The 230,686-nt window shown below is 39.7% G+C and carries 207 protein-coding genes, 12 pseudogenes and 3 riboswitches (2 of these 222 only partly in view); of the genes and pseudogenes, 184 read left to right on the top strand and 35 right to left on the bottom strand.

Features of this window, described 5'->3' with window-relative positions; translation table 11 throughout:
• Both SK629_RS07790 and yaaA read left to right on the top strand, forming a co-directional pair.
• On the top strand, positions 1–5,908 hold the 3' portion of the coding sequence (locus SK629_RS07790) for an SIALI-17 repeat-containing surface protein (RefSeq protein ID WP_042901335.1). It extends 1,217 nt beyond the left edge of the window; 5,908 of the gene's 7,125 nt are visible here — the last part of the coding sequence; its start codon lies off the left edge, out of view; the stop codon is at positions 5,906–5,908.
• 255 nt (positions 5,909–6,163) lie between these two features.
• Entirely contained in the window at positions 6,164–6,892 is a 729-nt protein-coding gene (gene yaaA / locus SK629_RS07785; protein ID WP_042901334.1) for a peroxide stress protein YaaA, read from the top strand.
• Positions 6,893–6,949: 57 nt separating this feature from the next.
• Here the strand turns inward: yaaA and SK629_RS07780 are convergent, their stop codons facing one another.
• A complete protein-coding gene (locus tag SK629_RS07780; protein ID WP_042901333.1) occupies positions 6,950–8,434 on the bottom strand; it encodes a M protein trans-acting positive regulator PRD domain-containing protein in 1,485 nt (494 codons plus the stop codon).
• A 371-nt stretch (positions 8,435–8,805) separates the two neighbouring features.
• Here SK629_RS07780 and SK629_RS13010 point away from each other — a divergent pair.
• A pseudogene (locus SK629_RS13010) lies at positions 8,806–10,371 on the top strand (YSIRK-type signal peptide-containing protein); the annotation flags it as partial.
• Positions 10,372–11,037: 666 nt separating this feature from the next.
• Positions 11,038–18,246 (top strand): annotated as a pseudogene (locus SK629_RS11005) (LPXTG cell wall anchor domain-containing protein); the annotation flags it as partial.
• Positions 18,247–18,481: 235 nt separating this feature from the next.
• Here SK629_RS11005 and SK629_RS07765 read toward each other — a convergent pair.
• Entirely contained in the window at positions 18,482–19,030 is a 549-nt protein-coding gene (locus tag SK629_RS07765; RefSeq protein ID WP_042901332.1) for an NADPH-dependent FMN reductase, read from the bottom strand.
• Between the two features lie 391 nt (positions 19,031–19,421).
• Here SK629_RS07765 and SK629_RS07760 point away from each other — a divergent pair, with 391 nt between their 5' ends.
• From SK629_RS07760 to SK629_RS07680, 16 genes are all read left to right on the top strand, one after another.
• A complete protein-coding gene (locus SK629_RS07760; RefSeq protein ID WP_042901331.1) occupies positions 19,422–20,618 on the top strand; it encodes an MFS transporter in 1,197 nt (398 codons plus the stop codon).
• Between the two features lie 291 nt (positions 20,619–20,909).
• Positions 20,910–21,398: a DUF5590 domain-containing protein gene (locus tag SK629_RS07755; RefSeq protein ID WP_042901330.1), complete on the top strand. Its 489-nt coding sequence runs from the start codon at positions 20,910–20,912 to the stop codon at positions 21,396–21,398.
• Positions 21,395–22,582, top strand: a complete 1,188-nt coding sequence (locus SK629_RS07750; RefSeq protein WP_042901329.1) for a pyridoxal phosphate-dependent aminotransferase — start codon at positions 21,395–21,397, stop codon at positions 22,580–22,582. Before SK629_RS07755 ends, SK629_RS07750 begins: the two co-directional genes overlap by 4 nt.
• Positions 22,575–22,940, top strand: a complete 366-nt coding sequence (locus SK629_RS12185) for a VOC family protein (protein ID WP_042901328.1) — start codon at positions 22,575–22,577, stop codon at positions 22,938–22,940. Before SK629_RS07750 ends, SK629_RS12185 begins: the two co-directional genes overlap by 8 nt.
• A gap of 18 nt (positions 22,941–22,958) precedes the next feature.
• Positions 22,959–24,302, top strand: coding sequence for an asparagine--tRNA ligase (gene asnS / locus SK629_RS07740; protein WP_000167160.1), 1,344 nt, complete (start codon positions 22,959–22,961; stop codon positions 24,300–24,302).
• A 152-nt stretch (positions 24,303–24,454) separates the two neighbouring features.
• Positions 24,455–24,745: a 30S ribosomal protein S6 gene (rpsF, locus tag SK629_RS07735; RefSeq protein WP_042901327.1), complete on the top strand. Its 291-nt coding sequence runs from the start codon at positions 24,455–24,457 to the stop codon at positions 24,743–24,745.
• A gap of 11 nt (positions 24,746–24,756) precedes the next feature.
• A complete protein-coding gene (gene ssbA / locus SK629_RS07730; protein ID WP_042901326.1) occupies positions 24,757–25,227 on the top strand; it encodes a single-stranded DNA-binding protein SsbA in 471 nt (156 codons plus the stop codon).
• A 31-nt stretch (positions 25,228–25,258) separates the two neighbouring features.
• On the top strand, positions 25,259–25,498 hold the full coding sequence (rpsR, locus tag SK629_RS07725; RefSeq protein ID WP_000068664.1) for a 30S ribosomal protein S18: 240 nt from the start codon (positions 25,259–25,261) through the stop codon (positions 25,496–25,498).
• Between the two features lie 352 nt (positions 25,499–25,850).
• Positions 25,851–27,251, top strand: a complete 1,401-nt coding sequence (locus SK629_RS07715; protein ID WP_042901324.1) for a bifunctional Cof-type HAD-IIB family hydrolase/peptidylprolyl isomerase — start codon at positions 25,851–25,853, stop codon at positions 27,249–27,251.
• Position 27,252: 1 nt separating this feature from the next.
• Complete coding sequence (locus SK629_RS07710) at positions 27,253–27,615, top strand: S1 RNA-binding domain-containing protein (protein WP_042901323.1); 363 nt, start codon at positions 27,253–27,255, stop codon at positions 27,613–27,615.
• A 52-nt stretch (positions 27,616–27,667) separates the two neighbouring features.
• The gene (locus SK629_RS07705; RefSeq protein ID WP_042901322.1) at positions 27,668–28,417 is read left to right on the top strand and encodes a tRNA1(Val) (adenine(37)-N6)-methyltransferase; all 750 of its coding nucleotides are present in this window, start codon (positions 27,668–27,670) and stop codon (positions 28,415–28,417) included.
• Complete coding sequence (locus SK629_RS07700) at positions 28,407–28,691, top strand: GIY-YIG nuclease family protein (RefSeq protein WP_042901321.1); 285 nt, start codon at positions 28,407–28,409, stop codon at positions 28,689–28,691. Before SK629_RS07705 ends, SK629_RS07700 begins: the two co-directional genes overlap by 11 nt.
• Before the next feature lie 236 nt (positions 28,692–28,927).
• Entirely contained in the window at positions 28,928–29,863 is a 936-nt protein-coding gene (locus tag SK629_RS07695) for a manganese-dependent inorganic pyrophosphatase (protein WP_042901320.1), read from the top strand.
• Positions 29,864–29,949: 86 nt separating this feature from the next.
• A complete protein-coding gene (locus tag SK629_RS07690) occupies positions 29,950–30,462 on the top strand; it encodes a YiiX/YebB-like N1pC/P60 family cysteine hydrolase (RefSeq protein WP_042901319.1) in 513 nt (170 codons plus the stop codon).
• Positions 30,446–31,096, top strand: coding sequence for a DUF1803 domain-containing protein (locus SK629_RS07685; RefSeq protein ID WP_080710255.1), 651 nt, complete (start codon positions 30,446–30,448; stop codon positions 31,094–31,096). Before SK629_RS07690 ends, SK629_RS07685 begins: the two co-directional genes overlap by 17 nt.
• Before the next feature lie 98 nt (positions 31,097–31,194).
• The gene (locus tag SK629_RS07680) at positions 31,195–31,386 is read left to right on the top strand and encodes a CsbD family protein (protein ID WP_000051184.1); all 192 of its coding nucleotides are present in this window, start codon (positions 31,195–31,197) and stop codon (positions 31,384–31,386) included.
• Between the two features lie 47 nt (positions 31,387–31,433).
• On the opposite strand, the gene SK629_RS07675 is transcribed toward SK629_RS07680, so the two are convergent.
• Positions 31,434–32,879, bottom strand: coding sequence for a UDP-N-acetylmuramoyl-L-alanyl-D-glutamate--L-lysine ligase (locus SK629_RS07675; RefSeq protein ID WP_042901318.1), 1,446 nt, complete (start codon positions 32,877–32,879; stop codon positions 31,434–31,436).
• A 105-nt stretch (positions 32,880–32,984) separates the two neighbouring features.
• Here SK629_RS07675 and SK629_RS07670 point away from each other — a divergent pair, with 105 nt between their 5' ends.
• The 13 genes from SK629_RS07670 (at position 32,985) to SK629_RS07610 (ending at position 50,020) form a co-directional block, all read left to right on the top strand.
• On the top strand, positions 32,985–34,610 hold the full coding sequence (locus SK629_RS07670; protein ID WP_042901317.1) for a putative polysaccharide biosynthesis protein: 1,626 nt from the start codon (positions 32,985–32,987) through the stop codon (positions 34,608–34,610).
• A gap of 190 nt (positions 34,611–34,800) precedes the next feature.
• Entirely contained in the window at positions 34,801–36,759 is a 1,959-nt protein-coding gene (locus tag SK629_RS07665) for a peptide ABC transporter substrate-binding protein (RefSeq protein ID WP_042901315.1), read from the top strand.
• Positions 36,760–37,077: 318 nt separating this feature from the next.
• Positions 37,078–37,533, top strand: coding sequence for a hypothetical protein (locus tag SK629_RS07660; RefSeq protein WP_042901314.1), 456 nt, complete (start codon positions 37,078–37,080; stop codon positions 37,531–37,533).
• A gap of 164 nt (positions 37,534–37,697) precedes the next feature.
• The gene (locus tag SK629_RS07655) at positions 37,698–38,792 is read left to right on the top strand and encodes a cystathionine gamma-synthase (protein WP_042901313.1); all 1,095 of its coding nucleotides are present in this window, start codon (positions 37,698–37,700) and stop codon (positions 38,790–38,792) included.
• Between the two features lie 7 nt (positions 38,793–38,799).
• Positions 38,800–39,966: a MalY/PatB family protein gene (locus tag SK629_RS07650; RefSeq protein ID WP_042901312.1), complete on the top strand. Its 1,167-nt coding sequence runs from the start codon at positions 38,800–38,802 to the stop codon at positions 39,964–39,966.
• A 92-nt stretch (positions 39,967–40,058) separates the two neighbouring features.
• Positions 40,059–43,157, top strand: coding sequence for a DEAD/DEAH box helicase (locus SK629_RS07645; protein ID WP_042901311.1), 3,099 nt, complete (start codon positions 40,059–40,061; stop codon positions 43,155–43,157).
• 47 nt (positions 43,158–43,204) lie between these two features.
• Positions 43,205–43,822: a hypothetical protein gene (locus SK629_RS07640; protein WP_042901310.1), complete on the top strand. Its 618-nt coding sequence runs from the start codon at positions 43,205–43,207 to the stop codon at positions 43,820–43,822.
• 10 nt (positions 43,823–43,832) lie between these two features.
• Positions 43,833–45,167, top strand: a complete 1,335-nt coding sequence (gene murC / locus SK629_RS07635) for a UDP-N-acetylmuramate--L-alanine ligase (protein WP_042901309.1) — start codon at positions 43,833–43,835, stop codon at positions 45,165–45,167.
• Between the two features lie 9 nt (positions 45,168–45,176).
• Complete coding sequence (locus SK629_RS07630; protein WP_042901308.1) at positions 45,177–45,638, top strand: GNAT family N-acetyltransferase; 462 nt, start codon at positions 45,177–45,179, stop codon at positions 45,636–45,638.
• Positions 45,635–46,186 (top strand): GNAT family N-acetyltransferase, encoded by a 552-nt coding sequence (locus SK629_RS07625; protein ID WP_042901307.1) that lies wholly within the window; start codon positions 45,635–45,637, stop codon positions 46,184–46,186. The genes SK629_RS07630 and SK629_RS07625 overlap by 4 nt, the downstream gene beginning before the upstream one ends.
• Before the next feature lie 182 nt (positions 46,187–46,368).
• Entirely contained in the window at positions 46,369–48,039 is a 1,671-nt protein-coding gene (gene mltG, locus SK629_RS07620; RefSeq protein ID WP_042901306.1) for an endolytic transglycosylase MltG, read from the top strand.
• A 61-nt stretch (positions 48,040–48,100) separates the two neighbouring features.
• A complete protein-coding gene (greA, locus tag SK629_RS07615; RefSeq protein ID WP_000818769.1) occupies positions 48,101–48,583 on the top strand; it encodes a transcription elongation factor GreA in 483 nt (160 codons plus the stop codon).
• Between the two features lie 72 nt (positions 48,584–48,655).
• Positions 48,656–50,020, top strand: a complete 1,365-nt coding sequence (locus SK629_RS07610) for an amino acid permease (protein ID WP_042901305.1) — start codon at positions 48,656–48,658, stop codon at positions 50,018–50,020.
• 125 nt (positions 50,021–50,145) lie between these two features.
• On the opposite strand, the gene SK629_RS07605 is transcribed toward SK629_RS07610, so the two are convergent.
• Positions 50,146–51,072 (bottom strand): helix-turn-helix domain-containing protein, encoded by a 927-nt coding sequence (locus SK629_RS07605; RefSeq protein ID WP_042901304.1) that lies wholly within the window; start codon positions 51,070–51,072, stop codon positions 50,146–50,148.
• Positions 51,073–51,264: 192 nt separating this feature from the next.
• Here SK629_RS07605 and SK629_RS07600 point away from each other — a divergent pair, with 192 nt between their 5' ends.
• The 27 genes and pseudogenes from SK629_RS07600 to SK629_RS07470 all read left to right on the top strand — a co-directional run bounded on the left by SK629_RS07600 (position 51,265) and on the right by SK629_RS07470 (position 82,155).
• Positions 51,265–54,084 (top strand): SEC10/PgrA surface exclusion domain-containing protein, encoded by a 2,820-nt coding sequence (locus tag SK629_RS07600; protein WP_050492359.1) that lies wholly within the window; start codon positions 51,265–51,267, stop codon positions 54,082–54,084.
• Positions 54,044–54,400, top strand: a complete 357-nt coding sequence (locus SK629_RS07595; protein ID WP_042901303.1) for a hypothetical protein — start codon at positions 54,044–54,046, stop codon at positions 54,398–54,400. Before SK629_RS07600 ends, SK629_RS07595 begins: the two co-directional genes overlap by 41 nt.
• 10 nt (positions 54,401–54,410) lie before the next feature.
• Positions 54,411–55,502 carry a DUF6287 domain-containing protein gene (locus tag SK629_RS07590; protein ID WP_042901302.1) on the top strand — a complete coding sequence of 364 codons (1,092 nt, stop codon included), beginning with the start codon at positions 54,411–54,413 and terminating at the stop codon, positions 55,500–55,502.
• 16 nt (positions 55,503–55,518) lie between these two features.
• Positions 55,519–56,529, top strand: coding sequence for a hypothetical protein (locus SK629_RS07585; protein WP_042901301.1), 1,011 nt, complete (start codon positions 55,519–55,521; stop codon positions 56,527–56,529).
• The gene (locus tag SK629_RS07580) at positions 56,504–56,887 is read left to right on the top strand and encodes a hypothetical protein (protein WP_042901300.1); all 384 of its coding nucleotides are present in this window, start codon (positions 56,504–56,506) and stop codon (positions 56,885–56,887) included. The genes SK629_RS07585 and SK629_RS07580 overlap by 26 nt, the downstream gene beginning before the upstream one ends.
• Positions 56,888–56,996: 109 nt before the next feature.
• Positions 56,997–57,407 (top strand): GNAT family N-acetyltransferase, encoded by a 411-nt coding sequence (locus SK629_RS07575; protein ID WP_080710254.1) that lies wholly within the window; start codon positions 56,997–56,999, stop codon positions 57,405–57,407.
• A 386-nt stretch (positions 57,408–57,793) separates the two neighbouring features.
• Positions 57,794–58,639, top strand: a complete 846-nt coding sequence (locus SK629_RS07570; RefSeq protein ID WP_080710253.1) for an ABC transporter ATP-binding protein — start codon at positions 57,794–57,796, stop codon at positions 58,637–58,639.
• A gap of 15 nt (positions 58,640–58,654) precedes the next feature.
• A complete protein-coding gene (locus SK629_RS07565) occupies positions 58,655–59,383 on the top strand; it encodes an ABC transporter permease (RefSeq protein ID WP_042901298.1) in 729 nt (242 codons plus the stop codon).
• A gap of 385 nt (positions 59,384–59,768) precedes the next feature.
• Positions 59,769–59,978 (top strand): helix-turn-helix transcriptional regulator, encoded by a 210-nt coding sequence (locus SK629_RS07560; protein WP_042901297.1) that lies wholly within the window; start codon positions 59,769–59,771, stop codon positions 59,976–59,978.
• Positions 59,968–60,456 carry a DUF6773 family protein gene (locus SK629_RS07555; RefSeq protein WP_042901296.1) on the top strand — a complete coding sequence of 163 codons (489 nt, stop codon included), beginning with the start codon at positions 59,968–59,970 and terminating at the stop codon, positions 60,454–60,456. The genes SK629_RS07560 and SK629_RS07555 overlap by 11 nt, the downstream gene beginning before the upstream one ends.
• A 115-nt stretch (positions 60,457–60,571) precedes the next feature.
• Positions 60,572–62,032 (top strand): nicotinate phosphoribosyltransferase, encoded by a 1,461-nt coding sequence (locus SK629_RS07550; protein WP_042901295.1) that lies wholly within the window; start codon positions 60,572–60,574, stop codon positions 62,030–62,032.
• A complete protein-coding gene (gene nadE, locus SK629_RS07545) occupies positions 62,029–62,853 on the top strand; it encodes an ammonia-dependent NAD(+) synthetase (protein WP_042901294.1) in 825 nt (274 codons plus the stop codon). Before SK629_RS07550 ends, nadE begins: the two co-directional genes overlap by 4 nt.
• 207 nt (positions 62,854–63,060) lie before the next feature.
• Positions 63,061–63,612: a GNAT family N-acetyltransferase gene (locus SK629_RS07540; RefSeq protein ID WP_042901293.1), complete on the top strand. Its 552-nt coding sequence runs from the start codon at positions 63,061–63,063 to the stop codon at positions 63,610–63,612.
• A 141-nt stretch (positions 63,613–63,753) separates the two neighbouring features.
• Positions 63,754–64,656, top strand: coding sequence for an Rpn family recombination-promoting nuclease/putative transposase (locus tag SK629_RS07535; protein WP_042901292.1), 903 nt, complete (start codon positions 63,754–63,756; stop codon positions 64,654–64,656).
• Positions 64,657–65,013, top strand: a pseudogene (locus SK629_RS12675) (hypothetical protein); the annotation flags it as partial. It abuts the gene before it with no gap.
• Between the two features lie 296 nt (positions 65,014–65,309).
• The gene (ccdA2, locus tag SK629_RS07525) at positions 65,310–66,020 is read left to right on the top strand and encodes a thiol-disulfide oxidoreductase-associated membrane protein CcdA2 (RefSeq protein WP_042901290.1); all 711 of its coding nucleotides are present in this window, start codon (positions 65,310–65,312) and stop codon (positions 66,018–66,020) included.
• A 13-nt stretch (positions 66,021–66,033) separates the two neighbouring features.
• The gene (locus SK629_RS07520) at positions 66,034–66,597 is read left to right on the top strand and encodes a redoxin family protein (protein ID WP_042901288.1); all 564 of its coding nucleotides are present in this window, start codon (positions 66,034–66,036) and stop codon (positions 66,595–66,597) included.
• A 9-nt stretch (positions 66,598–66,606) separates the two neighbouring features.
• A complete protein-coding gene (gene msrB / locus SK629_RS07515; RefSeq protein ID WP_042901287.1) occupies positions 66,607–67,719 on the top strand; it encodes a peptide-methionine (R)-S-oxide reductase MsrB in 1,113 nt (370 codons plus the stop codon).
• 176 nt (positions 67,720–67,895) lie between these two features.
• A complete protein-coding gene (locus SK629_RS07510) occupies positions 67,896–68,633 on the top strand; it encodes a response regulator transcription factor (RefSeq protein ID WP_042901286.1) in 738 nt (245 codons plus the stop codon).
• Positions 68,630–70,321, top strand: a complete 1,692-nt coding sequence (locus SK629_RS07505; protein WP_042901285.1) for a cache domain-containing sensor histidine kinase — start codon at positions 68,630–68,632, stop codon at positions 70,319–70,321. The genes SK629_RS07510 and SK629_RS07505 overlap by 4 nt, the downstream gene beginning before the upstream one ends.
• A gap of 114 nt (positions 70,322–70,435) precedes the next feature.
• Positions 70,436–70,999: a TIGR01440 family protein gene (locus SK629_RS07500; protein ID WP_042901284.1), complete on the top strand. Its 564-nt coding sequence runs from the start codon at positions 70,436–70,438 to the stop codon at positions 70,997–70,999.
• Between the two features lie 2 nt (positions 71,000–71,001).
• Entirely contained in the window at positions 71,002–76,986 is a 5,985-nt protein-coding gene (locus tag SK629_RS07495; RefSeq protein WP_042901283.1) for a ZmpA/ZmpB/ZmpC family metallo-endopeptidase, read from the top strand.
• 82 nt (positions 76,987–77,068) lie between these two features.
• Complete coding sequence (gene pabB / locus SK629_RS07490; protein WP_042901282.1) at positions 77,069–78,790, top strand: aminodeoxychorismate synthase component I; 1,722 nt, start codon at positions 77,069–77,071, stop codon at positions 78,788–78,790.
• On the top strand, positions 78,791–79,408 hold the full coding sequence (locus SK629_RS07485; RefSeq protein ID WP_042901281.1) for an alpha/beta fold hydrolase: 618 nt from the start codon (positions 78,791–78,793) through the stop codon (positions 79,406–79,408).
• 49 nt (positions 79,409–79,457) lie between these two features.
• Positions 79,458–80,144, top strand: a pseudogene (locus SK629_RS07480) (excalibur calcium-binding domain-containing protein); the annotation flags it as partial.
• Between the two features lie 117 nt (positions 80,145–80,261).
• Positions 80,262–81,221 carry an ROK family glucokinase gene (locus SK629_RS07475; protein WP_042901280.1) on the top strand — a complete coding sequence of 320 codons (960 nt, stop codon included), beginning with the start codon at positions 80,262–80,264 and terminating at the stop codon, positions 81,219–81,221.
• A 94-nt stretch (positions 81,222–81,315) separates the two neighbouring features.
• Positions 81,316–82,155 carry a thymidylate synthase gene (locus SK629_RS07470; RefSeq protein ID WP_042901279.1) on the top strand — a complete coding sequence of 280 codons (840 nt, stop codon included), beginning with the start codon at positions 81,316–81,318 and terminating at the stop codon, positions 82,153–82,155.
• 50 nt (positions 82,156–82,205) lie between these two features.
• Here the strand turns inward: SK629_RS07470 and SK629_RS07465 are convergent, their stop codons facing one another.
• Positions 82,206–82,376 (bottom strand): DUF3042 family protein, encoded by a 171-nt coding sequence (locus SK629_RS07465; protein ID WP_001051780.1) that lies wholly within the window; start codon positions 82,374–82,376, stop codon positions 82,206–82,208.
• Between the two features lie 120 nt (positions 82,377–82,496).
• Between SK629_RS07465 and miaA the strand changes: the two genes are divergently transcribed.
• From miaA to SK629_RS07440, 5 genes are read left to right on the top strand one after another with little or no spacing between them, the layout of a single operon-like run.
• On the top strand, positions 82,497–83,381 hold the full coding sequence (gene miaA / locus SK629_RS07460) for a tRNA (adenosine(37)-N6)-dimethylallyltransferase MiaA (protein WP_042901278.1): 885 nt from the start codon (positions 82,497–82,499) through the stop codon (positions 83,379–83,381).
• Positions 83,374–84,612 carry a GTPase HflX gene (gene hflX, locus SK629_RS07455; RefSeq protein ID WP_042901277.1) on the top strand — a complete coding sequence of 413 codons (1,239 nt, stop codon included), beginning with the start codon at positions 83,374–83,376 and terminating at the stop codon, positions 84,610–84,612. The genes miaA and hflX overlap by 8 nt, the downstream gene beginning before the upstream one ends.
• Entirely contained in the window at positions 84,605–85,228 is a 624-nt protein-coding gene (locus tag SK629_RS07450; protein WP_042901276.1) for a cystathionine beta-lyase, read from the top strand. The genes hflX and SK629_RS07450 overlap by 8 nt, the downstream gene beginning before the upstream one ends.
• A 14-nt stretch (positions 85,229–85,242) precedes the next feature.
• Entirely contained in the window at positions 85,243–86,172 is a 930-nt protein-coding gene (rnz, locus tag SK629_RS07445; protein WP_042901275.1) for a ribonuclease Z, read from the top strand.
• A gap of 20 nt (positions 86,173–86,192) precedes the next feature.
• On the top strand, positions 86,193–86,948 hold the full coding sequence (locus tag SK629_RS07440; protein WP_042901274.1) for an SDR family NAD(P)-dependent oxidoreductase: 756 nt from the start codon (positions 86,193–86,195) through the stop codon (positions 86,946–86,948).
• A gap of 162 nt (positions 86,949–87,110) precedes the next feature.
• Here the strand turns inward: SK629_RS07440 and SK629_RS07435 are convergent, their stop codons facing one another.
• The 3 genes from SK629_RS07435 to SK629_RS07425 all read right to left on the bottom strand — a co-directional run bounded on the left by SK629_RS07435 (position 87,111) and on the right by SK629_RS07425 (position 88,980).
• Positions 87,111–87,896 (bottom strand): helix-turn-helix domain-containing protein, encoded by a 786-nt coding sequence (locus SK629_RS07435; protein ID WP_235219617.1) that lies wholly within the window; start codon positions 87,894–87,896, stop codon positions 87,111–87,113.
• Between the two features lie 311 nt (positions 87,897–88,207).
• The gene (locus SK629_RS07430) at positions 88,208–88,420 is read right to left on the bottom strand and encodes a hypothetical protein (RefSeq protein WP_042901273.1); all 213 of its coding nucleotides are present in this window, start codon (positions 88,418–88,420) and stop codon (positions 88,208–88,210) included.
• The gene (locus tag SK629_RS07425) at positions 88,417–88,980 is read right to left on the bottom strand and encodes a DUF3990 domain-containing protein (protein ID WP_042901272.1); all 564 of its coding nucleotides are present in this window, start codon (positions 88,978–88,980) and stop codon (positions 88,417–88,419) included. The genes SK629_RS07430 and SK629_RS07425 overlap by 4 nt, the downstream gene beginning before the upstream one ends.
• A 336-nt stretch (positions 88,981–89,316) precedes the next feature.
• On the opposite strand from SK629_RS07425, the pseudogene SK629_RS12950 reads away from it, so the two are divergent.
• From SK629_RS12950 to SK629_RS07400, 5 genes and pseudogenes are all read left to right on the top strand, one after another.
• Positions 89,317–91,212 (top strand): annotated as a pseudogene (locus SK629_RS12950) (SEC10/PgrA surface exclusion domain-containing protein); the annotation flags it as partial.
• Positions 91,213–91,773: 561 nt separating this feature from the next.
• Positions 91,774–92,148: pseudogene (locus SK629_RS12665) on the top strand (hypothetical protein); the annotation flags it as partial.
• Positions 92,149–92,326: 178 nt separating this feature from the next.
• Positions 92,327–92,794 carry a hypothetical protein gene (locus SK629_RS07410; protein ID WP_042901271.1) on the top strand — a complete coding sequence of 156 codons (468 nt, stop codon included), beginning with the start codon at positions 92,327–92,329 and terminating at the stop codon, positions 92,792–92,794.
• Between the two features lie 158 nt (positions 92,795–92,952).
• Positions 92,953–94,686, top strand: a complete 1,734-nt coding sequence (locus tag SK629_RS07405) for an IS1634 family transposase (RefSeq protein WP_042901270.1) — start codon at positions 92,953–92,955, stop codon at positions 94,684–94,686.
• A 119-nt stretch (positions 94,687–94,805) separates the two neighbouring features.
• Positions 94,806–95,462 carry a hypothetical protein gene (locus tag SK629_RS07400; RefSeq protein ID WP_152639375.1) on the top strand — a complete coding sequence of 219 codons (657 nt, stop codon included), beginning with the start codon at positions 94,806–94,808 and terminating at the stop codon, positions 95,460–95,462.
• 273 nt (positions 95,463–95,735) lie between these two features.
• On the opposite strand, the gene SK629_RS07395 is transcribed toward SK629_RS07400, so the two are convergent.
• Entirely contained in the window at positions 95,736–96,644 is a 909-nt protein-coding gene (locus SK629_RS07395) for a LysR family transcriptional regulator (RefSeq protein WP_025169857.1), read from the bottom strand.
• A gap of 63 nt (positions 96,645–96,707) precedes the next feature.
• On the opposite strand from SK629_RS07395, the gene SK629_RS07390 reads away from it, so the two are divergent.
• Both SK629_RS07390 and SK629_RS07385 read left to right on the top strand, forming a co-directional pair.
• Positions 96,708–96,977 (top strand): YqgQ family protein, encoded by a 270-nt coding sequence (locus SK629_RS07390; RefSeq protein ID WP_042901268.1) that lies wholly within the window; start codon positions 96,708–96,710, stop codon positions 96,975–96,977.
• On the top strand, positions 96,977–97,360 hold the full coding sequence (locus SK629_RS07385) for a rhodanese-like domain-containing protein (RefSeq protein WP_042901267.1): 384 nt from the start codon (positions 96,977–96,979) through the stop codon (positions 97,358–97,360). The genes SK629_RS07390 and SK629_RS07385 overlap by 1 nt, the downstream gene beginning before the upstream one ends.
• 32 nt (positions 97,361–97,392) lie before the next feature.
• Here the strand turns inward: SK629_RS07385 and SK629_RS07380 are convergent, their stop codons facing one another.
• Entirely contained in the window at positions 97,393–98,118 is a 726-nt protein-coding gene (locus SK629_RS07380) for a 16S rRNA pseudouridine(516) synthase (RefSeq protein ID WP_042901266.1), read from the bottom strand.
• Positions 98,119–98,279: 161 nt separating this feature from the next.
• Here SK629_RS07380 and typA point away from each other — a divergent pair, with 161 nt between their 5' ends.
• From typA to SK629_RS07305, 15 genes and pseudogenes are all read left to right on the top strand, one after another.
• Positions 98,280–100,121, top strand: a complete 1,842-nt coding sequence (gene typA, locus SK629_RS07375) for a translational GTPase TypA (protein WP_000164108.1) — start codon at positions 98,280–98,282, stop codon at positions 100,119–100,121.
• 19 nt (positions 100,122–100,140) lie between these two features.
• The gene (locus SK629_RS07370; protein ID WP_042901265.1) at positions 100,141–100,395 is read left to right on the top strand and encodes a DUF3165 family protein; all 255 of its coding nucleotides are present in this window, start codon (positions 100,141–100,143) and stop codon (positions 100,393–100,395) included.
• Between the two features lie 313 nt (positions 100,396–100,708).
• Positions 100,709–101,008, top strand: a complete 300-nt coding sequence (locus SK629_RS07365) for a lactococcin 972 family bacteriocin (RefSeq protein ID WP_042901264.1) — start codon at positions 100,709–100,711, stop codon at positions 101,006–101,008.
• A 71-nt stretch (positions 101,009–101,079) separates the two neighbouring features.
• Positions 101,080–103,101 carry a bacteriocin-associated integral membrane family protein gene (locus SK629_RS07360; protein ID WP_042901263.1) on the top strand — a complete coding sequence of 674 codons (2,022 nt, stop codon included), beginning with the start codon at positions 101,080–101,082 and terminating at the stop codon, positions 103,099–103,101.
• A gap of 1 nt (position 103,102) precedes the next feature.
• A complete protein-coding gene (locus SK629_RS07355; RefSeq protein ID WP_000571283.1) occupies positions 103,103–103,744 on the top strand; it encodes an ABC transporter ATP-binding protein in 642 nt (213 codons plus the stop codon).
• Positions 103,745–103,847: 103 nt separating this feature from the next.
• Positions 103,848–105,200 (top strand): UDP-N-acetylmuramoyl-L-alanine--D-glutamate ligase, encoded by a 1,353-nt coding sequence (murD, locus tag SK629_RS07350; RefSeq protein WP_042901262.1) that lies wholly within the window; start codon positions 103,848–103,850, stop codon positions 105,198–105,200.
• A gap of 1 nt (position 105,201) precedes the next feature.
• Positions 105,202–106,260: a UDP-N-acetylglucosamine--N-acetylmuramyl-(pentapeptide) pyrophosphoryl-undecaprenol N-acetylglucosamine transferase gene (locus tag SK629_RS07345; RefSeq protein WP_042901261.1), complete on the top strand. Its 1,059-nt coding sequence runs from the start codon at positions 105,202–105,204 to the stop codon at positions 106,258–106,260.
• Between the two features lie 9 nt (positions 106,261–106,269).
• Positions 106,270–107,523: a cell division protein FtsQ/DivIB gene (locus SK629_RS07340; RefSeq protein WP_042901259.1), complete on the top strand. Its 1,254-nt coding sequence runs from the start codon at positions 106,270–106,272 to the stop codon at positions 107,521–107,523.
• A gap of 233 nt (positions 107,524–107,756) precedes the next feature.
• Positions 107,757–108,452 carry an orotidine-5'-phosphate decarboxylase gene (gene pyrF / locus SK629_RS07335; protein ID WP_042901258.1) on the top strand — a complete coding sequence of 232 codons (696 nt, stop codon included), beginning with the start codon at positions 107,757–107,759 and terminating at the stop codon, positions 108,450–108,452.
• A 39-nt stretch (positions 108,453–108,491) separates the two neighbouring features.
• Positions 108,492–109,124 carry an orotate phosphoribosyltransferase gene (pyrE, locus tag SK629_RS07330; protein ID WP_042901257.1) on the top strand — a complete coding sequence of 211 codons (633 nt, stop codon included), beginning with the start codon at positions 108,492–108,494 and terminating at the stop codon, positions 109,122–109,124.
• 322 nt (positions 109,125–109,446) lie between these two features.
• Positions 109,447–109,851: a hypothetical protein gene (locus SK629_RS07325; protein WP_042901255.1), complete on the top strand. Its 405-nt coding sequence runs from the start codon at positions 109,447–109,449 to the stop codon at positions 109,849–109,851.
• 95 nt (positions 109,852–109,946) lie between these two features.
• Positions 109,947–110,711, top strand: coding sequence for a hypothetical protein (locus tag SK629_RS07320; RefSeq protein ID WP_042901254.1), 765 nt, complete (start codon positions 109,947–109,949; stop codon positions 110,709–110,711).
• Positions 110,711–111,462, top strand: a pseudogene (locus SK629_RS07315) (hypothetical protein). The gene SK629_RS07320 and the pseudogene SK629_RS07315 overlap by 1 nt, the downstream one beginning before the upstream one ends.
• A gap of 9 nt (positions 111,463–111,471) precedes the next feature.
• Positions 111,472–112,170, top strand: coding sequence for a hypothetical protein (locus SK629_RS07310; RefSeq protein WP_200872344.1), 699 nt, complete (start codon positions 111,472–111,474; stop codon positions 112,168–112,170).
• Positions 112,167–112,814, top strand: a complete 648-nt coding sequence (locus SK629_RS07305; RefSeq protein WP_023943164.1) for an ABC transporter ATP-binding protein — start codon at positions 112,167–112,169, stop codon at positions 112,812–112,814. The genes SK629_RS07310 and SK629_RS07305 overlap by 4 nt, the downstream gene beginning before the upstream one ends.
• An 86-nt stretch (positions 112,815–112,900) precedes the next feature.
• On the opposite strand, the gene SK629_RS07300 is transcribed toward SK629_RS07305, so the two are convergent.
• From SK629_RS07300 to SK629_RS07285, 4 genes are read right to left on the bottom strand one after another with little or no spacing between them, the layout of a single operon-like run.
• Positions 112,901–113,767 (bottom strand): cysteine ABC transporter substrate-binding protein, encoded by an 867-nt coding sequence (locus SK629_RS07300; protein WP_042901252.1) that lies wholly within the window; start codon positions 113,765–113,767, stop codon positions 112,901–112,903.
• An 11-nt stretch (positions 113,768–113,778) separates the two neighbouring features.
• Entirely contained in the window at positions 113,779–114,537 is a 759-nt protein-coding gene (locus SK629_RS07295; protein WP_042901251.1) for an amino acid ABC transporter ATP-binding protein, read from the bottom strand.
• Complete coding sequence (locus SK629_RS07290; protein ID WP_042901250.1) at positions 114,538–115,215, bottom strand: amino acid ABC transporter permease; 678 nt, start codon at positions 115,213–115,215, stop codon at positions 114,538–114,540.
• Positions 115,175–115,855 (bottom strand): amino acid ABC transporter permease, encoded by a 681-nt coding sequence (locus SK629_RS07285; RefSeq protein ID WP_042901249.1) that lies wholly within the window; start codon positions 115,853–115,855, stop codon positions 115,175–115,177. The genes SK629_RS07290 and SK629_RS07285 overlap by 41 nt, the downstream gene beginning before the upstream one ends.
• A gap of 215 nt (positions 115,856–116,070) precedes the next feature.
• On the opposite strand from SK629_RS07285, the gene lctO reads away from it, so the two are divergent.
• From lctO to thiE (SK629_RS07230), 11 genes and pseudogenes are all read left to right on the top strand, one after another.
• Positions 116,071–117,207, top strand: coding sequence for an L-lactate oxidase (gene lctO, locus SK629_RS07280; protein ID WP_042901248.1), 1,137 nt, complete (start codon positions 116,071–116,073; stop codon positions 117,205–117,207).
• A 156-nt stretch (positions 117,208–117,363) separates the two neighbouring features.
• Positions 117,364–117,452: riboswitch (TPP riboswitch) on the top strand.
• A gap of 460 nt (positions 117,453–117,912) precedes the next feature.
• The gene (locus tag SK629_RS07275) at positions 117,913–118,581 is read left to right on the top strand and encodes a TenA family protein (RefSeq protein WP_042901247.1); all 669 of its coding nucleotides are present in this window, start codon (positions 117,913–117,915) and stop codon (positions 118,579–118,581) included.
• A 128-nt stretch (positions 118,582–118,709) separates the two neighbouring features.
• Positions 118,710–119,492 carry a hydroxyethylthiazole kinase gene (gene thiM / locus SK629_RS07270; protein WP_042901245.1) on the top strand — a complete coding sequence of 261 codons (783 nt, stop codon included), beginning with the start codon at positions 118,710–118,712 and terminating at the stop codon, positions 119,490–119,492.
• A gap of 1 nt (position 119,493) precedes the next feature.
• A complete protein-coding gene (gene thiE, locus SK629_RS07265) occupies positions 119,494–120,123 on the top strand; it encodes a thiamine phosphate synthase (protein ID WP_042901244.1) in 630 nt (209 codons plus the stop codon).
• A gap of 115 nt (positions 120,124–120,238) precedes the next feature.
• Positions 120,239–120,327: riboswitch (TPP riboswitch) on the top strand.
• 145 nt (positions 120,328–120,472) lie between these two features.
• Positions 120,473–121,033 (top strand): ECF transporter S component, encoded by a 561-nt coding sequence (locus SK629_RS07260; protein WP_042901243.1) that lies wholly within the window; start codon positions 120,473–120,475, stop codon positions 121,031–121,033.
• Positions 121,034–122,419, top strand: a complete 1,386-nt coding sequence (locus SK629_RS07255; RefSeq protein WP_042901242.1) for an ATP-binding cassette domain-containing protein — start codon at positions 121,034–121,036, stop codon at positions 122,417–122,419.
• Between the two features lies 1 nt (position 122,420).
• Entirely contained in the window at positions 122,421–123,071 is a 651-nt protein-coding gene (locus tag SK629_RS07250) for an energy-coupling factor transporter transmembrane component T (RefSeq protein ID WP_042901241.1), read from the top strand.
• A gap of 10 nt (positions 123,072–123,081) precedes the next feature.
• Positions 123,082–123,773, top strand: a pseudogene (tenA, locus tag SK629_RS07245) (thiaminase II).
• Between the two features lie 4 nt (positions 123,774–123,777).
• Positions 123,778–124,302 (top strand): energy coupling factor transporter S component ThiW, encoded by a 525-nt coding sequence (thiW, locus tag SK629_RS07240; protein WP_042901240.1) that lies wholly within the window; start codon positions 123,778–123,780, stop codon positions 124,300–124,302.
• The gene (locus tag SK629_RS07235) at positions 124,302–125,105 is read left to right on the top strand and encodes a hydroxyethylthiazole kinase (RefSeq protein WP_042901239.1); all 804 of its coding nucleotides are present in this window, start codon (positions 124,302–124,304) and stop codon (positions 125,103–125,105) included. Before thiW ends, SK629_RS07235 begins: the two co-directional genes overlap by 1 nt.
• On the top strand, positions 125,098–125,730 hold the full coding sequence (gene thiE / locus SK629_RS07230) for a thiamine phosphate synthase (RefSeq protein ID WP_042901238.1): 633 nt from the start codon (positions 125,098–125,100) through the stop codon (positions 125,728–125,730). The genes SK629_RS07235 and thiE (SK629_RS07230) overlap by 8 nt, the downstream gene beginning before the upstream one ends.
• 159 nt (positions 125,731–125,889) lie before the next feature.
• Here the strand turns inward: thiE (SK629_RS07230) and thiD are convergent, their stop codons facing one another.
• Positions 125,890–126,681, bottom strand: coding sequence for a bifunctional hydroxymethylpyrimidine kinase/phosphomethylpyrimidine kinase (gene thiD / locus SK629_RS07225; RefSeq protein ID WP_042901237.1), 792 nt, complete (start codon positions 126,679–126,681; stop codon positions 125,890–125,892).
• Between the two features lie 83 nt (positions 126,682–126,764).
• Positions 126,765–126,862, bottom strand: a riboswitch (TPP riboswitch).
• A gap of 183 nt (positions 126,863–127,045) precedes the next feature.
• On the opposite strand from thiD, the gene SK629_RS07220 reads away from it, so the two are divergent.
• From SK629_RS07220 to manA, 10 genes and pseudogenes are all read left to right on the top strand, one after another.
• A complete protein-coding gene (locus tag SK629_RS07220; RefSeq protein WP_001167197.1) occupies positions 127,046–127,441 on the top strand; it encodes a CopY/TcrY family copper transport repressor in 396 nt (131 codons plus the stop codon).
• 10 nt (positions 127,442–127,451) lie between these two features.
• Positions 127,452–127,823 (top strand): cupredoxin domain-containing protein, encoded by a 372-nt coding sequence (locus SK629_RS07215; protein WP_000935077.1) that lies wholly within the window; start codon positions 127,452–127,454, stop codon positions 127,821–127,823.
• 9 nt (positions 127,824–127,832) lie between these two features.
• On the top strand, positions 127,833–130,076 hold the full coding sequence (locus SK629_RS07210; RefSeq protein WP_042901236.1) for a heavy metal translocating P-type ATPase: 2,244 nt from the start codon (positions 127,833–127,835) through the stop codon (positions 130,074–130,076).
• Positions 130,077–130,283: 207 nt separating this feature from the next.
• Positions 130,284–132,059 carry a pyruvate oxidase gene (spxB, locus tag SK629_RS07205; protein WP_042901235.1) on the top strand — a complete coding sequence of 592 codons (1,776 nt, stop codon included), beginning with the start codon at positions 130,284–130,286 and terminating at the stop codon, positions 132,057–132,059.
• A gap of 58 nt (positions 132,060–132,117) precedes the next feature.
• A complete protein-coding gene (locus SK629_RS07200) occupies positions 132,118–132,474 on the top strand; it encodes a VOC family protein (RefSeq protein ID WP_042901234.1) in 357 nt (118 codons plus the stop codon).
• Between the two features lie 508 nt (positions 132,475–132,982).
• A complete protein-coding gene (locus SK629_RS12660) occupies positions 132,983–133,390 on the top strand; it encodes a hypothetical protein (protein WP_080710245.1) in 408 nt (135 codons plus the stop codon).
• Positions 133,391–133,830: 440 nt separating this feature from the next.
• The gene (locus SK629_RS12655; protein ID WP_235219616.1) at positions 133,831–134,373 is read left to right on the top strand and encodes an SPASM domain-containing protein; all 543 of its coding nucleotides are present in this window, start codon (positions 133,831–133,833) and stop codon (positions 134,371–134,373) included.
• Between the two features lie 145 nt (positions 134,374–134,518).
• A complete protein-coding gene (locus SK629_RS07190) occupies positions 134,519–136,093 on the top strand; it encodes an ATP-binding cassette domain-containing protein (protein ID WP_042901233.1) in 1,575 nt (524 codons plus the stop codon).
• Positions 136,094–136,344: 251 nt separating this feature from the next.
• Positions 136,345–136,601: pseudogene (locus tag SK629_RS07185) on the top strand (SemiSWEET family transporter).
• A 258-nt stretch (positions 136,602–136,859) separates the two neighbouring features.
• Positions 136,860–137,804 carry a mannose-6-phosphate isomerase, class I gene (gene manA / locus SK629_RS07180; protein WP_042901231.1) on the top strand — a complete coding sequence of 315 codons (945 nt, stop codon included), beginning with the start codon at positions 136,860–136,862 and terminating at the stop codon, positions 137,802–137,804.
• Positions 137,805–137,844: 40 nt separating this feature from the next.
• On the opposite strand, the gene SK629_RS07175 is transcribed toward manA, so the two are convergent.
• Positions 137,845–139,185: a sodium-dependent transporter gene (locus tag SK629_RS07175; RefSeq protein WP_042901230.1), complete on the bottom strand. Its 1,341-nt coding sequence runs from the start codon at positions 139,183–139,185 to the stop codon at positions 137,845–137,847.
• A gap of 235 nt (positions 139,186–139,420) precedes the next feature.
• Here SK629_RS07175 and SK629_RS07170 point away from each other — a divergent pair, with 235 nt between their 5' ends.
• Entirely contained in the window at positions 139,421–140,161 is a 741-nt protein-coding gene (locus tag SK629_RS07170; protein WP_042901228.1) for a MerR family transcriptional regulator, read from the top strand.
• A gap of 41 nt (positions 140,162–140,202) precedes the next feature.
• On the opposite strand, the gene SK629_RS07165 is transcribed toward SK629_RS07170, so the two are convergent.
• Genes SK629_RS07165 through SK629_RS07155 form a run of 3 tightly spaced genes read right to left on the bottom strand, consistent with a single transcriptional unit; the run spans position 140,203 to position 142,848 of the window.
• Entirely contained in the window at positions 140,203–140,724 is a 522-nt protein-coding gene (locus SK629_RS07165) for a DUF1697 domain-containing protein (RefSeq protein ID WP_042901226.1), read from the bottom strand.
• Positions 140,725–140,772: 48 nt separating this feature from the next.
• On the bottom strand, positions 140,773–141,945 hold the full coding sequence (locus tag SK629_RS07160) for an NAD(P)/FAD-dependent oxidoreductase (RefSeq protein ID WP_042901225.1): 1,173 nt from the start codon (positions 141,943–141,945) through the stop codon (positions 140,773–140,775).
• Between the two features lie 57 nt (positions 141,946–142,002).
• Complete coding sequence (locus tag SK629_RS07155; RefSeq protein WP_042901223.1) at positions 142,003–142,848, bottom strand: DegV family protein; 846 nt, start codon at positions 142,846–142,848, stop codon at positions 142,003–142,005.
• A gap of 124 nt (positions 142,849–142,972) precedes the next feature.
• Here SK629_RS07155 and SK629_RS07150 point away from each other — a divergent pair, with 124 nt between their 5' ends.
• The 11 genes from SK629_RS07150 to SK629_RS07100 all read left to right on the top strand — a co-directional run bounded on the left by SK629_RS07150 (position 142,973) and on the right by SK629_RS07100 (position 151,477).
• On the top strand, positions 142,973–143,530 hold the full coding sequence (locus tag SK629_RS07150; protein ID WP_000004136.1) for a TetR/AcrR family transcriptional regulator: 558 nt from the start codon (positions 142,973–142,975) through the stop codon (positions 143,528–143,530).
• Positions 143,531–143,548: 18 nt separating this feature from the next.
• Positions 143,549–144,016 carry a deoxycytidylate deaminase gene (locus tag SK629_RS07145; RefSeq protein WP_000136973.1) on the top strand — a complete coding sequence of 156 codons (468 nt, stop codon included), beginning with the start codon at positions 143,549–143,551 and terminating at the stop codon, positions 144,014–144,016.
• Positions 144,017–144,104: 88 nt separating this feature from the next.
• The gene (gene upp / locus SK629_RS07140) at positions 144,105–144,734 is read left to right on the top strand and encodes a uracil phosphoribosyltransferase (protein WP_000515974.1); all 630 of its coding nucleotides are present in this window, start codon (positions 144,105–144,107) and stop codon (positions 144,732–144,734) included.
• Between the two features lie 173 nt (positions 144,735–144,907).
• Entirely contained in the window at positions 144,908–145,498 is a 591-nt protein-coding gene (clpP, locus tag SK629_RS07135) for an ATP-dependent Clp protease proteolytic subunit ClpP (RefSeq protein WP_000613475.1), read from the top strand.
• 78 nt (positions 145,499–145,576) lie between these two features.
• Positions 145,577–145,864 carry a YlbG family protein gene (locus tag SK629_RS07130; protein WP_042901221.1) on the top strand — a complete coding sequence of 96 codons (288 nt, stop codon included), beginning with the start codon at positions 145,577–145,579 and terminating at the stop codon, positions 145,862–145,864.
• A 66-nt stretch (positions 145,865–145,930) separates the two neighbouring features.
• Positions 145,931–147,091 carry an ABC transporter substrate-binding protein gene (locus SK629_RS07125; protein ID WP_042901220.1) on the top strand — a complete coding sequence of 387 codons (1,161 nt, stop codon included), beginning with the start codon at positions 145,931–145,933 and terminating at the stop codon, positions 147,089–147,091.
• A 116-nt stretch (positions 147,092–147,207) separates the two neighbouring features.
• Positions 147,208–148,077, top strand: coding sequence for a branched-chain amino acid ABC transporter permease (locus SK629_RS07120; protein WP_042901218.1), 870 nt, complete (start codon positions 147,208–147,210; stop codon positions 148,075–148,077).
• Positions 148,078–148,080: 3 nt separating this feature from the next.
• On the top strand, positions 148,081–149,037 hold the full coding sequence (locus SK629_RS07115; protein ID WP_042901217.1) for a branched-chain amino acid ABC transporter permease: 957 nt from the start codon (positions 148,081–148,083) through the stop codon (positions 149,035–149,037).
• The gene (locus SK629_RS07110) at positions 149,037–149,801 is read left to right on the top strand and encodes an ABC transporter ATP-binding protein (RefSeq protein WP_042901215.1); all 765 of its coding nucleotides are present in this window, start codon (positions 149,037–149,039) and stop codon (positions 149,799–149,801) included. Before SK629_RS07115 ends, SK629_RS07110 begins: the two co-directional genes overlap by 1 nt.
• Entirely contained in the window at positions 149,801–150,511 is a 711-nt protein-coding gene (locus SK629_RS07105) for an ABC transporter ATP-binding protein (protein WP_000062200.1), read from the top strand. The genes SK629_RS07110 and SK629_RS07105 overlap by 1 nt, the downstream gene beginning before the upstream one ends.
• A 309-nt stretch (positions 150,512–150,820) precedes the next feature.
• On the top strand, positions 150,821–151,477 hold the full coding sequence (locus SK629_RS07100) for a CBS domain-containing protein (protein WP_042901214.1): 657 nt from the start codon (positions 150,821–150,823) through the stop codon (positions 151,475–151,477).
• Here SK629_RS07100 and SK629_RS12650 read toward each other — a convergent pair.
• A pseudogene (locus SK629_RS12650) lies at positions 151,449–151,818 on the bottom strand (hypothetical protein); the annotation flags it as partial. The gene SK629_RS07100 and the pseudogene SK629_RS12650 sit on opposite strands and share 29 nt — an antisense overlap.
• A 26-nt stretch (positions 151,819–151,844) precedes the next feature.
• Here SK629_RS12650 and SK629_RS11615 point away from each other — a divergent pair.
• A protein-coding gene (locus SK629_RS11615; protein WP_152639374.1) for an IS630 family transposase occupies positions 151,845–152,691 on the top strand; the annotation gives its coding sequence in 2 pieces (ribosomal slippage) (positions 151,845–152,164 and positions 152,163–152,691; 849 coding nt in all).
• Positions 152,692–152,881: 190 nt separating this feature from the next.
• Here the strand turns inward: SK629_RS11615 and gdhA are convergent.
• Positions 152,882–154,228 carry an NADP-specific glutamate dehydrogenase gene (gdhA, locus tag SK629_RS07085; RefSeq protein ID WP_042901212.1) on the bottom strand — a complete coding sequence of 449 codons (1,347 nt, stop codon included), beginning with the start codon at positions 154,226–154,228 and terminating at the stop codon, positions 152,882–152,884.
• A gap of 225 nt (positions 154,229–154,453) precedes the next feature.
• Between gdhA and SK629_RS07080 the strand changes: the two genes are divergently transcribed.
• From SK629_RS07080 to SK629_RS07050, 7 genes are all read left to right on the top strand, one after another.
• On the top strand, positions 154,454–155,389 hold the full coding sequence (locus tag SK629_RS07080; RefSeq protein ID WP_042901211.1) for a dihydroorotate oxidase: 936 nt from the start codon (positions 154,454–154,456) through the stop codon (positions 155,387–155,389).
• 32 nt (positions 155,390–155,421) lie between these two features.
• On the top strand, positions 155,422–156,459 hold the full coding sequence (holA, locus tag SK629_RS07075) for a DNA polymerase III subunit delta (RefSeq protein WP_042901210.1): 1,038 nt from the start codon (positions 155,422–155,424) through the stop codon (positions 156,457–156,459).
• Between the two features lie 280 nt (positions 156,460–156,739).
• Positions 156,740–157,345, top strand: a complete 606-nt coding sequence (sodA, locus tag SK629_RS07070; RefSeq protein ID WP_000974733.1) for a superoxide dismutase SodA — start codon at positions 156,740–156,742, stop codon at positions 157,343–157,345.
• A gap of 156 nt (positions 157,346–157,501) precedes the next feature.
• The gene (locus SK629_RS07065) at positions 157,502–158,032 is read left to right on the top strand and encodes a YutD family protein (RefSeq protein WP_042901209.1); all 531 of its coding nucleotides are present in this window, start codon (positions 157,502–157,504) and stop codon (positions 158,030–158,032) included.
• Positions 158,033–158,051: 19 nt separating this feature from the next.
• Positions 158,052–159,137, top strand: a complete 1,086-nt coding sequence (gene rlmN, locus SK629_RS07060) for a 23S rRNA (adenine(2503)-C(2))-methyltransferase RlmN (RefSeq protein ID WP_000804762.1) — start codon at positions 158,052–158,054, stop codon at positions 159,135–159,137.
• A complete protein-coding gene (locus SK629_RS07055; RefSeq protein ID WP_042901208.1) occupies positions 159,137–159,619 on the top strand; it encodes a VanZ family protein in 483 nt (160 codons plus the stop codon). The genes rlmN and SK629_RS07055 overlap by 1 nt, the downstream gene beginning before the upstream one ends.
• A 1-nt stretch (position 159,620) precedes the next feature.
• Complete coding sequence (locus tag SK629_RS07050; RefSeq protein ID WP_042901207.1) at positions 159,621–161,162, top strand: ABC-F family ATP-binding cassette domain-containing protein; 1,542 nt, start codon at positions 159,621–159,623, stop codon at positions 161,160–161,162.
• Positions 161,163–161,347: 185 nt separating this feature from the next.
• Here the strand turns inward: SK629_RS07050 and SK629_RS07045 are convergent, their stop codons facing one another.
• Positions 161,348–162,172, bottom strand: a complete 825-nt coding sequence (locus SK629_RS07045; protein ID WP_042901206.1) for a peptidylprolyl isomerase — start codon at positions 162,170–162,172, stop codon at positions 161,348–161,350.
• On the bottom strand, positions 162,169–162,489 hold the full coding sequence (locus SK629_RS12485) for a hypothetical protein (RefSeq protein ID WP_200872348.1): 321 nt from the start codon (positions 162,487–162,489) through the stop codon (positions 162,169–162,171). Before SK629_RS12485 ends, SK629_RS07045 begins: the two co-directional genes overlap by 4 nt.
• A gap of 606 nt (positions 162,490–163,095) precedes the next feature.
• Between SK629_RS12485 and rpsP the strand changes: the two genes are divergently transcribed.
• The 7 genes from rpsP to SK629_RS07005 all read left to right on the top strand — a co-directional run bounded on the left by rpsP (position 163,096) and on the right by SK629_RS07005 (position 166,498).
• Positions 163,096–163,368 carry a 30S ribosomal protein S16 gene (gene rpsP, locus SK629_RS07035; protein WP_000268760.1) on the top strand — a complete coding sequence of 91 codons (273 nt, stop codon included), beginning with the start codon at positions 163,096–163,098 and terminating at the stop codon, positions 163,366–163,368.
• Between the two features lie 19 nt (positions 163,369–163,387).
• Positions 163,388–163,627 carry an RNA-binding protein KphA gene (gene kphA / locus SK629_RS07030; RefSeq protein WP_000379617.1) on the top strand — a complete coding sequence of 80 codons (240 nt, stop codon included), beginning with the start codon at positions 163,388–163,390 and terminating at the stop codon, positions 163,625–163,627.
• A gap of 44 nt (positions 163,628–163,671) precedes the next feature.
• Complete coding sequence (locus tag SK629_RS07025; RefSeq protein ID WP_042901205.1) at positions 163,672–164,004, top strand: MazG nucleotide pyrophosphohydrolase domain-containing protein; 333 nt, start codon at positions 163,672–163,674, stop codon at positions 164,002–164,004.
• 97 nt (positions 164,005–164,101) lie between these two features.
• Positions 164,102–164,890: an alpha/beta fold hydrolase gene (locus SK629_RS07020; RefSeq protein ID WP_042901203.1), complete on the top strand. Its 789-nt coding sequence runs from the start codon at positions 164,102–164,104 to the stop codon at positions 164,888–164,890.
• A 30-nt stretch (positions 164,891–164,920) separates the two neighbouring features.
• Positions 164,921–165,439 (top strand): ribosome maturation factor RimM, encoded by a 519-nt coding sequence (gene rimM / locus SK629_RS07015; RefSeq protein WP_042901201.1) that lies wholly within the window; start codon positions 164,921–164,923, stop codon positions 165,437–165,439.
• Positions 165,429–166,148, top strand: coding sequence for a tRNA (guanosine(37)-N1)-methyltransferase TrmD (gene trmD / locus SK629_RS07010; RefSeq protein ID WP_042901200.1), 720 nt, complete (start codon positions 165,429–165,431; stop codon positions 166,146–166,148). The genes rimM and trmD overlap by 11 nt, the downstream gene beginning before the upstream one ends.
• 11 nt (positions 166,149–166,159) lie before the next feature.
• Positions 166,160–166,498 (top strand): ATP cone domain-containing protein, encoded by a 339-nt coding sequence (locus SK629_RS07005; protein WP_001196040.1) that lies wholly within the window; start codon positions 166,160–166,162, stop codon positions 166,496–166,498.
• 29 nt (positions 166,499–166,527) lie between these two features.
• On the opposite strand, the gene SK629_RS07000 is transcribed toward SK629_RS07005, so the two are convergent.
• Positions 166,528–166,848, bottom strand: a complete 321-nt coding sequence (locus tag SK629_RS07000) for a hypothetical protein (RefSeq protein WP_042901198.1) — start codon at positions 166,846–166,848, stop codon at positions 166,528–166,530.
• 98 nt (positions 166,849–166,946) lie between these two features.
• On the opposite strand from SK629_RS07000, the gene SK629_RS06995 reads away from it, so the two are divergent.
• Positions 166,947–167,162, top strand: coding sequence for a YdbC family protein (locus tag SK629_RS06995; RefSeq protein ID WP_000807422.1), 216 nt, complete (start codon positions 166,947–166,949; stop codon positions 167,160–167,162).
• 159 nt (positions 167,163–167,321) lie between these two features.
• On the opposite strand, the gene SK629_RS06990 is transcribed toward SK629_RS06995, so the two are convergent.
• Positions 167,322–167,858 (bottom strand): biotin transporter BioY, encoded by a 537-nt coding sequence (locus SK629_RS06990; RefSeq protein ID WP_042901197.1) that lies wholly within the window; start codon positions 167,856–167,858, stop codon positions 167,322–167,324.
• Positions 167,859–168,046: 188 nt separating this feature from the next.
• The gene (gene gor / locus SK629_RS06985; protein ID WP_042901196.1) at positions 168,047–169,393 is read right to left on the bottom strand and encodes a glutathione-disulfide reductase; all 1,347 of its coding nucleotides are present in this window, start codon (positions 169,391–169,393) and stop codon (positions 168,047–168,049) included.
• Between the two features lie 288 nt (positions 169,394–169,681).
• On the opposite strand from gor, the gene SK629_RS06980 reads away from it, so the two are divergent.
• The 16 genes and pseudogenes from SK629_RS06980 (at position 169,682) to ltrA (ending at position 186,683) form a co-directional block, all read left to right on the top strand.
• Complete coding sequence (locus SK629_RS06980) at positions 169,682–170,890, top strand: efflux RND transporter periplasmic adaptor subunit (protein ID WP_042901195.1); 1,209 nt, start codon at positions 169,682–169,684, stop codon at positions 170,888–170,890.
• Positions 170,874–171,575 (top strand): ABC transporter ATP-binding protein, encoded by a 702-nt coding sequence (locus tag SK629_RS06975; protein WP_042901192.1) that lies wholly within the window; start codon positions 170,874–170,876, stop codon positions 171,573–171,575. Before SK629_RS06980 ends, SK629_RS06975 begins: the two co-directional genes overlap by 17 nt.
• Before the next feature lies 1 nt (position 171,576).
• Entirely contained in the window at positions 171,577–172,836 is a 1,260-nt protein-coding gene (locus SK629_RS06970) for an ABC transporter permease (RefSeq protein ID WP_042901189.1), read from the top strand.
• Positions 172,837–172,959: 123 nt separating this feature from the next.
• Positions 172,960–174,957, top strand: a complete 1,998-nt coding sequence (gene metG, locus SK629_RS06965; RefSeq protein ID WP_042901188.1) for a methionine--tRNA ligase — start codon at positions 172,960–172,962, stop codon at positions 174,955–174,957.
• Positions 174,958–175,090: 133 nt separating this feature from the next.
• A complete protein-coding gene (locus SK629_RS06960; RefSeq protein ID WP_042901186.1) occupies positions 175,091–175,411 on the top strand; it encodes a PadR family transcriptional regulator in 321 nt (106 codons plus the stop codon).
• Between the two features lie 3 nt (positions 175,412–175,414).
• Positions 175,415–176,230 (top strand): hypothetical protein, encoded by an 816-nt coding sequence (locus SK629_RS06955; protein WP_042901184.1) that lies wholly within the window; start codon positions 175,415–175,417, stop codon positions 176,228–176,230.
• A 75-nt stretch (positions 176,231–176,305) separates the two neighbouring features.
• Complete coding sequence (locus SK629_RS06950; protein ID WP_042901183.1) at positions 176,306–177,232, top strand: aldo/keto reductase; 927 nt, start codon at positions 176,306–176,308, stop codon at positions 177,230–177,232.
• A 98-nt stretch (positions 177,233–177,330) separates the two neighbouring features.
• A complete protein-coding gene (locus SK629_RS06945; protein WP_042901182.1) occupies positions 177,331–177,567 on the top strand; it encodes a DUF2829 domain-containing protein in 237 nt (78 codons plus the stop codon).
• A complete protein-coding gene (locus SK629_RS06940; RefSeq protein ID WP_042901180.1) occupies positions 177,560–178,258 on the top strand; it encodes a 3-oxoacyl-ACP reductase in 699 nt (232 codons plus the stop codon). Before SK629_RS06945 ends, SK629_RS06940 begins: the two co-directional genes overlap by 8 nt.
• 10 nt (positions 178,259–178,268) lie before the next feature.
• Entirely contained in the window at positions 178,269–178,769 is a 501-nt protein-coding gene (locus SK629_RS06935; RefSeq protein WP_042901179.1) for an NUDIX hydrolase, read from the top strand.
• Entirely contained in the window at positions 178,747–179,595 is an 849-nt protein-coding gene (locus SK629_RS06930) for a putative PEP-binding protein (protein WP_042901178.1), read from the top strand. The genes SK629_RS06935 and SK629_RS06930 overlap by 23 nt, the downstream gene beginning before the upstream one ends.
• Positions 179,592–180,032 carry an ASCH domain-containing protein gene (locus SK629_RS06925; RefSeq protein ID WP_042901177.1) on the top strand — a complete coding sequence of 147 codons (441 nt, stop codon included), beginning with the start codon at positions 179,592–179,594 and terminating at the stop codon, positions 180,030–180,032. The genes SK629_RS06930 and SK629_RS06925 overlap by 4 nt, the downstream gene beginning before the upstream one ends.
• A gap of 121 nt (positions 180,033–180,153) precedes the next feature.
• A complete protein-coding gene (locus SK629_RS06920) occupies positions 180,154–182,700 on the top strand; it encodes a M1 family metallopeptidase (RefSeq protein ID WP_042901176.1) in 2,547 nt (848 codons plus the stop codon).
• 107 nt (positions 182,701–182,807) lie between these two features.
• On the top strand, positions 182,808–183,482 hold the full coding sequence (ciaR, locus tag SK629_RS06915; protein WP_000590639.1) for a two-component system response regulator CiaR: 675 nt from the start codon (positions 182,808–182,810) through the stop codon (positions 183,480–183,482).
• Positions 183,472–184,863, top strand: a complete 1,392-nt coding sequence (ciaH, locus tag SK629_RS06910; RefSeq protein WP_042901175.1) for a two-component system sensor histidine kinase CiaH — start codon at positions 183,472–183,474, stop codon at positions 184,861–184,863. The genes ciaR and ciaH overlap by 11 nt, the downstream gene beginning before the upstream one ends.
• Positions 184,864–185,405: 542 nt before the next feature.
• Positions 185,406–186,683 (top strand): annotated as a pseudogene (ltrA, locus tag SK629_RS06905) (group II intron reverse transcriptase/maturase).
• A gap of 66 nt (positions 186,684–186,749) precedes the next feature.
• On the opposite strand, the gene SK629_RS06900 reads toward ltrA, so the two are convergent.
• Positions 186,750–187,037, bottom strand: a complete 288-nt coding sequence (locus SK629_RS06900) for a DUF3270 domain-containing protein (RefSeq protein WP_042901174.1) — start codon at positions 187,035–187,037, stop codon at positions 186,750–186,752.
• Between the two features lie 138 nt (positions 187,038–187,175).
• Between SK629_RS06900 and SK629_RS06895 the strand changes: the two genes are divergently transcribed.
• From SK629_RS06895 to ezrA, 7 genes are all read left to right on the top strand, one after another.
• Positions 187,176–188,105, top strand: a complete 930-nt coding sequence (locus tag SK629_RS06895; RefSeq protein WP_000411189.1) for a peptidase U32 family protein — start codon at positions 187,176–187,178, stop codon at positions 188,103–188,105.
• A 200-nt stretch (positions 188,106–188,305) separates the two neighbouring features.
• Positions 188,306–190,756 carry a bifunctional DnaQ family exonuclease/ATP-dependent helicase gene (locus SK629_RS06890; RefSeq protein ID WP_042901173.1) on the top strand — a complete coding sequence of 817 codons (2,451 nt, stop codon included), beginning with the start codon at positions 188,306–188,308 and terminating at the stop codon, positions 190,754–190,756.
• Positions 190,757–190,792: 36 nt separating this feature from the next.
• Positions 190,793–192,016, top strand: coding sequence for an FtsW/RodA/SpoVE family cell cycle protein (locus SK629_RS06885; RefSeq protein ID WP_042901172.1), 1,224 nt, complete (start codon positions 190,793–190,795; stop codon positions 192,014–192,016).
• 10 nt (positions 192,017–192,026) lie between these two features.
• Complete coding sequence (locus SK629_RS06880; protein ID WP_042901171.1) at positions 192,027–192,581, top strand: DJ-1 family glyoxalase III; 555 nt, start codon at positions 192,027–192,029, stop codon at positions 192,579–192,581.
• An 86-nt stretch (positions 192,582–192,667) separates the two neighbouring features.
• Positions 192,668–193,231: an HAD family hydrolase gene (locus SK629_RS06875; protein ID WP_042901576.1), complete on the top strand. Its 564-nt coding sequence runs from the start codon at positions 192,668–192,670 to the stop codon at positions 193,229–193,231.
• A gap of 14 nt (positions 193,232–193,245) precedes the next feature.
• On the top strand, positions 193,246–195,192 hold the full coding sequence (gene gyrB, locus SK629_RS06870; RefSeq protein WP_042901170.1) for a DNA topoisomerase (ATP-hydrolyzing) subunit B: 1,947 nt from the start codon (positions 193,246–193,248) through the stop codon (positions 195,190–195,192).
• Between the two features lie 81 nt (positions 195,193–195,273).
• A complete protein-coding gene (ezrA, locus tag SK629_RS06865) occupies positions 195,274–197,001 on the top strand; it encodes a septation ring formation regulator EzrA (protein WP_042901169.1) in 1,728 nt (575 codons plus the stop codon).
• 169 nt (positions 197,002–197,170) lie between these two features.
• On the opposite strand, the gene SK629_RS06860 is transcribed toward ezrA, so the two are convergent.
• The 4 genes from SK629_RS06860 to SK629_RS06840 all read right to left on the bottom strand — a co-directional run bounded on the left by SK629_RS06860 (position 197,171) and on the right by SK629_RS06840 (position 200,980).
• On the bottom strand, positions 197,171–197,470 hold the full coding sequence (locus SK629_RS06860; protein ID WP_042901168.1) for a DUF1827 family protein: 300 nt from the start codon (positions 197,468–197,470) through the stop codon (positions 197,171–197,173).
• Between the two features lie 209 nt (positions 197,471–197,679).
• Positions 197,680–198,132, bottom strand: a complete 453-nt coding sequence (locus SK629_RS06850) for an NUDIX hydrolase (RefSeq protein WP_042901167.1) — start codon at positions 198,130–198,132, stop codon at positions 197,680–197,682.
• A gap of 129 nt (positions 198,133–198,261) precedes the next feature.
• A complete protein-coding gene (locus SK629_RS06845; RefSeq protein WP_042901165.1) occupies positions 198,262–200,520 on the bottom strand; it encodes an ATP-dependent Clp protease ATP-binding subunit in 2,259 nt (752 codons plus the stop codon).
• A 229-nt stretch (positions 200,521–200,749) separates the two neighbouring features.
• Complete coding sequence (locus SK629_RS06840; RefSeq protein WP_000443570.1) at positions 200,750–200,980, bottom strand: DUF1797 family protein; 231 nt, start codon at positions 200,978–200,980, stop codon at positions 200,750–200,752.
• Positions 200,981–201,170: 190 nt separating this feature from the next.
• On the opposite strand from SK629_RS06840, the gene SK629_RS06835 reads away from it, so the two are divergent.
• The 12 genes from SK629_RS06835 to SK629_RS06770 all read left to right on the top strand — a co-directional run bounded on the left by SK629_RS06835 (position 201,171) and on the right by SK629_RS06770 (position 214,407).
• A complete protein-coding gene (locus SK629_RS06835; RefSeq protein ID WP_042901164.1) occupies positions 201,171–201,854 on the top strand; it encodes an amino acid ABC transporter permease in 684 nt (227 codons plus the stop codon).
• The gene (locus SK629_RS06830; RefSeq protein WP_042901163.1) at positions 201,854–202,588 is read left to right on the top strand and encodes an amino acid ABC transporter ATP-binding protein; all 735 of its coding nucleotides are present in this window, start codon (positions 201,854–201,856) and stop codon (positions 202,586–202,588) included. The genes SK629_RS06835 and SK629_RS06830 overlap by 1 nt, the downstream gene beginning before the upstream one ends.
• 177 nt (positions 202,589–202,765) lie before the next feature.
• Positions 202,766–203,623: a bifunctional methylenetetrahydrofolate dehydrogenase/methenyltetrahydrofolate cyclohydrolase gene (locus SK629_RS06825; protein WP_042901162.1), complete on the top strand. Its 858-nt coding sequence runs from the start codon at positions 202,766–202,768 to the stop codon at positions 203,621–203,623.
• Between the two features lie 138 nt (positions 203,624–203,761).
• Entirely contained in the window at positions 203,762–204,583 is an 822-nt protein-coding gene (locus SK629_RS06820; protein ID WP_042901161.1) for a hypothetical protein, read from the top strand.
• Positions 204,584–204,597: 14 nt separating this feature from the next.
• Positions 204,598–205,464 carry an NAD(P)H-hydrate dehydratase gene (locus SK629_RS06815; RefSeq protein ID WP_042901160.1) on the top strand — a complete coding sequence of 289 codons (867 nt, stop codon included), beginning with the start codon at positions 204,598–204,600 and terminating at the stop codon, positions 205,462–205,464.
• Between the two features lie 509 nt (positions 205,465–205,973).
• Positions 205,974–206,657: a ribose-5-phosphate isomerase RpiA gene (rpiA, locus tag SK629_RS06810; RefSeq protein ID WP_042901158.1), complete on the top strand. Its 684-nt coding sequence runs from the start codon at positions 205,974–205,976 to the stop codon at positions 206,655–206,657.
• A 13-nt stretch (positions 206,658–206,670) separates the two neighbouring features.
• Positions 206,671–207,882, top strand: a complete 1,212-nt coding sequence (locus SK629_RS06805) for a phosphopentomutase (RefSeq protein ID WP_042901157.1) — start codon at positions 206,671–206,673, stop codon at positions 207,880–207,882.
• A gap of 1 nt (position 207,883) precedes the next feature.
• Positions 207,884–208,444 carry a DUF1697 domain-containing protein gene (locus tag SK629_RS06800; RefSeq protein WP_042901155.1) on the top strand — a complete coding sequence of 187 codons (561 nt, stop codon included), beginning with the start codon at positions 207,884–207,886 and terminating at the stop codon, positions 208,442–208,444.
• Positions 208,441–209,250 carry a purine-nucleoside phosphorylase gene (locus SK629_RS06795; protein ID WP_042901154.1) on the top strand — a complete coding sequence of 270 codons (810 nt, stop codon included), beginning with the start codon at positions 208,441–208,443 and terminating at the stop codon, positions 209,248–209,250. Before SK629_RS06800 ends, SK629_RS06795 begins: the two co-directional genes overlap by 4 nt.
• 234 nt (positions 209,251–209,484) lie before the next feature.
• Positions 209,485–212,214: a thiol-activated cytolysin C-terminal domain-containing protein gene (locus tag SK629_RS12640; RefSeq protein ID WP_080710239.1), complete on the top strand. Its 2,730-nt coding sequence runs from the start codon at positions 209,485–209,487 to the stop codon at positions 212,212–212,214.
• Positions 212,215–212,735: 521 nt separating this feature from the next.
• Positions 212,736–213,446, top strand: coding sequence for a purine-nucleoside phosphorylase (deoD, locus tag SK629_RS06775; RefSeq protein WP_042901153.1), 711 nt, complete (start codon positions 212,736–212,738; stop codon positions 213,444–213,446).
• Positions 213,447–213,675: 229 nt separating this feature from the next.
• Positions 213,676–214,407 carry an NAD-dependent protein deacylase gene (locus SK629_RS06770; RefSeq protein ID WP_042901152.1) on the top strand — a complete coding sequence of 244 codons (732 nt, stop codon included), beginning with the start codon at positions 213,676–213,678 and terminating at the stop codon, positions 214,405–214,407.
• Between the two features lie 229 nt (positions 214,408–214,636).
• Here the strand turns inward: SK629_RS06770 and SK629_RS06765 are convergent, their stop codons facing one another.
• From SK629_RS06765 to coaA, 3 genes are all read right to left on the bottom strand, one after another.
• On the bottom strand, positions 214,637–215,149 hold the full coding sequence (locus SK629_RS06765; protein ID WP_042901151.1) for a DNA topology modulation protein: 513 nt from the start codon (positions 215,147–215,149) through the stop codon (positions 214,637–214,639).
• Between the two features lie 52 nt (positions 215,150–215,201).
• Positions 215,202–215,438 carry a 30S ribosomal protein S20 gene (gene rpsT / locus SK629_RS06760; protein ID WP_001274000.1) on the bottom strand — a complete coding sequence of 79 codons (237 nt, stop codon included), beginning with the start codon at positions 215,436–215,438 and terminating at the stop codon, positions 215,202–215,204.
• Between the two features lie 67 nt (positions 215,439–215,505).
• On the bottom strand, positions 215,506–216,426 hold the full coding sequence (gene coaA, locus SK629_RS06755) for a type I pantothenate kinase (protein WP_042901150.1): 921 nt from the start codon (positions 216,424–216,426) through the stop codon (positions 215,506–215,508).
• A 200-nt stretch (positions 216,427–216,626) separates the two neighbouring features.
• Between coaA and SK629_RS06750 the strand changes: the two genes are divergently transcribed.
• The 9 genes from SK629_RS06750 to SK629_RS06710 all read left to right on the top strand — a co-directional run bounded on the left by SK629_RS06750 (position 216,627) and on the right by SK629_RS06710 (position 224,990).
• Positions 216,627–217,031 (top strand): hypothetical protein, encoded by a 405-nt coding sequence (locus SK629_RS06750; protein ID WP_042901149.1) that lies wholly within the window; start codon positions 216,627–216,629, stop codon positions 217,029–217,031.
• A gap of 205 nt (positions 217,032–217,236) precedes the next feature.
• The gene (locus SK629_RS06745; RefSeq protein ID WP_080710237.1) at positions 217,237–217,827 is read left to right on the top strand and encodes a class I SAM-dependent methyltransferase; all 591 of its coding nucleotides are present in this window, start codon (positions 217,237–217,239) and stop codon (positions 217,825–217,827) included.
• On the top strand, positions 217,824–219,101 hold the full coding sequence (locus tag SK629_RS06740) for a pyrimidine-nucleoside phosphorylase (RefSeq protein WP_042901147.1): 1,278 nt from the start codon (positions 217,824–217,826) through the stop codon (positions 219,099–219,101). The genes SK629_RS06745 and SK629_RS06740 overlap by 4 nt, the downstream gene beginning before the upstream one ends.
• 19 nt (positions 219,102–219,120) lie before the next feature.
• Positions 219,121–219,783 carry a deoxyribose-phosphate aldolase gene (gene deoC, locus SK629_RS06735; protein WP_042901145.1) on the top strand — a complete coding sequence of 221 codons (663 nt, stop codon included), beginning with the start codon at positions 219,121–219,123 and terminating at the stop codon, positions 219,781–219,783.
• Positions 219,770–220,159: a cytidine deaminase gene (locus tag SK629_RS06730; protein ID WP_042901143.1), complete on the top strand. Its 390-nt coding sequence runs from the start codon at positions 219,770–219,772 to the stop codon at positions 220,157–220,159. Before deoC ends, SK629_RS06730 begins: the two co-directional genes overlap by 14 nt.
• 89 nt (positions 220,160–220,248) lie before the next feature.
• Positions 220,249–221,301: a BMP family lipoprotein gene (locus SK629_RS06725; protein WP_042901142.1), complete on the top strand. Its 1,053-nt coding sequence runs from the start codon at positions 220,249–220,251 to the stop codon at positions 221,299–221,301.
• Positions 221,302–221,444: 143 nt separating this feature from the next.
• Entirely contained in the window at positions 221,445–222,980 is a 1,536-nt protein-coding gene (locus tag SK629_RS06720; protein WP_033681960.1) for an ABC transporter ATP-binding protein, read from the top strand.
• Positions 222,973–224,031, top strand: a complete 1,059-nt coding sequence (locus SK629_RS06715) for an ABC transporter permease (protein ID WP_042901141.1) — start codon at positions 222,973–222,975, stop codon at positions 224,029–224,031. The genes SK629_RS06720 and SK629_RS06715 overlap by 8 nt, the downstream gene beginning before the upstream one ends.
• Before the next feature lie 2 nt (positions 224,032–224,033).
• Positions 224,034–224,990, top strand: a complete 957-nt coding sequence (locus tag SK629_RS06710) for an ABC transporter permease (protein ID WP_042901140.1) — start codon at positions 224,034–224,036, stop codon at positions 224,988–224,990.
• A 38-nt stretch (positions 224,991–225,028) separates the two neighbouring features.
• Here SK629_RS06710 and plsY read toward each other — a convergent pair whose 3' ends face one another.
• The gene (plsY, locus tag SK629_RS06705; protein ID WP_042901139.1) at positions 225,029–225,670 is read right to left on the bottom strand and encodes a glycerol-3-phosphate 1-O-acyltransferase PlsY; all 642 of its coding nucleotides are present in this window, start codon (positions 225,668–225,670) and stop codon (positions 225,029–225,031) included.
• 145 nt (positions 225,671–225,815) lie between these two features.
• Between plsY and parE the strand changes: the two genes are divergently transcribed.
• The 4 genes and pseudogenes from parE to SK629_RS12480 all read left to right on the top strand — a co-directional run.
• Positions 225,816–227,765 (top strand): DNA topoisomerase IV subunit B, encoded by a 1,950-nt coding sequence (gene parE / locus SK629_RS06700; RefSeq protein ID WP_042901138.1) that lies wholly within the window; start codon positions 225,816–225,818, stop codon positions 227,763–227,765.
• Between the two features lie 96 nt (positions 227,766–227,861).
• On the top strand, positions 227,862–229,013 hold the full coding sequence (locus tag SK629_RS06695) for a hypothetical protein (RefSeq protein ID WP_042901137.1): 1,152 nt from the start codon (positions 227,862–227,864) through the stop codon (positions 229,011–229,013).
• Positions 229,010–230,308 carry a DNA cytosine methyltransferase gene (locus tag SK629_RS06690; RefSeq protein WP_042901136.1) on the top strand — a complete coding sequence of 433 codons (1,299 nt, stop codon included), beginning with the start codon at positions 229,010–229,012 and terminating at the stop codon, positions 230,306–230,308. The genes SK629_RS06695 and SK629_RS06690 overlap by 4 nt, the downstream gene beginning before the upstream one ends.
• Before the next feature lie 278 nt (positions 230,309–230,586).
• Positions 230,587–230,686: pseudogene (locus tag SK629_RS12480) on the top strand (DUF6261 family protein) (it continues 650 nt past the right edge of the window).

Raw genomic sequence — 230,686 nt, 5'->3', positions numbered from 1 at the left:
CACTAAGGAGGGTAAAGCTGTTTCAGAACTAGTTCGCTCTGAAACAAAGAATTTAGCAGAAAATGAAGTTGCAGATTTCAGACAAACAATCCTAGTTAATAAACCAACTCTTTGGACAACGAAAAGTTACCATCCTCAACTGTATGTGCTGAAAACAAAGGTTTATAAAGAAGATCAACTAGTTGATGTAACAGAAGATACATTTGGTTACCGTTATTTCAATTGGACTGCTAAGGAAGGTTTCTCTCTGAATGGTGAACGCATGAAATTCCACGGGGTAAGTATTCACCATGATAATGGAGCCTTGGGTGCAGAAGAAAACTATAAGGCTACCTACAGAAAATTAAAACTTCTGAAAGATATGGGAGTCAACTCCATTCGTACAACTCACAACCCGGCGAGCCCTCAGTTGCTAGATGCTGCGGCGAGTCTAGGACTTTTGGTTCAAGAGGAGGCTTTTGACACTTGGTATGGTGGCAAGAAGACTTACGACTATGGACGGTTCTTTGATCAAGATGCAACTCATCCTGAAGCTAAGAAGGGTGAGAAGTGGTCTGATTTTGATCTTAGAACAATGGTAGAACGTGATAAGAACAATCCGTCTATTGTGATGTGGTCTCTTGGAAATGAGGTAGAGGAGGCAAATGGTAGTCCTCGTTCTATTGAAACTGCTAAACGTTTGAAGGCTGTTATCAAAGCGATTGATACTGAGCGTTATGTCACCATGGGTGAAAATAAATTTAGTCGTGCATCTACAGGTGATTTCTTGAAAGTTGCAGAAATTATGGATGCTGTGGGTATGAACTATGGAGAACGCAATTATGATGCTGTTCGTAGAGCTCATCCAGATTGGCTCATTTATGGTTCTGAAACGTCTTCAGCGACAAGAACGCGTGATTCTTATTACAATCCTGCTCGAATTCTTGGACATGATAACAGTCCAAATCGTCATTATGAACAATCTGATTATGGTAATGACCGTGTTGGATGGGGAAGAACAGCTACTGAATCATGGACTTTTGATCGTGATCATGCTGGATATGCTGGACAATTTATCTGGACAGGAATTGACTATATCGGTGAACCAACGCCATGGCATAACCAGGATAGTACACCTGTAAAAAGTTCCTACTTTGGTATTATTGATACAGCTGGTTTGCCCAAGAATGATTTCTACCTTTACCGTAGTGAGTGGTATAGTGATAAAGAAAAACCAACTGTCCGAATTTTACCGCATTGGAACTGGACTGAAGAGACCCTTAAGGATCGCAAGATGCTGGTCGATGGAAAGGTTCCAGTTCGTACCTTCTCAAATGCAGCAAATGTTGAATTATTCTTAAACGGTCAGTCGCTTGGTAAAAAGGAATTTACTAAGAAAAGAACAGAAGATGGACGCCCTTATCATGAAGGAGCTAAACCAAGTGAATTGTATCTTGAGTGGCTTGTTAAGTACCAACCAGGTACACTGACTGCGATTGCTCGAGATGAAAATGGTAATGAAATTGCGCGTGATAGTGTGACAACTGCAGGGGAACCAGCAAGAGTTCGTCTAACTAAAGAAGAGCATGTTATCACTGCAGATGGTAAAGATTTATCTTACATCCATTACGAAATTGTTGATAGTGACGGGAATGTTGTACCAACAGCGAATAATCTTGTTCATTTCAATCTGCATGGTCAGGGACAAATCGTTGGTGTAGATAATGGGGAACAAGCTAGTCGTGAGCGCTACAAAGCTCAAGCAGATGGAACATGGCAAAGACGTGCTTTCAATGGTAAAGGGGTTGTCATTGTAAAATCAACAGAAAAAGAAGGTAAATTTACTCTTTATGCAGATTCTGCTGGCTTGACATCTGATAGCGCAACAGTCGCGACTGTGTCTGGTAAGAAAGAAAACCGTCACTTTGTAGCCTTTGCTCCTGTAAAAGCAACAACTGACGTGACTACAAATCCTGAATTGCCTCAAACAGTAACAGCTATTTATAGCGATGGCAGTGTTGAGGAAAAAACTGTCACTTGGGAAGTGCCATCTGACTTACTTACAAGTGCAGGTGAAAAGAAAGTATTTGGACGAGTGGAAGGTTTGGAAACCCAAGCTGAGGCACTTGTAAAAGTGGTTGCCTTAGATAAATGGTTGCCAAAAGTTGCTACAGTACCGGTTGGTACAAATGCGGCTGATTTGGATAAAACGGTCACAGCTGTTCTGACAGATGGTAGCTTAATTGATACAGAGGTTGTTTCTTGGACCTTGAAAGATCCTGCTGCTTTGACCAAGGAAGGGGGACGTACGGAGGCTACTGGTAAATTGGTAGATGACGACCGTGAAGTGACTGCAACCTTTATCGCAAGCAGCAAGGAAACAACAAGTAGCATTACAGGACTTACTGTTGGGGATAAAGCTCTTGAGAACTTCGAGTCTGGCAAGACTTATTATCGTGTATCTCTTCCTTACACTGGAACAATTCCAAGTGTTGGAGCACAGACTACAGGCTATCAGGTAACAGTTCAGCAAGCTTCTGCTGATACTGGTTATCAGGCTTCTGTCTTCTTGAGTGACCAAAAGGGCGATTTAGTTCAAACTTACTTGATTCAATTCGTGAAGGAAGCACCTGCCTTGACCCGCTTGGAAGTAAACGTTGAAGGAAAAGAGAAGGCAACAGAAGACCAAGTTCTCCCTTATCATGTAATTGGGCATTATGAGGACGGTTCACAGACGGAATTTTCAGCGTCAGATGTCCACTTAGAAGCCAAGTCAGCTGATGGTGGTCATCTTGAGGTAAATGGACAGAACTTGTTGCTCTATACTAAGGGTCGTGTTACTCTAACTCCTCGTATTGACAATCAAACAGAAAAAACGCAATCTGTCTCAACTGAATTGGTGATTAAAGAAAATAAAGTAGAGAAGAAAATTGTCAAACTTCATCCAGTTTCTATCTCTACCGATATCAATCAGCAACCTAATTTACCTAGTCAAGTTGGAGCAGAATTTGATAAGGGTTTGCCTCGTAAGGTAGCTGTAACTTGGGACAAAGTAGCTGAAAAAGAATTGGGGCACTATCATAGCTTTACCATTAAAGGACATGTAGAAGGTACAGATATTGAGGCTCAAGCAACGGTGACGGTTGAAGGCTTGCAAGTTGCAGAGGAAATCAGCCTTACAGTACCTAAGGGTGAGTCGGTTCAATTGCCAGCTAATGTTCGTGCTTACCATTCTAATGGAACAACTATCTACAAAGATGTGGTTTGGAATCAGGTTCCAACCAACTTTAGTCAAACTGAAGGAGTCCATGAAATCAATGGTCGTTTAGTTGATAGTAATCTTACCACTAAAGCTCATGTTCGAGTGTCTAGTCAAGTTGTTGCTGGAAATAATATCTCTAAACAATGGACAGGCTCCCAATTGCCAGCTGCCATTGTATCAAATACAGGAGGAGATGATTCAGCTAATGCCTTGAACGACCTGACTGTGTCAAGAACGACAACAGGCGCTAAAAATAGATGGACTACTTGGAGAACAAATACTGATAATGACTGGGCTTCTATCTTGTTTGGTAATTCAGGAGACTTGACGAAACGTTTTGTCAACAATTTGTCGGTTGATTTTTATAGCGATAGAACAATTGGTCTTCCAAAAGAATACGTTATCGAATACTATGTAGGTCAGGAAGTTCCAGATCTTCCAAATGATGTCAATAATGCTCAACGAGATAGCAATCATCCATTTAATAATCCTGACAATTGGAAAGTAGTTGAAAACTTACATGCTCCAAGTCAGCTATCTGCAACTCAAACAAATCACTTTACATTTGATAAGGTAGAAACCTATGCTGTTCGTATACGCATGAAGAAAGCAGATGGAACAGCTGGTGTTGGTTTGACAGAGCTAACTGTCCTTGGAAACAAGGTCTTAAGCTCTACAAGTTCAGAGATTTCTATCCAAGTAGATGGTAAGGATCTTGAACACTTTAATCCATCTAAGACTGATTACTATATTCCTCAATCTAGCAAAGAAATCACTGCAACAGCTAGCAATAATGGTTTGGTAACAGTTGTGCCTGCAACAAGTCCAAAAGGCGCAACGCGTTTCATCTTGAAAGCAGAAGATGGTACGGTATTGAAAGAATATCGAATCTTCCGTAATGATGAGAGAGAAACTAGTCAACCTCTTGCTGCAGAAAATGGTGCTAAAATCTTGAATGTTGGTGATCAATTTCAATTGCCTGCTGAAGTGACAGTCTATTATCCTTCACAAGCTGGCTGGGTTAAGGCTAACCTTGCAGTTCAATGGGATGCCATTCCTGAACATGCGACAGAACAGGAGGGAAGTTTTGAAGTAACTGGTCATGTAATAGGTACAGATTTAAGCACCAAAATGCAAGTAACAGTTGTAGCTAAAGGTAACCAAGTTCTGTCAGAAAATCCAAGCAACAATGAAACGGATTCTAAAGCCTTTGCTTCGACAACGAATGATGTACAAGTAAATTCACATGATAGAATTTTCTACATCAATGATGGAAAATACATTGAGGACGGACGTTGGACAAACTGGTCTCGGACTCCGAAAAATCAAGAAACTTCTGTCGGACTACTCTTTAAGAAGGGCGGCAAAATTGCCTCCCAATCTATTGGAAAAGTAGCCATTCAATTCTTTAAAGATAGTGGAACAGATGCCCCAGAGAAAATGGTTCTAGAAAGATATATTGGTCCTGCCTTTACAGAACCAAGTACGATTTCTCGTTATGAAGAAAATGCCGACCATCCATTCAACAAGGCAGAAAATTGGGCACCAATTCCTTACAAAGCTTCTGGAGAAATCGTGGCTGGTAAGTCGATTGAATTTACATTTGATCCGATTCAGACAACAGCTATTCGAGCACGTTTGACTCGTAAATCTACAACTAATGGTCTAGCAGTAGTAGAGTTTAGTGCTTACTCTTCTGCTAAAGTAAGAGATGAAGAAACTCCTTCAGTGACTATTTCAGTTGCTGGAAAAGCATTGGAAAACTTTGATCCAAATGTGACAGATTATACTCTAACAACAATGGGTTCAAAACCAAAAGTCACTGCAACAACTAGTGGACATGGAGTAGTTACAGTTGTTGATCCTGGAAATGCTAATCTTCCAACACTTGTTCGTCTTGTTTCCAAAGATGGAAATTTGGTGAAAGAATATCGTTTACACTTTAAGTCTACCTTCCAAACAACACCAACAGAAGGCGTGAAGAACCTAGTATCAGAAACCCCAAGCTTGGAAATTGAAAAGACTCCGCTTCCATTTAAAGAAGTTATTCGTGAAAATCCTGAACTTGCTCAAGGCCAACGTCGTGTTGTTTCTGAAGGACAAGATGGAGAAAAAGTTGACTATATTCAAGTTGTGGGAACTACTAGAACTCTTGTTCATACTGAACAAAGAAAGGCTCAAGACCGCATTATCGAGGTAGGAGTGAAAGCATCTATTTCAAATAGCAAGGGCGAGGAGCCTGCGCTAGTCAATGAAGTCCCTGAATTCAAGGGAGGTACTAACTTTGTTGAAGGAGCAGTTAACGACATTTCAGAATACAAAGGGAAACAATCAACTGTAGGTAATCAGGTAGCACCAATCGCTGAGAAGCCTGACTTTAAAGACGGGGTAAATACAGGAGTGCCTCAAGATAGTAAACTTCCAGAGGATAAAGGTGTTCCAGTAACAGTAGGAAATCAGGAAGTACCAGTTCGTGAGAAAACAGAGAATCCAGTACAGAACATAGCTAATAACCAGACTGCAGAAAGAAAGGCTTCAGCAGTCAAAGAAGATCAAAATAGCTTGCCAGAAACTGGTGAGAGAGAATCTGGTATAGCAATCTTCTTAGCAGGTGTTAGCTTGGCCTTGTCAGCAGCACTATTGGCTACAAAACGTAAAGAAGATTAGACTTTATCTCTAAAGCATTCTGATTTTTATAAATTGATCGAGGATTAAAAATTGAATCGGTGGATGAGCAGAGCTACTATGATATAGAACCTCAATTTGAGGAGAAATATAGTAGATCCTTGCATGATAAAGCGCATCGTATTAGAGTTTTGAACACCTAATAGGATGCGTTTTTTCTGAGGTTTAAGACTTTTCCCCAGTCTCTTTTCAGATGAATTCCTTGGTAGCGGCAAAAAAATATGCTACACTATTAATATGAAAATTTTAATCCCAACAGCAAAAGAAATGAACACAGACTTGCCGAGTATCGAGACAACTCCTTTAAGACCAGAAAGTCAGGCCGTTCTGGATGCCTTAGCTCTCTATTCTGCTAGTCAATTGGAGAGTTTTTATAAGGTATCAGTCGATAAGGCGGCGGAAGAATTTCAACATATCCAAGCTTTGAAAACACAAACTGCTCAACACTACCCAGCCTTGAAACTTTTTGATGGGCTCATGTACCGCCATATCAAGCGAGATAAATTGACAGAGGCAGAACAAGCCTATCTTGAAAATCATGTCTTCATCACCTCGGCTTTGTACGGTGTCATTCCAGCCTTGTCACCTATGGCCCCTCACCGTTTGGACTTTTTGATGAAGTTAAAAGTCGCTGGTAAGACTTTGAAGAGCCATTGGAAGGCAGCCTATGATGAGGCTATGAATGGTGAAGACCTAATTTTCTCCCTCTTGTCATCAGAATTTGAGACTGTATTTTCTAAGGAAATCAGAGAAAAGATGGTAACCTTCAAATTCATGGAGGACAAGGGTGGTCAGCTGAAGATTCATTCAACCATTTCCAAGAAAGCGCGTGGAGCCTTCCTAACGGCCCTGATAGAAAATCAAGTACAGACGGTGGAGGAAGCTCGCCTCTTAAGCTTTGCAGGATTTGTCTACAGAGAAGACCTGTCCCAGCCACAGGAATTGGTTTTTGTAAAGAAGGTATAAAATAAGGATAAAAGAAGAAAACTCAGCAAGGAAAAGTATTGCTGAGTTTTTTCTAGCTTATAAAGAGTTGGACAAATGAATCTCATTTGATAAAGTATTAAGATGATTGACCAAATCCATGATTGACAGATGGTTTCGGCAAATAAACTTTTTAGTGATGCCAGGAATATAGAAATTAGACACGATGATGTCATAATCTGTCTGATTTAAAATTTCAGGACTTGTTTCCAATTGATCCCAAATATCGAAGGTAAAGCGATTATTACAGTAATAGGAAAGCATATCCATTAAGGTGAGGGATAGGGCATGGTCAAAGTTACTGATAATCAAAACCTTGATAGGTGGTCGATTGGCTAATAATTGAGTAGTGATATTTTCTGCATGGGTGAAGAGGGTGTAAATCAAGTGCTCTAATTGTTCAGGATAATCATGTTGCCCGATTGCTTGCCGATATTGAGCCAGTTCTTGACGAGCACTTTCCATAAAGTCTGGGAAATAGACCTTGAACTTTTCTAGTGTAATTCCCTTTTGCTCAAATAAGAGTGGTGTTGAAAAGGTTTCCTGTCTTTCAAAATAAGCTGTATTGTGTAGGTGCCAAATGAGCTCATCATGATTAGCAAATTTAATATTAAATGCTTTAGATAATCGTTCCAAAATTTGGCTTAATAACTGATAAGAATAGCGAGATTCCTCATTTTTATTTAGAGAATCAAAGAATTGCTGTGGATCTAGAAAAATATCATTTTGAAGAAAGGAAATGAAAATTTGGGCCACAATATCTGGAGTCATTTCCAGTCCAAATTGTTGAGAGAAGTATGCAAGCTTGTCCTCAAAATCTGGTAAATTCATTAAAACAGGATAGTAGTCTTGGTAAAAATGATTCGGTAAATCAATGAAATGTCCATTTTTTACTCGATGAATACTAATTGCGAGCATCAGCTTATACATTCTATAGATTGCAAATCGCATTGGGTAATTTGTGGATTTATAGAAGTAGTCAGCGAACTCTGTTATGACTTTTTCAGAAATATCTGGGAAAGGCCAGTCTAGAAAATAATACCGCTCTGAAAAGTATTGGGCATAAAAATAGCGAATATCGATTTCATTTCCATTCAGGGATGTTGGAGTAAAAGACAGTTCAATTTGGAATTGTTTCGAGAGAATGGTGGTGATTCGATTTCCTAAACGATAAAGATTGGCATTACTAGAATGCAGTTTTTCTACAGTTCGGTAAATAGGCAATCCTTCGTTAAAAAACATATATTCTAATAACTGAAAAGATTGGGAATGACTGAGGAAATAAATATAAATATCTTCTATACTTGCCGCTGTATCTAGATTTAGCATAATGCCATTGATAGAAGATTGGATTTTGAAGGTTGGGAATGCTGTTCGTAGTTCGTTTAAGTCATTTTTCAGGATACGCTCAGTGCATTCTAAAGTCTGTGCTAATTCGTTTAGACGTATCCAATCTCGTTTCTGAATGAGTATTTCAAGTAGTCGCAATTGTCGTTGTTCTTTTGTAGATAATAGAGATCTCATAGGGTTCTATCCTCCTAAGCTCATTATATCATAGTCTATAATAAAAATGCTAATATTGATATTGTTAAGATGGAGAATAATCCGATTTGATCTTAAAACAATATTTATGAATCGAATATAGGAAGGCAATTAAATATTAATGGAATATTTGTATTGATTTTGCGATTACATTTTTACCTCTATATTATTTTTCTGTACCATTTGTACCAAAATATGAGAATCATTTTTTTGTCAGTAAATTCACTTTGATTAGAACAATTTAAATGAATCTTGAGGGAAAAAATACTATATGTTAATTTGTAAAACTATATTGAATTATATAAAAAATAGATGTAAATTGTATAGTATAAAATTATATTGAGGTAAAGAATATGAAACAGGTACAGAGAAAATCATTTGATTGGTATAAAATGCAACAACGTTTCTCTATTCGCAAGTATCACTTTGGGGCAGCTAGTGTCTTGCTCGGGACAGCCTTAGTCCTAGGAGCAGGAGCCAAGGCCCAAACAGTACAAGCAGATGAACATTATGCAGAAGTTACTAACAGTGTTTCTGTTGATAAGATAGCAGAAGCTACTAAACCAGTAGAAGTTTCTACATCTAAGAAAGAAACTACCTACCCAGCTCCAACTGTTGTTAATCCAGTAGAGGTGACTCCAGCTAAATCTGAAGTTGTTAAGGCAGCTGTAGAAAATGTTGAAGAGCCTAAAGTGGAAAAAGAGGAAATTTCTCATCAAAGTGCAGTTGATAAATCAAAATTGTTAACGGCTCTTTCGCGTGCAAAAAAATTAGAAGCAAAATTATATACAGAAGCTAGTGCTGCAAACTTGAAAGCAAGTATCCAAGCTGGTCAAAGTTTGCTTGGGAAAGCAGATGCAACTGAAGCTGAATTATTAGCAGCAGAGTCATCTATTCAATCAGCTGTCATTGGACTGGAACTCCGTTCTAACTCCGATAAAGGAACTGTATCAGAAACTTCTGTAGCGAAGAAAGCTAATGCAGATGAAGCAGAAGAAGAAACTAAGCAAGCTCCTACAACTAATCGTTCCGCTCTTGATAGTGTTGTTTTGCCAACTAGCAGAGCTGCTATAGTTGAAGCGTCTTCAGCTCCAAAAACAACTAATGAAATCTTGAAACCAGGTTTAAGCCTTTCTGATGCTCGCCAAAATCCAGCTATTCGTAAGGAAGACTTGGAGAAGGGGCATAGTGGTTTTAGAGCAGCGAGCAATCCAGTCAACCCAATTGTCTCAGGTTCTGGAAATACAGTTGCATTTGCAGATATTAGTCAAGCTGGTCGTAGTTATAGTTTCCGCGGCTATGGGAACGCACGTGGTGGTAATTCAATTCATTACGATGTAACAACAGTACGTCAAGGTAATAGATTGAATTTCACAATTCAATATTCTGGTCCAGGTGAATTTGTTAATAATAACTTTATCTTGGATAAAGGGGATGGATTTGGAAATCCTTCAAATGCAACTATCACAACTCCAAGATTAAGAGAGCAATCAAAACCTATTAGACAGGGTGCCAACTTTGTATCTCACTCAGGATATACTATGACCTCTGCTACTGAAACAAGTATGCAACAGACAATCAGATTCAGTTTGCCAATCAACAATCCAAATGGTGATTTGTCTGTCCGTTTGAAACCTGTTACTTTTAACGTGGATCAAGGTGGTGGCGGTGCTGCTACTAGCAATGATCCATACAGTAACTCTAACTATTATTATAGAGCAAACCCACTATACTTGGATGCCAATCCAAATGGTGGTTCTAGTAACAAGGCTGTTACAGAAGACATTGATTTCCAAACTGTCTATCTTCCAACAAGTAAGTTGCCAGAAGGCCAAACTAGATTAGTCAGAGAAGGTGAAAAAGGACAACGTCAAATTACCTATAAAGTCCATCGATTTGGTAACGAAACAATTCTAGGATTGCCAATTAGTAATAGTGTCACTAAAGAAGCTAAGCCACGTATTCTGCAAATTGGTGTTGCTAAAGAGCTAATCGATACAGTAAAACCACGTGTTGATCAAAATAAAATCGGTGATACAAATAATCTTACTTTCTATCTTGATAACGATGGCAACGGGGTTTATACAGAAGGTGTAGATGAACTTGTTCAAAGAATCGCTATTAAAGATGGAGCCCAAGGTGAAAAAGGGAACCAAGGCGAACGTGGTTTAACAGGAGCCAAAGGTGAAAAAGGAGACCAAGGCGAACGTGGTCTCACTGGAGCTAAAGGTGAAAAAGGAGACCGAGGTGAACGCGGTTTAACTGGAGCTAAAGGTGAAAAAGGAGACCAAGGCGAACGCGGTCTCACTGGAGCTAAAGGTGAAAAAGGAGACCAAGGCGAACGCGGTCTCACTGGAGCTAAAGGTGAAAAAGGAGACCGAGGCGAACGTGGTCTCACTGGAGCTAAAGGTGAAAAAGGAGACCGAGGCGAACGTGGTCTCACTGGAGCTAAAGGTGCTAAAGGTGAAAAAGGAGATCGAGGCGAACGCGGTCTAACAGGAGCCCAAGGTGCTAAAGGTGAAAAAGGGGACCGAGGCGAACGCGGTCTAACAGGAGCCCAAGGTCAGGCAGGTCGTGACGGTGTAACTCCAACCGTAACCGTTAAAGATAATAAAGAAGACGGTACTCACACTATTACTATTAACGACGGTAGAGGTAATGTTACAAGTACTGTTGTAAGAGATGGTTTCGATGGCGCAAGTCCATTAGTTGCGACTCAACGAAATGAAGCAGATAAAACAACGACCGTTATCTTCTATTATGACCAAAATGATAACAACGAATTTGATGCAGACGATACAAAACTAAAAGAAGTTGTCATTGCAGATGGTGCTAAAGGTGAAAAAGGGGACCAAGGCGAACGTGGTCTAACTGGAGCGCAAGGTGAAAAAGGAGAACGTGGAGACCGTGGTGAAACAGGAGCAACGGGACGTGACGGAAAAACTCCAAAAATCACAACTGCTCGTGGAGCAGACGGCCGTAGTACTGATATTACATTTACTATTCCTGGTGAAGAACCTGTAACTGTTAATGTAAAAGACGGAAAAGATGGACGTACACCAACTATTGACTTAAATGCCTTAGCAGAAGCAGCAGTAAGACTGAATAATCAAAGAAGCGGAAGAGTAAGAAGAGCATTAGCAGACGCCCCATCTACAGCACCAGCACCACAACCAGTAGAGGGTACTCGTATTACAGCATACTATGATAACAATGGTAATGGTAAATACGATCCAGGTGTGGATGAATTAATTGGTACAAGTGATATCTTGAATGGTACAAATGGACGTAATGGTGCAGATGGAGCTTCTGGTACAGATGGTCGTAATGGTGCTGAATTATTAAGTGGACCTAATGCCCCAACAGCAAATGATGGTAAAGATGGTGATACTTATATCGATGCAACTACAGGTGATGTTTATAAGAAAGAAGGCGGAAACTGGAACCAAATTGGCAACATCAAAGGACCAAAAGGGGATAAAGGTGAAAACGGAAAAGACGGCTTCACACCAGAAGTAACAGTGACAGACAACCATGATGGCACACACACCATCACTATCACTCAACCAGAAGGTCGTCCAGCTCTTACAACAATCGTTAAAAATGGAGTAGACGGCCAAACACCAAAAGTTAAAGCAGAACGTGATGAAGTCAAGAAACAAACTACTCTAACCTTCTACATTGACAAAGATGGCGATGGAAACTATACAGAAGGAACTGATACCCTCGTTCAAACATCAATTGTAAAAGACGGCCAAGATGGAGCAGCTGGACGTGATGGTAAAGAAGTATTAAACGGAAAAGTAGATCCAACACCAAGAGACGGAAAAGATGGCGATAGCTTCGTAAATACTGCCACAGGAGATGTCTTCGTTAAGAAGAACAATACTTGGGAACAAGCAGGCAACATCAAAGGTCCTAAAGGTGACAAGGGAGAAAATGGTCATGATGGCTTCACACCAGAAGTAACCCTAACAGACAACCATGATGGCACACACACCATCACTATCACTCAACCAGAAGGTCGCCCAGCCCTTACAACAATCGTTAAAAACGGAGTAGACGGCCAAACACCAAAAGTCAAAGCTGTTCGTGATGAAGCTAAAAAACAAACAACATTAACCTTCTACATTGACAAAGATGGCGATGGTAATTACACAGAAGGAACTGATACGCTCGTTCAAACATCCATCGTTAAAGACGGTCAAGACGGAGCAGCAGGTCAAGCAGGACGTGATGGTAAAGAAGTTCTAAATGGCAAAGTAGATCCAACACCAAGAGACGGTAAAGATGGCGATAGCTTCGTTAATACTGCCACAGGAGATGTCTTCGTTAAGAAGAACAATACTTGGGAACAAGCAGGCAACATCAAAGGTCCAAAAGGTGACAAGGGAGAAAATGGTCGTGATGGCTTCACACCAGAAGTAACAGTGACAGACAACCATGATGGCACACACACCATCACTATCACTCAACCAGAAGGTCGCCCAGCTGTCACAACAATCGTTAAAAACGGAGTAGACGGCCAAACACCAAAAGTCAAAGCTGTTCGTGATGAAGCTAAAAAACAAACTACTCTAACCTTCTACATTGACAAAGATGGCGATGGTAATTACACAGAAGGAACTGATACGCTCATTCAAACATCAATTGTCAAAGACGGAGCAGCAGGTCAAGCAGGACGTGATGGTAAAGAAGTATTAAACGGAACAGTAGATCCAACACCAAGAGACGGAAAAGATGGAGACAGCTTCGTTAATACTGCCACAGGAGATGTCTTCGTCAAGAAGAACAATACTTGGGAACAAGCAGGCAACATCAAAGGTCCAAAAGGTGACAAGGGAGAAAATGGTCGTGATGGTTTCACACCAGAAGTAACAGTGACAGATAATCATGATGGTAGCCATACGATTATCATTACGCAGCCAGAAGGTCGCCCAGCTGTCACAACAATCGTTAAAAACGGAGTAGACGGCCAAACACCAAAAGTCAAAGCTGTTCGTGATGAAGCCAAAAAACAAACTACTCTAACCTTCTACATTGACAAAGATGGCGATGGTAATTACACAGAAGGCACAGATACGCTCGTTCAAACATCCATCGTTAAAGACGGCCAAGACGGAGCAGCTGGACAAGCAGGACGTGATGGTAAAGAAGTATTAAACGGAAAAGTAGATCCACAACCAAGAGACGGAAAAGATGGAGACAGCTTTGTTAATACTGCCACAGGAGATGTCTTCGTTAAGAAGAACAATACTTGGGAACAAGCAGGCAACATCAAAGGTCCTAAAGGTGACAAGGGAGAAAATGGTCGTGATGGCTTCACACCAGAAGTAACAGTGACAGACAACCATGATGGCACACACACCATTACTATCACCCAACCAGAAGGACGTCCAGCTCTTACAACAATCGTTAAAAATGGAGAAAATGGCCAAACACCAAAAGTCAAAGCTGTTCGTGATGAAGCCAAAAAACAAACTACTCTAACCTTCTACATTGACAAAGATGGCGATGGAAACTATACAGAAGGCACAGATACGCTCGTTCAAACATCCATCGTTAAAGACGGCCAAGACGGAGCAGCTGGACAAGCAGGACGTGATGGTAAAGAAGTATTAAACGGAAAAGTAGATCCACAACCAAGAGACGGAAAAGATGGAGACAGCTTTGTTAATACTGCCACAGGAGATGTCTTCGTTAAGAAAAACAACACTTGGGAACAAGTAGGAAACATTAAAGGACCAAAAGGGGATAAAGGTGAAAATGGAAAAGACGGCTTCACACCAGAGGTAAGTGTTACAGACAACCATGATGGTAGTCATACGATTACAGTTACACAACCAGAAGGCAGACCAGCTGTCACAACAACAATTAAAAACGGAGTAGACGGACAAACACCAAAAGTCAAAGCAGAACGTGATGAAACCAAAAAACAAACTACTCTAACCTTCTACATTGACAAAGATGGCGATGGAAACTATACAGAAGGTACAGATACGCTCGTTCAAACATCCATCGTTAAAGACGGTCAAGACGGAGCAGCAGGTCAAGCAGGACGTGATGGTAAAGAAGTTCTAAATGGCAAAGTAGATCCAACACCAAGAGACGGTAAAGATGGCGATAGCTTCGTTAATACTGCCACAGGAGATGTCTTCGTTAAGAAGAACAATACTTGGGAACAAGCAGGCAACATCAAAGGTCCAAAAGGTGACAAGGGAGAAAATGGTCGTGATGGCTTCACACCAGAAGTAACCCTAACAGACAACCATGATGGCACACACACCATCACTATCACTCAACCAGAAGGACGTCCAGCCCTTACAACAATCGTTAAAAACGGAGTAGACGGCCAAACACCAAAAGTCAAAGCAGAACGTGATGAAGCTAAAAAACAAATTACTCTAACCTTCTACATTGACAAAGATGGCGATGGTAATTACACAGAAGGAACTGATACCCTCGTTCAAACATCCATCGTTAAAGACGGAGAGAAAGGTGAAGATGGAAAAACTCCTGAAGTAACTGTAACACCAGGAAAAGATGGACATAGTTCTGACATTACATTCACTGTTCCAGGAAAAGATCCAGTTACTGTAAATGTGAAGAATGGTGAAAATGGGTTAAACGGCAAAACTCCAAAAGTTGATTTACTTCGTGTTGAAGGCAAAAATGGAAATCCATCTCATACAATTGTTACCTTCTATACTGATGAAAACAATGATGGTAAATACACACCAGGAACTGATGAACTTCTAGGATCAGAAATGATTAAAGATGGAGCTAAAGGTGCTGACGGACGTGATGGTAAGTCATTGCTCACTGTTAAAGAAGGCAAAGAAACAAAAGTTTATCAAGAAGATCCAGCAAATCCAGGTCAACCATTAACCCCTGACAGACCTCTTGCAGTAATTAGAGATGGGGTAGACGGAAAATCACCAACTGTAACTGCTGCTCGTAAGGAAGAAGTTGATCATAAGGGAGTAGAGATTACTGTCGATAATCACGATGGGTCACAACCGACTACAGTATTTGTTCATGATGGAGCTAAAGGTGAAACTGGAGCGAATGGTCAAAATGGACAAACACCTACAGTTACAACTCAACGTGGAGCAGATGGACATAGTACAGTTGTAACCATTACAACACCAGGAAAAGAACCAGTAACATTTACAGTTAGAGATGGTCTAGATGGACATAATGGTAACAATGGACGAACTCCTAAAATTGATTTACAACCATATATTAATGGAGAAGATTCCTTTAGAAGAGCAAGAAGAAGTGTAGGAAATAACCCGGATGAAGTATCAGGACATCCTAATTCTAGAGCAACATCTTCTGATAACGCAGATGGTACTCATGTTACAGTTTATTTTGATAATAATGGAAATAATCATTACGATCCTGGAGTAGATGAGTTAATCAGTGAACGTGATGTATTGAACGGAGTTAATGGAGAAAATGGTGCTAGTGGTAGAGACGGACGTAATGGATCTGAACTTTTAAGTGGAAATATTGCACCAAATCCAAAAGATGGAAAAAATGGAGATACTTATATTGATAGTTCAACAGGAGATGTCTATAGAAAACAAAACGGAGCATGGAACAAGACTGGCAATATAAGAGGACCTCAAGGAGCAAAAGGAGATACACCAGAAGTTACAGCTAAACCAGGAACAGATGGACATAGTACAGATATTACAATTACAACACCAGGAAAAGATCCTGTTACTGTAAATGTAAAAAATGGTAAAGATGGAAAATCTCTAATTGCTAAAAAAGAAGGTAATGAAACTAAAATTTTTGTGGAAGATCCAGAACGTCCAGGTCAACCATTGGATTCTACAAAACCACTTGCCACAGTTTTAGATGGGCTAAAAGGTGATAAAGGTGAAAATGGTGCAGATGGCAAATCACCAGTTGTTACTGTAACAGATAACGGAGATGGAACACACTCTATTACCGTTCGAAATGGAGATGGCTCTGAATCAACTACTAAAGTTAAAGATGGTAAGGATGGTAAAACAGCTACTATCACCACAACTGAAAATCCAGATGGAAGCCATACAATTACTGTAACAAATCCAGATGGAACTTCTAAAGAAACAGTTGTTAAAAACGGTAAAGACGGCAAGACTCCAAAAGTTGAAGTAACAGATAATAACGATGGAACTCACACTGTTAAAGTGACAGATGGAGAAGGTAATATTACAAATGCTATTATCAAAGATGGTAAAGATGGTAAAGCTGCTTCAGCTACAACAAGAGAAAATCCAGACGGAAGTCACACAGTAACAATCACTAACCCAGATGGAACTAAGAATGAGTTTGTTGTGAAAAATGGACGTGATGGTGTTGACGGACGTACTCCAACCGCATCTGTTCGTGATAATGGGGATGGAAGTCATACAATCGTTATTACAAATCCAGAAGGTGTGACAACTGAAACCATAGTTCGTGATGGTAAATCACCAAAAGTTACTATAACTGATGAACAAAATGGAACACATAAGATTTCAGTTCTAAATGGTGATGGAACTACTACTGAAACCATCGTTAAAGATGGTAAATCACCAGTAGCCACTGTTACTGATAACCATGATGGTACTTACACAATTCGTGTAGAAAACGGTAATGGTACTGTTTCTGAAACCACAGTTCGTGACGGTAAATCACCAACTGCTAAGGTTGTGGATAACGGAGATGGCACTCACACGATCACAGTTGTGAACTCAGACGGTACAACTACTACAACCACAGTTCGTGATGGTAAAGAACCAAAACTTGAAATTATTGATAACAACAACGGTTCGCACACTATTAAGGTGACAGGTGCTGATGGTAAAGAAACGACAACTACAATCTTTGATGGTAAATCACCAAAAGCGAACATCGTTGATAACGGAGATGGCACTCACACCTTAACAATCGTTGATTCTGATGGTCGTGAATACAAATCTATTATCAAAGATGGTAAAGACGGTAAAGATGGCGTTTCACCAACTGTAACTGTTAAAAATAATAACGATGGAACTCACGTTGTTACAATCATTAATCCAGATGGAAGTAAGACAGAAATGGTGATTAAAGACGGTAAAGATGGTAAATCACCAAAAGTTTCTGTTGAAGATAATGGAAATGGTAGTCATACAATCACAATCATCAATTCTGACGGAACTGTGACAAAAACAGTTGTTAAAGACGGTAAAGATGGTCGCGATGGTCGCGATGGACGTGATGGCAAAGACGGTAAAGACGGCAAAGATGGTAAATGTGGATGCCAAGACAAACCAGTAACACCATCAAATGACAAACCAGTTCCTCCAACACCTAATGTGCTAGAAGGACCAACGTTTGCAATGCCAGAACCACCAGTTTACGAATTGCCAGAATTAAACGGAGGTGTGCCAGGAATGCCAGAAGTTGCTGAAGTACCAGAATTAGATATTCCAACAGTACCAGCACAACCAACACCAGAAGTACCGGTTAAACCTGTGCCAGCGCAACCAACACCAAATGTACCGATACCAGAAGTGCCAGTACAACCAACTCCAGTTGTTCCAACACCAGAAGTATCGGTTAAACCAGTACCAGCAGTTCCAGAACAACCAGTAGTACCAACACCGGCTCAACCAGCAACTCCAGTAAATGCTAACCCAGTAGTATCAACTACAGTTAAAGAAAACCATGGGGACAAATTACCTGAAACTGGAAGCCAATCTGATTATATCTCTGTTCTTCTAGGTAGCGGTATTCTATTGAGCCTATATGTAGGTCGAAGAAAAGAAGATTAATCAGCCAAAAGCAGTCACTAATTTCTCGAAAGAAGATGATAAGTGATAGATCTCGAATGAAAGAATATTCTTAGGACGATTTTCCATAATGGAAAAGACTGCTAAAAACCTTGAGTGGTAACGCTCAAGGTTTTTTTGGATGGCTGATGTTTGTCTAAAAATCTTGATTGAGTCTAAAAATGCCACCCTATTAGGTGGCGATAATTGATTTAGACTTCTTAAAATTCTCTATTTTTTACTGAACTGCTGCGACCAAGTCTTGAGCTTGTTTTTCAAGTGAGTTTAGGACTGTTTCTTCAAGAACTAAATTGCCGTCTGTCCAAGCAGAGTCATTGACACGTGCAGCAGTGAAATCACCAACGACTTGTGTACGGATAAATGGCAAGAGGTCTTTATAGATAGCGAAGAGTTGATCGTGACCTGCATTGGCTACAGATGATACTGTGACAAACTTGTCTTGAAGAGCAGAAGCGCCACGTGTATCAGACAAGTCAAGGGCACGGGATAGCCAGTCAAGCAAGTTTTTTACTGTTCCAGGGATAGAGAAGTTGTAGACTGGGGAGAAGATCCAGATAGCATCTGCAGCGAGAACCGCTTCACGAGCAGCCGCTACAGCTGGATGTGTTGGAACTTCCAAATCTTGGCTAAAGAGAGGAAGGGCTGAATAATCAAGGTAGCTAACTTCCGCTTTACCAGCAAGTGCTTTCTCAGCTTCGAGGGCCATTTGGTGGTTGAAAGAACCTTGACGTAGTGATCCGATGATAAATAATACTTTTTTAGACATGATGTGTCTCCTTTTTCTTAAATTTCCGAGAATTCTCTCGTTGTTATAAAATATATTACAACAAAGCAAAAGAACTTGCAAGAAGTTTGCTCATAGTTTATTTGAAAATTATAAAATTGCTGAAACTCTAGTCATTTGTGACTGAAATGCATTTGATTTTCGAAGAGTATTCCTATATTCTCTTGTAATATGATGACATAAGTGCTAAAATAAACAAGAAAACTCGCAATAGAAACCGCAGAACAGCTATTTTCTGGTATCATTTCATAAACAATTAAAGGAACAATAATGGCATTGAAGAATGCTTCTAAAAGGGGTGGAGATCATGTAAGGAACAGATTAACAAGTGACGGACAAAAGAAATAATAATACACTTGTTAAAGGAGAAAAAATGTTAATAAGAAATTATCGGAAAAATATTGGCCTGATGGCCGGAGTTGAGTTTTTTGCATTTTTAGGGATTACCAGTTTTTGGATTCTCTTTCTCAGTCAAAATGGAATGTCTCTTTGGCAGATTGGCCTTCTGGAGAGTATTTTTCATACTACCAGTCTTCTCTGTGAAATTCCATCTGGTATGTTAGCTGACCGCTATTCCTATAAGACCAATCTTTATTTAAGTAGAATAGCAGGAATTGTGTCTTCTATTCTCATGTTGGCTGGGCAGGGAAATTTTTGGATTTATGCACTAGCTATGGCGGTAAGTGCCTTGTCTTATAATTTTGATTCAGGAACAAGCGCAGCAATGGTCTATGACTCGGCTGTAGAGGCTGGACTAAAGGAGCGTTATCTATCCATTTCAAGTTTCATATCAGGAGTGTCAGAAGGAACCCAGTCTTTGGGGACAGTGCTAGCAGGATTTTTTGTTCATGGTCAATTGCACCTGACCTACTATATCATGATTGCCACTTCTATCATAGTTCTTTTCCTGATCTGGATGCTGAAAGAACCTAGTGTCAAGGTAGAGAAAGCTGATAGTGTGACAATGAAACAGATTATTTGGACTGTTAAGGCTGAGTTGAAGAGAAATCCCATGCTCTTCAACTGGATGATTTTGTCTCAGATTGTCGGAGTACTCATGTGCATGTTTTATTTTTACTATCAAAATCAGCTACCAGATTTAAGTAGTTGGCAAATTTCAGCAGTTATGCTACTTGGTAGTCTCTTAAATATCGTTGCAGTCTATCTAGCGAGTAAGATTGGAAAGAAATATGCCGCCTTGAAGATTTTCCCTATTCTCGTCCTGCTGACTGGAGTTACCTACCTGCTGTCCTACTTTGGAACACCTCTAATCTATATTCTGATTTATTTGATTAGTAATGCTCTGCATGCTCTTTTTAAGCCGATTTTTGACAATGATTTGCAAGGGCGCCTTCCAAGTGAAGTAAGGGCAACCATGCTGAGTGTCTATTCTATGATGTTTAGCCTAAGTATGATTGTGTTCTTTCCGCTGACAGGCTGGTTGATTGACAATTTAGGCTTTGTAGTAGCATTTCTTTATCTAGGCTTCTTTTTAGTCATGATTAGCCTTCTACTGCCTATATTTTTAGGAAAAATGGCTAAAAGAATGGATGATAAAATGATTCCATAGATTAAAAGAATTTTTGAAAACTTGAGTGTCAAGCTCAGGTTTTTTAATAGGTTGATTTTGGAGCTGTCTTTACTTTTCTTGCTCGGTTTTAACTAAGAAAAATCGATTTACTTTGAAGGAAGAAATAGAATTGGTTGCTTATACTCAATGAAAATCAAAGAGCAAACTAGGAAGCTAGTCGCAGACAGTACTTGGGTACGGCAAGGCGAAGCTGACGTGGTTTGAAGAGATTTTCGAAGAGTATTCTTGCATTCACTTGTAATAAAGCCTAATAGATGGTAAAATAGACGAGTGAAAAAAAGACAAAACAAAGCAAAAAATAATCTACTGTGGCAGTATGGTCTAGGGATGACGATTTTGTTTGTGGTTATCAGTGCTTCCTTTCTGTATCTAGTGTTTCTGAGTATGAAACCTTATCAAACAGCTAAAAGTGAAGGAGAAAAATTAGCTCAGCAGTATGCAGGATTAGAGCAGGCTGATCAGGTTGACTTATACAATGGCTTGGAATCCTATTACAGCGTTCTTGGCCGTAATAAAAAACAAGAAGCACTTGCTGTCCTGATTGGTAAAGATGATCATAAGATTTACGTCTATCAGCTAAATCAGGGTATTTCACAAGAAAAAGCAGAAGCTGTTTCTAAGGAAAAAGGAGCTGGTGAGATTGACAAGATTACCTTTGGCCGTTATCAAGACAAGCCAATCTGGGAAGTTAAGTCAGGCTCTGATTTTTATCTAGTAGATTTTGAAACAGGAGCATTGGTCAATAAGGAGGGCCTATGAAACTATCCAACCGTGTTTTAGAAATGGAAGAAAGTGTTACTTTAGCTAGTGATGCGAGAGCAAAAAAATTAAAAGCTCAAGGTAAGGATGTCCTTTTCTTGACCTTGGGACAACCAGATTTTCACACTCCTGAAAATATTCAGGATGCAGCAGTTAAAGCTATTCGAGAAGGACAGGCTTCCTTCTATACAGTAGCTTCAGGCCTACCAGAATTAAAAGCTGCGGTGAATACCTACTTCGAGCGCTACTATGGCTATTCTGTCGCAAGTAACGAGGTTACCTTTGCTACCGGTGCTAAGTTCTCACTCTATACTTTCTTTATGGCTGTGGTCAATCCAGGTGATGAAGTTATCATCCCAACCCCATATTGGGTCAGCTATGGAGATCAGGTCAAGATGGCAGAAGGTGTGCCAGTCTTTGTTCCTGCTAAGGAAGACAATCACTTTAAGGTGACCGTAGAGCAGTTGGAAGCAGCTCGCACAGACAAAACCAAGGTTTTGGTGCTAAATTCGCCATCTAATCCGACTGGTATGATTTACACTCGCGAGGAACTCTTGGCTATAGGAAATTGGGCAGTTGAACATGACATTCTCATCCTAGCAGATGATATTTATGGTCGTTTGGTCTATAACGGGAATGAGTTCGTACCAATATCTAGTCTATCAGAAGCCATTCGCAAGCAAACCATTGTCATTAACGGTGTATCAAAAGCTTATGCCATGACAGGTTGGCGGGTAGGTTATGCAGTGGGTGATTCAGAAATCATTGCTGCTATGAGCAAATTGACAGGTCAAACAACTTCTAACCTAACTGCTGTTTCACAATATGCAACTATCGAAGCCCTAACTGGACCGCAAGATTCTGTGGAAGTTATGCGTCAAGCATTTGAAGAACGTCTCAATACCATCTATCCACTCTTGTGTGAAGTCCCTGGTTTTGAAGTTGTCAAACCACAAGGAGCTTTCTATCTCTTTCCAAATGTCAAAAAAGCTATGGAGATGAAAGGTTATAGCGATGTAACAGCATTTACGACGGCTATTCTTGAAGAAGTTGGTCTAGCCTTGATTACAGGAGCAGGATTCGGAGCACCAGAAAATGTGCGCCTCAGTTATGCGACAGACCTAGACACGCTTAAAGAAGCAGTTAAACGCTTGAAAGCATTTATGGGTAGTGAGAATGATTGATCATTTTGAAATTAAGGTAAAGGATTTACAAATTTCAGAAGGATTTTATAGGAGTTTTCTCGCTCCTTTGGGCTATAAATTGGCTTTTAAGACCACTTCTCTAATCAGTTTTCTTGCCCCAAACAGCCCTCATCCTGGTGGTGATTTTTGGCTGGCTCAGGGGAAGCAAAATCCTATTCACTTTGCTTTTTTAGCAGAAAATAAGGAAGAGGTTCAAGCTTGTTATGAGGCTGGTTTAGAGGCAGGTGGGCGAGACAATGGAGCTCCTGGTTATCGCAGTGAGCAACCGATTTACTACGCTACTTTTGTGATTGATCCAGATGGGAACAATATAGAAGTGGTTTGCCATAAAGAATAAAAAAGAAAAGGAAAAATAATGACAAAACGTGTAACGATTATTGATGTAAAAGACTATGTTGGTCAGGAAGTGACGATCGGCGCTTGGGTTGCCAACAAATCAGGAAAAGGGAAAATCGCCTTCTTGCAATTGCGTGATGGAACAGCCTTCTTCCAAGGTGTAGCCTTTAAACCAAACTTTGTCGAAAAATTTGGTGAAGAAGTGGGACTTGAGAAGTTTGATGTCATCAAACGCTTGAGCCAAGAAACGTCTGTTTATGTGACAGGTATTGTTAAAGAAGACGAACGTTCTAAATTTGGTTATGAGTTGGACATTACAGACATCGAAGTGATTGGTGAATCTCAAGACTACCCAATTACACCAAAAGAACACGGAACAGACTTCTTGATGGACAACCGTCACTTGTGGCTCCGTTCTCGTAAGCAAGTAGCGGTGATGCAAATCCGTAACGCTATCATCTACGCAACTTATGAGTTCTTTGACAAGAACGGCTTCATGAAGTTTGATAGCCCAATTCTTTCAGGAAATGCGGCAGAAGATTCAACAGAACTCTTTGAAACGGACTACTTCGGAACGCCAGCCTACTTGAGCCAATCAGGTCAGCTTTACCTAGAAGCAGGAGCTATGGCTCTTGGTCGTGTATTTGACTTTGGTCCAGTATTCCGTGCCGAAAAATCAAAAACGCGCCGTCACTTGACTGAGTTCTGGATGATGGACGCAGAGTACTCATACTTGACACACGATGAGTCACTCGACTTGCAAGAAGCTTATGTGAAAGCTCTTCTTCAAGGTGTTCTTGACCGTGCGCCTCAAGCCTTGGAAACCTTGGAACGTGATACAGAGCTCTTGAAACGCTACATTGCAGAGCCATTCAAACGCATCACTTACGATCAAGCTATTGACCTCTTGCAAGAGCATGAAAATGATGAAGACGCTGATTACGAGCATTTGGAACATGGAGATGACTTTGGTTCACCACATGAAACTTGGATCTCAAACCACTTTGGTGTGCCAACATTTGTCATGAACTATCCAGCAGCTATCAAGGCCTTCTACATGAAGCCAGTTCCTGGAAATCCAGAGCGCGTGCTTTGTGCAGATTTACTTGCTCCAGAAGGCTATGGAGAAATCATCGGTGGGTCAATGCGTGAGGAAGACTACGATGCCCTTGTAGCTAAGATGGACGAACTTGGCATGGATCGTACAGAGTATGAATTCTACCTTGACCTTCGTAAATACGGTACTGTACCACATGGTGGATTTGGTATCGGTATCGAACGTATGGTAACTTTTGCAGCAGGAACAAAACACATCCGTGAAGCTATCCCATTCCCACGTATGTTGCATCGTATCAAACCATAAGAACAGGAAAACGTCCATGTGGCGTTTTTTCGAATTCCAGAGTTTTTACTTGCGTAAAAAATTGTTTTCTAGTATAATAGTTTATTGTGAGCGAACCTCACTTACCCCTTGCAAAGTCTTGGGGTCATTAGACCAAAAGGAGGAACATATCAATGGCTAAATACGAAATTCTTTATATCATTCGTCCAAACATTGAAGAAGAAGCTAAAAACGCTTTGGTAGCACGTTTTGACTCTATTTTGACTGACAACGGTGCAACTATTGTTGAATCAAAAACTTGGGAAAAACGTCGTCTTGCATACGAAATCCAAGATTTCCGTGAAGGACTTTACCACATCGTTAACGTTGAAGCAAACGACGACGCAGCTCTTAAAGAGTTTGACCGTCTTTCAAAAATCAACGCTGACATTCTTCGTCACATGATCGTCAAAACTGACGCGTAAGAAGGTAAACTATGATTAACAATGTTGTACTTGTAGGGCGTATGACACGTGACGCTGAGTTGCGTTATACCCCATCAAATGTAGCAGTTGCGACTTTTACTCTTGCAGTAAACCGTACATTTAAGAGTCAAAATGGCGAACGTGAGGCTGATTTTATCAATGTCGTTATGTGGCGCCAACAGGCTGAAAACCTTGCTAACTGGGCTAAAAAAGGCTCACTTATCGGGGTGACTGGTCGTATCCAGACTCGTAGTTACGATAACCAGCAAGGACAACGTGTCTACGTGACAGAGGTCGTGGCTGAGAATTTCCAAATGTTGGAAAGCCGTAGTGTGCGTGAGAGTCACACAGGTGGAGCTTACTCTGCACCAACTGCAAACTATTCAGCACCTACAAATTCAGTACCAGACTTTTCACGTGATGAAAATCCATTTGGAGCAACAAATCCATTGGATATTTCAGATGATGATTTACCATTCTAATGGACAACTAAAATTATAAAGGAGAAAAAACATGGCTCAACAACGTCGTGGCGGATTCAAACGCCGTAAAAAAGTTGATTACATCGCAGCAAACAAAATTGAATATGTTGATTACAAAGATACTGAGCTTCTTAGCCGTTTCGTTTCAGAACGTGGGAAAATCCTTCCTCGTCGTGTAACTGGAACTTCAGCTAAAAACCAACGTAAAGTAACAACAGCTATCAAACGCGCTCGCGTAATGGCTTTGATGCCTTTCGTAAACGAAGATTAAAGAAAAGACCCTGACGGGTCTTTTTTTTCACGAGCCTTGAAATGGGAGAGCGAGTTGGGTCTGGTGGCTCTCTTTTTCGTGAGTTTGAAAACAAGAGAACACATTAAGAGCATGATGGAGCTTTTTCATAAACATGTTTCTTTTCTCATAAAAGGACTTATACTCAATGAAAATCAAAGAGCAAACTAGGAAACTAGCCGCAGGCTGTACTTGAGTACGGTAAGGCGACGTTGACGTGGTTTGAATTTGATTTTCGAAGAGTATTACAATAAAAACTGGAAACTTTTTGAACATAGGGGATTTGCCTACTTTATGGTATAATGGAAAGAGTTAGATTGAAAGAGGTAGTGAGATGGATGCGAAATTAAGATACAAGGCAAAGAAAATCAAGATTGTCTTTTTTGATATTGATGATACCTTGAGGAATTCAAAGACAGGTTTTATTCCAGCTTCAATCCCAACTGTTTTTAAGCAATTACGTGAGAAAGGAATTTTGACAGGTATTGCTTCTGGACGAGGGATTTTTGGTGTCGTTCCGGAGATTCGTGAGCTCAAACCTGACTTTTTTGTAACCTTAAATGGGGCTTATATCGAAGATAAAAAAGGTCAGGTTATTTATCAACATCAGATTGAGAAGTCAGATGTTGAGGAGTATATCTCCTGGGCCAAGCAAGAGGGAATTGAGTATGGTTTGGTTGGGAGTCATGATGCCAAGTTGTCAACTCGCACCGATATGATTAGTGAGGCTATCAATCCAATTTACCCCGATTTGGATGTGGATCCAGATTTCCATGAAAAAGAAGACATCTATCAGATGTGGACTTTTGAAGATAAGGGGGATGATTTACGTTTGCCTGATAGTCTCTCAGACAAACTTCGCATGGTTCGTTGGCATGAGCATTCGTCTGACATTGTGCCGATTTCAGGCTCCAAAGCGACAGGTGTGGAACAGGTTGTGGAACACCTAGGCTTGAAACCAGAGAACGTCATGGTCTTTGGAGATGGGCTCAACGACTTGGAACTCTTTGATTATGCTGGAATCAGCGTCGCAATGGGAATTTCTCATGAAAAAATCAAAGAAAAAGCAGATTATATAACAAAAACACTAGAAGAAGATGGCATTTTTGATGCCTTAGAAGGATTTGGTATGGTAGAAAAAGAATTGCATTTCCCACAAGTAGACATTGAAACAGTAGAAGGTCCTCTTGCGACTATTAAGACCAATCACGGAGACTTGCGTATTAAGCTCTTCCCTGAACATGCTCCTAAAACTGTGGCTAACTTTGTTGCACTTTCAAAAGATGGCTACTATGATGGTGTCATTTTCCACCGTATTATCAAGGATTTTATGATTCAAGGTGGAGACCCAACTGGAACTGGTATGGGTGGCGAGTCAATCTACGGCGAATCTTTTGAGGACGAGTTCTCAGAAGAACTTTACAATATCCGTGGTGCCCTTTCCATGGCCAATGCTGGTCCAAATACCAACGGCAGCCAGTTCTTTATCGTGCAAAATCAACATTTGCCATATTCTAAGAAAGAAATTGCTCGTGGTGGTTGGCCAGAACCGATTGCGGAAATCTATGCTAACCAAGGTGGGACACCTCACCTAGACCGCCGTCACACTGTTTTTGGTCAGCTAGCTGATGAAGCTTCTTACGCTGTCTTGGATGAAATTGCTGCTGTTGAAACAGGAGCTATGGACAAGCCAGTTGAAGATGTTGTGATTGAAACTATTGAAATTGAGGACTAAGATGAAAATCGGTGATAAGCTAAAGGGGCGTATTACAGGGATTCAGCCCTACGGTGCCTTTGTTGAGCTAGAGACGGGTGATACGGGGCTGATTCACATTTCAGAGATTCGGACAGGATTTATTGAAAATATTCATGAAGCCTTGAAAGTCGATGAAGAGGTTCTGGTTCAGGTAGTGGATTTAGATGAATTTACAGGGAAAGCCAGTCTTTCTATCCGTACTTTGGAGGAAGAAAAGCACCAGTTTCCTAGACGGAGACGTTTTTCAAGCGACCGCTTTAACTATGGCTTTGCGCCTCTCAAACGAATGATGCCAATTTGGACCAAGGAAGCCCTTCAACATTTGAAGAATCAGAAGCACTAGTTAGAAAACTATATCTTTTGTAATATTAATATAAATTTGCTATAATAGGATCATGGAAGAAGAACAATTATTAAAATCAGGAGAGCGCATTAACCAGCTCTTTTCGACAGATATTAAAATCATTCAAAATAGAGAGGTTTTTAGCTATTCGGTGGATAGTGTTCTCTTGTCACGCTTTCCACGTTTTCCTAAGAAGGGATTGATTGTGGATTTCTGTGCTGGGAATGGAGCAGTGGGGCTATTTGCTAGCACTCGTACTCAGGCACAGATTTTGGCTGTTGAGATTCAGGAGCGTTTGGCGGATATGGCTGAACGCTCTGTCCGTTTAAATGGATTAGAGGAGCAAATGCAGGTCATCTGTGATGATTTGAAAAATATGCCTGCTTACATTCAGGGAAGTAAGGTGGATATGATTTTGTGTAATCCGCCCTATTTCAAGGTGGATCCTCATTCCAACCTGAACGAGAGTGAACATTACCTCTTGGCGCGCCACGAAATCACGACCAATTTGCAGGAAATCTGTCGTAGTGCTCAGAGTATTCTCAAGTCCAATGGGCGTTTGGCCATGGTTCATAGACCTGATCGACTCTTGGATATCTTGGACATGTTGCAACGGCATAATCTAGCTCCTAAGCGCCTGCAGTTTGTTTATCCAAAGCGGGAAAAGGAAGCCAATATGCTCTTGATTGAAGCTATCAAGGATGGCTCGACAAGTGGCTTTAAGGTCTTGCCACCTCTCATTGTGCACAATGATGATGGTTCTTATACGCCCGAACTCGAAGAGATTTATTATGGATCATAAGGCTTATATGTACGTGCTGGAGTGTCGTGATGGATCTTACTATACAGGCTATACGACTGATGTGAGAAGACGCCTCGCTGTCCATAATAGTGGGAAGGGAGCCAAATACACACGAGCACGCTTGCCAGTCAAACTTATCTATGCTCAAGGTTTTGCTAGTAAGGAAGAAGCCATGTCGGCAGAAGCCCTGCTCAAGCGTAAGAAGAGACCGCAGAAGGAAAGATTTTTATCTGAAAATCAAGATAGAAATTTACTCATACTCGATGAAAATTAAAGAGCAAACTAGGAAGCTAGCCGTAGGTTGCTCAAAGCACTGCTTTGAGGTTGTAGATAAGACTGACGAAGTCAGTCATATACATAATCCAAGGCGAAGCTGACGTGGTTTGAAGAGATTTTCGAAGAGTATCAGTTATTTTGAAGAGTAGTGGGGAGCCCTTTGACTCCTCTTACTTTTGTCAAAAAGCGAAAAAAATGCTACAATAAAGAGAATAAACAAAATGAGGTATTATCATGTCTAAGATTCTAGTATTTGGTCACCAAAATCCAGACTCAGATGCCATCGGGTCATCTGTAGCCTTTGCCTACCTTGCAAAAGAAGCTTATGGTTTGGATACGGAAGCTGTTGCCCTTGGAACTCCAAATGAAGAAACAGCCTTTGTCTTGAACTATTTTGGTGTGGAAGCACCGCGTGTTATCACTTCTGCTAAAGCAGAAGGTGCAGAGCAAGTTATCTTGACTGACCACAATGAATTCCAACAATCTGTATCAGATATCGCTGAAGTAGAAGTTTATGGTGTTGTAGACCACCACCGTGTAGCTAACTTTGAAACTGCAAGCCCACTTTACATGCGTTTGGAACCAGTTGGGTCAGCTTCTTCAATCGTTTACCGTATGTTCAAAGAACATGATGTAGCTGTTCCTAAAGAGATTGCTGGTTTGATGCTTTCAGGTTTGATTTCAGATACTCTTCTTTTGAAATCACCAACAACACATCCAACAGATAAAGTCATTGCTCCAGAATTGGCTGAATTGGCTGGTGTCAACTTGGAAGAATATGGCTTGGCTATGCTGAAAGCTGGTACAAACTTGGCTAGCAAATCTGCTGAAGAATTGATTGACATCGATGCTAAGACATTTGAATTGAACGGAAATAATGTCCGTGTTGCCCAAGTAAACACAGTTGACATCGCTGAAGTTTTGGAACGCCAAGCAGAAATTGAAGCTGCAATGCAGGCTGCTAACACAGCAAATGGTTACTCTGACTTTGTCTTGATGATTACAGATATCGTCAACTCAAACTCAGAAATCCTAGCACTTGGTGCTAACATGGACAAGGTCGAAGCAGCCTTCAACTTCAAACTTGAAAACAACCATGCTTTCCTTGCTGGTGCTGTTTCACGTAAGAAACAAGTGGTACCTCAATTGACTGAAAGTTTTAATGCCTAAGATTTTGGGTGTCAGTTCAAAATAGGAAAGTTTAGTTTGAATTATATCGAAAGGAGTTTCGGCTCCTTTTTTTCTAGGAGTGAAGCATGTTAGAAAATGGCGATTTGATTTTTGTGACAGATGAATCAGATATGGGACAGGCCATCCAGACTTCCACAGGCAACTATAACCATGTTGCGATTTGTTTGGATGGGATGATTTACCATGCTAGTGGAAAATTTGGTGTGGTCTGTCAAGAACCAGCAGACTTCTTTGAGTTCAATCACTTGTACGACCTCTATGTTTACCCAGAAATGGATATCCAATCTGTAAAGGAAAGAGCTTGTAGACATCTGGGAGCTCCTTATAATGCTTCTTTCTATCCAGATGGCGCTGGTTTTTACTGTTCCCAGTATATGGCAGAAATTCTCCCGATTTTTGAAACCATTCCCATGAAATTTGGAGATGGGGAGCAGGAGATTAGTGATTTTTGGAGAGAGTATTATAGAGAACTAGGTTTGCCTGTGCCTCTGAACAAGCCGGGGACCAATCCCAGTCAATTGGCAGCCTCTCCTCTGTTAGAATGTAAAGAAAGGAATCTTCATGATTCAGATTTTTAATCCATCTCGTTTGACGAGACAGCCATTTTTTGAAGAATTGATCCGCTATCTGGACCAGCATGAGGATGTGATTCTACGGGAAATTAAGGCTCAATTTCCAGATATAGCAGTTGATAAACTCATGGAAGAGTTTATAAAGGCAGGCTTGATTCGTCGGGAAAATAAGCGTTATTACCTTAATCTTCCTATGCTTGAATCACTTGATAGTCTCGAACTGGATCAAGAGATTTTTGTCAGCGAAACTAGTTCGGTCTATCAAGCCTTGTTGGAGCAGCGTTTTGAGACGGAATTGCGCAATCAAACCAATGCAGCTATTTTAGTTGAAAAGACAGATTTTGCGAGATCAAAAATGACCCTGTCCAATTATTTCTACAAGGTCAAACAGCAGTATCCTTTGACAGAAAAACAGCAGGAGCTCTATGCCATTTTGGGAGATGTTAATCCTGAGTATGCCCTCAAGTATATGACGACTTTTTTGCTAAAATTTCTCAAAAAAGACCAACTGATGCAGAAACGTCGTGATATCTTTGTGGACAGTTTGGTCGTCCTAGGCTATATTATTCAAAATGAAGATGGAAAGTACCAGTTAATAGCTGAATTTGACAAGGAAAGTCTGAGTTTTTATTTAGCATAGTATTCTGTTCTGAGCAGTTTATTTGACTAGATGACATAATAAGTATATACTTAAAACAACGATAACACTTATCGGAATAAACTAAAGGAGACAATCATATGTCACTTGAAAACAAATTGGAACAAGCAACAGGCGCTATCAAAGAAGGATTTGGTAAAGTTACTGGGGATAGCAAGACTGAAGCAGAAGGAGCTGTAGAAAAGACAGTTGCTAAGGCAAAAGAAGTAGTTGAAGATGCTAAAGGTGCTGTAGAAGGTGCCGTTGAAGGTTTGAAAAACGCTTTTAAATAAAGGATAGAAAAAATCAAGGGTTGCATTTCCCTTGATTTTTTTCTATCTTATAAATAATTTTCTGCGACGGCTGCATCTCCTGGGTAGGGTTCTTTCTTGCCTTGGACGATTTGGTAGCAATCGGCTCCCTTACCAGCAATAATGACAGCATCTAATTTTTGATTTGTGATAGCCATAGCTGCCTTGATGGCTTCTTGGCGATCCGCAATTTTTTCAACAGGATGATTGATGTAGCTGCTAATTTCATCCGCAATGGCCATTGGATTTTCATAGTTGGGGTCATCAGCAGTCAGAAAGACTTGAATCTCAGGGTGTTGATTGAGGAGGAGGCCAAAGTCCTTACGACGGCTTTCTCCCTTGTTTCCTGTCGAACCAAGAACCAGTGCAATTTTTCCAGTTTGATGAGTTTCAACCACATTGATGAGTTTTTTTAGACTGTCCCCATTGTGGGCATAGTCAATGAAGACCTTGGCTCCGTTTTTCTGAGTGAGGACTTCCATACGACCAGGAACTCGGGTTGCAGCGATTCCTTTTTTGATGTCCTCAAGACTTGCTCCCAGACGGAGACAGGCAAGTCCAGCAGCGACTGCATTTTCTTGGTTGAAGTGGCCAATCAGTTGAATATCATAATCACCAGCGAGTTTACCTGTAGCTGAAAATCTAAAGGCTTTAGAATTCTCGATTTGGTTACTTGACTGGCTACCATAGAAATCATGGTCTTGATCTTCCACCTGTTCTTTCAAGACTGAAAAGTGGTCCATGTCACTGTTAATGATGACTGCTCGGCTATTTTCCATCAAGAGACGTTTGTGGTAGAAATAGTCTTCAAAGCTAGGGTGTTCAATAGGGCCGATATGATCTGGAGTGATGTTAAGAAAGACTCCTACATCAAAGGTCAGACCATAGACTCGATGGACTAGATAGGCTTGACTAGAGACTTCCATTACGAGATGGGTTCTTCCATTCTTAACAGCTTGAGCCATCATGTCAAAGAGGTCGATATTTTCAGGTGTTGAGAATGAAGATTTAAAGAAAGTCTTGCCATCCAAAGTCGTATTCATGGTCGATAAGAGGGCGGTTGGGTAGCGTTGAGATAGGATATTGTAAGCAAAGTAAGCTGCTGTTGTCTTACCCTTGGTTCCTGTGAAGGCGAGAATTTTGAGTTTCTCTTGTGGATTACCATAGAATTCCATAGCAATCAAACTCATGGCTTTCTTTATATCGTTCACAATGATGACAGGGATACCGACTTCGTAGTCCTTTTCAGCTACATACCAAGCTAAGCCTTGTGTTATAGCAGAAAGAAGGTATTCTTTTTTAAAGGCAGCGCCTTTTGCAAAAAAAAGAGTGTCTTCTTTTACTTTTCGGCTATCGTAGCTGATGCTATCAAAAACAACTTCTCTGTAGTTGTAGTGGTAATGTCCTTGGTCGATAATCTCGCGGAAGAGACTATCTTTCTTTAATATATCTAATACGGTTTCAATCTTAATCATACTTTCTATTGTAAACCGAAAGTCGTAAATTTACAAGTAACAAGGAAAAGTTTATAATGGAAGATGAGGAATTTTTCCTAGTGATTAAAATAAAATGAGGAATCTATGTCGCACGAAAACAATCACCAGCAGGCCCAGATGTTACGGGGGACTGCTTGGCTAACGGCTAGTAACTTTATCAGTCGCCTACTCGGGGCCATTTATATTATCCCTTGGTATATCTGGATGGGGTCTTATGCGGCTACAGCCAATGGTCTCTTTACAATGGGCTACAATATCTATGCTTGGTTCTTGCTGGTTTCAACAGCAGGGATTCCAGTTGCGGTGGCCAAGCAAGTTGCCAAGTACAATACCATGCGAGAAGAAGAGCATAGCTTTGCCCTGATTCGGAGCTTTTTAGGCTTTATGACGGGACTAGGTCTGATTTTTGCACTAATCTTGTATGTCTTTGCTCCTTGGCTAGCAGACTTATCTGGCGTGGGCAAAGACTTGATCCCAATCATGCATAGTTTGGCTTGGGCGGTCTTGATTTTCCCATCTATGAGTGTCATTCGAGGCTTCTTCCAAGGAATGAATAACCTGAAACCTTATGCCATGAGCCAAATCGCTGAGCAGGTCATTCGTGTTATCTGGATGCTCCTAGCTACCTTTATCATTATGAAGCTCGGTTCAGGAGATTATCTAGCAGCGGTTACCCAATCCACCTTTGCTGCCTTTGTCGGTATGGTAGCCAGTTTTGCAGTCTTGATCTATTTCCTTGCCAAAGAAGGATTACTTAAAAGAGTCCTTGAAACAGGAGATAAGATAAACAGCAAGCGTCTCTTGGTCGACACCATTAAGGAAGCCATTCCTTTTATCCTGACAGGGTCTGCCATCCAGCTTTTCCAGATTCTGGACCAGATGACTTTTATCAATAGTATGAGTTGGTTTACCAATTATAGTAATGAAGACTTGGTTGTCATGTTTTCTTATTTCTCTGCCAATCCTAATAAAATCACGATGATTTTGATTTCTGTTGGGGTCTCGATTGGGAGTGTAGGCTTGCCACTTTTGACTGAAAACTATGTTAAGGGGGACTTGAAGGCGGCTTCTCGTCTAGTTCAGGATAGCATTACCATGCTTTTCCTATTCCTGCTTCCAGCAACGGTTGGAGTGGTCATGGTAGGAGAACCTCTCTATACTGTCTTCTATGGCAAGCCAGATAGTTTGGCTATGGGCTTGTTTGTATTTGCAGTTTTGCAGTCTACTATTTTAGGCTTGTACATGGTCTTGTCTCCAATGCTTCAAGCCATGTTCCGCAACCGCAAGGCAGTTCTCTATTTTATCTATGGTTCCATTGCCAAGCTGATTTTGCAACTTCCAACCATTGCTCTTTTCCACAGTTACGGGCCTTTGATTTCAACAACCATCGGTCTCATTATTCCTAATGTCTTGATGTATCGGGATATTTGTAAGGTAACAGGTGTTAAGCGCAAGGTGATTTTAAAGCGAACCATTTTAATCAGTTTGTTAACACTTGTTATGTTCATCGGTGTAGGTGCCATCCAGTGGATTTTAGGATTTGTCTTCCAACCAAGTGGACGTTTGTGGAGTTTCCTTTATGTAGCTCTTGTCGGTGCCATGGGAGGAGGAGTTTATGGATCCTTGAGTCTTCGCACTCGCTTATTGGACAAGGTGATTGGACAAGCTCAAGCAGATCGCCTGCGAGCAAAATTAAGAATTTCTCAATAATTTTTTATAAATAAAAGGGATAATTTGAACATTTCTATCATGAAATGTTTGAATTATTCTCTTTTTTATTATTTTGTAGAATAATTTCTATAGTTTGTAGATGGAATGATTAATTTTTTAAAAAAGTTATTGACTAAATAAAATCCGAGTTGTATAATAAGACAAATATTTAAATCAGGAGGTTCTGGAGATGAAAAAGTCTAAAGCCAAGTATGCAACACTTGCAGGTGTCGTTTTAAGTGCAGGTATTTTGTTAAGTGCCTGTGGAAATTCTAACACAGCGTCAAAAACATATAACTATGTTTATACTAGTGATCCATCTAGTTTGAACTATCTAGCAGAAAACCGTGCAACAACTAATGATATTGTGACCAATCTGGTAGATGGTCTCATGGAAAATGACCAATATGGGAACTATGTCCCATCTTTGGCAGAGGATTGGAGTGTTTCTCAAGACGGTTTGACCTATACCTACAAACTGCGTAAAGATGCTAAATGGTATACTGCAGATGGAGATGAATATGCTCCTGTAACTGCCCAAGATTTTGTCACTGGTTTGAAATATGCGGCTGATAAAAAATCAGAAGCCTTGTACTTAGTGCAAGAATCCGTTGCTGGTTTAGATGATTATATCACTGGTAAAACAAGCGACTTTTCAACTGTCGGAGTCAAGGCACTTGATGACCAAACAGTTCAATATACCTTGACACGACCAGAACCTTACTGGAACTCAAAAACAACCTCAACCATTCTCTTCCCAGTCAATGCAGATTTCTTGAAATCAAAAGGAGATGATTTTGGCAAGGTAGATCCATCTAGCATTTTGTACAATGGACCTTTCTTGATGAAATCCTTTGTTTCAAAATCAGTTATCGAATTCAAGAAAAATCCTAGCTACTGGGATGCTAAAAATGTCTTTGTAGATGATGTGAAATTGGCTTATTATGATGGTAGTGATCAAGATGCACTGGCTCGTAACTTTGTCGAGGGGGCATACAGTTATGCTCGTCTCTATCCAAACAGTTCAAGTTTTGAAGGGATTAAAGAGAAGAATAAGGATAATATCATTTATAGCTTGCAAGATGCTACTTCTTACTTCTTAAACTTCAACTTGGATAGAAAATCTTATAAATTTACTTCTAAGACAAGTGATGCTGAGAAGAAATCGACTCAAGAAGCAGTTCTCAATAAAAACTTCCGTCAAGCCATTAACTTTGCCTATGATCGTACAGCCTACGGGGCTCAATCTCAGGGAGAAGAGGGTGCAACTAAGATTTTGCGTAACTTGGTTGTTCCTCCAAACTTCGTAAGTATCAACGGAAAAGACTTTGGTGAAATAGTAGCCTCTAAGATGGTCAATTATGGTAAAGAATGGCAAGGAATCAACTTTGCGGATGCTCAGGATCCATATTACAATGCTGATAAAGCTAAAGCCAAATTTGCAGAAGCTAAGAAAGAACTCCAAGCTAAAGGAGTTCAATTCCCTATCCACCTGGACATGACAGTTGACCAAGCTGCTAAAAAGAATGTCCAAGAGGCAAATTCTATGAAGCAATCTATTGAAGCAGCCTTAGGTGCAGAAAATGTTGTAATTGATATTCAACAACTTTCTACTGAAGATTATGAGAATACAAGCTATTTGGCTCAAACAGCAGCTCAGAAGGACTATGATCTTTACAATGGTGGTTGGAGTGCAGACTATCAAGATCCTTCAACCTATCTTGATATCTTTAATGTCAAGAGCGGTGGAACGCTACGAGACTTAGGCCTAGAGCCTGGGGAAGCTAATGACAAGGCCAAGGCTGTTGGACTAGATATTTATACTCAAATGTTGGAAGAAGCTAATAAGGAACAAGATCTTGCGAAACGCTATGAAAAGTATGCTGAGATCCAAGCTTGGTTGGTAGATAGCTCTCTAGCGATTCCAAATATTTCTAAGGGTGGAACACCAACATTGAGAAAAACAGTTCCTTTCTCTTCACCATATTCACTAGCTGGTAATAAAGGTATCGAATCATATAAATACCTCAAAGTACAAGATAAAACAGTCACAAAAGACGAATTTGAAAAAGCTAAAGAAAAATGGCTGAAAGAAAAAGAAGAATCCAATAAAAAAGCCCAAGAAGAATTGGCAAAACATGTCAAATAAGGATTTTTCAATAAAAACGATGGTTTCAAGGAAACTGTCGTTTTTCGTTTTTTAATAGAATGATGGCAAATTTGGAAGGAAAAATATTACATTTTTTATTTGTTTATTAGATTTATGATATAATGAATATAACAAAAATTGTGAGAAGCTATTTTCGAAGGTCTTTCATAGCTAATTGATGATGTATATATTAAATTAATTTTATAGGAGGGATACTGTCTACTGAAAAAGTAAGATAAAACGCAACAAATGATAAGTTCTTCTTTTATGTGAAGTGTACTTATCTGTCTATTTACTAATCGTTATGGAGGTAAGATTATGGGCGCTATTATGGAGTTTGCAACAGAAAAACAGATTGAATCATTTCTTTCAACTTGCCACATTGAAGGGCAAAGGAATTTTCTGATGGCTTTTAAGAAAAAGATATGGTTGAAATCTTTTATTGATTTTTTCATTATAGGAGGTAGTTACTATGTTCAGTCGAGTGTGAAGCCTAAGCTTATAGCATTCACACCTAAGGGGATTTACTTGATGGATATCAGTGATGTAACTGAAAATCGCTCTAATCAAGTCCTTGAGATGCCTTGGAATCAAGTTCAAGATTTTACTTATAAGACAGTCTTGAATACAGTTAGGTTGAACTGGAACTATCAAAATGAAGCCTATATTTTTTCCGTGGATGTCGGTCAGATTAGTCAGCATGTAGGTCAGTATCAATTTAACAAAGACCATTATGACTATTTAGCCCAACAGGATTTTTTTCGTTCACAGTAAACCCTAGCAATCATTTTCACAAAAGAATCTGGAGTGTTTTCTGGATTCTTTTTAGCTTTACTCGATAAGTGTATAGTTTGAAACTATAACTAGCTCTTGAAAAGAAGAAAATGAGTTGATGAAAATAAGTGGTACAATAGTTACTATAGATTTGGAGGAATTGTATGAGCAAGGAATTACACATTAACACAATTTTGGCCCAGGCGGGTATTAAGTCAGATGAAGCGACAGGAGCCTTGGTGACACCGCTTCATTTTTCAACGACCTATCAGCATCCAGAGTTTGGTCGATCTACTGGATTTGACTATACACGTACCAAAAACCCAACTCGTAGTAAGGCGGAAGAAGTCTTGGCGGCTATTGAGTCAGCAGACTATGCCCTAGCGACTAGCTCAGGGATGTCAGCAATTGTACTGGCCTTTAGCGTCTTTCCAGTAGGAAGTAAGGTTTTGGCAGTGCGTGACCTTTACGGCGGTTCTTTCCGCTGGTTCAACCAAGTGGAGCAGGAAGGTCGTTTCCATTTTACCTATGCCAATACAGAAGGAGAGTTGATTGCCGAGTTAGACAAGGACGTGGATGTCCTCTATATCGAAACACCAACCAATCCCTTGATGTTGGAATTTGACATCGAAAAACTAGCAAAATTGGCTCATGCTAAGGGTGCCAAAGTGGTAGTGGACAATACCTTCTACAGCCCGATTTACCAACGTCCGATTGAAGATGGAGCCGATATCGTCCTTCATTCAGCAACCAAGTATCTAGCAGGTCACAATGATGTCTTGGCTGGAGTGGTTGTGACCAATAGTTTAGAACTATACGAGAAACTTTTCTACAATCTCAATACGACAGGGGCAGTCTTGTCGCCGTTTGATAGCTACCAGTTGATTCGTGGTCTCAAGACCTTGTCTCTTCGTATGGAGCGCTCAACTGCCAATGCCCAAGAAGTGGTTGCCTTTTTGAAGGATTCTCCAGCAGTCAAGGAAGTTCTCTACACTGGTCGTGGAGGTATGATTTCCTTCAAAGTAGCAGATGAAACACGCATTCCTCATATTTTGAACAGTCTTAAGGTCTTCTCTTTTGCGGAAAGTTTAGGTGGGGTGGAAAGTCTTATCACCTATCCAACAACGCAAACCCACGCTGATATTCCAGCAGAAGTGCGCCATTCTTATGGTTTGACAGACGATCTCTTGCGCTTGTCAATTGGGATTGAGGATGCTAGAGATTTGATTGCAGATTTGCGCCAAGCCTTGGAAGGATAAGACAAAGATGGGAAAATATGATTTTACAAGTCTGCCCAATCGTTTAGGGCACCATACCTACAAATGGAAAGAGGCGGAAACGGATAGTGAAGTCCTACCAGCTTGGATAGCAGACATGGATTTTGTTGTTTTGCCTGAAATCCGTCAAGCCGTGCAAACTTACGCTGATCAACTGGTCTATGGCTATACTTATGCTAGTGAAGAGTTAATTAAGGAAGTTCAAAAGTGGGAAGCTACACAACATGGTTACCACTTTGACAAAGAGGCTCTTGTCTTTATCGAGGGTGTGGTGCCGGCCATCTCAACAGCTATTCAAGCCTTTACAAAAGAAGGCGAGGCTGTTTTGATTAACACGCCTGTCTATCCACCTTTTGCTCGCAGTGTCAAGTTGAATAATCGTAGATTGATTACCAATTCTTTGGTGGAAAAGGATGGTCTGTTTGAAATTGACTTTGACCAACTTGAGAAGGATTTGGTGGAAGAGGATGTCAAACTTTATATTCTTTGTAACCCTCATAATCCTGGTGGGCGTGTTTGGGAAAAAGAAGTCTTGGAGAAGATTGGTTTACTCTGCCAAAAACACGGTATTTTCTTGGTTTCGGACGAGATTCACCAAGATTTGGCCCTCTTTGGTCACAAACACCAGTCTTTCAATACCATTAATCCTGCCTTTAAAGAATTTGCGATTGTCTTGAGCAGTGCCACTAAAACTTTTAACATCGCTGGGACAAAAAATTCCTATGCAGTTATTGAAAATCCTAAGTTGCGAGTGGCATACCAGAAACGCCAGTTGGCTAATAATCAGCATGAAATTTCAGGTTTGGGTTATTTGGCGACAGAAGCTGCCTATCGATATGGGAAGGATTGGCTAGAGGAACTCAAACAAGTCTTTGAAGACCACATTAATTATGTGGTGGATTTATTTGGAAAAGAAACCAACATCAAGGTCATGAAACCGCAAGGGACCTACTTGATTTGGCTTGATTTTTCAGCTTATGATCTGACTGATGAAAGATTGCAAGAGCTGTTGAGAAATGAAGCTAAGGTTGTCCTCAACCGTGGTTTGGATTTTGGAGAGGAAGGAAGTCTCCATGCCCGCCTCAATGTAGCCATGCCTAACTCTCTGTTGCAAGAAGTTTGTCAGCGTATCGTTACCACTTTTTCCAAACTTTAAAAATCCAGCTTTCTAGGAGAAAAGTTTTCCTAGAAGGCTATTTTCATAGGTGGAAATATGGTATAATAAAAGGATAAGGTACAGGTAAGAATATGGCTAAATTGATTCCGGGGAAAGTCCGTATCGAAGGCGTTGCCCTTTATAAAACTGGTAAGGTTGACATCATCAAGGAAAAGAACAATCGGCTCTATGCTCGTGTTGCAGAAGAAGAACTGCGCTATAGTTTAGAGGATGATTTGGTTTTTTGTGCCTGCGATTTTTTCCAAAAGAGGGGCTACTGTGTGCATTTGGCTGCGCTAGAGCATTTTCTGAAAAATGATGAGCGTGGTCAGGACATTTTGCAGGGTCTGGAAGAAGGTCATGAAGAAAAAGAGGCTGTTGAAACCAAGGTGACCTTGGGTGGCAAATTTTTGGACCGAATCTTATCTCCAAAATCAGACCGCTCCTATGAGTTGTCGGCTGTGGGTCAGGTGGAAGCAGGAACCAATCATATCTTGTGGACCCTGAGAATCGGGCAAATTAATAGTCAAAAATACTATGTCATTCGGGATATTCCACTCTTTTTAAAAGTTATCGAGCAGAGAAAGCCTTATATGATTGGGAAAACCTATGAGGAATCCTTATCTTGGGAAACCTTTGATGAGGCTAGTCAAGAACTTTTGGCTTTCTTGCGGGGACTAGTGGAGGAAGGACTGGTTCCAGACCTCTTTTTCCAAAACCAAGGTCGGCACCTCTTTTTTCCTCTGACTTTTTTTGAGCAGGGTGTGAATTTACTGATGACCTTGCCCCATTTTCAATTTGACCATCAAGTGGATAGCTATCAGACCCTACTTTTTCAGGATTTGCATGCTGATGCTAATCTATTTGCCTTTACAGTAACAGAATACTCGGATTATTTTGAAATGGAAATCAGTGAGAGTTCTAGGGTCAATGTCTTTTATCAGGGAGCTGTGCTTTTCCATAAAGGACAGGTTTATTTTCTAACAGATCAGCAGATGCGTCTTCTCAAGGAAATTAAAGCGCTACCTGTGGATCAAGATGGAAAGAAATACCTGCAATTTGATAGCAGTGACCGAGATAAGTTGGCTTCCTGTCTGACTCTTTTTAGCCAGATGGGGACTGTCTCAGCTCCGGAACGCTTACAAATCAAAACGTTTTCGCCATCGTTTTACTTTGACAGGGAAGAGGATAATCGGATTCGTTTAGAAATCCAGTTTGATTATGGGGATAGACAGGTATCTAGCCGACAAGATCTAGAAAAATTACCATTTTCGAGTGACGCGGACTTAGAAGAAAGAGTTTTCCAAGTCTGTTTGGCAGCTGGTTTTGAAGCAGATTTTCAATCTTGGCGTCAGGCCCTAAAAGTAGAGTCTGTCTATCATTTCTTTCATGAAATCATTCCAGTCTTTGAAAAACTTGGGAATGTTGACTTATCAGACAAGCTTGAAGAACTTTATAACCTAGCTAGCCCTCAAGTGCAGATTGCTTCCAAGGGAGGCCTCTTGGAAATCCAGTTTGATTTTCAAGATATTGCCCAAGAGGAAATTGACCAAGCCATGCAGGCCTTGGTTGCCAACAAGGATTTTTATATTGATTCGTCCAATCAAGTCTACTTTTTCGATGAAGAAACCAGGAAAATTCGCCAAAATTTACAGGAACTGGGGCAGTTTGAATTAAAAGATGGGGCCTTGCAGGCTCGGAAATCCTTGGCTTATAGTTTAGCTCATCTCTTTGAAGGACGAGATCGTGTTTCTTTTTCACAAGAATTCCAGAATCTGGCTCATGATTTGACGCATCCAGAGGACTTCCCTAGACAAGCAACTCAGGTTCTGGCTGATTTGCGAGATTATCAGGAAAAGGGAATCGGCTGGCTGCAAATGCTCCATCATTATGGTTTTGGTGGGATTTTAGCTGATGATATGGGACTTGGGAAAACCCTGCAGACCATTGCTTTTTTGACCAGTCAAGTGACAAAAGAAAGTCGGGTCTTGATTTTAGCTCCGTCGGGTTTGATTTACAACTGGGCAGATGAATTTCAGAAGTTTACCCTACAGTTGGATGTGGCTGTTGTTCATGGTTTAAAGGCTAGTCGTGAAGAGATTCTTGCTGAAAACCATCAAATCTATGTGACTAGCTATGCCACCTTCCGTCAGGACAGTGAGCTTTATCAGGGGATGGCCTTTGATTTCCTTTTCTTAGATGAGGCTCAGGTCATGAAAAATGCCCAGACCAAGATAGCCCAGACCTTGAGACAATTTGTGGTGCCGTCAGTTTTTGCCTTGTCAGGGACTCCTATTGAAAACCATCTGGGTGAGCTGTGGTCTATTTTCCAAATCGTTATGCCAGGACTCTTGCCAGGCAAGAAAGAATTTATGAAATTGCCAGCTGAGCGCGTGGCTCAGTTTATCAAGCCTTTCGTGATGAGACGCAAGAAAGAAGAAGTTCTGACTGAATTGCCAGACTTGATTGAAGTAGTTTATAAAAATGAACTGGAAGACCAGCAAAAGGCCATCTATCTAGCCCAGCTGCAACAGATGCGAGACCGTCTGGCTCAAGTGTCAGATCAGGAATTTCAGCGAAGTCGGGTGGAAATCCTGTCGGGTCTGATGCGCTTGCGTCAAATCTGTGATACGCCTGCCCTCTTTATGGAAGATTACTCGGGTGCCAGTGGTAAACTGGATAGTCTCCGAGACCTGCTGCTACAGGTGGCAGACGGTGGACACCGTGTTCTGATTTTCTCACAGTTCAAGGGAATGTTGGAGAAAATTGAGCAAGAACTGCCAGACTTGGGCATGACTTCCTTTAAAATTACGGGTTCAACCCCAGCCAAGGAGAGACAAGATATGACCAAGGCCTTTAACCAAGGTGAACGAGATGCCTTTCTGATTTCTCTTAAGGCTGGTGGTGTCGGTCTGAACCTGACAGGTGCTGATACCGTTATCTTGGTTGACCTTTGGTGGAATCCTGCGGTGGAAGCGCAAGCCATTAGCCGTGCCCATCGAATGGGGCAGGAAGAAACGGTTGAGGTCTATCGCTTGGTGACCAAGGGAACTATTGAAGAAAAAATTCAGGAACTCCAAGAACAAAAGAAACATCTGGTGTCACAAGTATTGGACGGCACAGAGTCACGTGGCAGTCTGACCCTAGCAGAAATTAGAGAAATTTTAGGAATTTCTGAAGCCAGCACTTGAAAAATCAAGACAATACGCTATAATGAAGTGTTGAAAGGAAATAGAAAATGAGAGAAGAACGATTTCCATTGGTGTCAGATGATGAGGTCATACTGACTGAAATGCCAGTCATGAACTTGTACGATGAGTCTGATCTTATCAGTAATATCAAGGGAGAATACCGTGATAAAAATTATCTGGAGTGGGCTCCTATTACTGAAGAAAAACCAGTCAAACCGATTGAAAAGCCAGTAGGGAAACCTAAAAAGGCTCCTTTAGGGGTAAAAAAAGAAGGAAAGAGCTATGCAGAGGTAGCGCGTGAAGAAGCGCGTGCGGACTTGAAAAAGAAACGCTCAGCAAGCTATCTGACTAAGGACATTACTCCTACAAGACGCTATTCTCAGCCAAGTCTAGTTAGACAGGGAAATCAACCTACCGCGCCTTTCCAAAAGGAAAATCCTGGTGAATTTGTCAAATATAGCAAAAAATTGACCCAGTCTCATTATATCTTGGCGGAAGAAGTCAAATCTATCTCTACCAAGAATGAAGAAGTGTCAGCACCTGCTCCAAAGAAAAACAACTATGATTTTCTGAAGAAGAGCCAAATTTACAATAAAAAGAATCAACAAAAAGAACAAGAACGTCGGGTTGCCCAAGAGTTGAATCTGACCAGAATTACAGAATAGGGGAGAAAACATGCCAAAGACATATCATTTTATCGGAATTAAGGGATCAGGGATGAGTGCCTTGGCCTTGATGTTGCACCAAATGGGACACAAGGTACAGGGATCTGATGTTGAAAAATACTACTTTACTCAACGTGGTTTAGAGCAGGCAGGAATTACCATTCTTCCTTTTGATGAAAAGAATCTAGACGGTGATATGGAAATTATCGCTGGAAATGCCTTTCGCCCAGATAACAACGTTGAAATTGCCTATGCGGACCAAAATGGTATCAGCTACAAACGTTACCATGAATTCCTAGGTAGCTTTATGCGTGACTTTGTCAGCATGGGAGTTGCTGGAGCGCACGGAAAAACTTCAACGACAGGTATGTTGTCGCACGTCTTGTCTCACATCACAGATACTAGCTTCTTGATTGGAGATGGGACAGGTCGTGGTTCAGCCAATGCCAAATATTTTGTCTTTGAATCTGACGAATATGAGCGTCACTTCATGCCTTACCACCCAGAATATTCTATCATCACCAACATTGACTTTGATCATCCAGATTATTTCACAAGTCTAGAGGATGTTTTCAATGCCTTTAACGACTATGCCAAACAAATTACTAAGGGTCTTTTTGTCTATGGTGAAGATGCAGAGTTGCGTAAAATTATGTCTGATGCACCAGTTTATTACTATGGTTTTGAAGCAGAAGGTAATGACTTTGTAGCTAGCGAACTTCTTCGTTCTACGACTGGTTCAACCTTTACCGTTCACTTCCGTGGTCAAGAATTGGGTCAATTCCATATCCCAACCTTTGGTTGTCACAATATCATGAATGCGACAGCCGTTATCGGATTGCTTTATACAGCAGGCTTTGATTTGAACTTGGTGCGTGAACACCTGAAAACTTTTGCTGGTGTTAAGCGTCGTTTCACTGAGAAAATTGTCAATGATACTGTGATTATCGATGATTTTGCCCACCATCCAACAGAAATCATTGCGACCTTGGATGCGGCTCGTCAAAAATACCCAAGCAAGGAAATCGTCGCAATCTTCCAACCTCATACTTTTACAAGAACCATTGCTTTGTTGGACGACTTTGCCCATGCTTTGAACCAAGCGGATGCTGTTTACCTAGCACAAATTTATGGATCTGCTCGTGAAGTAGACCATGGTGATGTTAAGGTAGAAGACCTAGCTAATAAAATCAACAAAAAACACCAAGTGATCACTGTTGAAAATGTTTCGCCACTACTTGACCATGACAATGCTGTTTATGTCTTTATGGGAGCAGGAGATATCCAAACCTATGAATACTCATTTGAGCGTCTCTTGTCTAATTTGACAAGCAATGTTCAATAGGACGTTCCCATGGAAATTCCAATTAAGATTATTCAGGCAAATAAGTCTGATTTGGCTGAGATAGAGGCACTTCAAGCATCATCTTTTCCAGCTGAAAAGCAGCAACCTTCCCATATCTTAGAAGAAAGTATCCGTAAGTCTGCGGATACCTTTCTTCTAGCTAGGGATGAAAATCAGCTTCTAGGCTATGTTCTAGGTGGTCCTTACCCACACAATCCGCAATGTTTAGAAATACATTCTTTAGTCATTGAGTCTGACCATCAGAGACAGGGCTTTGGCACGCTTCTTCTTGCGGCTTTGAAAGAGGTGGCAGTTGAGCTGGATTACAAAGCTATTCGTTTGGAGAGTCCTGATGAGCTGCTTTCCTATTTTGAAATGAACGGTTTTATTGATGAAGAAACTTCGCTTTATGCAATTAGTCAGGGTTATAGTATGATTTGGTTTAATCTCTTTTATCTGGAGGCAAAATGAAAATCAGGAAAGCAAGATTAGAAGATTTGGATCGGATTGTCGAGATTGAACTAGAGAATTTCTCGGTCGAAGAAGCCATTCCTCGATCTGTCTTTGAAGCGCATTTGCGAGAAATTCAGACCTCGTTTCTGGTTGCGGAAAAAGAAGGCAGAATCATGGGCTATATAGAAGGGCCAGTTAGCCCCCACCGCCACCTGCAAGATCAGTCTTTTACAGAAGAGATAGAAGACCATAGTCATGATTCTGGTGGCTATATCTCTGTGACCTGTCTTTCTATTGCCAAGGAGGCACAGGGTCTAGGACTGGGTCAGAAATTGCTAACAGCCTTGAAAGAACTGGCTCTTAAACACGAAAGAGAAGGTATTAATCTAACCTGTCATGACTATCTCATTGCCTACTATGAAAAACATGGATTTGTCAATGAAGGCCTGTCCCAGTCAACCTTTGCAGGGGAAACTTGGTATGATATGGTCTGGGAAGCTAATACTCTTCGAAAATTAAATTCAAACCACGTCAGCTCTATCTGCAACCTCAAAACAGTGTTTTGAGCTGACTTCGTCAGTCTTATCTACAACCTCAAAACAGTGTTTTGAGCAACCTGCGGCTAGCTTCCTAGTTTGCTCTTTGATTTTCATTGAGTATAAAAAATAAGTCAGAAAAGCATGCTAGGTTGCTTTTCTTTCGTTTTTAAGATATAATATTATGGATTGTCAACGAGGAGGAAAAACTTTTGAGTGAAAAATCAAGAGAAGATGAAAAATTAAGCTTTAAAGAGCAGATTTTACGAGATCTAGAAAAATCAAAAAGTTATGATCAGACTCTAGCAGGAGATGAAAACAGAGCTTCTATTCCTACAGGTGGGCCCTCTGCTGAGGACTTGATGGCTGATTCCTTGTCAGCGGTAGAAAGTATTATAAATAATGCTCCAGTAGTTCCTAGTCATCCAAGTCGGGTTGCTCCAGCAGTTCCTAGTCATCCGAGTCAGGATGCTTCAGTGGCTCCTAGCCATCCAAGTCAAGATGTCCCTGCTTCACCAGCAGATGAGAGTGGACCAAGACCAGGACCAGGTTCTGTTAGACCTAATAAAGTCGAAAGAGAATATAATGAAACCCCAACAAGGGTAGCTGTGTCCTATAAGACAGTAGAGAAAAAAGAAGAACAGGCACGTCCAGAAGCACCGACGCCTGTTACAGAAACAGTGGACATCATCAGTGATACACCACGCCGTAGTCGTAGAGAAGTAGCAAAACCAGTTAAGCCTAAGAAAGAGAAAAAATCTGGATTCAAGGCCTTCTTCATTTCTTTACTGATTTTTCTTGCCTTACTTTCGGCAGGTGGTTACTTTGGTTATCAGTATGTGCTGGCTTCATTAGAACCAGTTGATCCTACTTCAAAAGAATATGTAACAGTTCAAATCCCTGAAGGAGCCAGTGTTCAAGAAATTGGTTCAACTCTTGAAAAGGCAGGTTTGGTGAAACACGGCATTGTCTTTGGTATGTATACTAAGTACAAGAATTATTCAGATTTGAAGGCTGGATATTACAATCTGCAGAAGAGCATGAGTACGGATGACTTGATCAAGGAATTGCAAAAGGGTGGTACAGCTGAAGCACAAGAACCTGTACTAGCCAGCTTGACGATTCCAGAAGGCTACACGATTGATCAAATTGCCCAAGTGGTAGGTCAATTGCAAGGTAACTTTAAAGAGCCTTTGACTGCGGATGCTTTCTTGGCTAAAGTTCAAGATGATAACTTTATCAGTCAAGAAGTTTCTAAATATTCAAACTTACTAGAAAGCTTGCCTACAAAAGAAAGTGGTGCTCGCTACCGTTTGGAAGGTTTCCTCTTCCCAGCTACCTACTCTATCAAGGAAAGCACAACTATTGAAAGCTTGATTGACGAGATGTTGGCTGCCATGGATAAGACCTTGACTCCACACTATAGTACAATTAAGTCTAAACACTTGACAGTCAATGAGTTGTTAACCATTGCTTCATTGGTAGAAAAAGAAGGAGCGAAAACTGAAGATCGTAAGATGATTGCAGGTGTCTTCTACAATCGTTTAAATCTTGGTATGCCTTTACAAAGTAATATTGCTATTCTCTATGCTGAAGGAAAACTTGGTCAGAAGATTAGTCTTGCTGATGATACTGAAATTGATACAACCGTCAATTCTCCGTATAATGTTTATACAAACCAAGGTCTGATGCCTGGACCAGTAGATAGTCCAAGCGCGGATGCTATTGAATCAAGTATCAATCAAACTAAGAGTGATAACTTATTCTTTGTAGCAGATGTTACAGATGGCAAGGTATACTTCGCTACGAACAAGGCAGATCATGACCAAAATGTTGCACAACATATCAATAATAAATTAACGCAATCAAGTAGTTCAAACTAAAATTATGTGGTTTTCCACATAATTTTGTTTTAAAAAATAAAGTAAAAGAAAGTTGAGAAAAATGGCAGAAAAAACATATCCTATGACACTTGAGGAAAAGGAAAAACTAGAAAAAGAATTAGAAGAATTGAAATTGGTCCGTCGACCAGAAGTGGTAGAACGTATCAAGATTGCTCGTTCATACGGTGACCTTTCAGAAAATAGTGAGTATGAAGCAGCTAAGGATGAACAAGCCTTTGTTGAAGGTCAAATCTCTAGCCTGGAAACAAAAATCCGTTATGCTGAAATCGTCAATAGCGACTCTGTTGCCCAAGACGAAGTCGCAATTGGTAAAACAGTGACTATCCAAGAAATTGGTGAGGACGAAGAAGAGGTTTATATCATTGTAGGTTCAGCTGGTGCCGATGCCTTTGCAGGTAAGGTTTCAAATGAAAGCCCAATCGGACAAGCCTTGATTGGTAAGAAAACAGGTGATACAGCAACTGTCGAAACACCTGTGGGTAGCTATGATGTGAAAATCTTAAAGGTTGAAAAAACAGCCTAATGATTAAAGGGAGCAGAAGGAGGGAAACACCCTGATTACTCCCTTTTAGGTTTAAAAAGAATTGGAGACTATATGAGTTCAAAAAAGAAGCAAAATAAGATGGAGCGTGGTCTGACCAATCGTCACGTACAGGTTATGGCCATTGCTGGAACTATTGGAACAGGCCTCTTTCTGGGGGCTGGTCGTTCTATCAGTTTGACAGGACCTTCGATTGTACTAATTTACCTGATTACAGGAGCTTTTATGTTCCTTATGATGAGAGCGGTCGGAGAAATGCTCTATCAAGATCCTGAGCAACATACCTTTATTAACTTTATTACTCGCCATTTAGGTAAGGGTTGGGGACATTTTGCAGTCTGGTCTTACTGGTTATCTGTTGTCTTTATTGGTATGGCAGAAATTACGGCTATTTCGCACTATGTTCAGTTTTGGTTTCCTTCATGGCCTAGTTGGTTAATTCAAGTTGGATTTTTAACTGTTTTAGGTTTGGTCAATCTAATAGCTGTTAAACTCTTTGGAGAAGTTGAATTTTGGTTTGCTATGATTAAGATTGTAGCTATCCTTGCTATGATTGTGACTGGTATCTTTATGGTTCTAACAGGTTTTGAGACACCTCATGGAGTAGCTAGTTTAGCCAATATTACGGATAATTTCTCACTCTTTCCTAATGGTGGTGTCAACTTTGTTATGGCTTTCCAGATGGTCTTCTTTGCCTACCTCATGATTGAGTTTATTGGAGTAACGACTTCGGAAACAAAAAATCCACGTCAGGTCTTGCCAAAAGCAGTTAAGGAAATTCCTTTACGTATTGCCTTTTTCTATGGAGGTTCTCTAATTGCCATTATGGCGATTATTCCGTGGCGAGATCTAGCTTCAGCAGATTCTCCCTTTGTTACTGTATTTGAATTGGCCGGTATCAAGTGGGCGGCAGCCTTGATTAACTTTGTTGTTTTGACCTCAGCAGCCTCTGCCCTTAACTCAACCCTTTATTCAACAGGTCGTCACTTGTATCAGATTGCTCATGATTTGCCAAATCCTCTCTTAAAAGCAATTAAAGCAGATACCTTATCTCGCTATAATGTTCCTCAAAATGCAATTTTGGCTTCAACTATTTTAATTGCTACAGCTGCTTTTATTAATGTCCTACCAGGAATTTCTGATGCCTTTGCCTTGATAACAGCTTCTTCATCAGGTGTTTATGTAGCTATCTATATCTTGATTATGGTGGCTCACCTTAAATACCGCAAGTCATCGGACTTTATGGAGGATGGCTATCTCATGCCCTACTATCGTTTCCTAAATCCTTTAACCATGCTCTTCTTTGCCTTTGTCTTTGTAACCCTCTTTTTACAAGAGTCTACATTTGTAGGAGCAATCGGATCAGCTATCTGGATTATCGGTTTTGGTATTTATAGCCAGTGGAAATTTAGAAAATAGATTTGAAACTCATCAGCTTAGGTTGGTGGGTTTTTGGTTTAAAATAAAGGTAAAAAACACCAGAGTCAAAGTGACTTTGGTGTTTTTGAAGTTATAAACATGTTGCTCTGTATAGATGTGGATAGTTATTCCTCATCTTCTGTAGGGAATGGAATGCCTGTTTTATTTAGTAGTTGAACTTCTTGGATAAATACATTTTTCCAAGCATACATATATGATAGTGGGAAAAGGTCGTTCTGGGCATCAATGTAATGAATAACAGCATTAGCTCGTTCAATAGCCTTAGGGTTGTTTTGTCGAAGTAGATTGTATACTTCATACATGTTCAACAAAAATAGGGGACTTGTTGTAATGAAATCGTAGGATTCATGAGATAGTATTAGTTTCCACTTATAGATGAGTTTTTCAGCTTTATCATAGTAGCCATAGCGAGAGTAGGCCCTCACCAAATTAATACCAGAGTTAGCATATGTACGAGCAAGCTCTGCAGTTCTATACTTAACTTCTTCTAATCCTTTGACAATTAGACTTTCGAGGTATTCAAGGAATTGTACTTCAAAAAATTGATCTTGACAATCAAGGAGAACACTAACAATAACAAAATCACGAATATATAGAGTATCTATACTTAAGATATAGTCAATCAAGTAATGAACAGCTTCTAGTTCATCAGGAGTTAATTCATCCAATTTCCTCGCTTGGCTGATAGCGTATAATTTTAGGGTGTAATACTCTATGATATTTCCCCAGTCACTTTTCTTTCCTAGTATTTGTCTAGCTTTCATTTGATCATTTTTACTTAATGCATTCACAAATTGTTTTATTCTTTGACCAAACTCATCTTGAATATTTAACAATTCTGCATAGTCTTCTACATCTAAATTAAATTTGCTCAAAATTTCAAAGAAAGTATCGACTTTGACAGTTGCTAACCCTTTTTCAAAACGACTGAGGTTGTTGGGAGTAATGGCATCTCCAGCAGCCTCTTTAAGGCTCATATTGCGATCTTGACGGATTTTATGAATGATTTCTCCATAGTGATTGAATTCCATAATGTTCTCCTTGAGTTTTATTGGTTTTATTATAACTTAAATTTCTCCATTTTTGGAAAAAACTACTGTTTTTAGTAGATTTTTTTGGAAAAGTCGGGGGGGGGTATAAATTTCTACTGTTTTCAGTAGAAATATCCAAAAAGGGGATTATTTACTGTATAATCAAGTCAATTAAAAGTAAAGGAGATAAGGATGAAAAAATCCCTAATTATGACAACTGCTACTCTTGCGGCAACCCTTGGTGCTGCGGCAACTTCTACAACGGTATTCGCTACTGAGGCTCCAACTGAAAACACAGTAACTGCTGCTGTCAATGATAAGGTCACAGACAAAGACATGTCTGATACTGAAAAACGTGCTGTAGATACAGCTAAAGATGCTGATCAAAAAGCAAAAGACGCTGGGAAAGCTAAAGACGAGCTTGACAAGGCACAAAAAGACAAAGACGCTAAAAAAGCTGAAAAAGATGCCCTTGAAAAAGACCTTGAAAAGGCAAAAGATGCTACACCTGAGAAAATCCAAAAGGAAACAGACGATGTAGACGCTAAAGAAAAGGCTAAAACAGACAAAGAAGCTGATTACAAAGATAAGGCTGACCAAGTTACTAAAAAGTCTGATGAGGCCAAACGCGCTAAAGAAGAGCTTGACAAAGCCCGTACAGGGGGCGAAAAGGCCGAAAAAGAGCTGAAAGACGCAACGGACGACTTTGACCCAGCAGCTAAAGACAAGGCACAAAAAGAAAAAGATAACGCGGATAAAGATGTGATTATCAAAGACCAAGCCAAACGCGATGCGGAAACAGAGCTTGAAAAAGCAAAAGAAGCCGACAAAACGCGTGAAGCTAAGAAAAGTCAAGAACGTCAAAACAAAGCTGACAAAGAAGCGGATAAGACAGCAAAAGAAGGTGATGTAAGAGACGCAGAACAAACCATAAAAGATGCTGAAGAAAAATTGAAAACAGCACAATACCCAACAGACGTCGTCCTAACTCCAGAATGGCGTGATAAAGCGAAAGAGTTGATTCACAAATACAAAGAATCTTATCCAGAACCATACCCAGATTTTACAGGCATGAACCTTGACCAAATCAACAAAGCTGGCGAAGCATGGAGAGCTCGCTATAACGTTTGGTTGGAACAATATCGTAAAGATATTCGCCGACTAGAAGATGAACTCATTAAATTAGACCGACAAGCCAATGAAAATTGGACGAATCGAATCCGCAACATCAGAAAAAATGGACTTCAAGACGACAACACAGACGTCAAATATGACCCAAATAACCTCCCTCAAGATGTTGTTGATGAATTGAATGACCGATTTATTACCCTTCTCAACAGTCTTCGTAAACAATTGAACTTGCCAGAGGCAAAACTCAATACAAATAAAAAAGATTTTGCCAAAGAAGTCGCAAAAGTTTACAAAGACAATGACTACCAAGGTAAAGGGCACTTCGGAAGAGGCATTAACGAGGTCGCTCGTAAACGAGGATTAGCAACTTCTGCCAATCCAGGTGTTGAAACGACTAGGCAATATTATGAAAACCTCCTGACTCTCTTTACTAGAACTGATAAAATGACCAAACAAGAACTCATTGCAAATTTGACAGAGAATTTTTTGTCGTTATTTGCGGAAGGATATACGAATAGGCACTACGGTCACTTCTATAGCCTACTACAAGCTGACAGCTTAGGATTGAACACCTCTCTTATCAAAGGGGGACAAATTTTAGATGCCCTTGGTTCTCAATATTGGACACACCTCTTCCGTATTCACGTTTTGAATGTGAAAAACGCAGATTCTATCGACAACGCTGATACAGACATCCAAAAAGCTAAGTTTGATGAACTCTATGGTCCAAATTCTAAAGCTAACCTTCCAACCCCAACGGTGAAAGACAAGGGACAAGTCGAAGCAGAATTAGAAAAAGCCAAAGCAGACAAGAAAACCGCTGAAGACAACTTGAAACAAGTGAAAACAGAGCTTCAAGAAATTGAGAAACGTATTGCCGACTTGGAAAAAGAAGTGTCTGAAACGCCAGCTAAAGAAGCAAAACGTACCGAAGCGGTCAAAGAGCTAGAAAAAGCTAAAGAAAAAGCAGAAGACGCTCAACGTAAGCTAGAACATGCAACGCTTGACGACAATGCCAAAACCCGACGTTTAGAAAACGCTCGCAAGGCAAAAGCCGAAGCGGACAAAGAATTGGCTAAGAAACTGGCTGAAAGTCAACAAAAAGACAAAGAATTGGAAACTGCGAAGATTGAGCGTTTGAAAGCCGACAAAGAGTTGAAAGACGCAGAAGACGCACTCCAAAAGGCAAAAGACAAGTTAGCAGAGACACTTCGTTTAAGCCAAGAAAAAGCCAAACTGGAAGAAGAATTGAAAGCTAAGTCAAAAGAGTTGGATGAACTCGGCAAACACGTAGACGACTTAAAACGTGACGTGAAACAAAAAGAAGACGAAGCGGAAAAAGCTCGTGAGGTCAAAGATGAAGCAGAACGCGAGTATCAAAAATTGCTCCTACGTAAGACAATCGACGACGCACTTATTCCAGAACAACCAGAATTCAAAGGTGGGGTAAATGGTGAAGGTCTAATCCAACCGGAACTACCAGAATTCCCAATGGAGAAGTTGCCTGTTTATGAACCAAAAGTTGAACAACCTAAAGTAGAACTACCGAAAGTTGATGAGCCTAAGAATGAAAAAACTAAGGTAGAAGAGCCAGGCAAGGATCCAAGCAAAGAACCAGGAAAAGAACCAGGAAAAGAGCCAGGTCAATCTGGTGACCAAGATGTGAAACCTGTGGGACCAGCACCAAGCTACCAAGCACCAGCAGTTCTGTCTCAAGCGAAACAAGAAGCTGAACAAAAAGCATTGCCAAATACTGGAAGTCAAGTGAGCCTACTAGCTTTATTAGGATATGGCTTCTTAGCAGGATTAGGAATTGCTTTAAAGAAAAAGAGGGATAAAATTGAAAAAGAAAGTTACATTTGTATTATCGTTAGTAACTAGCCTATTGCTTTTAGTAGCCTGTTCATCAGCAGATGGAACCTATGTCTACCAAGGTAGCATGCCATTTATGGAAGAAGTAACCGTGACTATCCAAATCAAGGGTGATAAGGGACAAGTTCATACAAAAGGAAAAACGATTGGTTTCCTAACAGAGGGCCAGCAAACGGAGCATACATATGAGATGAATGTCAACCAGAAAGAAAAGACTTTTGAATTATCTTCAATGAAACTAGGTTATGAGATTAAAGGTGGAGAGTTGACCATTACTTCAGATTCGACTGGTATACTGGCTGGCAAATCTTTTAAAAAGAAATAAAGGAGGTATTATGTCCAAGAAAAGCATCTTTAGTGGCTTGTTAGTAGCTAGCTCAGTGCTTTTATTAGCAGCCTGTGGGCAACAAGCTAGCCAGACGAGTGAGGGAGAGTCGACTGACGCTACAGTCCAAACCAGTGCTTCAAAAGATAAAAAAGCTGAACAAGCAAAGATTGATTACCAGATTGTATATCAGAATATATTAGACTCCTATAGAGAGCGAGTTAAGGCAGCGCAAAATCAACAAATGCCACAGTACTCGACAGGTGATAAGGAAGAGTCTTATATTGATTCCATTTTGTTTGATTACAAAGGGATAGACATCAGCTATACTTTCTACGACATCAATAAGGATGGGAAGAAAGAATTGCTAATTAAGCAAGATAAAATTTTACTTGGGATTTATTATCTGACAGATCAGGGAGCCCAGCTGGTCAAGTCAGGTGGAGTTGCTGGGACAGGTGGAGAACGTCGTATACTCATTCCTTATGAGAATGGAGCGATTTCTTATCTAAATTTTAATGCTCCTAGACCTGAGGCTGTTGCTAAAACTTATCTCTTTGCAGATGGTCGTTATCAGGAAGCCAGCTCAGTTGACTATGATTTGAGAGAAACCAAGGATCCTTCAAGTTTACAAGGGCTAGATGGGATTAAAGAGGTGGATTTAGAAGGCTTGAACTGGTTGACTGTGGATGATTTTATGGTAGAACGTCCATTTATTGACCTAGAGGAGCAGGCAAAGGGGACTGGTGCTCATCTAGCTGAGATTTACCAGAAAGACTTTAGTAGTATCAAAGGGACTTGGAAGAATAACAAGGGTGGAGAAGTTACTTTTGATGAGTATGGCTTTACAAATGGTGCAGTCTTGACTGACACGGTACCTAAGATTGTAAATAATATGGTTCGATTTGGCATGACCTCAAGCAGTGGTATAGGTGGCGCTTCGGTTATACTCATTCCAAAAGGTGTTGTGCATCCAGATATAAACGTAGGTGATACCACTTTCAAAGATACGTCTGACAGTAGCAAGGATCGTTTGTTAATGACCCAAAGCGTGGATACATTGTCCAATCCAAACGAATTTTATTATAAGGTTAGTGAATAAAAAGGAGAAATAGAAGATGAAACTAAAACACGTATTGACAGGATCAGTGATGGGGTTAAGCCTCGTAACAGCAGGAGTTATCACAACAAGTGTACTCCCTACAAGCAGTGTAGAAGCTGCAGAATACCGTAAGATTTATGCTGATGTAACTGCCCAGATGGGACTAGATGGAAACTTGTACTTGGAAATTGTTGGAGAACGTCCTGATGTAACTGTTGCAACTGGTCAGTTTAAGTCTGTTGAAATTTTAGAAGCTAATACAGGACGGGTGGTAAATCCAAATACTTTCATTATTATTAAGCCAGTTACAAATGGGGAAGCTAAGAAAAATGTTGGTAGAGCAAAGTTTAATTTATCTTTTCTAAATGGGAACCCTTACCCAGATGGAACCTATCTAGTTTCATTTAAGGATTTGACACTTTCTCATGAGTCAGGTTACTTTACTTTAGTTGGAGCTATTAAATTGACAATTAAAGATGGAGAATTTGTTAAATACGAAAAGGTTAACTTAAAGCCAACATCAACACCTGAACCAAAAATTCCAGAGCAACCAAGTGGAAAGAATGGTTGGGTAGGTCGTTCTTACTACCAACATGGTCAAAAAGTTATCAGCAAATGGATCTATGATTCACAGTATAAGTCTTATTTCTATTTAAATGCTGCTGGTGAGTACGTGGAAAATGCTTGGGTAGGGAATTACTATCTCAAGTCTGGTGGCTACATGTCTAAGAGTGAATGGATTTATGATGGCAACTACGGTTCTTACTATTACTTGACATCAGAAGGAAGCTATGCGCGTAATGCTTGGTCAGGAAGTTATTACCTCAAATCAAATGGTAAGATGGCTAATAGTGAGTGGATTTATGACAATAACTACAAATCATATTATTATTTGACATCAGAAGGTAGCTACGCTCGTAACAAATGGGTAGGAGATTATTACCTTAAATCAGATGGTAAGATGGCTGTTAGCGAACGTACACCAGATGGTTACCGTGTAGATGGATCTGGTAAATGGATCAAATAATAAGGGATTAAAGGATATTCTTAAGAAAATTGATGACTACAGTAAGTCTGAAAACAAGAATAGCTCTTCATCTTCTTATACCCTAGAACCTCAAGGAACTTACTTAGGAATATTTTCATCAAGTGACAGTGCTTATGAAAATATTATTGGTCTAAGCATCATCTATAAAGTTACTGAAACCAAGTCGGATGGGTCTAAAGAAACTCATTTTAAAGATTATGGTTATGCATCAGGAGTCAAAAAAGATGGAAGTGTAGATATGAATAAGCTAGAGAAATTGCAGTTTAATACTACGACAGATTTAGAAGGGTTGAAGTCTTATTTATCGAATTATAAATTAAAAGAATATAAGCAGTGATAGTATTAAATTTGAAGCTCATCAACTCAGGTTGGTGGGCTTTTGCTAATTTGACAGTCTATTGAAATAAGACTATAATCAAGCTGTAACAGTGTTTGAGGAGGTTTAGATGTACTTTAGATTGGAAAATAAGGAATCCCATAAATCACAAGAAATAGGGAATCTGATTCGTGTTTATAACCGTTCCAAAAGAGAAGAGGCTGAAAGTGAGCCGCTTAATCTTTATGTCGAAGATGAAAAGGGGAATCTCCTGGCAGGCTTAGTAGCAGAGACTTTTGGAAATTGGTTGGAAATTGAGTATTTATTTGTAAAAGAGGAACTGAGAGGGCAAGGAATCGGTTCAAAACTATTGCAGCAAGCAGAAACTGAATCTAAGAATCGAAACTGTCGTTTTGCCTTTGTCAATACTTACCAGTTTCAAGCGCCAGACTTTTATCAAAAACATGGCTACAAGGAAGTCTTTGCTTTGCAAGACTATCCCTACACAGGGCAAAGATTTTATTACCAAAAGGATTTGTAAGTAGAATATGAAAGCATAAGGCAAAGAGGGGTTCTTGACATAAGTATGAAGGTGGACTGCTGGATATGAGTAACTATCGATAAGTATCAGTTATAATCTAGAAAGATATTAAGGACAATACAATCGTAGCCCCAAAATTGGGAATCAAGGTCTATCAGGTTAAGAAAAGAAGCGATGTTGTCGAAATTTTAAAATTCTATATTTAAACTTAACACTCTCTATCTTTTTGTGGTAGAGAGTGTTTTGTTAATAAAATGTTACAAAAAGACATTTATATATTGCATTAAGTTAGATATATGATATAATAATATCGAAAAGAGGCGCAACTTTTTAAAATTAATGAGAATCAAAGAGAAAACCAAGAATATTAATGGAGGAATTGAAAAATGGAAGTTATAAATGTAAGTAAGCATTATGGTCATTCAATCATTCTCAAAGATATAAATTTTGCACTTAATAAGGGTGAAATTGTTGGTCTAGTAGGGAGAAACGGAGTTGGCAAGAGTACATTGATGAAAATTCTTGTTCAGAATAATCAGCCGACTTCAGGGAATATTATAAGTAGTGATAATGTTGGGTATTTAATTGAAGAACCAAAATTATTTTTATCTAAAACGGGTTTAGAGAATTTAAAATATTTGTCAAATTTATATGGTGTTGATTACAATCAAGAAAGATTTGGAAGTTTGATCCAAGAGTTAGATTTGACTCAGTCTATTAATAAAAAAGTAAAGACCTATTCTTTGGGTACAAAACAAAAATTAGCTTTGCTTCTAACTCTTGTTACGGAACCTGATATATTGATTTTAGATGAACCGACTAATGGTTTAGATATTGAATCATCACAAATAGTTTTAGCGGTTCTAAAAAATTTAGCTTTACATGAAAATGTGGGAATTTTAATATCGAGTCATAAATTAGAAGATATTGAAGAAATTTGTGAAAGGGTTCTTTTCTTGGAGAACGGGCTTTTGACATTCCAAAAAGTAGGAAAAGATAGTCATAATTGCTTGTTTGAGATAGCTTTTTCATCAGCTACAGATAAAGACATTTTCATTACCAAACAAGAATTTGGGGATATTGTTCAGGAAGAGGGACTGAAAATTACTATGTCTGGGAATATTCAAAGTAGTGAGCTTTTTAAATTTTTTAACGAAAATTCTATTAAAGTAGTTGATTTTGAAACTAAAAAAGAGACGCTTAAAGATATTTATCTAAATCGTTCAAAATAAAGGAAGGTTATAATCATGAAATTAAATAAATTGAATTTTCTTAAGGAAGATATAAGAGATTTATATTCATCAGGCGTAATATATCTTGGTTTGATTATCTCGTTTATACCGCCGATATTGGTTACATTCTTTATTCTAAAGACTCAAGGGACATCGCTTGGTATTAAGCATATTTCAAACTTTTATGCTATGCTCGGTATGTTAATGGCTGTTATACATGCTAACCGAATTATTAGTAGGGATTTTTCCCACAATACGATCAGTTTATTTTATAATCAACAGAAAAATCGGATGATTTACGTCTTGTCTAATTTTCTATATGCCATCTCAGTTTCCATTATTTATGCTTTGAATGGCATTTTGTTACTAGTCATCGTAAGTAAATTGGGTGTTCCAGGTGCTTTAGGATTAGATTTTATAGCAGTCATTGTAGTCAATACAATTTTGTTAGTCCTATTTTATTTTCTATTATCTTACATTTTCTATTTATACAAATTGAAAAGTGGCTTGGTATTTGGTATTTTAGTAGCTTTACTACTCTTTGTCCCTAATATATTAAATACGATTATGATGAATACTAGTAATGATTTGTTTATCAAAGCAATTGAACTTCTTCCTTTTTATTCCTTACCTGTATTTGTTGCTTCAAATACGATGTCTATTAGTCAGTATCTTGTGGTAATCATTACAATCATTTTATTGTATTTTTTCACTCTTAAGAAAAGCAAGGAGTATTCATTTTAGTTTCGTTTAGTATTATTTTGCAGACTTAAAATCAAGCAAAAAAATCAGTCATCTTGCTATGCTCCTGCTCTTGCTGTGTATACGTTTTTGTCTTATGCTAGACTCATTTCCAAAAGCATTATATAATAGTGATATGAAACCAACTAAACTAAACAAGAAATACAAGCAATCAAAACTCGTTTAAAAGACCCTACTAAAGCTAATACTAAACAAAAAATCAAATAGCCAGCTAGGGAGTTTATTTCAAACAATCTAACATACTGATTTTAGGCTGAAGATAATATTGGAGTGCTAATTAATGAGGTTATAATAAATAGCTGACAGCTTGTGTTAGTTTTGGATTTTTTAAGAGTAGATGAGTATTAAAATTATAAGGAGGACGCAGGTGGCTAAAAATTTAAAATTAAAATTAGCTCGAGTCGAGCTTGATTTAACACAAGGTCAACTGGCAGAGGCTGTTGGGGTGACGCGCCAGACTATTGGTTTGATAGAGGCGGGAAAATACAATCCCAGTCTCTCACTCTGCCAGTCCATTTGCAGATGTTTAGGGAAAACCCTAGACCAACTATTTTGGGAGGAAGAAGATGGTCAATAAATTCATTCATTATCAATTACTTGACGAAAGAGAAGAACAACTAATCAATAAAGCTGGGGCAGAATCCTTTACCCTCTTCATTGGGCTTGTGCTTCTAAGCTATTTGGTGGCTGTATTGGCTCCCTCTCTTTTTAATCCGAATTTTCTAGTCTATACTCTGATAGTAGGGATTTTGTTCTTTTTCAATCGTGCCCGTTATCTGGGAGTGACCTATTATAGTCGCTTTCATTTTACGATTTTGGGTTGTTTTTTCCTAACCTTAGCGATTACGACTCTCTTGATGTTGCAGAATTATCAATTCAACATAGAAATTTATCAGCATAATCCTTTGAATGTTAAATACCTGTCTGCTTGGGTCATTACTTATGTCATTTACCTTCCGTGGGTCTTTATCGGCAATCTCGGTCTGAAGAGCTATGGCGAATGGGCTCAGAAAAAATTTGAGCAAGACATGGATGAACTGGAGAGTGGAGAATAGCTTGTTACTCTTTTCTCAATCCAGCTAAAATGTGATATAATAGTACTAATTTATTGGAATACATGAAAGTTCTTGAAAATTTTCATGGGTTTCTAGCTAAGGAAGTAGGAAAAGTATGTATCCAGATGATAGTTTGACATTGCACACGGACTTGTACCAGATTAATATGATGCAGGTTTACTTTGACCAAGGGATTCACAATAAGAAGGCGGTCTTTGAGGTGTATTTCCGCCAACAGCCTTTTAACAACGGCTATGCGGTTTTTGCTGGTTTGGAAAGAATTGTGAACTATCTTGAAGACTTGCGTTTTTCAGATAGTGATATCGCCTACTTGGAGTCGCTTGGCTATCATGGGGCATTCTTGGACTATCTCCGCAATTTCAAATTGGAGTTGACGGTTCGTTCTGCCCAAGAAGGGGATTTGGTTTTTGCTAATGAGCCTATTGTGCAGGTGGAAGGCCCTCTAGCCCAATGTCAGTTGGTTGAAACGGCCCTTTTGAACATCGTCAACTACCAGACTTTGGTGGCTACTAAGGCAGCTCGTATTCGTTCAGTCATTGAAGATGAGCCTTTGATGGAGTTTGGGACACGTCGGGCGCAAGAGATGGATGCGGCCATCTGGGGAACACGCGCAGCGGTGATTGGTGGTGCCAATGGAACTAGCAACGTGCGTGCTGGTAAACTCTTTGATATTCCTGTCTTGGGGACCCATGCCCATTCCTTGGTGCAGGTTTATGGTAACGACTATGAGGCCTTCAAGGCTTACGCTGCAACCCACAAAAATTGCGTTTTTCTTGTGGATACCTATGACACCCTTCGTATCGGTGTACCAGCGGCCATTCAGGTGGCGCGTGAGCTAGGAGACCAGATTAACTTTATGGGTGTTCGGATTGATTCTGGGGATATTGCCTACATTTCCAAGAAAGTTCGTCAGCAACTGGACGAGGCTGGATTTACAGAGGCTAAGATTTATGCTTCTAATGATTTGGATGAAAATACCATCCTCAACCTCAAGATGCAAAAGGCCAAGATTGATGTCTGGGGTGTGGGTACCAAGCTGATTACGGCCTATGACCAGCCAGCTCTTGGTGCAGTTTACAAGATTGTTGCAATCGAAGATGAAAATGGTAACATGCGCAATACCATCAAGCTGTCTAATAATGCGGAAAAAGTGTCTACGCCAGGTAAGAAGCAGGTGTGGCGGATTACCAGTCGTGAAAAAGGCAAGTCAGAAGGCGACTACATTACTTATGATGGTGTGGATGTGAGTGACATGACAGAAATCAAGATGTTCCATCCGACCTATACCTACATCAAGAAGACGGTTCGTAATTTTGATGCCGTGCCTCTCTTGGTGGATATCTTCAAAGACGGAAAATTGATTTACAAGTTGCCTAGCTTAACTGAGATTCAGGATTATGCCCGTAAGGAATTTGACAAGTTGTGGGATGAGTACAAGCGCGTGCTGAATCCGCAACATTATCCAGTGGATTTGGCGCGTGATGTATGGCAAGACAAGATGGACTTGATTGACAAAATGCGCAAGGAAGCCCTTGGTGAAGGAGAAGAAGAATGAGTTTGCAAGAAACAATTATACAAGAACTGGGCGTGAAACCAGTGATTGATGCCCAGGAAGAAATTCGTCGTTCCATTGATTTCTTAAAGAGATACCTGAAAAAACATCCCTTCCTAAAAACCTTTGTACTAGGGATTTCTGGAGGTCAGGACTCAACCTTGGCAGGTCGCTTGGCTCAACTGGCTATGGAAGAACTGCGAGCAGAAACTGGAGATGACAGCTACAAATTTATCGCTGTCCGCCTGCCATACGGAGTGCAAGCTGATGAAGCAGATGCTCAAAAAGCTCTAGCCTTTATCCGACCAGATGTCAGCTTGGTAGTTAATATAAAGGAATCAGCTGACGCAATGACAGTAGCAGTTGAAGCGACAGGTAGTCCTGTTTCAGATTTCAACAAGGGAAATATCAAGGCTCGTTGCCGTATGATTGCCCAATATGCCCTTGCGGGTACTCATAGCGGAGCGGTCATTGGAACAGACCATGCTGCGGAAAATATCACAGGTTTCTTTACCAAGTTTGGTGACGGTGGTGCAGATATTTTACCCCTGTTCCGCCTCAATAAACGTCAAGGAAAACAACTATTGAAGGAACTAGGTGCAGCCCCAGCCCTTTATGAAAAAATCCCAACAGCAGACCTAGAAGAAGACAAACCTGGTCTAGCTGATGAAGTCGCACTTGGAGTCACATATGAGGAGATTGACGACTACCTAGAAGGCAAAACAATCAGCCCAGAAGCACAAGCAAGAATCGAAAACTGGTGGCAAAAAGGCCAACACAAACGCCACCTACCCATCACCGTATTTGATGACTTTTGGGAGTAAAAAGGTCCGGGGGACCTTTTTAGCTTCTTGCCCTGAAATTAAAAAGCAAGAAAAACCTCCAGTGGAGGTTTTTACTCCGAGCATGGAAATAAGAAAGCGAAGAAGGTCCGGTGGACCTTTTTAGCTTACAACCTTGAGATTCGAAAGCAAAACAAATTTCAATGGCGATTGAACAGAGAATCATCTATTAGAAAGTGAGGTAGCACCATGAAATCTATTGGTACGCAAATGTTACAGACAGAACGTTTAATCTTGAGAAGATTTGTGGAGAGTGATGCGGAAGCCATGTTTCAAAATTGGGCTTCGTCTACTGAGAATCTAACCTATGTTACTTGGAATCCCCATCCTGATGTCGAGGTGACTCGGAACTCCATTCTAAATTGGGTTGCTTCCTATGCTAATCCCAACTATTACAAATGGGCCATTTGCCTCAAAGAAAACCCTGAGCAAGTGATAGGAGATATTAGCATCGTTGCAATAGATGAGAACGATTCTTCTTGTGAAATTGGCTATGTGCTAGGCAAGAAATACTGGGGTCATGATATGATGACGGAGGCCTTGAAAGCTGTCTTGGACTTCTGTTTTACTCAAGCAGGCTTTCAAAAGGTCAGAGCTCGATATGCCAGTCTCAACCCAGCTTCAGGTCGTGTCATGGAGAAGGCTGGAATGTCCTATCTCAAGACTATTACCAATGGTGTAGAGAGAAAAGGCTATCTTGCGGACCTCATTTATTACCAGATAAGTAAGAAGGATAGATAATCTTAACATTTATTGCTTATCCGCTGTTCTTATTTTTTATTTACTATTTCATTTATCCTTTCTTTTCCGAATAAATAGATAGTAGCAGTGAATCTAGTAAACCTAGTTTTAAAAATGTGCTATAATGAAAGGAGAGAAAGTATGACTGTACGTCATCCGGGCATCAGCCCTACCAATGATTTGGTTGCTAAGAAAATCTTTAGCAATCCAGAAATCACTTGTCAATTTATTCGCGATATGTTGGATTTACCAGCCAGAAATGTAACTATTTTGGAGGGAAGTAATATTCACGTCTTGCCTTCCCTGCCGTACTCGGCGCAGGATTTCTATACCAGTATAGACGTCTTGGCGGAGTTGGATAATGGAACGCAAGTAATTATTGAAATCCAAGTTCATCATCAGAATTTTTTTATCAATCGTTTGTGGGTTTACTTATGCAGTCAGGTCAATCAAAATCTAGAAAAAATTCGTCAACGTGAAGGTGATACTCATCAGAGTTACAAACACATCGCACCAGTATATGCAATCGCTATTGTGGATAGTAATTATTTCTCAGATGACCTGGCTTTTCATAGCTTTAGTATGCGAGAGGATTCGACAGGTGAGGTTTTAACCATCACAAACAATGGACAAGAAAACCATCTAGTCAAGATGGCATTCTTGGAATTAAAAAAATATAGAGAAACCAGCAAAGATAGCATTCGCAAGCCGTGGTTGGAGTTTTTTGGGAACAAGCCCTTTACTAAACAACCCGAGCGAGCTATTAGCCAGGCAGACCAACTGCTGGACTACAAGAGCTGGTCCGAGGAGGACAGGAAAATGTTTAGTCAACTACGTATGCGCGAAGAACAAGCCTTGTTAGCACAGGACTATGCCTTGGAACAAGCTGAAGAAAAAGGCTTGGAGCGTGGGAAAGTTGAAGGAAGTTTCACTATGTTAGTAGATCTAGTCCGCCAAGGTCTTTTAACTGCTGAGGTTGCAAGTCAGCAATTAGGCATGACTGTCTCTGAGTTTGAAGAACTATTGAAAGAGCATCATAAATAAGAACTAAAAAAATACAGAGAAACCAGCAAAGATAGCATTCGCAAGCCGTGGTTGGAGTTTTTTGGGAACAAGCCCTTTACTAAACAACCCGAGCGAGCTATTAGCCAGGCAGACCAACTGCTGGACTACAAGAGCTGGTCCGAGGAGGACAGGAAAATGTTTAGTGAACAGCGCAGACGCGAAGAACAAGCATTATTAGCACACGACTATGCCTTGGAAACTGCTAGGGAGGAAGGGAAATTTTTTGCCTTCCTAGATATGGTCCACCAAGGTCTTCTGACTTCTGAGGTTGCCAGCCAGCAGTTAGGTATGACTGTCTCTGAGTTTGAAGAACTATTGAAAGAGCATCGCAAATAAGAACTAAAAAATATAGAGAAACCAGCAAAGATAAGGTTCGTAAACCGTAATTGGAATTTTTTGTAAATCAGTAAGTCAATGACAGATTTTTTCCGTGATAAAGGGAAGAATCTGTTTTTTTAGTTTACTGGATGTTGGCTCAAAAACATAAAATAGCTTATCTTTTTACTCATGCTTTTTTGATTTATTTGAAGTATAACCTGATTAAATTCCTATTTTTACCTATCATTGTCCCTGTTTTTTCTGGAGTTTTGGGGCTATAATAGTCCTATAAAATCAAAGAATGGAGGAAGGCAATGGATAATATAATCTTTTTTATCAGTGTTTTTCTTGCTGGAATTCTTTCCTTTTTTTCTCCTTGTATCTTACCCTTGTTATCGGTTTATGCAGGGGTCTTGTTGGATGATAAAGATGGTGCTCAGGCTTCTAGTGGCAAATTTTCAATCTCAGTTGTTAGTTTATTGCGAACTTTGGCCTTTATAGTAGGGATATCCTTTGTTTTTATCTTACTAGGCTATGGAGCTGGTTTTTTAGGCAATTTGCTGTATGCTTCTTGGTTTCAGTATGTGACGGGTGCGGTTATCATTCTCTTGGGCTTGCACCAGATGGAAGTCTTACATTTGCAGGGGCTCTACAAGGAAAGAAGGCTACAATTACAGAGACAGGGGCAAAAGGGTAAGGGCTATAGTCAGGCATTTTTACTGGGCTTGACCTTTAGTTTTGCTTGGACGCCATGTGTGGGACCGGTTCTGGGCTCTGTTTTAGCCTTGGCGGCTTCAGGTGGTTCAGGTGCTTGGCAGGGGGCTGCTCTTATGTTGGTTTACACGCTGGGCTTGGCGCTACCATTTTTGGCTCTAGCTCTTGCCTCCAGCTATGTTTTGAAACATTTCCGAAAACTCCATCCTTATCTAGGAACCCTCAAGAAACTGGGTGGTTTCCTCATTATCGTGATGGGAATCTTGGTGCTTTTGGGAAATGCTTCCATTTTGACTACATTATTTGAATAGAGAGGAAAAAGAAATGAAAAAATGGCAAACATGTCTCCTTGGAGTCGGCTCGATCTGTTGTTTGGCAGCCTGTTCGGCTAAAAATGTGTCAGACGAAGCTACTATGAAGGAGCAAACAAAAACAGAACAAGTTAGTTCGCAAACTGCCACCAAGGGTCAGGCAGTTGCTGATTTCGAACTGACAGGAGTAGATGGCAAGACCTATCATTTGTCTGATTACAAGGGCAAGAAAGTCTATCTCAAATTCTGGGCTTCTTGGTGTTCCATCTGTCTAGCCAGTCTTCCAGATACGGATGAAATTGCTAAAGATGCCGGTGATGATTATGTGGTCTTGACAGTGGTGTCTCCTGGCCACAAGGGGGAACAAGCTGAAGCGGAATTTAAGAATTGGTACAAGGGCTTGGATTATAAAAATATTCCAGTTCTAATGGACCCGTCAGGCAAACTTTTGGAAAGTTATGGTGTTCGTTCTTACCCAACTCAAGCCTTTATAGACAAGGAAGGAAAACTGGTCAAGACGCAACCAGGTTTTATGGATAAGGATATGATTTTAAAGACATTGAAAGAAATGGGGTAGAGAAAGGTCATGAATGATAAAGTAAAATTGTTTGTCTTGGCAGGAATCTTTTTCCTAGCCATAAGCGGTTTCTATTTTCTATTGATGCGAAATGCAGGGCAGGCGGATAGCTCGCAAATTGAGAAAGCGTCAGTTAGCCAAGGAGGAAAAACAGTGAAAAAAACAGAAGTGAGCAAAGACGCAGACTTGCACGAAATTTATCTAGCTGGGGGATGTTTCTGGGGAGTGGAGGAATATTTCTCACGTGTACCCGGTGTGACAGATGCCGTATCAGGCTATGCAAATGGTAGAGGGGAAACAACAAAGTACGAATTGATTAACCAAACAGGTCATGCGGAGACTGTTCATGTTACCTATGATGCCAAGCAAATTTCCCTCAAGGAAATCCTGCTTCATTACTTCCGCATTATCAATCCAACCAGCAAAAATAAACAAGGAAATGATGTGGGCACCCAGTACCGTACCGGTGTTTATTACACAGATGACAAGGATTTAGAGGTGATTAACCAAGTCTTTGATGAGGTAGCTAAGAAATACGACCAACCTCTAGCAGTTGAAAAGGAGGCTTTGAAGAATTTTGTGGTGGCTGAGGATTACCACCAAGACTATCTCAAGAAAAATCCAAATGGCTACTGCCATATCAATGTCAATCAGGCGGCCTACCCCGTCATCGATGCTAGCAAATATCCCAAACCAAGTGATGAAGAATTGAAAAAGACCTTGTCACCTGAGGAGTATGCAGTTACCCAGAAAAATCAAACAGAACGAGCTTTCTCAAACCGCTACTGGGATAAATTTGAATCTGGTATCTATGTGGATGTGGCAACTGGCGAACCCCTATTTTCATCAAAGGACAAGTTTGAGTCTGGTTGCGGCTGGCCTAGTTTCACTCAACCCATCAGCCCAGATGTTGCCACCTACAAGGAAGATAAGTCCTACAATATGACACGCATGGAAGTGCGGAGTCGAGTTGGAGATTCTCACCTTGGCCATGTCTTTACGGATGGACCACAGGACAAGGGTGGCTTGCGCTACTGTATTAATAGTCTTTCTATCCGCTTTATTCCCAAAGATCAAATGGAAGAAAAAGGCTATGCATATTTACTAGATTATGTCGATTAATACTCTTCGAAAATCAAATTCAAACCACGTCAGCGTCGCCTTGCCGTACTCAAGTACAGTCTGTGGCTAGCTTCCTAGTTTGCTCTTTGATTTTCATTGAGTATAAGAAGTCTTTCCTAAGCAGTTAGAGGAGAATTTTGCTATACTGATACTAGTAAGTGACAAAGGAGAGAAGCATGACCTATACAATCTTAATCGTAGAAGATGAATATCTGGTAAGACAAGGTTTGACCAAGCTGGTCAATGTAGCAGCCTACGATATGGAAATCATCGGTCAGGCTGAAAATGGAAGGCAGGCTTGGGACTTGATTCAAAAGCAGGTGCCAGATATCATTTTAACCGATATCAATATGCCTCAGCTGAATGGCATTCAGTTGGCCAGTCTGGTCCGAGAAACCTATCCTCAGGTGCATTTGGTATTCTTGACGGGCTACGATGATTTTGATTATGCCTTGTCTGCTGTCAAACTAGGTGTGGATGACTACCTGCTCAAGCCCTTTTCTCGTCAGGATATTGAGGAAATGTTAGGGAAAATCAAGCAAAAGTTGGATAAGGAAGAGAAAGAAGAGCAGTTACAAGATTTATTGACCGATAAGTTTGAAGGAAACATGGCCCAGAAAATCCAGTCCCATCTGGCTGATAGCCAGTTTAGTTTAAAGTCTTTGGCCAGTGACTTGGGCTTTAGTCCGACCTATCTGAGTTCTTTGATTAAGAAAGAGTTGGGCCTGCCTTTTCAGGATTACCTAGTGAGAGAACGTGTCAAACAAGCCAAGCTTTTGCTTTTAACTACCGATCTGAAGATTTATGAGATAGCAGAAAAGGTTGGCTTTGAAGATATGAATTACTTTACCCAACGTTTTAAACAGATTGCGGGTGTGACACCTCGTCAGTTTAAGAAGGGGGAAGGTCAATGAAACGTTCTTCTCTCCTAGTCAGAATGGTTATTTCCATCTTTCTAGTCTTTCTCAGTCTCCTAGCTCTGGTTGGAACTTTCTACTATCAATCTAGTTCATCAGCCATTGAGGCTACTATTGAAGGCAATAGCCAAACGACTATCAGCCAGACTAGCCACTTTATTCAGTCCTATATCAAAAAATTAGAAACCACCTCGACTAGTTTGACCCAGCAGGCAGATATCCTGACCTATGCTGAGAATCCTAGTCAAGACAAGGTCAAGGGAATTAGAGATCTATTTTTGACTATCTTGAAGGCAGATCAGGACTTGAAAACTGTTGTGCTGGTGACTAAATCCGGTCAGGTTATTTCTACAGATGATAGTGTGCAAATGAAAACCTCCTCAGATATGATGACTGAAGATTGGTACCAAAAGGCTATTCATCAGGGAGCCATGCCCGTTTTGACTCCAGCTCGTAAATCAGATAGTCAGTGGGTCATTTCTGTCACTCAAGAACTTGTTGATGCAAAGGGGGGCAATCTTGGCGTGCTTCGTTTGGATATTTCTTATGAAACTCTGGAAGCCTATCTAAATCAACTTCAGTTGGGGCAGCAGGGCTTTGCCTTTATCATCAATGAAAACCATGAATTTGTTTATCATCCTCAACACACAGTTTATAGTTCGTCTAGCGAAATGGAGGCTATGAAACCCTACATTGAGACAGGGCAGGGCTATACTCCAGATCACAAATCCTACGTCAGTCAGGAAAAGATTGTAGGAACAGATTGGACGGTTATAGGTGTGTCTTCGTTGGAGAAGTTAGACAATGTTCGGAGTCAGCTCTTGTGGACCTTGCTTGGAGCCAGTTTCACATCTCTTCTTGCCTGTCTCTGCTTGGTGTGGCTTAGTCTTAAACGCTGGATTGCTCCTTTGAAGAATTTGAGAGAAACCATGTTGGAGATTGCTTCTGGTGGTCAGAATCTTCGTGCCAAGGAAACTGGTGCCCATGAACTGCGAGAAGTGACTCGCCAGTTCAATGCTATGTTGGATCAGATTGATCAGTTGATGATAGATATTCGTAGGCAGGAAGAAACAACCCGTCAGTATGAACTTCAAGCCTTGTCGAGCCAGATTAATCCCCATTTCCTCTATAACACCTTGGACACCATCATCTGGATGGCTGAATTTCAGGATAGTCAGCGAGTGGTTCAGGTGACCAAGTCCTTGGCAACCTATTTCCGCTTGGCGCTCAATCAGGGTAAGGATTTGATTTCTCTTTCTGATGAAATCAATCATGTCCGCCAGTACCTCTTTATCCAGAAACAACGCTATGGAGATAAGTTGGAATACGAGATTGATGAAAATCCTGTCTTTGATAAGCTAGTCATACCCAAGTTGGTCCTACAACCCCTTGTAGAAAATGCTCTTTATCATGGCATCAAGGAGAAAGAAGGTCAGGGTCATATTAGAGTCTCTGTCCAGAAACAGGATTCAGGATTGGTTATCCGCATTGAGGATGATGGCGTTGGCTTCCAAGTTGCTGGCGATAGTAGTCAAAGTCAGCTCAAACGTGGGGGAGTTGGTCTGCAAAATGTTGACCAACGGCTCAAACTTCATTTTGGAGCCAATTACCAGATGAAGATCGATTCTGCCCCTTTAAAGGGTACGACAGTTGAAATATACATAAATAGAATAGAAACTAACTAACTCCCAGTCAATTCTGGGAGTTTTATGCAGGTTGGAGTAAGATTTTCAGGTTGTCTATCTTGCTAAAAACAAGAAAAAACGATATGATAGATAGTGATAAAAGAGGTATCAAGTATGAAGGAAAAAGACATTCAAAGAGAGACAAGCCAGATTGTAGAAGATGTATTGGAAAAGGCCAATTTGAAGCAAGGATCCATCTTTGTTTTGGGCCTTTCTTCTAGTGAAGTGATAGGTGGTCAGATTGGCAAGGAATCCAGCCAAGAAATTGGCGAAATCATTGTGAAGACCATCCTAGATATCCTAGAAGAAAAAGGAATTCATCTAGCTGTTCAAGGCTGTGAACATGTCAATCGGGCTCTCGTTGTTGAACGTCCGGTAGCAGAGCAGTTTGGTCTGGAAATTGTCAGTGTCCTTCCTACACTTCATGCAGGAGGTTCGGGTCAATTGGCAGCCTTTAAGTTTATGCAAGATCCAGTTGAGGTTGAATTTATCAAGGCTCATGCTGGATTGGATATCGGAGACACTGCAATTGGCATGCATGTCAAGCATGTTCAGGTTCCGATTCGCCCTCTTTTGAGAGAGATTGGCCATGCCCACGTAACGGCGCTGGCTAGTCGTCCAAAATTAATTGGAGGTGCGCGTGCGCATTATCCACAAGATTCTATTAGAAAGTCGTGAGAATGAGAAAAACAAAACAACAACTAGAAAAAATCACAAAATATTCAATTCGTAAGCTAACTGTTGGGGTAGGTCCTGTAGCCATCGGAGCCTTCCTTTTTGGTGCCAGTGCCCTTTCAGTAGATAAGGTTCAAGCCAATGAAGTTAGCGGTGCTCATAGTGTTCATTACCGTTATTTGGCGGAGCAGGAATTGACCGAGTCTGAAAAAGCCCTGATTCACCATGAGGTTCCAACAGAATTTCAAGATAATGATATTCTTTATGTAGTTTATCGCAAGAAGGCAACTAACAGTCAACAACTTCCTTACACAGGAAGTAAGGAGCTTGCTTTGGCAGGTATTGGCTTGGCAACGGCTTCTCTAGCAGTCTTTTTGGTGTCCAAAAAAGGTCGTAAAGAGGTTTTAGGTGTTCTCTTGATTAGTTCTTTAGGAGCCAGCACTTTTGTACCTTATGGAACATTTGCGTTTGAAAATAAAGAATTGCTTTCTTATAACCAAACTATTTCAGCCTCTACACATGAAGGCTTGGCTGAAGGGATTATCCATATTGATGGTTATGAGTACATCGGCTACTTCAAGGAAGCAGAACTCCATCCATCTAGACCAGCTTCAGCTGAGAAGCCTCAGTTGCCAGTAGAGAAGCAAATTCCAACAGGAATTGAAAAATCTGAAGTTGCTACAAAGGCTGAATCTCTAGTTCAACCAGAAGTACCAGTTTATACAAATGAGCTTATATCCAAAGGCACTCAAGAGGAAGGCAAAGCAGGTCAGGCTCTAACGCAACCAACATTACCAGAGGCTAGAGTAGAGTCTAAAGGAACCCAAGAGGAAGGCAAAGCAGGTCAATCCTTAATACACCCCGAATTGCCAGAGGCTACAGTAGAGTTTAAAGGCACTCAAGAGGAAGGCAAAGCAGGTCAGGCTCTAACGCAACCAACATTACCAGAGGCTAGGGTAGAGTCTAAAGGAATCCAAGAGGAAGACAAAGCAGGTCAATCCTTAACACACCCCGAATTGCCAGAGGCTACAGTAGAGTTTAAAGGCACTCAAGAGGAAGGCAAAGCAGGCCAAGCCTTAACGCACCCTGAATTACCAGAAGCTCAAGTAGGAGTGAAAGGTACCCAAGAGGAAGGCAAAGCAGGTCAATCCTTAACACACCCCGAATTGCCAGAGGCTACAGTAGAGTTTAAAGGAACCCAAGAGGAAGGCAAAGCAGGCCAAGCCTTAACGCACCCTGAATTACCAGAAGCTCTAGTTGAAATGAAGGGTACCCAAGAAGAAGGTAAGGAAGGCCAAGCTCTAACACAAGCTGAATTACCAGAGTATAAAGAACCAGTTTCAACTAAGGGAACACAAGAAACAGGAAAAGAAGGCCAAGCTACAGAGCAATCAGCAAATCCAGAATATAAAGTAACAACTGGTACAGTTGAGAAGTCTACTGAAAGTGAACTAGATTTCACAACAGAAGTAGTTCTGGATGACACAAAATATGTGGGTGACGAAGTAGTTGAAAATCCTGGTTCTAAAGGTGTTCAAGTCACGAAAACAACTTATGAAACAGTAGAAGGTGTGAAAACAGACAAAGTCCTTTCTACGACTACAGAAGTGAAAACTCCTGCTGTTCCTAAAGTCGTTAAAAAAGGAACAAAACCAGTTGAAGGAACAACAGTTGAAACAAGAGAAGAAGTCATTCCTTTTGCTACAAAAACAGAAGATGATGACACTTTAAAACGTGGAACAACTAAAGTTGCTCAAGAAGGTGTAGACGGTAAGAAACAAATTACTGAAACCTATAAAACGATTCGTGGAGAAAAAACAAGTGAAGCTCCAACAGTAGTGGAAAAAGTTATCCAAGAACCTCAAGAAAAAATTATTAAAAATGGTACAAAAGGTTTAGAAAAACCAACCTTACAATGGGCTAATACTGAAAAAGATGTCTTGAAGAAGAGTGCCACAGCTAGTTATACATTGACTAAACCAGCTGGAGTAGAAATCAAATCAATCAAATTAGCGTTAAAAGATAAAGATGGACAACTTGTCAAAGAAGTAACGGTATCTGAAAATAATTTAAACGCTACTTTAGATAAATTGAAATATTATCAAGGTTACACCCTATCTACTACAATGGTTTATGATCGTGGAGAAGGTGAAGAAACTGAGAAATTAGAAGATAAACAAATTCAATTAGACCTTAAAAAAGTTGAAATCAAAAATATCAAAGAAACCAGCTTAATGAGTGTAGATGCTGAAGGAAACGAAACAGATAAGAGCTTATTAACTGAAAAGCCAACAGATGTTGCTCCGCTTTACTTACGAGTAACAACTCATGACAATAAAGTGACAAGACTTGCTGTTGATAAGATAGAAGAAGTGGTTAAAGATGGGGAAACTTTATATAAAGTTACTGCAACTGCGCCTGATTTAGTTCAGCATACAGATTCTTCGAAATTAGCTAACGAGTATGTTTATTATATAGCTAAACCAAAACCAAAAGTGGATAATGTTTACTATGATTTCGCTGAATTGGTTGAAGCTATTCAAAATAACCCAGAAGGTGAATATAAAATTGGACAAAGCTTAAATGCTACTAATATTAAACCAAATGGAAAATCTTATATTACTAAGAAATTTAAAGGTACGTTAACTAGTACTGATGGGAATAGGTTTGCTATTCATAACTTAAGCAATCCATTATTTGATGTTATTGAAAATTCTACAATTAAAGATTTAATTTTCTCTAACGTGAATATAAATAAACCAGGTACGGATCAAATAGCGACACTTGCAAAAGATGCTACAAATACGACAATTGAAAATGTTAAAATTACGGGTAGTATTGTTGGTGGTAATGATGTAGCTGGAGTTGTTAATAATTTAAATAATGGAAGCAAAATGAAAAATGTTTCTGTTATCGGAAAACTTCGCACAGAAGGTAAAAAAGGTTGGAGTATTTCTGGTTTAGTTAACAACCAAAGAAAAGCAAATATTGAAAAAGTTTATACAGATGTAGAAATCACTGGTGAAAGAGCTCGTGGTTCAGCTTTAGTTTCAACACTTGATAGGGGTATGGACCCAATGGATGTAAGAGCTAACGGACATATTAAAAAAGCTGTAGCAAAAGGGTCAATTAACTTGAAAAACAATGTAGAGACAGGTGGAGTTATTACTAAAAACTGGCCATACGGATTTTTAGAAGATGTTATTAGTTATGTAAAAGTAACTAACGCTGAAAAACTTTATGGTTCAGGTGATATTGGAGATGATGACTTTGGGTTCCCTTATTTAAGTAGAGTTGTCAGCGTAGCTGGGGAAGCTACTGGTAATGTGACAAGAAAAAATGCGGACAAACTTAAAGAAATCTCTAAAGAAGAAGCTGATAAAAGATTAGAAAGTTTCGATATTACATCTAAAGATTTTGAAGCTCCAACATTATTAGTAGATAAGTTAAATAATAATCTCCCAAAATCTGATACGTATAAAGAGATTCAAGATTATAATGCAGAACGTGAACTTGCTTACCGAAATGTGGAAAAACTTCAACCGTTCTACAACAAAGAATGGATTATCAATCAAGGAAATAAAATTCCTGCTGGTTCTAAATTATTAACGACTGAAGTATTATCTGTAACTGGTATGAAAGATGGTCAATTCGTGACTGACTTATCAAGTGTTGATAAAATAATGATTCATTACGCTGATGGTACTAAAGAAGAAATGACGGTTGCTTCTAAGGATTCAAACGTAGCACAAGTTCGTGAATATAGTATTACAGGTCTAGATGGCATTGTTTACACACCAAATATGGTGGATAAGAATCGTGACAAACTAATTGCTGATGTGAAAGAAAAATTAGCAAGTGTCGAATTGATTTCACCTGAAGTGCGTGCATTAATGGACAAACGTAACAAACCAGCTGAGAATAGTGACAATCATAAGAACAATTACATTCGTAACTTATTCCTTGAAGAAAGCTTCGAAGAAACGAAAGCTAATTTAGATAAATTAGTGAAAGCTTTAGTCGAAAACGAAGACCATCAATTAAATGGTGACGAAGCTGCGATGAAAGCTCTTGTTAAGAAAGTAGACGAAAACAAAGCGAAAATTATGATGGGTCTTACTTATCTAAATCGTTACTATGGATTTAAATACGACGAAAAATCAATGAAAGATCTTATGATGTTCAAACCTGACTTCTATGGTAAGAATGTTAATGTTTTAGACTTCTTGATTAAGATTGGTTCTAGAGAAAATAACATTAAAGGGAACAGAACATTAGAAGCTTATCGAGAACTAATTGGTGGAACGATTGGTATTGGTGAGTTGAACGGTTTATTAAACTATAATATGCGTTTATTCACAAACGAAACTGATATTAACACCTGGTATAAGAAAGCTGTTTCACATACAAACTATGTCGTTGAGAAACAATCATCAAATCCATTGTTTGCGGACAAGAAATATCGTTTATATGAAAACTTAAACAATGGCGAACATAGCAAATATATCTTGCCACTTCTGACTACAAAGAAAGCTCATATGTTCTTGATTTCAACATACAATACACTAGCATTTAGTGCGTTTGAGAAATATGGTAAGAATACAGAAGCTGAACGTGAAGCATTCAAGAAAGAAATTGACTTACGTGCTCAAGAGCAAATCAATTACCTAGACTTCTGGTCTCGTTTAGCCGCTGATAATGTACGTAATCAGTTATTGAAATCTGAAAACATGGTTCCATCAGCAATTTGGGATAACCATGGTGCTCCAGGTGGATGGGTTGATAGAATGGGTCATACGAAGAATGGTGATTATGCTCCAATTCGTGAGTTCTATGGTCCAACTGGTAAATGGCATGGTGATAATGGTATGGGTGCGTATGCGTATATCTTTGATAGACCTCAAAACTCAGAAGCCGTGTACTATATCTGGTCAAGTATGATTAGTGATTTTGGTACATCAGCCTTTACTCATGAAACAACGCATATCAATGACCGTATGGCTTATTTAGGTGGTTGGGGACATCGTGAAGGTACAGACGTTGAAGCCTTTGCTCAAGGTATGTTACAATCGCCTGCGGTAACAAGTTCTAATGGTGATTATGGCGCATTGGGTCTAAATATGGCGTATGAGCGTAAAAATGATGGAAACCAATGGTATAACTACAATCCGAACTTGCTTGATAGTCGAGCTAAAATTGACCATTACATGAAGAACTATAACGAAGCGCTTATGATGCTCGACCATTTAGAAGCGGATGCCGTTATCGCGAAGAATGACGGAGATAACAATAAGTGGTTCAAGAAGATGGACAAGAAATGGCGTGAAAAAGCTGATCGAAATGGTTTAGTTGGACAACCACACCAATGGGATTTACTTCGTGACCTAAATGACGCGGAGAACAAGAAGAAATTGACAAGCATTGATGACCTTGTAGATGGTAATTACGTGACTAAGCATAATATGCCTGGAAATAAACATTATCGTGCTGAAGGTTTTGATACGGCATATCAAACTGTAAGTATGATGGCTGGAATTTACGGTGGTAATACAAGTCAAAGTGCTGTAGGTTCTATCTCGTTCAAACATAATACATTCCGTATGTGGGGTTACTTCGGATACTTGGATGGATTTGTCGGATATGCTTCTAACAAGTATAAACAAGAATCTAAAGCAGCTGGTAGACCGGGTCTTGGTGATGACTTTATCATTGAGAAAGTGTCTGGTGGTAAATTCCACACACTAGAAGAGTGGAAGAAAGAATGGTTCAAGGAAGTCAAAGCTAAAGGAGAAAAAGGATTTGTCGAAATTGAAATCGACGGACAGAAAATTTCAACTTATGCAGGACTCCAAGAATTGTTCAACAAAGCTGTTGAAAATGACCTTAAAGCGGGTAATTCAAACCAAACAGTTGCACTCAAAGAAAAAGTTTACAAACAACTCTTGCAGAAATCAGATGGATTTGCTGGTGATTTATTTACTAAAGTATAATTAAGTGTAATCAATAGTAAGAAAATGATAAAAAGGTAGATCAGCTTTGTCTGGATCTGCCTTTTTATGCTATACTTAAGGTATGCACAGAAAAACAGTGATTGATTTTAGGGCTTTGGGGGAGAGATACACCTTTACCCAGCCGATTAAAGAGTTAAAAACGAGAGATGTATCAGAAGTGTCAGATTTGCTGGCACAAGTGGAAAGCTACCAAGAGCAGGGCTACTATGTGGTGGGCTATGTCAGCTATGAGGCTGCACCTGCTTTTGAGGAGAAATTAGCAGTTCATAAAGCTCCTTTACTGGCAGAGTATCTGCTATATTTTACAGTTCATGATAGGGTAGAAACTTCCCCTATTCCTCTGATTTATGACGAGGTTGATTTGCCTTCAAATTGGCAGGAAGTAACGTCTGCAGCAGACTATGAAAAGGCTATTGCCCAGATTCACCATCATTTGCGTCAGGGAGACACCTATCAGGTTAACTACACCGTCCAACTCAAGCAGGACTTAAGTGCCAATCCTTTTGCCATCTACAATCGTATGGTGGTAGAGCAGGAGGCGGGTTACAATGCTTATGTTGAACATGACGAGATGGCAGTGATATCCATGAGTCCAGAGCTCTTTTTTGAGCAAAATGACCGTGAGTTGATAACGCGACCAATGAAGGGGACAACCAAACGTGGACTGACTGATCAAGAGGATTTGGATCAGGCAGCTTGGTTGGAAGAGGATCCCAAAAATCGTTCTGAAAATATGATGATTGTAGACCTCTTGCGCAATGATATGAACCGTCTATCTGAGGTGGGAAGTGAGTATGTGGAACGCTTGTGTCAGGTAGAACAATATTCGACTGTGTGGCAGATGACTTCAACTATTAAAAGTCAAGTTCGATCAGATGTGGATTTAGTTGAAATTTTCCGCTCGCTCTTTCCTTGCGGTTCTATAACTGGCGCACCAAAGATAGCGACTATGGAAATCATCAAGAACTTAGAGCCTCAAGCACGTGGTGTTTACTGTGGGACCATTGGTATCTTGCTTCCAAATGGACGGAGGATTTTTAATGTGGCCATTCGTACCATTCAACTTCACAAGGGTCAAGCCATTTATGGAGTTGGTGGGGGAATCACTTGGGACAGCACCTGGGAGTCTGAATATCGTGAGGTTCATCAAAAGGCTGCTGTGCTTTATCGGAAACAAATCCCTTTTCAGCTAATTACGACAGGGAAAATTAGTCAGAACCATTTGCTATTTAAAGAAGAGCATATAGAAAGACTCAGAAAGGCTAGTCGCTATTTTGCCTATCCTTTTAATCCAGAATACTTGAGACAAAGGATTGATGCAGAGTGTCAGACTTGCCATGAGGAAAAGGACTATCGTTTAAAGATTAGTATCAGTAAGTCTGGCGATATAGATCTTTGTTGTCAGGAATTAATCCCACTTAGCCCAGCTTTCTGCCAAGCTCAACTTTGCTTGCAAGAAACCAGTTTGCAAACACCATTTACCTACTTCAAAACGACTTATAGACCACATTTGACTATTGGCAAACAGGAAAAAATCTACCATAATGAAAAAGGGGAATTGCTGGAAACCTCAATTGGCAATCTAGTCTTGCAAATCGCTGGAAAACTCTATACCCCACCAATCAATCTTGGTATATTACCAGGAATCTATCGTCAGCATTTACTAGAAACAGGACAGGTAGAAGAGAAAGTCTTGACCTTAGAAGATTTAGCCCAAGCAGAAGCTATTTATGGTTGTAATGCAGTTAGGAACTTATATAAATTGTCATTAAAGGATAACTAAATGAAACTGCTATTTTTACACGGGTTAGGGCAGTCAGCAGAGTCTTGGAAAGAAGTTCAGGGTTTGCTTGCAGATTATCCATCTGAAATTCTTGAATTGTTTCCTTCAGGAGTTTGTTCTTATCAGGAAGCTAAAAAACGGGTAGCTAAGCATTTATCAGAGGAGAAGCAGCCTTTTGTTTTAATCGGTTTATCTCTAGGTGCGACTCTTGCACTGGAGCTTTCAAGTTACGATTTACCAAATCTTCAAGGTTTAGTTTTGTCAGGTTGCCCTCTGAAATTAGCTGGAAATATCTTATTTAAAATCCAGTTGATGATTTTTAAACTACTTCCAAAAAGTTTTTTTGAAAAACGGGGAGCAAACAAAGCTCTTATGGTCGGAGTTTCTGAGGAATTGAAGACACTTGATTTAACGGATATAGCAGGAATTTGCCTCTATCCAACCTTACTAATTTGTGGCAGCAAAGATAAACCAAATCTTAGTTCTATGAGAAGTATTCATAAACTAATATCAGAATCCCAATTTCAGATTATCCCAGACGGTCCTCGTGTTTTGAATAAGGAAAAACCAAAAGAGTTTGCTGGGACAGTCAAAGATTTTCTTGAATCGTTAAAATAAGTTTGATAAAATACTATTGAAATCGATAACATCGTTATGGGAGAAAGAAATGAACAAACGTCTATTTTTAAAAATGAGTCTAGCTAGCTTGCCAGTTTTAGCCTTGTTTTCACAACCTGTGTTAGCAGAAGAAAATATTCATTTTTCTAGTTGTAAGGAAGCTTGGGCGAATGGATACGCGGATATCCATGAGGGAGAATCAGGATATTCTGCCAAGTTAGACCGAGATCATGATGGTGTGGCGTGTGAATTGAAAAATGCCCCAAAAGGTGCTTTCAAAGCAAAGCAATCAACTGCGGCTCAAAATAATACAAGTTCAGCAACAGCAAGTGGCTGGGTTAAGCAGGATGGTGCTTGGTACTACTTTGATGAAAATGGAAATCCAGTAAAAAATGCTTGGAAGGGAAGTTATTACCTGAAAGCAGACGGAAAAATGGCCCAGAGCGAATGGATTTACGATGATTCTTATCAAGCTTGGTATTATTTGAAATCAGATGGATCTTATGCAAAGAATGCATGGCAAGGAGTGTACTACCTTAAATCAAACGGTCAAATGGCACAAGGTGAATGGGTTTATGATGCTTCTTACCAAGCCTGGTATTACTTGAAATCAGATGGTTCTTATGCTCGCAATGCATGGCAAGGAAATTATTATTTGAAATCAGATGGCAAAATGGCAAAGAACGAGCGAGTTGATGGCGGACGTTACTATGTAGATGCTTCAGGTCTCTGGAAACCATAAGTCAGAATAAAATCCAGAAAGTTAATGCAAACCTTTGCATAAGTAACTAAATTTTGTTATACTAGTACTGTAAGCATTTTCAATTACTACACAATGAAAAAGGAGAATATGATGAGTCAAAAGATTATTGGGATTGACCTTGGTGGAACTTCTATCAAATTTGCAATCTTAACAACAGCAGGAGAAATCCAAGAAAAATGGTCTATCAAGACCAACATTTTGGATGAGGGAAGTCATATCGTAGATGATATGATTGAGTCTATTCAACACCGTTTGGACTTGCTTGGATTGGTAGCAGCGGACTTCCAAGGTATTGGAATGGGGTCACCAGGTGTGGTTGACCGTGAAAAAGGAACTGTTATTGGTGCCTACAACTTGAACTGGAAAACCCTTCAACCAATTAAAGAGAAGATTGAAAAGGCCTTGGGTATTCCGTTCTTCATCGATAATGATGCCAACGTAGCTGCTCTTGGTGAACGTTGGATGGGTGCTGGTGATAACCAACCAGATGTTGTCTTTATGACACTTGGTACTGGTGTTGGTGGCGGTATCGTTGCAGAAGGCAAATTGCTTCACGGTGTTGCTGGTGCAGCAGGTGAGCTTGGCCACATCACTGTTGACTTTGACCAACCAATCGCATGTACTTGCGGTAAGAAAGGTTGCCTTGAGACAGTTGCTTCAGCAACAGGGATTGTCAACTTGACTCGTCGCTATGCCGATGAATACGAAGGCGATGCAGCCTTGAAACGCTTGATTGATAACGGAGAAGAAGTAACTGCTAAGACTGTCTTTGATCTTGCAAAAGAAGGAGACGACCTTGCTTTAATCGTTTACCGTAACTTCTCACGTTACTTAGGAATCGCTTGTGCCAACATCGGTTCAATCCTAAACCCATCAACCATCGTCATCGGTGGTGGGGTGTCAGCTGCAGGAGAATTCCTTCTACAAGGTATTCAAAAAGTCTACGACGAAAATAGCTTCCCACAAGTACGCACATCAACAAAATTGGCTCTTGCAACTCTAGGAAATGATGCTGGAGTTATCGGAGCAGCATCACTTGTATTGCAATAAAATAATAAAAGAGGGAAAATGCTAACCTAGAGTTAGTAATGTTCCTCTTTTATTTTTTATGCTATACTAGTTAGGAAATAAATGAGGTGAGAGAATGACAAAAGCAGATACGATTTTTAAAGAGAATATTGAACGAATCCTCAAAGACGGTGTCTTTTCTGAGCAGGCTCGTCCTAAGTACAAGGATGGGACAGTTGCCAATTCTAAGTACGTAACGGGTGCCTTTGCAGAGTATGACTTGGCTAAGGGTGAATTTCCCATTACAACCTTGCGTCCTATCGCTATCAAATCCGCCATCAAGGAAGTGCTCTGGATCTACCAAGACCAGTCTAATAGCTTAGAGGTGCTAAATAGCAAGTACAATGTTCACTACTGGAATGACTGGGAAGTGGGAGATACAGGAACAATCGGTGAGCGCTATGGTGCTGTTGTTAAGAAACACGATATCGTCAATAAGCTTCTCAAACAGTTGGAAGCCAATCCTTGGAACCGTCGCAATATCATTTCGCTCTGGGATTACCAAGCTTTCGAAGAAACAGATGGGTTGCTCCCGTGCGCCTTTCAGACCATGTTTGATGTCCGCCGTGTAGATGGAGAAATCTATCTGGATGCGACCTTGACCCAGCGTTCTAACGACATGCTGGTGGCCCACCATATCAACGCTATGCAGTACGTGGCTCTTCAAATGATGATTGCCAAGCATTTTGGCTGGAAGGTTGGAAAGTTCTTCTACTTCATCAACAACCTACATATCTATGACAATCAATTTGAACAAGCAGAGGAATTGCTTCGTCGGGAGCCGTCAAACTGCCAACCACGCTTGGTTTTAAATGTTCCTGATGGGACTAGTTTCTTTGATATCAAAGAAGAAGATTTTGAGTTGGTGGATTATGACCCTGTCAAGCCACAGTTGAAGTTTGACCTAGCTATTTAAAAGAATAGAAAAAAGAAGTTGAGACAATAAATCCCAACTTCTTTTGTTTCTTAACGTGATACGCGGCGACGAGCTGCTTTTTTACGGTTTTCTTCGATGAAAGCTGCTTTTTGCTCTTCTGGTTCGATTACTTTCTTTTTAAATGCGTATACTGCACCTGCAACTGCAGCGACAGTTCCTGCGACACCTGTTACAAGACCTTTAGCGAATCCTTTAGCCATGAGTCTTCCTCCTTTATCTTCTTAATCAGCCAGCCTCTTCAAGAGGTCACATTTTTCTGACTGACCTTTTTGTGTTATAATAATAGTAACGAAAAAATGGGAATTTTTCAAGGAAAAAAGATGAAAACAAAAATAATTGTGATTGTTGGGCCGACTGCAGTTGGAAAGACAGCCCTTGCTATTGAAGTGGCCAAGCGTTTTAATGGCGAAGTGGTTAGTGGAGATAGCCAGCAAGTCTATCGAGGACTTGATATTGGGACGGCTAAGGCTAGTCCAGAAGAGCAGGCAGCTGTTCCTCATCATTTAATCGATGTTAGAGAGGTAACCGAGTCTTACTCGGCTTTTGATTTTGTTTCAGAATCTAAGATGGCTATTGAGGATATTCACAGTCGTGGTAAGCTAGCCATTATTGCTGGTGGGACTGGACTGTATATCCAGAGCTTGCTTGAAGGTTACCACCTAGGTGGGGAGACTCCCCATGAGGAGATTTTAGCTTATCGAGCTAGTTTGGAGCCTTATACAGATGAGGAATTAGCTCATCTGGTGGAGCAAGCGAGCCTTGAGATTCCCCAGTTTAATCGTCGTCGTGCTATGCGTGCCTTGGAAATTGCCCATTTTGGTCAGGATTTGGAAAATCAAGAGACCTTATATGAACCATTGATTATCTGCTTGGATGATGAACGCAGTCAATTATATGAACGTATCAATCATCGAGTGGATTTGATGTTTGAGGCTGGGCTTTTGGATGAGGTCAAGTGGCTTTTTGACCATTACCCTGATGTGCAGGCTGCTAAAGGGATTGGTTACAAGGAACTCTTTCCGTATTTCTGTGGAGAGCAGACCTTGGAGGAAGCTAGTGAGAGTCTTAAACAGGCGACTCGTCGTTTTGCCAAGCGTCAGTTGACCTGGTTCCGTAATCGCATGCAGGTCAACTTTTATCAGATTGGAGAAGCTGGTGTAAAAGACCGCATTTTAAGCCAGATAGAGGAGTTTTTAGATGATTGAAACGGAGAAAAAAGAGGAGCGAGTCCTGCTCATAGGTGTGGAATTGCAGGGTATGGACAATTTTGACCTCTCCATGGAAGAATTGGCCAGTCTAGCTAAGACAGCTGGGGCAGTCGTTGTAGATAGCTACAGACAAAAACGTGAAAAGTATGATTCCAAAACCTTCGTCGGCTCTGGTAAGTTAGAAGAAATTGCGCTCATGGTGGATGCAGAAGAAATTACCACTGTCATCGTCAACAACCGTCTGACGCCAAGGCAAAATGTCAATTTAGAAGAAGTTCTGGGTGTTAAGGTCATTGACCGTATGCAGTTGATTTTGGATATCTTTGCCATGCGAGCTCGAAGCCATGAAGGGAAGCTCCAAGTCCACCTAGCCCAGCTCAAATATCTCTTGCCTCGCTTGGTTGGTCAGGGAATTATGCTCAGCCGTCAGGCAGGGGGAATTGGTTCCCGTGGACCTGGTGAAAGCCAGCTGGAGTTGAACCGTCGTAGTGTTCGCAATCAAATCACAGATATCGAGCGTCAGCTCAAGGTGGTTGAGAAAAATCGGGCGACTGTCAGAGAAAAACGTTTGGAGTCAAGCACCTTTAAGATTGGTTTGATTGGTTATACCAATGCTGGGAAGTCAACTATCATGAACACTTTAACCAGTAAGACTCAGTATGAAGCGGACGAGCTCTTTGCAACTCTGGACGCGACGACTAAGAGTATCCATCTAGGGGGTAATCTTCAAGTAACTTTGACAGATACCGTGGGCTTTATCCAAGATTTGCCGACAGAGTTGGTGTCCAGTTTCAAGTCAACCTTGGAAGAAAGCAAGCATGTAGACCTTCTGGTTCATGTTATCGATGCCAGCAATCCTTACCACGAAGAGCATGAAAAAACAGTTCTTTCCATCATGAAAGACCTGGACATGGAAGATATTCCTCGCTTGACTCTTTATAATAAAGCGGATTTGGTGGAGGATTTCACGCCGACCCAAACGCCATACGCCCTCATTTCTGCCAAGTCTGAGAATAGTCGTGAGAATTTGCAGACTTTATTTTTAGAGAAAATCAAGGATATTTTTGAATCCTTTACCCTACGCGTGCCTTTTTCAAAATCCTACAAGATTCATGATTTAGAAAGTGTTGCGATTCTTGAAGAACGTGATTATCAGGAAGACGGCGAAGTGATTACAGGCTACATTTCCGAGAAAAATAAATGGAGGTTAGAGGAATTTTATGATTGATATTAAAACGTTGGCTCTAAAGTATGGAGGTTATACAAGTCTGGATAAGGTCTATCTGGATCAACTTCTAGCTGGTAAAACAGAGCAGGAGCAACTGGCTCTTATTACTCCTCCGCCAAGTGTGGTCAATGCTTACTTTGCAGAACTCTACCAGAAAAAAAGTCCTGAGTCTGCGACGGATTATTTTGCGGAACTCAGTCAGGAACTGAATCTTTACAATACTGAGCCAAGTTTCACTCTAGAAAATAAGCCTTTTATTCGGCTTAATCTGTCTGGTAAATCCTTTGGTTTTTGTTATGAGAGTGAGGGTCTGGGTCGGATTTTCTCTGAAAATGAAGAGGTAATCTCAGATGACTTGCTCTTTGAAATTGCGCAAATTTTTCCCCATCAGCTAGTCTTTGAGGAGTCTGGAAAGATTTACATGAAGGCTGTCGGAGATGAGGAAGTTGTTAGCGTAGAGAGTCTCACAACTTTGACTGATTTGGAAAGTTTGGCTGATGGTCGCAAGCGTCTTAAAGGTTACAGCCAAGAGGAGTTATTACAAGAAGCTACTGCTTTTTCTGGCAAGCGTTATTTCCGATCGGAAAACCGCACAGCCATGTTATATATTGATTAATTAGAAAGTATCGAATGGATATTCAATTTTTAGGAACAGGGGCTGGTCAGCCCTCTAAAGCCCGCAACGTTTCAAGTCTCGCCCTGAAACTTTTGGATGAGATTAACGAAGTTTGGCTCTTTGACTGTGGAGAAGGAACGCAAAATCGCATTCTGGAAACCACAATTCGACCACGTAAGGTCAGCAAAATCTTTATCACCCACCTACATGGAGACCACATTTTTGGTCTGCCAGGTTTTCTTTCTAGCCGTGCTTTTCAGGCCAATGAAGAGCAGACAGATTTGGAAATCTACGGACCTCAAGGGATCAAGTCATTTGTCTTAACCAGTCTTCGTGTATCAGGCTCTCGTTTGCCTTATCGCATTCATTTTCATGAGTTTGACCAAGATTCTCTAGGGAAAATCCTTGAGACCGATAAGTTTACGGTGTATGCAGAGGAGCTGGATCACACTATTTTCTGTGTTGGTTACCGTGTCATGCAAAAGGACCTTGAAGGAACGCTGGATGCTGAAAAACTTAAGGCTGCTGGTGTGCCATTTGGACCGCTTTTTGGGAAAATCAAGAATGGTCAGGACGTTGTTCTCGAAGATGGTACTGAAATAAAGGCAGTAGACTATATCTCAGCGCCACGTCCGGGTAAAATTATCACTATTCTTGGTGATACCCGTAAAACTAGTGCCAGTGTACGTCTAGCTATCAATGCTGATGTCTTGGTTCATGAATCGACTTATGGCAAGGGCGATGAAATAATTGCTCGTAATCATGGCCACTCAACCAACATGCAGGCAGCGGAGGTCGCAGTAGAAGCAGGTGCTAAACGCCTCTTACTCAACCACATCAGTGCTCGTTTTCTCTCAAAAGATATCAGCAAGCTCAAAAAAGACGCTGCTAGTGTTTTTGAAAATGTCCATGTGGTCAAAGACTTGGAAGAGGTGGAAATCTAAAAGATTGAGAAAGGAACAGTATGCCTACTATTCTCATTACTGGAGCTAGCGGTGGTCTAGCCCAAGAAATGGTCAAACTCTTGCAAAATGACCAACTCATCTTGCTTGGTAGAAACAAGGAAAAATTAGTCCAACTCTACGGAAATCATCCCCATGCAGAATTAATTGAAATCGATATTACCGATGATTCAGCCTTAGAAACTCTGGTAGCAGACCTCTATCTCCGCTATGGCAAGATTGATGTCTTGATTAACAACGCTGGTTACGGGATTTTTGAGGAATTTGACCAGATTTCCGATAAAGATATTCATCAGATGTTCGAGGTCAATACCTTTGCCCTGATGAATCTATCTCGGCGCCTTGCGGCTCGTATGAAGGAAAGCCGAAAAGGCCATATCATCAATATCGTCAGCATGGCAGGTTTGATCGCTACTGGCAAGTCCAGCCTTTACTCAGCGACCAAGTTTGCGGCCATTGGGTTTTCAAATGCTCTGCGCCTCGAACTTATGCCCTATGGAGTCCATGTGACAACAGTCAATCCAGGACCAATCCGCACAGGATTTTTTGACCAAGCTGACCCAGATGGAACCTATCTCAAGCCGGTTGATCGCTTTCTCTTAGAACCAGATGCAGTAGCTAAAAAGATTGTCAAGATTATAGGAAAAAACAAACGAGAACTTAATCTACCAATATTGTTGAACCTAGCCCATAAGTTTTATAGTATTTTTCCCAAGCTAGCTGATAAGCTGGCAGGGGAGACTTTTAATTATAAATAAAAAAGTTGTTCCGAAAATGGAGCAACTTTTTTGATGATTAGAATAAATCAATTCCAGTCTTATTTAATGCATGACAATGATAAGTGAAGGCGTTGATAAAATTAGAGTAGTATTGCTGATCAATAAATTTTGCGCTTTGAAGATAATTAAATAGATTTTTGGCTAAAGGAATAGCCTCGGGTTTATTCCATCTAAACTAAATTGATTGTAAACATGTTCAACTTCTAGAAACATGAGGGGAATAGCTAGATAGCCTCGTTCGAAGGTCTGAAGTGATTTAATTTTTTTAATAATATCGTCAGCCTTTTGATAGTAACCCAGTTCAGAGAAGTATTTTGCGGAGAAAGTGAGAGCATTTAAAATGCGGATGTAGGTGTCAGTATTGGCACTTTCTTTGTACATAAGTAGTAATTGTTTGGTCATATGATCAATAAGTTCCATCGGACAATGATTGACAATGACGCGATAAATTTCAAGTTCGATACTATTAAAGACATCAGATTTCATTAAATGATTGATAATGTTTTGAATTCTGGCAACAGTTTCAGGACTTTTTGATATGGTTGGATAATGTCTTAATTTAATAGATTTGAAAATCATCTCTGCTTGAAGTGGGTTGTCTTTTAGATAGACATCAAATAATTTTTCGTATTCTTCAATATAAGTGAGGATATCTTCTTCATGGACCACATGCTTACCAAATTCTATAGCTGGTAATTCTAAGCAGTCTCCACCTTTATTTGCATAGGCGAGAACAAAATCATTCCATTCAACTCCGATAACAATTAACAGTTTGGCAAAGTTTTCAAGTGAAATTCCTTTATCTCCTTTTTCAAATTGACTTAGGAACTGTGGTGATACGATATCTGAGGCGGCTTCCTTTAGGCTGAGGCCTCGTGCTTCGCGCAGGTACTTAAATGTAGCTCCAAATGGATATAGGTTTTCCATAAATAGTCTCCTTACATACTTCTAAGACTATTATACAAAAATTTAGAGAAAAAAATGGAGAAAGAAAACTATAGTTACAAAATATTAGAATTCTGTGCTATTTTTTGTTTTTATGAACAAGATTGAAACTATAGTTTAAATGATGAAAAAATAGATAGGTAATGTACAATCAGTTCTGTAAACACAAAAAGGAATAAATTCCTTATAGTAGAGTTAACACCTCTTACTATAAGAGATTTATTCCTAATGTGGTCATGAATAGTTTTTGAGAATAGAGAAAAAGATTTGATGAACCAAACTCAAATGACTTATTAATACAATGAGTAACGGTGGGCAATATCTACGATATTATCAGCTATAAGGTCTGCGGTTAGATGAGAACCTCCATTATCTAGCTCTTCAAACCAATTTTTCAATACAACATTTGTAACAGGAGAAACAGTATCAGGAGCAATATGATAATTCTTCCTTAAAAACTGTTCTACTTCATCTCTGAGAGCTTGTTCTTCACTTGACAAAATCATATCGTTTCCTCCTTAACTAGGGTTAGTCTATCTGCAATTCTTTGATCACATATACACAATTGCGTATCATTCTGATATTTTCCCAAAAGAATTTCAGCGGTTTGTTCTAAGGTATTAAACCCTTGGAAATAATTATCTAAAGTTTCTTTCAATCGTGTAACTTGACCATCAAGAACTGGACCAAATACTGCTGAAAAATGATGAATATTAATTCCAGATTTAGCATCTAACTCCAATCTATTTTTATAAACAAACTGAAAGTATTCTTTGTCAATTTCAAAAATTTTAGTTTCAGAATTATCAAGTTCTTGAAATTGATAACTTAGAACAACCGATTTTACATTCGGATTAAAAGGAATTTCATCTTTTGTTTTCCGCTGAGCCCATTTAATTGCTTGGCTGAGCTTAGATGTCACATAAAATCCTATACCAAAATCACAGTTACGTTTACTATGATAGACATCTATTCCATCTTTTAAAGAAGCAACTTGAGTAGATGTTGTTCCGTGATACCAAATTTTTGTACTGCTAAACTCCTTATTAAAGTTTAACTCTTTCATAAAATAATTATAGCATTTTTCTAGGATTTACGCACCTACTACCTGTTTCAATTCTAGTTTAGATAAGTCAACTACTTTAAAATCCTTCTAAAACTATTATACAAAATTTTAAAGAAAATACTGGAAAAAGTAAACTATAGTTACAAAATATTAGAATTCTATGCTAATTTTTTATTTTAAAAATTATATTGAAACTATAGTTTAAATGTCGAAAAAATTAAATATCTATTATGGTATGATAAGGGAAAGAATAGCTAACAAAGCCGGCTTGTTATACTAGTATAACAAGGATTGACTTACCACTCAATCCTATTCTATCAGCCATCAAAGGAGAAAATGATGAAGAAACTGAAAACCCTCACAACTTCAACAGCTATTGCGCTTGCGTCTGTTGGTGTGCCTGCATTTGCTCAGGAAGCAACTACTACAACAGCAGTTGATACAACTGCTGTCAATGAACCAGCTCTTGTTTCTAAACCTGTAGCTGATACAAAACCAGAAGTGAAGAAATCTTCTGATGTCAAGCCTGCTCTTGATGCTCAAGCGTCTACTGTTAAGCAAGTTGAAGCTGAGAGTGAAACAGCAAAAGCTGAAGCTACTTCTGCTAACCAAGCTGTTACAACTACCGAAACTGCTTTGACAAGCGCTAAAGAGGACTTGAAATCAGCGGAAGCGGTTAAAGCCAATGCTACGGAAGAAAATATCACTGCTACAAAAGCTAAACAAGACGCAAATGTAAAAGCTCAAGAAGCCAATCAAACAGCAACTGAAGCGTCTACTGAAGCGATTAAAGCCCAAACTGAAACTGTAGCAAGTGAAACAGCTAACGTTGCAAGCGCAACAAGTAAGAAAGTTGAAGCTGATAAAGCAGTAACCGCTAAAGAAGCGAATGTGAAATCAGCTGAAGACGCGTTAAATGGTTCAGGACTTGGCGAAGCAAAAGCCTCTCTTGCTCAAGCTGAAAAAGATATTGAACAAGCAAATGTGAATATCTCAAGCGCAACAACAGCTGTCGAAACTGCTAAAACAGCAGATAGCAACCGCGCAGAAGCCATTAAACAAGCTACAAACAATGTGAACGTCAAAAACGATGCCTTGAAACTAGCTAAAGAAATGATGGACGCCGACAAAACAAAAGTTGAATCTATCCAAGAAAAAGCAGATGCTACAGCGTCTAAAGAAAAAGAAGCGCAAACTGCTTTGGATGCGGAAAAAGCTAAATTATCAAAAGAGAAAATTACTACAAGTAATGTTGTTTACAATTTGACAGCTGAAGAAAAAGTCAAATATGGATTTAATAAAGACCAAGTGACTTTTAAAGACGCTTATGAATACTGGAAAAAGAATTGGACTGATGATGCTAGTGAATTATTACAAAAGTTAGCTATCGAAGTCACTAAAAAGTTTAATGTTAAAATTGATGAGAGCGATTCTAAACGTACAGTTGATATTAATAATTTAACAAATGATCAAATTATTGAAATTAGTAATTTTTACGCTAATCTGACAACTGAACTTGCAAAATTAGTAGGACAAGAGAATCATCCTCATCTTGACCAAGATGCTATTGATTACAGTAAACAAATTGCTAAAGAATATGAAAAACGTGGTACTAACCCACTTACTGACGGACATTTACCTTATTCTCTCAAAAAACCAATTGAAAAACGTAATGATTTATATGAACATGGAGAAAATCTAGCTCCAGTAATTGGTTCTAAAGATGCAACCAACATGTTTGATTTGAAACACTCTATTATAACAGCATTTAGAATGTATTCATTTTTTGACGCAAAATCTAAGTGGGGACACTTAGCTAATAATCTAAATGCTAAAAATAGTGTTGCAATGACTATTGCTAACATCAACGGTGATTATTGGTTCGTAAATACTTTTGCTAGTGAAACAAAACAACCAATCAACCTCAACCAAGACCTTGCCCAACTTGACGCAAAACTAGCTGAAGCACAAAAACAAAACAGTCAAGCTCAAACTGCTCTTACAAATGCTAAAGCAGAATTGGCAGCAGCTTCACGCAAATATGCTTCTGCATTTGAAGCCAAAACAAACGCTGAGAAAGAATTGGCAAGCAAAACAGCTAGTCCACTTCAAACAGAAGTTGCTGAAAAGAACTTGCAATTGGCAAACCTTGCTTTGACAAATGCACAAGAACGTAAAGCAAACGCTGAAAAAGCTGTTGAAAACTTCTCAAGAAGCCAAGCAGAAAAACAAACTGCTCTTGAAACAGCTAAAGATGAACTAGCTACAGCTAAAACTGCCCAAAAAGATGCTAAAACTGCTCTTACAACTGCGCAAGCAAAATTACAAGCAGAAGAAAACAAGTTGACTGCACTTCAAGATGAACAAGCGAAGCTCCATGCAGAAAAAGACAAATTGGTGTCAGATGCGAAAGCAATTGCAACAGAATTGAGTGCTTATCTAAACGCAGATAAAAATCTTGCAGATGCACAAGCAAAAGTAGCTGATTTAGAAACAAAATTGACTCAAGCAAAATCTGCTGCAAAATTGGCACAAGACAAATTGGATGCCATTACAGCTAAATTGAAAGCTGAACAAGCTAAATTAGCTGAAATCCAAGAAGAGTTTGATAAGTTAGTTAAGGCTGAAAGCAAGGACGACTACAATTTATCAGGTTGGTATCTGAAGTATCTTGCAGGGAAACAAGCGGATAAGAAAACAGATACAGAAATCAAGAAAGTAGAAGACTCAAAAGTTTCACAAGCTGGCAACTGGATTGAGTCAGCTGATCGCTGGTGGTACAAACATGCTGATGGTTCGTACACAACCAACGGTTGGGAACAAATCAAGGGTACATGGTACTACTTTGACCACGCAGGTTGGATGCAAACTGGCTGGGTCAAAACTGGTGGCACATGGTATTACTTGAACAACTCAGGCTCACTGGCTACAGGTTGGATCAAAGATAATGGCACATGGTATTACTTGAACAAGTCAGGTTCACTGGCTACAGGTTGGGTTAAAGATAATGGCTCATGGTACTATCTTGACAAGTCAGGTGCTATGAAAACAGGCTGGTTTACAGTTTCTGGCAAATGGTACTACGCCTACAGTTCAGGAGCTTTGGCAGTAAACACCACTACACCAGATGGTTATACAGTCAATACCAATGGTGAGTGGGTAGGATAAGGATGAGGTGCTGTGGTGGTCATTTAATTTTAAATACATCACAGAAAACTCATCAATATATGAAAAATAGAGATTCTATTCTCAGTTTTTGATTTCTTATTTTATTTAAACGGTAAAAGTATAGGGTGTAAATAAATTATAAGTTTAAATGATTGACTTAAGATGAGGAAAAAATAGCATGGTAAAAAAGAAGAAAGCTGAATTTAAGGTTGTTGTAAAGGGGAATTTTGTTTCAGATGATTTTAAGAAAGAAATTGAATATCATCAAAAAGCTTCAGGGGAGATGTGTAAGGATGTCTTGGAGTATAGAAACCAAACTTTAATTCTTTCAGGGAATAGAACGAATCGGATAGACCTTGAAGATGACTTTTTTACAGTTAAGAGTAATTACTATCGTGGTATTGTAAAAGGACTTTTATATATTTATTTTACTGGAGAAATTTTGAGTATTGACTCTATCACATTTATAACTGACGAGGAGAAAGACATCCCTTTTGAACAAAGAAACTTATTTGCTAAGGAAGATAGAGAACATTCTATTAGCACTGAATTATTAGATAAAATGTTTCTTTATAATGAGCAGGGAGATGTGTTGACACGTATCCTAATGAATATTGTTCTTGCTAAAGCGAATAAAGAAAGTTAGAAAATATTTGGCGTGCATTTAATGCTCGGGACTTTGACAGTTATGAAGTAAAAAAATCCTCATAAAGGTTGATATAAGAGCATTTTCTTGTCAAATTTTACCACTTTTTATTTGCGTACTTTCTCGTACTTTGTTATAATGGAGTGAGGTATGAAAAGATGAGAGTTAAACAATCAAAGTCAAAAAACACTATCAACTACGCTATTATTAAAGATATCAAGGTTGGAAATAAACGGACTTCTACTATCGTAGAAAACCTAGGCAATCATAACACAATCTTAAAAGAACATCCTGATATGGAACCTCTTGAGTGGGCTCGTTTACGTGCTAAGGAATTAACCGAGAAAGAAAAAGAAGAAAATAAAGATTTCCTCATTACCTTTAGTCAAAACAAACAGTTAAAACAAAATCAATTGAACGAATATCATGGAGGCTATCTCTTCCTACAAGACCTCTATCATCAATTAGATCTGCCTAGAATTAACAAAGAAATCCAAAAACGACATCGTTTTAATTTCTCTCTAGATGAGATCCTATCTCGCTTGATTTATGGACGGATTCTAGCTCCTGCTTCAAAACGATCTACCCTAGAATTTTCAAAAACATTACTCGAACCTAAAGAATTTGAACTCCAACATTTTTATCGGGCTCTTGAAGTTATTTCTAATGAAACAGAGTTTATACAAGAACAAACCTATCAAACTTCAAAAAAGATGACTCAACGACAGACAGAAGTCCTCTACTATGACTGTACTAACTTCTATTTTGAAATTGAAGATGAAGATGAGGAGGGGTTTCTGAGACAATACGGCCCATCTAAAGAACATCGCCCAAATCCAATTGTGGAGATGGGACTCTTTATGGACAATCAAGGAATTCCCCTAGCTTTCTGTATCCACCCTGGAAATACAAATGAACAAACAACTCTTAAACCATTAGAAAGAAAGATTGTCAAGGATTACAAGGCTTCAAAATTTGTAGTCTGTACAGATGCTGGACTCTCATCAAAAGCCAATAAGGTGTACAATTCTTTTGGAGAACGTTCCTATGTCACAACTCAATCTATCAAGAAGTTAAAGAAAGAATACAGAGATTGGGCTTTGGATAAAAGTGGTTGGCGAATGGTTGGGGATAAGAATCCTATCTTTTACAATCTGGATGAGCTAGAACACAGGGAGGAATTAAAAAAACAACTTTTCTTTAAAGAATCTCCTTTTTATGATGAAGACTTACCAAATCAACGCTTGATTGTGACCTTTTCTACTAAATATCAAGACTATCATCGAACGATACGAGAGAAACAGATTGAACGGGCTAGTAAGTTACTGGGCAAGCCCAGCCAAGCTACCAAGAAGAGACAAACCGATTTTAAGAGATTTCTGAAAGAAACAAGTACTACTAAGGAAGGGGAAATCGCCGAGAAAAGGATTCTAACTCTTGATGAGGAACGAATTCAGGAAGAGGCTCAATATGACGGTCTTTACGCTGTAGCTACTAATCTAGATGAAGATATTCAGACAATTGTAGCCATCAATCAAAGGCGGTGGGAAATTGAAGAGAGTTTTCGTATCATGAAGCAGGAACTACGAGCCAGACCAGTTTATCTCAGCCGTTCAGATAGGATTCAAGCACATTTCACTATTTGTTTCCTAGCACTAATGATTTATCGTCTCTTGGAAAAACAAATAGGAGAAACAGTCACCTGTTCAGAACTCATCCAAACCTTACGCAATTATAAGTTCAAACATCTTTATGGAGTAGGATATCTTCCAACTTACACCAGAACAACTATCACGGATCAACTCCACCAAGCATTTGGCTTCCAAACTGATTTTGAGATTATAAGCGAAAAAAATATGAAAAAAATTTTTAAAAAAACCAAATCTCGATAAAAAGTACGCATTTTTTTAAAAGAGAAAAAGAGCTCCGAAAAGCTGTTATAGCAGCATTTAGGGGCTCTTTGTTTTCAAAAAACTGTCAAAGATGGGTTTATAATGAGCAGGGAGATGTGTTGACACGTATCCTAATGAATATTGTTCTTGCTAAAGCGAATAAAGAAAGAAAGTTAGAAAATATTTGGCGTGCATTTAATGCTCTATATGATTGGAAATGTGTTACAAATAAATCGGAAAAGGAACGAATAAATGCTATTCTAGCTTATATTAAAGATGCAGATAATTTTCATTTTAAGAAAACTATAAAAGAAATTAAAAAAATTATTGCAGATAGACAGCAGTTCAGTAGACAGGCACGTGTATTTATTGAAGGAATTAATTTTTCAGATAGGAACTATAGCGGTGATTTAGATAGATTTAAAGAGAGATATATAAACTTACAATATTCTGATCCCATATTACGTAAAAAAATTAAAGAGATGTTTAAATATTATATTGAAAGTCATAGTGAAGATTTTGATAAAGGGACAAAAAAATTGTATGAGAATTTAAAGAAAGAATGGAATAATCAGTCTGAAATAGCTACTCCTACAGATTTCATCAAATATTTTGTTTGGTTTGTCTATCATTTTAGAAATAAAGATTTTCATGGAGAATATTGGCCAACAAATTTTTTAATTGAAAATATTCCACATAAGGAACTGAATGATTATGCGGATTCTCTGGAATTATTAGTTATTGATCTGATAACTTATAAAGGATTTTTAGATTAATTTTCATTTCTATTTTTATAACCTATACTATAGTTACAAAATAATATTATCATTTAAATTTCATGAGTATAAAATTAATTTGATTCATGTTTAGAAGTAAAAAACCTCGAGAACTAGATTTTATTCCTGGTTCTTGAGGTTTTTAGGTTATTCGATTTAGAGTGATTCTCATACTCAATGAAAATCAAAGAGCAAACTAGGAAGCTAGCCGCAGGCTGTACTTGAGTACGGTAAGGCGACGCTGACGTGGTTTGAAGAGATTTTCGAAGAGTATCAACTATCAAACTGGACTTCTTCTAGTAAATAGTCGATAAAGCGTTCGCCCATCTTAGATAGGCTGGTTTTTTCATGCTGGATATAGACTAGCTCAATGGAGTCGTCAATATCCAGTGGGATAGAAACGATATTGTCTCCGTTGAGGTTGCTGTTCAAAATCCCTGTCGCAATGGTATAACCGTCCAAACCAATCAAGAGGTTAAAGAGGGTGGCACGGTCGCTGACTACGATAGATTTTTTGTGGTATTCCTGCGAGAGAATCTCTTCAGAGAAGTAGAAAGAGTTGTGTGTCCCTTGGTCATAGCTGAGATAAGGGAAGTTTTCTAAATCAGACAGTTTAACCTTGTCTTTCTTTGCCAGAGGATTGGTCTTGCTGACAAAGATATGAGGCTGGGCGGTAAAAAGATGGTGAGCTAGCAGGTGGTTGTCATCCAGCATTTTGGTTAAAACATCACGGTTGTAGCTGTTCAAAAAGAGGACACCGACCTCACTACGGAAATTCTTGACGTCGTCGATAATTTCCCAAGTACGAGTTTCACGAAGGAAGAGCTCGTATTTCTCCATATCGCTTTTCTTAAGTAGCGATACAAAGGCATTGACCACAAAGGCATAGTGTTGAGACGAAACGCTAAAGAGTTCACGGTGGGCGACAGGATTTTTATAACGTTCCTCCAGAAGCTGGGTCTGCTCGACAACCTGACGGGCATAAGAGAGAAACTCCATCCCATCACGGGTCAAGGTGATACCCTTAGGATTACGGATAAAGATTTCAATGCCCATTTCATTTTCCAAATCTCTCACAGCGTTGGAAAGACTAGGCTGGGTGATAAAGAGCTGCTTGGCTGCCTCATTCATGGAGCCTGTTTCGACGATTTTGATAATATAGTGTAATTGTTGAATTCTCATGTTTTTATTGTACCACACTTGCGTCAGAATCGCCAAAGAAGATAGGAAAATCAGGGCCATTGTGTGAGTCTCTTCTTGAAAAAAACACAAAATTTTGCTAGAATGAGTCTTATGAAAACATTCTATGATGTGCAGCAATTCCTCAAACGATTTGGTATTATTGTTTACATGGGAAAACGCTTATATGATATTGAACTGATGAAGCTGGAACTCTCTCGGATTTACGATGCAGGGTTGATGGACAAATTAGACTATCTAGAAGCAGAAGCAGTTCTTCGCAGAGAGCACAAGATAGAATTGGATTATATTGAGAAAAATGGAGAAAAGAACTAATGGTTACTTGGATTTTGTGGGCACTTATACTAGCAATGTTGGCGTGGATGGGCTTTAACTATTTTCGTATTCGACGTGCGGCTAAAATCGTGGACAATGAGGAGTTTGAAGCCTTGATTCGTACGGGTCAATTGATTGATTTGCGCGACCCAGCAGAATTCCACAGAAAACATATCCTGGGTGCCCGCAATATTCCTTCAAGTCAGTTGAAAACTAGTCTTGCAGCCCTTCGTAAGGATAAACCTGTCCTTCTTTACGAAAACCAACGTGCACAACGTGTCACAAATGCAGCTCTTTACTTGAAAAAACAAGGTTTTTCTGAGATTTATATCCTTTCTTATGGCTTGGATTCTTGGAAAGGGAAAATCAAAGTCGAGAAATAAGAAAACGAGCTTGGATGTTCCGAGCTCATTTTTTAACCACTTTTTCTGAGAAATTCACGAATGCTTGTCAGCTCTTCTGAGTTGAGGCGGCGATAGTCTCCCTCTTGAAGATTGTCATCCAAACTCCAAGGGCCAAATTGGGTGCGTTTGAGGGAGGTCACCTTGACACCAACCGAGAGGAACATTTTCTTGACTTGATGAAATTTTCCTTCTGAAATGGTAATAGAGGCTTGGCTGTGGGCAGGACTTGCAGATAGAATCTCTAGTCTTGCAGGTTTACAGACAGTACCATCTAAAAAGACAATTCCCTTTTGAAAGGCTTGGATATGGTCAGGTGTCAGAAGTCCATTAACTTCAACTTGATAAGTCTTATCGACATGATATTGGGGATGGAGGAGCTGAAAGCCCAAGGGTCCGTTATCGGTCACGAGGAGGAGTCCTGTCGTATCTCGGTCCAGTCGGCCGACGGCATAGAGCTTGTCAGACTGGATGTCAGGCGAAAGGAGGTCCATGACGGTCGGAAGTTCCTTGTCTTTGTTGGCTGTAACGACACCAGCAGGTTTATGAAGCATAAGATAGGTGTGCTCATAACCTTGAATGATTTGGCCCCGAAAGAGGAGCTCCTGTAGTCCTGTATCGATATTTTGAGCTAGGGAGTGGGCTGGGCAACTATCGACGAGAATGTCCCCTTTGAGAAGTGCTTGTTTCATGGCCTTTCGGCTAACTTTTTCTTGGGCTAATAAATTATCTAAACGCATACTGTGCTTATCTTATCATAAGTCGCTTGCTTTGAAAAGGCTTGACGTGAAAAGAAAAGCGGAGTGAAAACATTTACACTTGCTTGAGTTATGTTATTTACTTGAAAATATGGTATAATCGTTCAGTTAGAAAATAAATTTTGAATATTATAGAGGAAATCATGACAAAATTAAGAGAAGATATCCGTAACATTGCGATTATCGCCCACGTTGACCACGGGAAAACAACCCTCGTTGACGAATTATTGAAACAATCAGAAACGCTTGATGCACGTACTGAATTGGCAGAGCGTGCTATGGACTCAAACGATATTGAAAAAGAGCGTGGAATTACCATCCTTGCTAAAAATACAGCCGTTGCCTACAACGGAACTCGTATCAACATCATGGACACACCAGGACACGCGGACTTTGGTGGAGAAGTTGAGCGTATCATGAAAATGGTTGACGGTGTTGTTTTGGTCGTAGATGCCTACGAAGGAACAATGCCACAAACTCGTTTCGTATTGAAAAAAGCCTTGGAACAAGACCTTGTCCCAATCGTTGTTGTTAACAAAATCGATAAACCATCAGCTCGTCCAGCTGAAGTAGTGGACGAAGTCTTGGAACTTTTCATCGAGCTTGGGGCTGATGACGACCAGCTTGACTTCCCAGTGGTCTATGCTTCAGCGATCAACGGAACTTCTTCATTGTCAGATGATCCAGCTGACCAAGAAGCGACTATGGCGCCAATCTTTGACACAATTATCGACCATATCCCAGCTCCAGTAGATAACTCAGATGAGCCTTTGCAGTTCCAAGTATCACTTTTGGATTACAATGACTTCGTTGGACGTATCGGTATCGGTCGTGTCTTCCGTGGTACTGTTAAGGTAGGGGACCAAGTTACCCTTTCTAAACTTGACGGCACAACTAAAAACTTCCGTGTTACAAAACTCTTCGGTTTCTTTGGTTTGGAACGTCGTGAAATCCAAGAAGCTAAAGCGGGTGACTTGATTGCCGTTTCAGGTATGGAGGATATCTTTGTCGGTGAAACCATTACTCCGACAGATGCAATTGAAGCTCTTCCAATTCTACACATCGATGAGCCAACTCTTCAAATGACTTTCTTGGTTAACAACTCACCATTTGCTGGTAAAGAAGGTAAATGGGTGACTTCTCGTAAGGTAGAAGAACGCTTGCAGGCAGAATTGCAAACAGACGTTTCCCTTCGTGTTGACCCAACTGATTCACCAGATAAATGGACAGTTTCAGGTCGTGGAGAATTGCACTTGTCAATCCTTATCGAAACAATGCGTCGTGAGGGTTATGAACTTCAAGTATCTCGTCCAGAAGTTATTGTAAAAGAAATCGACGGTGTTAAATGTGAACCATTTGAACGTGTTCAAATCGACACTCCAGAAGAATACCAAGGATCTGTTATCCAAAGCCTTTCTGAACGTAAGGGTGAAATGTTGGATATGATTTCAACTGGTAATGGTCAAACTCGTTTGGTCTTCCTTGTTCCAGCGCGTGGTTTGATTGGATACTCAACTGAGTTCTTGTCAATGACTCGTGGTTACGGTATCATGAACCATACCTTCGACCAATACTTGCCATTGATTCCAGGGGAAATTGGTGGTCGTCACCGTGGTGCCCTTGTTTCTATCGATGCTGGTAAGGCTACAACTTACTCAATCATGTCTATCGAAGAACGTGGTACGATCTTTGTCAACCCAGGTACTGAGGTTTACGAAGGAATGATCATCGGTGAAAACTCTCGTGAAAACGACTTGACAGTTAACATCACTAAGGCAAAACAAATGACCAACGTTCGTTCAGCTACTAAGGACCAAACAGCTGTTATCAAGACACCTCGTATCTTGACACTTGAAGAGTCTCTTGAGTTCTTGAACGATGATGAGTACATGGAAGTAACACCTGAGTCTATCCGTTTGCGTAAACAAATCCTTAACAAGGCAGAGCGTGAGAAAGCTAACAAGAAGAAAAAATCAGCTGAATAAGAGCTAGAAAGAGATAAAGATGGTTTATTTAATCATAGGAATCCTCTTATTACTACTCTATGTATTTGCGACACCAGAAAGCATTAAAGGGACAGTCAATATCGTCCTTGTCGTCTTTGCTTTCGTAGCACTTTTGATTTTGTTTATGTTGTCAGTTCTGCAAATCTTTCAGCTACCGACAGAATTCTTTATCGCAATCGCCATGCTCCTCCTAGCATACTTTAGCTTGCGAGATATTACCCTCATGTCGGTCAGTAAAAGTAAAAGAAGATAAAAAGAGAGTTTTGGCTCTCTTTTTTTGTAGGAATTTTACAATAGTTTGAATTGCCTTTTAGTTAACATCATCTCTTTTGCTTGGATAATATGAATGGGAAAAGCTGGAATAAAATTCTTTAATGATATCTATTTTTTTATTGTTACAATAGTTTATTTGAAAAAAATTTTCTGATTTACTTAAAATTAATTGACATATAATAGTTAAAATGTTATCATTATTTTATAAAGAAATCGGTTTCAAAAAAGAGAGAGGAGGATTTATTTTGTCGTGTTGTCACTCAGGGTGTGCTTTTTTTGAAAGGAAAAATAAAATGAAAACGAAAAAACATAGATTACTTGCTCTAGCTCTTATTTCAAGCTTTACATTATTGGGAGCTGCATCAGCCGCTGTACAATATCCAGATGGAGGAGTATGGACATACGGAGAAGGCTCAGGAGGTGGTTGGGCTTTTTCAAATTACTACCATGGTGACAAATACCATTATTCATCCATCGTGAGCAGATGGGATGGTCATTCTGATAGAGGAGAAGCTCCTGCTGGAAACACCTCCTACGCATGGATTTGGACCAAATGGGGAGAACAAGTAGCATTTTACTATGATTATGACTAATCGTTCATTGATTTAAATCGTTCCCCTTGTAGCTCGTACAAGGGGAATTATTTTTTTATAAGGAGTCTACTATGAAGAAACTATTTATTTGCTTGTCAACTTTTTTTCTCAGCTTCTTCCTTGCTTGGATTATTGTCTTACGTGCGCCACAATATTTATATGCAAGCTATGATTCCGTTTCTTTACTTCGTGTCAAAAAAGATACTCAGGAACCGACGCGTGAGGTATTTGAACAGGAATTGGAGAATTTTGCAAATTCCGAACAGAGTTTAATAGCTAGAAGAATTGTAGAGCCGAGTAAGGATGGGACGACTCACTTTATTTATGCAACTTATGGTCAGGGAACATTACCAAAAGAATTCCAAGAAGCTAGCCAAGAAAGTCGTGAACGCAGTGATCCACTAAATAGTTATCTCCTTTTATCAGGCTCCTTGACGAAAGAAAAGCTAGCCGATAAATTAGGAGATTTGGGTTATAAAGCAGTTGCTGACCGAAAGACACCGCCCTATTTTCTTGCTTTTCAAATATTACTAAATCCCCTTATTTTAATTAGTTTAGCAATATTTGGCTTATCTTTCTTTGCTCTGGTGATTATCACTCGGATTAAGGAAATGAGAGCAGCAGGTATAAAACTCTTTTCTGGTCAGACTCTCTTATCCATCATGGGGCATTCTTTATCGACTGATATCAAGTGGCTCCTTCTATCAGCCCTCCTTTCCTTCCTAGGTGGGGGAGTCGTTCTTTTTAGTCAAGGTTTGTTTTATCCTAGCTTGTTAGCCACCTATGGTTTTGGGATTAGTTTCTATCTGTTGTTTTTATTGGCGATTTCAATTTTACTAATGCTCCTTTATCTAATGAGTTTGAGTTACAAAGCATTAGTTCCCGTTATTAAGGGGAGATTACCCCTTAAACGCTTGATGGCTTTAACCCTATTGTGTCAGTTAGTAGCTGTTTTTACAGTAGGCTATGCTGTTAAGACAGGTTTGACGTCTTACCAACGATTGAAAGAACTTGAAATTTCAAAACAAGCATGGCAGGACAGAGCAGACTATTACCAGATTTCCTTTGGCTTAGGTGATAGAGTAAAAGATACAGAAAATCAGAATAAGTGGTATGCCTTTGCCAAGGAAGCAATCGAAGAAGAACAAGCCCTTTATGTAAAGGATACTCTGTTCCATTTTGCCAATCCACAAGGAAAAAATGAACAGGGAGAGACACTGGATACCTATAGTCCAGATGCTAATACGCTCTATGTTAGTCCCAGTTATTTGGACAAGGAAAAGGTCGTGGTAGATGCTGAGAGCAAACAGAAGTTAGCCCATCTCCAAAAAGGTGAGTTTATCCTCTTGCTCCCAGAACATTTGCGCTCTCGAGAAGCAGAACTTAAGAAAGTTTTTGAAGAAAAATTGAGTTATTATGGAAAATCTGGTGAGGAGGCAAGTGCTCCTTTAGAGTATGAAATGAGAGCGATTGTTAGTTATCTTCCAACTGGAGAAAAGCGGTTTGTTTATAATAACGGTGAGAATCCTGTATCCACTCAGTATTTGACTGATCCGATTTTAGTTGTATTTACTCCAACATCTACAGGTGATAGTATCATTTCCAAATCCATTTGGTCTATCAATGCTGGTAATAATATCTTTGTCAAAGGATATGAAGATGGGATTAAACTCTTGAAGAAAGCTGGAATTTATGAGCAAGTATCCTATCTTAAAGAAAGAAGAAGTGTTTATCTAACTCGTTATAATGAAGTTCAAACTGAAACAGCAACTTTAATCCTAGGAGCTATTGTTGGGATAGCTAGTTCCTTGTTACTCTTTTACTCTGTCAATCTTCTCTATTTCGAGCAATTCCGCCGAGATATCTTGATTAAACGAATTTCAGGTTTACGATTTTTTGAAACACATGCTCAGTATATGGTTAGCCAATTTGCCAGTTTTATATTTGGTGCTAGTCTCTTTATTTTAAGCAGTCGAGACTTGGTGATTGGCTTGCTCACTTTATTAGTCTTTCTAGCTAGTGCAGTTTTGACGCTTTACCGTCAAGCGCAGAAAGAATCTCGTGTTTCTATGACAATTATGAAAGGAAAATAGGATGATTGAACTAAAGAATATATCTAAAAAATTTGGAAGCCGTCAGCTATTTTCAGATACGAATCTTCATTTTGAAGGTGGGAAAATTTATGCCTTAATTGGTACAAGTGGCTGTGGTAAGACAACACTCTTGAATATGATTGGACGATTAGAGCCATATGACAAAGGACAAATCATCTATGATGGCACTTCTCTTAAGGACATCAAGCCTTCTGTTTTCTTTAGAGATTATTTGGGATATCTATTTCAAGATTTTGGCTTAATTGAAAGCCAAACCGTCAAAGAAAATCTCAATCTGGGTTTAGTTGGTAAAAAGTTGAAAGAAAAAGAGAAAATCTCTTTGATGAAACAAGCTCTAAACCGTGTTAACCTCTCTTATTTAGATTTAAAGCAACCTATCTTTGAGTTATCAGGAGGAGAAGCACAACGTGTTGCACTAGCGAAGATAATTTTAAAGGATCCACCTTTGATTCTCGCAGATGAACCAACCGCTTCACTAGACCCCAAAAACTCTGAGGAATTACTTTCTATCCTAGAGTCTTTAAAAAATCCGAATCGAACCATTATTATTGCGACCCACAATCCTCTGATTTGGGAGCAAGTGGACCAAGTCATTCGAGTTACCGATTTATCACATAGATGATATGGCGAGATTCAGTTAGAAGAAAGAGTCACAAACACACTTTGTGGCTTTTTTATTTCCATAAAAATGGTAAAATAGTAAGAGTAGAAATGGAGTTTGAGACATGAAAGTAATAGAACAATTTAAAAATAAGAAAGTCCTTGTTTTAGGTTTGGCTAAGTCTGGTGAATCTGCAGCACGTTTGTTGGACAAGCTAGGTGCCATTGTGACAGTAAATGACGGAAAACCTTTCGAGGACAATCCAGCTGCCCAAAGTTTGCTGGAAGAAGGAATCAAGGTCATTACAGGTGGCCATCCTTTGGAACTCTTGGATGAAGAGTTTGCCCTTATGGTGAAAAATCCAGGCATTCCCTACAGCAATCCCATGATTGAAAAGGCTTTGGCAAAGGGAATTCCAGTCTTGACTGAGGTGGAATTGGCTTATTTGATTTCAGAAGCGCCCATTATCGGTATCACAGGTTCGAACGGTAAAACAACCACAACGACCATGATTGGGGAAGTTTTGACTGCTGCTGGTCAACATGGTCTCTTATCAGGAAATATCGGCTATCCTGCTAGTCAAGTGGCCCAAACTGCATCAGATAAGGATACGCTTGTCATGGAACTTTCTTCTTTCCAACTCATGGGTGTGCAAGAATTTCATCCAGAGATTGCGGTTATTACCAACCTTATGCCAACTCATATCGATTATCATGGTTCATTTGAGGAATATGTAGCAGCCAAGTGGAATATCCAGAACAAGATGACAGAGGCTGATTTCCTTGTCTTGAACTTTAACCAAGACTTGGCAAAAGAATTGGCTAGCAAAACACAGGCTACAGTAGTTCCATTTTCAACACTTGAAAAGGTTGATGGAGCTTATCTGGAAGATGGTCAACTCTACTTCCGTGGGGAAGTTGTAATGGCAGCGAATGAAATCGGAGTTCCAGGTAGCCACAATGTAGAAAATGTGCTTGCGACGATTGCTGTAGCCAAGCTTCGTGATGTTGATAACCAAACCATCAAAGAAACTCTTTCAGCTTTTGGTGGTGTCAAACACCGTCTCCAATTTGTGGATGAAATCAAGGGTGTCAAATTCTATAATGATAGCAAATCAACCAATATCTTGGCTACTCAAAAAGCCTTGTCAGGATTTGACAACAGCAAGGTCATCTTGATTGCCGGTGGTTTGGACCGTGGTAATGAGTTTGACGAATTGGTGCCAGACATTACTGGACTTAAGAAGATGGTCATCCTCGGTCAGTCTGCTGAGCGTGTCAAACGGGCAGCGGATAAGGCTGGTGTCGCTTATGTGGATGCGATTGATATTGCAGATGCGACCCGCAAGGCTTACGAGCTTGCGACTCAAGGAGACGTGGTTCTTCTCAGTCCAGCCAATGCCAGCTGGGATATGTATGCTAACTTTGAAGTACGTGGCGACCTCTTTATCGACACAGTAGCGGAGTTAAAAGAATAATATGAAAAAAATTGTCTTTACAGGTGGGGGGACGGTTGGACACGTTACCCTCAACCTTTTGTTAATGCCTAAGTTTATCGAAGATGGATGGGAAGTCCACTATATCGGAGATAAACGTGGTATCGAACACCAAGAAATCCTCAAGTCAGGCTTGGATGTCACTTTCCACTCCATTGCGACTGGAAAATTGCGTCGCTATTTCTCTTGGCAAAATATGCTGGATGTCTTTAAAGTTGGTTGGGGAATTGTCCAATCTCTCTTTATCATGTTGCGACTTCGTCCACAGGCTCTTTTTTCAAAGGGAGGCTTTGTCTCAGTACCGCCTGTTATCGCTGCGCGTGTGTCAGGAGTGCCTGTCTTTATTCACGAATCTGACTTGTCCATGGGCTTGGCCAATAAAATCGCCTATGAATTTGCGACCAAGATGTATTCAACCTTTGAACAAGCTTCAAGTTTGTCTAAGGTTGAGCATGTGGGAGCAGTGACCAAGGTTTCAGATCAAAAAACTCTAGAACCCGATGAATTGGTGGATATTCAAACCCACTTTAATCCCCAATTACCAACTGTATTGTTTGTTGGCGGTTCAGCAGGTGCTCGTGTCTTTAACCAATTGGTGACAGACCATAAGAAAGAGCTGACAGAGCGCTACAATATTATCAATCTAACTGGAGATTCTAGCCTGAACGAGTTGAGTCAAAATCTTTTTCGTGTTGACTATGTGACCAATCTCTATCAACCCTTGATGGAATTGGCTGATATTGTTGTGACACGAGGTGGTGCCAATACGATTTTTGAGCTCTTGGCCATGGCAAAATTACATGTTATTGTGCCACTTGGTCGTGAAGCTAGTCGTGGTGACCAGATTGAAAATGCAGCTTACTTTGTAAAAAAAGGCTATGCAGAAGAACTTCAAGAAAGCGATTTGACCTTGGACAGTTTAGAAGAAAAGCTTTCTCACTTACTAAGTCACAAGGAAGACTATCAAGCGAAGATGAAGGCTTCTAAGGAATTGAAATCTCTAGCAGATTTTTATCAATTGTTGAAAAAAGATTTATCATAAGGAAAGTAAATGTCAAAAGATAAGAAAAATGAGGGTAAAGAAATCCTCGAAGAATTTAAAGAGTTATCAGAATGGCAGAAACGAAACCAAGAATATCTAAAAAAGAAGGCTGAGGAAGAGGCGGCCCTAGCTGAGGAGAAGGAAAAGGAAAGACAAGCTCGAATGGCTTCAAAATCTGAAAAGTCAGATGCAACCGAGGAGCAAGAGAGTGAATCTGATCCAAAAGACCCAGAATCAGCTAAGGATGATACTGAAGAAAAAGTAGAAGAGTCAGAAGACGTCAAAAAAGAAGTATCCAAAGAGAAATCAAAATCTACAGAATCTACAGAGAAGGAGAACCAGGATAAAAAGCTTGCTAAAAAGGCTACAAAAGAAAAACCAGCCAAAGCAAAGATTCCTGGTCTCCATATCTTGCGAGCGCTAACGATTTTATTTCCAAGTCTGCTTTTATTGATTGTCTCTGCCTACCTGCTCAGTCCTTATGCGACCATGAAGGATATTCGTGTTGAGGGAACGGTGCAAACTACGGATGATGATATTCGACAAGCTTCAGGCATTCAGGATTCGGATTATACGATTAATCTTCTGCTAGATAAGGCAAAATATGAAGAGCAGATCAAGTCTAACTATTGGGTTGAATCAGCTCAACTTGTCTATCAATTTCCAACCAAGTTCACTATCAAGGTCAAGGAATATGATATTGTGGCCTACTATATTTCTGGTGAAAATCATTATCCTATTCTTTCCAGCGGTCAGCTTGAGACTAGTTCTGTGAGCCTGGTCAGTTTACCAGAAACTTATTTGTCTGTTCTCTTTAATGACAGCGAACAAATCAAAACCTTTACGTCAGAACTTGCTCAAATTAGCCCAGAACTCAAGGCTGCTATCCAGAAGGTGGAACTAGCCCCAAGCAAGGTGACTTCAGATTTAATTCGATTGACCATGAATGATTCGGACGAAGTCTTGGTTCCTCTATCTGAAATGAGTAAGAAATTGCCATATTACAGTAAGATTAAGCCTCAATTGTCAGAACCAAGTGTGGTCGATATGGAAGCTGGAATTTACAGTTACACTGTGGCGGATAAATTAATTATGGAGGCTGAGGAAAAAGCCAAACAAGAGGCTAAGGAAGCTGAGAAGAAGCAGAAAGAGGAAGAGAAGAAAAGACTGGAAGAACAGCAGAATAAATTGGAAGAAGAGAAGAAAAAGCTGGAGGAAGAGAGCAATCGAAATCAAACAAATCAGCGTTCATCGCGTCGCTAGGTTTAGCTTTTCTCCTATAGCTCTTTAGTTGCCATGGTTTTTACTTGACAAGTGCTAGTAGAAATAATAGAATAATAGAAAACCTTTAAAGCAGTCCAGAGAGGCAGCTAAGGTTAGACGGTGAAAGGGTGGAGACTACCCATTTTTCGTGGAACCTTGCTGTTGGCAGGTTCCTTTTTTCGTGGCTTCTGTTGACCAGACTCTCTCACTAGCAAAGGTAAAAGGAGAAACCTATGCGAGAACATCGTCCAGTCATTGCTCTTGATTTTCCTAGTTTTGAGGCAGTCAAGGAATTTTTAGCTCTTTTCCCAGCAGAAGAAAGCCTTTATCTTAAGGTAGGGATGGAGCTCTATTACGCAACGGGTCCTGAGATTGTGTCCTACTTGAAAGGTCTGGGACACAGTGTCTTTTTGGATCTCAAGCTGCATGATATTCCCAATACAGTTAAATCAGCCATGAAGGTCTTGTCTCAGCTTGGTGTCGATATGACCAATGTTCATGCGGCTGGTGGTGTAGAGATGATGAAGGCTGCGCGTGAAGGTCTTGGAAGTCAAGCGAAGTTGATTGCGGTCACGCAGCTCACATCAACATCAGAAGCTCAGATGCAGGAGTTTCAAAACATCCAAACTAGCCTGCAAGAGTCTGTGATTCATTATGCCAAGAAGACGGCTGAAGCGGGATTAGATGGTGTTGTTTGCTCGGCACAGGAAGTTCAACTCATCAAGCAGACCACCAATCCAGATTTTATCTGTTTAACACCAGGAATTCGCCCTCAGGGAGCTGCAGTTGGAGATCAAAAACGTGTGATGACGCCAGCAGATGCCTATCAAATCGGTAGTGACTATATCGTAGTGGGACGTCCCATTACGCAAGCTGAGGATCCTGTTGTAGCTTATCATGCCATCAAGGCTGAATGGAACCAAGACTAGAATTAAAGAACTAGATTATAAAAATAAAAGGAGAAGACCATGACACTTGCTAAAGATATCGCTAGCCACCTCTTGAAAATTCAAGCAGTTTACCTCAAACCAGAGGAGCCTTTCACTTGGGCATCTGGTATCAAGTCGCCAATTTACACGGATAACCGTGTGACGCTAGCCTATCCAGAAACTCGTACTCTCATTGAAAATGGTTTTGTGGATGCTATCAAAGAAGCCTTTCCAGAGGTTGAAGTGATTGCAGGAACTGCGACAGCAGGGATTCCACACGGGGCTATCATTGCTGATAAGATGAACTTGCCATTTGCCTACATCCGTAGCAAACCAAAAGACCACGGAGCTGGTAATCAAATCGAAGGTCGCGTGGCTCAAGGTCAAAAAATGGTAGTGGTTGAAGACCTTATTTCAACTGGTGGTTCTGTTCTTGAAGCTGTTGCAGCAGCTAAGCGAGAAGGAGCAGATGTGCTTGGAGTTGTAGCGATTTTCAGTTATCAATTGCCAAAGGCAGATAAGAACTTCTCTGATGCAGGTGTCAAACTTGTGACGCTTTCTAACTACAGTGAACTCATCCATCTAGCACAAGAAGAAGGCTATATCACGCCAGAAGGCTTGGATCTCCTAAAACGCTTTAAAGAAGACCAAGAAAATTGGCAAGAAGGTTAGGTCAGTAAGATAAAGAGAGACGAGTCTGGGACAAAAATCTAACTTTAAATATAAAAAACGAACAAAACGAGTTATCTAACAACCAGAATTCTGTTTCGTTCGTTTTTTTGTATAATTTATCGATTTTTAAAATTTATAATAAAGAATTTCTAAAATTAAAATCTTTTTGTCCCAGACTCTTTTAACCATTTTGTTTAAAATATGATAATATTTTAAACAAAATAATTGACAGCGCTTTCTTTTGTTGATATAATGAAAATATAATATATATCAAATTGATCAATCAACTATCTTGTTTATCACTTCTTAGGAGGACGATGTCATGAAAAGAAGAAAAATATATTCCCTTTTTTGCGTAGTTACAATTGCATTTAGTTTGTTTCTCCCTACAGTCTTAGCTAGACAGATTGGAGATTATGATTTAACATTGCCGCGTTTTGGTGCGGATACAACTAGTGAACTTGAGAAAGAAAACGCCTCTGCTGGAATTAATAATAATGACAGCACTGGTGGCGGTAAAACGTTAAATACCTCTATTCGTAGCGCCTATAGTGGGGCAGATATCACTCCAGTATATCAATTGAGTTCTGGCTCTAGGATTGTCATGTACTATAATGGAGGTGGTGATAATTATATTGGTTCTGATACTAGATTAGCTATGGCGCCACAGTTTGGGAATCATGTAAAAATTCATACTTCAGGTTCTTGGAGTCCAGATTCTTATTAACTTACTTGTCAGAGTAAGCCTTAAAGATGGTTGGTTGTGGGTGTAGCATGAAAAAAGAATGCTACACCCTATTTTTATTATAAGGAGGAGTAAGGATGGAATTTTTCATTTGTAATCTTGTACGAGTCGTTCAATCACCTCGATTTTATATGTCTTTATTTTTGACCCTTCTTTGCATGTTTTTAGGAAATCTTCTTGCTTTCAGTGGTATTTATAAAATTGAAGGTTTATCGATTTTTTTTGCTGCCTCTTCTATTCGAGGATTTTCACCGATTAGTCTAGTAGCTGCACTTATCTGTACACTGCCTTATTCTAGTCAGATAATAGAGGATGCTGAGAGTCATTTTCTAACAGCACAATTGTGCCGAATTTCTAAAAAGAGGTATCTAGCTATTGTAGGTAGTACTGCAATTATTTCTTCTTTTCTAGTCTTTTTTCTCCCCTATTTATTATTATTAGGAATTAATCTTTTAGTGACTCCTTATCAGGAAATTTATATTGGAGATTATAGTGGTGCCTTAAAAGAATTATTTGATTCCAATCAGTTGCTCTATAGTCTTGTGACGACTCTCTGGTATGGAGTTTGGGGAACGGTGTTCTCTATTTTTGGACTAGCTAGTGCTTTGCTAGTGAAGAAAAAATTAGGAGCTATTTTCATCCCAATTGCCTATATGATGGTTGGGGGTATTTTATGGGCTATTTTAGGGCTATCTTACTTAGAACCTGTGACAACGTTAGCTTTAGGATATCAGAAAGATATCAGTCTTTCCTTAGTTAGTGCTCATCTTGCTTTTATTTTATTTGTTAGTTGTTTGGTTGTGTATGGTACATTTTTTCTACATTCAGAGGACTATGTATAATGAAACAATTTGTTCAATTTTATAAAAAAGATTTCTTAGCAGTATTGGTTTATTTTATATTACTGCTATCCTGTGTTTTATCTAGTACAGTATATTTATTGCGCTGTCGCCAATATTCAATCCATCCAAATGTATTAGAATGGATCTTAGTCTTACTTCAAGATATTACGACTGGAGTATATTGCTTTCCGTTCACATATATATTATTCTTTTTTCATTTGATGAATAACTATTTTAATAGGTTGGAGTGTCGCATTCGTCTGAAATCAATTAAGCACTTTACCAGTTTTAGTTTCAAATTAGCAGCTCTTAGTACGGGGATTTGGACGGCGACTTTATTTTTATTGATTTTTCTAATTGCATTTAGTAATGGTTTTAGCTTCGCTTTGGAGATAAAGGAGGTTGATTTTTTAAGAGAATTTTATGGTATAAGTATTGCAAACAATGCTAGTTTCTTTATAGGATTTTTTTCTCTTATATAGCATACTATTTCTTTTTATCCTTACTTACTATTAGCAGTTTTTCTTGGTTTAAAAAATCAAACATGAGCTTAGTATTTCTGTTTACTTTTTTATTTGTAGAATCCTTATTCTGGATTTATCAGTTGAACAATGGGATAATTGGATTATTGCCAATTTTTCAGTATATGGTAAATTCCAATCCGTATGCATTGATTTATTGGCTTACATTACTATCTATCATAATTCCATTGACTGTATTTTCTGTTCATAGAAACTGGAGGAGAGTGTAAAAGTTGGAAATGGGAAAGTTAAGTAGTCACATGTGGAGGTTGAATCAGATAATCTATACCAAGTACTTTTGGGGTTATGTTCTTTTTTGGATATTGATTTGTTTAGGATTATGGTATTGGTTAGAAGGAAATGATAGACTTGTTATAGAAATTTTAAAAGGGCCTAATCTGAGTCAAAACTCTTTTTTAGTCTTATCTATATGGTTGCTTCATTGGTTTATTATTCATACATTTTTTCTAGCAGTTGTATATCGTAGAAGAGCATCCGATTTCTTTACGGAAGTGATTCGATTTTCTTCTATTAAGCTCTGGATTAGGTATCAGATTTGGACCTGTTTTCTTTATGGACTCGTTTTAATCATGGTAAAAGTTCTAGTGATTCAATTTATGTTACAGTTACCAAACTGGGATATAGGAGTGTTGTTTATAGTTGATTTTTTGAATGTTTGTGTGCTATCCTTGCTTTGCTTTACGTTATACATACTAGGAGCGAATGAGCAAATGAACTTTTCTTGTGTTAGCTTCTTTTTACTCATGATAGTGTTTGGCAGTTTATTTGTGGGGAATCGAACCAATTATCTATTTTATATTCTGAATAGAGGAAATGGAGATATAGGACGAGATCTATTTCTTCAGTTGCTATTTTTAGTCTTTCTTTTTAAAAGCATTTTCTATTTCACTCGTCAAAAGAGGAGGTTTATAGAATGAATGAAATAATTACATTAAAAAATATTCAGTTGGAATTAAAAAAAACATGTGTTTTTCAAAACCTTAATTTTAGTTGTAAACAGGGGGAAATTATAGGAATTACTGGTGCGAATGGCTCAGGGAAAAGTGTATTGTTTAAATTAATAGCTGGTTTATATAGTCCGTCTTATGGAGAAGTGTTAATCAATGGGGAAAATATTGTTCCTGAGAGAAAAATTCCAGCTAATTTGGGAGCTTTGATTGAAGAACCTGGTTTTATAAATTATTATAGTGGCTTTAAGAATTTACAATATTTGGCAAGCATACGAGGAGTAGTTGGTAATCAGGAAATCAATGATACACTGAAAATAGTTGGTCTATATGAGCAAAAAGACCAGAAAGTTAAAACTTATTCGCTAGGTATGAGGAAAAAGCTAGGGATTGCTCAAGCAATTATGGAGAATCCCTCTATTCTTTTACTAGATGAACCTATGAATGCCTTGGATAAATCAAGTGTAGAAAATATGAGAACATTGTTTAGAAAGCTCTCTAGTGAAAAAGGAACAACAATTTTGATTGCTAGTCATAGTGAAGAGGATATTCGTATCTTATGTGATAAAGTATATGCAATAGACGATAAAGTATGTACACTGTGTTCAGATTGAACATATTAGATAGACTCAGGATGTTATAGGTAAAATCTTAAAAAGGGATTGGAGCTTAAAATCCAGTCCCTTTTAAGAGTTAATGACTAGTCAACTTTTCCACCTTCAACAACAAGGTCATCTGCCTTAGCAGCGTCACCGTAGGTTGGGTGAAGTGTTTTTTCATAGGCCTTGTGGAAGAAGTTTTCCTTACCTAATTTTTCAATATCTTTATTGATGAAGTCTAGCAATTCTTGGTTGCCTTTTTGAACTGCTGCTGCGATGGTATCTGGATTACCAAGAGAAGTAATTCCTACTTCAAATCCTTTATTTTCAAGCGCCCAAGCTAGGACTTCCGTATTGTCAGTAGAGAAGGCATCTCCACGTCCGTCAAGAAGGGCTTGGTAAGAGTCACTGTATTGGTCGTATTTTTGGAGTTTGATTTCTGGATGATTTTTTTCAAAATAAGTCTCAGCAGTCGTTCCTTTTGTGACAATCAAGGTTTTACCTTCCAATTGTTTGACATCTGTAATGAGACCAGTCTTAGGCGATACGACACCAAGTGAAACTTTCATGTAAGGAAGGGCAAAATCAACTTGTTTCTTACGTTCATCAGTCACTGTAAAGTTGGCAAGAGTAATATCTACCTTGTTTGAAATCAAGTATTCAGCACGGTTGGCAGCATCGACGGAAACGTATTTAACCTTTACACCAAGGTCTTGAGCTAATTGGTTACCCAATTCGATATCGTAGCCTTGGTAAGAACCATCATTGTCAACGTAACCAAAGGGTTTCTTGTCTCCAAATACGGCGATTCGCAGCTCACCGCTTTTTTTGATTTCATCGATTGTACGAGCCTTGGCAGTGGTTTTACCAGATGATGGACCAGCATTTCCACCTGAGCTACAAGCTGTGACAAAGATAAGGGCAAAGGCAAGTGCCAAAACAGTTAAGAGTGGTTTGAATAGTTTCATAAGAATCTCCTTTATAGATATGAGCCAAACTGGCTGAAGTCAAAGACGTTTAAAAATTCTTGTGCTCGTTTGGTTTGCGGATTGGTAAAGAAGGCTTGAGCCGTTCCTTCTTCAGCAATTTTCCCTTGGTCTAGGAAGATGATGCGATCAGCAATGGCTTGGGCAAACTGCATTTCGTGGGTTACTAAAATCATTGTGCGACCTTCTTGGGCCAAGTCATTGATCAGTTCCAGCACCTCGCGCACCATTTCGGGATCCAGTGAAGCGGTCACTTCATCAAATAGGATAATTTCTGGATGCATGAGCAGGGCACGGACAATCGCAACCCGTTGCTTCTGTCCACCAGATAATTGGCGCGCAAAGCTATGTTGTTTATCTAGTAAACCGACACGCTCCAGTAATTGCAGAGCTTCTTCAGTTACTTCCTTATTGTCCCTTCCCTGAGCCTTGATAGGGCCTAGGATGAGGTTTTGTAGGACATCCAGATGGGGAAAGAGTTCATAACTTTGAAAGACCATGCCAATCTTTTGGCGAACTAGGTGAAAGTCTTTTTTATTTTCAACGATAGACTGACCATCCAGAAGAATATCTCCACCTTGAATACTTTCTAAGCCATTGAGGCAACGAAGGAGGGTACTTTTCCCACAACCAGAGGGTCCTAGAATAACTACAACTTCCCCTTTTTTGATATCTAGAGAAAGACCTTGGAGGATGGGATTGTCTCCGAAGGATTTTTTGAGTTCCTTGATTTCTAAGATAGTTTCAGACATTTAGTTCCTCCAATTTTTTTCTAAGTGAGTGGATAGTTTGGAAATAGGGAAGCAGACTGCGAAATACAAGACTAGAATGGTTCCATAAATCCAAAAGGAAGCAGTTGGGATAGTCAGGCGATTGCTATCGATGATTTGTTGTCCGACCTTGGTTACTTCCACAACCCCAATCAAGACAACCAAGGAAGTGGTTTTAATCATCCGAGTGACAAGATTGATAGCCTGCGGTAGCAGTCTTCTCAAGACTTGTGGGATGATAATGTGGTAGTAAAGTTGAACATTGGTCAAGCCGAGTGCCTGTCCGCTTTCAAACTGATGCTTAGGGAGGGAAGTGATGGCTCCACGAACCAAGTCCCCCATTTCAGCTGTTCCCCAGAGGGTAAAAACGATAATAGCTGAAGTCTCACCTGAGATATTGATATTAAAGTTTCGAGCCAAGCCAAAGTAAACGATGAAGAGCAACACCAGCTGGGGCATGATACGGATAAATTCCAGATACAATCGTGTTAAAAATCGTATGATTCTAGAATGGGAAGTCATGATGATTCCCATGACTGTTCCGAACATCATGGATAAGAGGACAGACAGGATGGATATGCCAATCGTAACGCCCAATCCCTGTAAGATTCTCAGGAGATTATTTCCCTGAAAGAGTACTTGGATTCCCGAATCCTGCATGGCGGAGCCTCCTTTCTATCCAGCTAAAGACCAGTGAGATGGGCAGCAACATAATCAGATAAGCAATTACTAACATGGCCAGTGCAATGTCTGTCTCATAATAGAGTCCAATCAAGTCCTTGGCGACGTACATGAGGTCGGCCAAAGCCACTGCTGAGAAAACGGAGGTTTCCTTGATAAGGAAAATGACATTGGCACTAAAAGATGGTAGAGCAACCGCTGTTGCTTGCGGAAGAACCACATAGCGAAAGACCTGTACAGCTGTCAGACCGATGGCTAATCCAATCTCCTGCTGGGTTTGACTTACGGCCTCCAGTCCGCTTCGGAAAGATTCTGCCATATAGGAACCTCCTAAAAAGACCAGTCCCAGAGTAGCACAGACTTCTGAAGATAGGACAATCCCCATTCGGGGAAGACCAAAGTAGAGAAAGAAGAGTTGAATCAAAAGGGGCGTGTTGCGTGACAATTCAATGTAGGCTGTTGCTATTTGCGCCAAAACAGGGATGCGGTAATGTCGGATGATACTAACGATTAAGCCGAGCAGAAAGGATCCCAGAATCCCCCAAACTGCAATATGCAAGGTCAGAAAAAATGCCTTTTGATATAGTGGTAGATATTGTTCAACAATGGACCAATCCAAAAATAGAACCTCCCATCTAGAAATAATATAGTTATTGTAGCACTTAAAATCTCCTTTGGATAATATGTATTTTTTATTGCTGTTATAAGGATTTTTTATCATAGACAGAATCTTTCTGAAATTTCCAAACAAAGTATTTGAAAAGTTTTGAAAAAAGAGTTAAGATATTTTTGTAATATACAAAGAAAACGCTTACTTATTAAGGAGGGCATTTTATGTCATACAAAACAAGCAATGCAGAAGGTCATGTAGATTTCATCAATACCTATGATTTGGAGCCCATGGCGCAACAAGTGATTCCTAAAGCAGCCTTTGGCTATATCGCTAGTGGGGCGGAAGATACTTTCACTTTACGTGAGAATATTCGTGCCTTTAACCACAAACTCATCGTTCCGCATACGCTTTGCAATGTTGAAAATCCAAGTACAGAGATTGAATTTGCAGGTGAAAAATTGTCTTCACCAATCATTATGGCGCCTGTTGCGGCTCATAAATTGGCAAATGAACAGGGGGAAGTGGCAACTGCGCGTGGTGTGCATGAGTTTGGTTCTCTTTACACAACTAGCTCTTACTCTACTGTGGACCTTCCAGAAATTACAGAAGCCCTTCAAGGGACACCTCACTGGTTCCAATTTTACTTTAGTAAGGATGACGGTATCAACCGCCATATCATGGACCGTGTCAAGGCTGAAGGTTATAAGGCGATTGTCTTGACGGCAGATGCTACTGTAGGGGGCAATCGTGAGGTGGATAAGCGTAATGGTTTTGTCTTCCCAGTTGGCATGCCGATTGTTGAAGAATACCTGCCAGAAGGTGCTGGTAAATCAATGGACTTTGTTTACAAATCAGCTAAACAACGCTTGTCTCCACGCGACGTAGAATTTATCGCTGAATACTCAGGACTTCCTGTTTATGTCAAGGGACCACAATGCCGTGAGGACGTTGAACGTTCGCTTGCTGCGGGAGCTTCTGGTATCTGGGTAACCAACCACGGTGGTCGTCAAATCGACGGTGGACCAGCTGCCTTCGACTCACTTCAAGAAGTAGCAGAAGCAGTTGACAAACGTGTTCCAATTGTCTTTGACTCAGGTATTCGTCGTGGCCAACACGTCTTTAAAGCCTTGGCTTCAGGAGCAGACTTGGTAGCTATTGGTCGCCCTGTTATCTATGGCTTGGCCCTTGGTGGTAGTGTCGGTGTACGTCAAGTCTTTGAACATTTGAATGCAGAATTGAAGATAGTCATGCAATTGTCTGGAACTCAGACTATTGAAGATGTCAAACACTTCAAACTCCGTCACAACCCATACAACCCAACCTTCCCAGTTGACCCTCGTGACTTAAAATTGTATTGATAAAACAGCTTGCCTCCACTTGATGTGGAGGTTTTTGCTTGTGTTTTAAAAGTTTCAATGAGGGAAAATGTATCAAAAACTATAGAAATATATTTTTCAGTCAAATATCTTGCTAGGGCTTTCATTTTTTGCTATACTGGTGTAGTAATCAAATAATAAAGACATTTGGGGTGCTTTAGGCTGAGATGATACCCATTGAACCTGATACAGTTAAGACTGGCGAAGGGAAATGTGAACAGTTTTTTTCGTATGGCGAAATGAACGATCTAATCTTGTAAGTCAACTCTAATTCTTGATTGTAATTGGAGTTTTTTGTTTATATAAAACTGGATAGGCTTGTTTATACTCAATGAAAATCAAAGAGCAAACTAGGAAGCTAGCCGCAGGCTGCTTAAAGCACTGCTTTGAGGTTGTAGATAAGACTGACGGAGTCAGCTCAAAACACTGTTTTGAGGTTGTGGATAGAACTGACGAAGTCAGCTCAAAACATTGTTTTGAGGTTATGGATAGAACTGACGAAGTCAGTTACATATATCTACGGCAAGGCGAAGCTGACGTGGATTGAATTTGATTTTCGAAGAGTATTAGGTAGCTCTCTGCAGATGCCCTCTATGTTCTTTAAAAGTATCAAGTGGAATTACGATTTTGCTTGGTATCTCTTGGTGTTTTATTAATTACTAATGAGTAAAGAGAGGAGAAGTAAATATGGAAACACAAAACTATGCATTTGAGCCAGGTTTGACTGTTGGAGAATTATTAAAAAGCAGTCAGAAGGATTGGCAGGCTGCAATCAATCATCGTTTTGTTAAGGAACTTTTTGCGGGGACAATTGAGAATAAGGTCTTAAAAGAATACCTAATTCAAGATTATCACTTCTTTGATGCCTTCTTATCTATGCTGGGTTCCTGTGTAGTCCACGCAGACCAGCTTGAATCCAAGCTTCGTTTTGCCAAGCAACTAGGCTTTCTTGCAGCAGATGAAGACGGTTATTTCCAAAAGGCTTTCAAAGAGTTAAAAGTAGCAGAGAATGACTATCTGGAAGTGACCTTACACCCTGTAACAAAAGCCTTTCAGGATCTAATGTATTCGGCAGTGGCTTCATCAAACTATGCCCATCTTTTGGTCATGTTGGTCATTGCGGAAGGTCTCTATTTAGACTGGGGTTCTAAAGATTTAGCTCTACCTGAAGCCTATATTCATTTGGAATGGATCAATCTCCACAGAGGTCCTTTCTTTACAGAGTGGGTTCAATTTCTGGTTGACGAACTCAATCGTGTCGGGAAAAATCTAGAAGATTTGACAGAACTTCAGCAACGCTGGAATCAAGCGGTCGCTTTAGAATTAGCCTTTTTTGATATTGGCTATGACGCCTAGAGAAAGTTTAGGATACTGACAAATTTGATGAGGTAAATCATTCAATGTAACTGAAAAAATTTCTTAACGAAAGATAGAGATAAATCGAAATCAGTAGATCGTATAAAGTGAAAAGGAAGGATTTCAATATGACAAGTTTAAAATTATTAAAAGAAAAAGCACCATTGGTCATTTGCATCACCAACGATGTAGTAAAAAATTTCACAGCAAATGGATTAGTAGCACTGGGTGCATCACCCGCCATGAGTGAGTTTCCTGCAGATTTAGAGGATTTGTTAAAGTATGCTGGTGGTTTATTAATAAACATAGGAACATTGACAGATGAAAATTGGAAATTATACCAAGCTGCTCTGAAAATTGCAGAGAAATATAATGTCCCAGCAGTTTTAGATCCTGTAGCTTGTGGAGCAGGAGAATATAGAAAAAAAGTAGCAGATGATCTAATCAACAATTACAAACTAGCTGCGATTAGAGGAAACGCTGGCGAGATTGCTTCTTTAGTGGGAATAAATGTGGCATCTAAAGGAGTAGATAGTGCGGGAGTAGATAATATTGACGAAATTGCTCTAGCAGCAAATGAGAAGTTCAATATTCCAATAGTAGTAACAGGTGAAGTGGATGCTATTGCGGTAAATGGAGAAGTGGTAACGATTCATAATGGTAGTGCCATGATGCCAAAAGTTATTGGGACAGGATGTTTATTAGGTGCTGTAGTAGCAAGCTTTATCGGACTTGAAAAAGGTCAAGAATTGAAATCATTAGAAACAGCTATGTTGGTTTACAATATCGCTGGAGAAATGGCAGAAAAACGTCCAAATGGACATCTTCCTGGAACATTTAAAGTTGAATTTATAAATGCCTTATATGAGATTACAGATGAAGATGTAAAGAAATTCAAAAGAGTGAAGTAAGATGTTTCATAAAGAATTACTAAAACTATATTTTATTTGTGGAACGACTACTTGCCAAGGAAAAGATCTATATACGGTCGTTGAGGAAGCCTTAAAAGGTGGTATAACCTTATTTCAATTTCGTGAAAAAGGTAAGGGAGCCTTAGAAGGTAAAGAAAAAGTCGAATTAGCAATTAAACTACAGGATCTTTGTAAAAAATATAATGTTCCGTTTATTGTTAATGATGATATTGATTTGGCAATGGAAATTGACGCTGATGGAGTACATGTAGGACAGGATGATCTTGGAGTTTATGAAATTAGAAAATTGATGCCAGATAAAATAATTGGTCTTTCTATAAAAAACGAGGAAGAATTTCAACAATCAAAAGTTGAATATGTAGATTATGTTGGTGTTGGTCCTGTATTTGATACCCAGTCAAAGGATGATGCTGGTGGTGCTATAGGTTATGAAGGTCTTAAATTGATGAGAAAACTATTGCCACAAATGCCCTTAGTTGCAATTGGTGGGATACAGACGCAACATATTAAAGACATTATGAAGACCAATGTTGACGGTGTTTCAATCATTTCAGCGATTTCCTACTCTAAAAATGTAGAGAAAACTGTTCGAGAAATGAGTGAGCAATAGGTATCGATCTAACCAAAGAAAGATCTGCTGTCTTTGTGAGTGCAAGGCTGTATTTCCAGTTCAATTTCTTGAACTGAAATAAATCGTCTGTTAAAATAATTATATAATTAAATAATAAAGACATTTGGGGTGCTTTAGGCTGAGATGATACCCATTGAACCTGCTACAGTTAGTACTGTCGAAGGGAAATGTGAATAGTTTTTTCTTGAGAAAGAAAAAACCATCTAATTTTGTAAGCGAAACTCTAATTCTTGTGTGTAATTAGAGTTTTTTGTTTTTACTAGATAGACTAGATGCAGAGTATGATGGTAGTATCTCTTAAATGTCCAATTGTCTAAAAGGAGTTTTTATGTTTGAAAAGTGGCGTTTAAAAGATGTTATCTTACTTGCTTTCTTGTCTATCTTTTTTGGTGGCGTTTTTGTGGGCTCAGGCTATCTATTTGATATCCTCACTCTGGTTTTAGCACCTCTTGGTTTACAGGCCTTTGCCAATGAAATCCTCTTTGGTCTCTGGTGTATGGCTGCGCCTATTGCTGCCATCTTTGTTCCAAGAGTCGGAAGTGCAACGATTGGAGAAGTACTAGCGGCCCTTGCTGAAGTCCTTTATGGTAGCCAATTCGGTCTAGGTGCCCTTTTGTCTGGCTTGGTTCAAGGTTTGGGAAGTGAATTTGGTTTTATCGTAACCAAGAATCGCTATGAAAGTTGGCTCTCTTTAACTGCTAATAGTATTGGGATTACGCTTGTTAGCTTTGTCTATGAATACATTAAGTTAGGATATTACGCCTTCTCCCTTCCTTTTGTCCTTTCCTTGCTTGTGGTACGTTTTATTTCCGTCTTTTTCTTCTGTACCATCTTGGTTCGTGCTATTGTCAAACTCTATCATCAGTTTGCAGCTGGAGGAAAGGCATAGATGGGGCTGGAACTACGAGCGATTCAGTCCCTAATTTTTTCGGAACCGATTGATTTTACTTTTCATGCGCAAGCCTTTACCTTGTTAGTTGGAAGCAGTGGTTCAGGAAAATCGAGTCTATTTCAAATGATTGCCCAAGTCAGTTCTCTTCCCTATATCGGTCAAGTCCTGATAGATGGGAGCGAGGTCAGTCAGCTTTCTATCATCGAACGTGTCCAGACGGTTGGTATCCTCTTTCAAAATCCCAATCATCAATTTACCATGGAGAACTTGTTTGAGGAGCTGATTTTTACCTTGGAAAATATTGGGCATCCCGTTCAGGAAATTGATTCTAAAATAGCAGAGGTTGTCCAGCAATGTTGCTGTGAGAAGATCTTGCACCGTCCCATTCATCACTTATCTGGTGGGGAAAAGCAAAAGGCTGCTTTGGCTGTTCTCTTTACTATGAATCCTAGGGTCTATCTCTTGGATGAACCTTTTGCTTCTATTGACCGCAAGAGCAGAAAAGAGATATTGGAGATTCTAAAAGTGTTGGTCTCTAATGGGAAGACAGTTATTTTGTGCGACCATGATTTAACGGACTATGAAGCCTATATCGACCATATGGTGGAGCTAAGAGACGGACAACTAAGGGAAGTGTTTCGAATCCCTACCTCTGAGATGACACAGATTGCTTCAAAGGAAGTGACTTCTAGCCCAGAACTATTCCACATGGATCGAATGACTTGTGAGCTGGATAAGCGCTCCCTCTTTTCGATTGTGAATTTTACATTTTACCAAGGAATTTCCTGTATCTTGGGTGATAATGGTGTCGGGAAATCAACCCTCTTTCGGTCTATTCTTCAATTTCAAAAGTATAAGGGGCGCATTACCTGGAAGGGGACAGTCCTGAAAAAGAAAAAGAGTTTGTATCGTGACCTGACGGGTGTTGTTCAGGAAGCTGAAAAGCAGTTTATCAGAGCCAGTCTGCGAGAAGAACTTAAATTAGATGGACCTGATTCTGAAAGAAATCAGCGGATACTCCAAGCTTTACGATATTTTGATCTAGAGCAGGCAGTCGATAAGAGTCCCTATCAATTAAGTGGTGGTCAGCAAAAGATTCTTCAGCTTTTGACCATCTTGACCAGCAAGACTTCTGTGATTTTACTAGATGAACCTTTTGCAGGTTTGGATGATAGAGCTTGCCATTATTTTTGTCAGTGGATTCTGGAGGAGAGAAATCAAGGAAGAAGTTTTCTGATCATTAGCCATCGTTTAGATCCCTTGATCTCTGTGGTTGATTATTGGATTGAGATGACTAGTCAGGGTCTCAGTCATGTGAAAGCAGTGACAATTACCAAACCACTCACATCTCAGAGTAGCAATACTCAAGGGGAGGTGAGATAGTATGGTCAAAGTAGCAACCCAGACACCGATTATCAGTCTCTTTTTGCTGATTTTATCGCTGGAAACATCTTTCATTCCCTCGATTGCTCTGAATCTTTCGGTAGTCGCATTTTGCATTCTCTTTATGCTCTATTACCGTCGATTTAAAGTATTGGCTTGGATGATTTTACTTGCCATTTTGCCATCCTTTGCCAACTACTGGGCAGTTCAGTTACATGGAGATGCTTCGCAGGCAGTCATGCTTGGAACGAGGGCCTTTGTGACCGTTTGTATTGGTCTTGTCTTTGTTTCCTCTATTTCCCTAAAAGAGCTTCTCTTGTACTTGGCTCAAAAGGGGTTATCACGGTCTTGGGCTTATGCCTTAATTGTGGTATTCAATTCTTTCCCCCTCATTCAGCAAGAAATCAAGTCCCTCAAGGAAGCGTGCCTATTACGTGGTCAAGAACTGCATGTTTGGTCTCCCTTGATTTACAGCAAGGTTCTGATGACAGTTTTTAGGTGGCGTCATCTTTATCTGAGAGCTCTGTCAGCGCATGGATATGACGAACATGCACAGGTGGAGAATCGCTATCGGACTTTTTATATTCCTCAAAGGTCAATATTCATCTACCTGCTGTTCTTTTTATTACTTCAAACCAGTCTATTTTTATAAAGGAGTTATTATGGAATTTACAGATATTGCGATGGAATTATCCAAGGAAGCCTGGCAGGCTTCCTTTCATCACCCCTTTGTATTACAGTTACAAGAGGGAGATTTAGACCCGTCCATCTTTCGCTATTACTTGATTCAGGATGCCTACTATTTGAAGGCCTTCTCAGAAGCTTATCACCTCTTGGCTGATAAGACTTCAAACCAAGAGATGAAAAGACTCTTGAAACAAAATGCTCAGAGTTTAGTGGAGGGTGAGTTATTTATCCGCCAACAATTTTTCAAGGAATTGGAAATCAGCGACCAGGAAATGGAGCAACATCCAATCGCTCCAACTTGTTATCATTACATTTCTCACATTTATCGGCAATTTGAAGAAGCAAATCTAGCCATCGCTTTTGCAAGTTTGCTGCCTTGTCCTTGGCTATACCATGATATAGGCAAATCACTTAATCTTAAACCATCACCAAATCCTCTCTACCAACAATGGATTGAAACGTATATTACGGATGAGTTGGAGCAGCAGATTAGAGAGGAAGAGGCTCTGGTCAATCAACTCTATCGAGAAAGTGATGAGACAGACAAGAAAAAATGCTAGATGCCTTCCACATCAGTGTTCATATGGAAGCTAAGTTTTGGGAAATGGCCTACCAACACCAGACATGGAAGAGCGATTTACAGTCTTTAGAAACAGGAGAAGAATAGAAATATGAGAAAGCACCAATTACAAATTCATAAATTAACAATTTTATCCATGATGATTGCCCTTGATGTGGTCTTGACACCTATCTTCCGAATCGAAGGTATGGCGCCAATGTCTAGTGTAGTCAATATTTTAGCTGGTATCATGATGGGGCCAGTCTATGCTTTGGCTATGGCTACAGTGACAGCCTTTATCCGTATGACGACTCAAGGGATTCCGCCTTTGGCCTTAACAGGTGCTACCTTTGGAGCGCTACTTGCAGGCCTATTTTATAAATATGGTAGAAAATTCTACTTTTCTGCTTTAGGGGAAATCATCGGTACAGGTATCATCGGATCAATCGTCTCTTATCCAGTTATGGTATTGTTCACAGGATCAGCTGCAAAACTGAGCTGGTTTATCTACACACCTCGATTTTTCGGAGCAACCTTGATTGGTACAGCGATTTCCTTTATTGCCTTTCGATTTTTAATCAAGCAGGAATTCTTTAAAAAAGTGCAGGGATATTTCTTTGATGAAAGGATAAACTGATGCAGGAATTGACGAATCCTTTTCCTCTGGAAACGACTTCCCTCATTCACTGCATTACCAATGAGATTTCTTGTGAGATGTTAGCAAATGGGATTTTGGCTCTGGGATGTAAACCAGTCATGGCAGATGATCCTCGTGAGGTTCTTGATTTTACTAAGCAAAGCCAGGCCCTCTTCATCAATTTGGGGCATTTGTCTGCTGAGAAGGAAAAAGCAATCCGTATGGCAGCTTCTTATGCAGCTCAAGCTGGTCTCCCAATGGTAGTAGATGCGGTTGGCGTAACAGCTTCATCCATTCGTAAGAGCTTAGTTAAAGACCTTTTAGACTATAGACCTACGGTCCTTAAAGGAAACATGTCGGAAATTCGAAGTCTTGTTGGCTTAAAACACCACGGCGTTGGGGTCGATGCGAGTGCTAAAGATCAAGAAACTGAGGATTTACTTCAAGTCTTGAAAGACTGGTGTCAGACCTATCCTGGTATGTCATTCTTAGTTACTGGCCCTAAGGATCTCATCGTTTCGAAGAATCAGGTCGCTGTATTGGGAAATGGCTGGGCAGAATTAGACTGGATAACAGGGACAGGAGACTTGGTTGGAGCCTTGACAGCCGTTTTTCTCAGCCAAGGAAAGACTGCCTTTGAAGCTTCTTGCCTAGCGGTCTCTTATCTTAATATCTCCGCTGAGAGAATAGTTGTTCAAGGTATGGGATTGGAAGATTTTCGTTACCAAGTACTCAATCAGCTTTCGCTCCTCAAAAGAGATGAAAACTGGATAGATGCTATCAAAGGAGATGCTTATGAATAGAGAGGCGCTTAGACTGTATCTGGTAACCAATCGCTACCAAGATTCCGTGGAAAGTTTTCTTGAAAAGGTTGAGACGGCTTGTCGTTCAGGGGTTACCATAGTTCAATTACGAGAAAAAAATCTCACAACCAATCAATATTATCAACTGGCAAAACAAGTCAAGGAAATAACAGATGCCTATCAGGTACCCTTGATAATCGACGATCGTTTGGATGTCTGTCTTGCAGTTGATGCTGCTGGTCTGCATATCGGAGACGATGAACTACCAGTTTTGGTTGCCCGCAAAGTCCTTGGTCCTGAAAAAATCCTCGGTGTTACAGCTAAAACTGTAGAAAGAGCACTTGAAGCGGAAGAATCAGGTGCGAATTACTTGGGGACAGGAGCCATTTTCCCGACTACGACCAAGGAAAATGCGCCTATCACCCTGATTTCAACCTTGAAGACAATTTGCCAAAGGGTCACCATTCCAGTAGTTGCTATTGGCGGCTTGACATCAGAGAATATTGACCAACTTATCGGCACGGGTATAGCTGGTGTAGCTGTCGTACGTGATTTGATGCAGGCAGAAGATATTGAGGCAAAAACGCAAGCCTTTTTAACAAGGTTGGATGACATTATTTTCTAATTAATACTCAATGAAAATCAAAGAGCAAACTAGGAAGCTAGTCGCAGCTTGCTCAAAGCACAGCTTTGAGGTTGCAGATAAAACTGACGTAGTTTGAAGAGATTTTTGAAAAGTATAAAAACTCTCTAATTCCCTTAAAGTGGGAACTAGAGAGTTTTTTTAATCTTTAAAGCTTGTATGGTTGACTGGGCCAGAACCATGACCGAGTTGAGGGGCGTCTTGGATGGCTTTCGTGATAAAGGCCTTAGCCTTATCAACTGCCTGATAAAGGCTTTTTCCTTTGGCTAGTTCAGCCGTAATCACTGCAGCAAAGGTACATCCAGTACCATGGGTGTGACAGGTTTGAATTCGTGGACTTTCCCAGACAAATTCCTCATCCTTGGTAAAGAGGAAGTCTTTGGCACCGCCTTCCAGATGACCACCTTTGATGACAACAGACTGAGGACCAAATTCTTTTAAAATCAGGCGACCAGCACGTTGCATGTCTTCGGGATCATGGATTGAAAAACCAACAATCTCTTCTGCTTCAGGAAGATTGGGTGTGATAATGGTTGCAAGTGGAAGCAGATTTGTTTTTAGGTAGGTTCTGGCACTGGTATCAATCAGGGTGTCTCCGCTCGTAGCGACCATAACAGGGTCAAGAACGTAGGGACAATCCAGCTTTTTAAGATAGGGCTGGATGATTTCCATTATTTCAGTAGTTGCCAACATCCCAGTTTTTACAGCCTGAGGCTTGATATCCGAAAAGACACTGTCCAATTGGGTTTTCAACATTTGAGGAGAAACGTGTTCGATTAGCTGAACACCTCTGGTATTTTGAGCGACAAGACTGGTCACAACGGCCATTCCATAGACATCTCTAGCTTGGAACGACTTTAAGTCAGCCATAATGCCAGCACCGCCACTAGGGTCAGTCCCTGCAATGGTCAAAGCAACGGGTAAATAAGTCATCTAAAACCTCCCAACCAACTGAAGTTTGTATTCTTAAGAACAAGCTAGTCTGTTTCAGGAAGGCAATAGAAGACTGCTAGTCCCCATTATCATTTCCACTTCCATCAGCTAGCATTACCTAGATTGAGTCAAAGGGTCTAACAGTTGTTAATCTCAGCTTTACGCACCCCTAGCGGTTGTTTTCTTTTTTCTTTAGTATAGCATATTTTTATAGTTTATATAGTAAGATTTGACTGAAAATCGTTTTTCAAATGATTAAAATTCTATTTTTCAAAGAAAAGATTAATTTTATAATTGACAAATGTAGATTTTTAGAGTATACTAATAACTGTAATCGACAAATGTAGATTTAGGAGGTGTGATTATGCAGATTTCAGATGCAGAATGGCAGGTCATGAAGATTATTTGGATGCAGGGTGAACAGACCAGTACGGATTTGATCAGGGTTCTGGCGGAGCGGTTCGACTGGTCCAAGTCAACCATTCAAACTCTTTTGGCTCGTTTGGTTGAGAAAGAGTGTCTGACAAGGAAAAAAGAAGGCAAGTTCTTTGTCTATTCAGCCCTTTTAACTTTGGACCAAAGTCGGGATTTACTTGTCCAAGATATTAAGGACAAGGTTTGTTCTCGTAGGATTAAGAACTTGTTGGCTGATTTGATTGCTGAATGTGATTTTACTCAGGCTGACTTGGAAGACTTGGAAGCTGTGATTTCTGAGAAGAAATCAAGCGCTGTAACAGAAGTAAAATGTAATTGTATGTAAAGGAGACGTCATGTTAAATAGTATTGTAACCATTGTTTGTATTGCCCTTATCGCCTTTATCTTGTTTTGGTTTTTCAAAAAGCCTGAAAAATCTGGACAAAAAGCCCAGCAAAAAAACGGCTACCAAGAGATTCGAGTGGAGGTCATGGGGGGCTATACGCCTGAGTTGATTATCCTCAAGAAATCAGTGCCAGCCCGCATTGTCTTTGACCGCAAGGATCCTTCACCATGTTTGGACCAAATTGTTTTTCCAGATTTTGGTGTACATGCGGACCTGCCAATGGGTGAAGAGTATGTAGTGGAAATCACGCCTGAGCAGGCTGGAGAGTATGGTTTCTCTTGTGGCATGAATATGATGCACGGCAAGATGATTGTAGAATAGGAGAATGATATGACTGAAATTGTAAAAGCAAGTCTTGAAAATGGTGTTCAAAAAATCCGTATCACGGCAGACAAAGGCTACCATCCAGCCCACATTCAACTGCAAAAAGGAGTTCCTGCTGAGATCACCTTTCACCGTGTGACACCTTCAAACTGTTATAAGGAAATTCTTTTTGAAGAAGAAGGCATCTTGGAACCAATCGGCGTAGATGAGGAGAAAGTCATTCGTTTTACCCCTCAAGAATTAGGCCAATATGAATTTTCTTGTGGCATGAAGATGCAAAAAGGAAGCTATACAGTCGTTGAGAAGACTCGAAAATCTCTATCACTTTTACAGCGTTTTTGGATTACTAGTATCTTTACTGTGCCTCTTGTGATTCTCATGATTGGGATGTCGACAGGAGGAATTAGTCACCAAGTCATGCGTTGGGGCACCTTTTTAGCCACAACGCCGATTATGCTAGTAGCAGGCGGACCTTATATCCAGAGCGCTTGGGCCAGCTTTAAAAAACACAATGCCAACATGGATACCTTGGTTGCTCTGGGAACCCTAGTGGCCTACTTCTATAGCTTAGTTGCCCTCTTCGCTGGTCTCCCCGTTTACTTTGAAAGTGCTGCATTTATCTTCTTCTTCGTTCTTATGGGGGCAGTTTTTGAGGAGAAAATGCGGAAAAATACTTCCCAAGCTGTGGAGAAATTACTGGATTTGCAGGCTAAAACCGCAGAAGTCTTGCGTGAGGATAACTATGTCCAAGTCCCCTTGGAGCAAGTCAAGGTAGGTGACCTGATTCGAGTGCGTCCCGGTGAAAAGATTGCGGTTGATGGTGTCGTAGTAGAAGGTATCTCTAGTATTGATGAGTCTATGGTGACAGGTGAGAGTCTGCCTGTGGACAAGACAGTTGGAGATACCGTCATTGGTTCAACCATCAATAATAGTGGAACACTTGTTTTTAGAGCAGAAAAAGTTGGTTCAGAAACTGTTTTGGCTCAGATTGTGGATTTTGTGAAGAAAGCTCAGACAAGTCGTGCGCCGATTCAGGACTTGACGGATAAAATTTCAGGCATTTTTGTCCCAGCAGTTGTCATTTTAGGGATTGTGACCTTTTGGGTTTGGTTCGTCTTGCTCAGGGATAGTGTAGTCGTGCTTGGAGCGAGTTTTGTCTCTTCGCTTCTCTATGGAGTGGCTGTTTTGATTATTGCCTGCCCTTGTGCCTTGGGTCTTGCAACACCGACAGCCCTTATGGTGGGGACAGGTCGCAGTGCCAAGATGGGAGTTCTTCTCAAAAATGGAATGGTTCTACAGGAAATCCAGAAAGTCCAAACCCTTGTCTTTGATAAAACAGGGACTTTGACGGAAGGGAAACCTGTGGTAACAGATATTATCGGCGACGAGACAGAAGTGCTTGGATTGGCAGCTTCCTTGGAAGAAGCTTCTCAACACCCATTGGCTGAAGCCATTGTGAAACGAGCGAGTGAAGCTGGACTTGAGTTTCAAACTGTTGAAAATTTCCAAGCCTTGCACGGAAAAGGTGTTTCAGGGCAAATAGCTGGAAAACAAGTCTTACTTGGAAATGCTAAAATGCTGGATGGCATGGATATTTCTAGCATTTATCAAGAAAAACTAGAACAACTGGAAAAAGAAGCTAAGACAGTTGTGTTTTTGGCTGTGGACAATGAAATCAAAGGCTTGCTTGCTCTGCAAGATATTCCTAAGGAAAATGCTAAGCTTGCCATCAGTCAGTTGAAAAAACGAGGTCTTAAAACAGTCATGCTGACAGGAGACAATGCAGGTGTGGCGCGTGCTATTGCCGATCAGATCGGAATCGAAGAGGTCATTGCAGGTGTCTTGCCAGAAGAAAAAGCCCATGAAATCCATAAACTACAAGCAGCTGGGAAAGTAGCCTTTGTTGGTGATGGGATTAATGACGCTCCTGCCCTCAGTGTAGCAGATGTGGGGATTGCTATGGGAGCTGGAACAGATATCGCTATCGAGTCAGCGGATTTGGTGTTGACAACCAATAACCTCCTAGGCGTGGTTCGTGCCTTTGACATGAGTAAGAAAACTTTTAATCGTATTCTGCTCAATCTTTTCTGGGCCTTTATCTACAATGTCGCCGGAATTCCGATAGCAGCAGGAGTCTTTTCTGGTGTTGGACTGGTCCTCAATCCAGAACTGGCAGGCTTAGCCATGGCCTTTAGTTCTGTATCTGTTCTGACTAGTTCACTCTTACTAAACTTTAGTAAAATAGATTAAAAGCGGGCTTGCTCGCTTTTTATTATAAAACAGAATTTAAAAACGTTTTCAAACTGTACTGTAATAGAGAATAGAAACTTCTGAGCAGATTCTTAGTAAACTAAAAATAAATGTGATAAATTAGTAGTGTAAAAATTTACTGAAACGTTTTCAAAAATTATATGAAACCTTTTTAGTAGATTTAAAAATATTTGAAGGAGAGTTATAATGACTCAAGGGAAAATTACTGCATCTGCAGCAATGCTTAATGTATTGAAAACATGGGGCGTAGATACAATCTACGGTATCCCATCAGGAACACTCAGCTCATTGATGGACGCTTTGGCTGAAGACAAAGATATCCGCTTCTTACAAGTTCGCCACGAAGAAACAGGTGCTCTTGCAGCGGTTATGCAAGCTAAATTCGGCGGCTCAATCGGGGTTGCAGTTGGTTCAGGTGGTCCAGGTGCGACTCACTTGATTAACGGTGTTTACGATGCAGCTATGGATAACACTCCATTCCTAGCGATCCTTGGATCACGTCCAGTTAACGAATTGAACATGGATGCTTTCCAAGAATTGAACCAAAACCCAATGTACAACGGTATCGCTGTATACAACAAACGTGTAGCTTACGCTGAGCAATTACCAAAAGTAATCGACGAAGCTTGCCGTGCTGCAGTTTCTAAAAAAGGTCCAGCTGTTGTTGAAATTCCAGTAAACTTCGGTTTCCAAGAAATCGACGAAAACTCATACTATGGATCAGGTTCATACGAGCGTTCATTCATCGCTCCTGCTTTGAACGAAGTTGAAATCAACAAAGCTGTTGAAATCTTGAACAATGCTGAACGTCCAGTTATTTACGCTGGTTACGGTGGTGTGAAAGCTGGTGAAGTGATCACTGAATTGTCACGTAAAATCAAAGCACCAATCATCACAACTGGTAAAAACTTTGAAGCTTTTGAATGGAACTATGAAGGTTTGACAGGTTCTGCTTACCGTGTTGGTTGGAAACCAGCCAACGAAGTGGTCTTTGAAGCAGACACAGTTCTTTTCCTTGGTTCAAACTTCCCATTTGCTGAAGTTTACGAAGCATTCAAGAACACTGAAAAATTCATCCAAGTCGATATCGACCCTTACAAACTTGGTAAACGCCATGCCCTTGACGCTTCAATCCTTGGTGACGCAGGTCAAGCAGCGAAAGCTATCCTTGACAAAGTAAACCCAGTTGAATCAACTCCATGGTGGCGTGCAAACGTTAAGAACAACCAAAACTGGCGTGATTACATGAACAAAATCGAAGGTAAAACTGAGGGTGAATTGCAATTGTATCAAGTTTACAATGCAATCAACAAACATGCTGATCAAGACGCTATCTATTCAATCGACGTAGGTGACACTACTCAAACATCTACTCGTCACCTTCACATGACACCTAAGAACATGTGGCGTACATCTCCACTCTTTGCGACAATGGGTATTGCCCTTCCTGGTGGTATCGCTGCTAAGAAAGACAATCCAGATCGCCAAGTATGGAACATCATGGGTGACGGAGCATTTAACATGTGCTACCCAGACGTTATCACAAACGTTCAATACGACCTTCCAGTTATCAATGTTGTCTTCTCAAATGATAAATATGCCTTCATCAAGGACAAATACGAAGACACAAACAAACACTTGTTTGGTTGTGACTTCACAAACGCTGACTACGCTAAAATTGCAGAAGCTCAAGGGGCTGTTGGATTTACAGTTGGCCGTATCGAAGACATCGATGCAGTTGTTGCAGAAGCTGTTAAATTGAACAAAGAAGGTAAAACTGTTGTTATCGATGCTCGCATCACTCCACACCGTCCACTTCCAGTAGAAGTACTTGAATTGGATCCAAAACTTCACTCAGAAGAAGCAATCAAAGCCTTCAAGGAAAAATACGAAGCAGAAGAACTCGTACCATTCCGTCTCTTCTTGGAAGAAGAAGGTTTGCAATCACGAGCAATTAAATAATTCCTTCGTGGAACTTAAAAAGATCGGAGCAATCCGGTCTTTTTATGGAGGATAGTAAATGAATTTAAATCAATTAGATATTATCGTTTCAGATGTTCCCCAAGTCTGTGCTGACTTGGAGCGTATTTTGGATAAAAAAGCTGATTATGTTGATGATGGTTTTGCTCAGTTCACGATTGGCAGTCACTGTCTGATGTTGTCCCAAAATCATTTGATTCCTTTGGAAGATTTTCAGTCAGGAATCATTCTTCATATCGAGGTTGAGGATCTAAATCAGAATTACCAACGTTTAAAAGAGATTGGTGTCGAGATTTTACACGGTATTTGTGAAACGGATTGGGGAACAGAGTCCTTATTAGTTAAAGGCCCTGCTGGTCTAGTGATTGATTTTTATCGTATGAAATCAGGCGCGTAGTCATTTGACGTTAACCTTAGCTATTTTTAAAAACAGAAATTGATACTCTTCGAAAATCAAATTCAAACCACGTCAGCGTAGCTTTACCGTACTCAAGTACAGCTTGCGGCTAGCTTCCTAGTTTGCTTTTTGATTTTCATTGAGTATGAGAATATGAACTATTGAAAGATCGGAGCAATCCGGTCTTTTTTAGGTAAACCTAATAGTGACTTCTGAGCTCGACTATCGTGAGGTAACGGATTAAAACAGTCTCGTAGATAGACAGTTTTAAGTCTGATGCTGGAAATAAGAATCGTCAGAGGAAGGAATAGCGAGATTGTATCTCTACGAACAGAAATGTGACAGTACGACATGTATAGTAGTAGATAAGGGGATTTGAAATTACTTTATACTTGATTGAAAATTATTAAAATGTAGAACTTTTCTAATTTTCTGACTTTTGATTGAATTATCATTTTAATAGATATATAATGTATTTAAAGAAATCAAAGAATAAAGAGGTGGTAATATGAAATTATCACGATATGTCTTAAGGTATGATATTGAAGATGGTAGTGTATATTTTAATACCAAAAATAATCATTCATTTTTGATTACGAATGAATTGAAGAAGAATATACAAGAAAATAAAACAAAGGGAAGTGAATATATTGCCTATTTGGAAGAGAATAGATATTTACTTGAAGACAATGAGGTAAACAAATATTTAAAACAGATAGAAGATAGGAATAATGAGATACTAGAGTTTACAATTCTTACTCATGGAGATTGTAATTTTCGATGTAAGTATTGTTATGAACACTTTAAAAATATTGGAATGTCTATTGAAACAGAAAATGCTATTTTGAAATTTGCTGAAGAAAAATTGAGTAATTCTCAATATCATTTCCTAAGGATAGCATGGTTTGGTGGATAACCTCTGTTAGGCTATAAAACAATTCAACGGCTTTCACTAGAATTTTTGAAAATTTGTGAGCGATTTGGAATAACATATTCAGCAAGTATTACTACTAATGGATTTTTGTTAACATCTTCCAAATTTGAAAAATTAGTAAGAGAGTATGATGTTACTAATTTTCAGATTACTATTGATGGTGATGGAGAGAGTCATGATTCTCAACGTGTGTTAAAAAATCAAAAAGGTTCCTATGCGCGAATTTTAGACAATCTTCATAAAATGAAGGATAGTGATTTAGATTTTATTTGTAGGTTAAGATTCAATATATCGAAGGAAAATTATGACCATATGGAGTCATTTCTATTAAATGATGGTCGTTATACTCTTCGAAAATCAAATTCAAACCACGTCAACGTCGCCTTGCCGTACTCAAGTACAGCCTGCGGCTAGTTTGCTCTTTGATTTTCATTGAGTATTACTTTAAAAATGATGATAGATTTTTTCTTCTATATCATAATATTGGTAACTGGGGACAAGGAGATCGTTCTAAAGACGACTGTGTTACAGTATTTAAAAATGATATGAGTTTTGGTATTTCTAAGAAAGCAGTTGATTTGGGGTACCATCTATCTTTGCCAAGCATTGTGGTTCACAATTCCTTTTCTTGTTATGCCAATCGTTTAAATCACTATATGTTTAATGTTAGAGGTATTGTACAAGCATGTACAGTTGCTTTGTACGATAATCAAAATGTTTTTGGAAATATCAATACTGGATTGATTAACAAAGATAAAATGAAAGGATGGTTTTTATCTGTTAGAGAAGATTGTAAAACATGTCCCTTTGTTTTGATTTGTAAATCAGGCTTTTGTCCAATGGCCAAGCATATTACGGAATTAAGCTCTTCTGTGATTTGTAAGAATATGCAAGAGAAAATTCGTAAAAATCTAGCACTTTATGCTATTTCTGGATGCTATGAAGATATTTTAGATGTGAACTAGAGAGGGGTAAGCAAAAATGTCTATCAAGAAAAACAAAAAGGTTGTAAAAAACCTGAAGTTGTAAGCAATAATTGTAATATTTGTTAAGTTTATATAGTAAAAATGGAGAGGAGTGCTAGCCTCTCTCTTTTTCTAGGAGGGCATTATGAATAAAATATTTCACTATCTGGATAAGAAAACGAAGTTTTATACTATCATCGGTGCACTGGCAAATGGAGGTTTAGCTCTTGCTCAACCCTTAGTCGTCTCACAAGCCTTGTCCTTAAATCAAGAAGAACTGACTTATTCTAAAATCATACAGTTTGCTATTTTTGGCTTTACAGTATACTTCGTCTTGTATAGCTTAATGCTCTTTTGTAATCATACACATAATGTTTTTAGACGTGAAATTCAAATGAATATGAGGGCAGATTTATTTGACAAGCTGATGATAAATAAAGATTTTAACGAAGATGAAAAAATCACCATGCTCACACAAGATATGGAATATTTGGGGGATAATTACTTAGAAAAATACGTCAATATCATTTGTTGGAGCTTTGTAGCATTACTAACAGCGATTTATATTATTTCGCAAAATTTGTTACTAGGTAGTATTTTTGTCTTTTTCACTATTTTACGTCCTATTCCTCAGTTCTTGATGAATAAAAGACTCAAACATACTGGTGATGACATGGCTCAAGGCAGAGTAGAAGTTCATAATCAAGTATCTGATAGTATCCGAGGAGCACATACTCTACTCATGAACCAAGCAATTTCTGAAAATCAGAACAGATTTTGGAAGATTAATCGAAATTATCAACTAGCCATTCAAAAATTTTGCTTTACCCATAATATAATTTTCTTTTGCAACGGTTTCATGGTCTTTTTAAGCCAAGTTTTACCACTTGTTTTAGGTTTTTACTTTGCTATGGCTGGGCAGAAAGTGTCAGTGGCAAGTCTTGTTGCTATGTATATCGCAGCAGGTCAGCTAGTGAGCCCTATTCAGACTATTATGTATGATGCTGTAGATATACAAGGGGCAAAAACGACGGCAGATAAGATTTTTGGAGTATTAGAAATTGGAGATGTAAAACAGATAGATAAAAAAGATGCACAAGAATTGAATGCTCTGCACATTAAAAATTTAAGTAAATCCTATGGTGACAGACAACTTTTTACTCATCTAAATTTGGATGTTCAAGCAGGTCAGAAAGTTTTAATCAAAGGACCGAGTGGTTGTGGCAAGTCAACCTTGTTTCGACTCATTACTGGAGAAGAAATAGCAGATGAGGGAGAAATTATCGGTGTGACAACTGTTAATGAATGTACATCAAGTTTTGTATCCAGTATAGGAATTATTAGCCAACACCCATTTCTCTTTAACGATACAGTGCGTTATAATTTGACCTTAGGACAAGAATTTTCTGAGGAAGAGTTGGTTGCTGTTTTGAAACAAGTCAAACTAGATTTGGAATTGACGGGTGGAATGGATTTTATTATCAAAAATAACGGGGAGAATATTTCTGGGGGACAAAGAGTAAGGATTGAATTGGCACGTTTTCTTCTTCGTAAAAAAAATCTGTTATTGGCTGATGAAGTGACCGCAAACCTAGATGAAGAAAACGCCCTCATGGTACATGAACTACTATTTTCTCTTCCTGTTATGATGTTAGAAATTGCCCATCATATTGATGATGAAAGTAGATATCAACAAGTTGTAGATTTAGGAAAATATTGAATCTAGTTTAAAAGTCAGTTTTATCAGAAAATAAAGTAAATATTTCAGCAATAAAACACCCAGTATCAAGATTTTTCAATACATAATAATATGCGTTTTTCTGATTATATATACTTTTCCTAACTTCACTCTTCTTTCTTATCACAAGATTGTAATAGTTTACATTTTTATAACAAAACTCTCAAACTCTTACTTGTTTTTGCATCATATTATAAAATAAAAAGCATAAAAGAATAAAAGAGGTTTTGAAAATGTCCGAAAAACAAATGAAAGTTTTGGGTTGGGTAGCGACCTTCATGTCTGTTATGATGTATGTGTCTTACTTCCCACAAATTATGAATAATCTGGCTGGTCAAAAAGGAAATTTCATCCAGCCCTTGGTTGCTGCCATCAACTGTAGTCTCTGGGTTTACTACGGTCTTTTCAAGAAAGAGATATTTTCCTTGCTGCTGCCAATGCTCCAGGTATCGTTTTTGGCCTTGTGACGGCTATTACAGCTTTGATTTAAAAAGAAGACTGGTTTCAGTTTTGTTCGTTTATGAAAATAGATGCTTCATTAAAGTAATTTTTGAATGAGAGTTGAGGGAAAAAGTCCAGTGACAGCTAGCTTTAAGAGAGTCTTTTATGTTCGTCTCTATCAAAGAAAAAAGTATATCGTTACTATTTTTATAAAATTTTCTCCCTACTTTATAAGATATTAAAAAGAGTTCAATCCGAACTCTTTTTTTGCTATAATGAGGGGAGAAAAATCAGACGGGAGAATAAAATGTCAGAACCATTATTTTTACAATCAGTTATGCAAGAAAAAATCTGGGGTGGAACCAAGCTACGTGATGAGTTTGGCTACGACATCCCAAGTGAGAAAATCGGAGAATATTGGGCCATCTCAGCCCATCCAAATGGTGTCTCTAAAGTTGCTAATGGTCGCTACGAGGGAACAGATCTTGCTACTTTGTATGCGGAGCACCGTGAATTATTTGGCAATCGTCCTGAGCCTGTATTTCCGCTTTTGACTAAGATTCTGGATGCTAACGACTGGCTCAGTGTCCAAGTTCACCCAGACGATGCCTATGGACTAGAGCATGAAGGTGAGCTAGGGAAAACAGAGTGCTGGTACATCATTGCAGCGGATGAAGGTTCAGAAATTATCTACGGGCACAATGCCAAGTCAAAAGAAGAACTCCGCCAACAAATCGAAGCTAAAAACTGGGATGGTCTATTAACAAAAGTCCCTGTTAAGGCTGGAGATTTCTTCTATGTACCAAGCGGAACCATGCATGCTATTGGTGCGGGCATCTTGATTCTTGAAACCCAGCAGTCTAGCGATACTACCTATCGTGTCTATGACTTTGACCGTAAGGATGATAATGGTAACTTGCGTGAACTTCACCTTGAAAAATCAATTGATGTTTTAAACATTGGAGATCCTGCCAATAGCCGTCCTGTAACTATCAAAGCAGATGATTTACGTTCCACTCTCCTTGTATCCAATGACTTCTTCGCAGTTTACAAGTGGGAAATTACTGGAAAAGTTGACTTTGAAAAGACAGCTGACTACAGCTTGTTTAGTGTCTTGGCTGGTCAAGGTCAACTAACTGTTGACGGGAAAAACTATCCAATCCAAAAAGGTAGCCACTTTATCTTACCAAGTGATGTTGAAGCTTGGACATTGGAAGGGCAAGGTCTGGAATTGATTGTTAGCCATCCATAAAAAAGAAAGGGCCTGAGTTCATTACTCAAGTCCTTTTTGATTACATAAATTGGGCGATGAAGACCACGATGATGATGATTGGAATGATGAAACGAAGAAGGAAGAGCCAGACTTGGAAAAGTCCCTGTTTCCAGGCTCTTTCATCAAGATGGAGTTCCTCCATAGCAAGAGCCTTTTTGAAGATATAGCCTGTAAAAAGTGAAAGGCAGAGGGCTCCAAATGGCATGAGAAGATTGGAAACCAAGAAATCCATCGCGTCAAAGAAGGTCTTCCCAAAGATGTGAACATCCGCCATAACACCGTAGGAAAGGGCTGAAGGAATTCCAAAGATAAAGGTCAAGATTCCTAAAATAGCACTCCATTTAGCACGCTTGCTGTTGTCCTGATCAGTGATATTCCCCACATTGATTTCCAGCATCACGACAGAAGAAGTGACCGTCGCAAAGAGGAAGAGTAAGAGGAAAAGGATGTAGAAAATGGTTCCAAAAGGCATCTTGTCAAAGAGTTGAGGCAAGACGATAAAGAGCAGGCTTGGTCCTCCTTCAGACTGGATGTTGAAGGAGGACATGGCTGGGAAAATGGCTAGACCTGCCATGATGGATACTGAGATATTCATGGCAACAATGGAAATCCCTGACTGGACCAGATTGGTTTTCTTGTCCAAGTAGGAGGCATAGGTCAGCATGGCTGTAACCCCTAGTGAGAGGGCAAAGAAAGATTGACCCAGAGCATAGAGGAGACCAGCACTAGTTAGCTTAGAGAAGTCTGGTTTGAGGAAGTAAAGAACGCCTTCCATGGCATTTGGCAAACTGAGAGAGCGCCCGATGATGACAACAAAGATGATAAAGAGCAGGGGCATCATAACCTTAGATGCTCTTTCAATCCCTTTCTGAACACCACGTGATACAATAAAGATATTCAACAGGATAAAGGCTGCTTGAGCTCCTAGGGCAATGGCTGGATTTGAAATGATTGAAGTAAATAACTGAGCATAATCATCCGTTCCGCCAAGTTGGAACAATTTTCCAAACTCAATACCCAGATAAACCAGAATCCATCCTCCGATAACACTGTAAAATGATAAGAGGATAAAAAGGGCAAAGGCACCAATCCAACCGATAAAGTTGTACTTACTATTCTTGCCTAGTTTTCCAAAGGTTTTAATCCCAGAGACACCAGCACTACGGCCGAGGGCAAACTCAGCAAGCAGTAGGGGGAAACCGATTAGAATAGTGGAGATGAGAAAGACTAGTAAAAAGCCTCCTCCACCGTTAGCAGCAGTCATGTAGGGGAATTTCCAAACGGCACCAAGTCCGATGGCTGAACCAGCAGATGCTAGGATAAAGCCCAGTTTAGAACCCCATTGCGATTTTTCAGACATAGTTAAACTCCTAAAATTAGTATTACAAAAGAAAAAGCTACTGCCCTTGGCAAATAGCCTCATAAGTACTCAAAATGAGCTTTTCTTTTGATTGATAGACTTGACTATCCTATCATGTTTTCTAAGGTCTGTCAAGAAAACCATTTTCATGTTATGATAAAGTTAAAAAATTTCGCAAAAACGCTTGACTCTGACCTAAGGTGAGGAGTTATACTATCATTGTAAGGAGGAAATCATGTACCATATAAAAGAAGCTGCGCAGCTTTCAGGTGTTTCTGTCAAGACCCTGCACCACTACGATAAGATAGGACTCTTAGTTCCTTTAAAGTCTGAAAACGGTTATCGAATCTACAGTCAGGAGGATTTGGAACGCCTTCAGGTCATTCTTTATTACAAATATTTAGGTTTTTCTTTGGAAAAAATAGCAGAGCTATTAAAGGAAGAAAGGACAGATTTATTGCCCCATTTAACCAGACAGTTGGACTATTTGACTCGAGAAAGGCAACATCTGGATACCTTGATTTTCACCTTGCAAAAAACCATTCAAGAACAAAAAGGAGAAAGAGAAATGAGCATTCAAGATAAATTTGCTGGATTTAACTACCAAGACCATCAAAAATACCACCAAGAGGCGGTAGAGAAGTATGGACAAGAAGTTATGGATCAAGCGCTGGAGCGCCAAAAAGGTCACGAAGACGAGGCTACGGTTGTCTTTAACCAAGTCTTTCAAGCCTTGGCACAAAATCTCCAAGCTGGTCTGCCTGTAACAGCAGCCGAAAATCAAGAAGAAGCCGCTAAACTCTTGCAAGCCATTCGTACTTATGGATTTGACTGCTCTATTGAGGTATTCGGTCATATCGGTAAAGGCTACGTCTATAACCCAGAGTTTAAGGAAAACATTGACAAATTTGGACCTGGAACAGCCCAGTACACATCAGATGTCATTGCCCACTATGTCCAAACTCAGACAAAATAAAATCGGAGGAGTATTCTTCCGATTTTTACTAAATTCAAGTACTACTTGCTTAATAATTTTTCTACCACATTTAGTTTTCGCATGGTCAAATCTACATTGAAAAGTTTTTCAAGATAGTTAGTATTGAGCTTTTTTTGTTTTGCAGTTCTAGGGAGATAGAGGTAGAGACAGTGGTTACCGACACAAATTTCTTCTTCACCGTAATCAATTTTTAATTTTTCTAAAGGAAGACTTTGAATAGGTTCTTGATAAAAAATCACGTGTACACGGTCATAAAGATAGTGTTCTCCAAACGGATTTTCTTGGACAATGTTTTTAAAAATATCCTTATTCTTAATGATTATTTTGAGATCGGCTCCAATTTTTTCCTTTATTAGAGTATGAACCTGTTCTCGTATTTCTTCGAGAGCTAAGTTACTTTCAAGAATAATATTTCCACTTTGAATATAAGTTCGAACTTGTTGAAAACCAGCTTCTGTCAAGATATCTACTAGATAAGACATTTTAGGGATAGCATTTTTTCCATTAGGAGTCACTCCCCTTAGCAAGATAATATGTTCCAAAGTAGTTCCTTTCTTTTGGGGCGGATTGTTCCGTTTAGTAATGTATATTTAGATTGGGTTTGATCCCGCCACCCAGCCGGTGCAGAGGGCAGAAGTGATGTTAAAGCCACCCGTGTGGGCATTGATATCCAGTACTTCGCCAGCAAAATGGAGTCCAGGTACCAGCTTACTTTCAAGGGTTTTAGGATTGATTTCCTTAAGACTGACACCTCCTTTGGTAACAAAGGATTTAGCAAGAGACATTTTACCAGTTATAGGAATTTTAAGTCCTTTAATGGACTGGACAAGTTGTTCTCGTTCCTTTTCAGTCAATTGTTTGACTTTTTCAGGATAGTCTTGCACAAAAAATTCTGCCAAACGTTCTGGTAACAAGGTTTTTAAAGCATTTTTCAAGGATTTTTCCCGATTTTCTTCTAGAAATGCAGCCAAGTCATTTTCAGAAAGTTGAGGCAAAACATCTAGCGAGAGAACCTCCCCACCCTTGACAAAGCTAGACATACGCAGAGCAGCAGGGCCAGACAAACCAAAGTGGGTAAAAAGCAGATCGTGCGTGATGACATGTTTTCCATAGCTTAAGGTCACATCGTCTAGTGAAATCCCCTGAAGTGCTTTGTGTGGAAAATCCGTTAATAATGGACTTTCAGCAGCCTCAAGTTCGGTAATGGTGTGTTTAAAATGACGGGCAATCTCATGTCCAAAACCAGTCGAACCAGTGGAAGGATAGGATTTTCCACCAGTTGTGACAATCAGTTTATCACAAGTGAAGCTTTGGTCAGCTGATTTAAGAACAAATTGGTCATCCACCTTTTTAACCGAAACAATCTCGGTTTGAGTAGCGACTTGACCGCCTAGCTCAGTAATTTTCTTTTCCAAAGCCTCGATTATAGTTCGTGATTTGTCGCTGGCCGGAAAGACGCGGCCGTGGTCTTCGACCTTAAGTTTAACCCCATTTTCCGTAAAAAAGTTAATGATATCATGGTTATCAAATTGGGAGAAGACACTGTAGAGAAAGCGCCCATTTCCAGGGATGCCAGCTAGCAGGTCGTCCAAGCTACCATTGTTGGTCACATTGCAACGTCCCCCACCAGTCCCAGATAATTTTTTTCCAAGTTTCCGATTTTTTTCGATGAGGAGGGTTTTCTGTCCATAAAAGCTACTGGAAATTGTAGCCATCATGCCAGCAGGTCCTCCACCGATGACAATAGTATCAAAATGTTTCATAGATCTATTGTACCACAAAAAAACAAGAGATGAAGTCACCTCTTGTCAAGAATGCAATTAATCAATTTCATATCCCATCAGTAAACCGCCATCTTCTGCATAGAAACTGCAGAGACCAGATGTTGGAATGATTTTGATATTGGCTTGAGGGAAGGTTTCCAGCAAGCGTTCCGACAATTGCTGACAGAATTTTTCATTGTTGCGATGAGCCATGACAATTCGACCACCAGCATAGCCAGCCTTGATGAGCTCTTCATAGGCCGCTTGAAGGGATTTTTTTGGTCCACGCGCTTTTTGGAGCAGTTCTAGGGTTCCAGTTTCACTTGCTTCCCCAACCATACGGATGTTGAGAAGACCAACGACCGTACCGATAAGCTTGCTCAAACGGCCGTTTTTCACCAAGTTATCGACTTTGGCTAGGACAAAGAGCAACTTGGTTTTTTCTTGATAAGCTGTGATAGCTTCAACCACTTCTTCAAAAGATAGGCCCTGGTCAATCAAGTCATTTAATTTTTCTACGAGCAAGTCAACTTCACCGCCAGCAGACAAACTATCAATCACATGAATTTTAGTGTCAGGATGATCTTCCATATAAATATTCTTAGCTAGTTGAGCACTATTGTGACTGCCAGAAAGAGTACCTGTGATGGTTACTAGGAAAATGTTTTTGGCTCCTTCAAATGCTCGCAAATAATCATCTGGGCTTGGACAAGCTGATTTTGAAGCTTCTGCAGTTGCATACATGGTTTCCATCATTTGGTCAATGTCAAGACTGGCATCATCAACAAAGACCTGATCAGCTACTTGAATGGTTAAGGGAACACTTACAAAGGTCGTGTCAATAGCTGGTGTTTCCAGTTGACGATAATCACAACCAGAGTCAGCAATAATCTTCCAAGTCATAGAAATTCTCCATCTTTGTCAGTTATACATTGACAAAGGTTCTGTCTTTTTTTACAATTATATCATGAAAGCCCTTGAAACAAAAGCCTCATCCGTCTGTTGTGACAAGTAGAAAGAAAATGTTATGTCTGAACGTAGAATCTCTGAAAAATCTCTTGAAAATCTCAGAAAATCAAACCAAGAATCCAATTTATTAACCAGAGAAGCCATTGAAACAGCCCTTTTGCAACTCTTGGAAAAAAAGGACTTGACCAAGATTAGTATTTCTGAATTGGTCAAGCGTGCAGGCGTTTCGCGTGCGGCCTTTTATCGCAATTATGATTCTAAAGAGGAGATTTTAGAAAGCGTCTTCAAACGAACTGTCCACAATATCATGGAACAGCTACATCATTATGATTTAAAGACAGACCTTTATCTGGTATGGGTTCACCTTTTCCGCGAGGCAAGAAAGGAAGCCAGAGTGATTCAACTGGCCTTGGATTACCATCTGGAAAAAATCTTTGTCCAAGCCATGCAGGAATTTCTAGAAAAATACCATGGAAAATCAAAAGGTGTCAGCTCTTATCTTCATTCCTTCTGGAGCTCGGCCATTGTCTCTGTCCTCTTAAAATGGATCAAGGATGGCATGAAGGTACCTGCTGAAAAGATTGCGGATTTACGGTTACCATTTTTTAAAAAATAGAGAAATAGGAGAAAAGAGATGACAGAAAAAAGATTAGCCTGGGATGAGTATTTTGCAGCCCAAGCTCTACTAATTGCCAATCGTTCCACTTGTAAACGTGCCAAAGTGGGCGCAATTCTGGTTAAGGATAATAAGGTGATTTCCACTGGTTACAATGGTTCAGTGTCAGGAACCGAGCATTGTATTGATCACGAATGTCTGGTCATCGAAGGCCACTGTGTTCGCACCCTTCACGCTGAGGTCAATGCTATCCTTCAAGGTGCAGAACGTGGTGTTCCTAAAGGCTTTACAGCCTATGTGACCCATTTTCCTTGTCTGAACTGTACAAAACAATTGCTGCAGGTCGGATGCAAGCGTGTAGTTTACATCAACCAGTACCGAATGGATGACTATGCCCAATACCTTTATCAAGAAAAAGGGACAGAATTGACCCATTTACCACTTGAGACAGTACAGGCCGCTCTTAAAGAGGCTGATCTAATGTAAAAATTATCAAAAATAAATGGTTTAGAAAGATTTTTAAACCGTTTTTTGGTATAATAAGAAGAATAAATTGAAAGAAGGAATTCCAAAAATGGGAAAAATTGAAGTTATTAATCACCCGCTGATTCAACACAAATTGTCAATCTTGCGTCGTACAGATACTTCTACAAAAGCTTTTCGTGAGCTAGTAGATGAGATTGCAATGTTGATGGGGTATGAAGTACTTCGTGATCTTCCACTAGAAGATGTGGAAATCGAAACACCAATTACAAAAACAGTTCAAAAACAATTGGCAGGTAAGAAATTGGCCATCGTTCCAATCTTGCGCGCAGGTATCGGGATGGTTGATGGTCTCTTGAGCTTGGTTCCAGCTGCTAAAGTTGGTCACATCGGTATGTACCGTGATGAAGAAACACTTCAACCAGTTGAGTACTTGGTAAAATTGCCTGAAGATATTGACCAACGTCAAATTTTTGTAGTAGACCCAATGTTGGCAACAGGTGGATCAGCAATCTTGGCCGTTGACTCACTTAAAAAACGTGGCGCATCAAATATCAAATTTGTCTGCCTTGTATCTGCTCCAGAAGGTGTAAAAGCCCTTCAAGAAGCTCATCCAGATGTAGAAATCTTTACAGCAGCCTTGGATGAACGCTTGAACGAACACGGTTATATCGTTCCAGGTCTTGGAGATGCTGGAGACCGCTTGTTCGGTACGAAATAAGATAGAAAAGAAGATTGACTTGGAAAAGAAGTTCCAGTCACGAAAGGAGGTTGAATTTTTGTTTCTGTCTAATGAAAACAGAGCAAAAATTTGACCTTTTTTGACCAAGATATTATAATAGTCTTATCTTCAGTCATTTGACCAACAAAATTAAAACTCAAAAGGAGAAATAAATGATTCCTGTAGTTATTGAACAAACAAGCCGAGGAGAACGTTCCTACGATATTTACTCACGTCTTCTCAAAGACCGCATCATTATGCTGACAGGTCCAGTTGAAGACAATATGGCTAACTCTGTTATTGCCCAGTTGCTTTTCTTGGATGCCCAAGATAGTACAAAAGATATTTACCTTTATGTAAACACACCTGGTGGTTCTGTTTCAGCTGGTTTGGCAATCGTTGATACTATGAATTTTATCAAGGCAGATGTCCAAACCATCGTTATGGGAATGGCTGCATCTATGGGTACAGTCATCGCATCAAGTGGAGCAAAAGGCAAACGTTTCATGCTTCCAAATGCTGAGTACATGATCCACCAACCAATGGGTGGTACAGGTGGTGGTACTCAACAAACCGATATGGCGATTGCTGCAGAACACTTGCTTAAAACTCGTAATACCTTGGAAAAAATCTTGGCTGAAAATTCAGGTCAGTCAATCGAAAAAGTCCATGCGGATGCTGAACGCGATAACTGGATGAGCGCTCAAGAAACACTTGAATATGGCTTCATTGATGAAATCATGGCCAACAATTCATTAAACTAATGACTAAAGAAGGCAAACTCGACTGGGTTTGCTTTTTTTGGTATAATAGGGGGAGATTTCTTAGAAAGAGGATTTATCATGTTTGAAAAAGTCAATCGATCTGGCTTGATTATCTATCTTTACTATAATCGTGATGCAAAAAAACTGCAGGATTATGGAGATATTACCTATCATTCCAAGAAGCATCGTTACTTGCAACTTTATGTTCCAACTCAAGAAGTGGAGCAATTAGTCGGGCGCTTGAGCAAGGAAAAGTTTATAAAAAAAGTTAGAGCTTGTCACATTCAAGAGTTGGAGACGCCATTTGTTGGTAATCTTTATCGAGAAGAAAACGTTATCATTGAAAAAATCCAAGAAAAGTGTTGACAATTTTCTGATAATTCGGTATATTCTTAACATGCTATTTATTTAAGAAATAAGGAGACAAAAAAGATGAAGAAAAAATTTGCCCTATCGTTTGTGGCGCTTGCAAGTGTAGCACTTCTTGCAGCCTGTGGAGAAGTGAAGTCTGGAGCGTCAAACGCTGCTGGTAACTCAGTAGATGAAAAGACAATCAAAATCGGATTTAACTTCGAAGAAACTGGTGCCGTAGCTGCCTACGGAACATCTGAACAAAAAGGTGCCCAACTTGCCGTTGATGAAATCAATGCCGCAGGTGGTATTGATGGAAAACAAATCGAAGTAGTCGATAAAGATAACAAGTCTGAAACAGCTGAGGCTGCTTCAGTAACAACTAACCTTGTAACCCAATCTAAAGTATCAGCAATCGTAGGACCTGCGACATCTGGTGCAACTGCAGCCGCGGTAGCGAACGCTACAAAAGCAGGTGTCCCATTGATTTCGCCAAGTGCTACTCAAGATGGATTGACTAAAGGTCAAGATTATCTCTTTATCGGAACTTTCCAAGATAGCTTCCAAGGAAAAATTATCTCAAACTATGTTTCTGAAAAATTAAACGCTAAGAAAGTCGTTCTTTACACTGACAATGCTAGTGACTATGCTAAAGGTATCGCTAAATCTTTCCGTGAGTCATACAAGGGTGAAATCGTTGCAGATGAAACTTTCGTAGCAGGTGATACAGACTTCCAAGCAGCCCTTACAAAAATGAAAGGGAAAGACTTTGATGCGATCGTTCTTCCTGGTTACTACACTGAAGCTGGAAAAATTGTAAACCAAGCTCGTGGTATGGGAATTGACAAACCAATTGTTGGTGGTGATGGATTCAACGGTGAAGAGTTTGTACAACAAGCAACTGCTGAAAAAGCATCAAACATCTACTTTATCTCAGGCTTCTCAACTACTGTAGAAGTTTCAGCTAAAGCCAAAGCCTTCCTTGATGCTTATCGTGCTAAGTACAATGAAGAGCCTTCAACATTTGCAGCCTTGGCTTATGATTCAGTTTACCTTGTAGCAAACGCAGCAAAAGGTGCTAAAAACTCAGGTGAAATCAAGGATAATCTTGCTAAAACAAAAGACTTTGAAGGTGTAACTGGTAAAACAAGCTTCGATGCAGACCACAACACAGTCAAAACTGCTTACATGATGACTATGAACAATGGTAAGGTTGAAGCAGCAGAGGTTGTAAAACCATAATAGAAAAATGTTGAAATAGGGAATGAGCCTTTGACTCACTCCCTGTTTCGATGTTTAAGAACCTATCAAAAAGTGAGGGAAAACCCTCGAAATTATAAATAGAAAGAGTGAATCTTATGCTCCAACAACTAGTAAATGGTTTGATTCTAGGTAGTGTTTATGCACTGTTAGCTCTAGGGTATACCATGGTTTACGGGATTATCAAGCTCATCAACTTCGCCCATGGTGATATTTATATGATGGGAGCCTTTATCGGTTATTTCTTGATTAATTCTTTTCAAATGAATTTCTTTATAGCGCTTATTGTAGCTATGCTAGCGACAGCCATTCTTGGTGTCGTGATTGAGTTTCTTGCTTACCGACCTTTGCGCCACTCTACTCGTATTGCTGTTTTGATTACGGCTATTGGGGTTTCTTTTCTACTGGAGTATGGCATGGTCTATCTGGTTGGTGCCAATACCCGTGCCTTCCCTCAAGCGATTCAAACAGTTCGCTATGATTTGGGACCAATTAGCTTAACGAATGTACAGTTAATGATTTTGGCGATTTCCTTGATTTTGATGATTTTGTTACAAGTCATTGTCCAAAAGACTAAGATGGGGAAAGCAATGCGTGCAGTATCTGTAGATAGTGATGCGGCACAATTGATGGGGATCAATGTAAACCGTACTATCAGCTTTACCTTTGCTTTGGGTTCAGCTCTTGCGGGTGCGGCAGGTGTTCTGATTGCCCTCTATTATAACTCTCTTGAGCCTTTGATGGGGGTTACTCCAGGTCTTAAGTCTTTCGTTGCCGCAGTACTTGGTGGTATCGGAATCATTCCTGGTGCGGCTCTCGGTGGCTTTGTAATTGGTCTATTGGAAACCTTTGCGACAGCTTTTGGAATGTCAGATTTCCGTGATGCCATTGTTTATGGAATCTTGTTGTTAATCTTGATTGTCCGCCCAGCTGGTATCCTTGGTAAAAATGTGAAAGAGAAGGTGTAAACGATGAAAGAAAATTTAAAAGTTAATATTCTATGGTTACTCCTTTTGTTAGCTGGCTATGGCTTGATTAGTGTACTGGTTTCAGTCGGAGTACTTAACCTATTCTATGTACAGATTTTACAACAAATTGGAATTAATATTATTTTGGCTGTTGGTCTCAACTTAATCGTTGGTTTTTCAGGACAATTTTCACTTGGTCATGCTGGTTTCATGGCGATTGGTGCCTATGCAGCAGCTATTATTGGATCTAAATCACCAACCTACGGTGCCTTCTTTGGAGCCATGCTGGTAGGGGCTTTGCTTTCAGGAGCGGTTGCCTTGCTTGTCGGCATTCCAACCTTACGTTTGAAGGGGGACTATCTTGCGGTAGCGACTCTAGGTGTTTCTGAAATTATCCGTATCTTTATCATCAATGGTGGAAGTCTTACAAATGGTGCGGCAGGTATCTTGGGAATTCCAAACTTTACAACTTGGCAAATGGTTTACTTATTTGTCGTGATTACAACCATTGCAACCTTGAACTTCTTGCGTAGTCCAATTGGTCGTTCAACCCTCTCTGTTCGTGAGGATGAAATCGCTGCTGAGTCAGTTGGGGTTAATACGACTAAGATTAAAATCATCGCTTTCGTATTTGGTGCCATTACTGCAAGTATTGCAGGATCACTTCAGGCAGGATTTATCGGTTCAGTTGTACCAAAAGATTACACCTTTATCAACTCAATCAACGTTTTGATCATTGTAGTATTTGGTGGACTTGGTTCTATTACAGGTGCTATTGTTTCAGCGATTGTTCTGGGAATTTTGAATATGCTTCTCCAAGATGTTGCTAGCGTGCGTATGATTATTTATGCTTTGGCCTTGGTATTGGTAATGATTTTCAGACCAGGTGGACTCCTTGGAACATGGGAATTGAGCCTATCACGTTTCTTTAAAAAATCTAAGAAGGAGGAACAAAACTAATGGCATTACTTGAAGTAAAACAGTTAACCAAACATTTTGGCGGTCTAACAGCTGTTGGAGATGTGACTCTTGAATTGAACGAAGGGGAATTGGTTGGACTAATCGGTCCAAACGGAGCTGGTAAAACCACTCTTTTCAACCTCTTGACGGGTGTTTATGAACCAAGTGAGGGAACAGTTACCCTTGATGGTCATCTTTTGAATGGAAAGGCACCTTATAAGATTGCTTCTTTGGGACTTGGACGTACTTTTCAAAATATCCGTCTTTTTAAAGATTTAACCGTTTTGGACAATGTTTTGATTGCCTTTGGCAACCATCACAAGCAACATGTTTTTGCTAGTTTCTTACGCTTACCAGTTTTTTACAAGAGTGAAAAAGAATTAAAGGCTAAAGCTTTGGAATTGCTGAAAATCTTTGATTTAGATGGTGATGCAGAAACTCTTGCTAAAAATCTTGCCTACGGACAACAACGTCGTTTGGAAATTGTTCGTGCCCTCGCTACAGAACCTAAAATTCTCTTTTTAGATGAACCAGCCGCAGGTATGAACCCGCAGGAGACAGCTGAATTGACTGAGTTAATTCGTCGTATCAAAGATGAATTTAAGATTACGATCATGCTGATTGAACACGATATGAATCTGGTTATGGAAGTAACAGAACGTATCTACGTACTTGAATACGGTCGTTTGATTGCTCAGGGAACTCCAGACGAAATTAAGACCAATAAACGTGTTATTGAAGCTTATCTAGGAGGTGAAGCCTAATGTCTATGTTAAAAGTTGATAATCTTTCTGTGCATTACGGCATGATCCAAGCAGTCCGTGATGTAAGCTTTGAAGTTAATGAAGGAGAAGTTGTTTCCCTTATCGGTGCCAATGGTGCTGGTAAGACAACTATTCTCCGTACTTTGTCAGGTCTAGTTCGACCAAGCTCAGGAAAGATTGAATTTTTAGGTCAAGAAATCCAAAAAATGCCAGCTCAAAAAATCGTGGCAGGTGGACTTTCACAAGTACCAGAAGGACGCCACGTCTTCCCTGGATTGACAGTTATGGAAAATCTAGAAATGGGTGCTTTCTTAAAGAAAAATCGTGAAGAAAATCAAGCTAACTTGAAGAAGGTCTTTTCACGTTTCCCACGTCTTGAAGAACGCAAGAACCAAGATGCAGCTACTCTTTCAGGAGGGGAACAACAAATGCTTGCCATGGGACGTGCTCTTATGTCAACACCAAAACTTCTTCTTTTAGATGAACCATCAATGGGACTTGCCCCAATCTTTATCCAAGAGATTTTTGATATTATTCAAGATATCCAGAAACAAGGGACAACCGTCCTATTGATTGAACAAAATGCCAATAAGGCACTCGCAATCTCTGACCGAGGCTATGTACTGGAAACAGGAAAAATCGTCCTATCAGGAACAGGAAAAGAACTCGCCTCATCAGAAGAAGTCAGAAAAGCATATCTAGGTGGCTAAACTAGTCTGGGAGACTAGTTTAGGTTGCAAATGAAGATTACGAAGTAATCATCATTATAGTCCTGGGGACCTTTTTAGTCGGCAGATAGAGACTGTGAAGCAATTCTCATCTGCACTGGAAGGTTAGCTCCTAATCATTGAAATAGAATAGAATGAAACGTATCTTACCTTCATTCAGAGAGCTCGATTTTAGAGCTCTTTTTGCTAGCTTATTCATACTTTTCTGAATTTTGAAAAAGAAATGTAAGCGTTTGATAGATTTACAAAAAGATTGTATAATAGGGATAAGAATAGAAAAGGAGAAGTCTCATGGCAGTTAAAGATTTTATGACCCGCAAGGTAGTTTATATTAGTCCAGATACAACAGTATCTCATGCAGCAGATTTGATGAGAGAGCAAGGATTACACCGCTTGCCTGTTATCGAAAATGATCAATTGGTTGGTTTGGTAACCGAGGGAACCATTGCCCAAGCTAGTCCATCAAAAGCAACAAGTCTTTCTATCTATGAGATGAATTATCTTCTAAATAAGACAAAAGTAAAAGATGTTATGATTCGTGATGTTGTCACTGTTTCAGGCTATGCGAGTCTAGAAGATGCAACTTATTTGATGTTGAAAAACAAGATTGGTATTCTTCCTGTAGTAGATAATCATCAAGTCTACGGAGTAATTACTGATCGTGACGTTTTCCAAGCCTTTCTTGAAATTGCTGGTTACGGTGAAGAAGGAATTCGTGTGCGCTTTGTTACGGAAAATGAAGTCGGCGTTCTCGGTAAGATTGTTTCTCTAATCGTTGAAGAAAATTTGAATATCTCTCATACAGTAAATATCCCACGTAAGGATGGTAAGGTGATTATTGAAGTTCAAATTGATGGCTCAGTTGATTTAACAGCCTTAAAGCAAAAATTTGAAGCTGAAAATATTCAAGTGGAAGAGATCAGTCGTACTTCTGCGAAAGTTTTATAAGGAGGGAGGTTGGGCAAAAACTCGCTTCTAAATAAAACCACACAGTGATTCCAGTCTTGAATCCAATCAAGCTGAAAGAAACACTGTGTGGTTTTTGAATAGTGGATGTTTTAGAGGCTAGATTCTTGGCCAATTTATACTCTTCGAAAATCTCTTCAAACCTCGTCAACGTCGCCTTATCTTACTCAAGTATAGCCTGTGGCTAGTTTGCTCTTTGATTCTCATTGAGTATTAGTGATATTCATGATCATGAAGATGAATCCTATCTCTGTTGCGACAGCTTGTTTACCTCTGACATGCACTCTGCGCAAGCCAAAAATATAGTAAACTGAACCAAAAATAGTACATAATGTGGTATAATCTTCTTATGGCCTATTCAATAGATTTTCGTAAAAAAGTTCTCTCTTATTGTGAGCGAACTGGTAGTATAACAGAAGCATCACACATTTTCCAAATCTCACGTAATACCATTTATGGCTGGTTAAAGCTAAAAGAGAAAACAGGAGAATTAAACCATCAAGTAAAAGGAACAAAACCAAGAAAGGTTGATAGAGATAGACTTAAAAACTATCTTACTGACAATCCAGACGCTTATTTGACTGAAATAGCTTCTGAATTTGACTGTCATCCAACTACTATCCACTATGCTCTCAAAGCTATGGGCTACACTCGAAAAAAAGAACCACACCTACTATGAACAAGACCCAGAAAAAGTAGCTTTATTTCTTAAAAATTTTAATAGTTTAAAGCATCTAGCACTTGTTTATATTGACGAAACGGGAATCGATCTCTACCTCTATCGTCCTTATGCACGGGCTCCTAGAGGGGAGAAAGTCTATGAAAAGATTAGCGGACGGCGTTTTGAGCGGACTTCAATTGTTGCAGGACAAGTAGATGGTGAGTTTATAGCTCCCATGATTTATAAGGAGAGCATGACGAGTGACTTCTTTGTGGAGTGGTTCAAAACGCAACTCCTGCCTGCTTTGAAGACACCTCATGTCATTGTCATGGACAATGCTAGTTTTCATCCCAAGAACATTTTGGATGAACTTTGCATTCAAGATAAACACTTTTTTTTACCTCTACCACCTTATTCACCAGATTTGAATCCTATTGAGCAAGCGTGGGCTATATTGAAAAAGAAAGTGACGGATTTATTAAGGGAAGTCTCAAATATTTTTGAATGTTTGGAGTGCTTTTTTAAAACTAAATGACTATATAAAAAACGAGCATTTCCGTAGTTGGAGATGCTCGTTTTTTGATAGTTAGAAGTGGGTTTTTGCCCAGCCTCTTTTATCGTTTGTAAAATTCATGGTATAATATGTATAAATATCGCTAAGGGTATCCTTAGTCTATTGCTTACACAATGAGTAAGGGACTATTATCCCAGTCTCTTGGTAATTCTTAAACAATACCTTGTGCAATCATAGCATTTGCTACATTTTCAAAGGCAGCAATGTTAGCTCCTGCGAGGTAGTCTTTATCAAGACCATATGTTTCTGAAGTTGTTTTAGCTGTGTTGAAGATGTTTGTCATGATATCTTTGAGACGTCCATCAACTTCTTCACGAGTCCATGAGAGGCGAAGGCTGTTTTGACTCATTTCGAGGGCTGAAACGGCTACACCACCAGCGTTGGCAGCTTTGGCAGGTCCGTAGAAGATACCATTTTCTTTGTAAACTTTGATGGCATCAAGGTCGCTTGGCATGTTGGCACCTTCAGATACACAGATAACGCCTTGAGCAACCAAACGTTTAGCTGCTTCACCGTTAATTTCGTTTTGAGTAGCACATGGAAGCGCAATGTCATAGTTTCCAGCGTAAGTCCATACAGAACCTTCGTGGTAGCTTGCAGTTGCTTTTTCAGCAGCATACTCAGTCAAGCGAGCACGACGTTTTTCTTTAACATCTACTAAAAGATCGAAGTCGATACCGTTTTCATCGATGACATAACCATTTGAGTCAGATACAGAGATAACAGTTGCACCAAGTTCAGTCGCTTTTTGAAGAGCGTATTGAGCTACGTTTCCAGAACCTGAAATAACCACTTTCTTACCAGCAAAGCTATTATCGTTTGCTTTAAGCATTTCTTCAGTGTAGTAAACCAAACCGTAACCAGTTGCTTCTGGACGAATCAAGCTACCACCAAATCCAAGAGGTTTACCAGTCAAGACACCAGCATCAAATTGGTTAAGGCGTTTGTATTGACCGTAAAGGTAACCAATTTCACGTCCACCAACACCGATATCACCAGCAGGTACGTCAAGTGATGGTCCGATGTGTTTTTGCAATTCAGTCATGAAGCTTTGGCAGAAACGCATCACTTCAGCATCTGTTTTACCTTTAGGATCGAAGTCTGATCCACCTTTTCCTCCACCGATTGGAAGTCCAGTCAAGACGTTTTTAAAGATTTGTTCAAATCCGAGGAATTTCAAAATCCCTTGGTTTACAGTTGGGTGGAAACGAAGTCCGCCTTTGTATGGTCCAACAGCTGAGTTGAATTGAACACGGTAACCACGGTTTACTTGAATTTTTCCATTACGGTCAACCCAAGGAACACGGAAAGAAATCACGCGCTCTGGCTCAGTAATGCGTGCCAAGATATTTTCTTCGATATACTCAGGATGTTTTTCAAATACAGGTTCCAAAGTGTTGAAAAATTCTTCAACAGCTTGGAGGAATTCAGCCTCGTGCCCGTTACGAGCTTTTACAGTTTCAAACACGCTTTGGATATATTCTTTAGCAGATGTCATATTGTTCTCCTTAAATTCTAATTTAATTATGTGTGTCATTATAGCAGAATTTTTTTTAACTGTAAAGAGAAAAACAAAAATTTTCTAAAAATTCTATCAATTTGGTTCAGATTTTTCTTTAATTCATAAAATACGAACCTTTTTCTTGGAAATATCTTTCTCAAAGAGAAAATATGAAAATATGGTATAATATTAGCAATAAAAGGAATCTGGAGGATTAGAATCATGGTATCAACGAAAACACAAATTGCTGGTTTTGAGTTTGACAATTGTTTGATGAATGCAGCAGGTGTGGCTTGTATGACGATAGAGGAGTTAGAAGGAGTTAAAAACTCAGCAGCGGGAACCTTTGTCACTAAGACAGCGACCTTGGACTTTCGTCAGGGAAATCCTGAGCCACGATACCAAGATGTTCCACTTGGTTCTATCAACTCTATGGGCTTGCCAAATAATGGCTTAGACTATTATTTGGACTATCTTTTGGATTTACAGGAAAAAGAGCCAAACCGAACTTTCTTCCTATCTCTAGTTGGAATGTCTCCAGAGGAAACCCATACTATCTTGAAAAAAGTCCAAGAGAGTGACTTTCGTGGTCTGATTGAGCTAAATCTTTCCTGCCCAAATGTTCCAGGAAAACCTCAGATTGCCTATGATTTTGAGACAACTGACCGAATCTTGGCAGAAGTATTTGCCTACTTTACCAAACCTCTTGGAATTAAATTGCCACCATATTTTGACATTGTTCACTTTGACCAGGCAGCAGCGATTTTCAACAAATACCCGCTCAAGTTTGTCAACTGCGTTAACTCTATCGGAAACGGCCTCTATATAGAAGACGAGTCGGTCGTGATTCGTCCTAAGAATGGTTTTGGTGGGATTGGTGGAGAGTATATCAAGCCGACTGCTCTAGCTAATGTTCACGCCTTCTATCAACGCTTAAATCCTCAAATCCAAATCATTGGAACAGGTGGCGTTCTGACTGGTCGAGATGCCTTTGAACATATCCTCTGTGGAGCTAGTATGGTACAGGTAGGTACTACCCTTCACAAAGAAGGCGTCGGTGCTTTTGAACGTATTACCAATGAACTAAAAGCAATCATGACGGAAAAAGGGTACGAGAGCCTAGAAGATTTCCGTGGGAAATTGCGCTATATTGACTAAATGAACCAAAAAATCAGAAGAAAGGAGAGAAGATGCTAGCCATTGAAGAAAGTCAGAAGTTGACTTTAGCAAATTTACCGAGTCTGAGCCTATTTACAGGAACAGATCAGGGTCAGTTTGAAGTTATGAAAAGTCAAGTGCTGAAACAGATTGGTTATGATTCTGCAGACCTCAACTTAGCCTACTTTGATATGAAAGAAGTGGTCTATAAGGAAGTGGAACTGGAATTGGTCAGCCTTCCTTTCTTTGCGGATGAGAAAATCGTGATATTAGACCATTTTGTCGATATCACAACTGCTAAAAAGCGCTTTTTGACAGATGATGAGCTCAAGTCATTTGAAGAATATCTTGACAATCCTTCGCCAACAACCAAGTTGTTGATCTTTGCGGAAGGAAAACTTGATAGCAAGAGACGGTTGGTCAAATTACTTAAGCGTGATGCCAAGGTTTTTGATGCAGTAGAAGCCAAAGAACAAGAATTGCGCCAGTATTTCCAAAAGTGGAGCCAGAAACAAGGTCTGCAGTTTGCTAATAATTCTTTTGAAAATCTCCTCATCAAGTCTGGTTTTCAATTTAGTGAAATCCAGAAAAATCTCCTCTTTTTACAGTCCTATAAGGCAGATTCTGTTATCGAGGAAGAGGATATTGTCAATGCTATTCCCAAGACTTTACAGGACAATATTTTTGATTTAACTCAGTATATTCTGACTAAAAAGATGGATCAGGCACGTGACTTGGTTAGAGATTTGACCTTGCAAGGGGAAGACGAAATCAAGTTGATTGCAGTCATGTTAGGACAATTTCGGACTTTTACTCAGGTGAAGATTTTGGCGGAGTCTGGGCAAACAGAAGCGCAGATTGCAAGTAGTCTAGGTGGCTATCTAGGACGCACTCCTAATCTCTATCAAATTAAGTTTGCGCTGAGAGATTCGCGAGGACTTTCCTTGAGCTTTCTGAAGCAAGCTATTTCTTATTTGATTGAGACTGACTATCAGATTAAAACAGGTCTTTATGAAAAAGGTTTCCTTTTTGAAAAGGCACTCCTACAGATTGCTAGTCAGATCAATTGATATAATAGATTGAAACTGGAATAGTACACTACGGATGCTAAAACATTTCTAGAAATTAATTTTATTTTGATAATTAATTTGTTCAAATCTTATTTCAACATACGATACTATCTGAAAAAATTTTAGCCCGCGTCAGGATTATCTTGTTGTGGGTTTCTTGCTGATTTGCTTGTTTTATTAGAAAGTATTTCAGTGATTTCTTCATCTATAAGCAAAAAACTTGAAAAAAGTGAATGTTTGCGTTATCATTTTCATATAGAAAGAAAAAGAGGTATTACAGATGGCTATTATCTTACCAGATCTTCCATATGCATACGACGCTTTGGAACCATACATTGATGCGGAAACAATGCACTTGCACCATGACAAACACCATCAAACTTATGTCAACAATGCTAATGCAGCTCTTGAAAAACACCCTGAAATCGGTGAAGACCTTGAAGCCTTGCTTGCTGATGTAGAATCTATCCCAGCTGATATCCGTCAAGCACTTATTAACAACGGTGGTGGACACTTGAACCACGCTCTTTTCTGGGAATTGATGACTCCTGAGAAAACAGCTCCATCAGCAGAACTTGCAGCAGCAATCGATGCAACATTTGGTTCATTTGAAGAATTCCAAGCAGCCTTCACTGCAGCAGCAACAACTCGTTTTGGTTCTGGCTGGGCATGGTTGGTTGTCAACAAAGAAGGTAAACTTGAAGTGACTTCAACAGCAAATCAAGACACACCAATCTCAGAAGGTAAAAAACCAATCTTGGGCTTGGACGTTTGGGAACATGCTTACTACGTGAAATACCGCAACGTGCGTCCTGACTACATCAAAGCTTTCTTCTCAGTGATCAACTGGAACAAAGTAGATGAATTGTACGCAGCTGCTAAATAATGATAGTTGGAGGGAAGAATGGTTCTTCTCTTTTTTAGGTTATATGATTTTTGTCTGACAAAATCGTCAGACTTTTTTCATTTTTATGAGAAACGTGCTAACTGCTAGAAATTATGGTAGAATAAAGTATTAAGTAATCGTGAAAAAAGGATATCTATGCGAAAAGAAATTGCACCTGAATTATACAACTATAACAAGTTTCCTGGTCCTGAGTTCCATTTACATGGGGACAAGGTCGAAACGGAAGGGATAGCTTTTTCCTTGGTGGAAAATATCAAGGATGCCTTTGATGTGACGGCTTTTAATCAGCGTTTTTCAGAAGTCTTAACCAAGTTTGATTATATCGTGGGAGACTGGAGCAACGAACAGCTTCGCCTACGAGGTTTTTATAAGGATGATCGAACAGAAGAAAAACTTGAAAAAATCAGTCGTTTACAAGACTACCTTTTAGAGTATTGTAGTTATGGTTGTGCCTATTTTGTCTTAGAAAATGAAGCCCCTAAGCGAGCATCATTTGACAAGAAAATGCGTAAGAAGGAAGAAGAAACACCTTCTAGAAAAGGAAAGAAATCGGCTCAAACAAAACGAAAACCGAATGCAGATAAGAAAAATAGACGTCGTCAGAAAGACCAGCATTCTCAGAAAGAGGACAAGGGACAACGTCATTTTGTCATTCGTCAGAAGTGAGTAGTAATAAGGAGAAGAAATGAAACCGTCAATTTATAGTTTAACACGTCAAACCATGCAGGAATGGGTATTGGAGCAGGGAGAAAAGAAATTCCGTGCAGATCAAATCTGGGAATGGCTTTACCGTAAACGTGTCCAGTCATTTGAAGAGATGACCAACCTTTCCAAGGATTTGATTGCTAAGCTTAATGACCAGTTTGTGGTCAATCCCTTGAAACAACGTATTGTTCAAGAGTCTGCTGATGGGACAGTTAAATATCTTTTTGAATTACCAGATGGTATGTTGATTGAGACGGTGCTTATGCGCCAGCATTATGGCTTGTCTGTCTGTGTGACAACTCAGGTCGGCTGTAATATTGGTTGTACCTTCTGTGCTTCTGGATTGATTAAGAAACAACGTGACCTCAATAACGGTGAAATCGTAGCGCAAATCATGCTGGTTCAGAAATATTTTGATGAGCGTGGTCAGGATGAGCGCGTCAGCCATATCGTTGTCATGGGAATCGGTGAACCATTTGATAACTACAACAATGTTTTGAATTTCGTCCGTACCATCAATGATGACAAGGGAATGGCAATCGGTGCTCGACATATTACAGTTTCAACATCTGGATTGGCTCACAAGATCCGTGATTTTGCTAATGAAGGAGTTCAGGTCAATCTTGCCGTTTCTCTTCATGCACCTAACAATGAATTGCGCTCAAGCATCATGAAGATTAACCGTGCCTTTCCGATTGAAAAACTCTTCGCCGCTATCGAGTACTATATTGAAACAACTAATCGCCGTGTAACCTTTGAGTATATCATGCTCAATGAAGTCAATGATGGTGTAGAACAGGCTCTTGAGTTGGCTGAATTGCTCAAGAATATCAAGAAATTGTCTTATGTCAACTTGATTCCTTATAACCCAGTTAGTGAGCATGACCAATATAGTCGTAGCCCAAAAGAGCGCGTCATGGCCTTCTATGATACTCTTAAGAAAAAAGGGGTCAACTGTGTGGTTCGTCAAGAACATGGAACTGATATTGATGCAGCTTGTGGACAATTGCGTTCTAATACAATGAAACGTGACCGCCAGAAAGCAGTCGCAGCAGTCAATCCTTAATGATGAAGAAAACTCATAATCATATTTTGGTCTGGGGAGTCATTTTCTATAGCATTTGTATCGTCTACTTTTGTTTTACTCCTCAAGAACATTCTCCCGTAGGAGTGGAAACTCCAGGTATTCAGCATCTTGGACGCCTGGTTTTTCTTTTGACTCCTTTCAATTCTTTCTGGAAACTGAGTGAAGTGAGTGATGTGGGACAATTATGCTGGATTTTTTTACAAAATATCCTCAATGTCTTCTTGCTTTTTCCTCTGGTCTTCCAACTCCTTTATCTCTTTCCAAACTTAAGGAAAACAAAAAGGGTTCTTCTTTTCAGTTTTCTAGTTAGTCTTGGAATTGAGTGTACGCAGTTGGTCTTGGACTTTTTCTTTGATTTCAATCGCGTCTTTGAGATTGATGATTTGTGGACCAACACCTTGGGTGGATATTTGGCTTGGCTCCTCTATAAACAATTACATAAAAACAAGATAAGGAATTAAAATGAGTATTTTAGAAGTTAAAAATCTGAGTCACGGTTTTGGTGACCGTGCAATTTTTGAAGATGTGTCCTTCCGTCTCCTCAAGGGAGAACATATCGGTCTAGTCGGTGCTAATGGTGAAGGAAAATCAACCTTTATGAGCATTGTGACTGGTAAGATGTTGCCAGATGAAGGGAAAGTCGAATGGTCTAAATATGTGACGGCTGGTTATTTGGACCAGCACTCTGTCCTTGCTGAAGGCCAATCTGTTCGTGATGTTCTCCGTACAGCCTTTGATGAGCTATTCAAAGCTGAAGCCCGTATCAATGACCTTTATATGGAAATGGCTGAAGACGGAGCGGATGTTGATGCTCTCATGGAAGAAGTGGGCGAACTCCAAGATCGTCTGGAGAGTCGTGATTTCTATACCTTGGATGCTAAGATTGACGAAGTGGCGCGTGCTCTTGGTGTCATGGACTTTGGTATGGATACGGATGTAACTTCTTTGTCAGGTGGGCAAAGAACCAAAGTGCTTTTGGCCAAGCTCCTCCTTGAAAAGCCTGATATCTTACTTCTGGACGAGCCAACCAACTACTTGGATGCTGAGCATATTGACTGGCTCAAGCGCTATCTCCAAAACTATGAGAATGCCTTTGTTCTTATTTCACATGATATTCCATTCCTCAATGATGTGATTAATATCGTCTATCATGTGGAAAATCAACAGCTGACGCGTTACTCTGGTGACTACTACCAGTTCCAAGAAGTCTATGCTATGAAGAAATCTCAGCTAGAGGCGGCCTACGAACGTCAGCAGAAAGAGATTGCAGACCTAAAAGACTTTGTCGCTCGAAACAAAGCGCGTGTTGCAACACGAAACATGGCCATGTCTCGTCAGAAGAAATTGGATAAGATGGATATTATCGAACTGCAAAGTGAGAAACCAAAGCCGTCCTTTGATTTTAAACCGGCTCGTACACCAGGGCGCTTTATTTTCCAAGCCAAGGATTTGCAAATTGGTTATGACCGTCCTCTGACTAAGCCTTTAAATCTTACCTTTGAACGCAATCAAAAGGTTGCCATTATCGGAGCAAATGGTATTGGGAAAACAACTCTCTTGAAGTCTCTTTTGGGAATTATCCCGCCAATCACTGGGGAAGTGGAACGCGGTGACTACCTAGAACTAGGTTATTTTGAGCAGGAAGTAGAAGGTGGTAATCGTCAAACACCACTTGAAGCTGTCTGGAATGCCTTTCCTGCACTTAACCAAGCTGAAGTCCGTGCAGCCCTTGCCCGTTGCGGTTTGACAACCAAGCATATTGAAAGCCAAATTCAGGTCTTGTCAGGTGGGGAACAAGCTAAGGTTCGTTTTTGTCTCTTGATGAATCGTGAAAACAACGTTTTAGTGCTGGACGAGCCGACCAACCACTTGGATGTGGATGCCAAGGATGAACTCAAACGCGCTCTCAAAGAATACAAGGGATCGATTCTTATGGTCTGTCACGAACCAGACTTTTATGAAGGCTGGATGGACCAAATCTGGGATTTTAACAAGCTAACTTAAAAATGAGGATAAAAGAAATACAGTACCGTATGTGGATACTGTATTTTTTGGTTTTTAAGATTTAATACTCTTCGAAAATCTCTTCAAACCGCGTCAACGTCGCCTTGCCTTATGTATAGTTACTGACTTCGTCAGTTCTATCCACAACCTCAAAGCAGTGCTTTGAGCAGCCTGTAGCTAGTTTCCTAGTTTGCTCTTTGATTTTCATTGAGTATAAAATCGTAGTCTTTCACGATTTCAATGCTGTCGATAGTAATTGCAGTCGTTGGCTTGTCTTTCTCATCTTTTTCGGTTTTAGCAATCTTATCTACAACATCCATCCCGTCAATCACTTGGCCAAAGACTGGGTGTTTGCCATCTAGACTAGGATTTCCACCTTCTTTGTAGGCTTCGATGATTTTCTTTGGATACTTGCTTGTAGGGAGTTTAGCAGAGGTATCTGTGGAGTTTTGGTTGATGAAGAACTGGCTGCCATTGGTGTTTGGTTGACCAGTATTAGCCATAGAAAGAGCACCACGGATGTTATAGAGATAAGGAGTGATCTCGTTTTTGAAACCAGTTCCCTTGTCTTTTGTCTTATCCTTGTCATGCCAGATGGACTGACCGCCTGTACCGTCTCCCTTTGGATCTCCAGTTTGAACCATGAAGCCATCGATGACACGGTGGAAGGTAATGCCGTTATAGTAGCCTTCTTTGGCATGAGTGAGGAAGTTTTCAACTGCTAGAGGAGCCAGTTTAGGGAAGAGCTTAATGCGGATATCTCCTTGACTTGTGTGGAGAATCACTTCAGCTTCATCTCCAGCAACTTCTTTAGATAGTTGTGGGAAATTGGCGTTTTCGTTTGTTAAAGCATCGTTTAACTCCTTGGCAGATTGGGCAGCTACTTTGGAACTTTCTTCAGCAGCAAGACTGGAATCAACATAGTCATTACCACGCAGACTGCGTTGGATGCTACTACATCCAGCTAGGGCTATAGTTGATAGTAAAAGAAGGGTTGCTAGTTTTTTCATTCTGATCCTCTCAAAAATTCATTTCTACCATTGTACCTTAAAAGGAAGGGGATTTCAAATGTTAGTGACAAGGTAATTTTAGAGAAAATCAACCAAAAAATCACTTGATTAAAGATTTTTCTTTGGATGACGGTCGATAATTCCCTTGTATTGTTCCAGTATCTGCTCCCCTTTAGAGTCAATTTGTAGCCACGAATTGAAAAGTGACTTGCCAATTCTTCTTCTGAAAAGTTGTTATGAAGGGCTTGTTCCAGATCTGTAGCCTTCATCTTAGATAGTTCTGTAATTCCCTTGCTTTTCAGAATATTCTTTTTCATAGTAGCATTGAGATGATCAAGTGAATCAGAAGCAGTTTCAATGACAGTATAACCTTTTTCTACCAGAGTTTTAGATGCTTAGGGGTATCAATACCATAAGTGTACTCGAAGTATTTAGGAAACCAGGTTTCGGTGGTAAAAGTGCCAAACTGGATTCTCCATAGTAAAATGATATCTCCTGCTAGTAAATCATCTGTTAATAATTCCATGTTTCTTTTGGGAGCAGGCTTGGGATTTAGGAGCCAAGTATTCAAATCTCGTTCAGGAGAGATGAAGGGTTTGAGTTGATGGTCTTTATAAAATGTTTCTAATACTCTTCGAAAATCAAATTCAAACTACGTCAGCTTTGCCTTGCCGTACCTAAGTACAGCCTGCGGCTAGCTTCCTAGTTTGCTCTTTGATTTTCATTGAGTATAAAATAGTATTCACTGATAGCCTCTTTCAAACATTTATTTCCTACTTCTAACAAATTTCTAAATGGTTTAAAAATTTTATAGTCTGTCAAGTTTTTTTCTTGACACCTGTCAGAAATCTGCTATAATAGAACATGTGCTAAATAGCTCAGCTATTTCACCGAAATAAAAAATAAGAAAAGAGACTTTAAAAATGGCAGTTAAAATCCGTTTGACTCGTATGGGTTCTAAGAAAAAACCTTTCTACCGTATCAACGTAGCAGATTCACGTTCACCACGTGACGGACGTTTCATCGAAACAGTTGGAACATATAACCCACTTGTTGCTGAAAACCAAGTAACTTTGAAAGAAGACCGCGTTCTTGCATGGTTGGCTGATGGAGCTCAACCTTCAGATACAGTTCGTAACATCCTTTCAAAAGAAGGCGTATTGAAAAAATTCCACGATTCTAAATTCTCAAAATAAGTTTAAAGTAGGTTGACAGATGGATACGATTGAAAATCTCATTATTGCGATTGTGAAACCCTTGATTTCACAACCAGATGCCTTAACTATCAAGATTGAAGATACACCAGAGTTTTTGGAATATCATTTGGATCTTGATCAAAGCGATGTGGGTCGTGTAATTGGTCGTAAGGGTCGCACTATTTCTGCGATAAGAACGATTGTCTACTCTGTCCCAACTGAAGATAAAAAAGTAAGAATCGTTATTGACGAAAAATAAGAAGGGCGGGACGAATGTCTCGCTTTTTTTGCAAGGAGCAGGATATGAAGGATTTAACGTTTAGACAATTACAAGACTACCTACTGGAACATTACCAGCAGTCTCGAACTGAGGAAGGCCTCTTTATCAAGCTAGTGGAGGAAGTTGGAGAAGTAGCCGAGGTTTTGAATGGTCGTTCTGGTAGAAAAGATGGCGTTCAGGATTCTAACGAGGAATTAGCAAAAGAACTTGCTGATATTATTCACTACACTGTCGCAATCGCCGTCATCAACGACATAGATCTAACCAAGACCATTTTTGAAAAAGACAAAAAGGCGGCTATCAAATATCAGCATGAACGAGATTTGGAAGGATTTTTGAAAGGGGACAAGAGTTGATGTCCTCTTTCTCCAACTTGAGAAAATCCCTGGAACGTGATAAAATAAAGGATAAGGATTTTTAATAATTCATTATACAGAATGAGTGGATTTCTTTATGAAGAGGATTGAAGTATCTACAGAAATTGGTAGTCTCTCTGTTACTTATCAAAAGCAAAAGAAAATGCTAGTTTGTTTAAGTGGCGCAGGTTTGTTACCAAGTTATGAAAATTTTTCACTTATACTCGAAAAGCTTCCTCCCACAATTGGTTATTTGACAATTGATTTTCCAAACACAGGTAGGAGTCCGATTCATGACCAAGCTGGAAAAAATCTAGATAATCTTGCAGATGCGGTTTATAAAGTACTTGAAGAATTGGCGATTTCTGAATATATACTTTGTGTACATAGTTTGAGTGGAATTTTAGCTTGTAAATTGCTCAAGAAACCAATTAAGTATCAGGCTTTAGTAGCAATTGAACCGACAACTAAAAACGTCATGTTTGCTGATTTTTCAGAAAATCCTTATCCAGAAATGGAAGAGCAGATGAGGCTGATTGACGAGTGTGGTCCTGAACTTTATTTTAAGAACTTAACTCAAGCCACATTTAACCCTGAAACTAATAAAGAAATCTGGGAATTAATGCAAGAAAAAGGTTCAGAGTTGCAAAATCAAGATCCAGAATTTCAGATATCTGGAGAAATTACTGAGGAAGATTTTGAGAATTTGTCGGTAGAATCTCATATCCCTGTATTTATTTTTTGTCAGGCTTATAGAGAAAAAGAGTACAGAGAATCAGAATATTGGACTTCCAATACTAAACTCATTTTAGGAGGGAATCACCATTATTTACAGTGGTCTGAATCCGAAAAAATTGCGACTATTATTCGAGAATTGTCAGAATAAGATGGAAAGAAGGAGAGTACAGGAGACAAGATGAACTACTTTAATGTTGGGAAAATCGTCAATACGCAAGGGTTACAGGGTGAGATGCGAATCTTGTCTGTGACAGATTTTGCAGAAGAACGGTTTAAAAAAGGGGCTGAGCTGGCCTTGTTTGATGAAAAAGATCAGTTTGTCCAAACAGTGACCATCGCTAGTCACCGTAAACAGAAGAACTTTGACATTATCAAATTCAAAGATATGTACCATATTAATGCTATCGAAAAGTACAAGGGATACAGTCTCAAGGTCGCTGAGGAAGATTTAAACGATTTAGATGATGGTGAATTCTACTATCACGAGATTATTGGTTTGGAGGTCTATGAGGAAGATAACTTGATCGGAACCATCAAGGAAATCCTACAACCAGGTGCCAATGATGTCTGGGTGGTCAAGCGAAAAGGCAAACGAGACTTGCTCTTGCCTTATATCCCACCAGTGGTTCTCAATGTCGATATTCCAAATAACCGCGTCGATGTGGAAATCTTAGAAGGGCTAGACGATGAAAATTGATATTTTAACCCTCTTTCCAGAGATGTTTTCTCCACTGGAGCACTCAATCGTTGGAAAGGCTCGAGAAAAAGGGCTCTTGGATATCCAGTATCATAATTTTAGAGAAAATGCTGAAAAGGCCCGTCATGTAGACGACGAGCCATATGGAGGTGGACAGGGGATGTTGCTCCGAGCGCAACCTATTTTCGATGCCTTTGATGCTATTGAAAAGAAAAATCCGCGCGTCATTCTCCTAGACCCAGCTGGCAAGCAGTTTGATCAGGCCTATGCAGAGGATTTGGCTCAAGAGGAAGAACTTATCTTTATCTGCGGTCACTATGAGGGCTATGATGAGCGGATCAAGACCTTGGTGACAGATGAGATTTCCTTAGGAGATTATGTCTTAACTGGAGGAGAATTGGCAGCTATGACCATGATTGATGCTACGGTACGCCTGATTCCAGAAGTGATTGGAAAGGAGTCTAGCCACCAAGATGATAGTTTTTCTTCAGGCCTTCTCGAATATCCTCAGTACACACGTCCCTATGATTATCGTGGTATGGTTGTGCCGGATATTCTGATGAGCGGGCACCATGAAAAGATTCGTCAGTGGCGCCTGTATGAGAGTTTAAAGAAAACCTACGAACGCAGACCGGATTTGCTTGAACATTATCAACTGACAGCAGAAGAAGAAAAAATGCTGGCAGAAATCAAAGAAAACAAAGAATAAAGGAGAACCCTATGCAAGTAATCAAACGTGATGGAGAAATTGCTGAATTTAATCCAGATAAGATTTACCAAGCTATCTTAAAGGCAGCCCAGACTGTCTATGTATTGACAGATGATTTGCGTCAAAACCTTGCACAAGTCACTAAGAAAGTGGTTTTGGATTTGGAAGAAGCCAAGGTGGAACGTGCTACCATTAGCATGATTCAGTCTATGGTTGAACACCGTTTATTGGGTGCAGGTTACATTACCATTGCAGAACACTACATTTCCTATCGTCTACAACGAGATTTGGAAAGAAGTGGTTATGGAGACCATATCGCTGTTCATTTACATTTTGAACAAATTCGCTAAGAAAAAGAGTGGGATGAAGCAACTACATCTCACTCTTTCTTAAATCTATTTTTTTGAGCTGTTTGGACAGTTGAAGGGACAAATCGCAGGCGTTGAATATCGCTTATGCGGATAATACGGCTTACATTTTTAGCAAAATTTTTCACGATAATTTGCTGGCGTTGCTGATCGTATTTGATGATATCACCTGTAAAACTTGTCTCAGACAAGATAAGGTGAACAGCAGTTTGTTTCTGGATAGCCTCTTCAATAGTGGCTGTAAGGGAGTTGCTTTCAGTATGGTCTGGTTGATCATGTCCATTTAAAAAGTCATGTATTTTATCTAGAACTTGCTGGAATTTATGTCTCATATTGGCCTCCCTTCTTTTATATCAATATTATATAAAATTTTCCTAAAATCTACAAGATTTTACGAATAATCAAATGAAAGCTAAAAAAGGAGAAGAAAATGGCAGAATTTACATTTGAAATCGAAGAGCACTTGTTGACTCTTTCTGAAAACGAAAAAGGTTGGACTAAGGAAATCAACCGGGTGAGCTTTAATGGTGCCCCTGCAAAGTTTGATATTCGTGCTTGGAGTCCAGATCATACTAAAATGGGCAAAGGAATTACTCTCTCAAATGAAGAATTTCAAACCATGGTGGATGCCTTTAAAGGTAACTAATACTTAATGAAAATCAAAGAGCAAACTAGGAAGCTAGCCGTAGGCAGTACTTGAGTACGGCAAGGCGAAGCTGACGTGGTTTGAATTTGATTTTCGAAGAGTATAAGTTTTCAAAATGAAAGAAAAGGATACTGAGTCATGACAACTCGATATCCTTTTTTAGTTAGTAAAGTAAGCCTGATTTTTAAGGCGTTGAAGTAATGGACGGCTAATAAAACTAATGGTAATAATTTTACCAAGATCTGGGATGATAAAGGGAAATACCCCCACAAGAAGAGCTTTTTCAAATGGCATTCCAGCTAGGAAATGCAATCCAATAATCCCACCAACAAAGACAAGTGTATCCCCCAAGAGATTTGCTAGAAAAATTTTGACAAAACCACTATCGCTGTTAGTTAGAGAAGAAGTAAGTCCAGAATAAACAAGATAAAACCAAAGATAGCCTGCAGTAGGACCAATCAAAGCATGAAATCCAGCTCCACCTCCTGCAAAGACAGGAAGACCGATGGCACCTAGAAGAAGATAGAGTCCAACAGAAAGTACAGCCTCTCTCGGTCTAAAGACAGTAGCAATCAAGCCAATTGCAAAGTTCTGCAGAGTGAAGGGAACAGGTCCAATTGGAAGACTGATTTGTGCTAAAACAGCAATGAGAGCAGCTCCAATAGCAGGGATAGCATAAACGTGAGCTTTTTTCAAAATAGTTAACCTCTTTTCTTATGTATAGTAACTATTATACTTAATTTAATATTATTGTCAACCTGTTTTCGTAACAAAGGTAACAAAAAACTGTAACGGCCGATTTTGCTGACTGGGTAAGTTGTTTTTATCGATTCGTGAATATCAAAAAAGAAGCCGACACATTTGTATCAGCTTTTTTGTTTCGATTAACGCATGGTTACAAATTCTTCGGATGCAGTTGGGTGAATCGCCACAGTTGCATCAAAGTCTGCCTTGGTTGCTCCCATTTTGATAGCAACAGCAAATCCTTGAATCATTTCATCAACACCGTATCCAATTCCATGAAGTCCGACAACTTTTTCTTCCGAACCAGCTGTAATCAATTTGAAACGTGTTTCTTGACGGTTGCGAGTGCAAGCAGAGTACATAGATGCAAAGTTTGATTTGTATACCTTGATTTGGTCTTGACCGTATTCTTTAATAGCTTGCTCTTCTGTCAAGCCAACAGTTCCGATAGCAGGGTGTGAAAAGACAACGGTTGGAATAGTTGAGTAGTCCATTTTTGCAGTTGTTTTTCCGTTAAAGAGACGTTCAGACAAAGTACGTCCAGCCTTGATAGCAACTGGAGTCAGTTCCTTTTCACCTGTTACATCACCTAGAGCGTAGATTCCCTCAACAACAGTATTTTGGTATTCATCCACTTGGATAAAGCCACGTTCGTTTAGAGTCACTCCAGCTTTTTCAAGTTGCAAGCCCTTAACGTTTGGACGGCGACCAGTAGCCCAGATAACTTGGCTAGCTGTGTGACTAGTACCATCTTCGAAATGAATGGTAATGCCTTCAGCAGTTTTTTCTAACTTGGCAGGGACTTTGTGAGTATGAAGTGGTAAGTTTGTTCTTTCCATTTCCTTGACCAAACCTTCAACGATATAAGAATCAAAACCTCGTAAAGGACGATCACGGCGAACAAATAGATCTGTCTTGACACCAAAGGTGTGGAGTACGCCAGCCAACTCAACGGCAATATAACCCGCGCCTAGAATAGCAACTGACTCTGGCAATTCTTCCCAGGCAAATACATCATCAGAAGAACCACCTAGTTCAGCACCAGGAATATTTGGAATACTTGGATGGGCACCAGTAGCAATCACGATATGTTTAGCACGAATCAGCTCACCATTTACGCTAACAGTATGAGAATCTACAAATTCAGCATGGCCTTCAATCAGGTCTACGCCGTTGCGTTTAAAACTGCCATCATAAGAAGAACGAGCGCGATCAATGTAGGCTTCACGATTGCGACGTAGGGTTGCAAAGTCAAAGTTAAGATCAGTAGTATTAAAGCCGTAGTCTTCTCCAAATTGATGGAAAGTCTCAGCGATTTGCGCTCCGTACCACATGATTTTTTTAGGAACACATCCGACGTTGACGCAGGTTCCACCTAATTTCTTTTCCTCAATAACGACCGCTTTGGCTCCGTGTTCACCAGCACGGTTCATGGTAGCAATTCCTCCGCTGCCTCCACCAATAGCAATGATATCATATTCTCTCATTGAAAACTCCTTTGTACTCTTTTAAATAGTAGAGTGTCATTTTTTGATAGTCATATTCTATCTTTTTTTTGATTTGATTGCAAAAATCTGCTACGTTCAAAAAAATGAAAGAAAAGGCTTGCAAAAAGGAAAAATAAAGTGTATTATATAACTAGTACAATGATTGGATGAAAATTCCGAACAATAATTAAATCCTGAAATGTCATTATTTCGTTCTCAACTGTTATTGTTTATATTGGGGAATTTTGGTATAATATTGTTAAGAACTTTAAATCAAAAAGGAGTTTCATTATGAAAAAGAATGGTAAAGCTAAAAAGTGGCAATTGTATGCAGCAGTTGGTGCTGCCAGTGTAGTTGTATTGGGGGCTGGGGGGATCTTGCTCTTTAGACAACCTTCTCATACTGCTGTAAAAGATGAAGCTACTCATCTTGTTGTTGCTAAGGAGGGAAGCGTGGCATCTTCTGTCTTATTGTCAGGGACAGTAACAGCAAAAAATGAACAATATGTTTATTTTGATGCTAGTAAGGGAGATTTAGATGAAATCCTTGTTTCTGTGGGTGATAAGGTTAGTGAAGGGCAGGCTTTAGTCAAGTACAGTAGTTCAGAAGCCCAGGCTGCCTATGATTCAGCTAGTCGAGCAGTAGCTAAGGCAGATCGTCATATCAATGAACTCAATCAAGCACGAAATGAAGCCGCTTCAGCTCCGGCTCCACAGTTACCAGTGTCAGCAGGAGGAGAAGGTGCTGCAGCCCAAACTCCAGCTCCAGTCTCAGGAAATTCAGTTTCATCTATTGATGCACAACTGGGTGATGCTCGTGATGCCCGTGCAGATGCAGCAGCGCAATTAAGCAAGGCTCAAAGTCAGTTGGATGCAACGACTGTTCTCAGTACCCTAGAAGGAACTGTAGTCGAAGTCAACCGCAATGTTTCAAAATCTCCAACAGGAGCTAGCCAGGTGATGGTTCATATTGTAAGCAATGAAAACTTACAAGTTAAGGGCGAACTATCTGAATACAACCTTGCCAACCTATCTGTAGGACAAGAAGTAACCTTCACTTCTAAAGTTTATCGAGATAAGAGCTGGACTGGTAAGATTAGCTATATCTCCGACTACCCTAAAAACAATGGCGAAGCAGCAAGTGCAACTCCTGCCACAGCAGCTGGTAATTCTGGTTCTAAATATCCATATACCATTGATGTTACAAGTGAAATTGGTGATTTGAAACAAGGATTTTCAGTAAGTGTTGAGGTCAAGAATAAGAGTAAAGCCATTTTGGTTCCTCTAACAAGTGTTGTGACTGAAAATGATAAGAACTATGTCTGGGTGCTTGACGAGCAGAAAAAGGCCAAGAAAGTGGAAGTTGGTTTGGGTAATGCTGATGCAGACAACCAAGAAATCACTTCAGGTCTGACAAATGGAGTCAAGGTCATCAGTAACCCAACGTCTTCTCTAGAGGAAGGAAAAGAGGTGAAGGCTGATGAAGCAACTAATTAGTCTACAAAATATCTGCAGAAGTTACCGTAATGGTGACCAAGAACTGCAGGTACTCAAAAATATTAACCTTGAAGTGAATGAGGGTGAGTTTGTTGCCATTATGGGACCATCAGGTTCTGGTAAGTCTACTCTCATGAATACGATTGGTATGTTGGATACACCAAGCAGTGGAGAATATTATCTTGAAGGTCAGGAAGTGGCGGGACTAGGTGAAAAACAACTAGCCAAGGTCCGCAACCAACAAATCGGATTTGTCTTTCAACAGTTCTTTCTTCTATCTAAACTCAATGCTCTGCAAAACGTAGAATTGCCCTTGATTTACGCAGGAGTTTCATCTTCAAAACGTCGCAAGTTAGCCGAGGAATATTTAGATAAGGTTGAATTGACAGAACGTAGTCACCATTTACCTTCAGAATTATCTGGAGGTCAAAAGCAACGTGTAGCTATTGCGCGTGCCTTGGTAAACAATCCTTCTATTATCCTAGCAGACGAACCGACAGGAGCCTTGGATACCCAAACAGGGAACCAAATTATGCAACTATTGGTTGACTTGAACAAAGAAGGAAAAACTATTATCATGGTAACGCATGAGCCTGAAATAGCTGCTTATGCCAAACGTCAGATTGTCATTCGAGATGGAGTTATTTCGTCTGATAGTGCTCAGTTAGAAAAGGAGGAAAACTAAGATGCAGAATCTGAAATTTGCCTTTTCATCTATTATGGCTCACAAGATGCGTTCTTTGCTTACCATGATTGGGATTATTATCGGTGTTTCATCGGTTGTTGTGATTATGGCTCTGGGTGATTCCATGTCTCGACAGCTCAATAAAAACATGACCAGATCTCAAAAAAATATCAGTGTCTTTTTCTCTTCTAAAAAAAGTAAAGATGGATCTTTTACTCAGAAACAATCAGCTTTTACGGTTTCTGGAAAAGAAGAGGAAGTTCATGTTGAACCACCAAAACCGCAAGAATCTTGGGTCAAGGAGGCAGCCAAATTGAAGGGAGTGGATAATTACTATGTAACCAACTCAACGAACGCCATCTTGACTTATAAAGATAAAAAGGTTGAAAATGCCAATTTGACAGGTGGAAACAGAACTTATATGGAGGCTGTTAACAATGAAATTCTTGCAGGTCGTAGTCTGAGAGAACAAGATTTCAAAGAATTTGCAAGTGTCATTTTGCTTGATGAAGAATTATCCATTAGTCTATTTGGATCTCCTCAAGAGGCTATTAACAAGGTTGTGGAAGTCAATGGTTTTAGTTATCGAGTCATTGGTGTTTATACTAGCCCAGAATCTAAAAATTCAAAAATGTATGGTCTTGGTGGCTTGCCTATTACCACAAATATCTCCCTTGCTGCGAATTTTAATGTAGATGAAATTGCTAATATTGTCTTTCGAGTGAATGACACAAGCTTGACTCAAACTCTGGGGCCAGAATTAGCACGAAAAATGACAGAGCTTGCTGGCTTGCAACAGGGAGAATATCAAGTAGCAGATGAGTCAGCTGTATTTGCAGAAGTTCAACAATCGTTTAGTTTTATGACGACGATTATTAGTGCCATCGCAGGAATTTCTCTCTTTGTTGGAGGAACTGGTGTTATGAATATCATGCTGGTTTCAGTAACAGAGCGTACCCGTGAGATTGGTCTCCGTAAGGCTTTGGGTGCAACTCGTGCCAATATTTTAATCCAGTTTTTGATTGAATCCATGATTTTGACCTTGTTAGGTGGATTAATTGGTTTGACAATTGCAAGTGGTTTAACTGCCTTAGCAGGTTTGTTACTGCAAGGTTTGATTGCGGGTATAGAAGTTGGAGTATCAATTCCAGTTGCCCTATTTAGTCTTGCAGTTTCGGCTAGCGTGGGTATAGTTTTTGGGGTCTTGCCAGCCAACAAGGCATCGAAGCTTGATCCAATCGAAGCCCTTCGTTATGAATAAGATCAACAAGATGGACACTCGTCTATCTTGTTTTTGTATAGATTTCCCTATCGAAAATCCTTAAAAATGTGATATAATGAAGTGTTAGAAAAACAGGTTTCATTTGCCTGGAAAGGAAAAATTATGTCTGAAAAGAATTTTTATATTACAACGCCGATTTACTATCCATCTGGGAAACTTCATATCGGTTCTGCCTACACAACTATCGCATGTGATGTCCTAGCGCGTTATAAACGCCTGATGGGCTACGATGTCTTTTATTTGACAGGGCTTGATGAGCATGGTCAAAAGATTCAGCAAAAAGCTGAAGAAGCTGGCATCACACCTCAAGCCTATGTTGATGGGATGGTAGTTGGAGTCAAAGAACTCTGGCAATTACTAGATATCTCATACGATAAATTTATCCGCACAACTGATGACTACCATGAAAAAGTAGTGGCGCAGGTCTTTGAACGCTTGCTGGCTCAAGATGACATCTACTTGGGTGAATACTCTGGCTGGTATTCAGTCTCAGATGAGGAATTCTTTACAGAAAGTCAACTTGCAGAAGTTTTCCGTGACGAAGCTGGAAATGTGACGGGCGGTATTGCTCCATCAGGTCACGAAGTTGAATGGGTATCTGAAGAATCCTACTTCCTTCGCCTCAGTAAATACCAAGACCGCTTAGTCGAATTTTTCAAAGCCCATCCTGAGTTCATCACTCCTGATGGTCGTCTCAATGAAATGCTGCGCAACTTCATCGAGCCTGGTTTGGAAGATTTGGCGGTTTCTCGTACAACCTTTACATGGGGTGTTCCAGTACCATCTAATTCAAAACACGTTGTATACGTGTGGATTGATGCCCTTCTGAACTATGCGACAGCGCTTGGCTATGGTCAAGACGAACATGGTAACTTTGACAAGTTCTGGAATGGGACTGTCTTCCATATGGTAGGAAAAGACATCCTTCGTTTCCACTCAATCTACTGGCCAATCCTTCTTATGATGTTGGATATCAAATTGCCAGATCGTTTGATTGCCCATGGGTGGTTTGTCATGAAAGACGGCAAAATGTCTAAGTCTAAAGGAAATGTCGTTTACCCTGAAATGTTAGTAGAACGCTATGGACTAGATCCACTTCGTTACTACCTCATGCGTAGCCTTCCAGTTGGTTCTGACGGAACCTTCACTCCAGAAGACTATGTCGGCCGTATCAATTATGAATTAGCCAATGACCTTGGCAATCTCCTCAACCGTACGGTTTCTATGATTAACAAGTACTTTGATGGGCAAATTCCTGCCTATGTAGAAGGTGTGACAGAATTTGACCATGCTCTTGCTCAAGTAGCTGCTGAATCAATCGCTGACTACCATACACACATGGAAGCAGTTGACTACCCACGTGCACTTGAAGCGGTATGGGCCCTTATCTCACGTACCAATAAATACATCGACGAGACAGCCCCATGGGTCTTGGCTAAGGATGAAGCTCTCCGTGACCAATTGGCAAGTGTTATGAGCCACTTGGCAGCTAGCCTTCGTGTCGTCGCTCACTTGATTGAGCCATTTATGATGGAAACCAGTCGTGCAGTCTTGACTCAACTTGGCTTGGAAGAAGTAGCAAGCCTTGAAAACTTGAGCTTGGCTGATTTCCCTGCAGGTGTAACGGTAGTTGCCAAAGGAACACCAATCTTCCCACGTCTCGATATGGAAGAAGAAATCGCCTATATCAAGGAACAAATGGAAGGCAACAAGCCAGCTGTCGAAAAAGAATGGAATCCAGACGAAGTCGAACTCAAACTAAACAAGGAAGAAATCAAGTTTGAAGACTTTGACAAGGTCGAAATCCGTGTCGCAGAAGTCAAAGAAGTGTCTAAAGTAGAAGGTTCAGATAAGTTGCTTCAATTCCGCTTGAATGCTGGTGATGGTGAAGATCGTCAAATCCTCTCAGGAATTGCCAAATACTATCCAAACGAACAAGAATTGGTCGGCAAGAAAGTTCAAATCGTTGCCAATCTCAAACCACGTAAAATGATGAAGAAATATGTCAGCCAAGGCATGATCCTATCAGCTGAACATGATGGAAAATTAACCCTTCTCACAGTTGATCCAGCTGTACCAAATGGAAGTGTGATTGGGTAAAAATAGACAGGACTAGTTCATGCTAGTTCTGTTTTTTTATTTAACTATTATGCTTTACAAACTAGTGTAGGAGTAGTATACTATAGGTGAAGATACTAGTAGGTATTACAAAATAGGTGAGAAGGGAGAAGGGATGAAAGAAACTCAACTATTAAAAGGTGTTCTTGAAGGTTGTGTCTTGGATATGATTGGTCAAAAAGAGCGATATGGTTATGAGTTAGTTCAGACTTTGCGAGAGGCTGGATTTGATACTATCGTTCCAGGAACTATTTATCCTTTGTTGCAAAAGTTAGAAAAAAATCAATGGATAAGAGGCGACATGCGTCCGTCGCCAGATGGTCCAGATCGGAAGTATTTTTCATTAACGAAAGAAGGAGAAGAGCGTGTCTCGGTCTTTTGGCAACAATGGGATGATTTGAGTCAAAAAGTAGAAAGGATTAAGAACGGGGGTTAAACCATGAAGAAAATGAAGTATTATGAAGAAACAAGCGCTTTGTTGCATGAGTTTTCTGAGGAGAATCAGCAGTATTTTGAGGAGCTGTGGGAAAGTTTTAATCTTGCTGGATTTCTCTATGATGAAGACTATCTCAGAGAGCAGATCTATTTGATGATGCTAGATTTCTCAGAAGCAGAACGAGATGGCATGAGTGCAGAGGATTATCTAGGTAAGAATCCTAAAAAAATAATGAAAGAGATTCTCAAGGAAGCACCACGCAGTTCTATCAAGGAGTCACTGTTGACGCCAATCCTTGTCTTAGTAATATTACGTTATTATCAACTACTAGGCGATTTTTCGAAAGGTCCTCTCTTAACAGTCAATTTGCTCACCTTCTTAGGGCAACTGCTCCTTTTTCTAGTTGGATTTGGGCTTGTGGCTACAATTTTACGATGGAGTTTAGTTCAAGATTCTCCTAAGATGAAAATTAGCACTTATATTGTCGTTGGGATTCTTGTTCTTCTAGTTGTTCTGGGATATGTAGGAATGGCAAATTTCATACAAGAAGGAACCTTTTATCTTCCTGCTCCCTGGGATAGTTTCCTTGTCTTTACGCTTTCTCTAGTCATCAGTATTTGGAATTGGAAAGAAGCGGTCTTTCGTCCCTTTGTCAGTATGATTGTTGCCCATCTTGTTGTAGGTTCTCTGCTCCGTTACTATGAGTGGATGGGCATTTCACACGTTTTCTTCACAAAAATTATTCCTTTAGCTGTCCTATTTATTGGAATCTTTCTCTTTTTCCGTGGATTTAAGAAGATAAAATGGAGTGAAATATAGTCAAAAAGCCGTTGCAAAGCGGTTTTTTTGTTATAATGAAGGGGAGAATTATTGATATTAAAGGAGAAAAATTTGATGAGATACATAACTCTTGGTCAAGATGACAAAGAATTATCAGAAATTGTTCTCGGAATGATGAGAATAAAAGATAAGTCTGTAAAAGAAGTTGAAGAGCTTGTAGAAACAGCACTTTCTGTTGGAATCAACGCTTTTGACTTGGCTGATATATATGGTCGTGGTCGTTGTGAAGAACTGTTAGGTCTTGTCCTAAAAAATCGTCCAGATTTAAGAGAAGAGATGTGGATTCAGTCAAAATGTGGCATTCGCATAGAAGAATTTACCTATTTTGATTTTTCAAAAGAGTATATATTACAATCAGTTGATGGGATTTTAGAAAGATTGCAGGTTGATTATTTAGATAGCCTGCTTCTTCATCGACCAGATGCTTTGATGGAATCTGACCAAGTAGCAGAAGCCTTTGATCTTCTTTATAAACAAGGTAAGGTTCGAGATTTTGGAGTTTCTAATCAAAATCCTATGATGATGGAGTTGCTTAAAAAAGATGTCAAGCAGCCGTTAGCTGTTAATCAGCTACAATTGAGTGCGGCTTTTACTCCAGGATTTGAATCAGGTTTTCATGTTAATATGGAAGATAGTCAAGCAGCTATGCGAGATGGCAGCATTTTTGAATATTGCAAATTACACGATGTGGTCATTCAAGCATGGTCTGTCTTACAATTCGGGTATTTTAAAGGGAATTTTGTTGGAAATGAGAAATTTCAAGCTTTAAATCAAGTACTTGAGCGTTTAGCTATTAAATATGGAGTAACTTCTTCAACTATTGCCGTTTCTTGGATATTGCGTTATCCAGCAAAAATGCAGGCAGTTGTAGGTACCACAAATCTTAAGCACTTGAGAGAAGTTAGCCAAGCAGTAAACTTTAGCTTAACAAGAAAAGAATGGTATGAAATTTATCTTGCTGCAGGGAATAATTTGCCGTAAGTAGAAGCAGATGTAAATAAATCACAGTCAAAAAGCCGTTTTAAAGCGGTTTTTTGTTATAATGAAGGGAAGAATTATTGACATTAAAGGAGAAAAACATGACATTTGAAGAAATGCTGCCTGGCTTAAAGGCTAAGAAAAAATATGTACGTACTGGTTGGGGAGGTGCTGAAAACTATGTCCAACTCTTTGACACTATCGAACAAAGCGGGGTTGCACTTGAAGTGACGCCCTATTTCCTAATCAACGTGTCTGGAGAAGGAGAAGGTTTTTCCATATGGAGCCCGACACCTTGTGATATTTTGGCGACGGATTGGGTAGAAGTGCATGACTAGGCGTGTACTCATTACAGGAGTGAGCTCAGGTATCGGATTAGCTCAAGCTCGCCTCTTTTTAGAGAAGGACTATCAAGTTTATGGAGTTGATCAAGGTGAAAATCCTCAATTGCAGGGTGATTTTCACTTTTTACAGAGGGATTTGACATTAGACTTGAAACCAATTTTTGACTGGTGTCCTTATGTGGATGTTTTGTGTAATACTGCAGGAGTTTTAGATGATTACAAACCACTGTTGGAACAAACGTCGCATGAAATTCAAGAGATTTTTGAAATTAACTACGTGACTCCTGTTGAGTTGACTCGGTATTATTTGACACAAATGTTGGAGAATAAAGAGGGAATCATTATTAATATGTGCTCTATTGCTTCTAGCCTAGCTGGTGGAGGTGGACACGCTTATACCTCCTCAAAGCACGCCTTGGCTGGCTTCACCAAGCAGTTGGCTCTAGACTATGCAGAAGCTGGGATTCAGATCTTTGGGATTGCTCCAGGAGCAGTCAAGACAGCTATGACCGCTGCGGACTTTGAACCAGGTGGTTTAGCGGACTGGGTGGCTAGTGAAACCCCAATCAAACGCTGGATTGAGCCAGAGGAAGTAGCAGAAATTAGCCTTTTCTTAGCAAGTGGAAAAGCAAGCGCCATGCAAGGACAAATCTTGACAATAGATGGTGGCTGGAGCTTAAAGTAGGAGTAGTTGGATGGAAATCAAAAAACACTTTGGAGTCTACGCTGTTTGCTTTGAAAATGGGAAGTTACTCTGCATTGAAAAAACGAGAGGCCCTTATCAATATCGGTATGATCTACCCGGTGGCAGTCAACAACTTGGTGAAGGACTTACGGAAACTCTGATTAGAGAAGTTTTGGAAGAGACGGGATTTACTGTTAGAAGCTACTCCAATCCTCGAATCTACGATGTTTTCGTCAGGGAAGAGTTAACAAATTTTATGGTTCACCATATCATGGCCTTGTATGATGTTGAAATGAATGGGGAGGCACCTCAAGTTACTATTTCTGAAGCTATCTCTGATGGTGTGAATGATTCACTGGGATATGTTTGGATGGATATTCAAAAAATCACAGAAGAAAATGCATCGCCATTAGTCTTGAAGGTTAAGTCTGAATTATTAGGATTTCCAGAATTGGACAAGACTTTGTATATGAATTGGAAGGTGAATGATGAAAAACCAATTAGCTCTTAGTGGCGAAAAAATTCTTGAAAAAATTTATCCTCAACTATTGCACCACGTAGGTATGATTAGAGGTGAATACTTGTTGAGAGAGCTCAATCAAAACATCATATTAGCAAGTTGTCAGCAATTTGTAAAAGATTATCTAGACACTATTTGTTCCTTGTACTCAGATGAAGAGGTCTGGTATCGTTTTTCAGAATTAACGAATACAGAAGCTAATTGTTTAGAGGGGACTAAAGAGTATTTCGATGAAAATCATCCCTTGCTTGGTTATAGAGGAACTAGGCGTTTACTGGCGTGTCTGAATGAATTTCAGGCTGAGGCAAATGTCGTTACAGAAGTTTATCAAACCAATCCCAATCTGTCTGTTGTTTTTCCTTTTGTGAATGATGCCGAGCAGTTAGAGCAAGCTATTAGAGTATTACGTCAGCATGGTTTCGCTGGAAAAATTGGCACAATGATTGAATTACCGTCAGCGTATTTTGACTTGGATAGGATATTGGAAACGGGCATTTCAAAGATTGTAGTTGGAATGAATGATTTGACTTCCTTTGTTTTTGCGACTGTGAGAAACAGTCAATGGCATGATATGGAAAGTCCAATAATGTTAGATATGCTGAGACAGATGCAGGATAAAGCAAGGACGAAAAAGATTGACTTTGCTGTGGCAGGTTATCTGAATGTTTCCTTCATACAAAAAATGAATCAGATGGGTATCAAGTGCATTATCCACTACAGTTCTATTCCAGAGATTTTTGATTTAGAGATTGATCATCCAGACCACCTCAAACATGTAAAAGAAGTGAGTAAAAAATTACAAAGGAGCAACCCATGACACCGCAAGAAATGTGGAATGCCTATAAGCAAATCAATCCCTCAATTGGAGATGAGATAGATGCCTGGGCTTTTGGAGTAGATGCTGATCTCTTGGCAGATTTGGTTTTAAGAGGAGAAAAGACAGCAACGGCTTCTGCCTACGACCTCTATGCATTAGAAGACGAACCCCTTCCACAAGAAGAAACTTTTGATGTCATTTTAGATAGTCAAAATCAGGCTGTCTGCATTGTCGAAATTACAAAGGTTTCTGTTCAGCCCTTTCATCAAGTTTCTGCTGACCATGCCTACAAGGAAGGCGAGGGAGACAAATCTTTAGCCTATTGGCGCCAGGTTCATGAAGATTTTTTCACCGAGTGGATGAGGGAGGCTGGGCTGACTTTTACACCTAACAGCAAGGTCGTTTTAGAAGAATTTCGCAAGGTCTACCCACTGTAGACTGTTAGACGGAAGAAAGTTTTGGAAATCGCCGTCCAATCCTTTTTTCTCAAGCAAAACATGATATAATAAGTTTGTTTGAAGAAGAGCTCTAGCTCTTAAACTTAGATAGGAGAAAACTATGCAAGCAGTTGAACATTTTATTAAGCAATTTGTTCCTGAACATTATGATTTATTTTTAGACTTGAGTCGTGAGACCAAGACGTTTTCTGGGAAGGTGACCATTACGGGTCAAGCACAAAGTGACCGTATTTCCCTTCATCAAAAAGACTTGGAAATTGCTTCTGTAGAAGTTGCAGGTCAAGCTCGTCCATTTACAGTTGACCATGACAATGAAGCCCTTCATATCGAATTGGCTGAGGCTGGTCAAGTTGAAGTGGTTCTTGCCTTTTCTGGTAAGATTACAGATAACATGACAGGGATTTATCCTTCATACTACACAGCTGATGGTGTCAAGAAGGAAGTCTTGTCTACCCAGTTCGAGAGCCATTTTGCGCGCGAAGCCTTCCCTTGCGTGGATGAGCCAGAAGCCAAAGCAACTTTTGACCTCTCTCTACGTTTTGACCAAGCAGAAGGTGAAGTGGCCTTGTCAAACATGCCAGAAATCGATGTTGAAAACCGCAAGGAAACAGGTATCTGGAAGTTTGAGACAACACCTCGCATGTCTTCTTACTTGTTGGCCTTTGTTGCGGGTGATTTACAAGGAGTAACGGCTAAAACTAAAAACGGTACCCTCGTAGGTGTCTACTCAACCAAAGCCCACCCACTATCTAATCTTGATTTCTCACTGGACATCGCCGTTCGTTCAATCGAGTTTTACGAAGATTACTACGGAGTCAAGTACCCAATCCCTCAATCTCTCCATATCGCCCTTCCTGATTTTTCATCAGGTGCTATGGAAAACTGGGGTCTCGTGACCTACCGTGAAGTTTACTTGGTTGTGGATGAAAACTCAACCTTTGCTAGCCGTCAACAAGTTGCCCTTGTAGTGGCACATGAGTTGGCTCACCAATGGTTTGGTAACCTCGTTACTATGAAATGGTGGGATGACCTTTGGCTCAATGAAAGTTTTGCTAACATGATGGAATATGTCTGTGTGGATGCCATCGAGCCAAGCTGGAATATCTTTGAAGATTTTCAAACAGGTGGTGTTCCGTCTGCCTTGAAACGTGATGCGACAGATGGTGTGCAGTCTGTTCACGTCGAAGTGAAACATCCAGATGAAATCAATACGCTATTTGATGGAGCTATCGTCTATGCCAAAGGAAGCCGCCTCATGCACATGCTTCGTCGTTGGCTTGGCGATGCTGATTTCGCTAAAGGTTTGCACGCTTACTTTGAAAAACACCAATACAGCAATACAATTGGTCGTGACCTTTGGAATGCCCTTGGTCAAGCGTCAGGACGTGATGTTGCAGCCTTCATGGATTCTTGGTTAGAACAACCTGGTTATCCAGTCCTTACTGCCACTGTTGAAAATGATGTTTTGAAGATTTCGCAAAAACAATTCTTCATCGGTGAGCATGAAGATAAGAACCGTCTCTGGGTAGTGCCACTCAATAGCAACTGGAAAGGTTTGCCTGATACACTTGAAACTGAAAGCATCGAAATTCCAGGCTACGCAGCCCTTCTTGCTGAAAACAAAACAGCCCTTCGTCTTAACACTGAAAATACAGCCCACTACATTACTGACTATCAAGGTGAATTACTGGATGCTATTCTTTCAGAATTAGTAGAACTTGATAATACAAGCAAACTTCAAATCGTCCAAGAACGTCGTTTGCTTGCTGAAGCAGGGCACATTTCTTATGCTGACTTGCTTCCAGTCCTTGATAAACTTGCCAAGGAAGAGTCTTACCTTGTGGTTTCAGCTGTTTCTCAAGTGATTTCTGCTCTTGAGCGCTTTATCGATGAAGGAACAGAAGTTGAAACAGCCTTCAAAGCACTAGTTGCTAAATTGGCTCGTCACAACTATGACCGTCTTGGTTTCGAAGCTAAAGATGGAGAATCAGATGAGGATGAATTGGTTCGTCAGCTGGCTGTTTCCATGATGATTCGCTCAAATGATGCAGAAGCTAGTCAAATCGCTAGCCAAATCTTCGAAGCTCACAAGGATCAGCTTGCAGGACTTCCAGCAGCAATCCGTTCCCAAGTCCTTATCAATGAAATGAAACATCATGAGACTAAAGACTTGTTAGCACTTTACCTTGATACTTATACTCACACAACAGATGCAGCCTTCAAGCGTCAATTAGCAGCAGCCCTTGCTTATGCGACAGATGCAGAGAACATCCAAACACTGCTTACAACTTGGAAGGATAAATTTGTGGTCAAACCACAAGACTTGTCTGCTTGGTACTTCCAGTTCTTAGGTCATCAAGCAACCCAGGAAACAGCTTGGTCTTGGGCGCGTGAAAACTGGGCTTGGATTAAGGCAGCTCTTGGAGGAGATATGAGCTTTGATAGCTTTGTTATCCTTCCTGCTCACGTATTTAAGACTCAGCAACGCTTGGCGGAATACAAAGAATTCTTTGAGCCACAACTTTCTGACCTAGCTCTTAGCCGTAACATCGGTATGGGAATCAAGGAAATTGCAGCGCGTGTTGACTTGATTAACCGTGAAAAAGCTGCAGTAGAAGCAGTCGTTCTTCAATATGGGAAAGCTTAAACATTCGTAAAATAATAAAAACTCAACTTTCTCTCTTAAAGTAAGAGGGAGTTGAGTTTTTTTTAAGGCAAATTTGGTATAATGGTTTTAATAAGGAGGAGTTTCTCATGATAAAAATCTTATTGGTTGAGGATGACCTAGGCCTGTCAAATTCAGTATTTGACTTTTTAGACGATTTTGCGGATGTCATGCAGGTATTTGATGGTGAAGAAGGTCTCTACGAAGCTGAAAGTGGCGTCTATGACTTGATTTTGCTGGATTTAATGTTGCCTGAAAAAAATGGCTTCCAAGTCTTGAAAGAATTGCGTGAAAAAGGAATTACGACACCAGTTCTGATTATGACTGCCAAAGAAAGCTTGGATGACAAGGGACATGGATTTGAACTAGGAGCGGATGATTATCTGACCAAACCTTTTTACCTAGAAGAACTTAAAATGCGGATACAAGCTCTTCTCAAACGTTCAGGTAAGTTTAATGAAAACACCTTAACATATGGAAATATCGTGGTTAATTTATCAACCAATACCGTTAAAGTTGAAGATACTCCCGTCGAATTGCTGGGGAAAGAATTTGATTTACTAGTTTATTTCCTTCAAAATCAAAATGTTATTTTGCCCAAGACTCAGATTTTTGACCGTCTATGGGGATTTGATAGTGATACGACGATTTCGGTTGTCGAAGTCTATGTTTCAAAAGTCCGTAAGAAATTAAAAGGAACCACTTTTGCGGAAAATTTGCAAACCTTGCGTAGTGTTGGGTATATTTTAAAAGATGTTCAGTAAACTAAAAAAAACATGGTATGCGGATGACTTTAGCTACTTTATCCGCAACTTCGGTGTCTTCACCCTGATTTTCTCTACCATGACTCTGATTATTTTGCAGGTCATGCATTCAAGTCTCTATACTTCGGTGGATGATAAGCTTCATGGACTGAGTGAAAATCCTCAAGCAGTTATTCAGCTGGCAGTAAATAGGGCAACAGAAGAGATTAAAGATTTAGAGAATGCCGCTACAGATACTAGCAAGACTGAAGTAAAACCCAATGTTAGTTCCAATACAGAGGTTATTCTTTTTGATAAAAATTTTACACAACTCCTTTCTGGAAATCGATTTTTGGGCTTGGATAAGATTAAGTTAGAAAAGAAAGAACTAGGCCATATCTATCAGATTCAGGTTTTTAATAGCTATGGCCAGGAAGAAATCTATCGCATGATTTTGATGGAAACCAATATCAGTTCGGTTTCAACAAATATCAAGTATGCCGCTGTCTTGATTAATACCAGTCAGTTGGAGCAGGCCAGTCAAAAGCATGAGCAACTGATTGTGGTCGTGATGGCTAGTTTCTGGATTTTGTCTTTGCTTGCCAGTCTCTATTTAGCTCGAGTCAGTGTCCGACCTCTGCTTGAGAGCATGCAGAAGCAGCAGTCCTTTGTAGAAAATGCTAGTCATGAGTTACGAACTCCACTTGCAGTTCTGCAAAATCGTTTAGAGACCCTTTTTCGTAAGCCAGAAGCAACCATTATGGATGTGAGCGAAAGCATTGCCTCTAGTTTAGAAGAAGTCCGAAATATGCGTTTTTTGACGACAAACTTGCTGAACTTAGCTCGGAGAGATGATGGGATTAAGCCAGAACTTGCAGAAGTTCCAACTAGCTTTTTCAATACGACTTTTACAAACTATGAGATGATTGCTTCGGAAAATGACCGTGTCTTCCGTTTTGAAAATCGCATCCATCGCACGATTGTCACGGATCAGCTTCTTCTGAAACAACTGATGACTATCCTATTTGATAATGCCGTCAAGTATACTGAAGAGGATGGTGAAATTGATTTTGTGATTTCAGCTACCGATCGTAGTCTCTATTTACTGGTTTCTGATAATGGAGTAGGTATTTCGACAGAAGATAAGAAGAAAATTTTTGATCGTTTTTATCGAGTGGACAAGGCTAGAACCCGTCAAAAGGGTGGTTTTGGTTTAGGATTATCCCTAGCCAAGCAAATTGTAGATGCCCTAAAAGGAACCATTACTGTCAAAGATAATAAACCAAAGGGAACAAGCTTTGAAGTGAAGATTGCCATCCATACACCATCTAAAAAGAAAAATAAAAATATCGCTCCAGTTGGGGCGATATTTTGTAGTACGACGGGCATGTCGTACATCTGAGGTGTAAGTCCTCCGTGGGCACCCGCTACCGGTGAACCCAATAGCGATTCCCAAGCCTGACTATCGTGAGGTAGCGGGGAGAGGAAGGGATAGCGAAATCGTGGCTCTACGAACAGGAACGTGATAGTAAGGCGTATATAGCGGATAAGGGGGCCTAAAACTCTAAAGTCCAAAAAGGTAGTCGTAACCTATATGCGTAAATCACGAGAGTAAACGAGGAAAGATGTACAACTTATCCCGTGAGGTCTCATGAGCGCTGAAAGCGTAGTAACAACGAATCATGAGAAGTCAGCCGAGCCCATAGTAGTGAGGAAACTTCTGTAATGGAAGTGGAGCGAAGGGGGAATACTCAAACAGTCTGGGGAGAGACTGTTTGAGGTCTGTCGCTAGAAAGAGAAAACGACAGATTGAAGTAATCCTACTTCACTTGTGTCTGTAAAACGAACGGTCTGATAGAACTGGACTCTATCACGTATTGACTAGATGAAGGTTCACCAATATAAGATGTCCCTCAGGCACCAAAACAAGAAAGGAATACGCACATGTCAAAATTGCTAGATAAGATATTATCACGCGAAAATATGCTGGAAGCCTACAATCAAGTAAAATCCAATAAGGGCTCAGCTGGGATTGATGGAATTACTATCGAAGAGATGGATAATTATCTCAGACAAAACTGGCGCCTGACTAAGGAACGGATAAAACAAAGAAAATATAAGCCTCAACCAGTTCTCAGAGTTGAGATTCCCAAACCAAACGGAGGCATCCGTCAACTAGGAATTCCAACAGTTATGGATAGAATGATTCAACAGGCCATTATTCAAGTCCTTACCCCCATTTGTGAACCCCATTTCTCAGATACGAGCTATGGATTCAGACCAAATAGGTCATGTGAAAAAGCCATCATGAAGCTCTTAGAGTACTTAAATGACGGCTATGAGTGGATAGTGGATATAGACCTAGAGAAATTCTTCGATACAGTTCCTCAAGATAGATTGATGTCCTTAGTACATAACATTATCGAAGACGGAGATACGGAATCCTTGATTCGTAAGTATCTTCATTCAGGTGTTATCATTAACGGTCAGCGTCATAAAACGCTAGTTGGCACACCACAGGGAGGAAATTTATCTCCTCTCTTATCCAATATCATGCTTAATGAATTGGATAAGGAATTAGAAAAGAGGGGACTTCGATTTGTGCGCTACGCAGATGATTGTGTGATTACGGTCGGAAGCGAGGCTGCCGCTAAGCGTGTGATGTATTCAGTCAGTCGTTTTATTGAGAAACGGCTAGGTTTGAAAGTAAACATAACCAAGACTAAGATTACCAGACCAAGAGAATTGAAATATTTAGGTTTCGGGTTCTGAAAATCATCAGCTGGTTGGAAAAGTCGCCCCCATCAAGATAGTGTTCGGAGATTTAAACTTAAATTGAAGAAACTAACACAGAGGAAATGGAGTATAGACTTAACAAGACGTATTGAGCAACTGAATTTGTCTATTCGAGGATGGATAAACTATTTCTCATTGGGAAATATGAAAAGTATAGTCACCAGCATAGATAAGCGCTTGCGCACTCGCCTACGAGTGATTATCTGGAAGCAATGGAAGAAGAAATCTAGACGATTATGGGGATTGCTTAAGTTAGGAGTTCCTAAATGGATAGCAGATAAGGTATCTGGCTGGGGTGATCACTATCAATTAGTAGCTCAGAAGTCGGTACTTAAACGGGCTATATCAAAACCAGTCCTTAAAAAACGTGGACTGGTTTCGTGTTTGGATTATTACCTTGAACGACATGCGTTAAAAGTTAGTTGAACCGCCGTATGCCGAACGGCACGTACGGTGGTGTGAGAGGGGCTAGAGATTATCCCCTACTCGATTTTATCTTCTACGTTTTCGTTTGATAATAGACCGTTGTACTTTTAAAACAAGTAAGCTGGATCCGATTGCTGCGGCAAAGGCAAGAGCAGTTGATAATTTTAATGCTAAAAAGATAAAACTAAAGATAGCAATACAGATACAAAAAACAGCGATATTAACAAAAAATAGGATTTCCTTGAGATTGGCATCAGATTGCGCTTCAGGTGTATAATCTTGATAGCGAGGAACCTGATGGTTTAATTCTTCTTGATAGTCTACCTCATAGGATTGTAATTTTCTTACGGGCATGTCTCTCTCCTTACAGTACATACCTATTTTATCATTTTTTCAGCAGAGAATTATTACAGAAAGGTTACAAAAAGAATAAAGTCCCTTTTCATTTTCAAAGAATAGCTGATTTTTGAGAAATATGGTATAATTTTCATTATGGAAAAGATTATCATTACAGCAACTGCTGAAAGTATTGAACAAGTTAAACAACTGCTCGAAGCTGGCGTAGACCGTATCTATGTCGGTGAGAAAGATTTTGGCCTTCGTCTGCCAACAACCTTTAGTCATGACCAATTGCGTGAAATCGCTAAGCTGGTTCATGATGCTGGTAAGGAATTGATTGTTGCAGTCAATGCCCTTATGCACCAAGATATGATGGACCGTATCAAGCCCTTCCTCGATTTCTTGGAAGAAATTAAGACAGACTACATTACGATTGGGGATGCAGGTGTCTTTTATGTGGTCAATCGCGATGGTTATTCCTTTAAGACTATCTACGATGCCTCAACTATGGTGACAAGCAGTCGTCAGATTAACTTCTGGGGACAAAAGGCTGGCGCATCTGAGGCTGTTTTGGCGCGTGAAATTCCATCTGCTGAGCTCTTCAAGATGCCTGAGATTTTGGAAATTCCTGCTGAGGTGTTGGTTTACGGTGCTAGCGTCATCCATCATTCTAAACGTCCACTCTTGCAAAACTACTATAACTTTACGCATATCGATGATGAAAAGACCCGCAAGCGGGACCTCTTCTTGGCTGAGCCAAGTGACCCCGAGAGCCACTATTCCATTTTTGAAGACAATCATGGGACCCACATCTTTGCCAACAATGATCTTGATTTGATGACCAAATTGACAGAATTGGTAGAGCATGGTTTTACTCATTGGAAATTAGAAGGACTTTACACTCCAGGTCAGAACTTTGTTGAGATTGCAAAACTCTTTATCCAAGCGCGTAGCTTGATCCAAGAGGGCAACTTTAGCCATGACCAAGCCTTCTTGCTGGATGAAGAAGTGCGCAAGTTACACCCTAAAAACCGTTTCCTTGATACAGGATTTTATGACTACGATCCTGATATGGTTAAATAAAGTAAATGATTCGTTGAGAGAAGGAAGATGCAAACATTTCTTCTCTCAATTTTTCTTATTTCCTCACCATTTTCAAAAAAATTAGCAGGATAGGATGCTCTGTTTACTGGGATTTTTCAGAAAAGTAATCTTCTTGAGTTTGAAAATTATCCCATGTTTGCAGGTGCCAAATGGCCCTTTTTTTGGTATAATTTTTTATAATGAAAACGATTGGTAATCGCTATGTTGTGGTGGATTTAGAGGCAACTAGCACAGGTAGTAAGGCTAAAATTATCCAAGTGGGAATTGTTGTGATTGAGGATGGAAAAATCGTCGATCACTATTCGACGGATGTCAATCCACATGAACCTTTGGATGCTCATATCAAAGAACTGACAGGACTGACTGACCAACGTCTGGCGCTAGCACCTGATTTTTCGCAAGTTGCCAGAAAAATTTTTGACTTGGTAGAGGATGGGATTTTTGTAGCCCATAATGTTCAGTTTGATGCCAATCTCTTGGCGGAAAATTTATTTTTTGAAGGCTATGAATTAAGAAATCCTCGTGTTGACACGGTAGAATTGGCTCAGGTCTTTTTCCCTGAACTGGAAAAATATAGTTTGCCGATTTTGTGTCAGGAATTAGGAATTCCTCTAAAACACGCTCACACAGCCCTTTCAGATGCCCAAGCTACTGCGGAATTACTCCTTTTTCTACGAGAAAAGATGGCCCAGCTTCCGAAAGGTCTTTTGGAACGCTTGCTGGAAATGGCTGATGCTCTCTTATATGAGTCTTACCTAGTTATTGAAGAAATTTATCGCAGTCAATCTATCCTGAGTTCTCCAGACTTGGTCCAAGTTCAAGGGCTATATTTCAAGAAACCTACAGCTCCCAATGAGCCACGAAAATTATCTCAAGATTTTTCTAAAAATATTTCTCTGTTGAACCTTGAAGTGAGGGAGGAGCAAGAAAGTTTTGCTAAAGAGGTTGGTTTGCTATTGAAGGATGAGCCTGTATCATTCATTCAAGCGCCAACTGGGATTGGGAAAACTTATGGCTATCTCTTACCCGCTTTGTCCCAAGTGGAAAATCGTCAGATTGTCCTTAGCGTTCCGACAAAGATTCTTCAAAATCAAACCATGGAAGAAGAAGGTAAACGTCTTAAAGAGGTGTTCCATACAGATATTCATAGTTTAAAGGGACCACACAATTATCTGAAGTTGGATGCCTTTTATCGTTCCTTGCAGGAAAATGATGAAAATCGCTTATTTAGACGCTTTAAAATGCAACTCTTGATCTGGCTGACAGAGACAGAAACGGGGGATTTGGATGAAATCGGGCAACTCTACCGTTACCAACATTTTCTAACAGATCTTCGTCATGACGGGAATTTATCATCTCAAAGCTTATTTGTGACGGAAGATTTTTGGAAACGTAGTCAAGAAAAGGCACAAACCTGCAAGCTTTTAGTGACCAATCATGCTTATCTTGTAACCAGACTGGAAGATAATCCTGAATTTGTCAGTGACCGTATATTGATTATTGATGAAGTTCAAAAGATTTTGTTAGCTTTAGAAAATCTGCTTCAAGAGACCTACGATATCCAGTCTATTATCGTTTTGCTTGATAAGGCTTTACTGGACGAGCAAAATAAGGTCCAGCAACGAATACTAGAAAGTATTCGCTTTGAGTGTCTCTACCTGATAGAACAATTTCAGTCTGGAAAATCTAGGAAAAATATCTTAGATTCTCTGGCCAATCTCCATCAGTATTTTTCAGAATTAGAAGTAGAAGGCTTTGATGAGCTGGTCCGCTATTTTACGGCTGAAGGTGATTACTGGCTTGAAGCAACTGAAACGAGTCAAAAGAAAATTCAGATTTCTTCTACAAAATCAGGCCGTATTCTTCTATCTTCCTTAGTGCCTGATTCATGTCAAGTCTTGGGAGTGTCGGCTACTCTTGAGATTAGTCAGAGAGTTTCTTTGGCAGACCTGTTAGGCTATCCCGAAGCTAAATTTGTCAAGATTGAAGCTGGTAAAAAACAGGATCAAGAAGTGATCTTGATCAAAGATTTCCCCTTGGTAACAGAAACCTCCTTAGAAATCTACGCCAAAGAGGTAGCTAATTTGCTGATGGATCTTCAAGCTTTCCAGCAACCGATTTTAGTTCTCTTTACTGCTAAAGACATGCTTCTGGCAGTATCAAATTTACTCCCTGTAAGTCATTTAGCCCAGTATAAAAATGGCGATGTTCATCAACTGAAGAAACGCTTTGAAAAAGGAGAACAACAAATCTTGCTTGGTGCAGCAAGTTTTTGGGAAGGAGTTGATTTTTCAAGCCATCCTTTTGTGATTCAAGTTGTACCAAGACTTCCTTTCCAAAATCCTCAAGAGCCCTTGACGAAAAAGATTAATCAGGAACTGAATCAAGAAGGGAAAAATGCCTTTTATGATTATCAATTGCCAATGGCCATTATTCGTTTAAAACAGGCTTTGGGAAGAAGTATGAGACGCGAACACCAGCGTTCCTTAACTCTTATTTTGGATAAGAGAATTGTCGGAAAGCGATATGGCAAACAAATAGTAGTATCTCTAGCAAAAGAAGCGAGCGTTACAACGATCGCTCAATCTGAAGTTAATGAGGCTATTGATAGATTTTTAAATGAACTTTGATAAATAGTATTGTATGAAAGTATAAGGTTAGTGTATATGAAACGTTCTCTCGACTCTAGAGTCGATTATAGTTTGCTATTACCAGTATTTTTTCTACTGGTTATTGGCGTGGTGGCTATCTATATAGCTGTTAGTCATGATTATCCAAACAATATTCTGCCCATTTTAGGGCAGCAGGTCGCCTGGATTGCCTTGGGGCTTGTGATTGGTTTTGTGGTCATGCTCTTTAATACAGAATTTCTTTGGAAAGTGACTCCCTTTCTGTATATTTTAGGCTTGGGACTCATGGTCTTGCCAATTGTCTTTTATAATCCAAGCCTAGTTGCATCAACGGGTGCCAAAAACTGGGTATCGGTAAATGGTGTTACCTTGTTCCAGCCGTCAGAATTTATGAAGATATCCTATATCCTCATGTTGGCTCGTGTCATTGTCCAGTTTACCAAAAAACATAAGGAATGGAAGCGCACAGTTCCGCTGGACTTCTTGCTGATCTTCTGGATGATTCTCTTTACCATTCCAGTCCTAGTTCTTTTGGCACTTCAAAGTGACTTGGGGACGGCTTTGGTTTTTGTGGCCATCTTCTCAGGAATCGTTTTGCTATCAGGAGTTTCTTGGAAAATTATTATCCCAGTATTTGTGACTGCGGTAACAGGTATTGCTGGCTTCTTAGCTATTTTTATCAGCAAGGACGGAAGGGCTTTTCTTCATCAATTAGGAATGCCGACCTACCAAATCAATCGTATCTTGGCTTGGCTCAATCCTTTTGACTTTGCCCAAACAACCACTTACCAGCAGGCTCAAGGACAAATTGCTATTGGCAGTGGTGGCCTATTTGGTCAGGGATTTAATGCTTCGAATCTACTTATTCCAGTTCGCGAGTCGGATATGATTTTCACGGTTATCGCAGAAGATTTTGGCTTCATTGGCTCAGTCCTTGTCATTGCTCTCTATCTCATGCTCATTTACCGTATGTTGAAGATTACTCTCAAATCAAATAACCAGTTCTACACCTATATTTCCACTGGTTTGATTATGATGTTGCTCTTCCACATCTTTGAAAATATCGGTGCTGTGACGGGCTTGCTTCCTTTGACTGGGATTCCTCTGCCTTTCATTTCACAAGGAGGATCAGCTATTATCAGTAATTTGATCGGTGTTGGCTTGCTTTTATCGATGAGTTACCAGACTAATCTAGCTGAAGAAAAGAGCGGAAAAGTCCCATTCAAACGGAAAAAGGTTGTATTAAAACGAATCAAATAAGGAGAAAATCATGGTTAAAGTAGCAGTAATGTTAGCTCAGGGCTTTGAAGAAATTGAAGCTTTGACAGTTGTAGATGTCTTGCGTCGAGCAAGTATCACTTGTGATATGGTAGGATTTGAGGAGCAAGTAACAGGTTCGCACGCAATCCAAGTAAGAGCAGACCGTATCTTTGATGGTGATTTATCAGATTATGACATGATTGTACTTCCTGGTGGAATGCCTGGATCTGCACATTTGCGTGAAAATCAGGCTTTAATTCAAGAATTGCAAAGCTTCGAGCAAGAAGGGAAGAAACTGGCAGCCATTTGTGCGGCACCAATTGCCCTCAATCAAGCAGGAGTATTGAAAAACAAGAAGTACACTTGTTATGACGGTGTTCAAGAGCAAATCCTTGATGGGCAATACGTCAAGGAAACAGTAGTGGTCGATGGTCATTTGACAACCAGTCGAGGTCCCTCAACAGCCCTTGCCTTTGCCTACGAGTTGGTGGAGCAATTAGGAGGAGACGCAGAGAGTTTACGAGCAGGAATGCTCTATCGAGATGTCTTTGGTGAAAATCAGTAAAACGGGAGTCACTCTCTCGTTTTTTTTACTTGGAAAAATCTAGGAAATCATCGCTTTTTTAAGGAAAAAATGGTATAATGAAAGCTATGAAATATCACGATTACATCTGGGATTTAGGTGGAACTTTACTGGATAATTATGAAACTTCAACAGCCGCATTTGTTGAAACATTAGTGCTGTATGGTATCACACAAGATCATGATAGTGTCTATCAGGCTTTAAAGGTTTCTACTGATTTTGCGATTGAGACATTCGCTCCCAACTTAGAGCATTTTTTAGAAAAGTACAAGGAAAATGAATCCAGAGAGCTTGAACACCCGATTTTATTTGATGGAGTTTCTGATTTATTGGAAGACATTTCAAGTCAAGGTGGGCGTCATTTTTTGGTTTCTCATCGAAATGATCAGGTCTTGGAAATTTTAGAAAAAACTTCTATAGCAGCTTATTTTACAGAAGTGGTGACTTCTAACTCAGGCTTTAAGAGAAAACCAGATCCTGAGTCCATGATTTATTTAAGAGAAAAGTATCAGATTAGCTCTGGTCTTGTTATTGGTGATCGTCCCATTGATATCGAAGCAGGTCAAGCTGCAGGACTAGCTACTCACTTGTTTACCAGTATCGTGAATTTAAGACAAGTATTAGACATGTAAGAAAAAGGAAAAAGATGACAGAAGAAATCAAAAATCTGCAGGCACAGGATTATGATGCCAGTCAAATTCAAGTTTTAGAGGGCTTAGAGGCTGTACGTATGCGTCCAGGGATGTATATCGGATCAACCTCAAAAGAAGGTCTTCACCATCTAGTCTGGGAAATTGTTGATAACTCAATCGACGAGGCCTTGGCAGGATTTGCCAACCATATTCAAGTCTTCATTGAGCCAGATAATTCGATCACTGTTGTCGATGATGGGCGTGGTATCCCAGTCGATATTCAGGAAAAAACAGGTCGACCTGCCGTTGAGACTGTCTTTACTGTCCTTCATGCTGGAGGAAAATTCGGCGGTGGTGGCTATAAGGTCTCAGGTGGTCTTCACGGAGTGGGGTCGTCAGTAGTTAACGCCCTTTCCACTCAATTAGATGTTCATGTCCACAAAAACGGAAAGATTCATTACCAAGAATACCGTCGTGGTCATGTTGTCGCAGACCTTGAGGTGGTTGGAGATACAGATAAAACGGGAACAACAGTTCACTTCACACCGGATCCAGAAATTTTTACTGAAACAACAACATTTGATTTTGATAAATTAAATAAACGGATTCAAGAGTTAGCCTTTCTAAATCGCGGTCTTCAAATCTCCATCACAGATAAGCGTGAAGGTTTGGAACAAACCAAGCATTATCATTATGAAGGTGGTATTGCTAGTTACGTTGAATATATCAATGAGAACAAGGATGTGATCTTTGATACACCAATCTATACAGATGGTGAGATGGATGATATCACAGTTGAAGTAGCCATGCAGTACACAACGGGTTATCATGAAAATGTCATGAGTTTTGCCAACAATATTCATACCCATGAAGGTGGAACGCATGAGCAAGGTTTCCGTACAGCACTAACTCGTGTTATCAACGATTATGCTCGTAAAAATAAGTTACTGAAAGACAATGAGGACAACTTAACAGGGGAAGATGTTCGCGAAGGATTAACTGCGGTGATTTCAGTTAAGCACCCAAATCCACAGTTTGAAGGACAAACTAAGACCAAACTGGGAAACAGCGAAGTAGTCAAGATTACCAATCGTCTCTTCAGTGATGCCTTCTCTGATTTCCTCATGGAAAATCCACAGATTGCCAAGCGTATCGTGGAAAAAGGTATTTTGGCTGCTAAGGCTCGTGTTGCTGCCAAGCGTGCGCGTGAAGTCACTCGTAAAAAATCTGGTTTGGAAATTTCCAATCTTCCAGGAAAACTAGCAGACTGTTCTTCTAACAATCCTGCGGAAACAGAACTTTTCATCGTCGAAGGAGATTCAGCTGGAGGGTCAGCCAAATCAGGTCGTAACCGTGAATTTCAGGCAATTCTTCCAATTCGTGGTAAGATTTTGAACGTTGAAAAAGCAAGCATGGATAAAATTCTTGCCAACGAAGAAATTCGAAGTCTTTTTACAGCTATGGGAACAGGATTTGGAGCAGAATTTGATGTTTCAAAAGCCCGTTACCAAAAACTCGTTTTGATGACCGATGCCGATGTCGATGGAGCCCACATTCGTACTCTTCTTTTAACCTTGATTTATCGTTATATGAAACCAATCCTAGAAGCTGGTTATGTTTATATTGCCCAACCACCAATTTATGGAGTCAAGGTTGGAAGCGAGATTAAAGAATACATTCAGCCAGGTGCAGATCAAGAAATAAAACTTCAAGAAGCTTTAGCCCGTTATAGTGAAGGTCGTACCAAACCGACCATTCAGCGTTATAAAGGTCTAGGTGAAATGGACGACCACCAATTATGGGAAACAACCATGGATCCAGAACACCGCTTAATGGCTAGAGTTTCTGTGGATGATGCTGCAGAAGCAGATAAAATCTTTGATATGTTGATGGGGGATAGAGTAGAACCTCGTCGTGAGTTTATCGAAGAAAATGCTGTCTATAGTACACTTGATGTCTAAAAAAACGGGAGAAGTAGTTCCCTTGGTCTAAAAAATATGATATAATCATTACGATTGTTTCAAGTAAAAAAGGAGTTTAATATGTCTGCTAGACTAGTAATTTATTTAATAATTGCAGTTGCAGTTTTATTGGTCATTGCCTATGCTATCGCAATCTATGTAAGGAAGCGCAATGAAAGTAAATTAGCAATTTTAGAAGAGAAAAAAGAAGAGCTGTATAATCTTCCAGTTAATGATGAAGTTGAAGCTGTAAAAAACATGCACTTGATTGGACAAAGCCAGGTGACTTTCCGTGAATGGAACCAAAAATGGGTTGACCTATCTCTTAACTCTTTTGCAGATATCGAAAATAATCTTTTCGAGGCAGAAGGTTATAACAACTCATTCCGTTTTTTCAAAGCTAGTCATCAAATTGATCAAATCGAGAGCCAAATTACCTTGATTGAAGAAGATATTGCAGCAATTCGCAATGCCTTGGCAGATTTGGAGAAACAAGAGTCTAAAAATAGTGGACGTGTTCTTCATACCTTGGACTTGTTTGAAGAGTTGCAACATCGAGTTGCTGATCATTCTGAAGAATATGGGCAAGGTTTGTCTGAAATTGAAAAACAATTGGAAAATATCCAATCAGAGTTTTCTCAGTTTGTAACTTTAAATTCGTCTGGTGACCCAGTAGAAGCTGCTGTGATTTTGGATAATGCTGAAAATCATATCTTGGCTTTGACACATATTGTTGATCGTATACCAGCAGTTGTAACAACATTATCTAAAGAGCTACCAGATCAACTAGAAGATTTAGAAGATGGTTACCGTAAGCTTTTAGATGCTAACTATCATTTTGCTGAAACGGATATTGAAGCGCGTTTCCAATTGCTTTATGAAGCTCTTAAGAAAAATCATGAGAATATTGCGCAACTAGAATTGGATAATGCCGAGTACGAAAATACTCAAATCCAAGAAGAGATTAATGCACTTTATGATATCTTTACAAGAGAAATTGCTGCACAGAAAGTGGTAGAAGGTTTAGTAGCAACACTTCCTACTTATCTGCAACACATGAAAGATAGTAACGCTGTTTTAGTCGAAGATATTAAACGATTAAGTAAGAGTTATCTATTTTCTGAAACAGATGTTAGTCATGTTCATAGATTGCAAACTGAATTAGACTCTTTGGAAGAATCTGTATTAGAATTAACTTCAGAACAAGAGGAACACTCTGAGCCATATTCATTGCTTGAAGAACGTTTGGAAAACTTACAAGCGACTTTGAAAGAAATTGAGGATGAACAAGTCGAACTTAGTCAACGTCTTGCTCAGATTGAAAAAGATGATATCAATGCTCGCCAAAAGGCAAATATTTATGTTAATCGTCTTCATACAATCAAGAGATATATGGAGAAACGCAATCTTCCAGGTATTCCTCAAAATTTCTTACAGTTGTTCTTTACAGCAAGTAACCATACAGAAGAGTTAATGGTTGAACTAGAAGAAGCTCAGGTCAATATCGAAGTTGTAAACCGTATACTTGAGATTACAACAAATGATATGGAAGTACTTGAAGATGAAACTTATAATATTGTTAAATATGCAACTTTGACTGAACAACTACTACAGTATTCGAATCGTTACCGCTCATTTGATGAACGAATTCAGGAAGCCTTTAATGACTCATTAGAAATCTTTGAAAAAGAATTTGATTACCATGCTTCATTTGATAAGATTTCGCAAGCTTTGGAAGTCGCAGAACCTGGTGTAACCAACCGTTTCGTTACTTCATATGAAAAGACACGTGAGACAATTCGTTTCTAACATAATAAAAAAGATTTGGTTTTGTGAGAAGCAGAACCAAATCTTTTTATTGTCTATAAAATCTTCTATGATAAAATCTCAAGATAAAAAATTGGAGACGATTTAAAAAGTAAATCAGAACCTATGTTTGGCTTATAAGGTTCAATAGCTTTCTAATCTCTCCAAAATTTTATTTGGTTGGAATCGAAATTTCAATTAATTTTTCTGAGTAGAGTGTTTTGATATTGGCCTCATCAATGGATTCATTATCAATTTTACGTTTTAAGAAAAATTCTTGAATGGCTTCGATTTCAGTTTCTCGAATAGCACGGTGTTTGTTTGAGATGAGGATTTCATAGTGAAGCGGAGCTTGGGTAAAAATAACATCTGTATTTCCTGCCGAGTAAACTTCAACAAGGGTTGCATCGGTACTCTCTAGCTGGCTTTTTACAAGTTGCGAGTGTGAGTTTGTCGTATTGATAAGCTTCATAACATTTCCTCCGATTTTCTAATTCTATTATAGCACTTTTTAAATAAAGTAGCTTGATTTATACTCAATGAAAATCAAAGAGCAAACTAGGAAGCTAGCCGCAGGTTGCTCAAAACACTGTTTTGAGGTTGTAGATAAGACTGACGAAGTCAGTCACATATATACGGTAAGGCGAAGCTGACGTGGTTTGAAGAGATTTTCGAAGAGTATTAGTCAATCTTATGCTGTTTTTTCCAAGATTGGATGGCCCATTTATGGCTACCACGTTTGAGATTTTCAATAGCCTCGTCAATAGGGAACCAGGAAATATGATTGAAGTCTTCTAGTGGTTTTTGCACTTCTTTGAAGGAAGTTGCTTCATAGAGGTAGGCAGGATTGTAGTAGTAGGTGTCACGGTGACGAGAGTAGAAATATTCGTCAGCTTGTCCGTAATAGCTACCAATTTCAGCTGTAAAGCCAAGCTCTTCAATCAATTCACGCTTTAGGGCTTCTTGATGGTTTTCACCTGCTTCAATTTCGCCACCTGGTAGGAACCAAGCACCATTTGGTGCTTGAACAAGAACAATTTGTTTTTGTTCAGCGTCAGGGATAACTGCATACACTCCATAGCGTGCAACATAGTCTGTATTTGCTTTCTTTTCTCCAAAAGTTGGGTTTGCCATTGCATTTTCCTCATTATCTATTATCTTTATTATTATCTTAATGGACAAAGGCTGAGCTGTCAAGAACTTATAGTTATTTTAGTAAAAAAGAGCAGAAAATTTTCATTTTCTACTCCTTTTCTATAGGATTTATACTTCTTTTTCAGAAGTTTTTACTTCAGCTTTTTTGGCAGACTTAATCTGAATGTTTCCCTTGCTAGTCATCACTGCCTTTAGGTCTTTTTCGCTTGGATTTTCAAGGTAGTAGTCAGTGATTGCGTCTTCAATATAGTCTTGAATAGTACGACGAAGTGGGCGTGCTCCCATTTTTGGATCATAACCGAGGTCAACTAATTTTTCCTTGACCTTTTCAGTTACATCTAAATGAATATTGTTGCTAGAAAGGCGCTTGTTAACGTCTGCTAGCATAAGCTCGACAATCTGAAGGAGGTTATCCTTGCTGAGAGCCTTAAATTCGATAATACCATCAAAACGGTTCATAAACTCTGGGCTAAAGAAGTTACCGAGTTCACCAAGAACAGAGTTGGTACGTCCTTCGCGAGCTGCCCCAAATCCAACGCTAGCTTCGGCTTTTCCAGTCCCAGCATTTGAAGTCATGATGATGATTGCGTCCTTGAAGCTAACGGTGCGTCCTTGCCCATCTGTTAAACGACCATCGTCCAAGACCTGGAGGAACATGTGCATAACATCTGGATGGGCTTTCTCTACTTCATCCAAGAGAATAAGAGAATATGGATTGCGGCGAACTTTTTCAGTTAATTGCCCAGCCTCATCGTAGCCAACATAACCTGGAGGGGCACCAACTAATTTCGCTACACTGTGTTTTTCCATATATTCACTCATATCAAAGCGAATCATACTGTCAGAAGAACCAAAGAGTTCAATGGCAAGCTGTTTAGAAAGCTCTGTTTTTCCGACACCAGTTGGCCCAACAAAGAGGAAACTACCGATTGGACGATTAGGAGTACCGAGTCCCACACGATTACGGCGGATAGCTTTCGCAATTTTATCTACAGCCTCGTCCTGTCCAATAACATGAGCTTTTAGGTCTTCAGCAAGATGGATGAGCTGAGACTGTTCTTTTTCTTTAAGATCGCCAACAGGGATATTTGTTTTTTGCTCGATAATATGTTCAATTGTTTTCTCGCTGATGATAGGCGTATCTTGGTCTGTGACCTTTTTCTTTTGCATTTCCTTATATTTTGCAATCTGATCACGGAAATAGGCAGCTTTTTCAAAATCTTCATCTCGTGTAGCTTGAGACTTGAGATTTTCAGCTTCAATCAAGCGTTGATCAATTACTTTTGGATCTACAAAGTTTAAGGTCAAGTTCATCTTAGATCCGGCTTCATCCAGAAGGTCGATCGCTTTATCTGGTAAGAAACGATCTTGGATATAACGATTGGAAAGAGTTGCAGCTGCTTCAATTGCAGCATCGGTATAGTGAACGTGGTGATAGTCTTCGTATTTCTTTTGAATCCCTTTGAGGATAATGATTGTTTCTTCCACGGTTGGTTCATCGACTTTGACAGGCTGCATACGACGCTCAAGAGCAGCATCTTTTTCAATGATACGGTACTCATTGAGTGTAGTGGCACCGACCAGTTGCAGTTCCCCACGAGCAAGGGCGGGTTTGAGGATATTTCCTGCGTCCATATTGCCATCGCCTGCAGAACCAGCACCGACAATTTCATGGATTTCATCGATAAAGAGGATGATATCCTCACGTTTGCGAATTTCTTCCATGAGTTTTTGCATGCGTTCTTCAAATTGTCCACGGATACCCGTTCCTTGAACTAGGCTAACCACATCTAGACGGATGACTTGTTTACCTTGGAGTTTATGCGGAACATCTCCATCAACGATTTTCTGAGCTAGACCTTCGACAACAGCCGTTTTTCCGACACCTGGTTCACCGATAAGAACAGGATTATTCTTAGTTCTACGATTGAGAATTTCGATGACACGGATAATCTCATCATCGCGTCCAATAACGGGGTCGATATCGCCACGACGAGCAATCTCAGTTACATTGATACCAAATTCTTCTAGCAGGCCTTTTTCTTGGCTTGGGGGTGGAGTTTGAGCAGATCCACGATTTTGGGAACCATAACCGCCGTTTCCACCGTAACCTCCACCTGATTGGGTTGGGGGAATAGGAGGAGTATTGCTAGAAGGTCTGAAATTGTTTAGATCATTGAAGAAATCACCAAAGGGATCGAAGTCACGATTGTTCAAATCTGTCATACCTTTAAAGAGACTGTTGTTAGGATCAGTCTTGATAATCTTGTAGCAGTTTTGACAGAGGTCAATTTGTTTTTGTTTTCCATTGAGATTGGTGTAAAGATGAATTGTTGAGTCGTTGATTTTACAGTTTTGACAAAGCATACATCTACCTCATTTCTTTCTTTAGCCTGACCTGGTTAAAGGTCAAAAATAGTCAAATTTCTATACTCTCATTATAACAGGATTGGGATGTAAAGCAAGTAAAAAGATTGCAGCTTTGAGAAGTTGTTACAATGAAAATCTTTGTGAAATAGGACTATAAAAAAATCCTATTTGTGAGACAAAAAGGATTTTGGTTAGACATGCAAGGGCAATCCCAGCTTGTTTTAGATTAGTAGAGGAGTTCGTAAATCTCCATTGCGATTAAGTCAATGCTGTCAAAAGTATACGTTTCGCGAGCTTCTACATCACGAAGGGTAAAAATTGAACCGTTTTCTTCGTCGTGGCTGTATGCAACTTCTGCAACAACAACTCCTTCGCGTTCAAAATTACGTTTTAAATTTCCGCCGTCTTTTGCCATTGCTTCAAGGCGGTTGATGATTCTAACCAAATGTGATTCCATTTTGATTCTCCTTCATTTCTTATCATTACTATTTTACCATAAAGGAGGTCAACTTGACTAGAAAAAACTAAGATTTCTCGCTAATTCTACCAGCTTAAAGATTTTTTGAATAAATTAGACAAAAGATTTGAATTTTAATTCAAATCATGTTATAATCATACAGTATTCTATTTTAGAAAGCAGTGTGACTATGAATTTTTCTTTTTTACCTAAGTATTTACCTTATTTTAACTATGGGGCTGTTGTAACGGTTCTCATTTCTATCTGTGTTGTCTTTTTGGGAACTATTTTGGGTGTTGTCTTGGCTTTTGGGCAACGTTCAAAGTTTAAACCGCTTGTTTGGCTCGCCAACTTGTACGTTTGGATTTTCCGTGGGACACCGATGATGGTTCAGATTATGATTTCCTTTGCTCTTATGCATATCAATGCTCCGACTATTCAGGTTGGGATTTTGGGTGTTGATCTTTCTCGCTTGATTCCAGGGATTTTGATTATCTCTATGAACAGTGGTGCTTATGTTTCTGAGACTGTTCGTGCTGGGATTAATGCGGTTCCAAAAGGTCAGCTAGAAGCGGCTTATTCGCTAGGGATTCGTCCTAAAAACGCTATGAGATATGTGATTTTGCCACAAGCTATCAAAAATATCTTGCCAGCTTTGGGGAACGAATTTATCACTATTATCAAGGACAGCTCCCTCTTATCAGCTATCGGTGTCATGGAGTTGTGGAACGGGGCTACAACAGTTTCTACAACAACCTATTTACCTTTAACACCACTTTTATTTGCTGCATTTTACTACTTGATTATGACTTCTATTTTGACAGTGGCCTTGAAAGCTTTTGAAAAACGTATGGGACAAGGAGATAAGAAATAATGACAGAAACCTTGATAAAAATTGAAAATTTACATAAATCCTTTGGAAAGAATGAAGTATTGAAGGGCATCAACCTCGAGATTAAAAGAGGAGAAGTTGTCGTTATCATCGGTCCTTCAGGGAGCGGGAAATCTACCTTGCTTCGCTCTATGAATTTGTTGGAAGAAGCGACCAAGGGGAAGGTTATCTTTGAGGGAGTCGATATTACGGACAAGAAGAATGACCTCTTTGCCATGCGTGAGAAGATGGGCATGGTTTTCCAACAATTCAATCTCTTTCCTAATATGACTGTGATGGAAAATATTACCTTGTCACCTATCAAGACCAAAGGTGAGAGCAAGATAGTGGCTGAGAAGAGAGCCCAAGAGCTTTTGGAAAAAGTTGGTTTGCCAGATAAGGCAGACGCTTACCCACAGAGTTTGTCAGGTGGGCAGCAACAACGGATTGCCATCGCGCGTGGTTTGGCCATGGAACCAGATGTTTTGCTCTTTGACGAGCCAACCTCAGCCTTGGACCCTGAAATGGTAGGAGAGGTACTGGCTGTTATGCAAGACCTTGCCAAATCAGGGATGACTATGGTTATCGTAACACATGAGATGGGATTTGCTCGTGAGGTGGCAGATCGTGTCATCTTTATGGCAGACGGTGTGGTTGTTGAAGACGGAACACCAGAACAGATTTTTGAACAAACCCAAGAACAACGGACTAAAGACTTCTTGAGTAAGGTTTTATAAGTTAGCTTTGTTTAGTTATTTGTAGTCAACTTTACATATAAAATATAGATTAATGAAAAGCTCAACCAGAGCTTTTTCTTATAGTTTGAAACTATAAGATTGCCTAGGAAAGAAGTGTTAGAGGGTACTGGCAGTTTTTGGTATAATGGAAGATATTTGAAAGAAAAGAGAATTGATATGACACGGATTATTGATGGGAAAGCTTTAGCGGCCAAATTGCAGGGGCAGTTGGCTGAAAAGACTGCAAAATTAAAGGAAGAAACAGGTCTAGTGCCTGGTTTGGTAGTGATTTTGGTTGGGGACAATCCAGCCAGCCAAGTCTATGTTCGTAACAAGGAACGTTCTGCTCTTGCGGCTGGTTTCCGTAGCGAAGTAGTGCGAGTTCCAGAGACCATTACCCAAGCGGAATTGTTAGACCTGATTGCTAAATACAATCAAGATCCAGCTTGGCATGGGATTTTGGTTCAGTTGCCATTACCAAAGCACATTGATGAAGAGGCAGTTCTATTGGCCATTGATCCAGAAAAGGATGTGGATGGTTTCCATCCTCTAAATATGGGACGCCTTTGGTCTGGACATCCAGTCATGATTCCATCAACACCCGCAGGGATTATGGAGATGTTTCATGAATATGGGATTGATTTGGAAGGTAAAAATGCGGTCGTCATAGGTCGTTCCAATATCGTTGGAAAACCTATGGCCCAGCTTCTTTTGGCCAAGAATGCAACAGTGACCTTGACCCACTCACGCACACATAATCTCGCTAAGGTTGCTGTAAAAGCGGATATTCTTGTGGTCGCAATCGGTCGTGCTAAGTTTGTGACTGCTGACTTTGTCAAACCAGGTGCGGTTGTCATTGATGTCGGTATGAACCGCGATGAAAATGGCAAGCTCTGTGGAGATGTTGACTATGATGCCGTTGCACCACTTGCTAGCCACATCACACCAGTTCCTGGAGGTGTCGGCCCTATGACCATTACTATGCTCATGGAGCAAACTTATCAAGCAGCACTTCGGACATTGAATAGAAAATAAGAGAAAAAATTCGCTGAAGATAGTGTATTTTCTATAGCTATATCAAAAATGGCAGAAATGAATATTAAATTTTGGATATAAGATTACAAAAGGAGGTCTGGGCCTCCTTTTTGTTGTATAATGGAGTGAGGTGATTAGATGATTTTAAAAATTTATAATGGGGAATATAGTTTACAATGGGATGGAATATACTACTTAGCACTAATTGATTATCCAAATATTCAAGAGTGGGAATTAGAAAAAATTGCAAAATTTATAGCTTACGAAAAACTTCATAAACGTCAAACAAGTATTGAGTGTGATGATTCTTGTTTAAAAAAAGAAATTTTAGATTACATCTGTCAGCATCCCTTTCTGCCACCATTTACCCCTACAGATAAAAGAGTAGCCTCGACTTATGATCTACATAAGAGGTTAGTGACTTCAGACTACTGTAGTCATACTACGACTATAGATGCAGCGATTTCTATCTTTAAAACAGGTCAGCTCTTATCTGCTGTGAAAGCCTTTGGGCGAGATGCTGAGGAGTTGGTTTTGGATAGTAGAAATGCTGCATCGGATCCGATAGATTATTTTGACTATGTCATGTTAGGGTGGTCAAATACAAGTTCTGGTTATCGATTAGCGATGGAGCGTTTGTTAGAACGGGCACCGTCTGAGGAGGAATTGCAAGAAAAGTTCATTCCTGGCGTTAGTTTTCATTTTCTGTATGAAGAATTAATTCAAGCACCAGGTTATATGTTTGATGGCTACCATGTTGCAAAAATTAAGGACATGTTGAATTTATTTAGTGAGTTGTATATTTGCATTATTCCAACTCATAATAAGAGCCAATTTGAAAATATTATTCCAACTAAAATACAAGATAGGGTGCATTATCTTGACTATGCTGGAGAAGACTTAGAAAAGTGGACTAAGAAAGTCTATCAAGTTGTTTTAAAACAATCAGATAAAGGATAGTTGAGGAAAAAACGATGAAAGTGATTGATCAAGCCTTACTAGAAAAAGTCATTATTGAACGTTCTCGTACCAGTCATAAAGGAGACTACGGTCGTCTGCTCTTGCTGGGTGGGACTTATCCTTATGGGGGAGCTATCATCATGTCAGCCATTGCAGCTGTTAAAAGTGGGGCAGGATTGGTGACTGTTGGAATGGATAGGAAAAATATCCCTGCTCTGCACAGTCATTTACCTGAGGCTATGGCCTTTGCTCTTCAAGACCAGCAATTATTAAAAGAGCAGCTGGATAAGGCAGAAGTTGTCTTAGTGGGACCTGGTTTAGGAGACAATGATTTTGGAGAAGAACTAGTCAAACAGGTCTTTACTAGCCTAAGACAGAATCAGATTTTGATTGTAGACGGAGGGGCCTTAACCATCCTTGCTAGAACAAGTTTGTCATTTCCGTCTAACCAGTTTATCTTAACTCCCCATCAAAAAGAATGGGAAAAACTGTCTGGTATTCCTATTGAAAAGCAAAAGGAAGATGCAACGGCTAGTGGCCTGACTTCCTTCCCTCAAGGAACGATTTTAGTTGAAAAAGGTTCAGCTACTCGTATTTGGCAAGCTGGCCAGTCTGATTATTACCAGTTACAGGTTGGTGGTCCCTATCAGGCGACTGGGGGAATGGGAGATACTCTTGCTGGAATGATTGCAGGATTTGCAGGCCAATTCCGACAGGCCAGTCTTTATGAACGTGTGGCAGTAGCGACTCATATTCATTCAGCCATAGCCCAAGAACTAGCTCAAGAACATTATGTGGTCTTGCCGACGGAGATTAGTAATTGTCTTCCTAAAGTAATGAATAAAATATCTAAAAATAGACTGAGGGAGAACTTAATTTGAGTGGGAAATTTAGAAATTTTTTTAAGATAAAACGCATAATATCAAGTTTTTTATACCTGATAATATGTGTTTTTATAATTTTGAAACCAATCATTTTCATAATCAGATTCATTTTCAATCCAAACCTTTTACTTCAACTTCGATAGTTTGTTGAAAAAATTTTAAAGACCTTTACTTTACCAAATATGTTCCCTATTTTATTTATGTCTCTATTTAATCATTTTTTGTATTACAGGAGGTCAATTATGAGAAATTTTTGGAAAAATAGTTCAAATGGAAAAAAGAAACGGAAATAGTTTTATAACAATGAATGTTCTTGTTTAATTGCTTTTTATATTCATTTTACAAATTTTTAAAAATTATAATAAAGAATTTCTGAAATGAAAATATTTTTAATCTTATTTTCTTGTTTTAATGTTACTGAAAATAGAATATTTGATGTTTCCAACTTTTGAATAATAAAGGTATACATGATATAATGAAGGTAGCTCTTTAGTGGAGGTGTTTGAGTGGAAAATCTGAAGAAAATGGCAGGCATCAAGGCTGCTGAGTTTGTCAAGGATGGCATGGTAGTAGGATTGGGTACTGGCTCTACTGCCTATTATTTTGTTGAAGAAATCGGTCGTCGGATTAAGGAAGAAGGTTTGCAGATTACAGCCGTAACGACTTCTAGCGTGACTAGTAAACAGGCTGAAGGGCTTAATATTCCGCTCAAGTCTATTGACCAAGTAGATTTGGTTGATGTGACGGTTGATGGCGCGGATGAAGTGGATAGTCAGTTTAATGGAATCAAAGGCGGTGGTGGTGCCCTTCTCATGGAGAAGGTTGTCGCAACGCCCTCAAAAGAATACATTTGGGTGGTGGATGAAAGCAAGCTGGTAGACAAACTAGGTGCTTTTAAATTGCCTGTGGAAGTGGTTCAATATGGTGCAGAACAGCTTTTCCGTCGTTTTGAGCGAGCTGGCTACAAACCAAGTTTCCGTGAAAAAGACGGCCACCGTTTTGTGACGGATATGCAGAACTTTATCATTGACTTAGCCTTGGATGTCATCGAAGATCCAATTACCTTTGGGCAAGAATTGGACCAAGTTGTTGGTGTCGTAGAGCACGGCTTATTCAACAAAATGGTGGATAAGGTTATTGTTGCTGGACGAGACGGGATTCAGATTTTAACCTCAAGAAAAGGAAAATAGAAGGAGATACACTATGTCAAAATTTAATCGTATTCATTTGGTAGTATTAGATTCTGTAGGAATCGGTGCTGCACCAGATGCTAATAACTTTGTCAATGCAGGGGTTCCAGATGGAGCTTCTGACACACTGGGACACATTTCAAAAACAGTTGGTTTGAATGTGCCAAACATGGCTAAAATCGGTCTAGGAAATATTCCTCGTGAAACTCCTCTGAAGACTGTACCAGCTGAAAGCAATCCAACAGGGTATGCAACAAAATTGGAAGAAGTATCTCTTGGTAAAGATACGATGACTGGTCACTGGGAAATAATGGGACTCAACATTACTGAGCCCTTCGATACTTTCTGGAACGGATTCCCAGAAGAAATCTTGACAAAAATCGAAGAATTTTCAGGACGCAAGGTCATTCGTGAAGCCAACAAACCTTACTCAGGAACAGCCGTTATCGATGACTTTGGACCACGTCAGATGGAAACTGGAGAGTTGATTATCTATACTTCAGCAGATCCTGTTTTGCAGATTGCTGCTCATGAAGACATCATTCCTCTGGATGAATTGTACCGTATCTGTGAATATGCACGTTCGATTACCCTTGAGCGTCCAGCCCTTCTCGGTCGTATCATTGCTCGTCCTTATGTAGGTGAGCCTGGTAACTTCACTCGCACAGCAAACCGTCGTGACTTGGCAGTATCTCCATTTGCACCGACTGTTTTGGATAAATTGAACGAGGCTGGTATCGATACTTACGCTGTTGGTAAAATCAATGATATCTTTAACGGTGCTGGTATCAACCACGACATGGGTCACAATAAGTCAAATAGCCATGGGATTGATACACTATTGAAGACTATGGCACTTACTGAGTTTGAAAAAGGATTCTCATTCACAAACTTGGTTGACTTTGATGCCCTTTACGGTCACCGTCGCAATGCTCATGGTTACCGTGATTGCTTGCATGAGTTTGATGAACGCTTACCTGAAATTATCGCAGCTATGCGAGAAAATGACCTACTCTTGATTACTGCGGATCATGGCAATGACCCAACTTACGCAGGAACAGACCACACTCGTGAATATATTCCATTGTTGGCCTACAGCCCTGCCTTTAAAGGAAATGGTGTTATTCCAGTCGGACATTTTGCAGATATCTCAGCGACAGTTGCGGATAACTTTGGTGTTGAAACTGCCATGATTGGGGAAAGTTTCTTAGATAAATTGGTGTAAGATGAAACGCTATGCTTTACTTGTTCGGGGCATTAATGTTGGTGGCAAGAATAAGATTGTCATGGCGGAGCTTCGGCAAGAATTGACAGACTTGGGACTGGAAAAGGTTGAAAGCTACATCAACAGTGGCAATATTTTCTTCACTTCGATAGCCCCCAAAGCTCAATTAGTTGAAAAATTAGAAGTTTTCTTTGAAGTCCATTATTCATTTATTCAAAGTTTTTCTTTACTGAGTCAAGAAGACTATGAAGAAGAACTTGAAAAGCTACCAGCTTGGTGGAACAAAGACTTGGCACGAAAAGACGTCCTCTTTTACACTGAGGGCTTGGATGTGGAGCAAGTCATCGAGACGGTTAAAAGTTTAGAGCTGAAAGATGAAGTGCTTCATTTTGGAAAACTTGGGATTTTCTGGGGGAAATTTTCTGAAGAATCCTACTCTAAGACTGCCTATCATAAGCACCTGCTCAAGATGCCTTTATATCGCCACATTACCATTCGCAATGCAAAAACTTTTGACAAAATCGGTCAATTGCTAAAAAATAATAAAGGAGACACACAATGACATTTTTAGACAAAATCAATGAAACAGCTGCTTTCCTGAAAGAAAAGGGAATCCAAGCGCCTGAGTTCGGTCTAATCCTTGGGTCAGGACTTGGAGAACTGGCAGAAGAAATTGAACATCCAGTTGTAGTAGACTATGCTGAGATTCCAAACTGGGGCCGTTCAACAGTAGTTGGTCACGCTGGTAAATTGGTATATGGTGAACTGGCAGGTCGCAAGGTCTTGGCTCTTCAAGGTCGTTTCCATTTCTACGAAGGAAATCCTCTGGAAGTCGTGACTTTTCCAGTACGTGTGATGAAAGTTCTCGGATGTGAAGGTGTCATTGTAACCAATGCAGCTGGTGGTATTAGTTTTGGTCCTGGTACTTTGATGGCTATCTCAGACCATATCAATATGACGGGGCAAAACCCATTGATGGGGGAAAACTTGGATGATTTTGGTCCTCGTTTTCCTGATATGTCTAAAGCCTACACACCAGAATACCGTGCTACTGCCCATGAAGTGGCTAAGAAACTTGGTATCAAGCTTGATGAAGGTGTCTATATCGGTGTAACTGGTCCGACTTATGAGACACCAGCAGAGATTCGTGCTTATAAGGCATTGGGAGCAGATGCAGTTGGTATGTCTACTGTTCCTGAAGTTATTGTGGCAGCCCACTCAGGCTTGAAAGTTCTAGGAATTTCATGTATTACTAACTTTGCGGCTGGTTTCCAAGAAGAACTCAACCACGAGGAAGTTGTAGAAGTAACTGAACGTGTCAAAGGCGATTTCAAAGGCTTGCTGAAAGCGATTCTTGCAGCACTATGAGAAAGAAAAATAAGTGTGAAAACTTCTCTATAAAGTAGAAGATGAATGAAATACTTAACTTCTATATAGAATTATAATATGAAAAATGAATGAGGTTCCTATACTTTTATAAACCTCTTCAAATCCTTGCTAACAAAGTATAAAAATGAAATCGTGATGCTAAAGGAGATTAGCTGATTGGAGAATATTGTTGGTAAAGAGGGTGAAAAAAATAAAAGAAAGATATATGTATAAATGAAAATTGGTCAACAAATTATGCGTTTTGGCATAAAAAAATTAAGTATCGGAGTTGTATCTGTAGCAGTTGGTTTTGCTTTTATAGTACCAACAGGTGTTTCTGCCAATGAAGGAAATCATGGTCTGAAAAATGAAGGCTCTGTATCAGTAGTAGCAAAGGATAGTCCCGTAAAAGAAAACACTGATAAAAAACAGGAAGTATCTATTACAGAGGAGAAAGCTACAGCTACTCAATCAACTTTAGAAACAAAAGAAGTTGTTACACATGGAAAAGAAAAAGCAGGAGAAGAATTATATAAGAAAGAATCTGCTGTGCCTCATGAGGAATTGAAGAAAGAGGAAATTCTAAAGGATGAGCCGAAAAATTCTCGTCCAGTAACAGAGGCAGACTTTGTCAAAATTTCTAAAGGAGAACTCCATGTAGAGAAGGATCTTGTAGATAATTCTTTATACGGTGGAAAATTTTTAGATCCTGATGGCGATGATGATCATGATGGAATAAAAAATAAGGATGAATTGTATATTTACAATAAAGATGGGAAAGATTATTTAGGTTACCATAGCCATCCATTACTAGCAGATAGTGATGGAGATGGATTAGCAGATGGAGAAGATGATAACAAGAAACAATGGTATGTCACAGATCGTGATTCCCTCCTTTTTATGGAGTTGGCTTATCGTGATGATGATTACATTGACAAAATTCTAGATCATAAAAATCCTTTTCCAAGTCTTTATCTTGATCGTCAAGAATATAAAATGATGCACAATGAGTTAGCCCCATTTTGGAAGATGAAAAAGGCTTATCATACAGCAAGTGGCTTGGATGCTTTCTTGTTTGAAACTAAGAGTGATCTTCCTTATTTAAAAGACAATACTGTTCAAATGTTGGCTATTCGTGGAACGCGAGTTAATGACGCCAAGGATTTAAGTGCAGATTTTGTTTTGTTAGGAGGAAATAAACCTGCACAAGCGGATGATATCCGTAATGTTGTAAAAGAACTAGCGCAGGATTCCAGCATTACCAATCTTTATATGACAGGTCATTCGCTGGGAGGCTACTTAGCTCAAATAGCGGCAGTTGAAGCTTATCAGAAATATCCTACTTTTTATAATAATGTTTTGAAAAAAGTTACGACATTTAGCGCTCCTAAAGTAATTACTTCTCGAACTATTTGGAATGCTAAAAATGGTTTCTGGGATGTAGGATTAGAAAGTCGTAAGTTGGCTTTATCTGGAAAAATAAAACATTATGTGGTTGATAATGATAATGTTGTGACATCTTTGATTCGTAATGATAATGATATTGTAACCTTTACAGGTAACTCTAGTTTCAAGCACCGTTCGCGTGGTTATTTTGAAAGTAGAATGAATGCTATCCCGAATTTTAATATTGGAAAACGTGATACGCTTGATAAACAGGGATATCGTGATCAAAAATTGGACAACGTTTATTTCTTTAAGAAACAACAAGTCCCTCTGTCATCTAGTCAACCAAGTGTTGAACCTCTTGAAAATATAGCTCTAGGGAAACGAGTAACTCAAAGTTCGACAGCTTTTGGAGGAGATGCTAGAAGAGCAGTTGATGGGAAATTAGATGGAAATTACGGACATAACTCTGTCACTCATACAGATTTTCAATCAAAACCTTGGTGGCAAGTCGATTTAGACAAGGAAGAAACGATTCGCCAAATTAATATTTACAATCGAACAGATGCTGCTCAAGATAGACTGACTAATTTTAATGTGATTCTTTTGGATAGTTTTGGAAAAGAAATTGAAAGAAAGCGCATTGCATACTTGCGAGATAGTTCCGCTCAGATTTCAATTGATTATAAGAAAGCTCGTTTTGTACGCATTGAGTTAGATGGATATAACGCTCTCAGTCTTGCAGAAGTTCAGGTTTTTCGTGCTGAAAATATTGCTTGGAAAAAACAAGCACGTCAAAGCTCTACCGAATTTGGAGGAGATGCTAGTCGTGCTCTAGATGGTAATACCAATAGTAATTATAGCCAGCAATCTATCACTCATACTAAGTTTGAAAATCAACCTTGGTGGGAAGTTGATTTAGGTCGTACGGAACAGGTTGGGCTTGTCCGACTTTATAATCGTGGGGATGGAGAACTTTCTAAACGTCTCTCAGACTTTGATGTGATTTTATATGATGAAAAAGGGACAGAAGTTGCTAGACAATATGTTTCTCGTTTAGAAGGAAGCAGTTTAGATCTCCAGTTGAATGGTAAATTAGGTCGCCGTGTTCGCATTCAATTGCGTCAAAAAAATCAAGCTCTCAGCCTTGCAGAAGTAGAAGTTTTTCGATTTGTAGCTAAAAATAATGTAACTACTCAAGCTTCTAAGCCTGTACAACTGTTAAACTACACTCCTGTAAAAGATAAGACCCTAACTATCCAACATAGTGGAGCTTACATTGCACGTTATTCAATATCGTGGGAAGAAGTTACAGTAGATAAAAATGGTCAATTAGTTGTCCGAAGTCGTTCTTGGGAAGGGAATGGGCGCAATCAGATCGCAGGCTCTATCCTCAATCTCCCAATTAAGTCTAATATGCGCAATCTTCGAATTAAGATTGAGAAAAGAACTGGTCTTTTTTGGAATAGATGGCAAACAATCTATGATAATAGACCAATTCTTGCACAAGCCCATCGAAAAATCACTCACTGGGGAACAACATTGAATTCTAAGGTGAGTGATGACGATGTCTTATAATCTGATGATACAATGACAGTTAGGTTGTCTAGCTTATAAGGAAAGTACTAGCTGATTTTGAACAGAATTCAGGTAGCTTTCTATGAGAGAAAAAAATAAAACAGAAAGGTAGAGTGAAGTGTTCTAATTTGAACACGAGCGGAAAACTTGGAAAATAGATAATCTGACTGAGAAATCAGGATTTCTCGTCAGATTCCTAATTTTCAGTCGTTTTCTTGTCGCTCTCTAATCTTCATAAAATAAAGAAAGGATGGGTAAACCGTATTTGCTGAACTGAATACGGGCGGAGAACTGTGTAAAAAAGATAAACTGTCTAGCATCTGCGATGCGTCGTCAGTTTCCTATTTTTACTTTGTTCTCTGTCGCTATCCTAAATATACAAAAAAGAAAGGTAGAGCGTGTGTTTTGATTTGAACACGAGCGGAAAACTTGGAAAATAGATAATCTGACTGAGAAATCAGGATTTCTTGTCAGATTCCTAATTTTCAGTCGTTTTCTTGTCGCTCTTTGCATCATAAATTATGTCTATCCATATTGCTGCTAAGCAGGGTGAAATTGCTGATAAAATTCTTCTTCCTGGGGATCCTCTTCGTGCGAAATTTATCGCTGAGAATTTTCTTGAAGATGCTGTTTGCTTTAACGAAGTTCGTAACATGTTTGGTTACACAGGTACTTACAAGGGTCATCGTGTATCTGTCATGGGAACCGGGATGGGAATGCCATCTATCTCGATTTATGCGCGTGAGTTGATTGTTGATTATGGTGTGAAAAAATTGATCCGTGTGGGAACTGCGGGTTCTTTGAGTGAAGATGTCCACGTCCGTGAATTGGTGTTGGCGCAGGCAGCTGCAACTAACTCAAACATCGTCCGTAATGACTGGCCACAGTACGATTTTCCACAAATCGCTAGCTTTGATTTGCTTGATAAGGCCTACCATATCGCTAAAGAACTCGGTATGACAACCCATGTTGGGAACGTTTTGTCTTCTGATGTCTTTTATTCAAACTACTTTGAAAAGAACATCGAGCTGGGTAAATGGGGGGTCAAGGCTGTGGAAATGGAAGCAGCAGCACTATACTATCTTGCTGCTCAACACCATGTTGATGCTTTAGCTATTATGACTATTTCAGATAGTTTGGTCAATCCAGATGAAGATACAACTGCAGAAGAACGTCAAAACACCTTCACTGATATGATGAAGGTTGGTTTGGAAACCTTGATTGCAGAATAAAGGTAAGTTATATTCAGAATGATTTCTCTTGTTCTCAAAATGATAACTATCAACAATGAATCAATCCTGAAATAGGCAAGAATAAGGAAATTGAAGAAATCCTAATGGTGTCAAAGGACCGAGACTAGTCAGTTTAATATCTAAATCATAATCAAATAAAGTTGGAAGCCAAGTTGACAAGAAGTCAAGACTTTCAACTTTTTAACTTGAAAATTCCTAGGAGTACAAAATGGATAAGATTGAACAATTACAAGGTATTATTGATCAAAGTCAGAGCATTGTCTTTTTCGGTGGTGCAGGGGTTTCTACAGAGTCTAATATTCCAGATTTTCGTAGTTCAGATGGTATATATAGTCTGAAACTAGGTCGCCATTTTACTGCCGAGCAACTGGTTTCACGCACTATGTTTGAGCGCTATCCAGAGGATTTTTTTGATTTCTACAAAAAGTATCTGGTCTATCCTGATGCCAAGCCGAATTTAGCACATGATTATCTAGCGTCGTTGGAAAAAACAGGTAAATTAAAGGCGATTGTGACGCAAAATATCGATAGTCTCCATGAAATGGCAGGATCTCAGAAAGTTTTGAAACTGCATGGTAGTGCAGATCGTAATTATTGTTTGGGCTGTCATCGCTTTTATGATTTGACTGCCTTTTTGGAACTTGAAGGTCCAGTTCCTTACTGCTTAGATTGTGGCAAGGTGGTCAAACCTGACGTGACCCTTTATGAGGAAGCGCTAGATATGGATGTATTTAGTCGCGCAGCTCGAGCCATTCAGCAAGCAGATTTGTTGATTATTGGTGGAACTTCCTTAGTTGTTTACCCTGCAGCTAGCCTAATCAATTATTTTTCAGGGTCAAATCTTGTCGTTATCAACAAGTCCAGCACTCCTCAAGACAGCCAAGCTGATTTAGTTATCGAAGGTAAGATTGGAGAAGTTTTTTCTAAATTGAGACAATAAAAAACTGAAAGAAGTAGGACTATACTTCCTTCAGTTTTTTTGTATCACGAACTCAGAAACTATGAACAAGATTCTTTTCATTTCTAGGGGAATTTTATTGTTGATTTATAAATTGCTCGAGTTATTTTTAATTGTTGAATAAAAGGAAAAAGGAAGACTTTATGGATGAAAAACTTCCTTTTTTAGTCAATCAGTACATGCTGATTTTAATGAAATGCTACTATATTGTTTACTTTTTTAAAGATCGCAAAAAACAATCAATCTCTGCTTGAGAATGGAGAATACGCATCTTTTCTGGGTAAGTATTGTTTAAGTATTGGTATCTATCCTTAGCATTTTTTGTTCGACCATCCCAGAGAATCCAACGAATAAATTCCCAGTTGAATTGCTCGGGGCATCCCTTAGCCATACTTTCTCTGACCTTGCCTCGGTATGTGAGATACCGTTTAAAGGCTCTAAAGAGACAGGTCAATGGAGACAAGTTGAGAAAGATGATTTGGTCAGCTTCCTGCATTCTTTCCTCGTAATAGCACCAAGAATAATTCCCATCGATGACCCAAGCTTCATTCTTTGTGAGAAAGTTTTTCATCTCGGTCAACATCCATTCGCGGTCACTATCTTGCCAACCAGGTTGAAATTGGAGTGTATCCATGTGAAGTTTTGGGATGGAGTAGTAGAGAGATAACTTTTCAGCTAGCGTTGACTTACCAGCACCAGAATATCCGATAATTGCGATTTTCATTTTCTGACTTTTCCTATTTTGGGACAAAAAAACAGCCTCTATGGACTGTTTCTTATTTAGCAAGTTTAGCTGAAAGACGAGCTTTGTCGCGGCTTGCTTTGTTTTTGTGAATCAAACCTTTAGTTTCTGCTTTATCGATAGCTGAGCTAGCAGCACGGAAAAGTTCTTCAGATGGGTTTGCTTCGAAAGCTTTGATAGCAGTACGCATAGCTGATTTTTGAGCTGAGTTCTTTTCGTTTTGTTTAACGTTCAATTCAGCGCGTTTGATAGCTGATTTAATGTTTGCCAATGTTCTTACCTCCATATTTACTAACTATACCATTATATCTGAAAACTTACGTTTTGACAAGGGAAAATTATTTTTTTAAGTAAATTTCATCGATTTCATGGTTCTTTGTTTTATGAAGAATTACTTCTGCACGATTTCTGGTCGGTTCAATATAATTTTGTAAATTTGTGAGATTGATACTGGTCCAGACCTGATGGGCAAAGGATTCCACTTCCCCAATCGGCATTTTTGTAAAACGATAATAGTAGCTATCAGGGTCGTTTTGGGCTAGGCTCAGCATTTTCAAGAAACGGTCGAGATACCAACTCTCGATGTCATCGACTGCAGCATCAACATAGATAGAAAAGTCAAAGAAGTCAGTGATGTAGAGACGCTCGTTTTGTGGATTTTGGAAGACATTAATCCCCTCGACAATCACAAAGTCAGCAGCTTTGACGCATTGCTTTTCCTCAGGAACGATGTCGTAGACTTCATGAGAATAGACAGGAATATCTACATCTTGTCCATTTTTGATACGGTCCAAGAAGTTGAGAAGAGCTTCCATATCATAGCTTTCAGGAAATCCCTTACGATTTAGAATCCCTTGTTCAATCAAGGTCTGGTTGGGATAGAGAAATCCATCAGTTGTTACCAACTCAACCCTAGCATCTGTAAGCGTACGGGATAGTAGGATTTGCAGTAGGCGACTTGTAGTGGATTTTCCAACGGCAACACTCCCAGAAACCCCAATGATAAAAGGTTGAGATTTGCTTTCACGTTGGAGGAAAATTCCTTTTGAAAATGCCAAATCATCCTTAGTGCGTTTGTAAATCTGAATGAGGTGTGCTAGTGGAAGATAGACATCGGTAACATCTTGTAAACTAATCTGGTCATTAAAACTCTTGATGGATTCTAATTCCTCTTCTGTCAAAGGAGGTGTTGTCTTTCGATGTAAAGATTGCCAAGTCTGGCGACTGATTTTTTCAAAATGTAACAATTCGTTGGTCATTTGTTTTCCCCTAGATATTTTGTCTATCATACCATAAAAAGCTAAAAAAATAAAGCGGTTTCTTGATGATAATAAGACAATATCGTATAATAGAGGTAGATAGAGGTTGACCAATTAATTGATGAAGTAGGAGATAGTTTCTACTGATTTGTAAGCTTATAAAGGGGGCTTTTTAGTTCACAACTTATAGGAGGTGTACTATGAAAATCTTGAAACGTTACATATTGGAATTCTGTTTTATTTTAAGTTTTGCACTACCTTTTTTAAAAGGAGCGAATGCGGATAATGGTAGACGTTTTGTGGAAACCTATTACGGTTTTACTTTTTTGATGGAACATGCCATTGTAACAGCTGTCTTTATCTGTTCGCTCTTGATTGCTTTCTTCCTAAAAAAACGGTGGACGAAATGGCTTGCTGCTGGTAGTTATTTCTTCTTAGTTCTATGGATTGCTACAGAGGGTTATTTCTTCCGCATGTCACTAGAAGATTTGATACGACTTTGGACAAGTTTGGAATTCCTGACAAAAACGTATCAGTTGGGCTTTTATCTAAACATCCTGTTGGGAATTTTGTTGATAATAAAGTATTTGAAGGTTAAGCAATAGTCATAAAAATGAGCCTAATTATAGATGATAAATTTGTTGTTTTATACTGATTATGATATTTCTAGTTCTAAATGGCTTATTATTTATAAGTGTTGAAAGAGATTGAAGAAAAGGTCTTCTTGACTAGGTTTCTTCAGTCTTTTTCGTTTTATTATCAATTTGTAAACGATTTACAATTTAAGTCAAATTATGGTAAAATAGTTTCATGAGTAAAATGTATTATGCAGAAAATCCTGATGCTGCTCACGACATTCATGAGTTGAGAGTGGACTTGTTGGGAGAAAAAATGACCTTTTTGACGGATGCGGGTGTTTTTAGCAAGAAAATGGTTGACTTTGGCAGTCAACTCTTGCTCAAGTGTCTAGAGGTCAACCAAGGAGAAACTGTCCTTGATGTAGGCTGCGGTTACGGGCCTTTAGGCTTGTCCTTGGCTAAGGCTTTTGGAGTTCAAGCGACCATGGTCGATATCAATAATCGTGCCTTGGATTTGGCGAGACAAAATGCTGAACGAAATAAAGTGGCAGCGACGATTTTCCAGTCCAACATCTATGAGCAAGTTGAAGGGAAATTTGACCATGTCATTTCCAATCCTCCTATTCGTGCGGGCAAGCAAGTGGTTCATGAAATCATTGAGAAAAGCAAAGATTTCTTGGAAATTGGTGGAGATTTGACTATCGTTATCCAGAAAAAACAAGGGGCTCCAAGTGCCAAGTCCAAGATGGAAGAGGTGTTTGGCAATTGTGAAGTCGTCAAAAAAGATAAGGGATACTATATCCTTAGAAGTGTGAAAGAATGAGAGCAGTTGATTTAATCCAAAAAAAACGAGACGGTCAAGAATTGACTTCAAGTGAAATTGAATGGTTAGTTGAAGGTTATGTGTCAGGGACTGTTCCTGATTATCAGATGTCTGCCTTTGCTATGGCTGTTTATTTCAAAGGAATGACGACACGAGAAATCTCAGATTTGACTATGAATATGGTCAAGACTGGTCAAGAGTTTGATTTGTCAGCTATTGATGGGGTTAAGGTTGACAAGCATTCTACTGGTGGAGTTGGTGATAAGGTGACCTTGATTTTGGCTCCTCTTGTTGCTAGCTTTGGTGTACCTGTAGCCAAAATGAGTGGTCGTGGTCTTGGTCATACTGGGGGAACAATTGATAAATTGGAGTCTATCAAGGGCTATCAAGTAGAACGTAGTCAAGAGGATTTCATTAATCAAGTGCAGGACATTGGAGTATCTGTCATTGGGCAATCAGACCAGCTGGTTAAAGCTGATAAGCTTCTTTACGCCCTCCGTGATGTGACCGCAACTGTCGACACGATTCCTTTGATTGCGAGTTCGGTGATGAGCAAGAAAATCGCGGCAGGAGCTGATGCTATTTTGCTAGACGTGACCGTTGGTGAGGGTGCCTTCATGAAGACGGTTGATGAGGCGCGTGAATTGGCTCAAACCATGGTAGATCTTGGCAAGGCTGTTGGTCGGAAAACGGTAGCAGTGATTACAGATATGAGCCAGCCCTTGGGACAAGCGATTGGAAATCGTCTGGAAATCCTTGAGGCATTGGAGATTTTACAAGGACAAGGCCGTCAGGATATTACCCACTTTATTTGTGAGTTGGCTCAAATTATGCTTGGTCTGGCAAATGTGGATAAGACAGTTGAAGAAGTTCGCCAACATCTTGAAAATGGCCAAGCGCTGGCTAAGTTTGAGGAGATGGTCCAAGCCCAAGGTGGGGACTTGGAAGATCTCTATCGTCCTGTCAATGTGGCTCATGTGGTGGAAATCCCTGCTCAGGAAACAGGTGTCATTTCAGCTCTTCCAGCCATGGAATTTGGCCTCTATGCCATGAGACTGGGTGCTGGTCGTGCAGTCAAGACTGATGATTTGGACTATGAAACTGGAATTGTTTTTGAAAAGAAGGTTGGAGATTCCGTTCAAAAGGGAGAAATTGTTGCAAAAGTATACACAAATGGAAAAAATTCTCCTCAGCTAGTTACAGATTTTCAAAAATATGTTAAAATAAATGACAGGGTGCAAAGTTTACGAGAAATTATAGAAATTATCTCATAAACTATAGGAGAATCCGTATATGAAATTAAATAAATATATCGATCATACGCTTTTAAAGCAGGATGCGACAGAAAAACAAATTGATTGTTTGTTGTCTGAAGCTAGAGAGTATGATTTTGCCAGCGTCTGCATCAATCCTACCTGGGTTGAACATGCTAAAAAAGGGCTTGAAGGTACAGATGTCAAGGTCTGTACAGTGGTAGGTTTCCCTTTAGGAGCAACAACTTCAGCCGTGAAAGCTTTTGAAACAAAAGAAGCTATCCAACATGGTGCAGATGAGATTGATATGGTGATCAATGTTGGTGCCCTCAAATCAGGAAATCTTGATTTGGTTGAATCAGACATCCGTGCTGTTGTAGAAGCAAGTGGTGACAAGTTGGTTAAAGTCATCATTGAAGCTTGTCTGCTGACCGACCAAGAAAAAGTTGTGGCTTGTCAATTAGCCCAAAAAGCGGGAGCTGACTTTGTCAAAACATCTACTGGCTTTTCAACTGGTGGGGCTACGGTAGCAGATGTTACATTAATGCGTGAAACAGTTGGACCAGATATGGGAGTCAAGGCAGCTGGTGGAGCTCGTTCTTATGCAGATGCTCTTGCCTTTGTAGAAGCAGGAGCGACTCGTATCGGAACGTCAGCTGGTGTAGCCATTTTAAAAGGAGAATTGGCAGATGGCGACTACTGACTTGATAGAACTAGCAATTGAAACCAGCAAGCAAGCCTATGTACCCTATTCTCATTTTCCAGTCGGAGCTGTTCTGGTGGCAAAAGATGGGAACATTTATACAGGTGTCAATATCGAAAATGCTAGCTACCCTTTGACCAATTGTGGTGAGAGAACAGCCATTTTTAAAGCAGTTTCCGAAGGTCAAAGAGAGTTTTCAGAATTGATTGTCTATGGTCAGACTGAAAAACCAATTTCACCATGTGGTGCTTGTCGCCAAGTAATGGTCGAATTTTTTGAACAAGATCTAAAAGTGACCTTAGTCGCAAAAGATAAATCGACGGTCGAGATGACGGTCGGGGAGTTACTTCCATACTCTTTTACAGACTTAAACTAGTCTGAGTCGCTCTCTGAGTGGCACGGTCCTTGTGGCCAATCAATCCATACTTGCAACATCGTTGCACATCTTATTTAGGAGGTTCAGTAATGAACAAGAAACAATGGCTAGGCCTTGGTCTAGTTGCAGTGGCAGCAGTTGGACTTGCTGCATGTGGTAACCGCTCTTCTCGTAAGGCAGATTCATCTTCTGATGTGAAGACAAAGGCAGCAATCGTCACTGATACTGGTGGTGTTGATGACAAATCATTCAACCAATCAGCTTGGGAAGGTTTGCAAGACTGGGGTAAAGAACATAATCTTTCAAAAGATAAAGGTTTTACTTACTTCCAATCAACAAGTGAAGCTGACTACGCTAACAATTTGCAACAAGCGGCTGGAAGTTACAACCTAATCTTCGGTGTTGGTTTTGCCCTTAATAATGCAGTTAAAGATGCAGCAAAAGAGCACACTGATATCAACTATGTCTTGATTGATGATGTGATTAAAGACCAAAAGAATGTTGCTAGCGTAACATTTGCTGATAACGAAGCTGCTTACCTTGCAGGTGTGGCAGCAGCTAAAACAACTAAAACAAAACAAGTTGGTTTTGTAGGTGGTATCGAGTCTGAAGTTATCTCACGTTTTGCAGCTGGATTTAAAGCTGGTGTTGAGTCAGTAGACCCATCTATCAAAGTTCAAGTAGACTATGCTGGTTCATTTGGTGATGCTGCTAAAGGTAAAACAATTGCAGCAGCACAATACGCAGCTGGTGCAGACGTTGTTTACCAAGCAGCGGGTGGAACAGGTGCTGGTGTCTTTGCAGAAGCAAAATCACTCAACGAAAGCCGTCCTGAGAGTGAAAAAGTTTGGGTTATCGGTGTTGACCGTGACCAAGTAGCAGAAGGTAAATACACTTCTAAAGATGGTAAAGAATCAAACTTTGTTCTTGTATCTACTTTGAAACAAGTTGGTACAACTGTAAAAGATATTGCGAACAAGGCAGAAAAAGGTGAATTCCCTGGCGGTCAAGTGATCGTTTACTCATTGAAAGATAAAGGGGTTGACTTGGCAGTGACAAACCTTTCAGAAGAAGGTAAAAAAGCTGTCGAAGCTGCAAAAGCTAAAATCCTGGATGGAAGCGTAAAAGTTCCTGAAAAATAATGGATGGAAGTCATTTCTTAGGAAGCGGTCCTTGGCCGCTTTTTTAAGAGTTGAGACAAAGTCATTTTGTCTCAGTAAAGCTTGCTACTAGACAAACTAGCAAGTTTTATTGAAATAAAATAAGACTCTGAAAGGAAGAGCACATGGCACACGAAAATGTCATTGAGATGCGTGATATTACCAAGGTGTTTGGTGAATTTGTTGCCAACGACAAAATCAACCTGCACCTACGAAAAGGTGAAATTCATGCACTTTTAGGAGAAAATGGGGCTGGAAAGTCCACGCTCATGAACATGTTAGCAGGACTTCTTGAACCAACCAGTGGTGAAATTGTGGTCAACGGTCAAGTTGTCAACCTCGACTCACCATCTAAAGCAGCTAGCTTGGGAATTGGAATGGTTCACCAGCACTTTATGTTGGTAGAAGCCTTCACAGTAGCTGAAAACATCATTTTAGGTAGTGAATTGACTAAAAATGGTGTGCTAGATATCGCTGGAGCTAGCAAAGAAATCAAGGCTCTTTCTGAACGTTACGGCTTAGCTGTGGACCCTTCTGCCAAGGTAGCAGACATCTCAGTTGGAGCTCAACAACGTGTAGAAATTTTAAAAACCCTTTATCGGGGGGCTGATATCCTTATCTTTGATGAACCAACGGCTGTCTTGACTCCATCAGAAATTGATGAGTTGATGGCTATTATGAAAAATCTTGTCAAAGAAGGAAAATCAATTATCTTGATTACCCACAAGTTGGATGAGATTCGTGCAGTTTCTGATCGTGTTACAGTTATCCGTCGCGGGAAATCCATTGAAACCGTCGAAATTGCAGGGGCTACCAATGCTGATTTGGCAGAAATGATGGTGGGACGTTCTGTTTCCTTTAAAACAGAGAAACAAGCCTCTCAACCCAAAGAAGTAGTCTTGTCAATCAAAGATTTGGTGGTCAATGAAAACCGCGGTGTCCCAGCTGTGAAAAATCTATCCTTGGATGTTCGTGCTGGAGAGATTGTTGGTATTGCGGGTATTGATGGAAATGGTCAGTCTGAACTGATTCAAGCCATTACAGGTCTTCGCAAGGTTGAATCTGGTAGCATTGAGCTAAAAGGAGATTCAATTGTAGGCTTGCACCCACGTCAGATTACAGAGTTGAGTGTTGGGCACGTTCCAGAAGACCGTCACCGTGATGGTTTGATTTTGGAAATGATGATTTCTGAAAATATTGCCCTTCAAACCTACTATAAAGAACCACATAGTAAAAATGGAATTTTGAACTATTCAAATATTACTTCTTATGCTAAAAAGCTAATGGAAGAGTTTGATGTTCGTGCTGCTAGTGAATTTGTGCCTGCAGCTGCACTCTCAGGAGGAAATCAACAAAAAGCAATTATTGCTCGTGAAATTGATCGTGATCCTGATCTCCTTATCGTCAGCCAGCCAACTCGTGGTTTGGATGTCGGTGCCATTGAATATATCCACAAGCGCTTGATTGAAGAGCGTGATAATGGTAAGGCTGTCCTTGTTGTCAGCTTTGAACTAGATGAGATTTTAAATGTTTCAGACCGTATTGCCGTTATTCACGATGGTAAGATTCAAGGTATTGTATCACCAGAAACAACCAATAAACAAGAACTTGGTGTCTTGATGGCTGGTGGAAACTTGGGAAAGGAGAAGAGTGATGTCTAAAAAATTACAACAAATTTCGGTTCCCTTGATTTCTGTCTTCCTAGGAATTTTACTCGGGGCCATTGTCATGTGGATCTTCGGCTATGATGCTATTTGGGGCTATGAAGAATTGTTCTATACAGCCTTTGGTAGTCTACGCGGGATTGGGGAAATCTTCCGTGCAATGGGGCCTTTGGTCTTGATTGGTCTTGGTTTTGCCGTTGCCAGTCGTGCTGGTTTCTTTAACGTCGGACTTCCTGGTCAGGCTTTGGCAGGTTGGATTCTGAGTGGTTGGTTTGCCTTGTCGCATCCAGATATGCCACGTCCTTTGATGATTCTAGCAACTATCGTGATTGCCTTGATTGCTGGTGGGATTGTCGGAGCGATTCCAGGTATCCTTAGAGCTTATCTAGGGACATCAGAGGTTATCGTAACCATCATGATGAACTACATTGTCTTGTATGTAGGAAATGCCTTTATCCATGCCTTTCCTAAAGACTTCATGCAAAGTACAGATTCGACGATTCGTGTTGGGGCTAATGCAACCTACCAGACACCTTGGTTAGCTGAGTTGACTGGTAACTCGCGGATGAATATTGGTATTTTCTTTGCCATTATTGCTGTTGCAGTTATTTGGTTCATGCTCAAGAAAACAACCCTTGGTTTTGAAATCCGTGCTGTTGGTCTTAATCCTAATGCTTCAGAATACGCTGGTATTTCTGCAAAAAGAACGATTATCCTCTCAATGATTATTTCAGGTGCCTTGGCAGGTCTTGGTGGTGCTGTTGAAGGACTTGGAACCTTCCAGAACGTCTATGTTCAAGGGGCATCCTTAGCTGTCGGATTTAACGGGATGGCGGTTAGTCTGCTTGCTGCTAACTCACCAATTGGTATCCTCTTTGCAGCCTTCCTATTTGGTGTCCTTCAAGTTGGAGCCCCAGGTATGAATGCGGCGCAGGTACCGTCTGAGCTTGTCAGCATTGTAACAGCGTCTATTATCTTCTTTGTCAGTGTTCATTACCTTATCGAACGCTTTGTCAAACCGAAAAAACAAGTTAAAGGAGGTAAGTAAAGATGTCTATTACAACCTTGCTCACCCTCTTGGTGTCTTCTATGCTGATTTACTCAGCGCCCCTCATCTTTACAAGTATCGGTGGCGTTTTCTCTGAACGTGGTGGTGTGGTAAACGTCGGTCTTGAAGGAATTATGGTTATGGGAGCCTTTTCTGGAGTTGTCTTTAACCTTGAATTTGCAGAACAATTTGGAGCAGCAACTCCATGGCTATCCTTGCTTGTAGCAGGAGTGGTAGGGGGAATCTTTTCTATCATCCACGCAGCAGCAACGGTTCATTTCCGTGCAGACCATGTTGTCAGCGGTACGGTTTTGAACTTGATGGCGCCAGCCTTGGCTGTTTTCTTAGTGAAAGTGCTTTATAACAAAGGGCAAACAGATAACTTAAGTCAGACTTTTGGACGCTTTGACTTCCCAGTCTTGGCAAATATCCCAGTGATTGGTGATATCTTCTTCAAATCAACAAGTCTGCTAGGTTATATCGCGATTGCCTTCTCATTCCTTGCTTGGTTTATCCTCTTCAAAACTCGCTTTGGTCTTCGTCTCCGCTCTGTCGGTGAACACCCTCAAGCAGCGGATACTTTGGGAATCAATGTCTACAAGATGAGATATTTAGGGGTTATCATTTCAGGTTTCTTGGGTGGAATTGGGGGAGCGATTTATGCTCAATCAATCTCAGTTAACTTCTCAGTGACAACTATTGTCGGACCTGGATTTATCGCCCTTGCTGCGATGATCTTTGGTAAATGGAACCCAATCGGAGCCATGCTTTCTAGTCTTTTCTTTGGACTTTCACAAAGTTTGGCTGTTATCGGTTCTCAATTGCCGTTCCTACAAGGAGTGCCAGCGGTTTACCTTCAAATCGCACCTTATGTTTTGACAATTCTAGTCTTGGCAGCCTTCTTTGGAAAAGCAGTCGCACCAAAAGCAGATGGTATCAACTATATCAAATCAAAATAAGCATACAAAAAAACGTCAGTTCTGTTCAAACTGGCGTTTTATTTTTTAGGATGTTGGTGGGTTAGGTTTAATCCCCAAGGAACCAAATTTTCAGTTTTATTTTTGATACGAGCGATATTATCCTTATGACGAATGATAATCAAACTAGCAAGTGCTAGGATAATAGCGATAAAGAGAGGGTCATAGTTGCTCAGGATAAAACCAAAAAGTGGAAAGAGTAGAACTCCGATGACGGCTGCGATAGATGCTGTGACACTAGACAGCGAAATCATACTACCAAGATAGAGGGTTCCAAAGAAAACAACCGCTAGATAGAGACAGAAGACAGGCGCAAATCCAAAAATCACACCAGCACTGGTTGCGACAGCCTTGCCACCCTTAAATCCTGCAAAGATAGGAAAGGTATGTCCAATAACAGCTAAAAGTCCAAAGATAAGAGGCGAAACACCTTGAAGGTGAAAGATAATCGGAAGAAGCGTTGCTAGGGTTCCTTTAAAAAAGTCAATCACAAAGGTTGACATACCAGCTTTCTTGCCTAAAATGCGAAAGGTGTTGGTTGTTCCAGTATTTCCAGAACCATGCTCGCGCAGATTGATTTGAAAGAATACTTGTCCAATCCAGAGACCAGACGGAATCGAACCCAGCAGATAGGCTAGGATTAATAAAACTATTGTAATCATACTTCTATTATATCATGAATTGGGAAAGAAAGGCAGAGAATCTCTGCTGAAATCTGCTGAAATTGTCACATCGGAGAAAGAAAAATTTTGCAAAATCCTTGGAAAACCTGTAGAATAGTAAAGATGAACGAATAGGAGGTTCCTTGTGTCAAAAAAGGAAATCAATATTAATAATTATAATGATGATGCCATTCAGGTGTTAGAAGGGTTGGATGCCGTCCGTAAACGTCCAGGGATGTATATCGGATCGACTGATGGGGCAGGTCTCCATCACCTCGTCTGGGAAATTGTCGACAATGCAGTCGATGAGGCCTTGTCTGGATTTGGTGACCGTATTGATGTCACCATCAATAAAGACGGGAGTTTGACTGTGCAAGACCATGGTCGTGGGATGCCGACTGGAATGCACGCTATGGGAATCCCAACAGTTGAGGTTATCTTCACAATTCTTCATGCCGGAGGGAAATTCGGTCAGGGTGGCTACAAGACATCTGGTGGTCTCCACGGGGTTGGTTCTTCCGTTGTTAACGCTCTTTCTAGCTGGTTAGAAGTTGAAATCACCCGTGATGGGGCAATCTACAAGCAACGTTTTGAAAATGGTGGAAAACCTGTCACGACTTTGAAGAAAATCGGTACAGCGCCCAAGTCTAAAACAGGTACTAAAGTTACGTTTATGCCTGATGCAACCATCTTTTCTACGACAGACTTCAAGTATAATACCATTTCAGAGCGCCTTAATGAGTCAGCATTTCTCTTGAAAAATGTGACCTTGTCTTTGACGGACAAGCGAACAGATGAAGCGATTGAGTTTCATTATGAAAACGGAGTTCAGGACTTTGTTTCTTACCTCAACGAAGACAAGGAAACCTTGACACCAGTTCTGTACTTTGAGGGGGAAGATAATGGTTTCCAAGTGGAAGTTGCGCTTCAGTATAATGACGGATTTTCAGATAACATTCTATCCTTTGTCAATAACGTTCGTACCAAGGATGGTGGGACGCACGAGACTGGACTTAAGTCTGCCATTACCAAGGTCATGAATGACTACGCGCGTAAGACAGGTCTTCTCAAGGAAAAGGACAAAAACCTTGAAGGTTCAGACTATCGTGAGGGACTAGCAGCCGTTCTTTCTATCTTGGTTCCTGAAGAACACCTCCAGTTTGAAGGCCAGACTAAGGACAAATTGGGAAGCCCACTGGCTCGTCCTGTTGTGGATGGAATTGTGGCTGATAAGTTGACCTTCTTCCTTATGGAAAATGGTGAATTGGCTTCTAACCTCATCCGCAAGGCTATCAAGGCCCGTGATGCTCGCGAAGCGGCACGTAAGGCGCGTGATGAAAGCCGAAATGGGAAGAAAAATAAAAAAGACAAGGGCTTATTGTCTGGGAAATTGACACCTGCTCAGTCCAAGAATCCAACTAAGAATGAACTCTATCTAGTCGAGGGTGACTCTGCCGGTGGTTCTGCCAAACAAGGCCGTGACCGCAAGTTCCAGGCTATTCTACCTCTTCGTGGTAAGGTTATCAATACAGCCAAGGCCAAGATGGCGGATATCCTCAAAAATGAAGAAATCAATACCATGATTTATACCATCGGTGCAGGTGTTGGAGCAGACTTCTCTATTGAAGATACCAACTATGATAAGATCATTATCATGACCGATGCGGACACCGACGGTGCCCACATTCAGACTTTACTCTTGACATTTTTCTACCGCTACATGCGTCCCCTAGTTGAGGCAGGTCATGTCTATATCGCTCTTCCTCCTCTTTACAAGATGTCCAAAGGAAAAGGCAAGAAAGAAGAAGTGGCCTATGCTTGGACGGATGGTGAGTTAGAAGAACTCCGCAAGCAGTTCGGTAAAGGCGCTACCCTCCAACGCTACAAAGGTCTTGGTGAGATGAATGCGGACCAGCTCTGGGAAACAACTATGAATCCAGAAACCCGTACCCTCATCCGTGTCACAATTGAAGACCTAGCTCGCGCCGAACGTCGCGTCAATGTCCTCATGGGTGACAAAGTTGAACCACGCCGTAAGTGGATTGAAGACAATATCAAGTTTACGCTGGAAGAGAGTGGGGAGATGGTGTTTTAGAGGAATTTAGCAGTGACAATATTTACTTCTATCTGTTAGTGAATATTAGTTTTAAAAAAACTGCTTTACTATTTATTTGAAAGAGAACTAACAACTATGTCAGAAACCATTCAAGAAAAAGAATTTCAAAAACGAATTTTTGATAGCTGTGATATCCAAGAAAATATTAAAGTGTTATTTAATTTTCCAAATTCCAGTCAATTTGAGCGTGAAATAGAATTTATAAATGGTATCACCTCTGATTTTATAATCTATGATAGCAGTAAAGATGAGATGAAGGCTATTTTAGAATGTAAGAGGGCAGATATTGGAGTAACTGAATATGTTCGTGGAGTAGGACAACTTTTCCAGTATGAGTACTTTCAGGATGAGAAAATTAGTCCACGTAGATTTGCAAATATATCTTATTCTTCTGATTGTAATAATAATGTACTAGTTATCCCTTCTTCATTTATTAGGAATACAAACTTGAATATAGGGCGTTTCAGATACCCTGAAAATTCATCTATCTTGGAAGTGCACGAAAATAATAATCGTGTTCGTCTGATTGATAAGAATGAACTAAAGAAACTTTCAGAAGCATTAGAAAATGATTTGACCACAATTTGTCAGTACTATGTACGAGATACAAGAATTTTTGAACATTATATTCTTTTACAGTTTTTGAAATTGCTACATGAATTTAAAGGTTGCTTAAACAGAGATGAAATAGAACGAAGCTATTTGAGGAATATTCCTGTTATTAATAACAGAAATTGGAGAAATGCATTTATTTCGCTATCAAGTTATGGATTAATTGGAAGAAATAATAAATTAACCCAAGCAGCAGGAACGCTGTCGAATGTATCAGTGTCCGAATTTATCAATTCTATTTATGAGGACTATATTGCTCCATTTATTGATGAATTGATGACAGTTTTAGAAGAAAATGCTAATGAAGGCGGTATTGTTTCACTTAGAAATACTGAAATTGCTGAGAAAATACGTGACAAATATAATGGCAAAGATGTTCTCTTTTTGACAGATAGCGATAGTCGTTATATTTCAAGTTGGTTGAATATTATGAGAGACGATATTGGATGTATCTCGTTCGAGCCTCGAAGTGCGAAAAGAACAATTAATTTTATTCCAAAAGATTTAACGAGTAAGAGTAGATGTGAGAGAATTGAGGAATTTTCAGTGGCTCAAAACTATGTTGATGAATATATAAAGATTAAGAAAGACTTAATGAGGGAAATATTAAAATGACAGCAAATACTGGTTATACTATTTTTGAGACTTTTGTTGGTGCTGGTGGTTCTCATTTAGGTTTCATGTGGGAAAATTTTAGAACAATCTATGTTAATGATTTCGTTGATGACTGTTTGAAAACACTAGTTTACAATAATCCTAACTTAGTGGAAGAAAAAGCTGTTGTGGACAACACTTCTATTACAGACTTAAATCCTGTTGCATTACGTCAACGTTTAGAAGTAGAACAGGGAGAAATAGATGTTTTTTTTGGCGGTGTTGTCTGCAAGAGTTTCAGTCTAGCAGGTGAACGTAATCCTATTGACGAACGTAATTATCTTTACCATAAACAATTAGAACTGGTAGAGGAATTTTTACCAAAGATTTCGATTGTAGAAAATGTTCCAGGAATTTTGAATGCAAAAATTTATATTGGACAAGATGATGAAGATGAATTAAAAGAAGAAATAATGAAACTTTGGACAGAACTTGAAAATTACAAGGGACGTAAAGCAGCACTTCGTAAAATTCAACAAGTTACTCCAGAATTCGAGGAAGAAGGAAAAAAACTTAGAAATAAGAAAAAATCTCTACTTTCTCGTATTGAAAAATCTGAGAATTATATATCAGTAATGGAGGATATTAGAAGGATTTATGATCGTTTAGGTTATAAAGTTTATACTTCTATTTTAAATGCTTCTTGGTATGGTTCTTCAACAAAGCGTGAACGAGTTATCATTGTGGCTGTTCGTAATGATATTGAAATAGATTTTTCGTTTCCGGAACCTAAGTATATGAGTGAATCTGTTTTTAAGCCTTATTTATCAAAAAAATATTTAAAACTTCCACGTGTTAAAACTGTTAATGATGCATTGGCAATGATTGATTATAGTGATCATGAAGATGCTGATAATCATCCAATGAATCATAGCCCAAGAACGATTGAACGTTTTAAATATATCCCTGAAGGAGATAGTATAGCTAATCATATTGATGAACTCCCTGCTGATTTGAAAATCAGTAAATTCTATTCAAGAGGTTCTACTATGAGATTAGATGGTAATTCTCCGAGTCCAACATTGGTCCCTGGGCACAGTAATTTTCCAGTTCATCCTAAGGAACATAGAAGTATAACTGTAAGGGAAGCAGCTACCATTACAGGATTTCCTCTCAAATATAAATTTTTTGGAACACATAGCAAGCGTTGTGAACATGTAGGTAATGCAGTTCCTCCACAATTAGCACAAGCAATTGCTCAAGAATGTGTAAAGTTATTAGATCAATATTATTCATCGCTTTCAAATAATGATTGACGTAATATTTAGTTGATAAATATACTTTTGAAATGAATAGATATACAAAACCCATCTTTTTTTTGGATAGACTATTCTAATCATCAGATAACTTTGCCCTAAAAAGGACAAATTCTTTTTTAATAAAGTGAGCTTATTCCTAAAATGGATAAGTTTTATGCAGCATATTTCTCATTTTCCTTAAAAAGGAAAGTATTAAATTTTACTAGGGATAATATTCCTAAAAATAATCATTTTAATAATAACAGCATATATTTAAAAACGAAAGAAGGTAGTATATGAAACAGATGTATGGTGTGACAGGTTTACAAATAAAATCTCTTGATGATAACGAATTCTTCTAACTTCTATCTGAGAGCAAGAACGACTTATTGGCTT

Origin of the sequence: Streptococcus mitis (genome assembly GCF_000722695.1) — a bacterium.
Taxonomy (GTDB): domain Bacteria; phylum Bacillota; class Bacilli; order Lactobacillales; family Streptococcaceae; genus Streptococcus; species Streptococcus mitis_O.
This window is presented reverse-complemented; position numbering and strand designations above follow the sequence as displayed.

Coding starts and splice junctions, on each gene's coding strand:
- SK629_RS06900 (WP_042901174.1), bottom strand. CDS start 187,037: ATGCCCGTAAGAAAATTACAATCCTATGAGGTAGACTATCAAGAAGAA.
- SK629_RS07510 (WP_042901286.1), top strand. CDS start 67,896: ATGACCTATACAATCTTAATCGTAGAAGATGAATATCTGGTAAGACAA.
- SK629_RS06815 (WP_042901160.1), top strand. CDS start 204,598: ATGAAAGTGATTGATCAAGCCTTACTAGAAAAAGTCATTATTGAACGT.
- SK629_RS06880 (WP_042901171.1), top strand. CDS start 192,027: ATGGTTAAAGTAGCAGTAATGTTAGCTCAGGGCTTTGAAGAAATTGAA.
- SK629_RS07380 (WP_042901266.1), bottom strand. CDS start 98,118: ATGCGTTTAGATAATTTATTAGCCCAAGAAAAAGTTAGCCGAAAGGCC.
- SK629_RS07110 (WP_042901215.1), top strand. CDS start 149,037: ATGGCATTACTTGAAGTAAAACAGTTAACCAAACATTTTGGCGGTCTA.
- SK629_RS07485 (WP_042901281.1), top strand. CDS start 78,791: ATGAAACTGCTATTTTTACACGGGTTAGGGCAGTCAGCAGAGTCTTGG.
- SK629_RS07310 (WP_200872344.1), top strand. CDS start 111,472: ATGGGAAAGTTAAGTAGTCACATGTGGAGGTTGAATCAGATAATCTAT.
- SK629_RS07360 (WP_042901263.1), top strand. CDS start 101,080: ATGAAGAAACTATTTATTTGCTTGTCAACTTTTTTTCTCAGCTTCTTC.
- SK629_RS07705 (WP_042901322.1), top strand. CDS start 27,668: ATGGAAGAAGAACAATTATTAAAATCAGGAGAGCGCATTAACCAGCTC.
- SK629_RS07190 (WP_042901233.1), top strand. CDS start 134,519: ATGAATAAAATATTTCACTATCTGGATAAGAAAACGAAGTTTTATACT.
- SK629_RS06845 (WP_042901165.1), bottom strand. CDS start 200,520: ATGCTTTGTCAAAACTGTAAAATCAACGACTCAACAATTCATCTTTAC.
- SK629_RS06840 (WP_000443570.1), bottom strand. CDS start 200,980: ATGGAATCACATTTGGTTAGAATCATCAACCGCCTTGAAGCAATGGCA.
- thiD (WP_042901237.1), bottom strand. CDS start 126,681: ATGACTTATTTACCCGTTGCTTTGACCATTGCAGGGACTGACCCTAGT.
- SK629_RS06750 (WP_042901149.1), top strand. CDS start 216,627: ATGAAAATCTTGAAACGTTACATATTGGAATTCTGTTTTATTTTAAGT.
- SK629_RS07275 (WP_042901247.1), top strand. CDS start 117,913: ATGGAAACACAAAACTATGCATTTGAGCCAGGTTTGACTGTTGGAGAA.
- rlmN (WP_000804762.1), top strand. CDS start 158,052: ATGAAACCGTCAATTTATAGTTTAACACGTCAAACCATGCAGGAATGG.
- yaaA (WP_042901334.1), top strand. CDS start 6,164: ATGAAAATTTTAATCCCAACAGCAAAAGAAATGAACACAGACTTGCCG.
- SK629_RS07475 (WP_042901280.1), top strand. CDS start 80,262: ATGAGTCAAAAGATTATTGGGATTGACCTTGGTGGAACTTCTATCAAA.
- miaA (WP_042901278.1), top strand. CDS start 82,497: ATGAAAACAAAAATAATTGTGATTGTTGGGCCGACTGCAGTTGGAAAG.
- SK629_RS07565 (WP_042901298.1), top strand. CDS start 58,655: ATGAAATTAAATAAATTGAATTTTCTTAAGGAAGATATAAGAGATTTA.
- SK629_RS07345 (WP_042901261.1), top strand. CDS start 105,202: ATGAAAAAAATTGTCTTTACAGGTGGGGGGACGGTTGGACACGTTACC.
- SK629_RS07600 (WP_050492359.1), top strand. CDS start 51,265: ATGAAAAAATCCCTAATTATGACAACTGCTACTCTTGCGGCAACCCTT.
- ciaH (WP_042901175.1), top strand. CDS start 183,472: ATGTTCAGTAAACTAAAAAAAACATGGTATGCGGATGACTTTAGCTAC.
- SK629_RS06935 (WP_042901179.1), top strand. CDS start 178,269: ATGGAAATCAAAAAACACTTTGGAGTCTACGCTGTTTGCTTTGAAAAT.
- SK629_RS07325 (WP_042901255.1), top strand. CDS start 109,447: ATGAAAAGAAGAAAAATATATTCCCTTTTTTGCGTAGTTACAATTGCA.
- SK629_RS06950 (WP_042901183.1), top strand. CDS start 176,306: ATGAGATACATAACTCTTGGTCAAGATGACAAAGAATTATCAGAAATT.
- SK629_RS07215 (WP_000935077.1), top strand. CDS start 127,452: ATGTTAAATAGTATTGTAACCATTGTTTGTATTGCCCTTATCGCCTTT.
- murD (WP_042901262.1), top strand. CDS start 103,848: ATGAAAGTAATAGAACAATTTAAAAATAAGAAAGTCCTTGTTTTAGGT.
- SK629_RS07055 (WP_042901208.1), top strand. CDS start 159,137: ATGATGAAGAAAACTCATAATCATATTTTGGTCTGGGGAGTCATTTTC.
- SK629_RS07260 (WP_042901243.1), top strand. CDS start 120,473: ATGTTTGAAAAGTGGCGTTTAAAAGATGTTATCTTACTTGCTTTCTTG.
- SK629_RS07750 (WP_042901329.1), top strand. CDS start 21,395: ATGAAACTATCCAACCGTGTTTTAGAAATGGAAGAAAGTGTTACTTTA.
- SK629_RS07630 (WP_042901308.1), top strand. CDS start 45,177: ATGGAAATTCCAATTAAGATTATTCAGGCAAATAAGTCTGATTTGGCT.
- gor (WP_042901196.1), bottom strand. CDS start 169,393: ATGAGAGAATATGATATCATTGCTATTGGTGGAGGCAGCGGAGGAATT.
- SK629_RS06930 (WP_042901178.1), top strand. CDS start 178,747: ATGAAAAACCAATTAGCTCTTAGTGGCGAAAAAATTCTTGAAAAAATT.
- SK629_RS06820 (WP_042901161.1), top strand. CDS start 203,762: ATGATTTTAAAAATTTATAATGGGGAATATAGTTTACAATGGGATGGA.
- SK629_RS06850 (WP_042901167.1), bottom strand. CDS start 198,132: ATGGCAAACCCAACTTTTGGAGAAAAGAAAGCAAATACAGACTATGTT.
- SK629_RS07760 (WP_042901331.1), top strand. CDS start 19,422: ATGTTAATAAGAAATTATCGGAAAAATATTGGCCTGATGGCCGGAGTT.
- rimM (WP_042901201.1), top strand. CDS start 164,921: ATGAACTACTTTAATGTTGGGAAAATCGTCAATACGCAAGGGTTACAG.
- SK629_RS07540 (WP_042901293.1), top strand. CDS start 63,061: ATGAAATCTATTGGTACGCAAATGTTACAGACAGAACGTTTAATCTTG.
- deoD (WP_042901153.1), top strand. CDS start 212,736: ATGTCTATCCATATTGCTGCTAAGCAGGGTGAAATTGCTGATAAAATT.
- SK629_RS06925 (WP_042901177.1), top strand. CDS start 179,592: ATGACACCGCAAGAAATGTGGAATGCCTATAAGCAAATCAATCCCTCA.
- SK629_RS07370 (WP_042901265.1), top strand. CDS start 100,141: ATGGTTTATTTAATCATAGGAATCCTCTTATTACTACTCTATGTATTT.
- asnS (WP_000167160.1), top strand. CDS start 22,959: ATGACAAAACGTGTAACGATTATTGATGTAAAAGACTATGTTGGTCAG.
- coaA (WP_042901150.1), bottom strand. CDS start 216,426: ATGACCAACGAATTGTTACATTTTGAAAAAATCAGTCGCCAGACTTGG.
- SK629_RS06885 (WP_042901172.1), top strand. CDS start 190,793: ATGAAACGTTCTCTCGACTCTAGAGTCGATTATAGTTTGCTATTACCA.
- SK629_RS07465 (WP_001051780.1), bottom strand. CDS start 82,376: ATGGCTAAAGGATTCGCTAAAGGTCTTGTAACAGGTGTCGCAGGAACT.
- SK629_RS07430 (WP_042901273.1), bottom strand. CDS start 88,420: ATGATTTTGTCAAGTGAAGAACAAGCTCTCAGAGATGAAGTAGAACAG.
- SK629_RS07535 (WP_042901292.1), top strand. CDS start 63,754: ATGACTGTACGTCATCCGGGCATCAGCCCTACCAATGATTTGGTTGCT.
- SK629_RS07125 (WP_042901220.1), top strand. CDS start 145,931: ATGAAGAAAAAATTTGCCCTATCGTTTGTGGCGCTTGCAAGTGTAGCA.
- SK629_RS07670 (WP_042901317.1), top strand. CDS start 32,985: ATGTCGCACGAAAACAATCACCAGCAGGCCCAGATGTTACGGGGGACT.
- SK629_RS07425 (WP_042901272.1), bottom strand. CDS start 88,980: ATGAAAGAGTTAAACTTTAATAAGGAGTTTAGCAGTACAAAAATTTGG.
- SK629_RS07410 (WP_042901271.1), top strand. CDS start 92,327: ATGGTAAAAAAGAAGAAAGCTGAATTTAAGGTTGTTGTAAAGGGGAAT.
- SK629_RS07575 (WP_080710254.1), top strand. CDS start 56,997: ATGTACTTTAGATTGGAAAATAAGGAATCCCATAAATCACAAGAAATA.
- thiM (WP_042901245.1), top strand. CDS start 118,710: ATGACAAGTTTAAAATTATTAAAAGAAAAAGCACCATTGGTCATTTGC.
- SK629_RS07605 (WP_042901304.1), bottom strand. CDS start 51,072: ATGGAATTCAATCACTATGGAGAAATCATTCATAAAATCCGTCAAGAT.
- SK629_RS07660 (WP_042901314.1), top strand. CDS start 37,078: ATGGGCGCTATTATGGAGTTTGCAACAGAAAAACAGATTGAATCATTT.
- gyrB (WP_042901170.1), top strand. CDS start 193,246: ATGACAGAAGAAATCAAAAATCTGCAGGCACAGGATTATGATGCCAGT.
- SK629_RS06690 (WP_042901136.1), top strand. CDS start 229,010: ATGACAGCAAATACTGGTTATACTATTTTTGAGACTTTTGTTGGTGCT.
- SK629_RS06710 (WP_042901140.1), top strand. CDS start 224,034: ATGTCTATTACAACCTTGCTCACCCTCTTGGTGTCTTCTATGCTGATT.
- SK629_RS06770 (WP_042901152.1), top strand. CDS start 213,676: ATGGATAAGATTGAACAATTACAAGGTATTATTGATCAAAGTCAGAGC.
- SK629_RS07340 (WP_042901259.1), top strand. CDS start 106,270: ATGTCAAAAGATAAGAAAAATGAGGGTAAAGAAATCCTCGAAGAATTT.
- SK629_RS06890 (WP_042901173.1), top strand. CDS start 188,306: ATGAAAACGATTGGTAATCGCTATGTTGTGGTGGATTTAGAGGCAACT.
- SK629_RS07580 (WP_042901300.1), top strand. CDS start 56,504: ATGGATCTGGTAAATGGATCAAATAATAAGGGATTAAAGGATATTCTT.
- thiE (WP_042901244.1), top strand. CDS start 119,494: ATGTTTCATAAAGAATTACTAAAACTATATTTTATTTGTGGAACGACT.
- holA (WP_042901210.1), top strand. CDS start 155,422: ATGCTAGCCATTGAAGAAAGTCAGAAGTTGACTTTAGCAAATTTACCG.
- SK629_RS07170 (WP_042901228.1), top strand. CDS start 139,421: ATGTACCATATAAAAGAAGCTGCGCAGCTTTCAGGTGTTTCTGTCAAG.
- ezrA (WP_042901169.1), top strand. CDS start 195,274: ATGTCTGCTAGACTAGTAATTTATTTAATAATTGCAGTTGCAGTTTTA.
- SK629_RS07555 (WP_042901296.1), top strand. CDS start 59,968: ATGGTCAATAAATTCATTCATTATCAATTACTTGACGAAAGAGAAGAA.
- SK629_RS07780 (WP_042901333.1), bottom strand. CDS start 8,434: ATGAGATCTCTATTATCTACAAAAGAACAACGACAATTGCGACTACTT.
- SK629_RS07690 (WP_042901319.1), top strand. CDS start 29,950: ATGTTAGAAAATGGCGATTTGATTTTTGTGACAGATGAATCAGATATG.
- SK629_RS06940 (WP_042901180.1), top strand. CDS start 177,560: ATGACTAGGCGTGTACTCATTACAGGAGTGAGCTCAGGTATCGGATTA.
- rpsR (WP_000068664.1), top strand. CDS start 25,259: ATGGCTCAACAACGTCGTGGCGGATTCAAACGCCGTAAAAAAGTTGAT.
- gdhA (WP_042901212.1), bottom strand. CDS start 154,228: ATGACATCTGCTAAAGAATATATCCAAAGCGTGTTTGAAACTGTAAAA.
- SK629_RS07005 (WP_001196040.1), top strand. CDS start 166,160: ATGCAAGTAATCAAACGTGATGGAGAAATTGCTGAATTTAATCCAGAT.
- SK629_RS07045 (WP_042901206.1), bottom strand. CDS start 162,172: ATGAAAAAACTAGCAACCCTTCTTTTACTATCAACTATAGCCCTAGCT.
- SK629_RS07765 (WP_042901332.1), bottom strand. CDS start 19,030: ATGTCTAAAAAAGTATTATTTATCATCGGATCACTACGTCAAGGTTCT.
- SK629_RS06730 (WP_042901143.1), top strand. CDS start 219,770: ATGGCGACTACTGACTTGATAGAACTAGCAATTGAAACCAGCAAGCAA.
- SK629_RS06875 (WP_042901576.1), top strand. CDS start 192,668: ATGAAATATCACGATTACATCTGGGATTTAGGTGGAACTTTACTGGAT.
- hflX (WP_042901277.1), top strand. CDS start 83,374: ATGATTGAAACGGAGAAAAAAGAGGAGCGAGTCCTGCTCATAGGTGTG.
- thiE (WP_042901238.1), top strand. CDS start 125,098: ATGAATAGAGAGGCGCTTAGACTGTATCTGGTAACCAATCGCTACCAA.
- clpP (WP_000613475.1), top strand. CDS start 144,908: ATGATTCCTGTAGTTATTGAACAAACAAGCCGAGGAGAACGTTCCTAC.
- SK629_RS07290 (WP_042901250.1), bottom strand. CDS start 115,215: ATGCAGGATTCGGGAATCCAAGTACTCTTTCAGGGAAATAATCTCCTG.
- SK629_RS07395 (WP_025169857.1), bottom strand. CDS start 96,644: ATGAGAATTCAACAATTACACTATATTATCAAAATCGTCGAAACAGGC.
- SK629_RS06995 (WP_000807422.1), top strand. CDS start 166,947: ATGGCAGAATTTACATTTGAAATCGAAGAGCACTTGTTGACTCTTTCT.
- trmD (WP_042901200.1), top strand. CDS start 165,429: ATGAAAATTGATATTTTAACCCTCTTTCCAGAGATGTTTTCTCCACTG.
- ssbA (WP_042901326.1), top strand. CDS start 24,757: ATGATTAACAATGTTGTACTTGTAGGGCGTATGACACGTGACGCTGAG.
- SK629_RS07685 (WP_080710255.1), top strand. CDS start 30,446: ATGATTCAGATTTTTAATCCATCTCGTTTGACGAGACAGCCATTTTTT.
- SK629_RS07065 (WP_042901209.1), top strand. CDS start 157,502: ATGCGAAAAGAAATTGCACCTGAATTATACAACTATAACAAGTTTCCT.
- SK629_RS06960 (WP_042901186.1), top strand. CDS start 175,091: ATGAAAGAAACTCAACTATTAAAAGGTGTTCTTGAAGGTTGTGTCTTG.
- ciaR (WP_000590639.1), top strand. CDS start 182,808: ATGATAAAAATCTTATTGGTTGAGGATGACCTAGGCCTGTCAAATTCA.
- SK629_RS07145 (WP_000136973.1), top strand. CDS start 143,549: ATGACAGAAAAAAGATTAGCCTGGGATGAGTATTTTGCAGCCCAAGCT.
- pabB (WP_042901282.1), top strand. CDS start 77,069: ATGCACAGAAAAACAGTGATTGATTTTAGGGCTTTGGGGGAGAGATAC.
- SK629_RS06920 (WP_042901176.1), top strand. CDS start 180,154: ATGCAAGCAGTTGAACATTTTATTAAGCAATTTGTTCCTGAACATTAT.
- SK629_RS06745 (WP_080710237.1), top strand. CDS start 217,237: ATGAGTAAAATGTATTATGCAGAAAATCCTGATGCTGCTCACGACATT.
- SK629_RS07365 (WP_042901264.1), top strand. CDS start 100,709: ATGAAAACGAAAAAACATAGATTACTTGCTCTAGCTCTTATTTCAAGC.
- SK629_RS07220 (WP_001167197.1), top strand. CDS start 127,046: ATGCAGATTTCAGATGCAGAATGGCAGGTCATGAAGATTATTTGGATG.
- SK629_RS07655 (WP_042901313.1), top strand. CDS start 37,698: ATGAGCAAGGAATTACACATTAACACAATTTTGGCCCAGGCGGGTATT.
- SK629_RS07500 (WP_042901284.1), top strand. CDS start 70,436: ATGAAGGAAAAAGACATTCAAAGAGAGACAAGCCAGATTGTAGAAGAT.
- sodA (WP_000974733.1), top strand. CDS start 156,740: ATGGCTATTATCTTACCAGATCTTCCATATGCATACGACGCTTTGGAA.
- SK629_RS06835 (WP_042901164.1), top strand. CDS start 201,171: ATGAATTTTTCTTTTTTACCTAAGTATTTACCTTATTTTAACTATGGG.
- SK629_RS07470 (WP_042901279.1), top strand. CDS start 81,316: ATGACAAAAGCAGATACGATTTTTAAAGAGAATATTGAACGAATCCTC.
- SK629_RS06830 (WP_042901163.1), top strand. CDS start 201,854: ATGACAGAAACCTTGATAAAAATTGAAAATTTACATAAATCCTTTGGA.
- SK629_RS07025 (WP_042901205.1), top strand. CDS start 163,672: ATGAAGGATTTAACGTTTAGACAATTACAAGACTACCTACTGGAACAT.
- SK629_RS07200 (WP_042901234.1), top strand. CDS start 132,118: ATGAATTTAAATCAATTAGATATTATCGTTTCAGATGTTCCCCAAGTC.
- pyrE (WP_042901257.1), top strand. CDS start 108,492: ATGACACTTGCTAAAGATATCGCTAGCCACCTCTTGAAAATTCAAGCA.
- lctO (WP_042901248.1), top strand. CDS start 116,071: ATGTCATACAAAACAAGCAATGCAGAAGGTCATGTAGATTTCATCAAT.
- rpsF (WP_042901327.1), top strand. CDS start 24,455: ATGGCTAAATACGAAATTCTTTATATCATTCGTCCAAACATTGAAGAA.
- SK629_RS07625 (WP_042901307.1), top strand. CDS start 45,635: ATGAAAATCAGGAAAGCAAGATTAGAAGATTTGGATCGGATTGTCGAG.
- SK629_RS07255 (WP_042901242.1), top strand. CDS start 121,034: ATGGGGCTGGAACTACGAGCGATTCAGTCCCTAATTTTTTCGGAACCG.
- SK629_RS07680 (WP_000051184.1), top strand. CDS start 31,195: ATGTCACTTGAAAACAAATTGGAACAAGCAACAGGCGCTATCAAAGAA.
- SK629_RS12185 (WP_042901328.1), top strand. CDS start 22,575: ATGATTGATCATTTTGAAATTAAGGTAAAGGATTTACAAATTTCAGAA.
- SK629_RS06725 (WP_042901142.1), top strand. CDS start 220,249: ATGAACAAGAAACAATGGCTAGGCCTTGGTCTAGTTGCAGTGGCAGCA.
- SK629_RS06740 (WP_042901147.1), top strand. CDS start 217,824: ATGAGAGCAGTTGATTTAATCCAAAAAAAACGAGACGGTCAAGAATTG.
- plsY (WP_042901139.1), bottom strand. CDS start 225,670: ATGATTACAATAGTTTTATTAATCCTAGCCTATCTGCTGGGTTCGATT.
- SK629_RS07080 (WP_042901211.1), top strand. CDS start 154,454: ATGGTATCAACGAAAACACAAATTGCTGGTTTTGAGTTTGACAATTGT.
- SK629_RS07440 (WP_042901274.1), top strand. CDS start 86,193: ATGCCTACTATTCTCATTACTGGAGCTAGCGGTGGTCTAGCCCAAGAA.
- SK629_RS07610 (WP_042901305.1), top strand. CDS start 48,656: ATGAGTTCAAAAAAGAAGCAAAATAAGATGGAGCGTGGTCTGACCAAT.
- SK629_RS06695 (WP_042901137.1), top strand. CDS start 227,862: ATGTCAGAAACCATTCAAGAAAAAGAATTTCAAAAACGAATTTTTGAT.
- SK629_RS07105 (WP_000062200.1), top strand. CDS start 149,801: ATGTCTATGTTAAAAGTTGATAATCTTTCTGTGCATTACGGCATGATC.
- SK629_RS06795 (WP_042901154.1), top strand. CDS start 208,441: ATGACATTTTTAGACAAAATCAATGAAACAGCTGCTTTCCTGAAAGAA.
- SK629_RS07155 (WP_042901223.1), bottom strand. CDS start 142,848: ATGACTTGGAAGATTATTGCTGACTCTGGTTGTGATTATCGTCAACTG.
- SK629_RS07550 (WP_042901295.1), top strand. CDS start 60,572: ATGTATCCAGATGATAGTTTGACATTGCACACGGACTTGTACCAGATT.
- SK629_RS07695 (WP_042901320.1), top strand. CDS start 28,928: ATGTCTAAGATTCTAGTATTTGGTCACCAAAATCCAGACTCAGATGCC.
- greA (WP_000818769.1), top strand. CDS start 48,101: ATGGCAGAAAAAACATATCCTATGACACTTGAGGAAAAGGAAAAACTA.
- SK629_RS06765 (WP_042901151.1), bottom strand. CDS start 215,149: ATGAAAATCGCAATTATCGGATATTCTGGTGCTGGTAAGTCAACGCTA.
- SK629_RS06860 (WP_042901168.1), bottom strand. CDS start 197,470: ATGAAGCTTATCAATACGACAAACTCACACTCGCAACTTGTAAAAAGC.
- SK629_RS07210 (WP_042901236.1), top strand. CDS start 127,833: ATGACTGAAATTGTAAAAGCAAGTCTTGAAAATGGTGTTCAAAAAATC.
- SK629_RS07320 (WP_042901254.1), top strand. CDS start 109,947: ATGGAATTTTTCATTTGTAATCTTGTACGAGTCGTTCAATCACCTCGA.
- SK629_RS06715 (WP_042901141.1), top strand. CDS start 222,973: ATGTCTAAAAAATTACAACAAATTTCGGTTCCCTTGATTTCTGTCTTC.
- rnz (WP_042901275.1), top strand. CDS start 85,243: ATGGATATTCAATTTTTAGGAACAGGGGCTGGTCAGCCCTCTAAAGCC.
- SK629_RS12640 (WP_080710239.1), top strand. CDS start 209,485: ATGAAAATTGGTCAACAAATTATGCGTTTTGGCATAAAAAAATTAAGT.
- SK629_RS07590 (WP_042901302.1), top strand. CDS start 54,411: ATGTCCAAGAAAAGCATCTTTAGTGGCTTGTTAGTAGCTAGCTCAGTG.
- SK629_RS07300 (WP_042901252.1), bottom strand. CDS start 113,767: ATGAAACTATTCAAACCACTCTTAACTGTTTTGGCACTTGCCTTTGCC.
- SK629_RS06895 (WP_000411189.1), top strand. CDS start 187,176: ATGGAAAAGATTATCATTACAGCAACTGCTGAAAGTATTGAACAAGTT.
- murC (WP_042901309.1), top strand. CDS start 43,833: ATGCCAAAGACATATCATTTTATCGGAATTAAGGGATCAGGGATGAGT.
- SK629_RS07665 (WP_042901315.1), top strand. CDS start 34,801: ATGAAAAAGTCTAAAGCCAAGTATGCAACACTTGCAGGTGTCGTTTTA.
- SK629_RS07570 (WP_080710253.1), top strand. CDS start 57,794: ATGGAAGTTATAAATGTAAGTAAGCATTATGGTCATTCAATCATTCTC.
- SK629_RS07235 (WP_042901239.1), top strand. CDS start 124,302: ATGCAGGAATTGACGAATCCTTTTCCTCTGGAAACGACTTCCCTCATT.
- SK629_RS06825 (WP_042901162.1), top strand. CDS start 202,766: ATGACACGGATTATTGATGGGAAAGCTTTAGCGGCCAAATTGCAGGGG.
- SK629_RS07295 (WP_042901251.1), bottom strand. CDS start 114,537: ATGTCTGAAACTATCTTAGAAATCAAGGAACTCAAAAAATCCTTCGGA.
- SK629_RS07120 (WP_042901218.1), top strand. CDS start 147,208: ATGCTCCAACAACTAGTAAATGGTTTGATTCTAGGTAGTGTTTATGCA.
- SK629_RS07020 (WP_042901203.1), top strand. CDS start 164,102: ATGAAGAGGATTGAAGTATCTACAGAAATTGGTAGTCTCTCTGTTACT.
- SK629_RS06805 (WP_042901157.1), top strand. CDS start 206,671: ATGTCAAAATTTAATCGTATTCATTTGGTAGTATTAGATTCTGTAGGA.
- SK629_RS06945 (WP_042901182.1), top strand. CDS start 177,331: ATGACATTTGAAGAAATGCTGCCTGGCTTAAAGGCTAAGAAAAAATAT.
- rpsP (WP_000268760.1), top strand. CDS start 163,096: ATGGCAGTTAAAATCCGTTTGACTCGTATGGGTTCTAAGAAAAAACCT.
- manA (WP_042901231.1), top strand. CDS start 136,860: ATGTCAGAACCATTATTTTTACAATCAGTTATGCAAGAAAAAATCTGG.
- SK629_RS07355 (WP_000571283.1), top strand. CDS start 103,103: ATGATTGAACTAAAGAATATATCTAAAAAATTTGGAAGCCGTCAGCTA.
- SK629_RS07585 (WP_042901301.1), top strand. CDS start 55,519: ATGAAACTAAAACACGTATTGACAGGATCAGTGATGGGGTTAAGCCTC.
- SK629_RS07160 (WP_042901225.1), bottom strand. CDS start 141,945: ATGAAACATTTTGATACTATTGTCATCGGTGGAGGACCTGCTGGCATG.
- SK629_RS07115 (WP_042901217.1), top strand. CDS start 148,081: ATGAAAGAAAATTTAAAAGTTAATATTCTATGGTTACTCCTTTTGTTA.
- SK629_RS12485 (WP_200872348.1), bottom strand. CDS start 162,489: ATGAAAAAGAATATTCTGAAAAGCAAGGGAATTACAGAACTATCTAAG.
- SK629_RS07710 (WP_042901323.1), top strand. CDS start 27,253: ATGAAAATCGGTGATAAGCTAAAGGGGCGTATTACAGGGATTCAGCCC.
- thiW (WP_042901240.1), top strand. CDS start 123,778: ATGAGAAAGCACCAATTACAAATTCATAAATTAACAATTTTATCCATG.
- SK629_RS07650 (WP_042901312.1), top strand. CDS start 38,800: ATGGGAAAATATGATTTTACAAGTCTGCCCAATCGTTTAGGGCACCAT.
- spxB (WP_042901235.1), top strand. CDS start 130,284: ATGACTCAAGGGAAAATTACTGCATCTGCAGCAATGCTTAATGTATTG.
- SK629_RS07385 (WP_042901267.1), top strand. CDS start 96,977: ATGGTTACTTGGATTTTGTGGGCACTTATACTAGCAATGTTGGCGTGG.
- SK629_RS07640 (WP_042901310.1), top strand. CDS start 43,205: ATGAGAGAAGAACGATTTCCATTGGTGTCAGATGATGAGGTCATACTG.
- msrB (WP_042901287.1), top strand. CDS start 66,607: ATGAATGATAAAGTAAAATTGTTTGTCTTGGCAGGAATCTTTTTCCTA.
- deoC (WP_042901145.1), top strand. CDS start 219,121: ATGAAATTAAATAAATATATCGATCATACGCTTTTAAAGCAGGATGCG.
- SK629_RS07495 (WP_042901283.1), top strand. CDS start 71,002: ATGAGAAAAACAAAACAACAACTAGAAAAAATCACAAAATATTCAATT.
- pyrF (WP_042901258.1), top strand. CDS start 107,757: ATGCGAGAACATCGTCCAGTCATTGCTCTTGATTTTCCTAGTTTTGAG.
- SK629_RS07520 (WP_042901288.1), top strand. CDS start 66,034: ATGAAAAAATGGCAAACATGTCTCCTTGGAGTCGGCTCGATCTGTTGT.
- SK629_RS07405 (WP_042901270.1), top strand. CDS start 92,953: ATGAGAGTTAAACAATCAAAGTCAAAAAACACTATCAACTACGCTATT.
- SK629_RS07450 (WP_042901276.1), top strand. CDS start 84,605: ATGATTGATATTAAAACGTTGGCTCTAAAGTATGGAGGTTATACAAGT.
- typA (WP_000164108.1), top strand. CDS start 98,280: ATGACAAAATTAAGAGAAGATATCCGTAACATTGCGATTATCGCCCAC.
- SK629_RS07250 (WP_042901241.1), top strand. CDS start 122,421: ATGGTCAAAGTAGCAACCCAGACACCGATTATCAGTCTCTTTTTGCTG.
- SK629_RS06955 (WP_042901184.1), top strand. CDS start 175,415: ATGAAGAAAATGAAGTATTATGAAGAAACAAGCGCTTTGTTGCATGAG.
- SK629_RS12660 (WP_080710245.1), top strand. CDS start 132,983: ATGAAATTATCACGATATGTCTTAAGGTATGATATTGAAGATGGTAGT.
- SK629_RS06970 (WP_042901189.1), top strand. CDS start 171,577: ATGCAGAATCTGAAATTTGCCTTTTCATCTATTATGGCTCACAAGATG.
- SK629_RS07700 (WP_042901321.1), top strand. CDS start 28,407: ATGGATCATAAGGCTTATATGTACGTGCTGGAGTGTCGTGATGGATCT.
- ccdA2 (WP_042901290.1), top strand. CDS start 65,310: ATGGATAATATAATCTTTTTTATCAGTGTTTTTCTTGCTGGAATTCTT.
- SK629_RS07100 (WP_042901214.1), top strand. CDS start 150,821: ATGGCAGTTAAAGATTTTATGACCCGCAAGGTAGTTTATATTAGTCCA.
- kphA (WP_000379617.1), top strand. CDS start 163,388: ATGGATACGATTGAAAATCTCATTATTGCGATTGTGAAACCCTTGATT.
- SK629_RS07050 (WP_042901207.1), top strand. CDS start 159,621: ATGAGTATTTTAGAAGTTAAAAATCTGAGTCACGGTTTTGGTGACCGT.
- upp (WP_000515974.1), top strand. CDS start 144,105: ATGGGAAAAATTGAAGTTATTAATCACCCGCTGATTCAACACAAATTG.
- SK629_RS07000 (WP_042901198.1), bottom strand. CDS start 166,848: ATGAGACATAAATTCCAGCAAGTTCTAGATAAAATACATGACTTTTTA.
- SK629_RS07175 (WP_042901230.1), bottom strand. CDS start 139,185: ATGTCTGAAAAATCGCAATGGGGTTCTAAACTGGGCTTTATCCTAGCA.
- SK629_RS07150 (WP_000004136.1), top strand. CDS start 142,973: ATGTCTGAACGTAGAATCTCTGAAAAATCTCTTGAAAATCTCAGAAAA.
- SK629_RS07715 (WP_042901324.1), top strand. CDS start 25,851: ATGGATGCGAAATTAAGATACAAGGCAAAGAAAATCAAGATTGTCTTT.
- SK629_RS06975 (WP_042901192.1), top strand. CDS start 170,874: ATGAAGCAACTAATTAGTCTACAAAATATCTGCAGAAGTTACCGTAAT.
- SK629_RS06720 (WP_033681960.1), top strand. CDS start 221,445: ATGGCACACGAAAATGTCATTGAGATGCGTGATATTACCAAGGTGTTT.
- SK629_RS07435 (WP_235219617.1), bottom strand. CDS start 87,896: ATGGAAAACCTATATCCATTTGGAGCTACATTTAAGTACCTGCGCGAA.
- nadE (WP_042901294.1), top strand. CDS start 62,029: ATGAGTTTGCAAGAAACAATTATACAAGAACTGGGCGTGAAACCAGTG.
- SK629_RS07130 (WP_042901221.1), top strand. CDS start 145,577: ATGTTTGAAAAAGTCAATCGATCTGGCTTGATTATCTATCTTTACTAT.
- SK629_RS07645 (WP_042901311.1), top strand. CDS start 40,059: ATGGCTAAATTGATTCCGGGGAAAGTCCGTATCGAAGGCGTTGCCCTT.
- SK629_RS07505 (WP_042901285.1), top strand. CDS start 68,630: ATGAAACGTTCTTCTCTCCTAGTCAGAATGGTTATTTCCATCTTTCTA.
- metG (WP_042901188.1), top strand. CDS start 172,960: ATGTCTGAAAAGAATTTTTATATTACAACGCCGATTTACTATCCATCT.
- SK629_RS07675 (WP_042901318.1), bottom strand. CDS start 32,879: ATGATTAAGATTGAAACCGTATTAGATATATTAAAGAAAGATAGTCTC.
- SK629_RS06800 (WP_042901155.1), top strand. CDS start 207,884: ATGAAACGCTATGCTTTACTTGTTCGGGGCATTAATGTTGGTGGCAAG.
- SK629_RS07305 (WP_023943164.1), top strand. CDS start 112,167: ATGAATGAAATAATTACATTAAAAAATATTCAGTTGGAATTAAAAAAA.